This window comes from Variovorax sp. W1I1 (assembly GCF_030815625.1).
Classification (GTDB): Bacteria; Pseudomonadota; Gammaproteobacteria; order Burkholderiales; family Burkholderiaceae_C; genus Variovorax; species Variovorax paradoxus_C.
Map to the genome: position 1 here is coordinate 6,354,738 of NZ_JAUSWZ010000001.1, position 224,612 is coordinate 6,579,349.

The following is a 224,612-nucleotide window of genomic DNA, read 5'->3' on the forward strand; positions in this document are numbered from 1 at the left end:
TCGCACCATCTGAAGAGCAACCCGCTCTTCTCAATCGCTCGCCATTGCGCGAGAACCGCCTGATCGATCCCCCGCCCAACGCGGGTTGACAGGCATCTGCGGCGCCAGTCAGCGCCTCCCGGAAACCGGGTTTAAACGGCGCTTGCCACGCCCGTGCTTCGCCATTTAGAGTTTGGCAAACGTTTGCGCAAAGCTTTGCGCACGTTTGTATTCAGCGTCCTCTCGAACTGAAAACCAAACACCTAGGAGAAGCAGATGCGCAAGTTGCACAAATGGATCGGGGCCGTTTTCGCCCTAGTCGCCGCGGCCGTGGTGGCGGGCTGCGGCGGAGGCGGTGACGGCAACGGCGGCTTCGGGCTCGCGCCCGGCTTCGGCGGTCCGCCGCCGCCTGCGCAGAAGATCATCATCGACAGCGACTACAACACCATGAGCGACGACGGCCAGCTTGGCGTCATGGCCGCGCAGCTGCAGGCGCAGGGCAAGGTCCAGGTCATGGGCATCAGCGTGGTCTCGGGCAACCAGTGGCTCAAGCAGGGGGTGGCCGATGCGCTGATGTCGGTCGAGCGGCTCGGCGTGGGCGACCGCATCGGCGTGTACGTGGGCGAGAACTACGCGCTCAACCACACCTTCGCCGACGTCGAGGCCGAAATGGCGGCGGGCGCAGGCGGCGACGGTTACCTGGGCGCCTGGGGCGGCCCCGAGCCCAAGACCGAAGCCGACCTGAAGCCTTCGCCCGATGGCTTTGCCACCCGCACCGCTGGTGCAGCGCAAGAGCGCGGTCGACTTCATCATCGACACGGTGAAGGCCAACCCGAACGAGATCACCATCCTGGCCATCGGCCCGCTCACCAACATCGCGCTCGCGGCGAAGAAGAGCCCCGACATCGTTCCGCTGATCAAGAAGATCGTCTACATGGGGGGCGCCATCGACGTGCCAGGCAACACCACCAAAGCGGCCGAGTTCAACTGGTGGTTCGATCCCGATGCCGCGCAGTTCGTGGTGCGCCTGCCGATCCCGCAGGTGGTGGTGCCGCTGGACGTGACCGACACCGTGTTCCTTACCAAGCCGATCTACGACCGCATCGCCCACCCGGCCAAGCCGACCGCGGTGACGGAAGTGTTCCGCAAACTCAACGGCTACGGCTTCAGCGGCACGAACGGCTTCGAGAACAACCCCGACTACACCCAGAACATCTGGGACACCCTCACGCTGGCCTACCTGATCGATCCGACCTACGCGACCAAGACGGTGGAGCGCTATGTCGACGTGGTGGCCAAGCCGGGCGCCGCGGACAACGGCCGCTCCATCGGCTATGCCTCGCAGCCCGCGGGCCCGACGCTGCAGAAGATGACGGTGGTGCAGCGCTTCGACAACACCCGCTTCTTCGAGCTCTTCGTCGACCTGCTGACGCGGCCGGTGCCGATCACGCTGCCGGCAACGAATTGATGAAGTCGGTGTGCCTGGCTAGAACGCCGAGCACACGCGCAGCACCTCGGTGCCATAGGCCTCGAGCTTCTTGGTGCCGATGCCGCTGATGCCCTGCAGGTCCTCGAGCGTCGCGGGTGCGCGCTCGGCAATCGACGCCAGCGTGGCGTCGTGGAAGATCACATAGGCCGGCAGGTTGTGCTCCTTGGCCACTTCGGCGCGCCAGGCCTTGAGCGCCTCGAAGCGCTTCTTGCCGGTGTCGTCCAGCTTGGCGGCCGCCGGCGACGGCGCGCCCTTGGCGACCTTCTCGCGGCGGGGCTTGCGCTCCGCCGGTGACGAAATGGATTCGCGCAGCGTCACATTGGCTTCGCCCTTGAGCACCGCGCGCGATCCCTCGGTGAGCTTGAGCGTGTTGAAGGCTTCCGCATCGACCGCCAATGCGCCCGTGGCGATCAACTGGCGCAGCACGCCGCGCAGCTGCACTTCGCTGAACTCCGCGCCCAGCCCGAAGGTGCTGATGCGCTCGTGCCCGAATTGCTTGACCTTCTCGGTCTCCTTGCCGCGCAGGATGTCCATGATGTGCCCCGCGCCGAAGCTGATGCCGCTCAACTGCTGCACGCGATAGATGGTGCTCAGCAGCTTGCGCGCGGCATCGGTGCCGTCCCACACATTCGGCGGGTTCAGGCAGTTGTCGCAGTTGCCGCAGGGCGTGCTCTTCTCGCCGAAATAGCCCAGGAGCCGCACGCGCCGGCAGTCGCTCGCTTCGGCCAGCGAGAGCAGCGCATCGAGCTTGCCGCGCATCACCTGCTTGAACTCTTCGCCGGCGGGGCTCTCGTCGATCATGCGGCGCTGGTTCACCACGTCGTTCAGGCCGTAGGTCATCCAGGCATCGGCCGGCGCGCCGTCGCGGCCGGCGCGGCCGGTTTCCTGGTAGTAGCCCTCGATGTTCTTGGGCATGTCCAGGTGGCCGACGAAGCGCACGTCGGGCTTGTCGATGCCCATGCCGAAGGCGATGGTCGCGACCATCACGATGCCTTCTTCGCGGAGGAACCGGTCCTGGTGCTTCTGGCGCACCGCGGCGTCGAGGCCCGCGTGGTACGGCAGGGCATTGATGCCGGCGCCCTGCAGCGTCGTCGCGAGGTCCTCCACACGCTTGCGCGACTGGCAATAGACCACGCCCGCATCGCCCTCGTGCTCGCGCTCGATGAAGCGCAGGAGCTGCGTGGTTGCGTCCTTCTTCTCGACGATGGTGTAGCGGATGTTCGGCCGGTCGAAGCTGGAGACGAACTGGCGCGCTTCTTCGAGCTGCAGCCGCTCGACGATGTCGGCGCGCGTGAGGTCGTCGGCCGTGGCGGTGAGCGCGATGCGCGGTACGCCAGGGTAGCGCTCGTGCAGCACGGTGAGTGCGCGGTACTCGGGGCGGAAGTCGTGGCCCCACTGGCTCACGCAATGCGCCTCGTCGATCGCGAACAGCGAGAGCTTGCCGCGCTCCTTCAGCGAATCGAGCTGCGACAAAAACCGCGGCGTGTTGACCCGCTCGGGCGCCGCATAGAGCAGCGTGATCTCGCCGCGCAGCATGCGGCGCTCCACGTCCTGCGTCTGCTCCCAGTCGAGCGTCGAATTGAGGAACGCCGCATTCACACCCGCCTCGTGCAGCGCGCCGACCTGGTCGTGCATCAGCGCGATCAGCGGCGACACCACCACCGCGACGCCGCGCCCCGCGCGCTGCCGGGCGATGGCCGGGATCTGGTAGCAGAGCGATTTGCCGCCGCCCGTGGGCATCAGCACCAGCGCGTCGCCGCCGCCCACCACGTGATCGACGATGTCCTGCTGGGCTCCGCGGAACTGCGAATAGCCGAAGACTTCGTGGAGGATTTCGGCCGGCGAGGTGCTGCTGCCGGGAGCGTCGAGGGGGTGGGGTGCGAGGGAGGACACGGGCTGCGAGGCGGACGTCGGGAGAGATGAAAGAGAGAACTGGCGGGGAGGGCGGTCGATTGTCCCCCAGCCACCCAGTTATGACTGTGGCACGAGCTTTGCAATGGTTGCTCCCGTCGCGCCGCCCTATTTGTCTAGACAGCAATCTGGTGCATCTTCCTTGCGAAATGCACCGAAACGACCCTCTCGGGTTATTCTGTATATACAAGCTGGGGCGCTTGGCAACAATGCGAGGCGCGCGCAGCCCAGACGTTGGGGCGCATTGCCGAGCCATCTCAAGAAAACAGAACCAGGAGTACCCATGGTCAAGACGGTAAATATCAGCGCCCCCGAACCTGCCGCTGCGCGTCAGGCCCCCCGAGGGGGACAAGAAAACTTGGGGCGGCCCGGCGTTTTCTTGAAAGTCGCTTCGCTGCTGGCAGCAGGTGCATGTGCAGCGGGCATGGCCGGAACGGCCGCCGCCCAGGACACCAAGATTGCGCTCGGCATGTCCGGCTGGACCGGCTTCGCGCCGCTCTCGCTGGCCGACAAGGCCGGCATCTTCAAGAAGAACGGGCTGGACGTCGAACTGAAGATGATTCCGCAGAAGGACCGCCACCTGGCCCTGGCCTCGGGCGCCATCCAGTGCGCGGCCACCACCGTGGAAACGCACGTCGCCTGGAACGCCAACGGCGTGCCGATCGTGCAGATCTTCCAGATGGACAAGTCTTACGGCGCCGACGGCATCGCAGTGCGCAATGACGTGAAGACCTTCGCCGACCTCAAGGGCAAGTCCATCGGCGTGAGCGCCCCCGGCACCGCGCCGTATTTCGGCCTGGCCTGGATGCTCAGCAAGAACGGCATGAGCCTGAAGGACGTGAAGGTCGTCTCGCTCGAGCCCCAGCCCGCCGCGCAAGCCTTCGTGGCCGGCCAGAACGACGCCGCCATGACCTACGAGCCCTACCTCTCGACCGTGCGCGCCAACCCCGCCGCCGGCAAGATCCTGGCCACCACGCTCGACTACCCGATGGTGATGGACACCGTCGGCTGCGCGCCGACCTGGCTCAAGGCCAACCCCAAGGCCGCCGCTGCGCTCACCAAGTCGTACTTCGACGCGCTGGACATGATCAAGGCCGACCCGGCCAAGTCGAACGAGCTCATGGGCTCGGCCGTCAAGCAAAGCGGCGAGCAGTTCGCCAAGTCGTCGGCGTACCTGCGCTGGCAGGACAAGGCGGCCAACCAGAAGTTCTTCGCGGGCGAACTCACCACCTTCATGAAGGAAGCCGCGGCGATCCTTCTGGAAGCCGGCGTGATCCGCAAGGCCCCTGAAGACTACGCAGTCACCTTCGATGCAAGCTACGTCAAGTAAGGCGCTGCCGCAGCAGGTGCCGCCTCGCGCGGCATCGGCGGGCGCCGCGTCCTCCCAGCCCGTCGTGCCACCCGTGCGCCGCCGCGCGTTCGCGCCGCTCGAACCCATCGGCGCCCGTGCGCGCGTGCTGCTGGGGCTCGGCTTCTTCGTCGTGTTCGTGCTCGTGTGGTCGCTCGCCACGCTCGGCGGCTTCGTGTCGCCGACCTTCCTCGCGAGCCCGCCGACCATGGTCAAGGAAGGCTGGCTGCTCTTCACCGAGTACGGCTTCATCGGCGACATCGGCATGACCGTGTGGCGCGTGTTCGGCGGCTTCCTGCTGGCGGCGGTGTTCGCGGTGCCGCTGGGCATCGCGATGGGCACCTGGAAGACGGTCGAGGCCTTCTTCGAGCCCTTCGTGTCGTTCTGCCGCTACCTGCCGGCCTCGGCCTTCATTCCGCTGCTCATCCTGTGGGCGGGCCTGGGCGAAATGCAGAAGCTGCTGGTGATCTTCATCGGCTCGTTCTTCCAGATCGTGCTGATGGTGGCTGTCACCGTGGGCGGCGCGCGGCGCGACCTCGTTGAAGCCGCCTACACGCTGGGCGCCAACAGCCGCGGCATCGTCGCGCGCGTGCTCATTCCGGGCGCCGCGCCGGGCATCGCCGAAACGCTGCGCCTCGTGCTCGGCTGGGCGTGGACGTATGTGATCGTGGCGGAGCTGATCGGCTCGTCCTCGGGCATCGGCCACATGATCACCGACAGCCAGGCGCTCCTGAACACCGGCCAGATCATCTTCGGGATCATCGTGATCGGCGTCATCGGCCTTCTGTCCGACTTCGCTTTCAAGGCGCTCAACCGCCGTCTGTTCGCATGGGCCGCACTGTGAAGAATCAGCTCTCCATCCAGGGCGTCTCGCGCGTCTTCACCGGCACCAAGGGCCAGAGCACGCAGGCGCTCCTGCCCATCGACTTCGAGGTGAAGGAGAACGACTTCGTCACCATCCTCGGCCCCTCGGGCTGCGGCAAGTCGACGCTGCTGCGCATCGTGGCGGGGCTCGATTTCCCGACCACCGGCCAGGTGCTGCTCGACGGCGAGCGCATCGAAGGCCCGGGCGCCGACCGCGGCGTGGTGTTCCAGAGCTACACGCTCTTTCCGTGGCTCACCGTGGCGCAGAACATCCGCTTCGGCCTGCGCGAGCGCGGCATGAGCGAGGCCGACCAGAAGGAGCGCAGCGAGTTCTTCATCGCCAAGGTGGGGCTGCGCGGTTTCGAGCACCACTTTCCCAAGCAACTCTCGGGCGGCATGCAGCAGCGCACCGCGATTGCACGCGCGCTCGCCAACGACCCCAAGATGCTGCTGCTCGACGAGCCTTTCGGCGCGCTGGACAACCAGACGCGCGTGCTGATGCAGGAACTGCTGCTGGGAATCTGGGAGTCGGCGCAGAAGACGGTGCTCTTCGTCACGCACGACATCGACGAGGCGATCTTCATGGCCAACCGCGTGGCGGTGTTCAGCGCGCGGCCGGGCCGCATCAAGACCGAGATCGCGGTGGACTTTCCGCATCCGCGCAGCTACACGATCAAGACGTCGCCCGAGTTCATGGACATCAAGGCGCGCCTGACCGAAGAAATCCGCGCCGAGTCGATGGCCGCGGCGGAACACTGAACGCGATGAAACGCGACCTGCCGACCCTCGCGCTCTACGCGCAAGTCAAGGATCACATCTCCCGCAAGATCCAGGACGGCACCTGGCCCCCCGGCCACCGCCTGCCTTCGGAGCACGAGCTGGTCGCGCAGTTCGGCATGGCGCGCATGACGGTGAACCGCGCGCTGCGCGAACTGGTGGAGCAGGGCCGCATCGTGCGCGTGGCCGGCGTCGGCAGCTTCGTGGCCGAGAACAAGCCGCAATCGACGCTGCTGCAGATCGCCAATATCGCGAGCGAAATCCGCCAGCGCGGCCACGACTACCGCTGCGAAATGCTCGCGGTCGAGCGCATCGCCGCCTCGCCCGACGTGGCTGCATGGCTCGACCTGCGCGCGGGCGACTCGGTCTTCCACAGCGCCTGCCTGCACCTGGAGAACGACACGCCGGTGCAGCTCGAAGAGCGCTACGTCAACCCGCAGGTCGTGCCCGAGTACCTCGAGCAGGACTTCAGCGCGATGCCGCCCAGCGAGTACCTGGTGCGCAACGTGCCCTTCGACCAGATCGAACACGTCGTCGATGCCGTGCTGCCCAACGCCGAACAGGCCGAGCGCCTCGCGATGGAAGTGACCGACCCCTGCCTCCTGCTCACGCGCCGCACCTGGACGCGCAACACGCCCGTGACCTGGGTGCGCTGCCTGCATCCGGCATCGCGCTACAGCTTGGGCAGCCGTTTCAAAGCCGACGGCAACCCGAGCTTCGGCTGATTTTTTTTGTCGCACAGACCGATCGTTATCTCTCGCAACCACTTGTATAGACAGGTTCACATGCCAAGCAACAACACCGCTTCCTCCGATGCCACTTTGACCCTCACGCCCGGCAAGGTCGACCTTGCGATGCTGCGACGCATCCAGGCCGGCGGCGTCCGGCTTGCGCTCGATCCGTCGGTGCTCGATGGCATGCAGAAGGCCGAGGCGGCGGTGCGCCACATCGTCGAGAACGACCAGGTGGTCTACGGCATCAACACCGGCTTCGGCAAGCTCGCGAGCACGCGCATCGGAAACGACCATCTGGCCGAGCTGCAGCGCAACCTCGTGCTCTCGCACAGCGTGGGCACGGGCGAGCCGCTGGCCGCGCCGGTGGTGCGGATGATCCTCGCGACCAAGGCGGTGAGCCTGGCGCGCGGGCACTCGGGTGTGCGGCCCGCGCTGGTCGATGCGCTGCTGGCGCTCTTCAACGCGGGCGTCACGCCGAGCATTCCATGCAAGGGCTCGGTCGGCGCATCGGGCGACCTCGCGCCGCTCGCGCACATGGCCTGCGTGCTGATCGGTGAAGGCGAGGCGACGCTGGCCGACGGCAAGAAGGTCAGCGGTGCCGAAGCGATGCGCAGCATCGGCCTCGAGCCCTTCGTGCTCGGGCCGAAGGAAGGCCTCGCACTGCTCAACGGCACGCAGGTGTCGACGGCGCTGGCACTCGCCGGCCTCTTCGGTGCAGAAGACGTGTTCGCCTCGGCGCTGATGTCGGGAGCGCTGTCGCTCGAAGCGATCCAGGGCTCGATCAAGCCCTTCGACGCGCGCATCCACGCCGCACGCGGCCAGTCCGGCCAGATCGCCGTCGCAGGCGCGGTGCGCACGCTGCTCGAAGGCAGCGAGATCGTCCCGTCGCATGCCGACTGCGGCCGCGTGCAAGACCCGTACTCGGTGCGCTGCATCCCCCAGGTGATGGGCGCCTGCCTCGACAACCTCGCGCACGCATCGCGCGTGCTGGTCATTGAAGCCAACGCCGCATCCGACAACCCGCTCGTGTTCTGCGACACGGGCGAAGTGATTTCGGGCGGCAACTTCCACGCCGAGCCGGTCGCCTTCGCGGCCGACATCATTGCGCTCGCAGTGAGCGAAGTCGGCGCGATTGCCGAGCGCCGCATCGCGCTCTTGCTCGACACCGGCCTCTCGGGCCTGCCGCCGTTCCTGGTACGCGATGGGGGGCTCAACTCCGGTTTCATGATTGCGCAGGTCACGGCTGCGGCACTTGCCTCGGAGAACAAGTCGCTGGCGCACCCCGCCAGCGTCGACAGCCTGCCCACGTCAGCCAATCAAGAGGACCACGTCTCGATGGCCACCTTCGCGGCGCGCCGCCTGGGCGACATGGTCAACAACACCGCGGTGGTGGTCGGCATCGAAGCGATGGCCGCCGCGCAAGGCATCGAGCTCAAGCGCAAGCTCAAGAGCTCGCCGCTGGTCGAAGCGGAATTCACTCGCATCCGCAAGAACGTCGCTTTTCTCGAACGCGACCGCTACCTCGCTCCGGACATCGAAGCCATGCGCCAGTGGGCGCTCAAGGCCGAGCTGCCGGCCGCGCTGCTGAACATCCTGCCCAGTCACTCGTAAAACATCACTCGATAGGAGAACCACGCCATGAACGCTCCCGAAAAATTCGCCCTGAACAACCCCGATGCCGCCGATCCGCGCCATGACCCGACGCGCGTGATCCGCGCCCCGCGCGGCAGCGAACTCAATTGCAAGAGCTGGCTCACCGAAGCGCCGTTCCGCATGCTCCAGAACAACCTCGACGCCGAGGTGGCCGAGCGTCCGCAGGACCTCGTGGTGTACGGCGGCATCGGCCGCGCCGCGCGCAACTGGGAGTGCTACGACCAGATCCTCGCGTCACTGAAAGAGCTGAACGACGACGAGACGCTGCTCATCCAGTCGGGCAAGCCGGTGGGCGTGTTCAAGACGCACGAGAATGCCCCGCGCGTGCTGCTCGCCAACTCGAACCTCGTACCGAAGTGGGGCACCTGGGAGCACTTCAACGAGCTCGACCGCAAGGGCCTCTTCATGTACGGCCAAATGACCGCTGGCAGCTGGATCTACATCGGCAGCCAGGGCATCGTGCAGGGCACCTTCGAGACCTTCGTCGAAGCCGGCCGCCAGCACTACAACAACAGCCTCGCGGGCAAGTGGATCCTGACTGCCGGCCTCGGCGGCATGGGGGGCGCGCAGCCGCTCGCGGCCACGCTCGCGGGCGCGGTGTCGCTCAACATCGAGTGCCAGCAATCGAGCATCGACTTTCGCCTGCGCACGCGCTATGTCGACAAGCAGGCGCGCGACATCGACCACGCGTTCGAACTCATCAAGCAGCACTGCGACGCGAAGGAAGCCGTGTCGATCGCGCTGCTCGGCAACGCGGCCGACATCCTCCCCGAACTCGTGAAGCGCGCAAAGGCCGGTGCCCACAAGCCCGACCTCGTGACCGACCAGACCTCCGCACACGACCTCATCAACGGCTACTTGCCTTCGGGCTGGACCGTGCAGCAATGGCAGGCCGCGATGAAGGATGTGTCGCAGCACGACGCGCTCAAGAAGGCCGCGGCCAAGTCGTGCGCCGTGCACGTGCAGGCCATGCTCGACTTCCAGGCCATGGGCATCCCGACGGTCGACTACGGCAACAACATCCGCCAGGTCGCCTTCGACGAAGGTGTGAAGAACGCCTTCGACTTCCCCGGCTTCGTGCCCGCCTACATCCGTCCGCTGTTCTGCGAGGGCAAGGGTCCGTTCCGCTGGGTGGCACTCTCGGGCGATCCGGAAGACATCTACAAGACCGACGCCAAGATCAAGGAGCTGTTCCCCGAGAACACGCACACGCACCGTTGGCTCGACATGGCGCGCGAGCGCATCGCCTTCCAGGGCCTGCCCGCGCGCATCTGCTGGTTGGGCCTGGGCGAGCGCCACATCGCGGGCCTGGCCTTCAACGAGATGGTGAAGAACGGCGAACTGAAGGCGCCGATCGTGATCGGCCGCGACCACCTCGATACCGGCTCGGTCGCGAGCCCCAACCGCGAGACCGAAGCGATGAAGGACGGCACCGATGCGGTGAGCGATTGGCCGCTGCTCAACGCGCTGCTCAACACCGCGGGCGGCGCCACCTGGGTCAGCCTGCACCACGGCGGCGGCGTCGGCATGGGCTACTCGCAGCACTCGGGCGTGGTGATCGTGTGCGACGGCACCGATGCCGCGGCCAAGCGCATCGAGCGCGTGCTCTTCAACGACCCGGCCACCGGCGTCATGCGCCACGCCGATGCCGGCTACGACATCGCCGTCGCGACCGCGAAGAAGCAGGGCCTGAAGCTGCCGATGGTGCGCTGAGCGGGCCTTGGCGCACGCAAGCCGGTAAGACAAAGGTAGAAGTAAAAATCCAGCCCATTCCCACCCGGTGGGAATTCGGGCTTGGAAGTGAGAACGGCCAGCAAGATACTGCCTGCGATGACGCCCCCGACCGATGCTCCCGCCCACAACGACCGCGCGCTGTTCGTGCTGTCGGTGCTGGCGCAGAGCAAGGTCGCGATGACGGCGGCCGAGCTGGTGCAGGCCACCGGCCTCGTCAAGAGCACGCTGTACCGCCAGATCGCCACGCTGCGCCGCTGGGGCTTCGTGATGGAGTCCGATGGGCGCTATTCGCCAGGCCCGGTGAGCGTGCAACTCGCGAGCGGCTTCGACGGCAACTCCGACCTCGTCATGGCCGCGCGTGCCGATATGCGCGCGCTGGTGCAGCAGAGCCACGAGAGCGTGGCGCTGGTCACCGCGGTGAACGACCGCGTGGTGTGCCTGGAGATGATCGACAGCGAACATTCGCTGCGCTGCTCGTTCGACCGGGGCCGCAGCGTTCCGGCCAGCGATGGCGCGAGCGCCAAGTGCCTGCTCGCGCACATGCCGCTCGATCAGCGCGATTCCCTGCTCGACGGCCTCGGCGAAAGCGCACAGCGCCGCGCCGAACGCGCCGCCGAGCTCGATGCGATCCGTGAAGCCGGACATGCCGTGACAGAGGGCGAGGTCGACGCCGGTGTCTGGGGCGCGAGCGCACCGGTGCTGGCCTCGGGCCGGCGCCTTCGCGGTGCGATCACGCTCATGGCGCCGATCACGCGCGTCCAGGGCATGGAAGCTGCATTGCTCCACATGACCGTCGTCACGGCGGCCCGTATCTCTCGCGCGCTTCAGTAGCCAATCGCTCCTGCCTTTTTCAAACCCACGAAAGCCTCACCTCATGAACACCCGTCGCACTCTTTTCACCGTTGCCGCCGCCGCTCTCTTCGGTTTCGCCGGCGCCGCACATGCGCAAGGCGAGCCGCTGCGCGTGGCCACCGATGCCACCTTCCCGCCGATGGAGTTCGTGGAGAACGGCAAGCGCACCGGCTTCGACGTGGAACTGGTCGAGGCCGTCGGCAAGACGCTGGGCCGCAAGATCGAATGGATCGACATCGACTTCAAGGGCCTCGTGCCGGGCCTGATTTCCAAGCGCTTCGACATGGCCGTCTCGGCCATCTACATCACCGACGAGCGCAAGAAGGTCGTCGACTTCACCGCGCCGTACTACGCGGGCGGCCTCGTCGTGATGGTGAAGGACGGCAACACGGCGATCAAGGCCCCGGCCGACATCAACGGCAAGAAGGTCAGCGTGCAGGTGGGCACCAAGTCGGTCGCCTTCACGAAAGAGAAGTACCCGCAGGTGCAGCTGATGGAAGTCGAGAAGAACCAGGAGATGTTCAACCTCGTGGACATCGGCCGTGCCGACGCCGCCGTCACCGGCAAGCCCGCCGCTTATCAGTACGTGCGCACGCGGCCGGGCCTGAAGGTCCTGCCCGAGCAGATCACCACCGAGGAATACGGCATGGCGATCCGCAAGGACACGCCCGAGCTCACCAAGGCGGTGAACGGCGCTATCGAGAAGCTGAAAGCCGACGGCACCTACGCGCAGATCGAAAAGAAGTGGTTCAGCGCCAACGCCAAGTAAGCGCGGCATGGATCTCGATTTCTCGCCGGTCTGGCAGGGCTGGCCCGACCTCTTGCGCGGTGCGCTCGTCACGGTGGAGATCACCGCCTGCGCGCTCGCATTGGGCTGCGTGCTCGGCCTCATCGTCGGCATCGGACGGCTGAACCCGAAGCGGCGATGGATCTACAGCGTGTGCACTGCTTACGTGGCGGTGATTCGCGGCACGCCGCTACTGGTGCAACTGTTCATCCTGTTCTTCGGCCTGCCGCACTTCGGCATCCTGCTGCCCGCGTTCCTCTGCGGCGTGCTGGGGCTCGGCGTGTACTCGGGCGCGTACGTGTCGGAGATCGTGCGCGGCGCGATCCAGTCGATCGACAAGGGCCAGACGATGGCCGCGCAGTCGCTCGGCATGACGCCCGGCGTGGCGATGCGCCAGATCGTGCTCCCGCAGGCGGTGGTGCGGATGATTCCGCCGCTGGGCAACGAGTTCATCGCGCTCATCAAGAACTCGGCGCTGGTGTCGCTGCTGACGATCCACGACGTGATGCACGAGGGGCAGAAGATCATCAGCGTGTCGTACCGATCGCTGGAGGTGTACCTGGCGATCGCGCTCGTGTATTTCGTGCTGACCGGCACGATGACGCTGGTGCTGCGGCACTTCGAGCAGAAGCTGCGGCAAGGCGGGTTGATGCGATGAGCGTGATCCGTTTTTCTCGCGCCACGCTGCCCGCCATGCCGTGGAAGAACGGCGGCGGCACCACGCAGGAAATCGCGAGCTGGCCGCAAGGCGCGGGGCTCGACAGCTTCGGTTGGCGCGTGAGCATCGCGACCATCGCGGCGGCCGGGCCGTTCTCGGTGTTCGCGGGCATCGACCGCAGCATCATGCTGCTGGAAGGCGACGGGGTGCGGCTCTTCACGCACGACGGACGCGTGGAGCACCGGCTCGATGTGCCGCACCGTCCGTTCGCATTCAGCGGCGACGACGCGATCGACTGCACGCTGCTGGGCGGTGCATCGAACGATTTCAACGTGATGACGCGGCACGGCCAGTGGCGTGCCGATGTGCAGGTGCTGGAACACGCAACGGCCGTCGAGGCCGCACCGCACGGCGTGCTGCTGGCTTTGCGCGGCGCATGGCGCTTGAACGACGAGGCCTGCGCCGAAGGCGAGGGCCTGCACTGGGCCGATGTGTCGCAGGCATGGCACGCGGTGCCGGAAAGCGAAGACGCGCGGCTGGTGGCCGTGCGCATCGTGCCGGCGTAACCTGCAGAAAGAAAAAGACGATGAAACCTGCAAACACATATCCGTCGGCCGACGGTCTCTGGACCGGCCTGCGCCTGGCGACCGATGCCGGCGTCGAAGCCGCCATCGTGGTCGCGCAAGGCGCGATCCGCTGGGTCGGCGCACGCAGCGCATTGCCGGCCGAGTTCGCAGAGCTTTCTGTGCACGACGGCGGCGATGCACTCGTCACGCCCGGCCTCGTCGATTGCCACACGCACCTCGTCTACGGCGGCCAGCGCGCGAACGAATTCGCGATGCGGCTCGCGGGTGCGACCTACGAAGAAGTGGCGAAGGCGGGCGGTGGCATCGTTTCGTCGGTGCGCGCCACGCGCGAGGCCGACGAAGACACGCTCTTCGCAGAGGCCGCGCCGCGCCTCGAACAACTGCTGGCCGATGGCGTCTGCGCCATCGAGATCAAGTCGGGCTACGGCCTCTCGCTCGAACATGAGCGCAAGCAACTGCGCGTGGCTCGGCGCCTCGGCGAAGCGTATGGCGTCACCGTGCGCACCACTTTCCTCGGCGCGCATGCGCTGCCCCCCGAATACGCGGGACGCAGCGGCGACTACATCGACCTCGTGTGCCGCGAGATGCTGCCCGCGCTCGCGGCCGAAGGCCTCGTCGATGCGGTGGACGTGTTCTGCGAGCGCATCGCCTTCTCGCTCGCGGAAACCGAGCAGGTCTTCCAGGCCGCGAAGGCGCTGGGCCTGCCGGTGAAGCTGCATGCCGAGCAGTTGTCGGACATGGGCGGCGCCGCGCTCGCCGCGCGCTACGGGGCGCTCTCGTGCGACCACATCGAGCACCTGTCGGCCGATGGCATCGAGGCGATGCGCCGGTCGGGCACCGTGGCCGTGCTGCTGCCCGGCGCCTACTACACGCTGCGCGACACGCACCTGCCGCCCATCGAGGCGCTGCGCGCCGCCGGCGTGCCGATGGCCGTGTCCACTGATCACAACCCTGGCACCTCGCCGACGCTGAGCCTGCTGCTGATGGTGAACATGGCGTGCACGTTGTTCCGCCTGACGGTGCCCGAGGCGCTGGCCGGCGTCACGGTGCATGCGGCGCGCGCGCTGGGCCTTGCGGCCAGGCACGGCGCCATCGCCGAAGGCATGCCCGCCAACTTCGTGCTGTGGAACGTGCGCGATGCGGCCGAGCTCGCGTACTGGTTCGGTCAACGTCCGCTGCGCACCGCGGTGCGCCAGGGCCGCATCGCGGTGGAGAACGCCGCATGACGACGACGCGCACGCTTTTCGCAGCCGATGCGCTGCTGCCCGCGGGCTGGGCGAAGAACGTCCTGCTGACGTGGAACGACGCAGGCCAGCTCACGCAGGCCCAGGCCGCCATGCAAGCGCCCGCTGGTGCGCAAGTGGCGACCGGCCCCGTGATCCCCGGCATGCCCAACCTGCACTCGCACGCCTTCCAGCGTGCATTCGCGGGCCTCACCGAACACCGCGCCGAGCAGCGCGACAGCTTCTGGAGCTGGCGCACGCTGATGTACCGCTTCGCCGCGCGCCTCGGCCCGCAGCACATGGAAGCGATCGCGACCTGGCTCTACGCCGAGATGCTCGAAGCGGGCTACACGAGCGTCTGCGAATTCCAGTACGTGCACCACGACGCCGACGGCCGTCCCTACGCCGACGACGCGACGCTGAGCCTCGCGCTGCTGCGCGCCGCAGAGAAGACTGGCATTGGCTTCACGCTGCTGCCGGTGCTCTACCAGACCAGCGGCTTCGGCGACCAGCCGCCCAACGAAGGGCAGCGCCGCTTCATCCGCTCGACCGAATCGATGCTGCGCCTGCTCGAAGCGCTCAAGCCCGCATGCGATGCGCAGGGCGCGCGCCTCGGCATGGCACCGCACTCGCTGCGCGCCGTGCCGCCAGAGGCATTGCGCGATGCGGTCGCGGGGCTCGAGGCCATCGACCGCACCGCGCCGATCCACATCCACATCGCCGAGCAGACGAAGGAAGTGGACGACTGCGTCGAGTGGAGCGGCCTGCGCCCCGTCGAGTGGTTGCTCGACCACGCGCCGGTCGATGCGCGCTGGTGCCTCGTCCATGCGACGCACATGAACGACGCCGAGTACGAGTACGCCGCCAAGAGCGGTGCCGCCGCGGGCTTGTGCCCGACGACCGAGGCGAACCTCGGCGACGGCATCTTCGACTTTTCCAAATGGCGCAGCCACGGCGGCGCATGGGGCGTGGGCTCCGACAGCCACGCGAGCGTCAACGCTGCCGAAGAACTGCTGATGCTCGAATACAGCCAGCGCCTTGCCAAGCGGCAGCGCAATGTCGGCGCGAGCGCGGCGCAGCCGCATGTCGCCACCGCGCTCACGCTCGAAGCGGTTCAGGGCGGCGCGCAGGCCTCGGGCCGCGCGGTCGGCGGGCTCGCCGCGGGGCAGCAAGCCGACTTCGTCGTGCTCGATGCGGCGCACGTTGCATTGCAAGGCCTGTCGGCGCCCGACATGCTGTCGGCGCACGTCTTCGCGAGCCATCGCACCTCCGCCATCGATGCGGTCTGGGTGGCCGGCCGCGAGCGTGTCTCGAGCGGTCGCCATGCGCTGCACAACGAATCCGCGTCCGCCTTCGTGGCGGCGCGCACCCAACTCCTCAAGGATTGAATCCATGGCCTTCACCACCGCCGAACCGGCGTTCCGCTTCCGCCAGGGCACGCGCCCGCTGCTGATCTCGATGCCGCATGTCGGCACCCACGTACCGTCCGCGCTGGCCGCGCGCCTCACCGACGAGGCGCGCCATGTGCCCGACACCGACTGGCATCTCGAACAGCTCTACGACTTCGCCGACGAACTGGGCGCCTCGGTGCTCGTGGCCACGCACTCGCGCTACGTGATCGACCTGAACCGCCCACCGGATGGCGCGAGCCTCTACCCGGGCCAGAGCGTCACTGGCCTGTGCCCGGTCGACACCTTCGACGACACGCCGGTCTACGCATCCAAGGACGACCTACCCGGTGACGCGGAAGTCGCCGAACGCCGCGATGCGATCTGGCACCCGTACCACCGCCAGCTGCAGGCCGAGCTCGACCGCCTGAAAGCGGCCCACGGCACCATCGCGCTGTGGGACGCGCACTCGATCCGCTCGGTGCTGCCGCGCTTCTTCGACGGCAAGCTGCCCGACCTGAACCTGGGCACCGGCAACGGCACGAGCTGTGATCCGGCGCTGGCCGCCACGCTGCTGGGCATCGCCGAATCGGCGACGGGCTACACCGGCGTCCTCAACGGCCGCTTCAAGGGCGGCCACATCACGCGCCAGTACGGCAATCCGGCCGGCGGCGTGCACGCGGTGCAGTTGGAGATGACGCAGTCGAGCTACATGCAGGAGCAACTGCCGTTCGACTACCTGCCCGAGGTGGCGGCCGGCGTGAAGCCGCATGTGCGGCGGATGATCGAGGCGGTGCTGGCCTTCGTCGAGAACACCGCAAAGCACTGACGCACGGCAGGGACAGGGCCGCTTTCTACAATCGAGGGCTATGAAGCCCCTCGTCTACACCCGCGGCCAGGCCCTGGCCGGCATCCTCGAAAAGCGCATTGCCATCCTCGACGGCGCGATGGGCACGATGATCCAGCGCTTCAAGCTCACCGAGGAGCAGTACCGCGGCGAGCGCTTCAAGGACTTCGAGCGCGATGTGAAGGGCAACAACGAGCTGCTCTCGCTCACCCGGCCCGACGTGATCTCCGACATCCACGAGGGCTACCTCGCGGCCGGCGCCGACCTCATCGAGACCAACACCTTCGGCGCGACCACCATCGCGCAGGAGGACTACAAGATGGCGCACCTGGCGCGCGAGATGAACCTCGAATCCGCCAAGCTCGCGCGCGCGGCCTGCGACAAGTTCAGCACCCCCGACAAGCCCCGCTTCGTGGCCGGCGCCCTCGGCCCGACGCCCAAGACCGCCAGCATCAGCCCCGACGTGAACGACCCGGGCGCACGCAACGTCGATTTCGAGTCGCTGCGCGCGGCCTACTACGAGCAGACCGAGGCGCTGGTCGAAGGCGGCGCCGACGTGATCCTCGTCGAGACGATCTTCGACACGCTCAACGCCAAGGCCGCGCTCTTCGCGGTGGACGAGTACTTCGACAACAGCGGCGAGCGCCTGCCGCTGATCATCAGCGGCACCGTGACCGACGCCTCGGGCCGCATCCTGAGCGGCCAGACCGTCACCGCGTTCTGGCACAGCGTGCGGCATGCGCGCCCGCTGGCCATTGGCCTCAACTGCGCGCTGGGCGCGGCGCTGATGCGCCCCTATATCCAGGAACTCGCGCGCGTGGCGGGCGACACCTTCATCAGCTGCTACCCGAACGCGGGCCTGCCCAATCCGATGAGCGACACCGGCTTCGACGAGACGCCCGATGTCACCTCGCGTCTGTTGCACGAGTTCGCGGCCGCGGGGCTGGTGAACATCGTGGGCGGCTGCTGCGGCACGACGCCGGACCACATCGCGGCGATCGGCAAGGCCGTGGCGCCGGTGGCGGGACGGCTGCTGAACAACACGGCCGGCTTCTACAGCGAAGCTGCCTGAGCGGGCGCGCGCGACTGGCCTCCGCTTTCGAGGGGGCATCCGCGCGGCGATGTTCGTGGCCGGCTGACTCGCCGGCAACATCGATTGCCTCTTGTTCTTGGGAGAAATCGTCATTTCTTCCGGCATTGGAGCACTCGCCGTTGGGATACTTGCAATCCCCTGCCCAAGTCGGGCGCCACCTCGAAAAGACGGGTTTCGCATGAAGCTAAGTGAACGCGACGACTACGGCCACCTGCTCACGCAAATCGGCGATACCTTCACCCGCGGGCGCGTCCAGGCGTTGCGCGCGGCCAACCAGGAGTTGCTGGCGACCTACTGGCAGGTCGGCCGGCATATCGTCGAATTCGAGCAGGCTGGGCAGGCGCGCGCCGAGTACGGCAAGGCGCTGATCGAGCAACTGGCGCGCGATCTCACGCTGCGGCACGGCAAGGGCTTCAGCCGGAGCAACCTGATCCGCATTCGCCAGTTCTACCTGCTGTACCCGAAAGGTGCGACGCTGTCGCACCAATTGAGCTGGTCGCACGTCGTGGAACTGCTCAAGATCGATGATCCGCTGGAGCGCGGCTTCTACGAGCAGCAAAGTGTCAATGAGCGCTGGTCGGTGCGCGAGTTGGTCCGGCAGAAAGACAGTGCGCTGTTCCTGCGCCTGGCCGCGAGCCGCGACAAGGCTGGCATCCTCAAGCTCGCCAGCGAGGGGCAGGTGGTCGAGCAACCCGTCGACCTGCTGCGGGAGCCCTACGTTTTCGAATTTCTCAAGATTCCCGAGCCGGCGCAGGTCTCGGAGACCCAACTCGAGGCGCTGCTGTGCGACCACCTGCAGCAATTCTTGCTGGAACTGGGAAAAGGGTTCACCTATGTCGGCAGGCAGTACCGCATCACGCTGAACAACAGCCACTACAAGGTCGATCTGGTTTTCTATCACCGCATCCTGCGGTGCTTCGTTCTGATCGACCTGAAGCTGGGCGACGTGCAGCACCACGACATCGGCCAGATGAATCTCTACCTGGGCTACTTTGCCAATGAAGAGAACGCCGAGGGCGACAACCCGCCGATCGGCATCATATTGAGCCGCCACAAGGACGAACTGCTGGTCGAGTACGCAACCTACAACCTCAACAGCCAGCTTTTCGTCCAGAAGTACCAGCTCTATTTGCCCGAACGCGAAGAGTTGCGGCGGGAACTGGAGTCGACGTTGCGAGAAGCAGGGGAGTGACCACGCGTCGAGAGGTCAGCGCAATGCCGCCTGCCGGTCGCGCGCAATCAGCGCCACGAAGCGCTGCGCCCCCAGCCCCAGCGGGCGCTCCCTCGACCACACCACATCGACCCACAGGTCGAGCCCGTTGCTGAGGTTCTCGAACGGAATCTCGACCAGCGCACCCGCCGCCACGTGCGGCCGCGCGAAGTTGCGCGGCAGCCAGCCCCAGCCGAGACCGGCGGTGATCAGGCTCAGCGCCGCCAATGCGTTGTCGGTGCGCCAGACGTGGCGCGCGAAGACGAAGCGCGGGTCGCTGGTGGCCAGGTCGCGCCCGGCGACGACGATCTGCCGGGTGTTGGTGAGGTGCTCTTCCCGCAGGCGCTCGCCGGCCGCCGCGACCAGCGCCGGGTGGTCGGGCGCCATCACGGCCACCATCGTGTCACTGCCCACTTCCTGAAAGCCTTCGCGGCCATCGAGGCTCGGGCGCTCGAACACCAGCGCCAGTTGCGCGCGGCCGCTGTGCAGCAGCGTGAGCGCATCGGCCTGCGGCGCGGCGAGCACCTCGACCTGCAGCAGCGGGTATTCCTGCGCCAGTTCGGCGAGCGGCCCACTCCAGGGCGCGGCCAGCAGTTCGGGCGCGATGGCGAGCGTCAGGCGGTTCTCCAGCCCCTGGGTGAGCGCGAGCGCCTGCACCTGCAACTGCTTCAACTGCGCCGCGAGCATGCGCGCCTGCGGCTCCAGCGAACGCGCGGCGGCGGTGGGCTGGGGCTCGCGGCCCTTGCGGTCGAACAGGGGCAGGTTCAACTCGGCTTCGAGGCCGGCGATGGCCATGCTCACGGCCGACGGCACCTTGTGCAGCGCCCGCGCGGCGGCTGAAAACGAGCCGTGGTCGATCACGGCCAGGAACACCTCGACGTTGTCGCTGGAGAATGCCATGGCGTCCGATCTATCAATTAAATTGAAATAAGGCGACTTTTTATATCAGTAAATAGCAAATAAAGTCCAACCATCGCATCAAGTTCAAGAGGAAAAGTCATGCAAGGGCTCCAGCGTCGTGTCGTCTACATCTCCCTGTACGAAGGGATTGCCATCGTCTGCGCGAGCGCCGGCCTGGCCCTGATGACGGACGCGGGGCTCGGCCATTCCGGCGTGCTGGCGGTGGCCGCATCGGTGGTCGCGGTGATCTGGAACCTGATCTTCAACGCGCTGTTCGAGCGCTGGGAATCGCGCCAGGCCGTGCGCGGGCGCAGCGTGCGCCGCCGCATCGCCCACGCCATCGGCTTCGAGGGCGGGCTGATCGCGTTCCTGGTGCCCCTGTTCGCCTGGGGCCTGGGCGTGACGCTCTGGCAGGCGCTGGTGATGGACCTGGGCCTGGTGCTGTTCTTCCTGGTCTACACCTTCGTCTTCAACTGGGGCTTCGACCGGGTGTTTGGCCTGCCGCGTTCGGCGCAGGCTTTGCCGAGCGCAATGCCAGCGCCCCGCTCAGGCGCAAGCGCTCCCGCTCGTTGAAGAGCGACTCGCGCAACTGCGCCTGCTGGTCCGGGGGCGCGTTGGCGTACTGGTCGAGGCGGTTGTTCCAGTCCTGGTTTTCCTGGTCCAGCGCGGCCAGTTGGCGGGCAGCTTCGTAACCGTAGGTGGCGCTGCGTTCGGCAAAGCGCTCCTGGGCGCTGGCGCCGCGCGCCTCCATGGCATCGGTCTGGCGCTGCACATCGACCTGCGCGGTGAAGGCGCGCCGCTGCTCGCGCTGTTCCGGCGTGAGCAGGGCTTCCTCGCTGCGCTTGGCGGCCGCCTCGCGCTCCTCGGGCGTGAGGTTGGCGTCGCGGGCGATCGCCATCTTGTCGGCCATGAGGGCGTCCTGGCGGATCTCGTCGCCGAAGAGGCCTTCGATTTCCTCGGGCGCGAAGTACCTGCGCCGCACTTCGGCGCGCGCCTCGATGGTCTTGCGCAGCGACGCGGGGTCGCCGGCGTCGGGCGGCGGCAGGGCCTGCATGGCTTCCTGCATGTCGATGTAGCGCTCGAGCAGGCCCATCGCGCGCGCGACCAGTTCGGCGGGCAGGCGCTTGGCGAGGAGGCCGGGGGCCATCGCCATGAAGGCGGCCTTGCCGGTGGCCTGGGCCTCGGCGAGGGCGCTCTCGAAGATCAGGACCAGCGATGGGTTCAGCATCGCGTCGGGGGTGGGGCGGGCATCGCCCATCGGCTGTGTCGTTGCCGGCACCGCGCCGCCCGGGCCGGTGGTGGCGGCAGTCGCCACCACCGTGTCCGGGGCGTCGGCCGGCGGCAGCCCGTCCACCAGCCACCATCCGGCAAGAATGGCGAGCGCCGCGGCGCCCGCCATCGCGCCGAGCTGCAGCGGTCTCGCTTTTTTCACAACAAGGCGCGCCGCATCGTCAGAGGCCCGCGCTCTTCAGTCGCGCGGCCTGCTCCTGGTAGAGCTGCACCGGCTTCTTCTCGAACAGCGTCCACAGCCCGATGTAGGTCAGGCCGAAGAGCTGGTTGACTTCGTCCAGGTGGTTCTGGCGGTAGTCGCCCAGGTGCGTGCCCAGGCGCGTGGAGCACACGGCCAACAGGCCGTCGTTGGTCTCGCTCCCGAACGCGATGAGGCTCAGCCCGCCCATGGCGACGTCGCTCGCATCGAACGCATTGGTGAGCGGCTGCACGCCGGACCACGAGTAGTAGCGCACGCCGTTCGCCTCGGCCGGACCGCTCTTCACGTCGCACGAGGAGCCGGGCGCCGGGCGGCCTTGGGGAAACTTCTTGTCGAAGGCCGCGCCTCCCGCGGTGGTGAGCGAATTGAGCGCGTTCAGCGGCACCTCGGGCAGCTGACTCGGGTCCTTGCCCGAGATGGCGCCGAGCAGCAGCATCGCGAGCCGCAGCGTTTCCGCGACCACCGCTTCGGAGACGCTGCCCTCGGGAATCTTGCGGAGGATGTCCGCCACCTTCGATCCGCCATTGGCCCCGCCCACGGAGGTGACCGAGGCGACCAGTCCGGGCTCCACCGCCGCCACGTAGCGCGCGGTGGGCGCGCCCTGCGAATGGCCGACGAGGTTGAACTTGAGCGACGGGTTGCCCGAGAGCGCCCGCAGGTTCTTCAGCTCCTGGATCAACTGCTCCCCGCGGATCTCCGAGCTGTTGGCGCCCGAGACCTGGGCCACGTACACCTTCGCGCCCGCGCCGGCCAGGCTCTCGGGGATGCGATAGAAGTAGTCGATGCCCAGCACGTTGTCGAAGCCGAAGAGGCCGTGCACGAGCACGATCGGGTTCTTGGTCTTCGCTTCGCTGGACGTCACCCGGGCCTGGACCTGCGTGGGAGTGTCGGTGATGGCCGCCTGGCTCAGCGTTGTCGTCCCCACCAGACCGAGAAGCAGTGCGGCGCACACCGAGCGGGCGGCGAGGCGCAGCAGCCTCGAATTCCTCTTTCTTGGCATATGTTCATTCCTTTGTTTTCAGATAAAAACACGAACGTTCGTTCTTCGACGAATTGCGCGCCCGCATTCTGTGGGGGGGGCCTGTGGGGCCTGACTAGGGCTTTCCCGCGGGCTCGGACGAACGCCCTTAAAATCCATCCCCTCCCAAGGAGCGTTGCAGCGGTCCGCCCGGCGGGCCGTCAGGCTTGGGATTTCAAAACGACGCTCGCCTGTCCGTTCCTTTCGCAGGTGAGCCCATGGCGCAGACCCCACAGATTTCCGTTCCCCCCATGAAGTTGTCCGGCCTCGAGCCGGTCGCCATCGGCGAGGGCACACTGTTCGTCAACATCGGCGAACGCACCAACGTCACCGGTTCCAAGGCCTTCGCGCGAATGATCCTGAACGGCCAGTTCGAAGAGGCCCTGGCCGTCGCGCGCCAGCAGGTCGAAAACGGCGCCCAGGTGATCGACATCAACATGGACGAGGCCATGCTCGACAGCAAGGTCGCGATGGTCCGGTTCCTGAACCTCATTGCGAGCGAACCCGACATCGCGCGCGTGCCGGTGATGGTCGACAGCTCCAAGTGGGATGTGATCGAAGCGGGCCTGCGCTGCATCCAGGGCAAGGGCATTGTCAACTCGATCTCCATGAAGGAGGGCGTGGACAAGTTCAAGCACGAGGCCAAGCTCGTGAAGCGCTACGGCGCCGCCGCCGTCGTCATGGCCTTCGACGAGAAGGGACAGGCCGACACCTACGAGCGCAAGGTCGAGATCTGCGAGCGCGCCTACCGCATCCTGGTGGACGAGGTGGGCTTCCCGCCCGAGGACATCATCTTCGACCCGAACATCTTCGCCATTGCCACCGGCATCGAGGAGCACGACAACTACGCGGTCGACTTCATCAACGCGGTGCGCTGGATCAAGGAGAACCTGCCGGGCGCGAAGGTGTCGGGCGGCGTGTCGAACGTGAGCTTCAGCTTCCGCGGCAACGATCCGATGCGCGAAGCCATCCACACCGTGTTCCTGTACCACGCGATCAAGGCGGGCATGGACATGGGCATCGTCAACGCCGGCATGGTGGGCGTGTACGACGACCTGGAACCCGAGCTGCGCGAGCGCGTGGAAGACGTGGTGCTCAACCGCCGGCCCGACGCCGGCGAGCGCCTGGTCGAAGTGGCCGAAACCGCCAAGAGCGGCGCCAAGGACGAGAGCAAGCGCCTCGAGTGGCGCGGCACGCCGGAGAACCCGGTGCACGTCAATCAGCGCCTCTCGCACGCGATGGTGCACGGCATCACCGACTTCATCGTCGAGGACACCGAAGAGGCCTACCAGCAGATCCTCGCCAAGGGCGGCCGTCCGCTGCATGTGATCGAAGGCCCGCTCATGGACGGCATGAACATCGTGGGCGACCTATTCGGCGCCGGCAAGATGTTCCTGCCGCAGGTGGTGAAGTCGGCGCGCGTGATGAAGTCCGCCGTGGCCCACCTCTTGCCCTACATCGAGGAAGAAAAGCTGCGCGATGAAGCCGCGGGTCGCGACGTGCGCACCAAGGGCAAGATCATCATCGCCACGGTGAAAGGCGACGTGCACGACATCGGCAAGAACATCGTGACCGTCGTGCTCCAGTGCAACAACTTCGAAGTGGTGAACATGGGCGTGATGGTCCCGTGCCACGAAATTCTGGCGCGCGCCAAGGTCGAGGGCGCGGACATCGTGGGTCTCTCCGGCCTCATCACGCCGAGCCTGGAAGAGATGCAGTACGTGGCCGGCGAGATGCAGCGCGACGACCATTTCCGCATCAAGAAGATCCCTCTGATGATCGGCGGCGCCACCACCAGCCGCGTGCACACGGCCGTGAAGATCGCGCCGCACTACGAAGGCCCCGTGGTCTACGTGCCCGACGCGTCGCGCAGCGTGAGCGTGGCGCAGTCGCTGCTCTCCGACCAGGCCACCGCGTACATCGACGAGATCAACGCCGACTACGAGAAGGTGCGCACGCAGCACGCCAACAAGAAGCAGGTGCCGATGTGGCCGCTCGCCAAGGCGCGCGCCAACAAGACGCCGGTCGACTGGTCGAACTACGTGCCGCCGGTGCCCAAGTTCATCGGCCGGCGCGTGTTCAAGAACTTCGACCTGACCGAGCTCGCCAAGTACATCGACTGGGGCCCGTTCTTCCAGACCTGGGACCTGGCCGGCCCGTTCCCCGCGATCCTGAAAGATGAGGTGGTCGGCACCGAGGCCGTGCGCGTATACGCCGACGGCCAGCGCATGCTGAAGCGCCTGATCGAAGGCCGCTGGCTCAGCGCGAGCGGCATCGTCGGCTTCTGGCCCGCCAACACGGTGAACGACGACGACATCGAGCTCTACACCGACGAGACGCGCAGCGAAGTCGCGCTCACTTGGTACGGCATGCGCCAGCAGACCGAGAAGCAGGTGATCGACGGCGTGATGCGCCCGAGCCGGTGCCTGGCCGACTTCGTCGCGCCGAAGGACAGCGGCTTGAAAGATTACGTGGGCGTGTTCGCGGTTACCGCCGGCCTGGGCGTCGAGAAGAAAGAGAAGTACTTCATCGACGACCTGGACGACTACTCGGCCATCATGCTCAAGGCCCTGGCCGACCGGCTGGCCGAGGCCTTCGCCGAATCGCTGCACCACCGTTCGCGCACCGACCTCTGGGGCTATGCACCCGACGAGGGCCTGAGCAACGAGGACATGATCGCGGAGAAATACCGCGGCATCCGCCCCGCGCCCGGCTACCCGGCCTGCCCGGACCACAGCGTGAAGGGCCCGATGTTCGACCTTCTGGCCTGCGCGGACATTGGCATGACCCTGACGGAAAGCCTCGCTATGATGCCGGCCGCCAGCGTCAGTGGTTTCTACCTGAGCCACCCCGATGCGACGTACTTCAACGTCGGCAAGATCGGGCACGACCAGTTGCAGGACCAGGCCGCGCGGCGCAAGGAGAGCGAGTCCGATCTCGAGCGGCTCCTCGCGCCCAACCTTTGAACCTGCCGGCCGGCCTGGCCGACCGGCACCGGGAGTTGTTATTCAGAAGCTGATGTTTGCAGCCGCGCACTACGCGGCACTCGTGGTTTTCGTCGTCAGCTGCTGGGGGTGGGGGCGCGGCGTGCTGGCTCGCCTGGCGCCGCCGCCGCGGCGCGATGGCTGGCTCGAGGGTGCAGTGGCGGTCGCGCTCGGCGTCGGGCTCTTCATCTGCGCGTTCCAGGCGTTGGCGATCTTCGGTGTGTTCAAGCTCGGCGCCACGCTGGCGGTGATTGCCGGAGGCGTCGTCGTCGCCGCGCTGCAGTTGCCCGCGTGGCTGCGCGAGCGGCGCACCCTGAACGCGAGCGCCGTCGCCGTGCCGTGGACCTACTTCGACCGCATCGCGATGGTCGCGCTGGTGCTTGTCGCGCTGCCCGCATTGATCGCGCCGCTCGCACCGCCGGCCGCGTTCGACGAGCTGATGTACCACCTGCCCTATGCGCGCGAAGTCGCGCAGCAGGGCTCGCTCGGTATCCACAAGTGGTTGCGCTACCCCTGGTTTCCGTACAACTACAACCTGCTCTACGCCGCCGCCCTGCAGGTGGGCGACGACGTGCTGCCGCACTTCCTGAATGCGCTGGCGGGCGGGCTCTCGGTGGTGATGATCTATCGCCTCGGGATACTCCACGCCAATCGGCTCACCGCCTGCATCGGCGCGGCGATCTGGCTGGGGCTCGGCGACTACTCGAACGCGCTGATCGACATGGGCGTGGCGCTCTTCGTGCTCACGGCCTGCGTGTCGCTGTGGTGGTGGCGCGAATCGCAACCCGTGCACAGCGGCATGCGCTGGCTCGGCCTTGCTGCCTTCTGCCTCGGCGTGGCCGCAGGCTCCAAATACCAGGCGCTGGTATTCATGCCGCTGGTGGCTCTCTTCGTCGTGTGGCACGAGCGCCGGCCCAAGGCCTGGGCGCTGGCGTTCGTGTGCTTCCTGATCCCGTGCATCTACTGGTATGCACGCAACGCCGTCATGACCGGCGATCCGTTCAACCCGATCGGCGCACGCGTGTTCGGCTTCAGCGAGTGGATTCCGGCCGACTACGTGCAGCAGCTCGCCGACGTGCGCGACCACGCCGAGATGCCCAACGCGCTGATCTGGTCGGTGTTCCTCGCGCCTTTCGGTGTGTTGTGGAAGCGCTCGGCCGCGGTGCGCGCCGCGGGCTGGTTCTGCTTCTACTCGCTGGCCGTGTGGGTCGTGACCTCGCGCTATCCGCGCTATCTGACGGCCTCGTTCCCGCTGCTTGCGATGACGGCGGCCATAGGCTGGCAAGTGCTGTTCGGCTGGATTGCAGCGGGCGTGCGCCGCGTTTTCGGCATGAAGGCGGCCACCGCGGAAGGCGTGCCCGAACTCACCAACCGGCGCAGCGCGGCGCGCATCGGCGACTGGGTCGTGGTGTTGCTTCTGGCCGTGCTGGCGGCCGTGTCGGTGCGGCAGACCGCAGGCAAGGTCGCGATGATCTCGCCCACACCCGAGACGCGCGAGGCGTTCCTGCGCCAGCACGTGCCGGGCTACGCCGTCATGGACTACCTGCGCCGCAACCCCACCGGCCGCGTCTACCAGATCGCGCTGAACGAGGCGATCTACTACGGCCCGAATCCGATCTGGGGCGATACGCTCGGCCCGTGGCGCTATGCCGACTTCCTGCTGCTGCCGCCTGGCGACATGGCGAACAAGCTCGCCAAGCTGGGCTTCACCGCCATCGTCATGCCCGACCACCTGGCGCCGACGCTCGCGACCCGCGCCGGCTTCGACACCCACTTCGCCCCGCTGTTCGCACAAGATGGCAGCCGGGCCTACCGAATCCTTCCGACCGCACCATGAACGACGTTGACCACGCCGCCGACACCGTGAGCCGACGAAGCGCCGCGCCGCGCATCGCCGCGGTGATTCCGTGCTTCAACGAAGCGCTGGCCATCCGCCAGGTGGTCGAGGGCTTCCGCGCCTCGCTGCCGGCCGACGCCGAGATCCACGTGTTCGACAACAACTCGACCGACGACACAGCCGCCGTCGCGCGCGCGGCCGGCGCCATCGTCACGCACGTGGCGGCACCGGGCAAAGGCAATGTGGTGCGGCGCATGTTCGCCGACGTCGAAGCCGACATCTACGTGATGGTCGACGGCGACGCCACCTACGAGACCGCCGCCGCGCCGCGCCTCATCCAGCGGCTGATCGACGGCAACCTGGACATGGTGGTGGGCAACCGCATCGACGACGGGCAGAACGCGCTCACCTACCGCGCCGGCCATCGCCTGGGCAACCGCATGCTCACCGGCGCGGTGGTGCAGCTCTTTGGCGGCGGCCTCACCGACATGCTCTCGGGCTATCGCGTGTTCTCGCGGCGCTATGCGAAGTCGTTCCCGGCGCTGTCGCGCGGCTTCGAGATCGAGACCGAGCTCACCGTGCATGCGCTGGAGCTGCGCATGCCATGGGCCGAGGAAAGCACCGCCTACAGCACGCGCCCCGAGGGTTCGCACAGCAAGCTCTCCACCTACCGCGACGGCTGGCGCATCCTGAAGACCATCTGCAAGCTCTTCGTGAGCGAGCGGCCGCTGCAGTTCTTCTCGATCATCGCGGCGCTGCTCGCGGTGGGTGCGGTCGCGCTGGTCGTGCCGCTCGTGGTCACCTACATGCACACCGGCCTGGTGCCCCGGCTCCCCACGGCGGTGCTGGCCACCGGCGCGATGCTGGGCGCGATGCTGTCGATGGTGTGCGGCGTGGTGATGCACGCGGTGACGCTCGGCCGCAGGGAGGCCAAGCGGCTGCGCTACCTGGCGATTCCGGGCGTGCGCAACTGCGGCTCCAACGCGCCGCGATGAAGCTGGGGCGGGAGTTCCTGTCGTTCGCCGTGGTCGGCGCGGCGGGCTTCGTGGTCGATGTGGCGGTGCTGTACCTGACGGCGCCGCTGCTGGGCTGGTATGGCGCGCGGGTGCTGTCTTTCCTGGCGGCTGCTACCGCGACCTGGGCACTGAACCGGCGCTATACGTTCAGTGCGCGGAGCGCCAACGACTCCGTGCTGCGCGAGTACCTCGGCTACCTCGTGACGATGCTCGGCGGCGCCGTCGTCAACTACGGCGCCTATGTGCTGGTGCTGCATTGGACGACGGGTGCCTGGGCACCGGCTGCCGGCGTGGCACTGGGCAGCTGCGCGGGGCTGGTCGTGAACTTCTTGTCCGCGCGCTATCTGGTGTTCAGGCCGCCGCGCTCGTAGGCGCAGCGGCAGGGCGTCAGTGCGCGCCCGACACCACCACCGGAATCTCGGTCGCGGGCGGCGTGTTGCGGCTGCGGCCGCAGCGCACGATGCCGTCGATCATCACCATGCCCACGCCCGGGATGTCGCCCAGCTGCACGCTCTCGAGCAGGCCCGGCGCGGGCGAATGTTGCGCGCGGTCCATGAAGACGAAGTCGGCATCGCGGCCCACTTCGATCAGGCCGCAGTTGAGCTTGCGGATCTTCGCCGTGTTGCCGGTTGCGAAGCAGAACACCAGCTCGGCCGGAATGTTCGCGATGGACGAAAGCATCGCCACCATGCGCAGGATGCCCAGCGGCTGCACGCCCGAGCCCGCGGGCCCGTCGGTGCCCAGGATCACGCGGTGCGGGCACTTCAGTTCGAGGGCAGCCTTGGCCGCCGCGATGGCCACCTTCTCGTTGCCGTTGTGCACGATCTCGATCGCGCGCGAGCTCTTCTCGCACAGCTCGCACACATGCGCCTCGGGCAGCGAGGTGTGGCCGCCGTTGATGTGGCCGATGATGTCGGCGTCGGCTTCGAGCACCACGTCCTTGTCGATCAGGCCGGAGCCCGGGATCGACGGGCCGCCCGTGTGGATCGTGCTCTGGATGCCGTACTTGCGCGCCCAGGCCACCATCTCCTTGGCCTCGTAGCCGGCTTTCACCGAGCCCAGGCCCACTTCGCCCAGGAGGCCCACGCCGGCTTCGGCGAGTTCCTTGAAGTCGCTCTCGACCATGCCCTTCTCGATGACGGGCGCGCCGGCGAGAACCTTCACGCCGCCGGGGCGGAAGTTGTCGAACGCACGCTGCGCGGTGATGGCCAATGCCTTCAGGCCGACGATGTCCTTGGGGCGCCCCGGCAGGTGCACTTCGCCCGCCGAGATCATGGTGGTCACGCCGCCATTCATCGTGGAGTCGATCCAGCCGATCTGGCCCTGGCGCGGCGTCCAGTCGCCGAACACCGGGTGCACGTGGCTGTCGATGAGGCCGGGCGCGACGCAGGTCTTCTTCGCGTCGATGACGGTCTTCGCGCCTTCGAGGTCGCAGTCCTTTTCCTTGCCGACCGCGACGATCAGGCCGTCGTTCACCACGATGGTGTCGGCATCCAGGATGGGCTTGTCGATGTCGCCCGAGAGCAGGAGCCCGATGTTCTTTATGACGACCTTGCCCGACTTTGCGCCGGCTGCGATTTCTGCCATTTCGTGGTGTCCTCGTCGTGGGGTGGGGTGTTGTCTTGTTCCTGGATGTCGTCCGCGCGCACGGTGCGCAGCAGGGTCTCGATCACGAAGTTTTCCCAGTGCGTGATCGCCTCCGGCGACTCCAGCGGCTCGCCGAGGAAGGCGGTGAGCGTGTGGCGATTGGAGGTATAGAAATAGCCAGTGGACGCGATCAGCAGGTAGATGTCGCGCGCCACGAGGTCCTTGCGGAACAGGCCCTGCGCCGAGCCGCTCGCGAGGATCTCCGCAATGATCGCCACTGCTCGCGACGAATACTCGCGTGCCCGCAGTGACTTGGAAATGTGCCGGCCCTTGTGCAGGTTCTCGGTGTTCAAGAGCGTCACGAACTCGGGGTTCTTGCGGTAGTAGCCGAGCACGAAGCGGATGACTTCGGTGAGCGCTTCAACGGGGCGACTGGCATCGAGCGCGATGGCGGCCTCGGCATCGTCCATGCGCTGGTAGATGCCTTCGAGCACCGCGATGAACAGGCCCTCTTTGCTGCCGAAGTAGTAGTAGATCATCCGATCGTACGACTTGGCAGCCTTGGAGATCTTCTCCACGCTGCCGCCGTCATAGCCGTACTTGGCGAACACCTTGGTCGCCGACTTCAGGATGCTGTCGCGCGTGGCCTGGGCGGCCGCCTCGCGCACGCCGGTGCGGCGCTGGGGCTTGGTGGCCTTGCTTGTTTTCGAAGCGGTGCGGCTGTCGGCCATCGTGCGCGCGGCGTCTCTGTCTTACTTTTCCGCGAAAGCGCGTTCGACGACGAAGTCGCCGGGCGTCGAGGTGTTGCCTTCCTTGAAGCCGCGCTTTTCCAGGATGTGCTTGAGGTCCACCAGGAGGCCCGGGCTGCCGCACAGCATGACGCGGTCTTCCTCGACATTGAGCGGCGGCAGGCCCAGGTCGTCGGTGAGCTTGTTGCTCTCGATCAGGTCGGTGATGCGGCCCTGGTTGCGGAACTCTTCGCGGGTGACGGTCGGGTAGTAGAGCAACTGCTTCTCGATCATCTCGCCCAGGATTTCGTGCTTGGGCAGGTGGTCGGTCACGAGGTCGTGGTAGGCCAGTTCGTCGACCTGGCGCACGCCGTGCACCAGGATGACCTGTTCGAACTTCTCGTAGGTCTCCGGGTCGCGGATGATGCTCATGAACGGTGCGAGGCCGGTGCCCGTGCCGAACAGATACAGGCGCTTGGCGGGCAGCGTGTAGTCGATCAAGAGCGTGCCGGTGGGCTTGCGGCCCACGATGATGGTGTCGCCCACCTGGATGTGCTGCAGCTTCGAGGTGAGCGGGCCTTCTTCCACCTTGATGCTCAGGAACTCGAGGTGCTCCTCGTAGTTCGGGCTCACGATGCTGTAGGCGCGCAGCAGGGGCTTGTTGTTGACCTTCAGGCCGATCATCGTGAAATGACCGTTCGAGAAGCGCAGCGCCGGGTCGCGCGTGGTGGTGAAGGTGAACAGGCGGTCGGTCCAGTGGTGGACGCTCAGGACGCGTTCTTCGCTGAATGCACTCATACGGAACTCAAGAGTTGGTTGGTAACAGGGGAGGGGCTGGCTGAGCCGCGGATGCACACCCTTGGGGCATGACCGCCGGCCGGCTGCGAACCCTCCATTGTCGTTGGTCGTAAAAACCCCGATGAATACCGCGAGAAAACACCATTGCAAGCATCGGGCCTGTTTGCTACATTGATCTTCAATGTAGTGATTGCAACATGAAAGTGTAGGGAATGCTACACAAACGGCAGGCGGCGCACAAGCGGGCAGACGGCACGTTTGTTGCAAACCTCACCGGACCGATTGCCCCATACAGACAGCCCACGAGATCGCCCCGATGACCGAACACACCAAGACAGACGGATTACCCGGCATGGACATGCCGGTGGTCGCCGAAGCCGGCGCGAGCGCCTTCGGCAAGGCGCCGCCGCGCAACGAGAAGATGAGCACCGCCAAGGTCGAGTGCAACGCGTGTCCGGTGCTGTGCCAGATTTCCGACGGCCGCACCGGCGCCTGCGACCGCTATGCGAATCGCGAAGGCGTGCTGGTGCGCGTCGACCCCGTCGTGCTGCTGCGCCGCGAAATCGCAAGCGAGGCGCCCACGCTGGTGCCCTTCGATCGCCCGGCCGCCGACAAGAACGAAGTGATCAAAGCGGGCGCCCCCGACTGGAACGGCGACCTGCTGCACGCAGACGAAGTCTTCGTTACCGGCGTGGGCTCGTCCACCACGTACCCCGACTACAAACCCGCCCCCTTCATCGTGGCTTCCAAGGCCCAGGGCGTGGACATGGTCACCGTCGTCACCGAGGGCATCTTCAGCTACTGCAGCTTCAAGGTGAAGATCGACACCGACCGGTTCCTTGGCTCCGAGCAGGCCAACGTGCGCTACCGCGGCGAGGTCGTGGGCCACGTCACCACGGCCGAATACGGCTCGCAGATGCTGTCGCTCGGCGGCGTGCACCACCTCACCGGCGGCAGCAAGAAGGAAGGCCGCATGACGGCCGAGCTGATGCAGTTCCTGGGCAACAAGAAGGCGGTGGAGTGCACCATCGACGGCGGCTCCACGCTCGTGATCCAGGCCGGCAAGGCGCCCATCGTCAACGGCGTGGAAGAGCAGCGCATGCGCGTGGGTTGCGGCTCCGCAGCGGTCGGCATCTTCGCGCGCCAGTTTGCGGGCGTGGCCGACGAGGTGGTGGTGGTCGACGACCACATCACCGGCGTGCTCACCGAGCACCAGGCCGGCCGCTGCCTCGACATGGCGCCCTCGGGCATCCAGATGCTGGGTCGCAAGTCCACGCCGGGGCGCTACTTCCAGGTGGCGAACCCGGGCAACGGCTGGGGCGGCACCGACATCGCCGATCCGCTCGCGATCATCGAGGGCTGGGAAGAGGGCGTTGCGCGCCCGGGCCTGCGATTGCTCATGACATCGACTACTGGCGAACACGCTCAGTGGTACGTGCTCGACGAGGCACTGAAGCCCGTCGAGCAGGAGATGCCCGCCGAGGTGAAGCGCATCGTCGACCGCATCGGCGAGAACTGCGAGCCGTCGCTGTGCACCGTGCTGTTCCTCGGCGGTGCCGGCGGCAGCCTGCGTGCGGGCGTGACCGAAAACCCGGTGCTGCTAACGCGCGCTATCAAGCGTGCGCTGGTCAACGTCACCTGCGGCGGCGCGCCCGCCTATGTGTGGCCCGGCGGCGGCATCACCGTGATGGCCGATGTCATGCGCATGCCCGACAACAGCTTCGGCACCGTGCCCACGCCGGCCATCGTCGCGCCCATCGAGTTCAGCATGCGGCGCGCCGACTACGAGGCGCTCGGCGGCCACATGGAACACATCTTCTCGCTCGAACAGGCGCTCGCGCGCGGTGCGTGGCAGGAAGACGGCGCGCCGCTCGCGCGCCAATGGCTCGCGATGGACGCGGCCAACCCGTGGCCGCTCGGCCACGCACCCATGCTGGGCTGAACCATGTCTGCCCAACGCAGCGCGCTTGACTCAAGTCGCTGGCACTTCAACCACGGCCCGATCGACATCGTGGCCGAGGCGCACGGCGATCCGTACGCCGTCGCGGCCGCGCACGACGCGGCCTGGGCGCGCTTCGGCCATGTGCTCGACGAGTTGGTTCGTGAACTGCCGCTCTTGCGTTTGCCGGTGACCGACAAGCTGCGCCCGCGCGGCGTCGTCGGCCAGCGCATGTGGGATGCCTGCGCGGCGTTCTCGCCGATGTTCATCACCCCGATGGCCGCCGTGGCCGGCTCGGTGGCGCAGGAGCTCATCGCGTTCTACGACCGCCCCGGCATCGAGCGCGCCTGGATCAACAACGGCGGCGACATCGCACTGCACCTCGCGCCTGGTCACTCGGCGCGCGTGGGCGTGTTCGCCGACATCGCGCGCTTCGACTGGCGCAACCACAGCAACAGCATCCTCACCACCGACGGCCAGTTCGAACTGCATGCCGACGAGCCCGTGCGCGGCGTCGCCACCAGCGGCTGGCGTGGCCGCAGTTTCTCGCTGGGCATCGCCGACAGCGTGACGGTCCTGGCCGCCACCGCAGCACAGGCCGATGCGGCGGCGACAGTGATCGCCAACGCCGTCGATGTCGACGACGCGCTCATCCAGCGCAAGCCCGCCAGCGAATGCAAGGATGACAGCGACCTGGGCGACGCCTTGGTCACCGTCGACGTGCCGCCGCTCGCACCGTCGCAGGTCAAGAGCGCACTCGATACGGGCGCGATCTGCGCCAAGGTCCTGCAAAAAGGGGGGCTCGTCTGGGCCGCTCTACTCGTTTGCCAGGGGCAGTTCCGACTTGTCGAGCCCTTATGCTCGAAGTCGCTGCAGACCGTGCTGCCGAAATCACTTGGTTCAGTATTTGCTTAACGAAAGCAAGGTTCTTTTTCATGATCGATATCCGCCGCGTCTTCACCCATGTCGAGCACATCCACCACGAGTTCGGACCGCGTGCCGACACCCCGTTGGTGCGCGGTGCCATCGGCGCGGTGCTGACCAATCCTTTCGCCGGCCGCTACGAGCCCGACATCCTGCCGATGATGGCGCTGCTCGATCCCGTGGGCGTGGACATGGCGCACAAGCTGCACGCCGCGATGGACGTGCCGCTCGAGCAGATCGCCACTTATGGCAAGGGCGCCATCGTCGGCGCCGACGGCGAGCTGGAGCACGGTGCGCTCTGGCACGTGCCCGGCGGCTACGCGATGCGCGAACTGCTCGGCTGGAAGGGCAGCCGCGTGGCCTACACCCAAGGCGTTGCCGAAGAAAAAAGCGGCCAGCCCGCCAACGCGCTTTCCATCGTGCCTTCGACCAAGAAGGTCGGCCCACCCGGCGCGGCGCTCGACGTGCCGCTCACCAACATCAACGCGAGCTATGTGCGCGGCCAGTTCGATGCCATCGAAGTGCGCGTGCCCGGCGCGCCCGCGGCCGACGAGATCGTCTTCATCCTCGCGATGAGCACCGGCTACCGCGTGCACGCCCGCGTCGGCGGTCTGCTCGCGAAAGACATCAGCAAGTGGGACGGCCTGCGCTGAGCCCCGCGCATGCAGAGATAGAGACAAGACAAGGAACACACAGAACATGACCGCCAACATCCGCAAGCTCGTCATCCAGGTCGATGAAGTCCGCAAGGAAATGGGGCAGGACGTGACGCCGCCCACGCGCCGCGCCGTCGCCATTGCCGTGATCGAGAACCCGTACGCCGGCCGCTACAGCGAGAACCTCGACGAGCTCATCGCGATCGGCGAAGAGCTCGGCGCGCTGCTCGGCCAGAAGGCCGTGAAGGCGCTGGGCATCGAGCCCGGCCAGGCGCAGAGCTACGGCAAGGCCGCCATCGTCGGCGAGCGCGGCGAACTCGAGCATGCGGCCGCCATCCTGCATCCCAAGCTCGGCGCGCCGCTGCGCGTGGCGGTCGAGAAAGGCGCGGCGCTCGTGCCTTCGGCCAAGAAGCAGGGCACGCTCGGCACCGCCGTCGACGTGCCGCTCGGCCATAAAGACGCCGCCTTCGTGCGCAGCCATTTCGACGCCATCGAGGCCCGCGTGTCCGATGCGCCGCGCGCCAACGAAATCGTCGTTGCCGTGGCCGTCACCGACAGCGGCCGTCCGTTGCCGCGCATCGGCGGGCTGCAGGCCAGCGAGATCAAGGGCGAAGACGGCCTGCGCTGATCGATCCGCCTTTTCGTCATCACCACCGCACACATGTTTTCTGTTCGAACCCCTAGGAGCTTCCCGATGAATCCATTGCGCCTTGCCTTCTGCGCCGCTTCCGTCGTCACGCTGGCCACAGCCCTTGTCCCCGCGCATGCGCAGGGCGTGATCAAGATCGGCGAAATCAACAGCTACAAGGCGCAGCCCGCCTTCCTCGAGCCCTACAAGAAGGGCATGGAACTGGCGGTCGACGAGATCAACGCCAAGGGCGGCATCAACGGCAAGAAGATCGAGCTCATCAGCCGCGACGACAACGCCAACCCCGGCGACGCGGTGCGCGTGGCCGAAGAACTCATCTCGCGCGAGAAGATCGACGTGCTGGCCGGCGCGTTCCTGTCGAACACGGGCCTCGCGCTCACCGACTTCGCCAAGCAAAAGAAGTTCTTCTACCTGGCCGCCGAACCGCTCACCGACAAGATCGTCTGGAGCAACGGCAACAAGTACACCTACCGCCTGCGTCCCTCGACCTACATGCAGGTCGCGATGCTGGTGCCCGAGGCCGCCAAGCTCAAGAAGAAGCGCTGGGCGATCGTGTACCCCAACTACGAATACGGCCAGTCGTCGGCCGCCACCTTCAAGACGCTGCTGAAGGCCGCGCAGCCCGATGTCGAGTTCGTCACCGAACAGGCCCCGCCGCTGGGCAAGGTCGATTCGGGCAGCGTGGTGCAGGCGCTGGCCGATGCCAAGCCCGACGCGATCTTCAACGTGCTGTTCGGCGCCGACCTTTCCAAGTTCGTGCGCGAAGGCAACACGCGCGGCCTCTTCAAGGACCGTGAAGTGGTGAGCGTGCTGACCGGCGAGCCCGAGTACCTCGACCCGCTGAAGGACGAAGCGCCCAACGGCTGGATCGTGACGGGTTACCCGTGGAACGGCGTGAAGACGCCCGAGCACAAGGCCTTCCTCGATGCCTACCAGGCCAAGTTCAAGGACTACCCGCGCCTGGGCTCGGTGGTCGGCTACAGCGCGATCCACTCGATCGCCGCGGGCATCAAGAAGGCCGGCGGCACCGACACTGAAAAGCTCGTCGCGGCCTTCAAGGGCCTGCAGGTCGACACCCCCTTCGGCAAGATCAACTACCGCGCGCAGGACAACCAGTCCACCATGGGCGCGTATGTCGGCAAGACCAAGAACGACGGCGGCAAGGGCGTGATGGTCGACTACGTGTACCTCGACGGTGCCAAGTTCCAGCCTTCGGATGACGAAGTGAAAAAGATGCGCCCCGCAGACTGATTGCGCGGCTCCTGCAACGCGCCTGCCGCCGCTGATCGAGCGGGGCAGGGCGCGGTGTCTCCAGTTTCCTCAGGGTCCTTATGAGCTTTTCAGGCTTCGTTGTTCAGTTGCTCAACGGGTTGGCCGGCGCGTCCTCGCTTTTCCTCGTGGCGGCCGGTCTCTCGTTGATCTTCGGCGTGACACGCATCGTCAACTTCGCCCATGGATCGTTTTTCATGGTCGGCATCTATGTCGCGTACACGCTCGTCGAGAAGCTGGGTTCGACCCTGGGCTTCTGGCCTGCGCTCCTGATCGCGGCGCTAGCGGTCGGCGTGCTCGGCGCGCTGATCGAGGTGCTGCTGCTGCGCCGCATCTACAAGGCGCCCGAGCTGTTCCAACTTCTGGCCACCTTCGCGCTGGTGCTCGTCATCAAGGACGCGGTGCTGTGGCTCTGGGGGCCTGACGAACTGCTCGGCCCGCGCGCGCCGGGCCTCAAGGGCTCGATCGAAATCCTCGGCCGCCAGTTTCCTTCCTACGACCTGTTCCTGATCGTCGTCGGCCCACTCGTGCTCGGCCTCGTCTGGCTGCTGCTCACCCGCACGCGCTTCGGCACGCTGGTGCGCGCCGCCACGCAAGACCGCGAGATGGTCAGCGCCCTCGGCGTCAACCAGGCCTGGCTCTTCACCGCCGTGTTCGCGCTTGGCGCACTGCTTGCGGGTCTCGGCGGTGCGCTGCAACTGCCGCGCGAACCCGCCACGCTGGAGATGGACCTGAACACCATCGGCGCCGCGTTCGTGGTGGTGGTGGTCGGCGGCATGGGCTCGCTGCCCGGTGCCTACGTGGCCGCATTGCTCATCGCCGAAATCAAGGCCGTGTGCATCTGGCTCGGCGTGGTGCAGATCTTCGGCGTCGACGTGTCGTTCTCCAAGCTCACACTGATGGTCGACTTCCTCGTGATGGCGATCGTGCTGGTCTGGCGGCCGTGGGGCCTGTTCGGCCGGCCGCAGGCGCCGAGCCGCTACGTCGGCATGCAGGAAGAGCCGCTGCGCCGGCCGAGCAATGCCTACCTCATCGCCGCCGCGGTGCTCGCACTGATGCTCGCGGTCCTGCCGTTCCTGACGGTGAATTCGCCCTACACGATGGTGCTGATGATCGACCTGCTGATCGCCGCGCTCTTCGCGACCAGCCTGCACTTCATCATGGGTCCGGCGGGCATGCACTCCTTCGGCCACGCCGCGTACTTCGGGCTCGGTGCCTACGGCGCCGCATTGCTGGTGCGCTCGCTGCACCTGCCGATGGAACTCGCATTGATCGTCGCACCGGTCGTGGCCGCGCTCGGCGCGCTGGTCTACGGCTGGTTCGCGGTGCGGCTCTCGGGCGTGTACCTCGCGATGCTCACGCTGGCCTTCGCGCAGATCACCTGGGCCATCACCTACCAGTGGGACAGCTTCACCGGCGGCAGCAACGGCCTGACCGGCGTGTGGCCTTCCGAGTGGCTCTCGAACAAGCAGGCCTACTACTGGCTCACGCTGGTGCTCGTTGGCGCGGGCGTGTGGTGGCTGCGCCGCGTGCTGTTCTCGCCCTTCGGCTATGCGCTGCGCGCGGGTCGCGACTCGGTGCTGCGCGCCGACGCCATCGGCATCGACGTCAAGCGCATGCAATGGATGGCCTTCGTCATCGCGGGCACCGTGGCAGGCCTTGCCGGCGCGCTCTACGCGTTCTCCAAGGGCAGCATCTCGCCTGAAAGCCTGTCGGTCGGCAAGTCGGTCGACGGCCTCGTGATGGTGCTGCTCGGCGGCATCCAGACGCTGGCGGGACCGGTGGTCGGTGCCGTCACCTTCACCTGGCTGCACGACACCGTCGCGCGCAACACCGACTACTGGCGCGCGATGCTCGGCGCCATCATCCTGATCCTGGTGCTGCTGTTCCCGCAGGGCATCGCAGGCTCCGTCAAGCAACTCGCCGACCGCTGGCGCGCTCCGAAGAGTGAATCCGCAGAAGCAGACGCCAAGCTCAAGGAGGTGAAGGCATGAGCCTCCTCAAAGTCGAAAACCTCGGCAAGTCCTTCGGCGGCGTGAAGGCCGTGGACGGCATCAGCTTCGAGCTGCCCGCGGGTGAACTGCTCGCACTCATCGGCCCCAACGGTGCCGGCAAGTCCACCACCTTCAACATGGTCAACGGCCAGTTGAAGGCCGACCAGGGATCGATCACGCTCGACGGCCATGAGCTCGTGGGCCGCAAGCCCCGCGAGATCTGGCGCAAGGGCGTGGGCCGCACCTTCCAGATCGCCGAGACCTTTGCCTCGCTCACCGTTGTCGAGAACGTGCAGATGGCCTTGCTCTCGCACGACCAGAAGCTGTTCTCGATGTGGCGCCGTGCGGCCGACCACAAGCGCGACGAAGCGCTCGCGCTGCTCGACCAGGTCGGCATGAAGTCGCAGGCCGACCGGCCCTGCAGTGTGCTCGCCTATGGCGACGTGAAGCGCGTCGAACTCGCCATCGCGATGGCCAACAGCCCCAAGCTCCTCTTGATGGACGAGCCCACCGCCGGCATGGCGCCCAAGGAGCGCAACTCGCTCATGGCGTTGACGAAAGACCTGGTGATCCAGCGCGGCATGGCCGTGCTCTTCACCGAGCACAGCATGGACGTGGTGTTCGCGTACGCCGACCGCATGATCGTGCTCGCGCGCGGGCGCCTCATCGCGCAGGGCAAGCCGCTGGAGATCCGCGACCATCCGAAGGTGCAGGAGGTGTACTTCGGCAGCGGCAAGACATTCGAGAAGATCGCAGAGAAAGCCGCAGCGCTGGGAGTGACAACCGCATGAGCACGCACGAACCTCTTCTTCAAGCGAAGGCGTTGTGCGCCTGGTACGGCGCCGCGCAGATCCTTTATGACGTCGACCTCGACGTGCGCCGAGGCGAAGTCGTCGCGCTTATGGGCCGCAACGGCGCGGGCAAGTCGACCACGCTGAAGGCGCTGATCGGCATGCTCGCCAAGCGCCGCGGCGCAGTGCGCTTCCTCGGCCACGACATCTCCAAGAGCGAGCCGCACCACGCGGCGCGCCTCGGCCTCGGCTTCGTGCCCGAAGACCGGCGTGTGTTCACCGACCTCACGGTGATGGAGAACCTCGAAGTCGGCAAACAGCCCGCACGCCAGTGGGCCGACGGCACCGAGGCGCCACTGTGGACGCCCGAGCGCTTGTTCAAGCTTTTCCCCAATCTCGGCGAGATGCCCAACCGGCCCGGCGGTCGCATGAGCGGCGGCGAGCAGCAGATGCTCACCGTGGCGCGCACGCTGATGGGCAATCCGTACCTCGTGCTGCTCGATGAGCCTTCCGAAGGCGTGGCCCCCGTCATCGTCGAACAGATGGCCAACATGATCCTGGAGCTCAAAGCGCAGGGCGTGAGCATCCTCCTGTCCGAGCAGAACATGCACTTCGCCGAACTCGTGTCCGACCGGGCCTATGTGCTCGAGAAGGGCCAGATCCGTTATCACGCCACGATGGCCGAACTTTCTGCCAACGAAGAAGTGCGCCGCGCGTATCTCAGCGTTTGATCGTTCCCTGATCGTTTTCGTCAACCCACCGGAGTCCACACCATGCATCGCAGAATCGTCTTGAAGTCCGCAGCAGCCCTTGGGCTCGTGAGCGGGCTCGGCAGCTTCGGCCTCTCCGCCTTCGCGGCCGGCAAGATCAAGCCCGGCAGCAAGGCCGCGCTGATCGTGGTCGATGTGCAGAACTGCTTTCTCGACGGCGGCACGCTCGCGGTGAAGGGCGGCAACGAGGTGATCCCGGTCATCAACGGCCTCGCACCCGCGTTCGAGAACATCGTCGTCACGCAGGACTGGCACACGGCGGGCCACGCGTCTTTTGCGAGCACCTACTCGGGCAAGAAGCCTTTCGAGACGGTCAAGCTCAACTACGGAACGCAGGTGCTGTGGCCCGACCACTGCGTGCAAGGCACCGAAGATGCCGCGCTCGGCAAGGAGCTGAAGGTGCCCACCGCGCAGCTCATCATCCGCAAGGGCTTTCATAAAGAGATGGACAGCTACTCCGCCTTCGAGGAAGCCGACCACAAGACGGCGACCGGCCTTGCGGGCTACCTCAAGGCGCGCGGCATCAAGACCGTGTTCGTCACGGGTCTGGCCACCGACTTCTGCGTGGCCTGGACCGCGATGGACGCACGCAAGGCCGGCTTCGAGGCCTACGTGATCGAGGACGCCACCCGCGGCATCGACCTGAACGGCTCGCTTGCCGCCGCATGGAAGCAGATGAGCGCCAAGGGCGTCAAGCGCATCCAGTCGGCGGACATCCAGACCGCCTGAAGGCGCCGCTGCCACGGCCACAACAACACCACAACAACTCCAAAGTAAACGACGCATGAAGCTTTCGATCTCAAGGCGCGCCATGGTGGCGGGCGGCGCAGCCCTGGCGCTGGGCCCGGGCCTTCTCCGGCCGGCACGCGCAGAGAACGGCGTGACCGACACCACCATCCGCATCGGCCAGTCGGCCGTGTTCAGCGGGCCGGCCAAGGACTTCGGCGTCGACTATCGCGCGGGCATCAAGCTCTACTTCGACCGCGTCAACAAGTCGGGCGGCATTAACGGCCGCAAGATCGAACTCGTCACGTACGACGATGCCTACGATCCCGCGAAGACGGCGGTGAACACGGCCAAGCTGATCGATGAGGACAAGGTCTTCGCGCTCACCGGCTTCGTCGCCACCGGCAACCTCGCGGCGGCGATGCCGCTCGCCGAGAAGGCGGGCGTGCCGATGTTCGCGCCGCTGGTGGGCACCACCTCGTTCCGCACCAAGGTCAACCGCTACCTGTTCCATGTGCGTGCGGGCTACGACCTGGAGCTGCGCAAGATCATCAGCCATCTCTCGACCATCGGCATCTCGTCGATCGCGGTGGTGTTCCAGGACAGTCCCTTCGGCAAGTCCAATCTCGCCACCTGCGAGCAGCTCGCGGCCGAGTACAAGGTGCAGGTGGTCAAGACGCTGCCGCTGGCCATTACCGCGGAAGACGCGAAACAGGTCGCCACCGAGATCTCCGCGGCCAAGCCCGGCGCGGTCGTGATGATCATGGCCGGCCGCATGGTCGAGACCTTCATCCGCGACTACCGCGCGGGCGGCGTGGGTGCGCCGCTGTACACGCTGTCGGTCGGCATCACCGATGCGGCGGGCTCGGCCAAGCGGCTGGACGGCAAGCTCGCCGGACTGGTCACGGCCAGCATCGTGCCGCCGCCGCAGGCGCAGCGCGTGCCCATCGTGGCCGACTACCAGCGCGACCGCGCGGAGTTCGGCGAGAAGATCGACAGCTACACCACGCTGGAGGGCTACATCGTCGCGCGCGTGATGGTCGAGGGCCTGCGCCGCGCGGGCAAGACGCTCACGCGCGACAGCTTCATCGCCGGGCTGGAGAGCATCGGCAGCACGCGCTTCGGCGATTTCCCCATCGACTACAGCGCGAAGAACCACAACGGCTCGACCTTCGTGGACCTGGAGATGTACACCCGTGACGGCCAGTTGCGGCGCTGAGCCGCTGCACCTGCAGGTAAACGGGCAGGCGCAGTCGCTCGCGGGTGTTCCCCGCGAGGCGTCGCTGCTGCACTTTCTGCGCAACGACCTTGGGCTCAACGGGCCGAAGTACGGATGCGGGTTGGGGCAGTGCGGCGCGTGCACGGTGCATGTCGATGGCGTGGCCGCGCGGTCGTGCGTGATTCCCGCGCACGGCGTCGCGGGTCGCGCGATCACCACGCTCGAAGGCCTCGGCATGCGCGGTCGCTGGCACCCGGTGCAGGCCGCCTTCGAAGAAGCGCAGGCCGCGCAGTGCGGCTACTGCCTCAACGGCATGGTGATGCAGGCCGCGGCGTTGCTCGCGCGAGATCCGCATGCAAGCGAAGCGCGCATCCGCAGCGAGCTGTCGGGCAACCTGTGCCGCTGCGGCACGCACATTGAAATCCTCGATGCCGTGCAGCGCGCGGCCGCGCGCATGAGCGCAAAGGTGAATCCATGAGCGGCCGGTCTTGTCCCCGCTCCCCGTCTTGTTCCCTCTCCCTCTGGGAGAGGGTTAGGGTGAGGGCATCGGCCTTCGCACAAGCACAGCCTTTGCTATCGCCGCTTTCCCTCACCCCAACCCTCTCCCCGAGGGGAGAGGGAGCAAGCCTGTGACACGCCGCGCCGACCTGCCGCAGACCCGCGCGGAGTTCCTCGCCGCCGATGGTGTGTTGCTCGTCGTGCGCGAGACGCCGCCCGCACCGGTGCCTGCCAAAGGCCAGCCGATGGCGGTCGCCGGCAACCCGATCGAAGGCGACGAGATCCTGATCGCCGTGTGGGACGACGGCAGCGTCTCCGCGCTCAACGGCCACGTCGATCTCGGCACCGGCATCCAGACCGCACTGTCGCAGATCGTGGCCGAAGAGCTCGACCTCGGCATGCCCTGCGTGCGCATGATGCTCGGCGACACCGCGCGCGTCCCCAACCAGGGCGCAACGATCGCAAGCGCATCGATCCAGATCCATGCGCAGCCGCTGCGCCTTGCCGCAGCACAGGCGCGCGCGTGGCTGCTGGCGCGAGCGGCCGAGCGGCTGGGCGTGGCGGTCGAAGCGCTGCAGGTACGCAACGGCGTGGTGCGCGTCACGCAGACACCGGACCGTCACATCAATTACGCGGACCTCGTGGCGCATCAGCGCACGGTGTTGCGCCTCGACCCCGCCGCGAAGCCCAAGGACCCGGCCGACTACCGCATCGTCGGCACGCGCCAGGCGCGCGTGGACATTCCGGCCAAGCTCGCGGGCGACCTCGTGTTCGTGCACGACATGCGCGTGCCCGGCATGCTGCATGGCCGCGTCGTGCGTCCGCCGTACGCGGGCGCGGACCACGGCGACTTCATCGGCAACACGCTCGAGTCGGTCGATGAATCGTCGATTGCGCACATTTCTGGCATCCGCGCTGTCGTGGTGGTCCGCGACTTCGTCGGCATCGTCGCCGAGCGCGAGGAGCACGCCGAGCAGGCGCTGCGCGAGCTGCGCGTCACCTGGAAGTCGTGGCCCGGCATGCCTGACCTCGGCGATCTCGCGCGGGCCCTGCGCGACAACCCCTCGACGCAGCGCTTGCTGGTCGATGAAGGCGATGTCGATGGCGCGATTGCTTCGGCGGCGAAGCCGATGCAGCGCACCTATGTCTGGCCGTACCAGATGCACGCTTCCATCGGCCCCTCTTGCGCGCTGGCCGACTGGCAACCGGCCGATGGCAGCGGCGTGCAGTTGCGTGTGTGGGCCGGCTCGCAGAACCCGCACGTGCTGCGCGCCGACCTTGCGAAGCTCATGGCCGTGGACGACGTGCAGGTCGACGTGGTCCGCATGGAAGCCGCGGGTTGCTACGGCCGCAATGGCGCCGACGACGTGGCGGCCGATGCGGCGCTGCTCGCGCGCGCCGTCGGTGCGCCGGTGCGCGTGCAGCTCACGCGCGAACAGGAACACGCGTGGGAGCCCAAGGGCGCCGCGCAACTCATGGAAGTCGATGGCGGCCTGATGGCCGACGGCCGCATTGCCGCCTACGACTTCGAGACCTCCTACCCATCGAACGGTGCGCCGACGCTCGCGCTGCTGCTCACGCGCACCATCGAGCCGGTCGCGCAGGCCTACGAGATGGGCGACCGCACCTCGCGCCCGCCCTACAGCTACGACAACCTGCGCGTGAAGGTCAACGACATGGCGCCGATCGTGCGCGCCTCGTGGTTGCGCGGCGTGTCGGCGCTGCCGAGTTCGTTCGCGCACGAGTCGTACATCGACGAATTGGCGACGGCGGCGGGCGTCGATCCGGTGCAGTTCCGCTTGCGCCACCTGAACGATCCGCGCGCGGTCGAGCTGGTGCAGGCCACTGCGCAGAAAGCCGGCTGGCGCATGCGCACCGGCCCGCAGGAGAACGCGGACGGTGGACTGGGCGAGGGCGGCGACATCCTCTTCGGCCAGGGCTTTGCGTACGCCCGCTACATCCACAGCAAGTGGCCGGGCTTCGGCGCCGCGTGGGCCGCGTGGGTGGCCGACGTCGAGGTCAACCGCAAGACCGGCGAGGTGCATGTGCGCCGCGTGGTGGTGGGGCACGACGCGGGGCTGATGGTCAACCCGGCGGGCGTCGAGCACCAGGTGCATGGCAACGTGATCCAGACCACGAGCCGTGCGCTGATGGAAGAGGTGAAGTTCGCGCCGCAGCAGGGCACGCCGTCGGGCGGTGCGCAGTTGCCGGGCGTGCTGCCGACCGGTGTGGTGGCAAGCCGCGAATGGGGCAGCTACCCGATCATCAACTTCCGCGACGTGCCGGTGATCGAGGTGATGCACATGCCGCGGCCGGGCGAGCCGTCGCTCGGTGCGGGCGAGTCGTCGTCGGTGCCGGGGACGGCGGCGATTGCGAATGCGATCTTCGATGCGACGGGGGTGCGGTTCAGGGCGCCGCCGTTCACGCCGGAGACGGTGTTGGCGGCGTTGAACCGGGAGTTTCTTCCGCCGCCTCCGGGGGCAGGTGGAGGCGAGCAGCGCTCGAATGGTGACGCTGCCGTGCCCCCATCCCAACCTTCCCCCGGAAGGGGAAGGAGCAAGACGGATGCACCGTGGCCTCGGCGCAAAGGTGTGTGGGCCACAGGCGCCGCGCTCTTCATCGGCGGCATCGGCGTCATCGCTGGCCTCCTCGGCTGGCGCTCGTCCATCGCGCCCGTCTCGCTCACCGCGCCGGTCTACAGCGAGTCCACCATCGAACGCGGCCGCGTGCTTGCCGCGCTCGGCGATTGCGCGGTGTGCCACACCGCGCCCGGCGGCGTGCCCAATGCCGGCGGTCGCGCGATGGACACGCCCTTCGGCACGCTCTACACCACCAACCTCACGCCCGATGCCGACACCGGTCTCGGCCGCTGGTCCTTCAGCGCGTTCCAGCGCGCGATGCGCGAAGGCGTCTCGCGCGATGGCCACCACCTGTATCCGGCGTTCCCGTACACAGCGTTCGCCAAGACCAGCGACGACGACCTGCAGGCGCTCTATGCGTACTTCATGTCGATGCCCGCGGTGCGCGCGGAAACGCCGAGGTCCGAACTCAAGTTCCCGTTCAGCATGCGGCCGCTGATGGCCGGATGGAACGCGCTCTTCCACGACCCCGCACCGCTGCAGCCCGTCGCCACGCAAAGCGCCGAGTGGAACCGCGGCGCGTACCTCGTCAACGGCCTCGGCCATTGCGGCGCCTGCCATACGCCGCGCAATGCGCTCGGGGCGGAGCAGGGCGGCAGCGCGTTCCTCTCGGGCGCGATGGTCGATGGCTGGGAAGCACCGGCGCTCACACACTTGTCGAAGTCCGCCGTGCCATGGGACACCGAAGAGCTGTACCGGTACCTGCGCAACGGCCACACGCAACGCCACGGCATCGCCGGCGGGCCGATGGCCGAGGTGGTGCGCGAACTCGGCCAGGTGCCCGATGCCGACGTGCGCGCGATGGCCGTCTACCTCGGCTCATTCAACCCCGCGCCGGCAGCAGAGCCACAAGCCCTCGCGCAACAAGCCATCGACAACGCGGCACGCAAGCAGGGCCAGTTGCTCGGCCCCGCGCAGCGCATGTTCGACAGCGCCTGCGCCTCCTGTCACCACGACGGCAACGGCCCCACGCTGCTGGGCGTGAACACGCCGCTCGCGCTCAACAGCAGCCTCACGAGCGCGCGGCCCGACAACCTGCTGCGCACCATCCTCGACGGCGTGCGCGAGCCGGCGAACCGCGACATCGGCTTCATGCCGGCCTTCCGCGAAGTGCTCGACGACCGGCAGATCGCCGAGCTGGCCGGTTACATGCGCGCGCGCTTCGCACCGCAGGAGCCGGCGTGGACCGATCTGCCCGCGCAGGTGACGCGCGCACGCGCCGCGAAGGCGCACGGCGCGGGGCACTGAGCTCAGTGTCCCGGTGCGCCCGCGGACGCACCGCCGACGCTACGATGCGGCGTCGCGCACCGGCCTCTTCGCTCGTTTGCGCGCTGCACCACCGAACACCATCAACGGAGACACATCGCACCATGGCCCTGAACCTCACGACCTCGACCAGCCTTCCCAGCGACGCCGACCGCGCCACCCTGGTCGGCCGCATCTGGCAACCCGATGTGGGCCCGGTGCTGGTGGCCGTGCACGAAGGCGGCCTGCACGACCTGTCGAAGCTCGCGCCGACCATGAGCGACCTGTTCGAAGCCAAGGGCTCGCCGTCCGCCGCCGTGCGCGATGCGCTCAAGAGCGGCAAGGCGCCGCGCATCGCCGCAATCGATGCAGTGCTCGCCAACAGCGATGAGACCGCGCGCGACAACGCCAGGCCCTGGCTGCTCGCACCCTGCGACCTGCAGGTCATCAAGGCCAGCGGCGTGACCTTCGTGGCGAGCCTGCTGGAGCGCGTGATCGAGGAGCAGGCTCGCGGCGATGCGTCCAAAGCCGAGGCCACGCGCGCGGCCATCGGCAAGGTGCTCGGCGACAACCTCGCCGACATCGTGCCCGGCTCGCCCGAGGCCGCGAGGGTCAAGGAGGTGCTGATCGCGCAGGGCGTGTGGTCGCAGTACCTCGAAGTGGGCATCGGCCCCGATGCCGAGATATTCACCAAGGCCCCGGTGCTCGCCGCCGTCGGCACCGGCGCTGACGTGGGCATCCACTCGGGCTCGGTCTGGAACAACCCCGAGCCCGAGGTCGTGCTGGCGGTCAACAGCCGCGGCGAGACGCTGGGCGCCGCGCTCGGCAACGACGTCAACCTGCGCGACTTCGAAGGCCGCAGCGCACTGCTGCTGGGCAAGGCGAAGGACAACAACGCCTCGTGCGCGATCGGTCCGTTCATCCGCCTGTTCGACGAGCACTTCGGCATCGCCGATGTGCGCCGCATCACCGTTGGGCTTCAGGTGACCGGACCCGAAGGCTTCGTGCTCGAAGGCTCGAGCTCGCTCACGAAGATCAGCCGCGATCCGTTGGACATCGTGTCGCAGGCTGTTGGCATTCACCATGATTACCCGGACGGCTTCATGCTGTTTCTGGGCACGATGTTCGCGCCGACGCAGGATCGGCATGGGCCTGGGCAGGGGTTTACCCATGTGGTGGGGGACCATGTGCGCGTCGGTGCGCCGGAACTGGGTGCGTTGTTCAACCGCGTGGTGCATTCGGACAAGGCGCCGCGTTGGACGTTCGGGCTGAGTGCGCTGATGCGCAACCTGGGCGCGCGCGGCCTGTTGTAGCCCGGATCATCGGCGCGGCGTGCCTCACGCCACGCCGTGCAACCCCCTGCGGTACTGCACCGCCTCCGCCACATGCACGACCTGCACCGTCTCCGACGAAGCCAGGTCCGCAATCGTGCGCGCCACCTTCAGCGCCCGGTGCGTGCTGCGCGCCGACCACCCCAGCTTGGCGGCCGCGTTGTAGATGAACTTGAGCGCCGTGGCGTCCAGCTCCGCATGCTTGTCGATCGCGCTGCCCTGCAGGTTCTGGTTGGCGTGGCCCTGGCGCTGCATCGCGCGTTCGCGCGCCGCCACCACGCGGCTGCGGATGCTCTCGGTCGATTCGCCCGGAGGTGAATTGAGCAGCTGCTCCGCCGACACCGCGGGCACTTCGATGTGCAGGTCGATGCGGTCCAGCAGCGGCCCGCTGAGCTTGCCCTGATAGCGCGAGACTTGGTCCGGCGTGCAGCGGCAAGACTTCAGCGACGAACCGAGATAGCCGCAAGGGCAGGGGTTCATCGCCGCGATCAGCTGGAAGCGCGCAGGAAATTCGGCGCGACGCGCAGCACGGACGATCGTGATCGTGCCGGTCTCCAGCGGCTCGCGCAGCGCTTCCAAGGCTGAGCGCGCGAACTCGGGAAACTCATCGAGAAACAGCACGCCGTGATGCGCTCTTGAAATCTCGCCCGGCCGCGGGGGCGAGCCGCCACCGACCAATGCGACGGCGGAAGAGGTGTGATGCGGCGCCGAAGTCGGCCTGCACATCCATCGCTCTGTTGCGAAGCGCCCGCCCAGGCTCGCGACGGCGGCGCTCTCCAGCGCCTCGTCGATGCTCATCGCCGGCAGCAGGCCCGCAAAGCGCTGCGCGAGCATCGACTTGCCCGAACCCGGCTCGCCCACCATCAACAGGCTGTGGCCGCCGGCCGCGGCGATCTCGAGCGCGCGCTTGGCTCCGACATGGCCCTTGACCTCGGCCAGGTCCGCGTACTGCGATGCGGCGACGCCCGGTGTGACGTGGATCCGCGCCCAGCCATCGTCGGAGGGCTCGGGTGCCGCGGCCTTGTCGTCCTCGGGCAGGAACTGCCGCACCACATCGAGCAGGTGCCTCGCGCCGTACACCTCGCCGCCGGGCACCAGCGCGGCCTCTTGCGCGCTGTCCATCGGCAGCACCAGCTTCGTCGCGACGCCGCGCGTGTGCAGGGCCAGCGCCATGGCCAGCGCGCCGCGCACCGGCCGCAACTCGCCCGACAGCGACAGCTCGCCCGCGAACTCGTGCCCGGCCAGCCGCACGCCCTGGATCTGCCCGCTGGCCGCGAGGATGCCCAGCGCAATCGGCAGATCGAAGCGGCCGGAATCCTTCGGCAAGTCGGCTGGCGCCAGGCTCACCACGATTTTTTTGTTGTTCGGAAACTCCAGGCCCGCGTTCTGGATCGCCGAGCGCACCCGGTCGCGCGATTCCTTCACCTCGGTTTCCGCCAGCCCCACGAGCGTGAAACTGGGCAAACGTTCGCCAGATGCACCTCGACCGTGACATCGGCCGCTTCCAGCCCAAGCAAAGCGCGGCTTTGCACCAAAGACAGACTCATTTTTATCCCTCTCCCCAAGATGGTGCATCCATCTTTTGTTGACCCCGCGGCCGCGCGGCACGCTGGTGCCTGCAACCGATCGAAACAACGCTTGTAACGAATTGGCGCTCATCGGCAGCCATTCGCTCCCTGCTGGATGAAGGTATTCGTGCACTTTGGCACGCTCCCTGCTTTGAGGGTGTCAGGTCCCCCAACACTTACTTACTTGCGAGGAGTTTCCCGATGACGCACCGTTCCGCCGTCCAGGCGCTGATCGTTCTGGCCACTGCATTGACCGCATCGGGCGCCGCCCTGGCGCAGACAGCTGCTCCGGCGGATCCGGCACCCGCCCCGGCCCCCTCGCTGACCGGCAACATCTCGCTGACCACGAACTACAAGTTCCGCGGGCAGGACCAGGACATGATCGGCCGCAACGACTACGCCAAGACCCGCGGCCTGAAGCCCGCCATCCAGGGCGGTTTCGACTACGCCTTCGGCGACAGCGGCTTCTACGTCGGCAACTGGAACTCGAGCGTCAACTGGCTCAAGGGCAACAGCATCGAGACCGACCTGTACGGCGGCTACAAGTTCAAGGCCGGCCCGATCGACATGGACGTCGGTGCCCTCACCTACATCTACCCGGGCAACTCCGCCGGCAACACCACCGAGCTCTACCTGGGCGCCACCTACGCCGACGAAACCTTCGGCTCGTTCACCGCCAAGTACTCGCACACCGTGTCGAAGGACTACTTCGGCTACGCAGGCAACAAGGCCGGCTCGGGCCTGAAGGGCCGCAACACCGGCTACCTGAACCTCGCGTACAGCAAGGAAATCGTGCCCAAGGTCACGCTGAAGGCAGCCGTTGGCTTCACCAACATGTCCAGCGACATCCGCAGCCTGGGCTACAAGAGCTATGTCGACTACAACGTCGGCGCCTCGTACGACTTCGGCAATGGCCTGTCGCTCACCGGCTCGGTGCAGGGCGCCAACAAGAAGGCGAACTACCAGGTCGTCGCGAACCCTGGCCTGGAGATCCCCGACTTCGGCACCTTCGGCACGACGTACTACTCGCCGAACAAGGCGCGCTTCATCCTCACGCTGACGAAGACGCTCTAAATAAAAACAACGAGGTGCGGCCCAAGCTGCCGCACCATTTCATTTCCATCCAAAGGAGAAGTTCACATGAAGCTGGTCACAGCCATCATCAAACCGTTCAAGCTCGACGAAGTGCGTGAAGCACTGTCGGCGATCGGCGTGCAGGGGATCACCGTCACCGAGGTGAAGGGCTTCGGCCGCCAGAAGGGCCACACCGAGCTCTACCGCGGCGCGGAGTACGTGGTCGACTTCCTGCCCAAGGTCAAGATCGAAGCGGCCGTCTCCGACGACCTGGTCGATCGCGTGATCGAAGCCGTCGAAGGTGCCGCCCGCACCGGCAAGATCGGCGACGGAAAGATCTTTGTCTACAACCTCGAGCAGGTCGTACGCATCCGCACCGGCGAAACGGGCCGCGAAGCCCTCTGATCGAGTCTGGCCCGAAAGAACAACGACTATGAAAAAACTGCTTGTCTCTCTTGCGCTCGGCCTGAGCGTTCTCGCCGCCGGCACGTCCGGCTTCGCACAGACACCCGCCGCGCCTGCTGAAGCGCCCGCCGCATCCGCGCCGGCTGCCGCAGCACCCGCGGCCGCTCCCGCCGCTGCAGCGCCTGCCGCCGCAGCAGCTGCAGCACCCGCCGCGGCCGAAGCAGCACCTGCTGCCGCACCCGCGCCGTCCTTCAACAAGGGCGACACCAGCTGGATGATGCTGTCCACGCTGCTCGTGATCATGATGACCATCCCCGGCCTCGCGCTGTTCTACGGCGGCCTCGTGCGCAGCAAGAACATGCTGTCGGTGCTGATGCAGGTGATGGTCACGTTCTCGCTGATCGTCGTGCTGTGGCTCATCTACGGCTACAGCCTCGCGTTCACCGAGGGCAATGCCTTCATCGGCGGATTCGACAGGCTCTTTATGAAGGGGATCTTCGATCCGGCCACCGGCGTGTTCGCAGCCGGCGCAACCTTCAGCAAGGGTGTCTACATCCCCGAACTGCTGTTCGCCGCCTTCCAGGCCACGTTCGCCGGCATCACCTGCTGCCTGATCGTGGGTGCCTTTGCCGAACGCGCCAAGTTCTCGGCCGTGCTGCTGTTCATGGTGATCTGGTTCACCTTCAGCTATGCACCGCTGGCTCACATGGTCTGGTTCTGGATGGGCCCTGACGCCTACACCTCCGCCAGCGTGGTGGATGCCAACAACGCCAAGGCCGGCCTGATCTGGCAGTGGGGCGCGCTCGACTTCGCAGGCGGCACCGTGGTGCACATCAACGCAGCCGTCGCCGGCCTCGTGGGTGCCTTCCTGATCGGCAAGCGCGTGGGCTACGGCAAGGAAGCCTTCACGCCGCACTCGCTCACGCTCACCATGGTCGGCGCCTCGCTGCTGTGGGTCGGCTGGTTCGGCTTCAACGCAGGTTCGGCCCTGGAAGCCGGCACCAGCGCCGTGCTCGCCTTCATGAACACCTTCTCGGCCACCGCCGCCGCCGTGCTCGCATGGTGCATCGGTGAAGCGCTGATGCGCGGCAAGGCCTCGATGCTGGGTGCCGCTTCGGGCGCTGTTGCAGGCCTCGTGGCCATCACCCCGGCAGCCGGCAACGTCGGCCTGATGGGCGCCATCGTCATCGGCTTCATCGCCGGCTTCGCCTGCCTCTGGGGCGTCAACGGTCTCAAGAAGCTGCTCGGCGCGGACGACTCGCTCGACGTGTTCGGCGTGCACGGTGTCGGCGGTATCGTCGGCGCGCTGCTCACCGGTGTGTTCAACACCCAGGCCCTGGGCGGCCCCGGCCTCGTGGGCGACTGGGTCACGGCCAGCGTCGTCTCGAACGGCATCGGCGCACAGGTCTGGATCCAGCTGAAGGGCGTGCTGCTGACCATCGTGTGGTCGGGCGTGGTGGCGTTCATCGCCTTCAAGATCGCCGACCTCACCATCGGCCTGCGTGTGTCGGAAGAAGAAGAGCGCGAAGGCCTCGACATCTCCTCGCACGGCGAGACTGCCTACAACCGTTGATCGGCCACTGGGGAGCCCTCATCGGGGGCTCCCCAGCCGGATGACCACCATCCTTTTTCTTCACAAGAACAATTCTTCGTAACGAGTTTTTCAAGCGAGGTCTCCTTTGGATGTTCAGCCCGCGAGCGCTTCGGCGCCAGCGGGCTTTTTTTTGCCTGCCGCCGCCATCGCCAGGGGCACAATCGCCCCACCATGTGGACCTCCCTCGACAACAGCCTCTGCGAGCTCGGCGAATCGCCGTTCTGGCACCCTGAAGAACGCTCCCTTTACTGGCTCGACATTCCAGGCCGCGCGGTGTTGCGAACGCGCGGCGAGATCGGAACGACAAGTGCCACGGTCGAGCGATGGGCCCTCTCCACCGAACCCGGCTGCATGGCGCCGGCCCGAAGCGGCGGCCTCGTGATCGCACTGCGCGACGGCATCTACCGCGCGCGCGAATGGGGCGGTGAACTGGTCGCGATGGCGCGCGTCGAGCACGACGTGCGCACCATGCGTTTCAACGACGGCAAATGCGATCCGCTCGGGCGCTTCTGGGGCGGTTCGCTCAACGAGGCGAAAGACCGCGCCAACGCCGCGCTCTACTGCTTCGATGCACGCCCTGGCACCGACATTTCGCCCACGCTTTCGCAGATGGCCAACGAGTCCACCACCGCCAACGGCCTCTCGTTCTCCCCCGACGCGCGCACTCTCTACTGGGCCGACACCGCCGCGCACGTGGTCTGTGCATGGGACTGGGATGCCGAGGCCAACGCGCTCTCGCGCGCCCGCGTGTTCCACCAGTTCGACGCCAAGCCCGAAGGCTGGACGCCCGCGTCCGTTCGCTACGAAGGCCGTCCCGATGGCGCGACGGTCGATGCAGAAGGCCATTACTGGGTTGCGATGTTCGAAGGCGCGCAACTGTTGCGCTTCGCGCCGTCGGGCGAGATCGTGGCCTCGGTGCCCGTGCCTGTTCAGTGCCCGACCATGCCGTGCTTTGGTGGCGACGATTTGAAGACGCTGTTCGTCACCAGCGGTCGCAAGGGTCGGCCTGCGGCAGAGATCGAACGGCTTCCGGCATCTGGCACGGTGATCTCTACGCGCGTCGATACGCCTGGGTTGCCCGTCAACTTCTTCGAGGACTAAGGTGAGACGTTCAGGGCGCGATCACGCCGACGGGGTACCTTGCTCCGCGAATGTCCCCCGGCTTCGCCTCCTCCTTGATTTCGCTGCGCAAGGCACCCCATCGGCGTGCTCGTTATTCAGAGCAGTCGTTGATCGGCCAGAACAACGACAGCGCTCTGTGTGCGCAGGGCATCGGGTGCTCCCCGCAGCGAAATCAAGGAGGAGGGCGAAGCCCGGGGGACATTCGCGGAGGGGAGTATCCGGTGGCCTGTGCACGCGCCCCGAACAAGAGGCCAGAGCGTAGGAACCATGGCCCTCCAGCACATCCCACCGATCCAATGCCTGCTCACCTTCGAAGCTGTGGCGAGATTGCGTCACGCGGGCCGCGCAGCCGACGAACTGTGCGTCACCCCCAGCGCAGTCAGTCACCGCATCAGGCAACTCGAAGCGCACGTCGGCTTCAAGCTCTTCGGCCGCAGTGATTTCAGCCTGACGGCCGACGGCGCGGCCTACCTCGCGAACGTGCGCACCGGCCTCGCGGCACTGCAGGCCACGCCGCTGGCCAACGCGGCACCGCGCGCCACGCGCCTGCGCATCGCTGTCACACCGACTTTCAGCCGTCAGTTCCTGATGCCCCGGCTCGAACTGTTCCGCAACATCTACCCGGACATCGAACTCGTGCTGCAGGTGTCGATCCCCCTGCTCGACGTGACAGCCGAGCAGGCCGACCTCGAAGTGCGCTACGGCACCGGCGCCTATGCCGATTGCGAACACCGCCTGCTGCTCGAGGAAGAAGTGGTGCCCGCCTGCAGCCCGAGCTACCTCAACGAGTTCGGCCCGTTCGACGGCTTTCGCACCGCGGCCGAGATCGCGAGCGCGCGGCTCATCCGCAGCCCGCTCGAACCCTGGGGCACCTGGTTCGCGCACTGCGGCATCGACCAGCCCGAGCCTCATGTCGGCTCCCAGTTCAATGACCTAGGGCTCGTCTACGACGCGGCCGCCAGCGGCTTCGGCGTGGCGCTGGTGCGGCAGAAGATGGGCGCTGCATGGTTCGAATCGGGGCGGCTCGTGGCGCTCTCCGACGAGGCGGTGCCGTCGCCGCACCGGCACACCATCTGCTGGCAGCCCGGCACGCTCGAGCGCTGGGAGTGCGCGGCCTTCGTCGACTGGCTCGCGCAGAGCCTGCGCTGAGCGGGCGGCCGGGCGGCCGGCAAAGTTCTTTCAAGCGCGGCGCAAAAAAGCTTCAACCCGGCGCCGCCGCATTTCCGTAGAGTGCGGTACCCCCGAGACATCCGCCAGAAAAGACAAGAGGCCCGCCGCATGAATGCGCCGCTCACTGCCGTCCAGCAAGATTCGCTACAGAAAACAGAGCGCCAGTCGCAGGTAGTGCGTGCGCTGCAAGCGCACCTGCCCGCGCATGCCCTGATCTGGCACGCCGAGGACACCACGCCCTATGAATGCGACGGCCTCACCGCCTACCGGCAGCGGCCGCTTGTTGTGGCCCTGCCCGAGACCGAGGCGCAGGTCGCCGCGGTGCTCAAGACCTGCCATCAGCTTGGCGTACCGATTGTGGCGCGCGGTGCGGGCACCGGGCTCTCAGGGGGCGCGATGCCCCACGCGCTGGGCGTGACGCTCTCGCTCGCCAAGTTCAACCGCATCCTGAAGATCGATCCGGTGAGCCGCACGGCCGTCGTGCAATGCGGCGTGCGCAACCTCGCGATCAGCGAGGCGGCCGCGCCGTTCAACCTTTACTACGCGCCCGATCCGTCGAGCCAGATCGCCTGCACCATCGGCGGCAACGTGGCCGAGAACTCGGGCGGCGTGCATTGCCTGAAGTACGGCCTCACGCTGCACAACGTGCTGCGCGTGCGCGGCTTCACCGCCGAAGGCGACGCCATCGAATTCGGCGGCGACGCGCTCGATGCGCCGGGGCTCGACCTGCTCGCACTCGTCATCGGCAGCGAAGGGATGCTGGCCGTGACCACCGAGGTCACCGTCAAGCTCGTGCCCAAGCCGCAGCTCGCGCGCTGCATCATGGCCAGCTTCGATGACGTGCGCAAAGCCGGCGATGCGGTCGCGGCGGTGATCGCGGCCGGCATCATCCCCGCGGGGCTCGAGATGATGGACAAGCCGATGACCGCCGCCGTCGAAGATTTCGTGCGCGCAGGCTACGACCTCGATGCCGCGGCGATCCTGCTGTGCGAATCCGACGGCACGCCCGAAGAGGTCGAAGAAGAAATCGGCCGCATGACCGCCGTGCTGCGCGGCTGCGGCGCCACCGCCATCGCGGTGAGCAGCAGCGAAGACGAGCGCATGAAATTCTGGAGCGGCCGCAAGAACGCCTTTCCGGCGTCGGGCCGCATCAGCCCCGACTACATGTGCCTGGATTCGACCATCCCGCGCAAGCGCCTCGCGGACATCCTGCTCGCGATCCAGGAGATGGAGAAGAAGTACAACCTGCGCTGCTGCAACGTGTTTCACGCGGGCGACGGCAACCTGCATCCGCTGGTGCTGTTCGATGCGAACGACCCGGACGAGCTGCATCGCTGCGAACTCTTCGGCGCCGACATCCTGGAGACCAGCGTCGCGATGGGCGGCACGGTGTCGGGCGAGCACGGCGTGGGCGTCGAAAAGCTCAACAGCATGTGCGTACAGTTCACCGCGGCCGAGAACGAGCAGATGTTCGGCGTGAAGCGTGCGTTCGATCCGGCCGGGCTGTTGAATCCCGGCAAGGTGATTCCGACGCTGCAGCGCTGCGCCGAGTACGGCAAGCAGGTGGTGCGTGGTGGGAAGCTGCCGCATCCCGATCTGCCGCGCTTCTGAGAACAACAAGAAGAGACCATGGATCAAGCCCTCAGCCAGATCGTCGAGCGCATCCGCGCCGCAACCGCCGACGCCACGCCCCTTTGGATTCGCGGCGGTGGCACCAAGGATTTTTACGGCGAAGCGCTGCAAGGCGACATCCTCGACACCACAGCGCTCACTGGCATCACTAGCTACGAGCCGAGCGAGCTCGTTGTCACCGTGCGCGCAGGTACGCCGCTAGCCGAACTCGAAGCCGCGTTGGCCGAGAAGGGTCAGTGCCTGCCCTTCGAGCCGCCGCACTTCGCAAGCAACGGCACGGTGGGCGGCATGGTCGCCGCTGGCTTGAGCGGTCCCGCGCGCGCCAGCGTGGGCGCGGTGCGCGACTACGTGCTCGGCGCCACGCTGGTCAACGGCCGTGGCGATGTACTGAGCTTCGGCGGACAGGTGATGAAGAACGTCGCGGGCTACGACGTCTCGCGTGTGCTCGCCGGCTCGCTCGGCACGCTGGGCGTGATCGCCGAGGTGAGTCTCAAGGTGCTGCCCGTCGCGCCCGCCGAGGCCACGCTGGAATTCGCCTGCAGCCAGGCCGATGCGCTGCGGCTGCTCAATGAATGGGGCGGCCGGCCGCTGCCGCTGAATGCGAGCTGCTGGTTCGAATACGGCGGCGCCGGCGCGCTTTACCTGCGGCTGCGTGGTGCCGTCGCGGCCGTGGAAGCGGCGTGCACGCACCTCGGTGGCGAGCGCAAGGACAACGCACGGGCTGCTGCCGACTGGCAGGCGCTGCGCGACCAGCAGTTGCCGTGGTTCGACACCTCCGACGAAGCGGATGCACTCTGGCGCCTTTCGGTGCCGCAGACCGCACCGGTGCTGGACATCGATGGCAACGCGCCGCTGATCGAGTGGCACGGCGGACAGCGCTGGTACAAGGCGCCGCCGGATCAAGCCGCGCGCATTCGCGAGATCGCGCACGCAGCGGGCGGACACGCCACGTTGTTCAGAACGCCTGCCTCGGACATCCCCCGCTTCGACGCGATGAGCGCTCCGATCGCCCGCATCCACCGTGCGCTGATGCAGGAGTTCGATCCGCACCGCATCTTCAATCGCGGCCGGCTTTTCGCAGACGCATAAAAAGAGACGACACCCCGCGATGCAAACCGAACTCGCCCCCGAATTCCGCGACACCGACGAAGGCCGCGAAGCCGAAGCCATCCTGCGCAAGTGCGTGCACTGCGGCTTCTGCACCGCCACCTGCCCGACCTACCAGCTGCTCGGCGACGAGCTCGACGGCCCGCGCGGACGCATCTACCTCATCAAGCAGGTGCTCGAAGGCAAGACGCCGACGCGCAGCACGCAACTGCACCTGGACCGGTGCCTGACCTGCCGCAACTGCGAGAGCACCTGCCCGAGCGGCGTGCAATACGGCAACCTCGTGGACATCGGCCGCAAGATCGTCGACGAGAAGGTGCCGCGCCCCGCGATGGAATCGGCCAAGCGCTGGCTGCTGAAGGAAGGCTTGCCATCGCCGCTCTTCGGCCCGGCGATGAAGCTCGGGCAATCGGTGCGCGGCTTGTTGCCCGATGCGCTCAAGGCCAAGGTGCCGGCGAAGCAGGACGCGGGCGCCTGGCCCACCGCCACGCATGCGCGCAAGGTGCTGATGCTCGCGGGCTGTGTGCAGCCGTCGATGATGCCGAACATCAACAGCGCCACCGCGCGCGTGCTCGACGCGGCGGGCATCCAGGTCGTGATCGCGAAGGAGGCCGGCTGCTGCGGCGCGGTGAAGTTTCACCTCAACGACCAGGAAGGCGGCAAGGCGCAGATGCGCGCCAACATCGATGCGTGGTGGCCAGAGGTCGAGCGCAATGAAGTCGAAGCCATCGTGATGAACGCGTCGGGCTGCGGCGTCACGGTGCGCGAGTACGGCCACATCCTGCAGCACGACGCGGCCTATGCGGCGAAGGCGGCGTGCATCAGCGAACTGACACGCGACCTGAGCGAGCTGCTGCCCGATCTCGTGCCCGCGTTGAAGGCCCGCGTGCGCGCGCCCGAAGGCGTGGTCGCGTACCACCCGCCGTGCACGCTGCAGCACGGCCAGAAGCTGCGCGGCGGTGTCGAGACGCACTTGCGTGCGCTGGGTTTCGACGTGCGCGTGGCGATGAACGAATCGCACCTGTGCTGTGGCTCGGCCGGAACGTACTCGGTGCTGCAGCCCGAGCTGGCCTACCCGCTGCGCGACCGCAAGCTGGGGCACCTGAGGCAGCTGCAGCCCACCACCATCGCCTCGGCCAACATCGGCTGCATCACGCACCTGCAAAGCGGCAGCGGAGAGACGCCGGTGCGGCACTGGGTCGAGCTGCTGGACGCCGCGCTGGATCGCGGCCCGGGCGCGCAGGGTAGGGCCTGATCGCACAGCAGGGCAGGGCGTGGTCCGACTCGCGCGGCGGACGCTGGCGGCGCATCATGGCGGCACCGAATCTGCAAGGAGCCTGTGCCATGTCCCACGTTACCCAACTTCCGCTGCGACGCGTTCTGCTGGCCTGCGCTTGCGTGGCCGGTGCCGTGGCGGCTCATGCCCAGTCCGCCATGCCTGCGTGGCAGGGCGCCGGCCCTACGCGCTACGTCTGCGGCGGCATCGGCTCCGACGAATCGAACGCGATGCGCGGGGCCATGAAGGAGCATCCGCTCTCGCTGCTGTTCGCACGCGCCGACGGCGCCTACATGGCCAGCGTGGACGTCACGATCAAGGGCGGCGACACCAACTCGTCCGCTGCCATGGCCTTTCGCGCCGACGGTCCGGTGTGCCTGATCGACATTCCCGACGGGCGCTACACCATCGACGTCACCACGGCCGGCGGGCAGGCCAAGAGCCAGACGGTGACGGTGGGCGGCGGCGCGAAGACCGCCAGCTTCCGCTTCTGAAGAAGGCGTGAAGCGGGTGTTCAGCCCGCTGCGAGCGCCGCCTCGACGTCGCGCGTGAGCGAGGCGGGCGTGTCGAGCGGCGCATAGCGCTTGAGCACCGTGCCATCGCGCCCGATGAGGAACTTGGTGAAGTTCCACTTGATGGCGGTGAGGCCCAGGAGGCCCGGCTTCTCCTTGGTGAGCCACTGGTAGAGCGGCGCGGCGTTGCTGCCGTTGACGTCGATCTTCTCCATCATCGGAAAACTCACGCCGTAGTTCTTGGTGCAGAAGGCGCCGATTTCCTCGTTGGTGCCCGGGTCCTGCGAGCCGAACTGGTTCGACGGAAAGCCCAGCACCGCGAGGCCCTGGTCGGCGTACTTCTCGTGCAGCGCCTCCAGCCCGGCGAACTGCGGCGTGAAGCCGCATTTGCTCGCCGTGTTGACGATCAGCAGCACCTTGCCCTTGAAGGCGGAAAGCTTCACGGGCTTGCCGTCGATCTGGTTGGCCTCGAAGTCGTAGACGCTGGTCATGGGGGTGTTCCTCAGGTGGACGCAGAGGCGCGATCATCGCCCCGGGCCGGCGTTCGTGCAAACGCGGCCCAGACGGCGCCCAGCACGATCAGCGCGCCGCCCGTGAGGATGCGCGGGTCCATCGTGGAGGCGCCGAGCGCCACCGACGAGACGCTGGCGAACAGCACCTCCGACAGCATGATCACCGAGGTCGCGCTGGCCGCGAGCCGCGCCGCGCCGTATTGAAGACACACGTTGCCGATCACGAAACCCGCACCCAGCAGCACGGCCCAGCCGAGCCAGCCCGGCGTGGCCTGCAGAGGCGAAGCAATGGCGCCGAGCGAGGTGCCGACCAGCGCCGCGATGCCCGCCACGAAGGTGCAGCCGCAGAACATCGCGAGCGCACGCGATTCGCCCGGCGCGGGCCGCAGGTGGCGCAGCACGATGTTGGTCACCGCGAAGCTGAAGCCGGCCGCAAGGCCCAGCCAGTCGGGCAGGCTCGATGGCACCGGCCAGTCGGTGCCCGGCGCCTTGAGCACCACGACCACGCCGGTGAGCGCCAGCGCCACGCGCGCGAGTGCGCCGCCCGTGGGCCGCTCCCCCAGCAGCAACCAGCCCAGCAGCACGCTCCACAGCGGCATCAGATAGAACAGCAGCACCACGCGCATCACGTCGCCCTGCGTTACCGCCCAGTTGAAACCCACGTTGGTGAAGCCCGCCGCAAGGCCCAGCACCGCGAGCATCGGGTAGGCCGTGAAGCTCTTCCAGGCATGACGGCGCACGACGCCCATCACGGTCGCGATGGCCAGGTAGATGAGGCAAGTGGTCCACACCGGGTGCAGGCCGTGGCTTTCGATGTGGCGGAAGGGAAACCACGACAGCCCCCAGACGAAGGCGTTGAAGATCAGCGCGAGGGCGGGCATGGTGGCGTCGGGAGAAAAGGGGCTTCGGCGCTCGGCGCGCCGGCCGTCTCACCAACGCAGTCGCGCAAGGTCAGTGGTGTTTGTCGCTGCGGGCGATGGCCAGCAGGTGCTCGACTTCTTCCGGGTACTTCTTGAGGTTGTTCCCGTGCCAGCGCTTGATGAGCCACATGCACCCCGCCACCACGAGGCCGAAGGCGCTGATCGCACCGTAGGCCGAGAGGCCCAGCCCGGTGCACACGCTGTAGAAGCCGCCCAGCAGAAGGATGCAGGCCTGCTCGTTGAAGTTCTGCACGGCAATCGAACGGCCCGCGCCCATGAGGTTGTGGCCGCGGTGCTGCAAGAGCGCATTCATCGGCACAACCAGGAAGCCGCCCAGGCCGCCCAGGATGATGAGGAACGGCACCGCCAGCCACACGTTGCCGATGAAGTTCATGCAGATGACCATGAGGCCCATTGCGATGCCCATCGGGATCACGCGGGTGGCCATGTCCAGCCGCATGCGCATCGAGGCCACGATGGCGCCCACGGCCGTGCCGATGGTCACTACGCCAGTGAGCGCCGAGGCCTGCGTCGTGTTGTAGCCCAGCGCGAGCGAAGCCCAGGCCAGCACGATGTACTTGAGGTTGCCGCCCGCGCCCCAGAAGAGCGTGGTGGTGGCCAGCGAGATCTGGCCGAGGCGGTCGCGCCACAGGCGCGCATTGCAATGCCAGAAGTCGGGCAGCAGCGCGGCGAGGTTGCGTGCGAAGCCGTGCTCGGGGTTGGAGCGCAGCGGGCGCATCTCCACGCCGGTGTGCGGGATGCGCGTGTTGAACCAGGCGGCCAGCATGTAGACCAGGATCAGCACCGAGATCGCGGCCTCGGCGGGGGAATCGATGCCGGTGTCGATCAGCGGGAAGTCGAAGGCCAGCAAGTGGCTGGAGACCGCATGGCCCACCAGCGTGCCGCCCAGCACGATGCCCAGGAGGATGGAGGCAATGGTGAGGCCCTCGATCCAGCCGTTGGCCTTGACCAGTTGGGAGGCGGGTAGCAGTTCGGTGAGGATGCCGTACTTGGCCGGCGAGTAGGCCGCCGCGCCCAGGCCCACGATCGAATACGACAACAGGGGGTGCGAGCCGAACAGCATCATCAGGCAGCCGATCACCTTGATCGCGTTGCTGATGAACATCACCTTGCCCTTGGGCAGCGCGTCTGCAAACGCGCCCACCAGCGGCGCGAGCACCACGTAGAAGACCGCGAAGATCGGCACCAGTGCCGCGCGCTGCCATTCGGGGGCGCCCGAACTTCGCATGAGATCGACGGCAACAACGAAAAGCGCTTGGTCGGCCAGCGACGAAAAGAACTGGGCCGACATGATCGTGTAGAAACCGCGCTTCATCGATGGGCTGGCTGGCCAGAGGGGTCTGCTGGCGGTAGTGAAAAAGTGTCGCGTCCGGAGCGAATGGGCGGTTATAGCATGGGGGTACGACGTGGAAATGGGCATCCCTTCCGTATTCGACCCCATTCCCGGAAATGCTAAAACGTGGTCTGAACTTACCCCCAGTCCGCCTGCAGCCTGCCCAGAGCACCCCATGCCGCGCCCCATTCTTGCCACCGTCCACACCGCCGCCCTTCGCAACAACCTGGAGCGGGTCCGCCGTTCGGCGCTCGACGCCCGTGTCTGGGCCGTGGTCAAGGCCAATGCCTATGGCCACGGCATCGAGCGGGTCTATGAAGGCTTGCGCGGCGCCGACGGCTTTGCGCTGCTCGACCTGGCCGAGGCCGAGCGCGTGCGCGCCCTGGGCTGGCGCGGCCCCGTGCTGCTGCTGGAAGGCGTGTTCGATGCGCGCGACCTGGAGCTGTGCTCGCGACTGGACCTCTGGCACACCGTGCATTGCGACGAGCAGATCGACATGCTCGCAGCGCACAAGACCCTCAAGCCGCAGCGTGTTTTCCTGAAGATGAACTCGGGCATGAACCGCCTGGGCTTCACGCCCGAGCGCTTCGGCTCGGCCTGGACGCGGCTCAACGCACTGACGCAGGTCGACGAGATCTCGCTGATGACGCACTTCAGCGACGCCGACGGCCCCCGCGGCATCGCGCATCAGCTCGAAGCCTTCGAGCGCGCCACGCGCGACCTGCCGGGCGAGCGCTCCATTGCCAACAGCGCAGCCACCCTGCGTCACGCCGACCAGACGCGCGGCGACTGGGTGCGCCCCGGCATCGTGCTGTACGGCAGCGCCCCCGACTTTCCGTTGCACGACGCGGCGCACTGGCAACTGCAGCCCACGATGACGCTCTCGACCCAACTGCTCTCGGTGCAGACGCTCAAGGCCGGCGACACCATCGGCTACGGCTCCAACTTCACGGCCGAAGGGCCGCTCACCATCGGCGTGGCAGCGGTCGGCTACGCCGATGGCTATCCGCGCCATTGCAACACCGGCACGCCGGTGCTGGTGAACGGCGTGCGCACCCGCATGGTGGGCCGCGTGAGCATGGACATGATCACCGTCGACCTCACGCCGGTGCCCGATGCGAAGTTCGGCGCCGAGGTCACGCTGTGGGGCCGCTCCGCTTCGACGGGCGCGGTGCTCCCCATCGACGAAGTCGCGCAGGCCGCGGGCACCGTCGGCTACGAGCTCATGTGCGCCGTGGCCCAGCGCGTGCCGTTCGCTGCTCCCACCGACGAATGAAGATCCTTTCCAACTGGCGCTCGGTGCGCCTTTGGGAAACGGAGGTCGAGCGCGACCTGCACCGCAACCACAGCCTGCGCACGCACGGCATCCTGATCGGCACGTTCACGCTCCTCCTGATGTGGGGCGTGTCGGCGCTGCAGATGCACCTGCTGCATGTGGATTCGTTGGCGGTTCGTTATTTCCTCACGCTGGGCGTGGGGTATCTGGGCTACCTGCTGGTGCTGCGCTGGTGGGCTCGGCGGCTGGTGGAGGACGGCGTTGGCGCCAACCTGGACATGGGCGCCGGCGACGTGGTGGATGCCGGTGAATTCGCTTTGGACGTTGCCGGCAGCGTAGGCCGTGCCAGCCGCGCGAGCGGTGTCGGCGATGCCGCCGACATGGCAGGCGGTGCGCTGGAACTCGCGGGCGCTTCCGACGAAGGCGCGATCATCGTCGTGCCGGTGGTCGCTATCTTCCTGATCTGCGTGGCCGTGCTGTTCGGCGTCGGCTCGCTCGTGCTGCTGTATTTCAGCTGGGACGCGCTGCTGGCCGTGGCGATCGAGGTGGCGTTTTCTTATGTATCGGCCCGCGCCGCGGTGCGCGTGGCGCGCGAAGGCTGGCTCATGGCCGCCGTGCGCCTGACCTGGAAGCCGCTGCTCGGCGCGCTGATTTCCGCGGTGATCCTCGGCGCGTTGCTCGACCACTTCATGCCACAGGTCAACTCGCTGCCCGAGGCGGTCCGCGTCTTGCTGAAGACGCACTGAGCTTTTTCTCGGGGCCGGTGGCCAGCGCATCGAGCAGGTAATCGATGAGCACCCGGCACTTGGGCACGGTGAAGCGGCTGGGCGGATAAAGAATCCACGCGTGTCCGCGGTAGTTGCCCTGGAATTCCCAGCCGGCCAATACCTGCACGACGCGGCCACTCTCCAGCGCCTCCTGCGCCATGAAGGCCGGCACGCACGCCACGCCCAGGTCCGCGAGTGCGGCTTCGAGGCGCACCTCGCTGTGGTTCGAAACGTAGCGACCCCGCACCACGACCTCGGCTTCTTCCACATCGCCCTGCCTGAAGCGCCAGTGGTTGTCGCGCTCGTGCTCGCCCAGCGACAGGCAGCTGTGCGCGACCAGATCGCGGGGATGCGCAATCGCCTCGTGTTGTTCCAGGTAGCGCGGCGAGGCGCAGAGGATGTGGGCGACCGGCATCAACTGCCGCGCCACCAGTCCCTCGGGCGGCTCGGTCGTCAGGCGCACCACGAGGTCGACGCCTTCGCGGATCGGATCGATGTCGCGGTCCTGCACGATGAGCTGCACATCCACTTCGGGGTAGCGCCGCAGGAAGTCGAGGATGTGCGGATGCAGCACCCGACGCGCGAACGCCTTCGGCGCGCTGATGCGCACCAGCCCGCTCGGCTTTTTCGAGAACCGCTGCGCGATGTCCATCGCGCCCTGCGCCGCCGCGACCAGTTCGCGGCAGCGCGCGAAGGCTTCGGCACCGGGCTCGGTCAGCCGCAGCTGGCGCGTCGTGCGCTGCAGCAGCTGCACGCCGATTTCCTTTTCGAGCCGCTTGACCTGCCGGCTCGCGGCCGACGGCGTCATGCCCAGCAGGTCGGCCGCGGCGGAGAAGCTGCCGAGTTCGGCGACCCGCAGGAAGGTCACCATCTCGGGCAGCACTTTGAGAAATGAATTCGTTCCCACGGCGCAAGGGTCCTGTTCCGGCCGATGGCTGTTCGGCGTGTGTGATGCCCTGAACAATCTTTTTCTTTCTTGTTCATGGACGGCGGCCGACAGTATGGATTCAAAGCAAGTGCAGGCCATCGCGCCAGCCACGTGGGAGGCGAGGAGGTGGTGGTCCGGCATCGGCGCCGCCGAGGTCATGCTGCTGCTGGTGGCGGCCGTGTGGGGCGGCAGCTATGCGGTCGCCAAGCAGGTGACGCAGCAACTGCCGGTGATGGAGTTCATCGCGCTGCGCTTCGGGCTGACCTTCGTCGTGCTGTTGCCGGCGCTTCGGCCCTTGTTCAATGCGCGGTGGCGCCAGGGACTCGCGGTGGGCGGGCTGCTCGGCGCCAACCTGCTGGCGATCTTCGTCTGCGAGACCTTCGGCGTGTCGCTGACCACGGCGAGCAACGCCGCGTTCCTGATCAGCCTGTGCGTGGCGCTCACGCCGTTCGTCGAGTGGTGGCTGCTGGGGCAGCGCCCGGCGCAACGCATCTTCTGGGCCGCGGGCCTGTCGGCGGTGGGAGCGGCGATGCTGTCGGCCACCTCGCCCGCCAACATCGCCGTGGGTTGGGGCGACGCGCTGATGGTGCTCGCGGCGTTCCTCCGCGCCGTGATGGTGTGCATGACGCGACGACTCGCCGGCCACCACACGATGCCGGCCCTCACGCTCACCGCGGTGCAGTCGGGCGTGATGGCGCTCGGTGCGATGGCGATATCGCTCGTCGCCTCCGGCGGCGCCTGGCACATGCCGCCCGCAACGGCTTCCTTCTGGTGGGGCATGGCGTACCTCGTGCTGCTGTGCACGGTGTTCGCCTTCTTCGCGCAGAACCATGCGGCCTCGCGCTCGAGTCCGAGCCGGGTGTCGCTGCTGATGGGGAGCGAGCCGGTGTTCGGTGCGCTGATCGCGGTGTATGGATTCGGGGAAACGGTCGGGGTGTGGGGATGGGCCGGCGGGTTGCTGATCGTGGCGGCAGCGTGGTGGGTGACGATGCCGCAAAAGCTTGAGGCACGGCCGCCAATTCCGTGAACTTGTAGCCGTGCGGCGTCGAACAGCGCCCTTCGTCCAATGACAATGCCGGCCGGAGGAAAGCAGCTCACATGATCTCGACGCACAAGACCCGCGCTGCATTCACTGCTTGCGGCATCGCGATGGCAACCCTTGGCTTCTCGGCGCATGCCGCAGAGCCGGATGTGCCGGCGCCACCCGCCCCGCCCGAGAAGTTTGGGTGAGCGCGGCGCCGCTCAGTACAACCCAAGCTGCCGCGTCCTCAACCGCGCGAGCCCCAGCAACGCATCGGTGAACGGCGTCGCCACCCCGGTCAACTCGCCCAGCTCGCGCACCACCGTCACCAGCGCATCGAGTTCCACCGAGCGCCCGGCTTCCACGTCCTGCAGCATCGAGGTCTTGAACGCGCCGAGCTTTTTCGTCACCTCGTGACGGTCTTCGGGGCTCTGCGTGATCTCGATGCCGATGCGTCGGCCGATCTCCTTGGCCTCCAGCATCACGGCCGAGATGAAGCCGCGCACGTAGTCGTCGCCCATGATGAGGTCGGTGGTGGCACCGGTCAGCGCGCTGATCGGGTTCACCGTCATGTTGCCCCAGAGCTTGAACCACACGTCCTTCTGGATCTGCGGCGACAGCGTGGTGTTGATGCCCGCGCGGGTCAAGAGGTCGACCAGCGCCTGCACGCGCGGCGTGGCCTCGCCCGAAGGCTCGCCGACGATCAGCCCGTTGCCGAAGTGATGCCGCACCACGCCCGGCCCGTCGAGCGAGCAGCTTGCATGCACCACGCAGCCGATCACGTTGCGGGCCGGAATGGCCTTCGCGATCGCGCCATCGGGGTCGACCGCGGCCAGCCGGCGGCCGGTGATTTCGCCGCCGAAGCCGCCTTCGAGAAACCACCACGGCACGCCGTTCATCGCGACCAGCACGATGGTGTCGGGTCCGATCAGCGGCCCGATGCGTTCGGCCACGGCCGCCAGCGCGGGCGCCTTCACGGCGATGACCACCAGGTCCTGCACGCCGAGGGCGTCAGGATCGGCCACTGCGTTGACGGGGACGCGCGTGCGCACGTCGCCGCGCATCAGCGAAAGGCCGTCGCGTTGCAGCACCTCGAGCGTCGCGCCGCGTGCCACCACATTGAGCCGTTCGCCGGCCTGCGCGAGGCCGGCACCGATCCAGCCGCCGATGGCGCCGGCGCCGTAAATACAAATCTTCATGGGAGAGGCCGTCTCGATCTTTTCAGTTTCTGTAGCTCGGGTCGATGCGGTCGACCTGCCGCACCAGTGCATTGAACACGTCCTGGCCGGCGCCGTGCGCGGGGCTGAACTGCAGCGCATCGCGCGTGCAGCGCTCGGCGATTTCCTCGCTCACCGGAATGGCCGCGCCCATCGAGAAGGTCGCCATCTGGATCTCGCAGGCGCGCTGCAGCGTCCACAGGATCGCGAAGGTCTGCGGCAGCGTCTGGCCCCAGGCCAGGAGGCCGTGGTTGCGCAGGATCACCGCGTTGCGGTTGCCGATGCTCTGGAGGAGGCGCGGGCCTTCGTCGGCATGGATCGTGATGCCCTCGAAGTCGTGGTACGCCACCATGCCGTGCAGCTGGGCGGTATAGAAGTTGGTCTGCTGCAGGCCGCCCTCGAGGCACGCCACGGCCACGCCGGCCGTGGTGTGGGTGTGCATCACGCAGTGCGCGCCGGGCAGGCCGTCGTGAATGGCCGCGTGCACCGTGAAGCCGGCGGGGTTCACCGGGTAAGACGAACCATCGAGCACCTTGCCCTGCAGGTCGATCTTCACGAGGTTGCTGGCCGTCACCTCGCTGTAGTGAAGCCCGAAGGGGTTGATGAGGAACTGCTTCTCGCCACCGGTCACGCTGTCGGGCAGCCGCACCGTGATGTGGTTGTAGATCATCTCGACCCAGCCCAGCATCGCGAAGACGCGATAGCAGGCCGCGAGTTCTTCGCGCGCGGCGCGCTCGTCGGGGTGGATCGAGGGATGGACCAGCGCCGAAGGCGTCGAGGTCGCGGTGGCGAGTGGGGTGTTCATTGCAGTTCCTTCATACGGTTAACCCTCCGCGGTGAAGCCGACCTCTTTCACGATCGGCGCCCACTTGGCGGTGTCTTTCTTCAGCAGCTCGGTCAGCTCGGCGGGCGTGGAGGACATGGCGTCCAGCCCGAAGGTGCCCAGGCCGTCGATCACGTCCTTTTGCGCGAGCGCGTTCTTCATCGCGGTGTTCAGGCGCGCCACCAGCTCGGGCGATGCCTTGGCCGGCAGGAAGAAGGCGAACCACTCGCTGTGCGCCATGTCCTTGATGCCCTGCTCGCCGAAGGTCGGCACATCGGGCGCGAAGCGGCTGCGCTTGGCACCCGAGACGCCCAGGATGCGCACCTTGCCCGACTGCAGATGTTGGGTGATGTCGCCGATCGGGCCCGACACGGCCGAGATGTTGCCGCCCAGGAGGTCGAGCATCGCCGGCTGCGTGCCGCGGTAGGCGGCGTGCTTGAGTTCGACGTCGCCCTTCTTGCCCAGCAGCGCGCCGATGAAGTGCGGCGTGGAGCCCGCGGCCGGCGAGCCGAAGTTGGCGCCGGCCGGGTTGGCCTTGGCCCAGGCGAGGAACTCGGGCACGCTCTTCACGCTGGCCGGCACAGACGGGCCGACGGCAAAGCCGAAGTCGAAGATGCAGCCGATGCTTACCGGGGTGAGGTCCACCATCGGGTCGTACGGCAGCTTCTTGTAGATGTGCGGATAGATCGTGAGGATCGAGGTCGGCGTCTGCAGGATGGTGACGCCATCGGCCGGCCGGCCCTTCACGTAGGTGACCGCGATCTGGCCGCCTGCGCCGGTGCGGTTCTCGACCACCGCCGCCTTGGCGTATTCGGGGCTGAGCTTCTGCGCGAGGCGACGGCAGATGGTGTCCGAGGTGCCGCCGGCCGCGAAGCCGGTGACGATGGTCGCGGTCTCGATGCCCGCTTGCGCGTAGGCCTGCTGGCCGATGCTCGCAAGCAGCGCCGAGGCGCCGGTGGTCTGAAGGATCTGGCGGCGTGTGAAGCTCATGATGGGTCTCTCTCCGGGTGGTGGTGGTTCGTGAGCGCGTATTTTTCCAGCAAGGCATGGGGCGGGACCCCCGCGTTTACCTCACGTTTTGAAAGCCGCGACACGTTTTCCTCGACCGGCGAGTTCGCTGTCAGAACATTCCGTTCTTGTTGGCGGCGGTTTCGGGCACGGGCTGCACCACATCCCAGTGTTCGACGATCTTTCCGTTCTCCAGCTTGAAGATGTCCACGATGGCGCTGCCGCGCGTGCCCGGCTCGCGCACCGCGTTCACATGCAGGATCACGTAGTCGCCATCGACGAAGGAGCGCTTGATCTCGCTGCGCGAATTCGGAAACTTCTCGCGCAGGAAGGCGATGAACTTGCGAAAGCCCTCGGGGCCGTCGGCTGCGGTGGGGTTGTGCTGCACGTAGCGGTTGCCGACGTACTGCAGGGCCGCGTCGGCGTCCTTCTGGTTCAGACCCTTCTCGTAGAAGGCGAGCACCGTCTGGCGGTTGGCTTCCTGCCGTGCCTGGGCGATCGGACTGCCGCCCGGTTGTGCGCAGGCTGCGAGGAAGAGGGTGGCCGTCGCGACAGCGGCGGCCAGGATCATGCGTTTCATCTGGAGCTCCCGGTGTGAAAGGATTTCAGTAGCCGTTGGGCGTGACAGCACTCGCGGTGCCCGCGGCGTTCTTGTATTTCGCCGCCAACTGCTTCGCCGCGGCGGTGAGCACGATGGTGTCCACCCCCACGGCCACGAACAGCGCACCGGTCGCGAGCCACTTGCGCGCCTGCTCCTCGGTGGTCGAGAGAATGCCCGGCGCCTTGCCGGCTTTCCGGATGCGCGCGATGGCATCGGCGATCACGGCCTGCACCTCCGGGTGGTTGGGCTGGCCCACGAAGCCCATCGATGCCGACAGGTCGGCCGGTCCGATGAACACGCCGTCCACGCCCGGTGTCGCCGCGATGGCATCGAGGTTCTTCATCGCCTCGACCGTCTCGGCCTGCACCAGGAGGCAGGTCTGTGCATTGGCTTCGTGCAGGTACTGCGGATAGGCCTGCCAGCGCGAGGCACGCGCGAGTGCACTGCCCATGCCGCGGATGCCCTCGGGCGGATAGCGCATGCCCTGCACCATGCGCGCGGCCTGCTCGGCCGTATCCACCATCGGCACCAGCAGCGTCTGCGCGCCGATGTCCAGGTACTGCTTGATCAGCGTGGTGTCCCCCGTCGGAATGCGCACCACCGGATGCGAGCGCTCCGATTCGGGCTGCGCCGACCACGCGCTCGAAATGCCCTGCAACTGACCGAGCACCGAGCGCACGTCGTTGGGCGCGTGCTCGCCGTCGACCAGCAGCCAGTCGTAGCCGCAGCCCGCGAGGATTTCCGCGACGTAGCCATCGGCCAAGCCGACCCAGAGGCCGATCTTTTGCTGGCCGGCCTGCATCGCTTGCTTGAAGGTGTTGATGGGGGTTTGCATGAGCGTCTTTATTTCAGACAAGGCGGAACGAGATCGCGCCGAGAGGGCCGTAGTCGGCGTGGAAGGTGTCGCCCGGCAGCGCCGTGGTCGGCCGCGTGAAGGAACCCGCCAGCACCACTTCACCGGCTTCGAGGTGTTCGTCCCACGGCGCGAGCTTGTTCGCAAGCCACGCCACGCCGGTGGCCGGGTGGTTGAGCACCCCCGCGGCCACGCCCGTTTCCTCGATCACGCCGTTCTTGTAGAGGAGCGCGCTCACCCAGCGCAGGTCGACCGCATCGGGCTTCACCGGCCGCCCGCCCATCACGATGCCGGCGTTGGCCGCGTTGTCGGAGATGGTGTCGAACACCTTGCGCGGCGCCTTGGTGTGGCGGTCGAACTGCTCGATGCGCGCATCGATGATCTCGATGGCGGGCACCACGTAGTCGGTGGCGGCGAGCACGTCGAAGATGGTCACGCCCGGGCCTTGCAGCTTCCTGCCGAGGATGAAGGCCAACTCCACCTCGATGCGCGGCGCGATGAAACGCGTGAAGGGAATGTCGCCGCCCTGCTCGAAGAACATGTCGTCCAGCAGCGTGCCGTAGTCGGGCTCGTCGATCTGGCTGGACTGCTGCATCGCGCGCGAGGTGAGGCCGATCTTGTGGCCCTTCACCGTGCGGCCCTCGGCGATCTTGTGCTTCACCCATGCGCGCGAGACGGCGTAGCCGTCTTCGACGGTCATCTCGGGAAAGCGCTTGGAGAAGTGCTCGACCTGCACGCGCGACTTCTCGCTCTCGTGCAGCTCGGCGGCCAGCTTGGCAATGGTGTCGGAAGAGAGCATGGAGGCCTTCGCTCAGGTCTTGTTGAACAGAGGATGCAGGTTACTGTGCTTGCCGTCGTAAACCTGCCCCGGGCTCTCGTCGATCTGCAGCGTGATGCCGATGTGGCGCTTGTCGAAGATCGCCGCGAAATGCGCGCGCACATCGGCCAGCAGTTCGTCGCCGGCCTTCTTCTTCACCGCTTCGGAGCGCCCCGCGGCCATGCGGATGTTGAGGTAGACGAAGGCGTAGTCGGCCTTGCCGTCGGCCACCGCATAGTGCGCGGCGGGGTAGGCCAGCACGCGCGTGCCACCGATGGGGAACACGGGCTTGTCCGCCTCGTCGCGTTGCTTCAGCATCGTGTCGGCGAGCGTGCGGCACAGGGCCGACATGTCGGTCTCGGCTTCGATGTTGGGCGTGTAGAGGATCACCAGGTGCGGCATGTCGCTGTTCTTTCTTCTTTCGTTCAGGCCACCGACATGACGGCGGCCGTGCAGGTCACCGCGAAGATCGGGATGGCCTTCATGTGGAAGATCTCGCCCTTGCCGCGCGCGGCCGCGGCCACGCTCAGGAAGGTGCGGATCTCGAAGCCGCCCTGGCCCGCTTCGCGGTAGGTGGCCTCGTCGTTGTAGTCGCCTTGCGAGAGCAGCGCCTCGCGGTCGTTGGCGCACCAGCGGCGCATGAACTCGGCGTCCCACTCGGCATTCACCTTGCCAGAATCCGGCGTGGCCGGCCAGTGCGAGATGCCGCCCGTGCCCACCAGCGCGATGCGCTCTGGCGCCTTGTCGCAGGCGCGGCGCAAGGCTTCGCCGAAGGCCCAGGCGCGGTGCAGCGGCGTGAGCGGCGGGCCTTGGCAGTTGATGTTCACGGGGATGACCTTGGTGTCGAACCGCGGCGTGAGGAAATTCAGCGGCACCATGATGCCGTGGTCGAACTTCCACTCTTCCGCGTAGGCCACGTCCACCGTCTGCATCACCTCGCGGATCAGGCGCTGGGAGAGCGCGGCGTCGCCGGGCACTTTCGTTTTCTCGATGCCCAGCCACTTCGGGTCCTCGATCGGACCCTCGTAGCTGTCGGCCATGCCGATGGCGTAGGCCGGCATGTTGTTCATGAAGAAGTTCGCGAAGTGCTCGGCGGCGATGACGATCACCGCATCGGGCTTCGTCGCGCGCATCGCCTCGCCGAAGCGGTGGAACTGCGCGTGGAACTCGTCCTTCACCGCCGCGTCGGCGAGATGCGCGCGGCCCGTGATGCCGGGGGCGTGGCTGCACACGCCTGCGAATACGAGACTCATCTCGATGCCCGCCCGGCCGCCCGAAGGGCATCGAGCACCCCCTCGGGGGGCAGCGAACCACACGAAGTGGGGAGCGTGGGGGTCTTCATATTCCTGCCACTTTCTCGTTCGTTCCAGTTGTCATTGCGTAGATGCCGGCGCGCACGGGACCGTACTTGCGCACGCCTTCGCGCATGGCTTCCAGGTAGTCGGCCCACGCGATGCCGAGCAGCGGCGCGAAGTGCATCAGCAACTGGCCGTTGCAGCCGAGTACGTAGAGCTTCCCGATGTCGCCGGTCGCGATGGCTTCGCGCTCTTCGTCGTCGAGGTCGTAGTCGGCGAGCAGCGCGGCGCGCACCTCGCCGCCTTCCGCATACCGGCGCTGCACCTCGGCTTCGCGGTTGAGCGCGAAGAGGAATTTCTGCATCGCATAGAGGCTCATCGTCTTTCAGCCCTCGATCTGGATGTTGGCCTTGCGGATCACGTCGCCGTACTTCGCGATCTCGCTCTGGATGAACGCCGCGAAGCGCTCGGGCGTGCCCGACAGCGATGCGATTCCGCCCTTGCGGAAAGCCTCGGTCACGGCAGGGCCCGCGAGCGCGCGGTTCACCTCGTCGTTCATGCGCAGCACGATGGCATCGGGCGTGCCGGCGGGCGCCAGCAGGCCGTTCCACGAATTGGACTCGATGGCCACGCCCTGTTCTGCGAGTGTGGGTATGGCGGGCGCGTACTGCGAGCGCTGCGCGGTCGCCATGCCCAGCGCGACCAGCTTGCCGCTCTGGATGTGGCCGCGGAACTCGGGCCAGTTGCCGAACATCATCGTCACCTGCCCGCCGAGCAGGTCGGTGAGCGCGGGGCCCTGGCCCTTGTAGGGCACGTGCACGATGTCCAGGCCCATCTGCAGCTTGAGCATTTCGCCCGACAGGTGGGCCGAGGTGCCGTTGCCGAAGGAAGCGAAGCTCAGCGTGCCGGGCTTCGCCTTCGCCTGGTTGCGCAGGTCGGCCAGCGTCTTCAGGCCGCTCGATGGATGCGTGGCGAGCACGTGCTCCGACATGCCCATGAGCGCGACCGGGCGCAGGTCTTTCTGCGTGTCGTAAGGGAGCTTGCGCACCAGCGTCTGGTTCGCTGTGAAGCTGTTGGCCACGCAGACGAAGCTGTAGCCATCGGGCGCGGACTTGGCGACCGAATCGACGCCGATCACCGTGCCCGCGCCGGGCTTGTTCTCGACGATCACCGCCTGATCGAGCGTCTTGCCGAGTTCGGCCGCCATGAGCCGCGCGACGAAGTCGGTGGTGCCGCCGGGCGGAAAGGGCACGACGATGCGCACCGGCTTGTTGGGCCAGTCGCCGCGTGCGTGGGCGTATGGCGCGAGCGACGGCAGGGCCGCGAGCGCGGCGGCGCCCTGCAGCAGCGCACGGCGGCTGGTGTTCACGCCACGCCCCAGTGCGGAATGTGGTGCGAGCCCATCGACACAGCGATGTTCTTCGGCTCGCAGAACACTTCATAACTCCAGGTGCCGCCTTCGCGGCCGGTGCCCGAAGCCTTGGTGCCGCCGAAGGGCTGTCGCAGGTCTCGCACGTTCTGGCTGTTGACGAAGCACATGCCGGCTTCCACCGCGGCGGCCACGCGGTGGGCCTTGCCGATGTTCTCGGTCCAGACGTAGCTGCTAAGGCCGTAGGCGATGTCGTTGGCGAGCTCGATGGCGTGCGCCTCGTCCTTGAACGGGATCAGGCATGCGACCGGACCGAAGATTTCTTCCTGCGCGATCTTCATGCGGTTGTCGACATCGGCGAAGACGGTGGGCATCACGTAGTTGCCGCGCTGAACGCGGTCGGGCAGGTTCGACGGCGCATCGAGGCCACCGCACAACAGCGTCGCGCCTTCCTTCGGACCGAGCTCGATGTAGCTGCGTACCTTGGCCAGGTGGGCCTGCGAAATCATCGGGCCGACGATGGTCTTCTCGTCGAGCGGGTCGCCCACCGTGATGCGCTTGGCACGTTCGGCGAACTTCGCGGCGAAGTCGGCGTAGATCGACTGCTGCACCAGGATGCGCGAGCCCGCCGTGCAACGCTCGCCGTTGTTGCTGAAGCTCATGAACACGGCCGCGTCGAGCGCGCGGTCGAGGTCGGCATCCTCGAAGATCACGAAGGGGCTCTTGCCGCCCAGCTCCATGCTGAACTTCTTGAGGCCCGCGCTCTTCACGATGCGGTTGCCCGTGGCGGTGGAGCCGGTGAACGAAATCGCGCGCACGTCCGGGTGCGCCACCAGCGGCTCGCCGGCTTCCTTGCCGTAGCCGTGCACGAGGTTCAGCACGCCGGGCGGAATGCCGGCTTCGAGCGCGAGTTCGCCCAGACGCGCGGCCGTGAGCGGCGACAGCTCGCTCATCTTCAGCACGGCTGTGTTGCCGAAGGCCAGGCAGGGCGCGACCTTCCAGGTGGCCGTCATGAACGGCACGTTCCACGGGCTGATGAGCGCGCACACGCCCACCGGGTGGAACAGCGTGTAGTTCAGGTGCGTGGGCGTGGGGTAGGTGTGGCCGTCCACGCGCGTGCACATTTCGGCGAAGTAATAGAAGTTGTCGGCCGCGCGCGGAATCAGTTGCTTGCCCGTTTGCGCGATGACCTGGCCGCAGTCGTTGGTCTCGGTCTGCGCGATCTCGGGCACGTGCGCGGCGATCAGGTCGCCGAGCTTGCGGATGAGCTTCGCGCGCTCGGGCGCGGGCATGCCGGCCCACTTCGGGAAAGCTTCCTTCGCCGCGGCGACGGCCGCGTTCACCTCTGCTTCGCCGCCCGAGGCGACCTCGGCCAGCACCTCCTGCGTTGCGGGGTTGACGGTTTCGAAGTAGTCCTTGCCCGTGACGGACTTGCCGCCGATGAGGTGGTTGATCTGTTGCATGGAGGGTGTCCGGTTCTTCAGTCGAGCTTGATGTCGCGCGCCTTGATCAAGGCATGCCATTTCTTGCGCTCCGCATCGGCGTAGCGCGTCATTTCGGTGGCGTCGGCGGGGCGTGCTTCCCAGCCGGCGTCGTAGAGCTTCTGCTTCACGCCGGCATCGCCCATGGCTTTCTGGAGTTCGGTGCCGAGCTTTGCCTGCACTTCCTTGGGCGTAGCGGCGGGCGTCACCAGGCCTTGCCAGGTGTAGGCCTCGACGTTGGCGTAGCCCAGTTCTTTGGCAGTGGGCACGTTGGGCAGTTGCGGAATGCGCTCGGCCGACATCGCCAGCAGCGGAATCACCTTGCCGGCCTTCACGGCGCTCACGCCGCTGGGCAGGTCGAGCATCATCAGCGGCACCTGGCCGCCCATGAGGTCTTGCAATGCCGGCGCGCCGCCCTTGTAGGGCACGTGCAGCATCGACACGCCGGCCTCGCGCTGGAACAGTTCCATCGCCAGGTGGTGCGGGCTGCCGGTGCCGGGCGTCGCGATGCTGAATTTGCCGGGCGATGCCTTCAGCGCCGCGATGAGCGCCTTCGCATCGGCCACGCCGGCGTTGGGCGCGGCGGTGATGACCAGCGGCGAGCGGCCCATCATGCCGACGAGCGCGAAGTCTTTCTCGGCGTCGTAGGGCAGCTTCTTGTAGAGCGCGGGGTTGTAGACCAGCACGCCGTTGTCGGCCGAGAACACCGTGTAGCCGTCGCCCGGTGCGCGTGCCACGTTCTCCGACGCGATGATCGCGCCCGCGCCCGGCTTGTTGTCGACCAGCACCGGCTGGCCCATCTGCTGCGACACCTGCGCGCCGACCGTGCGCGCGAGAAAGTCGGTGCCGCCGCCGGCCGGGTAGCCCACCACCCATCGCACGGGCTTGGTGGGATAGGCGACCGTCTGCGCCGGTGCATCGAGCGCGAGCATCGAGGCAGTCAGCGCCACGAGGGCGACGGCGAGTGTTTTCTTTCTGGCGTTCATTGCGTTTGTCTCCGCTGGTTTTGTGTGTGTGACAGGAAAAAATTCAAGCTGTGGCGATGGTGTTGACCAGCGCGCCGATGTGCTCGATCTCGGTGACGATCACATCGCCCGGCTTGCAATCGACGACGCCGTCGGGCGTGCCAGTGAGGATCAGGTCGCCGGGCGAGAGCGTCATGAAGCGGCTGAAGTACTCGATGAGAAAGGGCGCATCGAAGATCATGTCGCGCGTGTTGCCCTGCTGCGTGACGGTGCCGTTGACGGTGGTGCGCAACGCAAGCGCCATCCGGTCCGGTACATCGGCCGCATCGACGAACCAGGGGCCGAGCGGCGTGCAGGTGTCGCGGTTCTTCACGCGCAGGTTCGGGCGGTACCAGTTCTCCAGGTAGTCGCGGATCGCGTAGTCGTTGGCGACCGTGTAGCCGCCGATGAAGTCGTAGGCGTCGTCGCGCTTCACGTTCCTCGCGGTCTTGCCGACCACGATCGCGAGCTCGCATTCGTAGTGCATGAACTGCACGCCGGCGGGCCGGTGCGTGAGTTGGCGGTGGCCGATCAAAGTGCTCTGGCCCTTGACGAAGACCAGCGGTTCCTCGGGCGCCTTGAACTCGAGCTCCTTCGCGTGGTCGGCGTAGTTGAGGCCGAGCGCGAGGATGGTGCGCGGGCGTGCGGTGGGCGCGAGCGGTGGGAGCCAGGTGAGCTGCTCTTGCGGAACGACGCGGCCGTCTTCGAGACGGACGGCAGCGTCTGGCTGGCCATTGAATTCGTGGGCGATGCCGGTGTGCTCGCGGCCTTCGTGAATGACGCGTGCGTGCTTCATGGGGCGGTCTCCTGCACCAGCGTGTGGGTCAATGTTTCGAAGCCTGGCGCGGAGATGTCGATGTGGTCGCCCGCGCGCGCCAGCGGTCGGCCCGCATCGCAACCGAGCATCAGCACGTCGCCATGTGCGAGCGTCATGAATTCGCCGACGTCGGCGAGCAACTGCTGCGCAGGACGCACGAGCTGCGAGAAGTCGATCGACTGCTTCAGTTCGCCGTTGATGCGCACCTCGACGCGGAAGTTCGCGGGGTCGGCCACGTCCTGCGCATCGCGCATCGCGGGGCCGATGCCGAGGAAGCCGTCGAGGCACTTGAACTTCACTGGCGGGCGGAAGAAGCTTGCATGCGGGATCGACAGGTCGTTCATCAGCACGAAGCCCTCGATGTCGCCTTCGGCGCCGATCACCATGCCGACGCTCGCGCCGATCTCCACTTCGGGAACCGACGAAGGCACGGCGATGGCGCTGCCGTGCGGGCTCCAGGTGTTGGCGGTTTTCACGTAGAGCACGGGTGCTTTGGGCGGTGCCTTGTAGGGCGGCTGCGTCATCTGCGGCGCGAGTGTTTCGACCTCGGCGCGGAAGTTCAGCAGCGTGCCGTACACGGTGCCTGTGGGAAGGAAATGCGAGGCGGTGCTCATGAGGGCTGCTCCAGTGCGATCAGTTCGTCGAGCAGGCCGTAGAGCTGCGTGAGCTTGGCCTTGCCGAGCGACTTTTCCATCCAGTCGTAGTGCGCCTCGATGCTGGTGCCCAGGCGCTTGACCAGCTTCATGCCGTGCGGCGTGGCTTCGACCACGGTGCGGCGCTGGTCGGCCGGGTCGCGGGCACGCGTGATGAGGTTGTCGCGCTCCATGCGGGCGAGCACGCCGGTGAGGCTGGGCCCGAGGATGAAAGCTTCGCGCGCGACCCGGCCGGTGTCGACCGCGCCGTGTTCGCCGAGCACGCGCAGCACGCGCCATTGCTGGTCGGACAGCGCGTGCTCGCGCAGGCTGGGCCGCGTGTGGGCCATCACGGCTTCGCGGGCCTGCAGCAGCAGGCGCGGCAAATTGCGGTGGGTGAAGGTGGTGCTCAAGAACAAGGCCTCATCATCAAATTAGTTAACATGTTAAATGAATGGCGATTTCTTTCCAAGCCACCGGCCATCAGGGTTTGTGCGGACACCTAAACTCGACCGATGGCCAAGGACAAAACGACTTTCGTCTGCAGTGAATGCGGCGGCACCAGCCCCAAGTGGCTCGGCAAATGCCCGAGCTGCGGTGCGTGGAACACATTGATTGAACAGGTGGCCGGCAGCAACGCGCCGGCCAACAACCGCTTCGGCACGCAGTTCTCGCCGCTCGCGGGTGTGTCCGAACTGGCGACGCTCTCGGAGATCGAGGCGACCGACATCGCACGCACGCCCACCGGCATCGACGAACTCGACCGCGTGCTGGGCGGAGGCATCGTTTCGGGCGGCGTGACGCTCATCGGTGGCGATCCGGGCATCGGTAAATCCACGCTGCTGCTGCAGGCGGTCGATGCGCTGCAGCGCGCGGGGCAGAACGCGCTCTATGTGACAGGCGAGGAAAGCGGCGCGCAGGTCGCGCTGCGCTCGCGCCGGCTCGGACTCGATCACTCGCAGGTGCAGGTGCTCGCCGAAATCCAGCTCGAGAAGATCATTGCCACGCTCGACGCCACGCGGCCCGCGATCGCGGTGATCGACTCCATCCAGACGGTGTACTCCGACCAACTCACTTCAGCGCCAGGTTCCGTGGCGCAGGTGCGCGAATGCGCCGCGCACCTCACGCGCTTTGCCAAGACCAGCGGCACGGCCGTGGTGCTGGTGGGCCACGTCACCAAGGAAGGTGCGCTCGCCGGCCCGCGCGTGCTCGAGCACATGGTCGACACGGTGCTGTATTTCGAAGGCGACACGCATTCGAGCTTCCGCCTCGTGCGCGCCATCAAGAACCGCTTCGGCGCCGTGAACGAGATCGGCGTGTTCGCGATGACCGAGCGGGGCTTGAAGGGCGTGGCGAATCCGAGCGCGATCTTCCTGAGCCAGCACGCCGAGCCGGTGCCCGGCAGCGTGGTGCTGGTCACGCTCGAAGGCACGCGGCCGATGCTGGTGGAAATCCAGGCGCTGGTCGACAACGGCGGGCCGAGCCCGCGGCGCCTGTCGGTGGGCCTGGACCGCGACCGTCTCGCGATGCTGCTCGCGGTGCTGCACCGCCACGCGGGCGTGGCCTGCATGGACCAGGACGTGTTCGTGAACGCGGTGGGCGGCGTGCGCATCAGCGAGCCCGCGGCCGACCTGGCCGTGATGCTGGCCATCACCTCGAGCCTGCGCGGCAAGCCGCTGCCCAAGGGGTTCATCGCGTTCGGTGAAGTGGGCCTCGCCGGTGAAGTGCGCCCCGCACCGCGTGGTCAGGAGCGTCTGCGTGAAGCCGCCAAGCTGGGCTTCAGCATCGCGGTGGTGCCCAAGGCCAACGCACCGCGCAAAGGTTCGAAGGAGATCGAGGGCTTGACCATCCATCCCGTCGAACGCATCGAAGAGGCGATGGACGTGGTCCGCCGCCTCGATTGATTCACTCATTGGGAAAAAATGCCCGGCGCGCCTGTGACGCGCCGGGCCACCCTCCCTATCCCCCGATGTGCATCGTGAACGCCGGCCCGCTGTTGAGCACGCATTGGCCGCTGCCCAACGTGGCCGAGTTCATCGTGTACTGGCAACTCAGGTTGCCGCCGCGATTGCCGCTGGCATTTGCCACACCGGCACCTCGCGAGCCGGCAACCCGGGTCGCCTCTCCCTGAAACTGTTCACCGCCAATCTGCGCGTTGAAGTGGCCGCGGCCGTTCATGTCGTTGGTCACCGTGCCTGCGACGGTTCCGTAGCGCGCCGCTTCGGCGTTCGACGGATACAGGCGTGCACTGAAGCTCTGCGCGATCGGTCCCGGTGCAACGGCATAGGCCTGCGAAGGCGGCGCCGCGGGTGCGGGTTGTGCGATGGGCACCACGTAGCAACCGCTGAGTGCGGCGGCGGTGAGTGTGGCGGCGAGAGTGAGACGAACGATGGTGGCGGAACGCGGAATATTCATACGCTTTTCTGTGGCCCGGGTTGATGCCCGTGCGGTGAAATGTGCCGCCTCGCGCCACCGCGCCACTCGCATTTCGCGGTGAGTACCGTTTTTCGCGCCCGGTGGTAGCCACGGCCGATACAGCGCCGCTGTGCCCATGTCGATATGTGAACTTTCGAATGCGCCGACAGGGCGCAAAGCATCGAGCGGCGACAATGCGCGCCATGAATTTCCAGAAATTGCTGGTGCCCGTAGGCGGCATCGTCCTTCTCGGCCTGGCGTGGCGCAGCTACGGCTGGGCCGGCGTCGCACTGACCGGCGGCGTCATCGTGATGTTCCTGCTGCTGCACTTCAACCGCGCGATGCAGGTGCTCAAGCGGGCTGCCGACCGGCCGGTGGGCTACGTGGCCAGCGCGGTGATGCTCAACGCCAAGCTCAAGCAGGGCGCGACCCTGATGCACGTCATCGCCATGACACGCGCACTCGGCGAACTGCGCTCCCCCGCGGACACGCAGCCCGAGCTCTACCGCTGGACCGACACGGGCGGCTCGTACGTCGATGCGGTGTTCAACGCCGGCAAGCTGCAGAGCTGGGAAATGACGCGGCCCGAGACGCCCGAAGAAGAAACCCCGGCCAGCTAATCCGCACCGGCCTTGCGGCGCGGCCGGCGCCACAGCGGATTCACCTTCGCGTGGTGGCGCACTTCCTTGGCGAACTCCGCGCACATGTGGGTCATGAGATCTGCCGAGCGGTAGACCAGGTAGACATCGAAGTCCGGCACTTCGTCGGTGATCGGCAGGCGCTCCAGCAGACCGGGCTGCATCCGCACCGCGCCCGCGTCGTGGAACACACTGTCCGACCACATGCTCACGAGGTCGGTCTGCGTGGCCAACTGCAGACCCAGCAGGTTCGACGCGCTTTGCACCATGCGCTTGGGCATCTCCAGCCCATTCACGCGCATCGTCGATACCAGCGGGCTACCGGGCTCGTCGATGGGATCGAGCACCAGCCAGTCGGCCTCCAGCAACGTGCGGAGTTTCCGCACCCGCCGCAGCGGATGGCCGGTGCGCACCGCCACATGCATCGACAGCGAGAACAGCGGCTCCCACTGAAAGACGTTGGTGCCGGGCCCGTTGCAGGTCGAGACCAGCGCCAGGTCGAGCCGGCCTTCGCGCAGTCCTTCGAAGAGCTGCTGCGGCCGCTGCTCGTAGGCGCGCAGCGCCACGTTGGGAAAGCGCTGCCTGAACGACGCCATCGCATTGGGCAGCGGCCCGCCCGAGGCCACTGCCGTGAAGCCGATGTTGAGCTGCGCCTCGTCGTGCCCGCGAATCGCCTCGATGTCCTCGAGCGCATGCCGCAGCTCCTGCTCGACCAGACTCGCGCGCTGACCAGTGCCGTGCCATAGGCCGTGAGGTTCACGCCGCGCGTGGTGCGCAGCATCAGCGTCACGCCGAGTTCGCGCTCCAGTTCGGCGATCGTCTTGGACAGCGCCGGCTGCGTGATGTGCAGGCTGCGCGCCGCCTCATGGATGCTTCCGTTCTGGGCGACCGCCAGGAGAACGCGCAGTTGTTGCAGCTTCATCTTTCCTCCGTGATCCCGGTGGAATCCCTTGGGGGATTCCATTTGGTTATCAGCATGAAAATATGTGATTCTGCGCTGGCGCGCTTTGCCTGAATACTCCGCCGCTGTTCTGTTCGTGGAGTCGATTCGATGAGTGAAGCCGCTTTGCCCGCAAGCCAGATGGGGGGCGCTCCCCCGACGGCCGCCGCGCCGTCTTCCCCTGCCGACACCGTGCAGGCGAAGGGCAAGCACAAGGGCAAGCAGACCCAGTTCCGCCTGATCGCCGCCTGCTCGCTGGGCAATGCGCTCGAGATGTACGACTTCACCGTCTACAGCTTCTTCGCGCTCCTGATCGGCAAGCTGTTCTTCCCGTCCGACAGCCCCTACGGCTCGCTGCTGCTGGCCGTAGCCACCTTCGGCATCGGCTTCGTGATGCGGCCGCTGGGCGGCGTGGTCATCGGCAGCTACGCCGACCGCAAGGGACGCAAGGCCGCGCTGACGCTCACCATCGGCCTCATGGTGGCGGGCACGCTGTGCATCGCGCTCGCGCCCACATACGCCTCGGCCGGCGTGTTCGGCTCGCTGATGATCCTGGCGGGGCGCCTCCTGCAGGGCTTCTCGCTCGGCGGCGAGGTGGGCGCCGCCACCTCGATGCTGATGGAGTCGGGCGGCATCCGGGGCCGCGGCTTTCGCGTGAGCTGGCAGCTCGCGAGCCAGGGCATCGCGGCGGTGTTGGGCGCACTCACCGGCGCCGCGCTGTACGCCGCGCTGCCGCAGGCCTCGCTCGAGAGCTGGGGCTGGCGACTGCCGTTCCTGTTCGGCCTGCTGATTGCGCCGGTCGGCTTCTACATCCGCGCCAACCTGGAGGAAACGCACCAGGCCCGCAGCCACGAATCCAGCCCGATGGGCCGGCTGCTGCGCGAGCACGGAGGCACGGTGCTCAAGGGCATCTTCTCCATCACGGCGGGCACGGCCGCCATGTACCTGGTCGTGTTCTTCATGCCGACCTACATGATCCGCGTGCTGCACATGCCGCCGTCGCTGTCGCTGCTGTCGGGTTGCGCCACCGGCATCACGATGTTCGCGGTGGCGCTGCTTTCGGGGCGCCTGGCCGACAGGTTGCCGAACCGCAAGCCGCTGGTGATCGGCTCGCTGGTGCTCGGCGTGCTGGCGGTGTATCCGGCCTTCTGGCTCATCAACCACTACCCGAGCGTGCCGCTGGTGCTGTGCCTGTCGGTGCTGCTGACGGCGATCGTGAACCTCGGCACCACGCCCCTGTTCCTGATCCTGCTCGAGATGCTGCCGATCGGCGTGCGCGCGAGCGGCATCTCGGTGATCTACAGCGTCGGCGTGACGGTGTTCGGCGGCTCCTCGCAATTCATCGTGACCTGGCTGCTCGCGACGACCGGCAACCCGATGTCGCCGGCCTTCTACATGATGGCCTGCGGCGTGCTGAGCATCTGTGCGCTCGTGAGCCTGCGCGCGCGCAGGGCCGACTGAAAAGACTTCCTCCCCACATCGAAGAACAGCAGACAACCACATCCATCCATGACCCGCGAACTCAGTCTCCAGACCACCCGGCTCCTGTCCCGATTGCTGCCGCAGGCCGACGTCGACACCCAGGCCTTCGTCGACATCCGCCGACAGATCCACGCCAACCCCGAACTCGGCTTCGAGGTGGGCGCGACCGGCGAGCTGGTCGCCAACCTTCTGCGCGAATGGGGCTACGCGGTGCACACGGGCATCGGCAAGACCGGCATCGTGGCGCAGCTCAAGGTCGGCAGCGGCACGCGGCGGCTGGGCATCCGCGCCGACATGGATGCGCTCCCCATCGTCGAGGCCACGGGCCTGCCCTATGCGAGCAAGACCCACGGCCGCATGCACGCCTGCGGCCACGACGGCCACACCGCCATCCTGCTCGCGGCTGCCAAGGCGCTCGCGAAGCGCCGCGATTTCGACGGCACGCTCAACCTGATCTTCCAGCCCGACGAAGAAAACCTCTGCGGCGCGCGCGCAATGATCGAGGACGGCCTGTTCGAGCGCTTCCCCTGCGATGCGGTCTACGCGCTGCACAACGCACCGGGCGTGCCGGTCGGCAGCTTCCTGGTGATCGAGGGGCCGGTCACGCTGTCTTCGGACGTGGCCGACGTCACGATCAAGGGCGTGGGCGGGCATGGCGCGATGCCGCATCTCTCACGCGATCCGGTGCCCGCCGCCGCCGCTGTGGTGACGGCCCTGCAGACCGTGGTGGCGCGCAATGTGACGCCGGGCGACACGGCCGTCGTGTCGGTCGGCTTCATCCGTGGTGGCGCCACGCACAACGTGATTCCGCAGTCGGTGGCGCTGGGCCTCAACGTGAGGGCGGCGCGGCCCGAGACGCGCGCGGTGGTCGAGCAGCGCATCCGCGAGATCGTGAGCCTCACGGCACAGGCCCACGGCGTCGAGGCCGAGATCGACTACCGCCAGCTCGTGCCGCCGGTGATCAACACCGCGGCCGAATGCCGGCTGATGGAGCAGGTCTGCGGCGAACTGGTCGGTGCGGAGCACGTGGTCACCGAGGCGCCGAAGGGCTTTGCGGGCAGCGAGGACTTCGCCTGGATGCTCGCCGAGTTGCCGGGCTGCTACGTGCTGCTCGGCAACGGGGAGGGTGAGTTCGGGGGCTGCATGGTGCACAACCCCGGCTATGACTTCAACGACCAGGTGCTGCCCCTGGGCGCCGCGTGCTGGGTCCGTTTGGCCCAGACCTACCTGGTCGCCTGATCTTCGATCAGAAGGGCGCGTCTTCTTCCTCGACGGCGTCGGCCGGCGTCGCGGGGGCCGATGCCGCCTTGGCGGCGGGCTTCGGTGCTTCGTCCGCCGGTGCAGCACCGAACGCCGCCTCGCCGCCCAACGCATCGAGCAGTGCCGGCACCAGCTGGCCGAGTTCGCCGGTCGCGATTGCCACGTCGGCGTCGTAGTTGTCTTCCTTCTTGCCGCCCGCCGCGCCGTCGCCCGTGCCCTCGAGGAACACGATCTTGCGGATCAGCATGCCGTGCGTCAGCTCGAACGACACGCGGTCGTCCCAGGTGAGCGCGAGGCGAGTGGGCCGCTTGCCGTCGGTGATGTGCTTCTGCACTTCCTCGATATCGAGCGGGTGCTTGGCGTAGCGCACCACGGCCTTCGAATCGTCCGAGGCCTTGAGTTCGCACTCGCGGTCGATGGTGAAGCCGGCCGGCGGCTCCTGCGTCAGCAGCCAGTTCGCCATGGCGGCGGCCGGTTCGATCTGCGTGTTGATCAGTGCCACCGCAAAGCCGTCGAGCGACTTCACGAGGCTGGTGACCACTTCGTCGGCGCGCGAGGCGTTGCCGCTGTTGATCACGAGGCGGTTCTCGGCCTTGTCGATCCACACCGCCACGCGCGCGCTGCGGGTGAAGGCCATCGGCAGCAGCTCGAGGGTGATGTCTTCCTTGAGCTCCTTCTTTTCCTTCTTGCCGGGCTTGCGGCCGGTGGTGGCCTCGATCTGCGCGCAGCGCTCGTCCAGCTTGCGGCGCACCACGGAACCGGGGACCTGCTTGCTCTCGATCATGTATTCGACGAGCCACTGGCCGTCGATGGATTCGACCAGCGGGCCGCCGGCTTCGCCGCGGGGCTCGGCCCAGCCGGCGGACTTTTCCTGCGAGGGGCCGCAGGGCTCGAAGCGGTGCTTGCCCAAGCCCTCTTCTGCCTCGGCCAACGTTTGGGACCAGGCAGGTTCGATGCGATAGACGATGACGTTCTTGAATACGGACACGGAAACCCTTTTTCCACTGGTTTGCACAACCGGCCATTGTCGGGCACCCGATTCCGGGCGCCGCCTTAAAATCGAAAGCTTTTGCGACTTCCCCCTCTGTCGCACCCCCACACCGCTCCCAAAGGAATCAGGAAATGAGCTCGATCCCCCCCTCGCTGGACGACCGTGACGGCAAGATCTGGATGGACGGCGAACTCGTGGACTGGCGTGACGCCAAGATCCACGTGCTGAGCCACACGCTGCACTACGGGTGCGGCGCCTTCGAGGGCGTGCGCGCCTACAAGACGGCGGACGGCGGCACCTCCATCTTCCGCCTGGCCGAGCACACCGAGCGGCTGTTCAACAGCGCCAAGATCCTGCGCATGAAGATCCCCTTCTCGCAGGAGCAACTGAACGAAGCCCAGAAGCAGGTCGTGCGCGAGAACAAGCTGGAAAGCTGCTACCTGCGCCCCCTCATCTGGATCGGCTCCGAAAAGCTGGGCGTGAGCCCCAAGGGCAACAAGATCCACGCCATGGTCGCGGCCTGGTCCTGGGGTGCCTACCTCGGCGAAGAAGGCATGCGCCGCGGCATCCGTGTGAAGACATCGAGCTACACCCGCCACCACGTCAACATCACGATGACGCAGGCCAAGTCTGTGAGCAACTACACGAACTCGATCCTGGCGAACATGGAAGCGCTGGATGACGGCTACGACGAAGCGTTGCTGCTCGATGCGAGCGGCTTCGTGTCGGAAGGCGCGGGCGAGAACATCTTCGTGGTCAAGGGCGGCGTGGTGTACACGCCTGATCTCTCGGCCGGCGCCCTGAACGGCATCACGCGCAACACGATCCTGCACATCTGCAAGGACCTCGGTATCGAACTCGTGCAGAAGCGCATCACGCGCGACGAGGTCTACATCTCCGACGAAGCCTTCTTCACCGGCACCGCCGCCGAAGTGACGCCGATCCGCGAACTCGACCGCATCGAGATCGGCAACCGTGGCGACGGCGGCTCGCGCGGCCCGATCACCGAGAAGATCCAGTCTGCCTTCTTCGACATCGTGAACGGCAAGAATCCCAAGTACGCCCACTGGCTCACGAAAGTCTGAGAAAACACATGTCTACCAATGCAGTCGTCGAACTCCTGGCCAAGGAGCTCAACCATCAGGGCGGCGTGTTCTGCCCCAGCCCCAAGGCCGACATGAAGCTCTGGAACAGCCATCCCAAGGTCTACCTGGACGTGGCGCGCACCGGCGAAGCCAAGTGCCCATACTGCGGCACGGTGTATCGGCTGAAGGCCGGTGAAGCCGTGTCGGCGCGCCACTGAGTTGGCCTGACCTGAGGTGACGCTTCGCGGCCTGCTGTGGCGCTTTGCCGCAGCCTACGTGGTGCTGCTGATCGTCGTCGGCGTCGCGCTGAACCTGGCGGGCGCCAGCTCCAGCACGGGCGGCAACATGGCCGCCTTGCTCGGCACCGTGGCGTGGGTGTGCATGGACTTCGCCAAGAAGAACGGCCGCTACTTCACCCCCGAGGAAAAGAAGCGCGCCGTCCTGGGCATGCTCGTCATCGACATGGCGATCCAGGCCGCGGTGACGGTGGCGGTCGCGGTGTTCGCCGGTGTGACAGGCCTGTCGCTGGGGCCGGCCTTGCTGGTGCTGCTTTTCGTCGGCGTGCTGCACGCGCTGGTGATCTGGTTCTTCGTCGGCTTTGCCGGCAAGCAGCACGCGGCGGTCGAGGCCCGGCGCAACAAGATCGGTTGAATCAGGGCGCGAGGACCATCGGCAACGTCTTCTGGCCGCTGATCCATTCGCCGCGCAGGCCGGCGCCATCGGGCTTGAGGCGCAGGCGCGTGTCGCTGGACTCCTCGAGCAGCAGCACGCCGTTCTGGTATTTGCCGAACACCGAGATCGCTTTGCGATAGCGGTCGTAGAAATACGTGGCGGCGACAGAGCCGTCGCTGCGCAGCGCCTCCAGCCGCAGGGTCACCGGCAGGCGCGCATCGATGGTGCCGTGCAACACCTGGTCGAACGGCGATGCTGGTGCAGGCGCCGCGCCTTCGCCCAGCAGCAGCGCGCGGCCATACGCCGTGAGCCACGGCCCGAGCTGGGCGGGCGTGAAGCGGGTGCTGAAGTCATCGAGGTCGTCCAGCGCGCGCATCGCGTGGTTGCTGCAGCGGCCCTGCGTGAACAGCACGCCCGTCGCATCGATCTCCATGCCGCGCATGCCCTCGATCTTCTGGTAGACCGGGTCCTGGCGCGACGTCAGGCACTCGGTGTAGAGCGCGATCTTGTCTTCGCGCGCTTCCTCCTTGCTGCGCGCCTTGCTCCCCAGCGCGGCAATCTCCTTGCGCAGCCTGGCGGCGTTGTTCGCCTGGATCTTGCGCGCCATGTCGGCAAGGCCCTCGGCGGTGAACAGGTCGCCCGGCGAGAGATGACGCCCGGTCGTCGCATCGAACGCGTGCCCGACGGAGAAGCTTTCGCAATACGCGCCGCAGCCTTCCCCTTCGACGCGCAGCGACAGCACGCGGCCGTCGTTGCGCAGCACCGCGTAGCCGAGGTTCGGCAACCGCTCCCAGTTTTTCGCATCGACGCCGCGCAGGCCCTCCGCGGCGCGTGCCGGCGCCATGGCCTCGAAGGTGTCGATGAAAAGAAACTGGTTGATGCGATCGGCGACCTTGGCGTCGTCGGTGCGCACCCAGGGAAAGCGTTGCGCCTCGGGGCCTGAGCCATGGACGAGGCCCTGCACGACGGCGGGGGCCGCGTGCGCACCGAAGGTGCAGGCCAGAAGCAGGGTGGCGAGGATGCGTCGCATGGTCTTTATGCCGTCAGGTTTGTGTTCAGGTCCGGCCGACGCCACGGCCACAGGTCGCGCCACGGCGCGGGATCGTTCTTTTCCTGCGCGAGCCGCAGATACACCATCGCGATCCAGAGCAGCGCGAGGCCGATCTGCGCATCGCGCATGGCCGAGTTCACGCTCGATGCGATCAGCGCGATCAGCGTTGCGGCCAATGCGAAGCGGCCGGCGATGTCGGGACGCCGCCACGCCTGCCATACCGCCGCCACCATGATGACCAGCAGGCTCAGCAGCGCGGGCAATCCGCCCTGCGCGCCCACCCAGAGAAAGTCGTTGTGCGGCATGTTCGAGTCCGCGAACAAGGCCGGGCCGCGCTTGTGCCACTGGCTGGTCCAGCCGCCGATGCCCCAGCCGGTGAGCGGCCGGTCGGCGATCATGAGGCCGGTGTCGCGGTACATGTAGTACCGGATGACCCAGCTTCCGTGGAAGACCGCGCCGGTTTGCGCCTCCTCGATTTCCTGCACGCCGGTCTCGACCTTGTGCTGCAGCTGCGGCAACTGATAGAGCGCGGCCCCGATCACGACCGCTCCCAGCACCAGCGCGCTCACCAGCATCTTCAGATGGTTGCGCCACTGGTGGATGCACACCACCGGAACCACCAGCAGCAGCGCGAGCACCGAGGTGCGCGATGTCAGCGGCAGCGCGACCACGAAGCCCAGCCCCAGCATCAGCAAGAAGGCCGGAATGGCGCGCAGCGGCTTGTGACCAGCGATCTGCGCAATGCCCCACACGGCAGCCGTGGCGGCCACCACGCTGAACAGCAGCGCGTTGCTGATCGACTTGTTGCCCACCTCCATGACCACCCCCCGCAGCGGCGACCAGACCGGAAAGCCGATGGCGTAGTGCAGAACGATCAGCAGGATGTTCAGTGCCGCGATCAGCAGGAAGCCGCGCAACGCCCAGATCGCTTCTTCGCGCGTGAGCGCCATCGCCATCAGGATCGTGAGGCCGATGCGCACGCCGTGAAAGAGGTTGGAGCCGGTCTCCGGGTAGTGCGGACCGAAGGCGAGCACCAAAAGGGTCCAGGCCAGGTAGGCCACCACCGGCCACCACAGCGGATTGGCGCGCAGGCGCGCGAAGCGTTCGGCGTATCCGCCGGCAACCAGCATCGCGAGCAGCAACAGGATGGCCGACAGGTAGGTGACGCCGACCGGCATGAACACCACCAGCCCCCAGAACATGGCCGCGGGCCGAACGATGTGCGATCTCTGCATAGGGGCGGGATTTTAGGGTGCAGGCTTGGTACTCCCCCAGGCTTCGCGCACTTCGTGTCGCTTCTCCTTCCCCCTCGCCGGGGGCGACGCCTGCGGCCCGGCGAAGCCGGTTCCGCGGCGTCCCGCGAAAGGGATTCGGGTGTGTCAGTGCGCGGTCGCAGCCACCGGCAGCCGGATCACGAAGCTCGCCCCGCCTTCCGGCGCGTCTTCGCAGCGCACGGTGCCGCCGTGCCGCTCGGCAATCGACTTCACCAGTGCCAGCCCCAGGCCCACGCCGCCATTGCGCTCGCTGGCGCCGGGCAGGCGGTAGAAGGGCTCGAAGATGCGTTCGCGCAGGGCCGGCGGCACGCCGGGGCCGCGGTCGTTCACGCGCACGGTGGCAAAGCCGTTGGCGCTGCCCAGTTCCACGCTGATGCTGCCGGCGCCGTAGCGGCGGGCGTTTTCCAGCAGGTTGCGGATCGCGCGGCGCAAAAGGCGGGAGACGCCCGGCACCGTGAGCGCCGCGTTGTCGGTGCCCTCGGCCAGGTCGAGCTCGGCATTCACCTGCGAGCATTCCTCGGCGGCGAGACCCGTGAGGTCGACCGCCTCGATGGTGCCCATGTCGGCCTCGCTCGCATCCAGGCGGCTGGCGAGCAGGATCTCGTCGATGAGCTGGTCGAGTTCGCCGATGTTGCGCGAGATTTCCTCGCGCGCCTTGGGGCTTGGGTGCTCGCCCATCAGCTCCAGCCCCATGCGGATGCGGGTGAGCGGCGAGCGCAGCTCGTGCGACGCGTTGGCCAGCAGCGACTTGTGCGAGCGCACCAGCTGCTCGATGCGTTCGGCCGACGCGTTGAATCGTTTGGAAAGATCAGCCACTTCGTCCTGCCCTTCTTCGGTCACGCGCACCGAGAGATCGCCATCGCCCCAGCGCTGCACGCCGCGCTGCAGCGTTTCCAGCCGCTGCGTGATGCGCCGCACGATGGGGTAGACGCCCAATGCCACTGCCACGCCCACCAGCGCGATCATCCAGCCGAGGCCGAAGGGCGTGCGCCACGGCGCGAAGCCGCCGGTGCCGGTGGCCCGCTCGCGGGGCGCCACGCGCAGCGTGATGGCCTTGCCGTCGCTCAGCGTCACGTCGAATTCCAGTCCCTGGCCCGGCACGCGCAATGCGGTGCCCGAACCGATCGTCCGGTCCTGCGCATCGAGCACGACCACGTTGCGCGGCACCGGCGCCAGCCGCTCGCGCTCGGCCTCGGCGGCCTCGCGCACGATCCAGTTGGCCATCAGCGTGAGGATGACCACGCCGCCCACCACCGCGAGCCAGATGCGGACGTAGAGGTGGCCGGAGTAGAGCTTGCGCAGCATCAAGCCTCAGTCTTGTTGCTTGGCGAACACGTAGCCGACGCCGCGCACGGTGAGGATGCGCTTCGGGTTCTTCGCATCGACTTCTATCGCGGCGCGGATGCGGCCCATGTGCACGTCGATCGAGCGGTCGAAGGCCTCGAGCTCGCGGCCGCGCACCGCTTCCATGATCTGGTCGCGCGTGAGCACGCGGCCCGCGCGCTCGGCCATCGCGACCAACAGGTCGAACTGGTAGGAGGTGAGGTCGGCCAGCGCGCCAGCCACCGACACGGTGCGCGCATTGCGGTCGATCTCCAGCGTGCCGAAGCGCATCACGGTGGAGGCTTCGCTCTCGGTGGCGTTCTCGCTGCGGCGGCGCAGCACGGCGCGGATGCGCGCCAGCAGCTCGCGTGGCTCGAATGGCTTGGGCAGGTAGTCGTCGGCGCCGATTTCCAGGCCGATGATGCGGTCCATCGGGTCGCCCTTGGCGGTGAGCATCAGCACCGAGACCTTGGAGATCGGGCCGGGCAGCGCGCGGATGCGGCGGCAGACTTCGAGCCCGTCGGTGTCGGGCAGCATCAGGTCGAGGATCACGAGGTCGGGGGCGTGCTGCTGCAATTGCTCCAGGCCGCTCGCGCCGTCACCGGCGTGGTTGAAGGCGAAGCCCGACTGCGTCAGGTACTCGCCCACCATCTGCGCCAGGCGGGCGTCGTCTTCGATCATCAGGAGTTGGGGGGTGCTCATGCGCTTCATGGTCGTCCACAGGGAGCAAGCGGGCTTGAACGCTCCGTAAAGTTGGGTAAACCTCAGGCGTGGGTGTCAACCGGAGGTGCTGCGAAAAGCATAGCGTCGCGGGCCGCCGCCGCGGGTGGTTTCCCGCGGTTTTCTTCGAGAAGCGCCAACAGGGCGCCGGCCTCCACGTCCGGATCGGCGGTGCGCGCCCGCCCGAGGATTTCGCCGGCCAGTTGCCGCAGCATGACCGTCGAAGCCCGGATGCGGTCCTTGAAGCCGGCGTCGTCGAGCGTGTCCTTCAGGCTGCGGTTGAGCTCGGCGAACCACGGCATCGCGGCCTGGTCGAGCATCACGGCCGGGTTGCTCTTGTTGCTCGAGGCCGACCAGTCGCGCATCAGCCGCTGCACCGCGACATTCAGGCGCTGGCAGTGCTGCAGTTCGTCCTTCAGGCTTCCGAGCGCCGGCAGGTCGGTCAGGCGCCGCTGGAAGAAGATCTGCGCGAGCACGCCCCAGTAGTACGCGTAGTCCCAGATCACCTTCACCGGCAGCACCTCCGGGTCGCCGAAGAGCGGGTACTGGTCCTGGTAGAGCGCCAGCGTGCTCTCGTAGAACGAGTGGTAGATCTGGTCGTAGAGCTGGGCCCGGGCTTCCAGCGGCCGGCCGGCGCGGTCCTGCGCGACGAGGTCGGTGATGTAGGTGTTGGCGATCGCGATGAAGTCGCTGCCGGGCGAATAGAACGGGTCGAGAAAGAGCCCCGCCTCGCCCGTCATCGCCCAGCGCTCGCCCGAGAACACCTGCTTGCAGCCGTGCGAGAAGTGCTTGAGGAACGCGAAGTCCTGCAGCAGGTGGCGCTTGCCGTCCAGCGCCTCGTACAGGCGCGGCTGGTAGGTGGCGAACCAGGCCATCGCCTTCTCGAAGGTGTCGATGGTGTCCAGCGGATGCAGCGCCGGGTCGGCCACGATGCCCACCGAGTGCGAGCCGGAGGCCAGCGGAATCAGCCAGGCCCAGTAGCCGGCGCCCACGAAGTGGTTGGTCGAGAGCCAGCGCGCCTGCGGATTGCAGCGTTCGCGCCATTCGGCGTTGTCGCTCCAGTCGTCGACCGCGATGCGCTCGCCGATGCGGAACCACACCGCGTTGACGTCGTGCGCGTTGGGCTCGGCAAGGCCGAGCTTGCGCTTGAGCATGCCGGCGCGGCCGCAGGCGTCGATGAGCCAGCGCGCCTCCGTGGCGTGGGTTTCGTCGCCGCGCGTCCATTCGATGCGATGGGGCGCCGCGGGGTTTTCGGCCAGCTCGATGCGCCGCACCAGCGCGCTGTCGACGAAGCGCACGCCGTGCCGCACGGCTTCCTCGGCCAGGAAGTTCTCGAAGATGCCGCGGTCGATCTGGTAGCTGGGCACCGCCAGGTAGCGGCTCGCGCCGATCTCGGTGACGTTGTCGATGTCGCTGCGGCCTTCGCTGAAGAAGAAGCGAAAGCCGAACTTGCGCAGCTGCGCTTCGTCCATGTGCGCCTTGAGCCCGAGCACCGTGTCGAAGTAGTGCGCCCCGATCTCGACCGACGATTCGCCCACCTTGTGGGCCGCGTGCGGCACCGGGTGCGTGCGGCGCTCCAGCACCAGCACCTTCAGGTCGCCGAAGCGCTGCTTCAGCTGGATCGCCAGCGTGAGGCCGGCGAGACCGCCTCCCATGATCACTGCGTCAAACGAATCCAGCGCAGTGTCGGTCATGGTGTCAGTCCTTCGGAGGAGGCCGCAGCTGCAGCCTGAGTGACAGGGTGGGCGAGAGCTGCAGGCCGAACGCCGGTTCGTCCCCGCCTTCGACGTGCGCCAGCGATTCGAACAGGCCGAGCGCCTGCGCCATCGGGTTGATGGCCACCAGCGACTTTGCGGCTTCCGATCGCAGCGGCGTGTAGGTGGCCGCCGCGTCGTCGCCCGCCGCACCGTGGGGGGCCAGCGACCACTGCAGCGCGGCCACGCTGCGCTCGGTGCGCACGGGCGCGATCACCATCGCCACCGCGAGCATGCCGCGGCTGTCGGTCACCGATGTCAGGGCGCCGACGGTGGGCGTGTCGTAGCCCACCAGCAGCACCGGCTCCTGGTCGGCCGCGCATTGCACGGCCGCTTCGAGCAGGCCGGAGGCGAAGCTGTTTTCATAGGCCGACACGGCATTGCTCGCCGCCATGCAGCCCGTGCCGATGGTCCAGTACCCCACGGCCGCGTTGTGCACGGAGTTGTGGAACTTGGTGGGCGAGAGCATCTTCGGATCGCTCGCGAGCGTGCCGCACATGTAGTCGTTGATCGACAGGTCGCCGTGCGCCGAGGCGAACACACAGGGCACGTCGGCCGCGTTGCGGCCCGAGGCGGCCATGGAGGCGGCGGCCACTTCGAGCGCCAGCGCCACGGTGTCGGGCGCACGGCGGCGCTCGGCCGGGGCCAGCACCTGCGGCGACGGGCGCTTGGCCGGCGGATCGGTCAGCGTGCCTTCGCCGCGGAAGGCCGCGCGCGCGGCGTCCCAGCCGGGGAGGGTGGGCGTCCAGAAGGCCGGGCCTTCGATGTAGAGGGTGGGGGGCGTCGCGGTCGTCGTGCTCATGCGGCCGCCTTGCCGAACACCAGCGAGCAGTTGTTGCCGCCGAAACCGAAGGAGTTGGAGAGCGCGTAGCGCACCTCGCCGTGTTCGGGTGCGAGCCGGATCTGCGGTCCGAAGCCTTCGTCGATCGTGCGGGTGCCCACCGTGCCCGGCTTCAGGCCGCGTTCGATGGCCAGCAGGCTGATCACCGCCTCGACGATGCCCGCCGCGCCCAGCGTGTGGCCCATGAAGCCCTTGGTCGAACTCGCGTGCGTGGAGGCCGGGAAGCGGCGCGCCACCAGGGCGCCTTCGACCTCGTCGTTCTTCTGGCTCGCGGTGCCGTGCATGTTGATGTAGTCGATCGCCTCGGGCGGAAGTCCCGCGCGCAACAGGGCCTCGTCGAGCGCGCGCTCGGCGCCCAGGCCCTCGGGATGCGGCGTCGACATGTGGTGCGCGTCGCTCGCCTCGCCGTAGCCCAGGAGGCGCAGCGGTGCCGCATCGGCCCCGCCCTGCACGCGTTCGACCAACGCGAAGCCCGCCGCTTCGCCCAGACTGATGCCGTTGCGTCCGGCATCGAACGGACGGCAGGGCTCCGTCGACACCAGCTCCAGCGAATTGAAGCCGAACAGCACGCTGCCGCAAAGCGTGTCCACGCCGCCGACCACCGCCGCATCGGCCAGGCCCAGGCGGATCAACCGCTCGGCCGAGGCGAACACCTTGGCGCTGGACGAACAGGCGGTCGAGATCGTCTCGCTGGGGCCTTCGAGCCCGAGCACCTGCTGCACGAACATGGCGAGCGAATGGGGCGTATGCACCGCGGCGCGGCGCTGGTCGGGCGGGAACATGCCGTTCCCATCGAGCTGTGTGTAGGCCAGCTCGGTCTCGCCGATGCTCGAGGTCGAGGTGCCCAGGATCAGCGCGACGCGCGAGGCGCCGTACTTCTTGCGCGCGGCGGCCACCGCTTCGAGAAAACCATCGGCCTGCAGGCCCAGCCAGGCGAGCCGGTTGTTGCGGCAGTCCCACGAGGCCAGCGGCTCCGGCAGGCGGACTTCTTCGAGCCCGTCGACGCGGCCGATCCATGTGGGCAGGGGCGCATCGCCGAAGTCGTTGGCACGCAGGCCGCTGCGCGAGTTTTCGAGCGCTTCGGCCAGCGGCGCCTTGCCGACGCCGACGGCCGAGGTGGCCGTGTAGGCGCTGATCTGTAGAGGGGAAATACGGGAGAGCACGATGATTCTTGGAGCTGCGACAAGCGAAAGAACGTCGGTGTGACGACAGGCGTAATTTTCAGGCAATGAATGTCACGCAGCCTACCAGCAGAGCGCCCGGGCCCGCGTCGGCTGTTTCCCATAAGTGCAGCCTAGGGCCACGGCCCTATTGACGGTCGGCGGCGCTTGTGGTCGTCGTGAGGCGCGAGGCCAGCGCCACCAGGAGCAGCACCGGCACGCCCAGCAGCGCGGTGGCGGTGAAGAACTGGCTGTAGCCGTAGGCATCGACGAAGGCGCCCGAATAGCCCGCAATGAACTTGGGCAGCAGCAGCATCAGCGAGCTGAACAGAGCGTACTGCGTGGCCGAGTAGCTGATGTTGGTCAGGCTCGACAGGTAGGCGATGAAGGCCGCCGAGGCGATGCCGCCGGCCAGGTTGTCGGCCGAGACCACCGCGATGAGCGCCGTGAGGTCGTGCCCGCGCGAGGCCAGCCAGGCGAACAGCAGGTTGCTCGCGGCACTGAGCACCGCTCCCAGCATCAGCACGCGCATCACGCCCAGGCGCATCGAGAGCACGCCGCCCACGAAGGCGCCCACCAGCGTCATGACCACGCCGTAGATCTTGCTGACCGTGGCCACCTCGTCCTTGGTGAAGCCCATGTCCACGTAGAACGGGTTGGCCATGATGCCCATCACCACGTCGCTGATGCGGTAGATGGCGATCAGCGCGAGGATCAGCGCGGCCTGCCACTTGTAGCGGCGGATGAAATCGGCAAAGGGATCGATCAGCACGTTCTGCAGCCACTCGGCCGCGTTCTTCGCCTTGGGCAGCACGAGCCGCACCGGCTCGGGCGACAGCAGCACCGTGAGCACGCCTACGCCCATCGAGGCGGCCATCACGAGGTAGGCGGTTTTCCAGGCGCCGTTCTGGTAGGCCGCCGCGCCGGTCGCGGCGACGGCGGGCGCCACCTCGGCCCAGGCCGCGACCCACAGCACGCCGGCGCCGGCCCAGATCATCGCGAGCCGGTAGCCCGTTTGATACGCGGCGGCGAGCGCGGCCTGCTTGCGCGTCTCGGCCGATTCGATGCGAAAGGCGTCCAGCGCGATGTCCTGCGTGGCCGAGCCGAAGGCCACCAGCAGCGCGCACCAGACCAGCGGCGCGAGCCCGTTGCGCGGATCGTTCATCGCCATGCCGACCAGCCCGACGATCACCAGCGCCTGCGCCAGCAGCAGCCAGCCGCGGCGCCGCCCGAGCAGCGTGGTCAGCGGCGGCAGCGGCATCCGGTCGACCAGCGGCGCCCAGACCCATTTGAAGCCGTAGGCCAGGCCCACCCAGCTCAGGTAGCCGATGGTGGTGCGGTCGATGCCCGCTTCGCGCAGGCGAAAGCTCAGCGTGCCCAGCACCAGCAACAGCGGCAGCCCGGCCGAGAAGCCCAGCGCCAGCATGCGCAGCGTGGCCGGCTCGAGGTAGACCTTCAGCGTGTCGCGCCAGGACGGTGAGGGGGTGGTGGGGGTTTCGAGCGGCGGAGCGGACATGAGCCCCGGATTGTCCATGAGCCGCCGCGGGAATCGGCCGGCCCGTTTGTCTTCATTTGTTCCTATGATCCGCCCCCTATGTGCACACGATGCGAACGCCCCATTTCCGCCGCCTCGGCCGCTTCCCCGGCCTCGCCCTGGCAGCCGCGAAGAGCCTTCCTGCTGGCCGCGGCCGGTGCGGCCACCACGGCGCTCGGCGGTCCGGCCTTCGCGCAGGTCAACGTCGGCAATGCGTCGGTGGCACGCAACCTCGTGCCGGCGGACAAGATCGAGGCGGCCGGCGTCCAGCAGTACGGCCAGTTGCTCGCGCAGGCTCGCGCCAAGAACGCGCTCGCCGGCGACAACAATGCGCAACTGCAGCGGCTGCGTGCCATCGCGCAGCGGCTCATTCCCTTCGCCACGCCCTGGAACACACGGGCGCGCGAATGGAAGTGGGAGGTCAACCTGATCGGCAGCAAGCAGATCAACGCCTTCTGCATGCCCGGCGGCAAGATCGCCTTCTTCACCGGCATCCTCGAGCAACTCAAGCTGAGCGACGACGAGGTCGCGATGGTGATGGGCCACGAGATGGCCCACGCGCTGCGCGAACACGCCCGCGCCCGCATGGCCAAGAGCGCCGGCACCGGTGCGGCGCTGTCGATCGGCGCGCAGCTGCTGGGCCTCGGGCAGGTGGGCGACATCGCGGCGCGCGCCGGCACGCAGCTCATCACGCTCAAGTTCAGCCGCAGCGACGAGACCGAAGCCGACCTCGTGGGGCTCGAACTCGCGGCACGCGCGGGCTACGACCCGAAGGCCTCGGTGTCGCTGTGGAACAAGATGGCGACCGCCTCGAAGAACCAGGGCGGCTTGAGCTTTCTCTCGACGCACCCGAGCGGGACCGACCGGATCGCGAAGCTCGAGGCGAACATCCCGAAGGTGGAGAGCCTTTACCGGAACGCCAAGCGGAGCTGAGGCCGGCCTCCCTGCATGACTCCCTCTTCCGCTGGGAGAGGGCGGGGGTGAGGGCAGCGGCCTTCATATAAGAGTTGCGCCTCATCGGCGGCACCTCACCCTCACCCCAACCCTTGTATGTAGCAAAGTAGCGCTTGGCCGGCACAGGCCGATCGACCCAGGGTAGGCCTTCATGGTCATACCGAGGGGGAGCGAGGGTCGTGCCGGCCGACCTCGGTTCGTAGTGAACAGACAGCCCGAACGGTTGTGAGGTCTGAGAGACCGCATCGAACACAAGGAAGGGCGCTGTGTCATGAACGACGAAATCTTTATCGGTATCGACGTATGCAAGGCCTGGCTGGACGTGGCACAAGTGCCCGCCTTGGCTGCAGGTGAAGCCAGTGCATTTGCTTTGCGCGTGGACAACGAGGATGGTGCCCGTGCCGTTCTCGTGGAGCAACTCAAACGGCTGCGACCCACGCTGGTGGTGCTGGAAGCCACGGGTGGCTTTGAAACTGCGCTGGCAAGCCAGTTGTGCCTGGCCGGCGTTCCCGTGGCGGTGGTCAATCCGAAGCGGGTGCGCGACTTTGCCCGCGCCGCGGGCATCCTGGCCAAGACCGACAAGCTGGACGCGCAGGTGCTCGCGGTATTTGCCCAACGCATGCGCCCGCAGGTGCATGCACTGCCTGACGAGGCGCAGCAGGAACTTACCGAGCTGGTGGACCGGCGCGCGCAACTGGTGGCGATGCGAGCGCAGGAGAAGGCGCGCCTGACCACGGTCAAGCCGGTTGCGCGCAAGAGCGTGCGCGAGCACATCGCGTGGCTCGATGCACGCATCAGGCAGATCGAGCGTGACCTGGACGGGCGCTTGAAGGACTCGCCTCTGTATCGGCCCAAATACGACCTTCTGGACAGCGTGCCGGGCGTGGGACGGGTGACGATCACCACCTTGCTCAGCCGCATGCCCGAGCTGGGCACGCTGGAGAGAAAGCGCATCGCTGCGCTGGCGGGCGTCGCCCCGTTTGCCGACGACAGCGGCAAGCGCCGTGGCCAGAGGTACATCCAGGGCGGGCGCGCAGACGTGCGCTGCGTGCTGTACATGGCCGCGCTCAGCGCAGCGCGATGCAACCCCGTGATCAAGGCGATGTACGAGCGCCTGCGCGCTGCCGGCAAGCCCTTCAAGGTTGCCATCACCGCCTGCATGCGCAAGCTGCTCGTCATTCTCAACGCCATGCTCAAGTCCGAGCAGCCCTGGCGCACTGACCCGATTGCTCGGTAGGTATTGACACGGTTGCTCTCCCCGAGGGGAGAGGGAGCAAATCTCCCCAACCCGGTCTTCAGCACAGCCGTCATTCCGGCTGGCACATTGCTTGCATCTCGACTTGTACACAAGTTTGGATGCCTGATGATGGTGCATGAATACGACCCGCTGAACGCCGCCGCCTGGATCGCGAAATTCGCGACGCCCGTGGCCGGTGCCGAAACTGCCGACACCCCCGGCGTGACCCTGCCGCTCGCCGGGCTGCGCTTCGCGGTCAAGGACAACATCGACGTGGCCGGCGTGCCCACCACCGCCGCCTGCCCGGCCTTCGACCGCCGGCCCACTGCGCACGCGGCTGTGGTGCAGCGCCTGCTCGAAGCCGGTGCATCGCTGGCCGGCAAGACCAACCTCGACCAGTTCGCCTGCGGCCTGAACGGCACGCGCTCGCCATATGGCGAGGTGCCCAACGCCTTCGATGCGCGCTACGTCTCCGGTGGCTCCAGCTCCGGTTCGGCGTACGTGGTGGCTGCGGGCGAGGTCGACTTCGCCCTCGGCACCGACACTGCCGGCTCCGGCCGCGTGCCCGCCGGGCTCAACAACATCGTCGGCCTCAAGCCTTCCCGCGGGCTGCTCAGCGCCTTCGGAGTGGTGCCTGCGGCGCAGAGCGCGGACTGCGTTTCGATCTTCGCGCGCACCGTGGCGCTCGCCGTCGAGGTCATGCTCGCCGCCTCCGGCCACGACCCGCGCGACCCGTACTCGCGCGACATCGCGATGCTTCGCAAGCCGCTGCCCGCACGCTTCAACTTCGGCGTGCCCGACACGCTGAGCTTCTTCGGCGACACCGCCGCCGAAGCAGCCTTCCGCGATGCGCAGGCCAAGCTCGTGGCACTGGGCGGCACGGCCGTCACCATTCCCTACGCGCCGCTCGCCGAAGCCGCCGCGCTGCTCTATGAAAGCGCACTCGTCGCGGAACGCTACGCCGCCGTGCGCGAGTTCTTCGACGCGCACGCCGACGAGGTGATCGAGCCCGTGCGCAGCATCCTCGCGAGCGGAAAGAAATATGTCGCCGCCGACGTGTTCGACGCGCAGACCCGCCTTCGCGCCATTGCGCAACAGGTCGAGCCGATGTGGCGCGACATCGACGTGCTGCTGGTGCCCACCGCGCCCACGCACTACACGCGTGAAGCCATGCGCGCCGACCCGGTCGTGCTCAACCGCAACCTCGGCGCGTACACCAACTTCGTCAACCTGCTCGACTACGCCGCGCTCTCGGTGCCGAGCAGCCTGCGACCGGACGGCCTGCCGTTCGGCATCACGCTGATCGGCCCGAGCGGCAGCGATCTCGCACTGGCCGACCTCGGCCAGCGCTACCACCACGCGACCGGCCTTGCGCAGGGCGCGACCGGCCAGCCACTGCCCGCACCGCGCCCCGTGCCGGGCCTCATGGCACCGGCGGCGCAGACGCTCGCCATCGCCGTGGTCGGCGCGCACCTGTCGGGCATGCCGCTCAACGGCCAGCTCACCGAACGCGGCGCCACGCTGCTGCGCGCCACGACCACATCGGCTGCCTACCGCCTCTTCGCACTCCCCGGCACCACACCGCCCAAACCCGGCCTGCAACGAAGCGCGGAAGGCGGTGCCGCCATCGCTTTGGAGATCTGGGCCGTGCCCATCGCGCAGGTCGGCAGCTTCCTCGCGCTGATCCCGCCACCGCTCGGCCTTGGCAGCGTCGAGCTGGCCGACGGCAGCTGGGTCCACGGCTTCATCTGCGAAGGCCACGCACTGGCTGGCGCACAGGACGTGACCCACCACGGCGGCTGGCGCGCCTATGTCGCGAGCCGTGCCGCTGCCCTTGCCAATTGATCGACTGACCGACTGACCCAGGAGTCCCGATGAGCACCTTCGACAAATCTTCCGCCTCGCGCCGGCAGTTGCTGCAAGCCAGTGCAGCGGGCCTGGCCGTGCTGACCGCGCCCGCCATCGTGCGCGCACAGGCTGCGCCCAAGCTGCGCATCGGCTACTGGCCCGTGGCCGCCGGCCTGCCGTTCTTCGTGGCGGTGGACCGCGGGTACTTCAAGGAAGCGGGACTCGACGTGGAGCCGCTCAAGTTCGCCGCCGCGCAACAGATCATGGAAGGCATGCTCGCGGGCCGCTGCGACGGCAGCGCCAACGGCACCGGCTCGGCCAACCTCGCGATCGGCGAGATCGCGCAGCCGGGCCTCTTCAAGATCTTCTGCACCAACCCGAGCAACGCGAAGTTCGTGCTCGACGAGTTCATCGTCGCCAAGGACAGCCCCGTCAAGACCGTGGCCGAACTGGCCGGCAAGAAGGTCGCCTCGGGCCCCGGCATCCAGAACGTCACGCTGTGCAAGACCATGCTGGAGCGCGCCGGCGCCAAGGGCGCGGTGGTGAGCGAGCTGCCCATCGGCCAGCACGTGGCGGCGCTCGCCGCAGGCCAAGTCGATGCCTGCTACACGCTGGAGCCCACCGGCACCATCGGCCGCATGAACGGCACCACGCGGGTGATCGAGGCGGGCGTCGTCGCCAGGTACATCCTCGGCGACCCGATGGCGCCGTGGCATGGCGGGGCAGCGAGCCTCACCTCCGAGTTCATCAAGAAGAATCCCGAGGTCGCGAAGAAGTACATCGCGGCGTACGCCCGCGGCGTGGAACTGGTGCGCACCAAACCCGACGACGCACGCCAGCACATGAAGGGCTACACCGCCATCGAAGGCAAGCTCACGGCCGAAGTGCCGCTCGCCTCGTACATGCTCTACAACGAGTTCAAGCCAGGCGACGTTGCGTACTTCCAGAAGTTCTACGACCTGTTCACCGAGAAAGGCATCTTCGAGAAGAAGGTGCCGGTGGACGCACTTCTCTACAAGGCCTGACCATGGCCGACGCAAGCACGACCACGGCCGCGCCGTGGACCCCGCCGGCCAGCCTCAATGCTGCCGCGCCCAAACCGCCGCTGCGCGACCGGCTGCTGCCCTTCATCGGCCCCGTGATGCTGTTCATCGTGTGGGACCTGGTGGTGCGCCTGGGCTTCATCAAGCCCATCCTGCTGCCCTCGCCGGCCGACACCATCGCCGCGCTCATCACGGGGCTCGCGGGCGGGCCGCTGCTCACCGACTTCGCGATGACGGTGTGGCGCACGCTGCAGGCCTTCCTCATCGCGGCGGTGGTCGGCGTGCCGCTGGGCGTGCTGCTCGGCAGCAACGAGAAGGCCTACCGCAGCGTCGAGTTCCTGATCGACTTCTTCCGCTCCACGCCATCGTCCGCGCTCATTCCGCTGTTCCTTTTGATCTTCGGCGTGAGCGACGTCAACAAGATCGCCATCGCGGCGTTCGGCGCGCTGCTCATCGTGGTGTTCAACAGCGCCTACGGCGTCATCAATGCGCGGAAGCAACGCGTGATGGCGGCGAAGGTCATGGGCGCCTCGCGCTGGCAGGTCTTCAAGGACGTGCTGATCTGGGAGAGCCTGCAGCCCAGCTTCGTCGGCCTGCGCTCGGCGGTGTCGATGGCGCTGGTGATCGTCATCGTGGCCGAGATGTTCATCGGCTCCGACACCGGCCTCGGCCACCGGATCATCGATGCGCAGCAGGTGCTCAACGTCAAGAGCATGTACGCGGCAATCCTTGCCGCTGGTGCGCTCGGCTACGCCCTCAACATTCTTTTCCTCGTCGCCGAGCGCCGCATCGTGCATTGGAGCGGACGATGAAAGTCACGCAAGACATCGTCATCAACGGCCCGGTGTACGCCGACGTGCCCAAGCCGGTCTTCAAGCCCGGCCCGGCCGGCACGCACATCACCATTCGGGGCCTCACCAAGTACTTCGCGGGCTGGCCGCTGTACGAGAACTTCGACCTCGACATTCCCAAGCACAAGATCGTCTCGGTGTTCGGACCCAACGGCTGCGGCAAGTCCACGCTCATCAACATGATCGCGGGGCTGGTTCCCATCGACGCGGGCGAGATCCTGTTCGATGGCAAGCAGCGCAAGGACACCAAGATCGGCTACGTGTTCCAGAACTATCGCGAGGCGATGTTCCCGTGGATGCGCACCATCGACAACATCGCCTATCCGCTGAAGCTCGAAGGCCGCAGCAAGGCCGAGGTCGATCGCCGCATGGAAGAACTGGTCGCTTCGTTCGACGTCAAGTTCGACCTCAAGCGCTTTCCGTACGAACTCTCGGGCGGCCAGCAGCAGACCGCATCGATCATGCGGGCCCTCGCGCCCAACCCCGAGGTGCTGTTCCTCGATGAGCCCTTCTCCGCGCTCGATTTCGAGATGACGCTCTTCATCCGCGAGAAGCTGCAGGAGGTGTTCATGCAGACCGGCACCACGATGCTGCTGGTCTCGCACGACCTCGAAGAAGCCGTGTACCTCGCCGACGAAGTGCTGCTGCTGACCAAGCGGCCGACCAAGGTGGCCGAGATCCTGCGCTACGGCGATGCGCGCCCGCGCACCGTCGAGACGCTGAGCACCGAGAGCTTCGTCGCGACGAAGAAGCTCAGCCTCGACATCTTCCAGCGCGAGGTGCGCCGATGACATTGGAGATCAACCTTCCTGACGTGCACGCCGAAGTCAGCGCCGTGTTCGCGCGCTACGAAGAGGCGCTCGTGACCAACCAGCGCGCCGTGCTCGACGAGCTCTTCTGGAACAGCCCGCACACGCTGCGCTACGGCTTCTCCGAGAACCACTACGGCCACGCCGACATCCGCATCTTCCGCGCCTCGCTGCCGGTGCAGAGCCCGCCGCGCGAGCTGCTGCGCACGGTCATCACCACCTACGGCCGCGATTTCGCGACGGCGAATGTCGAGTTCCGCCGCGAAGGCAGCCGCGAGATCGGCCGCCAGAGCCAGACCTGGATCCGCACGGCCGAGGGCTGGCGCGTCGCCGCCGCCCACGTGAGCCTGCCGGCCTGAACGGACGGCACATTTTTTGCACTTCCTTCCCACTCCTCGAAAGAACGCCATGACAAGTCCAATCAATCGTCGCGATTCCCTCAAGTCCCTGGCCGCGCTCGGCGCCGCCGGCACCCTCGGGGGCTGGAGCGCCCTCGCCAGCGCGCAAGCCAAGCCGCTCACGGTCGGCGTGATCTACGTCGGCGCGCGCGACGACTACGGCTACAACCAGGCGCACGCCATGGCCGCCGCCGAAATCAAGAAGCTGCCCGGCATCAAGGTGGTCGAGGAAGAAAACGTGCCCGAGACCGCCGCCGTGCAGAAGACCATGGCCGGCATGATTTCGCAGGACGGCGCCAAACTCCTGTTCCCGACCTCGTTCGGCTACTTCGATCCGCACATCCTGGCCGTGGCGCCCAAGTACCCCGACGTGCGCTTCTCGCACTGCGGCGGCCTCTGGACCGAAGGCAAGCACCCCAAGAACGCGGGCAGCTTCTTCGGCTACATCGACGAGTGCCAGTTCCTGAACGGCGTGATCGCCGCGCACATGACCAAGAGCAACAAGATCGCCTTCGTCGCCGCCAAGCCGATTCCGCAGGTGCTGCGCAACATCAACGCCTTTACGCTCGGCGCGCGCTCGGTCAAGCCGAACATCACCTGCAGCGTGATCTTCACCGGCGACTGGTCGATGGCCGTGAAGGAGGCCGAGGCCACCAACAGCCTGGCCGACCAGGGCTGCGACGTGTTCACCATGCACGTCGACGGCCCCAAGGTGGTGGTCGAGACAGCAGCCAAGCGCGGCAAGATGGTCTGCGGCTACCACGCGAGCCAGGCCAAGCTCGCGCCCAATGCGTACCTCACCGGCGCCGAGTGGAACTGGCTCACCGCCTACAAGACCGCCATCGAGGCCGCGCAAGCCGGCAAGCCGCATCCCAACTTCCTGCGCGGCGGCCTGAAGGAGGGCTACGTGAAGATGTCCGCCTACGGCCCGATGGTGACGGACGCCGCGAAGAAGCAGGCCGACGACATCAAGGCCAAGATGATCGCGGGCACCTTCGACATCTTCAAGGACGGCATCAAGGACAACAAGGGCGCGGTCGTGGTGCCGGCCGGCAAGGTGTTGAAGCAGACGGACCTGGAACTCGAAAAGATGAACTACCTCGTCGAAGGCGTCGTCGGCCAGGTCTGAGTTCCGCGCCATGCGTCACGCGCTCAAGGAATTCGCCCTGCCGGTGTTCGCCATCGCGGCGGCGCTGCTGCTGTTCGGCGTGCTCGTCGCCTTCGCCGGTGTCGACCCGGTGGAGGTGTGGGCGACGCTCTTCAAGGGCGCGTTCGGCGACTGGTTCTCGTGGCAGAACACCTTGCAGCGCGCTGCACCGCTGATGCTCACCGCGCTGTGCGTGGCGCTGCCGGCGCGCGCGGGGTTGATCGTCATCGGCGGCGAAGGCGCGCTGGTGCTGGGCGGGCTGGCCTGTGCGGCGCTCGCGCATGCCGTGCCGCTGCCCGGCAATGTCGTGGGCACGGCGATCGTCTGCATCGCGGGCGCGCTCGCCGGTGCGCTGTGGATCGTGCTCGCGGGATGGTTGCGCCAGTACCGCGGCATCAACGAAACCATCAGCAGCCTGCTGCTGGCCTACATCGCCATCGGCATCTTCAAGCACCTGGTCGAAGGGCCGCTGCGCGATCCGGCCAGTCTTAACAAGCCATCGACCTATGCACTGAACGATGGGCTGCTGATCGGCGGCATCGGCGGATCGGATGTGCACTGGGGCCTGGCGATCGGCGTCGTGGCGTGCCTGGGGCTCGGCTGGTGGCTGCGCGCGACCGCGTCCGGCTTCTCGGTGCGCGTGGTCGGCGGCAATCCGCGCACCGCGCAGCTCGTGGGCCTGCCGGCCACGCGGCTCATTCTCGGCAGCTGCGCGCTGGGCGGCGCCTGCGCGGGTCTCGCGGGCGCGGTCGAGGTGGCGGCAGTGCACACCAACGCCAACGCCTCGCTGATCGCAGGCTATGGCTACGCGGGCATCCTCGTGTCGTTCATCGCGCGGCACAACCCGGTGGCCATCGTGCCGGTGGCAATTTTGTTCGGCGGCTTCGGTGCGGCGGGCAGCCTGCTGCAGCGGCGGCTCGGGTTGCCCGATGCGTCGGTGCTGGTGCTGCAGGGCATCGCGTTCGTGCTGATCCTTGCGAGCGAGGGCCTGCGCATGATCGACTGGAAGGCGCTGCGTGCGCGCCTGTTCCGCGCTTCGGGGAGCCCGGCATGACCGCCGATCAATGGATTGCACTGGTCGCAGGCATCGTCGGCGGTGCGCTACGCGTTGGGGCGCCATTTCTCTTCGTGAGCCTCGGCGAATGCCTCACCGAGAAATCGGGCCGCATCAACCTCGGGCTCGAAGGCGTGCTTGTGCTGTCGGCGATGGCGGCCTTCGGCGGCGCCTACCTCACCGATTCGGCTTGGCTCGGCGTGCTGATCGGCGCGATGGCCGGGGCCGTGCTCGCGTTGTTGCACGGCCTTCTGTGTTCGCTTGATCGCGTGAACGACGTGGCAACGGGCATCGCATTGATGCTGCTCGGCACAGGCCTCGCGTTCTATCTCGGCAAACCGCTGATCCAGCCGCAGGCGCCGCAGATCCCCGCGATACCGCTGGGCTTCTGGAGCGACAACACGGTGGTGCGTTCGGCGCTGCAGCTCAATGCGCTGGTGCCCATCGGCATCGCGCTCGCGGTGCTGCTCTGGTGGGGCTTCGCCCGCACGCGCGCCGGCCTGCTGGTGCGCATGGCCGGCGACTCGGCGCAGGCCACGCGCGCGCTCGGCTACTCGGTCTCGGGCCTGCGCATCGCGGCGACCACGGCGGGCGGCTTCATCGCAGGGCTCGGCGGCGCATCGCTCACGCTGTTCTATCCGGGCAGCTGGAACGAAGGCATCTCCAGCGGCCAGGGCCTGATCGCCGTGGCGCTCGTGATCTTCGCGCGCTGGAGCCCGCTGCGCTGCGTGGGCGCGGCCTTTCTCTTCGGCGGTGCGGGCGCCATCGGGCCCGCGCTGCAGTCCATCGGCATCGGCTGGGGCTACCACCTCTTCAACACCGTGCCCTATGTGCTCACGCTGGTGATCCTGGTGCTCACCTGCAAGCCGGGCAGCACGGCCATCGGCAGCCCCGGCGAACTGTCATCGACAAGGAACTGAACACCATGAGCGGTCTGGGTGGCCTCAACAAATCGGCGCACGGCGTCGTCGTCGGGCTGGTGCAACTGCAGTTGCCGAACGTGAAGACGCCGGCCGACCTTGCCGCGCAGACGCAGCGCATCTGCGACATGGTGGGAAAGGCGCGCCGCAACCAGCCGACGATGGACCTCGTGGTGTTTCCCGAATACGCGCTGCACGGCCTCTCGATGGACACCAACCCCGAGATCATGTGCACGCTCGACGGCCCCGAAGTGGCGGCCTTCAAGCGCGCGTGCATCGAGCACCGCATCTGGGGCTGCTTCTCGATCATGGAAGCCAACCCCGGCGGCAACCCCTACAACAGCGGCCTCGTCATCGACGACCAGGGCGAGATCAAGCTCTACTACCGCAAGCTGCACCCGTGGGTGCCGGTCGAACCGTGGGAGCCCGGCAACCTCGGCATTCCGGTGTGCGACGGACCCAACGGCAGCAAGCTCGCACTGATCATCTGCCACGACGGCATGTTCCCCGAGATGGCGCGCGAGGCCGCATACAAGGGCGCCGACATCATCCTGCGCACAGCGGGCTATACCGCGCCGATCCGCCATGCGTGGAAGATCACCAACCAGGCCAACGCCTTCTGCAACCTCGCCTACACAGCGAGCGTGTGCCTGTGCGGCAGCGACGGCAGCTTCGACTCGATGGGCGAGGGCATGTTCTGCAACTTCGACGGCACGGTGCTGGTCGAGGGCGGCGGCCGCGTGGACGAGATCATCACCGCCGAACTGCGGCCCGACCTTGTGCGCGAGGCGCGCACCGGCTGGGGCGTGGAAAACAACATCTACCAGCTCTACCACCGCGGCTACGTCGCGGTGAAGGGCGGCGCGCAGGACTGCCCCTACACATACATGCACGACATGGCTGCCGGCACCTACAGGCTGCCGTGGAGCGCCGACGTGAAGGTGACCGACGGCACCTCCTGCGGCTTCGCGCCGCCGGAACGCAACTACCAAGGATGAGCATCGACATGACCACAGCAGCAGCAACCACCGCCGAACGCCATGTGGCCGCCGAGCCCTACGCCTGGCCCTACAACGGGGACCTGCGCCCCGAGAACACCGCGCTGATCGTGATCGACATGCAGACCGACTTCTGCGGCAAGGGCGGCTACGTCGACGTGATGGGCTATGACCTCTCGCTGGTGCAGGCGCCGATCCAGCCGATCGCGCGCACGCTCGCGGCGCTGCGGCCGCTGGGCTTTCACATCATCCACACGCGCGAAGGCCATCGGCCCGACCTCGCGGACCTGCCCGCCAACAAGCGCTGGCGCTCGCGGCAGATCGGCGCCAACGGCGTGGGCATCGGCGACGACGGCCCGTGCGGCCGCATCCTCGTGCGCGGCGAGCCGGGCTGGGAACTCATTCCCGAACTCGCGCCGCTCCCCGGCGAAGTGGTGATCGACAAGCCCGGCAAGGGCTCCTTCTATGCCACCGACCTGGAGCTGATCTTGCGGACCCGCGGCATAGAGAACCTGATCCTCGCGGGCATCACGACCGACGTGTGCGTGCACACCACGATGCGCGATGCGAACGACCGCGGCTTCGAGTGCCTGCTGCTGTCGGATTGCACGGCGGCGACGGACCACGGCAACCATCTCGCCGCGCTCAAGATGATCACGATGCAGGGCGGCGTGTTTGGTGCGCACACCACCTCGCAGCAACTGCTGGCCGCGCTGGGCTGATGCACGCATGAGCACCACTGCGCCTCACGCCATCGGCGCACTGCCCGCAGGCAGCGGCGCGCTCGCGCTCGACACCTACGAGCTGACCAAGCGCTTCGGCGCCTTCACCGCAATGGACCGCGTGACCATGCGCGTCGAGCCCGGCACGGTGCATGCGCTGCTCGGCGAGAACGGCGCGGGCAAGAGCACGCTGGTGAAGTGCGTGGCCGGCTTCCAGCGCGCGGAGGAGGGCAGCATCCTGATCGACGGGCGCGAGCAGGACATCGCCAACCCGATCGTCGCGCGTGCACTGGGCATCGGCATGGTCTACCAGCACTTCACGCTGGCACCGGGCATGACGGTGGCCGAGAACCTGTTGCTGGCCGGCGGCAAGACGCCCGCGCTGATCGATTGGAAAACCAAGCGCGCGGAGTTGAAGGCGTTTCTCGCGACCACGCCCTTCAGCCTCGACCTCGATGTGCGACCCTCGGAGCTCGCGGCGGGCGAGAAGCAGAAGCTCGAACTGTTGAAGCAGCTGTACCTGAAGCCGCGCCTCCTGATCCTCGACGAGCCCACTTCGGTGCTCACGCCGCAGGAGGCCGACGAGGTGCTGGGCCATGTGCGCGAGTTCGCGCGCAGCGGGCTGTGCACCGTGCTCATCATCACGCACAAGTTTCGCGAAGTCATGGCGTATGCGGACAGCGTGACGGTGCTGCGCAGAGGCAAGGCGGTGCATCACTGCCGCGTGGCCGACACGAGCCCGGCGCAATTGGCGCAGGCCATGATGGGCGGCGAAGATGCGGCGGTTGCCGCGCCGGCTTCAGCGCCGGTCGCGAGGAAGCCCCTGGCTGACGCAGCGCCCATCGCGTTGAAGGTCGAAGGCCTCAAGGCGCAAGGCGACCGCGGCACGCTCGCGCTGCATGACCTGAGCCTGTCGGTGCGCGCGGGAGAAATCCTCGGCGTGGCGGGCGTCTCCGGCAACGGACAACGCGAACTGGTCGAAGCCCTGGTCGGGCAGCGCCCGCGGCTGGCCGGCCGCGTGAGCGTGATGGGCCATCCGTACAACGCGCGCCGCGCCGAGAACCGCAGCCTCAAGGTCCGCAGCCTTCCCGAGGAGCCGCTGCGCAACGCCTGCGTGGGCGACCTCAGCGTGGCGGAGAACATGGCGCTGCGCGATTTCGACAGGCCACCGTTGTCGCGCGGCGGCGTGCTGAACTTTCCGTACTGGCGCAGCCGCGCACGCGAATGGATCGCCGAGTACGGCGTCAAGACGCAGGGCGAGGGCGCGCCGATCCGCAGTCTTTCGGGCGGCAACGTGCAGCGCGCGGTGCTCGCGCGCGAACTGGCCGGCGACATCAACGTGCTGATCGCGGCGAACCCGGTGTTCGGCCTCGACTTCGCCGCCGTCGCGGAGATCCACGCGCGCATCGTGCAGGTGCGCGAGAAGGGCGGGGCGGTGCTGCTGATCAGCGAAGACCTCGACGAACTGCTCGAGCTGGCCGACCGCATCGTGGTGATGAGCGAAGGGCAGATCGTGTTCGAGACTTCTGCCGCGGGTGCGGAGCGCCACGTCATCGGCGCGCACATGGGCGGCGGACACCACTGACCGGAGCCAGCATGCGCATAGAACAAGCCAACCCCTTCGCCTACGAATTCGAGATCCGGAACACGGCGCTGGTCCTCATCGACATGCAGCGGGACTTCATCGAGCCCGGCGGCTTCGGCGAAACGCTGGGTAACGACGTGTCGCTGCTCGAAGCGATCGTTCCCGCGACGCAAGCCACACTGGCGGCATGGCGCAAGGCCGGCGGCCTGGTGGTCCACACGCGCGAGGCGCACAAGCCGGACCTCTCCGACTGCCCGCCCGCCAAGCGCAACCGCGGCAACCCGAGCCTGCGCATCGGCGACGAAGGCCCGATGGGCCGCATCCTCGTGGCCGGTGAACCCGGCAACCAGATCATCGATGCGCTCGCGCCGGTCGAGGGCGAGATCGTCATCGACAAGCCCGGCAAGGGCATGTTTTTCGCGACCGGCCTGCACGAGCTGCTGCAGCAGCTCGGCATCACGCACCTGCTGTTCGGCGGCGTCACCACCGAGGTCTGCGTGCAGACCAGCATGCGCGAAGCCAACGACCGCGGCTACGACGGCCTGCTGCTCGAAGATTGCACCGAGAGCTACTTCCCGGCCTTCAAGGCGGCGACGCTCGACATGATCCGCGCGCAGGGCGCCATCGTCGGCTGGACCGCGCCGAGCGCGGCGTTGCTCGCCGCGCTGAGCCACGCGACCTGAAGCCGGTGGCAGCGACTACCATCCCCCACGTGTCTACCGTCCGACCCCGCCCAGCTCCCTCCGCGCCCGCGCCCGCCGCCGATACGGCCGTTTTTCGTACACGCGCCGACGAGGTCTACGCGCAGCTCAAGCGCGACGTGGCCGAGTTCATCCTCGTGCCCGGCGACCGCTTCACCGAGAACGAGATCAGCGACCGGCTCGGCGTGTCGCGCACGCCGGTGCGGCAGGCGCTGTTCCGGTTGCAGCAAGAAGGTTTCGTCGAGGTGCTGTTCCGCAGCGGCTGGCGCGTGCTGCCCTTCGACTTCGACCAGTTCGAGCAGCTCTACGACCTTCGCATGGTGCTGGAGACCACCGCGGTGCACCGCATCTGCGAGGCCGATCACCGCGTCGACCGCAGCCTGCTCGACACGCTGGCCGGCATCTGGCTCGTGCCCGTGGCCGAGCGCAGCACCGACACGGCGCAGGTCGCGCAGTGGGACGAAGCCTTTCACTGCTCGCTGGTCGCGGCCGCCGGCAACGCCGAGATGGCGCGCGTGCACAGCGACGTGACCGACCGCATCCGCATCATCCGCCGGCTCGATTTCACGCAGCAGCCGCGCATCGAAGCCACTTACGACGAGCACGCGAAGATCCTGAAAGCGATCCGCGCGAACCGGGGCGATCAGGCCGCGATGCTGCTGCGCGCGCACATCGAGACCAGCCAGGCGGAGGTGCGAAAGATCACGTTGCACCAGGTGCATCTGGCGCGGCATGCGGGCAAGGCAACGCCGCGTTGAAGGAACTCAGTCCGCGGTGATGTTCCCGCGCTTCACCACCCCCGCCCACCGGTCCGCATCCTTCTTCACCAGCGCGCCGAACTCCGCCGGCGTCGAGCTCGCCGGCACCATCCCCTGCGACTCGAACGACTTCGCCACCTCGGGTTGCTTCAACACCGCCGCGATCTCCTTGTTGAGCCGCGCCACCACATCGGGCGGCGTGCCCTTGGGCGCGAGCACGCCGTACCACATGTCCACGTTGTCGGCGGTCACGCCGGCCTCGGCGAGCGTGGGCACGTCGGGCAATTGCGGCAGCCGCTTGCTGCTGCCGGTGGCAATGGCCTTGAGCTTGCCGGCCTGGATGTGCTGCAGCGCCACGTGCACCGGCAGGAACATGTAGTCGATGCGCCCGCCGAGCAAGTCGGTTACCGCGCCGGCCGTACCCTTGTACGGCACGTGCAGCAGGTCGGTGCCGGTGCCCTGCATCAGGAGCGCCATCGAAAGGTGATGCGGCGTGCCCACGCCCGGCGTGGCGTACGTCAGCTTGGCCGGCTCCGCCTTGGCCGCGCTCACCATCTGCGCGACCGACGTCGCCTTCTGCACGTTCGGGTTGGTCACCAGCAGCAGCGTGCCCCACGAAGTGAGCGACACCGGCGCGAAGTCGGCCACCGGGTCGTAGCCGAGCGACTTGTAGAGGCTGCGGTTCATCACCAGCGTGTTGACCTGCACCAGGAGCGTGTAGCCATCGGGCTTGGCGCGCGCGACTTTTTCGCTGCCGATGTTGCCGCTCGCGCCGGCGAGGTTCTCCACGATCACCGGCTGGCCCAGCAGCGCGGGCAGGCGCGCGGAGAGTTGGCGCGCGACGAGGTCGATGCCGGTGCCCGGCGTGTAGGGCACGACGAGTGTGATCGGCTGGTCGGGCCAGGCGTGGGCCGCGGCGGCGCTTGCCGCAACGAGCAGGGTGGTCAGGGTCTTGGCAATGAATCGCATGGTGTCGTGTCTCCGTCTTGTTCTGTGAGGGAAGTGCAGGCGCTCAGAGGTAGGAGGCGCGCGCCTTCAACGCGACCGGGTCGTAGCCGGCCACGCGCTTGTAGTTGTCCGAAATGGCCTGCAGCTCGGCGTGGCTCACCACGTCCTCGATCTGCCCGAAGCGCTTGCCGCCCGAGCGCTCGAACACTTCGCGCAGGATCGCGTCGGGCGGGTTGCTGCGGTTGGTCAACACCACGTTGGTGGTGGCCTTCACGCGCGCGCGGTCGTAGTCCTCCAGCGCCGCGGTGCCGACGCCCAGGTCCTTGAGCGCGCCCGCAAGAAAACGCGCATCGATGATCGCCTGTCCCGCGCCGTTGGAGCCGCGCGGCACCATCGGGTGTGCGGCGTCGCCCAGGAGCGTGAGGCGGCCGTGCGTCCAGCGCGGCAGCGGGTCCTGGTCAACCATCGGGTACTCCAGGATGGTGTCCGATGCGCGGATCAGCGCGGGCACGTCGAGCCAGTCGAAGTGCCAGTCGGCGAACGCCGGGAGAAAGTCCTCGAGCCGGCCGGCGCGGCTCCAGTCGCGCATGGCGGATTGCGGCGCATGGATCTCGGCGACCCAGTTCACGAGTTGGTGGCCTTCGGCGTCGATGTCGTTGCGGATCGGGTAGATCACCATCTTGCCGACCGCGAGCCACCCCGCGCGCACCATGCTCGCGCCCGAGAGAAAAGGCTTCCATCGCGCGGTGCCGCGCCACATGTTCACGCCCGAATAGCGCGGCGCGCCTTCGTTGGGATAGAGCTGCTTGCGCAAGGCCGAGTGAATGCCGTCGCAACCGATGGCTACGGCACCGCGTACAGCAGGTGCGTCAGCGAAATGCACGGTGACGCCGCCCGCATCCTGCGTCACGCCGGTGCAGCGGTGGTTGCAGACCACGCTGTCGGGGCCGAGGCGCTTGAGCGTTTCTTCGAGCAGCACCGTCTGCAGGTCACCGCGATGGATCGAGAACTGCGGCCAGTCGTAGCCCGCATGTTCGCCCGCGGCCTCCTGGAAGATCAGCTGGCCGTGTTCGGTGAAGAAGATCGACTCTTTCGTGCGCACCCCCACCTTGTCCAGTTGCGGCAGCAGGCCGAGCTCGGTCAACTCGCGCACCGCGTGGGGCAGCAGGTTCACGCCCACGCCCAGCGGCTTGAGCTCGGGCACGGCCTCGTACACGCGGCATGCAATGCCGGCCTGGTGCAGGCTCAGCGCGAGGGTGAGGCCGCCGATGCCGGCGCCCAGGATGATCACTTGCTTGTCGTTCATGGCTCTAGAAAGTCTTCCGTTTGTCTCGGGTCGTATTGGGAACGGAAGTCAGCCATTTGTGAAATTTAGATGTGCTATGGATTTATCATGAATCCTTATGAACCTCTCGACCCGCCAGATGCGCGCCTTCCTGCAGGTGGCGCGCCTAGGCAACTTCACGCGCGCGGCCGAGCAGGCGCACATCACGCAGGCCGGACTGAGCATCCTCATCCGCGAGATGGAAAAGCAGTTGGGCTGCCGGCTCTTCGACCGCACCACGCGCGTGGTGACGCTCACGCCGTCGGGCCGCCGGCTGCTGCCGGTGGTGGAGCGCCTCGTCACCGACCTGGACGACGTGGCCGCGCAGCTCGGCGCCGAGGGCGATGAGGCGCGGCAGACCCTGCGCATCGCGGCGACGCCGCTGGTGTCCTCGCACCTGCTGCCGCAAGTCTTCAACACCTTCCGCGAGGCGCATCCGCAGGTGAGCCTGCGCCTCTTCGATGCCGACCTGCGCGATGTGGAAGCGATGGTCACAGCCGGCGATGCGGACATGGGCCTCGGCTTCTTCTTCAAGGCGGCGGCGGGCCTGGAGCGCACGCCGGTCGGGCGCTTTCACTTGATGCGCGTGGCGTCATCCGCAGACGAAGACGATGAAGCGCCGGCCATCGGCACCGCGCCGTGGTCCGTGCTGCGCAGCGCCGAACTCATCGGCTTGCCATCTGGCAACCCGATCCAGAAGGTGATCGACCAGCACCTGATGGCCACCATCGGCCGCGCCGATGCGCAGCGGCCCACCTTCAACTTCTTCGGCACGCTGATCTCGATGGTCGAGGCCGGCTTCGGCACCGCGGTGATGCCGACCTTCGCGCTCGCGGCCTGCCGCCGCCACCGGGTGCGCACCGACGTGCTGGTCAAGCCGAAGGTGGGGCTGGACTTCTATCGCATCGCCAAGCGCGGCACGCACGAGACCGAGGCGATGCAGGCCTTCGTCGCGACGCTGGAGAAGGCGCTGCCCGCGCTCTCGCGCTGAACGCTCAGCTCAGAGCGTGAAGTCGTAGTCCACCGTGATCGGCGCGTGGTCGCTGAACTTGATGGTCTTGAAGATCTGTTCGGTGCGCGCGAGCGCCGCGGTCTTCGGCGTGGCCAGGTGGTAGTCGAGCCGCCACCCCACGTTGCTCGCATAGGCCTGGCCGCGGTTGCTCCACCAGGTGTAGGCCTCGTCGGTGGTCTCGGGCTTGAGCATGCGGTAGACGTCCACCAGGCCCGCGCCTTCGGCGCCGGCGTCCAGCAGCTTCGTCATCCAGGCGCGTTCCTCGGGCAGGAAGCCGCTGTTCTTCTGGTTGCTGCGCCAGTTCTTCAAATCGATCTGTTGGTGCGCGATGTTGATGTCGCCGCACAGCACGAACTCGCGCTCCTTCTTGAGCGCCACCAGGTGCGGGAAGAAGCCCTTGAGAAAACGGAACTTGGCCAGTTGCCGCTCCTCGCCCGAACTGCCGCTCGGGAAGTAGCAGCTGATGACCGAAAACTTGCGCTTGGGCGTATCGAAGCGCAGTTCGAGGTAGCGGCCTTCGGCGTCGAACTCGGCATCGCCCCAGCCCACGATGACCTGGCTCGGTGCGTGCTTGGTGTAGATCGCGGTGCCGGCGTAGCCTTTCTTCTCGGCGAAGTGGAAGTGGCCCTTGAGGCCTGCCATCTCCTCGAAGCGGCCTTCGATGTCGCTCGCCTGGACTCGGATCTCCTGCATGCAAATACAATCCGGCGCAAGTTCGGCCACCCAATCGGCGACGCCCTTGGTGGCCGCCGAACGCAGGCCATTGAGATTGAGACTGGTCAGTTTGAACAAAGGAATTCCCGATGGCTGTAGATGGTGAGAAAAGCAGCGCGGTGGCGCAGGACTTCGTCCAGTTCGCGCGCGATGCCGGCGTGCTTCGCTTCGGCGAGTTCAAGACCAAGGCCGGCCGGATGAGCCCCTACTTCTTCAATTCGGGGCTCTTCGACGACGGCGCCAAGATCGCACGGCTCGCGGGATTCTATGCAGACCGGCTGATCGAGAGCGGCCTCGAATTCGACATGATCTTCGGCCCCGCCTACAAGGGCATCCCGCTGGGCGCCACAGTGGCCGCCGAGCTGGCCCGGCGCTGCCGCAACTACCCCTTTGCCTACAACCGCAAGGAAGCCAAGGCGCACGGCGAGGGCGGCAACCTGGTGGGCGCGCCGCTCCAGGGCCGCGTGCTGATCGTCGATGACGTGATGTCCGCCGGCACCGCGGTGCGCGAATCGATCGCCGCGATCCAGGCCGCCGGCGCCACGCCGCATGCCGTGGCCATCGCGCTCGACCGGCAGGAAAAAGCCACCGAGAACGGCGTCGATGTGGACCACAGCGCCGTGCAGTACGTGCGCAACCAGCTCGGCCTTTCGGTGATCGCCATCGCCACGCTGGACGACCTGCTGAGCTACCTCTCGGGCGATGCCGCCGCCGACCTGGGCGCGCACCGCGAGCGCGTGCTGGCCTACCGCACGCGCTACGGCGCCCACTGAGGAACCAACAGCGATGCGCACACGCGATCACGGCAAGCCCCACCGCCTGCTGGCGGCGGCATCGTTTTTCCTGGCGGCCTTTGCTTCCGTCGGCGTTGCGCGTGCACAGGGCAAGGACGTGCCCGCCGGCAGCATCTACACCTGCACCGATGCGCAGGGCCGCACGCTCACGGCGGACCGTCCGATTCCTGCCTGCAACGACCGCGAGCAGCGCGAGCTGAGCCCGAGCGGCCTCACGCGCCGCAAGATCGAACCCACATACTCGGCGCGCGAAATGGCCGAGCGTGAAGACCGCGCCCGCGAAGCCGCGGTGCAGGCCGCCAAGGCAACCGACGAGCGCCGCCGCGAGCGCGCGCTGCTGGTGCGCTACCCGAGCCCCGCCTCGCACGACCGCGAACGCAAGGAGGCGCTGTCGCAGGTCGATGCGGTGATCCAGGCGGCGCAGAAGCGCATTGCCGAACTGGGCGAAGACCGCAAGAAGATCGACGAGGAGCTCGAGTTCTACAAGAAGGACACGAGCAAGGCGCCGGGCGCGATGCGCCGTAAGCTCGAAGACAACACGCAGAGCATGGCGGTGCAGCACCGCTTCATCGCCGAGCAGGAAGAAGAGAAGAAGCGGGTGAATGCGCGCTTCGATGAAGAGCGCGCGCGGTTGAAGCCGCTGTGGGGACCCGCTCCGAGCGCAGCCGCAGCAGCAGCGGCATCACGCTGAACCTGCCGGGGCCGCGATGGCCCCGGGACTCGTTGATCGATCTCAGCCCAGCTTGGCTTTCAGCAGCTCGGTGACCTGCGCCGGGTTGGCTTTGCCGCCGCTGGCCTTCATCACCTGACCCACGAGGCCGTTCAGCGCCTTCTCCTTGCCGCCACGGTATTCCTCGACGTTCTTCGCGTTCTTGGCGATGACTTCATCGAGGATCGCGTCGAGTGCGCCGGTGTCGGCCATCGGCTTCAGGTCCTTGGCTTCGATGATCGCGTCCACGTCACTGCCTTCGCCGGTCCAGAGGGCGTCGAACACCTGGCGCGCCGCATTGTTCGGCAGCGCGCCGTCGGCGATGCGTTTGACCAGCTGGCCGAGCTGCTGCGCGCTGACCGGTGCCGCTTCGATGCCGATCTCTTTTGCGTTCAGGCGACGCGCCATCTCGCCGGTGATCCAGTTGCTCGCGAGCTTCGGCGTCGCGCCGGCCTTCACCGCTTCGTCGAAGTAGTGCGCGAGCGCAAGGCTCTGCGTGAGCTGCGCCGCGTCGTATTCCGACAGGCCATGGTCGCGCACATAGCGCTCGGCCATCGCACGCGGCAGCTCGGGCATTTCGCCGCGCACGCGTTCGATCCAGTCGGCCGCAATCACCAGCGGCGGCAGGTCGGGGTCGGGGAAGTAGCGGTAGTCGGCCGAATCTTCCTTGGCGCGCATCGCACGCGTCTCGCCGGTGTCGGGGTTGAACAGCACCGTGGCCTGCTCGACCTTGCGGCCGTCCTCGATCTCCTCGATCTGCCAGCGGATCTCGTAGTCGATCGCCTGCTGCATGAACTTGAAGCTGTTCAGGTTCTTGATCTCGCGCCGCGTGCCCAGCTTGTCGCCGGGCTTGCGCACCGACACGTTGGCGTCGCAGCGGAAGCTGCCTTCCTGCATGTTGCCGTCGCAGATGCCGATCCACGTCACGATCTTGTGCAGCTCCTTCGCATAAGCCACGGCTTCGGCGGTGGAGCGCATGTCGGGCTCGGTCACGATTTCCAGCAGCGGCGTGCCGGCGCGGTTCAGGTCGATGCCGCTCTGGCCGATGAAGTCCTCGTGCAGCGACTTGCCCGCGTCTTCTTCCAGGTGGGCGCGCACGAGGCGCACGGTCTTCTTCTCTTCGCCGAGGAAGAAAGACACCGAGCCGCCCTGCACGACCGGAATCTCGAACTGGCTGATCTGGTAGCCCTTGGGCAGGTCGGGGTAGAAGTAGTTCTTGCGCGCGAACACGCTGCGCGGCGCGACATGCGAGCCGAGCGCAAGGCCCAGCTTGATGGCGCGTTCGACCGCGCCCTTGTTCATCACCGGCAGCGTGCCGGGAAGCGCCAGGTCCACCGCGCAGGCCTGCGTGTTCGGCTCGGCACCGAAGGCCGTGGAGGCGCGGCTGAAGATCTTGCTCGCGGTCGAGAGTTGCGCGTGCGTCTCGAAGCCGATGATGACTTCATAGCCGCGCACGAGCGGGCCGGTCGGGCGGCCTTGTTGCTGTGCTTCGAAGGTGTTCACGGTCTCGCTCATTTCAGAAGCCCTTCGGCGTGCGCGTGTGCCAGTCGGTGGCTTGCTGGAAGCGGTGCGCTGCGTTCAGCAGCTTGGCTTCGCCGAAGTAGTTGCCGATCAGCTGCAGGCCCACGGGCATGCCGCCGTCGAAGCCCGCGGGCACGCTCATGCCGGGCAGACCAGCGAGTGAGGCGGGCAGCGTGAAGATGTCGGCGAGGTAGTCGGCCACGGGGTCGTCACCGTGCTCGCCGATCTTCCACGCGGTGGTCGGCGCGGCGGGGCCGGCGATCACGTCGCATTGCTTCAACGCCTGCTGGAAGTCGTCGGCGATCATGCGGCGCACCTTCTGCGCCTGCAGGTAGTACGCGTCGTAGTAGCCGTGCGAGAGCACGTAGGTGCCGATCATGATGCGGCGCTTCACTTCGTCACCGAAGCCTTCGGCGCGCGTCTTCTCGTACATGTCGGACAGGTCCTTGTACTGCTTCGCGCGATGGCCGAACTTCACTCCGTCGAAGCGGCTCAGGTTGCTCGACGCTTCGGCCGCGGCCAGGATGTAGTACACGGGAATCGACAGCTCGGTGCGTGGCAGCGACACCTCGACGCGCTTGGCGCCGAGCTTCTCGTACTGCGCGAGCGCAGCGTCGATGGCGGCGCGCACGCCGGGTGCCACGCCTTCGCCGAAGAACTCCTTCGGCACGCCGATGCGAAGGCCCTCGAGCGAGTCGTTCAATGCGCGGCCGAAGTCTTCGGCGGGCTTGTCGATGGAGGTCGAATCGCGGTCGAGATCGGGGCCACAGAAAGCCGACAGCAACAGCGCGCAGTCTTCGGCCGAGCGGGCCATCGGGCCGGCCTGGTCGAGACTTGATGCGAAGGCCACCATGCCGTAGCGCGAGGCGCGGCCATAGGTCGGCTTGATGCCGGTCACACCGCAGAACGATGCGGGCTGGCGGATCGAGCCGCCGGTGTCGGTGCCGGTGGCTGCGGGCGCAAGGCGTGCCGCCACGGCCGCCGCGCTGGCGCCCGAGGAGCCGCCCGGAATGCGGTCGCGGTTCCACGGGTTCTGCACCGGCACGGCCTTGTCGTGGCCCACTGCGGGCACGGCGACGTTTTCGTTGGCCGAGCCCATCGCGAATTCGTCGCAGCTCAGCTTGCCGAGCGTGACCGCGCCGGCTTCGGCCAGGCGGCGCACCACGGTCGCGTCGAAGGGCGAGCGGTAGCCCGCGAGCATCCTCGAGCCGGCGGTGGTGGCGAAATCGGTGGTGACGAAGATGTCCTTGTGCGCGATCGGCACGCCGGCCAGCGCCGGAGCATTGCCAGCGGCGAGGAGCGCATCGGCCTTGCGGGCCTGGGCCAGCGTGACTTCCTCATTGACGTCGACAAAGGTGCCGAGCGATTCGTGGGCCTTCATGCGGCCGAGAAAAGCCTGCGAGGCTTCGACGGCCGAGACCTTGCGCTCGGCCAGGGCCCTGGCCAGGGCGACCACGCCCATCTGGTGCAGTTGCTGTTCGCCGCTCATTATTCGATCACCTTGGGCACGAGGAAAAGGCCGGCTTCGACGGCGGGGGCGCTCTTCTGGTTGGCTTCGCGGTTGTCGGGTTCGCTCACCACGTCGTCGCGCAGGCGCAGGGTGATGTCTTCGATGGCGGCCACCGGATGGGCCAGGGGCTCGATGCCGGCGGTATCGACCGAACGCATACGTTCGACTAAATCGAAAAAGCCGTTGATCTGGCTGAGCATGCGCTCGCTTTCGTCGGAGGCAAGCTGCAGCCGCGCCAGGGAGGCGATGCGTGCGATATCTGAAGCGTCAAGGGACATGGGTCGGACCGGTCAAAAACCGAAGGTAATCGCACGCCTAAGGGGGTGCTAACACGGGAATCAGAGGGGATTCGGGTATTATCCCGCCTTTGCCGCAACCCCCGCGAACGCGCCGGCTTTTGCGCCAAAAACGATCAATTCACCCCGTCAAACGACCCAAAAATAGAGCGACGACCTGCCGATGCGCAGGCCGTGCTCAGAGGATTCCGCACATGTTTGGAGCTTTCCGTCGGTACTTTTCCACCGACCTTGCGATCGACCTCGGCACCGCCAACACCCTGATATTCGCCCGCAACAAGGGCATCGTGCTGGACGAGCCCTCGGTCGTCGCCATCCGCCACGAAGGCGGCCCCCACGGCAAGAAGGTGATCCAGGCTGTCGGCCGCGAAGCCAAGGCCATGCTGGGCAAGGTGCCCGGCAACATCGAGGCGATCCGCCCGATGAAGGACGGCGTGATCGCCGACTTCGTGATCACCGAGCAGATGATCAAGCAGTTCATCAAGATGGTGCACCCGCGCACGCTGCTCACGCCGAGCCCGCGCATCATCATCTGCGTGCCCTGCGGCTCGACCCAGGTCGAGCGCCGCGCCATCAAGGACGCGGCCGAAGCGGCAGGCGCCACGTCGGTCTACCTCATCGAAGAACCCATGGCCGCGGCCATCGGCGCAGGCCTTCCCGTCAGCGAAGCCTCGGGCTCGATGGTGGTGGACATCGGCGGCGGCACCACCGAAGTGGGCGTGATCTCGCTGGGCGGCATGGTCTACAAGGGCTCGGTCCGCGTGGGCGGCGACCGCTTCGACGAAGCCATCATCAATTACATCCGCCGCAACTACGGCATGCTGATCGGCGAGCCGACGGCCGAAGTCATCAAGAAGACCATCGGCTCGGCCTTCCCGGGCTCCGAAGTCAAGGAAATGGAAGTCAAGGGCCGCAACCTTTCCGAAGGCGTGCCGCGCAGCTTCACCATCAGCAGCAACGAAGTGCTGGAAGCCCTGACCGATCCGCTCAACAACATCGTCTCGGCCGTGAAGAACGCGCTGGAGCAGACGCCGCCCGAACTGGGCGCCGACATCGCTGATCGCGGCATGATGCTCACCGGCGGCGGCGCCCTGCTGCGCGACCTCGACCGCCTGCTGGCCGAGGAAACGGGCCTGCCGGTGCTCGTGGCCGAAGACCCGCTGACCTGCGTGGTGCGCGGCTGCGGCATCGCCCTGGAGCGCATGGACCGTCTGGGCAGCATCTTCACGAGCGAGTAAAAGGCGAAAGCCATCATCGGCCGGCCTCTGCTTGCATAGGCCGGCTTTTTGTTATTTGATTCCGCACCACCGCCGGGTCTGAATTCATGCCTCTGGGCACGCTCGATCGCACAGCGCCACCCCTGTTCAACCAGGGACAGTCGGCACTCAGCAAGCTGATCTTCTTCGGCGCGCTCTCCCTGTTCCTCATGGTGGCCGATGCACGCTTTCATATCGTGCAGCCGATCCGCGCGACGCTCGGCGCGGTGCTCTACCCGGTGCAATGGGTGGCGCTCAAGCCGGTGCAGCTCATGATGGGCGGCGGGCGCTACCTCGAAGACCTGCAGACCGCCCAGCGCAACGAGGCCGATGCCCGCAAGGCGCTGATGATGCAGGCCCAGCGCGCGAGCCAGGCCGACACGCTGGCGCAGGACAACGCGCGCCTGCGCGAGCTGCTCGAGCTGCGCCAGACCACCACCACGCCGGGCCGCGCGGCCGAGGTGCTCTACGACGCGGCCGACCCCTACACCCGCAAGATCGTCATCGACCAGGGCCTCGCCCACGGCGTGGCCGCCGGCTCGCCGGTGATCGACGCGCACGGCGTGCTCGGCCAGGTCACGCAGGTGCTGCCCCTCACGAGCGAAGTCACGCTGGTGATCGACCGCGACCTCGCGATTCCCGTGCAGAACACCCGCACGGGCGTGCGCAGTGTGGCCTTCGGCGACGCCTCGGCGCACGGCGGCGGCCTGGAACTGCGCTTCATGGCCGCCAACGCCGACCTGCAGGAGGGCGACCTGCTCTCCACCAGCGGCGTCGACGGCATCTACCCATCCGGTCTGCCGGTCGCGAAGATCGAGCGCATCGAGCGCCGCGCCGACTCGGCCTTTGCCCGCATCTACTGCGTGCCGCTCGCCAGCGTGACCGCCGCGCGCTACGTGCTGGTGCTCGAGCCGACCGGTGCCCCGACCGCGCCGCCACCCGCCGCGCCCGCGACCACGCAGCGCAAGCGCGCCGAGGGCAAGCCCGGCGCCGGCAAGAACGAGAAAAAACCTGCAGGGGGAGGCGGCCGATGATCAAGCGTCCCGGCCAGCAGCAGCTCCTGCTGCCCGTCAGCCCGCTCTTCATGTGGACCAGCCTCATCGTGGCGCTCCTGGTCAACATGATCCCCATCGGCCGTGCCGCCTGGATGCCCGACCTGCTGGCGCTGGTCATCGTGTTCTGGGGCGTCCACCAGCCCTCGCGCGTGGGCATCGGCGCGGCTTTCGTGTTCGGCCTCTGCATGGACGTGCACCAGGCCTCCATGCTCGGCCAGCATGCGCTGTCCTACACGACGCTGGGCTTCTTCGCGATCATGATCCACCGGCGGCTGCTCTGGTATCCGGTGCTGTCGCAGGCGCTGCAGGTGCTGCCGCTCTTTGCGCTGTCGCAGCTCATCGAGGTCATCACGCGGATGATCGGCGGCGGCGTGTTCCCGGGGTGGTCGGTGCTGATCTCGCCCGGTGTCGAGGCTCTGTTGTGGCCCCTGGCGAGCGCGCTGTTGCTGGCCCCCCAACGCCGCACCCCGGAACCGGACGAGAACCGCCCCCTCTAAGCCCTGCCCGCGGCATTTGCCATTGCCCCAGCGCGCGCCTAAGCTCCCACCGCCATGACCGAAATCCGCAACGTCGCCGCCGACCTCGCGCGCTTCAAGCGCCGCGTGATCGTGATCGGCCTCGCTGTGCTTTTCGCGTTCGGCCTGCTGAGTTCGCGGCTGATCTACCTGCAGGTCACGCGGCATGAAGACCTGGCCGAGCAGGCCGAGAGCAACCGCACGGCCATCGTGCCGGTGGTGCCCAACCGGGGCCTGATCCTCGACCGCAACGGCATCGTGCTGGCCTCGAACTACTCGGCCTACACGCTGGAGATCACGCCTTCCAAGGTGAACGATGTCGAGGAGACCATCGACAACCTCACGCAGGTGCTGGAGGTCTCGCCGCGCGACCGCCGCCGCTTCAAGCGCCTGCGCGAAGACTCGCGCAGCTTCGACTCCATCCCGATCCGCACCCGCCTGAGCGACGAAGAAGTGGCGCGCTTCGCGGCCCAGCGCTACCGCTTCCCGGGCGTGGAGATCAAGGCGCGCCTGTTCCGCAATTACCCGAACGGCGAGACCGGCTCGCACGTGCTCGGCTACATCGGCCGCATCAACCAGCGCGAGAAGACCGCGATGGAAGACTGGGAAGAAGAAGAGCAGGCCAACTACAAGGGCACCGACTACATCGGCAAGCTGGGCATCGAGCAGAGCTACGAGAAAACGCTGCACGGCCAGACCGGCGTGGAGCAGATGGAAACCTCCGCGGGCGGCCGCGCCATCCGCCGGCTGGCGAGCCATCCGGCGACGCCGGGCAACACCGTGATGCTGTCGCTCGACATCAAGCTGCAGAAGCTGGTGGAAGACATGTTCGGCGACCGCCGCGGCGCGCTGGTGGCCATCGACCCCAAGACCGGCGAGGTGCTGGCCTTCGTGAGCAAGCCCACGTTCGACCCCAACCTCTTCGTCGAAGGCATCGACACCGAGAGCTGGAAAGAGCTGAGCGAATCGCTCGACAAGCCTTTGCTCAATCGCGCGCTGCGTGGCACCTATCCGCCGGGCTCCACCTACAAGCCCTTCATGGCGCTGGCGGCGCTGCAGACCGGCAAGCGCGGCGCGAGCGTGGTGGTGAACGACCCCGGCTACTTCAACTTCGGCGGTCACCGCTTCGGCAGCCCCGAAGGCAACCTGGGCGGCGTCGACATGCGGCGCTCGATCCAGCTTTCGAGCAACATCTACTACTACTCGCTGGCCAACGAGATGGGCGTGGACCTGATCCACGATTTCATGAAGCCGCTGGGCTTCGGCCAGATCACCGGCATCGACCTGGGCGGTGAGGTGCGTGGCGTGCTGCCCAGCACCGAGTGGAAGCGCAACGCCTACAAGCGGCCCGAGGCGAAGAAGTGGTATGCGGGCGAGACCATTTCACTGGGCATCGGCCAGGGCTACAACGCCTTCACCATGCTGCAGCTCGCGCAGGCGACGGCCATCGTGGCCGACGGTGGCATGAAGCACAAGCCGCACCTCGTGCTGGCGACCCGCAACACGGTGAGCGGGCAGGTGGTGCCGCTGCCGCAGCCGCCGGCGGAAAACCTCGGCTTCACCGCCGCCAATGTCGCGGTGGTCCGCGAGGGCCTGACCAGCGTGGTCACCAGCGGCACCGCGCGCAGCGTGTTCGCGGGCGCGGGCTACCAGGCGGCCGGCAAGACCGGCACGGCGCAGGCCGTGACGCAGGCGCAGAACACCAAGTACAACGCCCGCGCGCTCGAGGAGCACCAGCGCGATCACGCGCTCTTCATGGCCTTCGCGCCGGTCAACAACCCGAAGATCGCCGTCGCGGTGATCGTAGAGAACGCCGGCTGGGGCGCCGGCGCCGCCGCGCCCATCGCGCGCCGGGTGTTCGATTACTGGCTGATGGACCAATACCCGAGCGAAGCCGACATGGCGGCCATCAAGACCGGCAAGGCCGGCGCGCCGATGGGCAAGCCGCGCGTGGCGAGCGAAGTGGCGTGGCCGGTGGCGGCGACTGCCGCCCCCGCACCCTGAACCTCTTGCTCTCTCTTCCCCTGGGGTGAGGGTGAGCGGCCATCGAGGCCGCTATGTTGTGAGGCCGACGCCCTCACCCTAGGCCTCTCCCATAGGGAGAGGGGACAACACGGGAGCCTCAGCCAGCCACGGTGCCGCTGACTTCACCCAGACCGATACGCACAGCCCCCGTGCGCTCGCAGTAGCCGCGAATCACCAGCGTGTCGCCGTCTTCCAGGAACGTGCGCTTCTCGCCGTTCGGCAGCGTGATCGCCTGCTTGCCGCCCAACGTGAGCTCGATCAGCGAACCGGCCTCGTCCGGCTTCGGTCCCGAGAGCGTGCCCGAGCCCAGCAGGTCGCCGGGCTGCAGGTTGCAGCCGTTCACCGTGTGGTGCGCGATGAGCTGCGCGGCGGTCCAGTAGGCGGCCTCGGTGGTGTTGCCGCGCGTGAGGCGCGCGGGCGCGATGCCTTCGGCGCGCATCTTCGCGGTCTGCAGCAGCACTTCGAGCGTGATGTCGAGCGCGCCGGCTTCGCGGTTCGACGGCGCATCGAGGTACGGCAGCGGTTGCGGGTCGCCCGCGGGCCGCTCGAACTTCGCGCGGAACGGCGCGAGCGCCTCCATGGTCACGATCCACGGCGACAGCGTGCTCGCGAAGTTCTTCGAGAGGAACGGGCCGAGCGGCTGGTATTCCCAGGCCTGCAGGTCGCGCGCCGACCAGTCGTTGAGCAGCGTCACGCCGAACAGGTGGTCTTCGGCCTCGCCGATGGCGATCGGCTCGCCCAGCGCGTTGCCGCGGCCGACCAGAAAGCCCAGCTCCAGTTCGTAGTCGAGGCGCTTGGACGGGCCGAAGCTCGGCTCGGCCGCATCGGGCGCCTTGGTCTGGCCCTGCGGGCGCTTGAAGACCTGGCCGCTCACGCCGATGGACGAGGCGCGGCCGTGATAACCGATGGGCACCCACTTGTAGTTGGGCATCAGCGGCTGGTCGGGGCGGAAGAGCTTGCCGATGGTGGTCGCGTGGTGGATGCCCGTGTAGAAGTCGGTGTAGTCGCCGATGCGGCAGGGCACCGTCATCTCGGCCTTGGCTTGCGCGAGCAGCGCCTTCGACCATGCGGCCTGCTTGTCGCTGCCTTCGGCGAGGCCCGCGGAAATCGCGGCGCGCAGGGCCTGGCGGTCCTTTACGCTCGCGCCCATCAGCGCGTTCATGTCATCGGTGTCCACGAGGCCCGCGGCCTTCAGGTCGAGCACCTGGTCGCCGATGGCGACGCCGATGCGGAAGGCCTCGCTGCTGCCCGCGGTGCGGAAGCGGCCGAAGGGCAGGTTCTGGATCGGGAAGTCGGTGCCGGCTTCGTTGGCCGAGGCGACCCAGCTGCGCAGCTTGGGGTCGTGGGTGGCGTTCAGTGCGATGGTCATGGATGTCTTTCTGTGGATCTGTTCAATCTGCGGTCATGCCGGCCTTCTTGGCCACATCGCCGAGGCGCTGGTATTCGGTCTGCGTGAGCGTCGCCAGCTCCTGCGCGGTCGAGCTGCGCGGCGAGAAGCCGGCCTGCTGCAGCTTGGCCTTCACATCGGGCATCGCGAGCGCTTCGACAAAAGCTTCGTTCAGCGCCTTCACGACAGGCGCCGGCAGGTTCGCCGGCCCGTACACGCCGAACCACGGATCGAGCGCGTAGCCCTTGAGGCCTGCCTCGGCCATCGTCGGCACGTCAGGCAGCGACGGCGACCGCGCCGGCCCGGCGACAGCCAGCGCGCGCAGCTTGCCGGCCTGGATGTGCGGCAGCGACGCCGGCAGGTTGTCGAACATCACGCCGATGTTGTTGCCCAGCATGTCGGTGATGGCCGGGCCGCTGCCCTTGTAGGCGACGTGCACGAGCTCGGTGCCGGTCATCTGCGCGAACATCACGCCCGCCAGGTTCATCGATGTGCCTGCGCCTGCGGTGGCGTAGGGCAGGCCGGGGTTCTTCTTCGCGGCGGCGATCAGGTCGGGCACCGACTTGATCGGCGACGCCGCCGGCACTTCGAGCACGATCGTCGAGGTGCCCAGCAGGCTGATCGCGGTGAAATCCTTGCGCGGATCGAAGGCCATCGACTTGTAGATGTGCGGGTTCAGCGCATTGGTCGAGATCGCGCCGAAGCCGATGGTGTAGCCGTCGGGCGCGGCCTTGGCCACCGCGTCCATGCCGATGTTGCCGCCCGCGCCGCCGCGGTTGTCGATGAGCACCGGCTGGCCGAGCTTTTCCGACACCTTCTGGCCCACGGTGCGCGCCACGAGGTCGGTGGTGCCGCCGGGCGTGTAGGGCACGACGAAGCGAATCGGCTTCGACGGAAAGTCCGCCGCGTGCGTGAGCAAGGGCGCAGCGAGCAGGGCGATGGCGGCCGCGCGGCGCGTGAGAGCGAAGGCGTTCTTCATCATGGCTTGAACTGGTCCTTCAGCCCCGCCCAGCAGTCGGCGTAGTCGGTGTCGAGCGCCGGGCTCTTCAGCGCAAAGTTCGTGGGAATGAAGCGAAAGCGGCTCTCGAACATGAAGGCCAGCGTGTTGTCCAGCTTGTGGGGCTTGAGGTCCGCGTGCGTCGCCTTGTCGAAGGCTTCCTCGTCCGGGCCGTGCGGCACCATGCAGTTGTGCAGGCTCGCACCGCCGGGCTTGAAGCCGCCCGGCTTGGCGTCGTATTCGCCGAGCACCAGGCCCATGAACTCGCTCATGAGGTTGCGGTGGAACCACGGCGGACGGAAGGTGTTCTCCATCACCATCCAGCGCGGCGGGAAGATCACGAAGTCGCAGTTCGCGGTGCCGGGCGTGTCGCTGGGCGAAGTCAGCACGGTGAAGATCGACGGATCGGGATGGTCGAAGCTGATCGAGCCGATGGCCATGAAATGCGCCGTGTCGTACTTCACCGGCGCGAGGTTGCCGTGCCAGGCGACGACGTTGAAGGGCGACTGCTTCGTTGGCGCTTTCCAGAAGCGGCCGGCGAATTTCTTGACCAGCTCGTAGGCGCCGCCGTCTTCCTCGAAAGCTGCCACAGGCGCCTGGAAGTCGCGCGCGTTCGCGAGGCCGTTCGAGCCGATCGGGCCCAGTTCGGGCAGTCGGAAATGCGCGCCGTAGTTCTCGCACACGTAGCCGCGGGAGAGACCGTCGGGCAACGCGACCTTGAAGACCATGCCGCGCGGCAGCACCGCAATTTCGCCGGGCTTCACGTCAAGCACGCCGAGTTCGGTCGTGATGACGAGGCGGCCTTGCTGCGGCACGACCAGCATCTCGCCGTCGGCGTTGACGAAGGCGCGCTTGTCCATCGAGCGGCCGGCCAGGTACATCAGCGAGCCGATGCCGACCTGCGATTCGGCGTCGCCGTTCGCCGCGACCGTGTGCATGCCATCGACGAAGTCGGCCTCGGCCGCGCCATCGAGCGGCATCGGGTGCCAGCGCATCGGCTCGGGCGGCAGCGCGATTTCGCGGTCGCCGCCGGTCGTCCAGTTCGACTGTGCGTATGGCTGGTAGCGGCCTGACACCACCGAGGGCTGGCGGCGGTAGAGCCAGGTGCGGCGGTTCTCATGGCGTGGCGCGGTGAAGGCGGTGCCCGAGAGCAGCTCGGTGTACAGGTCGAAAGGCCCGCGCTGCGGGTTGTTGCGGCCCTGCGGCAGGGCGCCGGGCACGGCTTCGGAGGCGTATTCGTTGCCGAAGCCGCCGAGGTAGCGCCGTTCGGTGGCGGGAATGTCGGTCATGGTGTTCTCTTTCGAAAATCGCGATGAGGTTGGAACGCGTGCCTAGCTGCCGCGCGCGGCTTCGAAGGCCTCGCGCAGTACGGCGAGCGAGCCGATGTGGTTGGCCAGCACGAGCACGAGGCGCGCGTTGAAGGCGTGGCTCTCCTCGGTGGAAAGCCCCTGGTGCGCCTCGATGAGCGCTTCGTAGAAGTCGTCGGGCGCCTCGAGGTTCGGCGTGGTGTTCAGTGCTTGCATGCTCATGCCTTTGTCATGCTCTTGCCAGTGCGCGGTCGATGGCCGCACGGATGTTCGCTGGGGTGGGTTGCCGCCAGCGCGCACACACATGCTGGTCGGGCCGCAGCAGGTAGACGGTACCGGGTTGCGCGTCGTAGCGCTGGATGGCGAGTGCGCCTTCGGGCGTCGTGTCTTGCACGCGCACGATGTGCAGCGGCGCGTCGCTGGCGTTCAGCACCTGCGCGCTTCGCTCGGCGGCTTCGCCCGCGCCGAAGACCAGCGCGGTGAACTGCTGGCCATGGCATTCGCGCAGCAGCCAGCCGGTGCTTCCGTCGGCTCGCACGGTCGGCGCATCGGCTGCGGCGGCGCCCGGCACCATCGCGCCCTTGAAGGCGTCGGCATCGACCGTGTTGAGCGGCGAATCGCGCAGCACCGCCGGCACCGAGAGCCGACCGCTGTTGACCAGCGTGCGCGCAAAGGCATGGCGCTTGGTCAGTTCCAGCACCGCGTCGCGGAAGAGACGGCTCACCTCGCTCTTCGGCGTGATGAAGTCGGTCGCGCGCGTGGAGTGGCGGATGTTCTCGTCGGCTGCGAATTCGCGCTCGCTCGCATAGGTGTCGAGCAGCGCATCGGGCGCGTCGCCCTGCAGCACCGCGGCGAGCTTCCACGCGAGGTTGTCCGCGTCCTGCACACCCGAGTTGGCACCGCGCGCGCCGAAGGGCGACACGCCGTGCGCCGAGTCGCCCGCAAAGAGCACGTGGCCATGGCGAAAGCGCTCCATGCGCTGGCACGCGAAGGTGTAGACGCTGGCCCAGCCGATCTGGAACTGCACGTTCGCAAAACCGATGCTGTCGAGCAGCGCACGCACCCGCGGCGTGATGTGCTCGGGCTTGCGCTCTTCCACCGGGTCGGCATCCCAGCCGAGCTGGAAGTCGACGCGCCACATGCCGTCGGCCTGCTTGTGCAGCAGCACGCTCTGGCCGGGATGGAACGAGGGGTCGAACCAGAAGCGGCGCTCCGTGGGGAGCGGCGCGTCCATCGTGATGTCGGCGATCAGGAAGCGGTCGCGGAAGGTGCGGCCCTTGGCCTCCTGGCCCAGCAACTGGCGCAGGTTGGAACGCGAGCCATCGCAGGCGGCGACGTAGCCGGCCGCCAGTTGATAGTTGCCTTCGGGCGTCTCGACCGTGAGCACCGCGCCGTCGTCGCGCTGTTCGATGCCCGTCACCTTGTTGTTCCAGCGCAGGTCGATGAGCGGCAGCGCGGCGGCACGTTCGACGAGGTAGCCCTCGACGTAGTACTGCTGCAGGTTGATGAACGCGGGCCGCTCGTGGCCGGGCTCGGGCAGCAGGTCGAAGCGGTAGACCTGCTCGTCGTGGAAGAACACCTTGCCCACGCTCCAAGAGACGCCCTTGTCGACCATGCGGTCGCCGCAGCCGAGGCGATCGAACACTTCGAGCGAGCGCTTGGCAAAGCAGATCGCGCGCGAGCCGCTGGAGAGGGTGTTGTCGTTGTCGAGCAGCACGACAGGCACCTGGCGCAGCGCGAGGTCGATGGCGAGCGTGAGGCCGACCGGACCGGCGCCGACGATCACCACGGGGTGATGGGCGGGGGGCGCTGCGTCCTGGTCGGCGTGGCGGCGGTAGTCGAAGCGCAGACTTTGATAGTCGATCACGTTTGTCTCCGTGTCTTTTGTCTTTGTCTTGCTCCTTCCCCCTTTGGGGGAAGGTTGGGATGGGGGCGAGCGGCGCTCGAAACCGGCGCTCTGCCTGCCCCCACCCCAGCCCTCCCCCAGAGGGGGAGGGAGCAAGGCAGGACCGATCAGCCTTCCAGCGCCTTCCACATCTCGATGTCCCGCTCGGCCGTCCACACGCGCGGATCGGCGTGGCCCGAGGCCTCGTCGTAGGCGCGGCTCACATCGAACGGCATGCAGTGATCAAAGATCACCCATTGGCTGTACTTGGGCTTGAGCTTCGCGTACGTGTCCTTGTAGACCGTGTTCAGGTCGCGGCCAGCCTTCACGCCTTCCTGCACGCTCGCATACACGTCGGAGATGAAGTTGCGCGTGCCGGTGAGGCCCTCGGCCACTTCGGCCGGCGTGGTGAGCGCGGCGCCGCGGCCCGGCACCAGCGCGGCGGGCTTGAGCGCGGCGATGTTGTCCAGCGTCTGCGGCCAGTCCTGGAAGTAGGCATCGCCAGCGTACGGCGTGGCGCCGAACTCGACCAGGTCGCCCGACAGCAGCGTCTTCTCGCCTGGCAGCCAGACGACCGTGTCGCCCTTGGTGTGGCCGCGGCCCAGCTGGATCAACTGCACCTCGAGCTTGCCGAGCCACAGCGTCATCTTGCCGGTGAAGGTCATGGTGGGCCAGGTGAGGCCCGGGGGCACGGTCTCGACGTTCTGGAAGAGGCGCGGGAAGCGGCCGATTTCGCTGGCCTTGTCGGCCTCGCCGCGCTCCACGATCAGGTCGCGCGTGTCCTGGCTCGCCAGGATGTGCTCGGCCCCGTAGCCCGCCGCGCCCAGCACGCGCACCGCGTGGTAATGGGTGAGCACCACGTACTTGATGGGCTTGTCGGTCACTTCGCGGATGCGGCGCACCACGTCGGCGGCCATGGCGGGGGTGGCTTGCGTGTCGGCGACCAGCACAGAGGCGTCGCCGATCACGATGCCGGTGTTCGGGTCGCCCTCGGCGGTGTAGGCCCAGGCGTGCTCGGAGATCTGGCTGAAGGTGATCTTCTTTTCTTCCATGTCGGCCTGGCTGGCGAACTTCTTGGCTTGGCTCATCGTGTTGTCTCCGGTCTGTGTGGGGTTGGAAAGCGTTGTGAAAATTCGTTTAGGGCAAACGAATTCGCGGATAACGAATTTCCGCAGTGTAAGCCTCGGATCAGGTAATGTCTAATCCCTTCTTCATGAACGAACGATCGGCAGCCCTGTGACCAAGGACTCCAGCCACACCAGCGACAGCAGCGACCCCCCCGAGACCGACCGCTCCGCCCAGCGCGGCATCCAGAGCATTGAGGTCGGCGGCCAGTTGCTGCGTGCGCTGGTGCACCACGGCCGGCCGATGGCGCTGAAGGACCTGGCGCGCGAGGCCGACATGACGCCCGCCAAGGCCCATCCCTACATGGTGAGCTTCGGGCGGCTCGGGCTCATCGAGCAGGACCGCGCCAGCGGCCACTATCTGCTCGGTCCGCTGGCCTTGCAACTGGGGCTCATCAGCCTGCAGCAGGCCGACCCGGTGCACATCGCCACCCCGCTGCTCAGCCCGCTGGCGCTGCAGATCGGCCACACGGTGGCGCTGGCGGTGTGGGGCGCGCGCGGCGCGACCATCGTCCGCACGGCCGAATCGCCGTCGCCGGTGCATGTGACCATGCGGCACGGCACGGTGTTCTCGCTGACCAACACGGCTTCGGGCCGCATCTTCGCGGCCTACCTCGATGCCGACGCGGTGCGGCAACTGCTCGAAGAGGAGCGCCAGCGCCAGAAACCGCGCAAGGGCGCAGCCGCCGAGCCCGCTGCACCCGCCGGCGGCATGCCGGCCGTGCAGCCGCTGCCGTCGTGGAGCGACTTCGAGCGCCAACTCAAAGAAGTGCGCGAACACGGCATCAGCCGCTCCGACGGCGAGGTGATCAAGGGCGTGAGCGCCATGGCCGCGCCGGTGTTCGACCACACCGGCGCCATCGTGCTGGCCGTGACCGCGATCGGCCCGGCCGGCGTCTTCGACACCGCGTGGGACGGCGAGCTCTCGCGCGCACTCAAGGCCTGTGCGGACGCCGTGTCGCAGCGGCTCGGCGCGCCCGCCGCAGGGCCTTCCGGATCTTCGAAACCCGAGCGATGACGCGACCCGACGCCACCGACACCACCTCTATCTCTTCCCCGCTGGCAGCCGCCATCGCGCTGCTCCGCGACGCCCGGCGCATCGTCGTCTTCTCGGGCGCCGGTTTGTCCCGCGCCTCGGGCATCCCGACCTACCGCGATGCCGACGGCCTCTGGAAAAGCCAGAACGCCCTGCAGTTCTCTCATGCCGAAGACCTCAAGCGCGACCCCTCGGGCTTCACGAAGTTCTGGGGCCAGCGGATGTCGGTCGTCGAATCGGCCGCGCCCAATCCGGGGCACCGGGCGCTCGCGCAGTTGCAGCGGCTGCGCCCGGCGACGCGGCTGGTCACGCAGAACGTCGATGGGCTCCTCACCCAGGCGGGCGGGCTCGACGTGCTCGAACTCCACGGGTCGCTGCGCCGCTGGCGTTGCGACCACTGCGGCAACCGCAGCGGGCCGTGGCCCTTTCACCGGTGCCTGCGCTGCGGCTCGCATGCGCGGCCCGACGTCGTGATGTTCGGGGAGATGCTCAATCCCGGCGTGCTGCTCGAGGCCCAGGTGGCGGCGCAGGAGTCGGACCTCTTCATGGTGGTCGGCAGCACGACCATCGTCTATCCGGCGGCCGAACTGCCTGAGCTGGCGATGGCGCGCGGCAGCCGGCTCATCACGCTGAACCTGGAGCCGCTGCCGCACCTGGACGATTCGGCGGCGGTGGTGCTGCGCGGGACTTCGGAAGACCTGTTGCCGCGCTTGCTGGCAGGGCTGGGCGGCTAGCGCAGCACCACTTCTCCGTCAGTTGATGCGCGCGTTGGTGAACTGCATGTCCTCGAACCGGCTTCCCGTGAAGTCCACCTGCTCGCCGACGAGGTCGGCGGCGCTCACTTGCTGGCCCCGGCAATCCAGCAGCTTGACCCGGGACCAGTGGCTCGCATCGAAATTCAGCGAGATCAGGTTGCAGTGACTGAACGTGCAGTCGCTGAAGCTGCTGGCCCTGAGTTGCGATGCCGCGAAGGTGCAGCCCACGAATGAACAGCCACTGACCTTGATCCGCTGCATGTCGCACCGGCTGAACGAGCAGCCGGTGAAGCGGCACGCGGTCCACACGGCATCCACGAAGCTGGTGGTGCCGAAGCGGCTGCTCTTGAAGGTGCTGGACGTGAAGGTGATCAGGCCGAGATCGAGGCCGAGGTAGACATTGCCGTCGCTTTCACCTGCCAGTCCCGCGGGCGCGCCGCCCGTGCCTTTGCGCCATTTGTCGTGGTCTTGGATGATCTGAAGAGAGCTCATGGAAGTGCGCCAGAAATGAAGGAGGGCGCATTGTGCGAAGGCCTCCGTGGCGCAAGAACGGGGAGCAATGTTCCGGCCACCATTGCACCGCCAGCACCGTGACGGATTGCATGGAGGCTGGCTTCGCCGCCGCTGACGTCGGCCGGACGGCAGCTTTCAGCAGCCCGCCGCGACCTCTCCCCCTAACCCATCAATCCCGCAGCACGCGGGGCGCTCAGAAGGTGTGAAGAAACCGTAGCGAGCGGTTCGAGCTTGCATCGAGGACCGGAACCGTACTCTGTACGGTGAGGACCGCAGGTGCGAGATCGGACCGCGCAGTAGGTTTATTCACACCTTCTCAGCTCTTCTTGCCGCCCAGCAGCACCAGCGCGCCGCCCACCACGATGGCGGCCACGCCGGCCCAGGCCGGAAAGTTGACGGTCTGTTTTTCCTTCACCGAGAACTCCAGCGGGCCGAGCTTGGCCTGGTGCGTTTCCTTGGTGAAGCTGAAGCCGCCGAGGCCCAGCCCCGCGATGCCTGCCACGATCAGCAGGATGCCGACGATGCGTGTTGCGTTCATGGGGCGGGTCTCCTCGTCTTTGGTTTGAAGCTGCGCACGGCGCAGGGGGATTGCAGCTTACTGCCGCGGTTGCCGCTGCAGTGCGTCCATCCACTGCGTGACTTCGGCCACGGCCGCATCGCTGGCCGCCGTCAGGGCCTTCACGCCGCCGGGCGCGTCGGCGCTGGGCGCGGGGCGGCGCACGGTGAAGGTCTTCTGGCCGAGCACGCGGTCGCCGCCGGTGCCGCCGCGGATCAGCGTGGCGCGCAGGCGCACCAGGCCGGCGCTGCTGGCGGGCGAATCGAAGTAGTGGCTGAACTCGTCCAGCGAGATGCGCAGCGTGTCGGGCACCTCGCCCTTGCTGCGCGCGAGCGTGGCGCTTTCCTCGGGGCCGAGCACGGTGCGGCGCTCGGCGAGCGCGTCGCGCAGCCGCTGGCGCAATAACTGCGCGGGCGGCTGGCTCCAGCGCGACTGGCCATAGGGGCGCAGTTCGTTGGTGTCCGCGTAGCCGAGGCGGTAGAGGATCTGCGTGCCGTCCAGCCGGGTGTTGGCCTCGATCTCGGCCAGCGCAAGCATCGGCAGCGCGGGTGAAGCCGCGGCGGCCGGCACCGTGGCCGTGGCCATGGCTGAAACGCCGGGGCCGAAGTCGTACAGCTTGGCGCGCGCCGGCTTGTCGGGCAGCGCGCCGCAACCGGCGACCAGCAGCGCGATGCCGAGGCCCGCCAAGGCCGATGCAAGAGGATGGGTGGTTGTCTTCATGCTCATCACCTTCGATCAAGGACGCGCGGCCGGCGCGGAGAAACCCGGCTCGCCCGGGCCCGCCGCGGCGCCGCCGTTGCCGAACAGGAGCGATTGCGGGTTGTCGTTGATGCTGTCCGCCGCGCGGCCCAGCCGGCGCACCGCATGCGAGGTGTCGTCGGCCACGCGGTTCACGCGCGGCAGCGTGGCGGCGTTGAACGAATCGACCGCCTGCGCGAGCGCCTTGGTGCCGTCGCTCAGCCGCTCGACCGGGCCGTCGGGCGCGTTCAGCCGGCCCACGGTGGTGTTGAAGTTGTTGGCTACGCGCGAGACATCGCTGGCGGCTTTCTTCACCGTGCCCAGCGTGTCGGGCAGCTTTTCCAGCGCGGGGTTCAGGCCGGTCTTCACGGTGTTGTCGAGCGTCTTGAGCAGCGTGTTGGCGCTGGCCGAGGCGGCTGCGATGTTCTCCAGCGCATCGGCCGCGCGCTTCTGGTTCGGGTCGCTCAGCAACTGGTTGGCGCGCTTGGTCACTTCCTCGACCTGGTTGATGATGGCTTCGCCCCGGTCCTGCAGCTGCGCGAGCATCGAGGGCTTGAGCGGAATGCGCGGCGGATCGTCGTCGTTGGGCTTGAGTGCGACCTGCGATTCGCCCTTGTCGTCCAGCGCGATGAAGGCCAGGCCGGTCACGCCCTGGTAGCTCAGCGTGGCGAAGCTGGAGGTGGTGAGCGGCACGCGCTGGTCGACCGTGATGCGCACGCGCACATTGCCCTTCACCTTGGGGTCGAAGTCGATCGACGCCACCTTGCCGACCGCGATACCGCGATAGCGCACCATCGCCTGCGGCTGCAGGCCGCTGACGGCATCGCGGGTGGACAGCTCGTAGACGTTGCGCACGGTGTTGTCGCGCGTGAACCAGATCACCAGCCCGACGAGCACGGCCAGAAGACCGAGCACGAAGGCGCCGGCGGCGAGGGCATGGGCCTTGTTTTCCATGGTGGCTACCTACCTTTCAGCGCGGTGCGGCTTCGGGCCGCGGCGCGTGTTGTTCTGTGGCTGGCTTGTCATGCAGCGCCTCCAGGGCGCGCTGGCCGCGCCCTCCTAGAAAGTATTCGTGGATGAACGGATGCGGGTAGGCGATGACCTCGCGCGCCGTGCCGCTGACGATGACTTTCTGGTCGGCCAGCACCGCGATGCGGGTGCTCAGGTCGAACAGCGTGTCCAGGTCGTGCGTGACCATCACCACCGTCAGGCCCAGTTCGCGGTGCAGGCCGCGCAGCAGATTGCAGAAGCTGTCGGAAGCCTCGGGGTCCAGGCCCGCCGTGGGCTCGTCGAGCAGCAGCAGCGGCGGGTCCATGATGAGCGCGCGCGCCAGCGCCACGCGCTTGATCATGCCGCCCGACAGGTCCGACGGGCTCTTGTTCGCATGCTGCGGCTCCAGCCCGACCATCTGCAGTTTCACGAGCGCCGCGTGGCGGATCAGCTCATCGGGCAGCAGCTTCAGCTCGCGCAGCGGAAAGGCGATGTTCTCCAGCACGCTGAAGGCCGAGAACAGCGCGCCGTGCTGGAACAGCATGCCCACGTTGGCCGCGCCCGAGGCGCTGAGTTCGCCCGGCTGCTGGCCCAGCACCTCGACCACGCCCTGCGTCGGCTTTTCCAGTCCGAGGATCTGGCGCAGCAGCACCGTCTTGCCGGTGCCCGAGCCGCCCACCAGCGAGAGCACCTCGCCCCGGTCGATGTGCATGTTGAGATCGCGATGCACCACCTGCTCGCCGTCGGCGTTCTTGAACACCGTCCAGAGCTTGCGGATGTCGACGACAGTGGGGTCGTTGCTGCTGCTGTTGTTCACGGCGGTATTCATCCCCGGAATCCGATGCCTTTGAACAGCACCGCGAACAGCGCGTCGACCAGGATCACCGCAGTGATCGAGGTCACCACCGACGAGGTCGTGCCGCGCCCGAGGCTCTCGGTGTTGGGCTTGACCTTCATGCCGAAGTAGCAGCCGATCAGAGCGATCAGGATGCCGAACACGGCCGACTTGGCCATCGCGAGCCAGAGGTTGGCAATCGGCACCGCGCGCGGCAGTGCCGAGAGAAAGTAGGCCGGCGAAATGTCGAGCGCCGCGTCGGCCGCGAGCATGCCGCCCAGCAGCGCCGCCATCGAAGTCCACAGGCTGATGAGCGGCATCGCGATGGCCAGCGCCAGCACGCGCGGCATCACGAGGCGAAAGCCGTGCGGAATGCCCATGACGCGCATCGCGTCGAGCTCTTCGGTCACCCGCATCACGCCGATCTGCGCGGTGATGGCCGATCCCGAGCGCCCCGCGATCAACACCGCGGCCAGCACCGGCCCGAGCTCACGCACCAGCGAGAGCCCGAGGATGTTGACCACGAAGGCCTCGGCACCGTAGTTGCGCAGCTGCTGGGAGATCAGGTAGGCCAGCACCACGCCGATCAAGAGGCCGACCAGCGCCGTGATGTGCAGCGCCGTCGCGCCGAACTGATAAAGATGTCCCGAGAAATCGCGCCACGGTGCGCGATGCGGCGCACGGATCAGCGTGCCGACATCGATCGCGAGCTGGCCGATCAGCCCGATGAAATCGCGCGCCACGACCATCGCGCGCGGCCCGTTGTGCGAGAAGGTGCGGATGCGGTCGGCCAGGGTCTTGGGCGGCTCGTCCGGCGTGGCGACGGTGTATTGCGCCACCTGGTCGAGCACCGCCTTGTGCTGCGCTTCCATCTCCAGCGTGGCGGGCCATTCGTGGCGCCAGTGCTCCCACAGGAGCTGGGCGCCGATGTGGTCGAGCTGCTCGATGGGGCGCAGGTCCCAGGCGCGGTCGTCCGCGGGAGGTGCCGCCGCCAGGCTTTTGGAGAGCGCCTGCCAGGCCGGCAGCGACGACATGCCCAGCGCGGTCCAGCGGCCGGTGGCCACCGTCCATTGACGGCCTTCCTGCTCCTGCTGCGCTACACGCGGCCACGCGCTGTCGGCGGCTGTGGCGTCGGCAGTCTGGGTGGCGGAAGGCATGGGTCGGAGGATGAGCAGAAAGTTAACAAATGACCGGTTTTGGGGGACGCGCGCATCGTAACCGGGTGCATCCCGCGCCCATGTGCTCCAGACCCCTCATTGGCGTAGGGCAGAGCGCCGTTTTTTCAGCTTTTCTTCAGTTCCAGGCCTTGGCCAATGCGTCCCAGGCGCTTGCGATCACCGGCTCGTCGCGCCGCGAGGCGAGCGACACGAAACGCAGCGCGCAATCGAGCTGCACCCGGTCGGCCATCGCGAGGCCGTGGGCCTGGCATTCGCGGATCGCGATCGAGTCGCGCACGAGGCTCAGGCCAATGCCCGATTTCAGCAGGTCGAGCATCGATGCCTCCTGGTCGACCATCGCCACCCGCCGCGGCGAAAGGCCGAGCGGCGCGAACACGCGCTCCAGCAGCCGGTGATGTGCCGACTCGGGCGGCGTGGCGAGCCAGGGCAGCGCGGCCAGCGCCTTCCAGTCGCGGCCCTGCACCTGCGGACCCCAGCCGGCGGGCGCGACCACGCGGTAGGTGAAGCGGGTGAGGGTGCGGACCGAGAGCGCGGGCGCGGGCGTTGCCGCGGCCTGGTCGTCGTCGCCGGGGTCGAGGTGAAAGCCCACGTCCAGGTCGCCGCGCAGCACCTGCGCGAGCACGCTGCCGCTCATGCCGTGGCGCAGCTCGGTCTCGATCTGGGGCGCGGCCTCGACCAGCTCGCGCAGGAACACGCCCAGGCGCGTGAACTCCGGATCGAGGATGGTGCCGATGCGCAGCGCCCCGCGCACCGTGCCCTGCAGCTTGCGCGCCGCCTGCTGCAGGTCGCCGACGGCGGCCAGCACCCGCTCGGCCTGCGGCAGCATCGCCGCGCCGTCGGCCGTGAGCGCCAGGCCGTGCGGCGTGCGCGTGAAGAGCACGAGCCCGGTTTCCTCGGCAAAGCGCTTGAGCTGCAGGCTCACCGCCGGCTGCGTGAGGTGCAGCCGCTCGGCGGCGCGGGAGACGTTGCCTTCTTTCGCTGCGAGAACGAAGGCGCGCAAAATCTGGAGGTCCATGGCGGCGGTAGTCATATAAGTCCGATTTATAAGCCCGTGGCGCCGAATTCATTGGCCTTTCCTTCGAGGAACAGGCCAAATTGCCCTCAAGGAGACCCCAACATGTCCATGAATATCAGAAATATCGATCATTACATCGCCGGCCTGCCGGCCGCCAACGCCTCGGGCCGCACGCAGGACGTGACGAACCCCGCCACGGGCGCCGTCACCGGCAAGGTCGGCCTCGCCGACGCCGCGCAGGTCTCGGCCGCCGTGGCCGCCGCCCAGGCCGCCTTCCCCGCCTGGGCCGACACCCCGCCGATCCGCCGGGCGCGCGTGATGTTCAAGTTCCTGCAGTTGCTCAACGAGCACAAGGACGAGCTCGCCCACCTCATCACCGCCGAGCACGGCAAGGTGTTCACCGACGCGCAGGGCGAGGTCTCGCGCGGCATCGACATCGTCGAATTCGCCTGCGGAATCCCGCAACTCCTCAAGGGCGACTTCACCGACCAGGTGAGCACCGGCATCGACAACTGGACGCTGCGCCAGCCCCTGGGCGTGGTCGCGGGCATCACGCCCTTCAACTTCCCGGTGATGGTGCCGATGTGGATGTTCCCGGTGGCCATTGCCGCGGGCAACACCTTCGTGCTCAAGCCCAGCCCGACCGACCCGAGCCCGTCGCTGCTGATCGCCGAGCTGTTCAAGCAGGCCGGCCTGCCCGATGGCGTGTTTAACGTCGTGCAGGGCGACAAGGTCGCGGTCGATGCGTTGCTCGAGCACCCGGACGTCAAGGCCATCAGCTTCGTCGGCTCCACGCCGATTGCGAACTACATCTACGAAACCGGCGCCCACCACGGCAAGCGCGTGCAGGCCCTGGGCGGCGCGAAGAACCACATGGTCGTCATGCCCGATGCGGACATCGACCAGACGGTGGATGCGCTGATCGGCGCGGGCTACGGCTCGGCCGGCGAGCGCTGCATGGCGATCAGCGTGGCGATGCTGGTGGGCGACGTGGCGGACAAGGTGATTCCGAAGCTCATCGAGCGCACGAAGACGCTCAAGGTGCTCAACGGCACCAACCTCGCGGCCGAGATGGGTCCGATCGTGACGCGCGCGGCGCACGAGCGCATCACCGGCTACATCGCGCAAGGCGAGAAGGAAGGCGCGAAGCTCCTGGTAGATGGCCGTTCGTTCGACGGCAGCGTGGCCGGCGAAGGTTGCGGCGATGGCTTCTGGATGGGCGGCACGCTGTTCGACCACGTCACGCCCGAGATGCGCATCTACAAGGAAGAGATCTTCGGCCCGGTGCTCAGCTGCGTGCGCGTGGAGAACTTCAAGGACGCGGTGGACCTCATCAACGCCCACGAGTTCGGCAACGGCGTGAGCTGCTTCACCCGCGACGGCAATGTGGCGCGCGAATTCAGCCGCCGCATCCAGGTGGGCATGGTCGGCATCAACGTGCCGATTCCGGTGCCGATGGCCTGGCATGGTTTCGGCGGCTGGAAGAAGAGCCTGTTCGGCGACATGCATGCCTACGGCGAAGAGGGCGTGCGCTTCTATACGAAGCAGAAGTCGATCATGCAGCGCTGGCCCGAGAGCATCGGCAAGGGTGCCGAGTTCGTCATGCCGACGGCCAAGTAACAACGAACGCCACGCGCCGAAAGCAGGCATGCAAGAAAGCGGCTGGCAGCCGATCGCGGGCCGCGTCGGGCATGTGGGCGGCATCGAGTCGTTCACGCTCGATGGCCGGCGCCACTACTTCGGCTTCGACCACAAGCAGGGGCTCGTGCTGTCCCCGGCAATCGACGATGCGGCGGCGATGGCGCATTTCGCGAGCCGCCACATGCAGGCGCTCTACAGGGGCCGCCTGTTCGGGCTGCTCGGAAAGACTGGGCCGCGCGACGAGGCCTTCTGGGCCGAGGCGGTGGAATGGTCGGAAAACGCCACCGACCTGCCCGGACAGCCCGAGCGCACGCTGGCAAGCGCGCAGCTTGCGGCGAGCGTGTCGGAGCTCGGCCTTGCCGCACAAGAGAACCGCATCGCGCGCGAGTTCATGCCCGACGCATTGCCGTGCATGCTGCTCGCAGCCGCGGGCGACGGATCGCCCGATGAAGCAGAAGGCATCCAGGCCGAGATTGCCATCGTCTGGGGCCGCGAGCCGCTGCCGCCGGGGCGCGAGATCGCCGAGGTGGCGCGCGCGTTGCAGGCCCGCCTGAACGCGCTGGTCGACCGCGCGCAAGGCAACTGGGCGCAGATTTTTTCGATGCTGAAATCCTGAGCAGTGATCCCAAGAAAAGAAGAACCATGCGAGACAACGACAACACCTTCGACTACATCATCATCGGCGCCGGCACCGCCGGTTCGCTCATCGCCAACCGCCTGAGTGCCGACAAGAGCAAGCGCGTGCTGCTCATCGAGGCGGGCCGCAAGGACGACTACCACTGGATCCACATTCCGGTGGGTTATCTCTACTGCATCGGCAACCCCCGCACCGACTGGCTCTACAACACCGAGCCGGACGCGGGCCTCAACGGCCGCGCACTGCGCTATCCGCGCGGCAAGACGCTGGGCGGGTGCTCCAGCATCAACGGGATGATCTACATGCGCGGCCAGTCGCGCGACTACGACCAGTGGGCCGACCTCACCGGCGACGACGACTGGCGCTGGCAGAACGTGCTGCCGGCCTTCAAAAAGCACGAGGACTTCTACCTCGGTGCCGATGACATGCACGGTGCGGGCGGCGAGTGGCGCGTCGAGAAACAGCGCCTGCGCTGGGACATCCTCGATGCGTTCGCCGAAGCCGCGGTGCAGGCCGGCGTGCCGCACACCACCGACTTCAACCGCGGCAGCAACGAAGGCGTGGGCTACTTCCAGGTCAACCAGAAGAACGGCTGGCGCTGGAATACCGCCAAGGCGTTCCTGCGGCCCACCTGCTACGGCCGCCCCAACTTCGAGTTGTGGACCGGCGCGCAGGTCTCGCGTCTTCTCTTCGAGACGCAGCCCGACGGCACGAAGCGCTGCACCGGCGCCGAAGTGTGGAACGGCAGCGAGATGGCGACCGCGCATGCCGAGCGCGAAGTGATCCTCTCTGCGGGCGCCATCGGCTCGCCGCAGATCCTGCAGCTTTCGGGCGTGGGCCCGGCTGAGTTGCTGCGCCAGCATGGCATCGACGTGGTGCTCGATGCCCCCGGCGTCGGCGCCAACCTGCAAGACCATCTGCAGATCCGCGCGGTCTACAAGATCGACGGCGCGCCCACGCTCAACGTGCTGGCGTCGTCGATGCTCGGCAAGGCGAAGATCGGCCTCGAATACCTGATGAAGCGCAGCGGCCCGATGAGCATGGCGCCTTCGCAGCTCGGCGCCTTCACGCGCAGCTCCGACGCCTACGAATGGCCGAACCTCGAATACCACGTACAGCCGCTCTCGCTCGATGCCTTCGGCGATCCGCTGCACAGCTTTCCGGCTTTCACCGCGAGCGTGTGCAACCTCAACCCGACGAGCCGGGGCTCGGTGCGCATCAAGAGCAAGCGCTTCGAAGATGCGCCCGCCATCGCGCCCAATTACCTCAGCACGGACGAAGACCGCAAGGTGGCCGCCGATTCGCTGCGCGTGACGCGCCGCATCGCCGCGCAGCCCGCGCTCGCCAAGTACAAGCCCGAGGAGTGGAAGCCCGGCGTGCAGTACCAGACCGACGAAGACCTCGCACGCCTGGCCGGCGACATCGCGACCACCATCTTCCATCCGGTGGGCACCACCAAGATGGGCGCTGACGGCGACCCGATGGCGGTGCTCGATGCGAAGCTGCGCGTGCGCGGCATCCAGGGCCTGCGCGTGGTGGATGCGGGCGCGATGCCCACCATCACGAGCGGCAACACGAACAGCCCGACCTTGATGATGGCCGAGAAGGCCGCGGGCTGGATCGTCGAAGCCAACCGCTGAGCGGCAAGCCTCAGCGGCGCGCTGCGGGCTTGCGCCTCGGGGCCTTCTTGGACTCGTCGCTTTCCCTGTTCGCAAGGCGCGCCTTCGCGCCTTCGATCATCAAATCCACGCCGATGTCGAACATCGCATCGGGACCGGCCTTGCGGTAACTGGCGAACGCCTCGGCCAGCAGGGGCCGCGATGCCGCGGCGGCATCGAGCGTCTGCTGGCGCTCTGGCGCGTCGTCGGGCGCGGCCTGTTCCTCCAGCACGCAGCCCACGGTGTAGCGGCCCAGCGCGATCATCAGCGCCATCGCGTCCGTCGCCGCCATGCCCCGGCTGACCACGGCTGCGAGCTGGGCCTCGACCATTTCCAAGTCGCCCGGGTCGGGCTCGGTGCCCGCATGCAGGCGCGCGCCGTCGCGACGTGCCAGCAGCGCGCGTCGGAAGCTGCGTGCGTTCTCGCGCAAGAAGTCTTCCCATGACTCGCCCTCCAGCGGCAGCCGGCGCTCGTGCGCGCGACGCAGGATCTGGCCGTTCATCGCATCGAGCAGCGCACGCTTGTTCTTGAAGTGCCAGTACAGCGCGGGCTGCTGCACGCCGAGGCGCTCGGCCAGCAGCCGGGTGCTGAGCTTGTCCATGCCGACTTCGTCGAGCAGTGCGAGGGCTGCCTCGAGGATCGTTTCGCTGTCCAGTTTCATGCGTTCTCTGTGCCCGCGTCGGGGCCGATGGGTAGGGGTTCACAGCCCAGAATTTATCGCTGATAATTCCTTATCAACGATAAATTTCCGCATGTCTTCTTCCTTTTTCCCCAGCGGCCGCCCGGCGCAGGCCGTGATCCTCGCGATCGTCACGCTCGACGCCATCGGCATCAGCTTGGTCATGCCGATCGTGCCGAGCCTGCTGCGCGAGGTCGGCCACACCGGCGATCTGGGCTGGCACTTCGGCGCCTTTCTCTCGCTGTATGCGCTGATGCAGTTCCTCTGCGCACCCGTGCTCGGCGCGCTCAGCGACCGCTTCGGCCGCCGGCCGGTGCTGCTGGTGTCGGTGGCGGGCGCGGCAATCGATGCGCTCTTCATGGCCTTCGCGCCCTCGCTGTGGATGCTGTTCGTGGGCCGCGCGATCGCGGGCATAACGGGCGCGAACATGGCAGTGGCCTCCGCGGCCATCGCCGACCTCACGCCCGAGAACCAGCGCGCGCGCTGGTTCGGCCGCATGGGTGCCTGCTTCGGCCTGGGCTTCATCGCGGGGCCTGCCATCGGCGGTGTGCTCGGCGATCACGGCGTGCGCTTGCCGTTCATTGCGGCCGCGGTGCTCAACGGACTGACCTTCCTCGTGGGCCTGCTGGTGTTGCGCGAGTCGCGCCCGCCGGCGCTCGCGTCGAAGCCCTTCGACCGCGGCGTGCTGCATCCGCTCGCGTCGCTGCGCTGGGCCACAGGCGTTCCTGCGCTGTTGCCGATCCTCGGGGTCTTCCTGGTGCTCGTGCTGGTGGGCGAGGTCGCCGGCACGACCTGGGTGATCCACGGCGAAGACCGCTACGCCTGGAACGGCACCACGGTCGGCCTGTCGCTCGCGGGCTTCGGCCTGATCCATGCGCTGGTGCAAGGCGTGCTGGCGGGGCCGCTGGTCGAGCGCTGGGGCGAGCGCGTGGCGATCGCGGTCGGCACCCTCTCGGACTGCACGGCCTACGCGCTGATCGCCTTCGCCTCGCAGGGCTGGATGGCGCTCGCGCTGCTGCCGTTCCTGTGCATGGGCGGCGTCGGCCAGCCCGCGCTGCAGGCGATGCTCTCGCGCCGCGTGGGCGAGGCCGACCAGGGCCGGCTGCAAGGCGTGCTCGCGAGCATCTCCAGCCTGGCTTCGGTGGTCGGCCCTTTGCTGATCAGCTCGCTTTACTTCGCGTTCCGCGTGCGCTTTCCGGGCATCGTGTGGCTGGTCGGCGCGGTGCTCTATCTGCTGTGCCTGCCGGTGCTGATGCGAAAGACCGCGCCCTGATCACTTACTTCTCGATGGTCTTGTTCCAGCGCGAATTCCATGCCGGCCGGTTCGCGTTGATGCTTTCCCAATCGATGGTGATCGCGGTCTTCATCCACTTGTTGATGTCCGCGACCTGCGTCGCGCCTTCGCCCACGGCCGGCGCCTTCGGGTTGGTCGGGATCTGCGCGCCGTACTGAAGCACGTTGGCCTGAGCGAGCGGGCTCAGCAGGAACTCGGCGAGCTTTTGCGACAGCTCGGGCTCGCTGTTGTTGGCGATCACGCACTGGCCCACCATCAGCACCACCGCGCCTTCCTTGGGCGGTGCGTACTCCACCGGAATGCCCTTGGTCTTGAGCGCGGCCACGGCAGTGGGCGTGAGCGGGAAGATCGCCGCCTCGCCCGTCTGCACCATCTCCGAGAGCTTGGCCGAGCTCGGGATGTACTCCAGCACGTTCGGGCCGACGGTGTTCGGCCAAGCCTTGAAGCCGGGCTCCACGTTCTTGTCGTTGCCGCCCTGGATGCGGTTGAACATCAAAAAGCCGTGCAGCCCGAACGACGAAGACGACATCGACTGGAACACCACCTTGCCCTTGAACTTCGGATCGGCCAGGTCCATCCACGAGGTGGGCGCGGCCCAGCCCTTTTCCTTGAACATCTTCGTGTTGTAGGCCAGGCCCGTCATGCCCAGGCTCACGCCGCTGGCCATGTCGTCCTTGAAGCGCGCAGCGGGGTAGATCTCGGCGAGCGACGGGTTGGGCTTCTGCTTCTGGCACAGGCCCATGCCGATGGCGCGCACCATGATCCCGTCGTCCAGGAACATCACGTGCATCTGCGGGCGGTCCTTGTTGGCCTGTGCCTTCGCGAGGATGTCCGACGAGGTGCCCGGCACCACCACCACCTTCGCGCCGTACAGCTTCTCGAAGGCCGGGAACACGTACTGCGTGTACGCCTTCTCCATGGTGCCGCCGTTCATGCCGATGTAGAGCGTCTTGGTCTGCGCGCTCGCCGCGCCGGTGGCCGCGAGCAGGGAAACCGCCGCCGCCCCGAGCAGGGTCCGGCGAAGGGAAAAAGTCTTCTGGGTACGGGACATGGTGGTTGCCTTTCAGGGAAGGGTGGGAACGGAAGTGAGAGGGGAGTGGGTCTGTTCTTCATCCGCTGCTTCCCCGTCTTCTTCGGGAAAGGAGCGGTCGACCGCGAACGCGTCGATCGGCGTGCTGCTGTGGCCGTCGCGCACCAGCTCGGCCAGTACTTCGCCTGCGGCCGGGCCGATCTGGAAGCCCGCGCCCGAGAAGCCGAAGCCATGGAAGAGGCCCGGCGTGGTGCGGCTGGGGCCGAGCACCGGCTGGCGGTCGGGCATGTTGCCCTCGGTGCCGCTCCAGGTGCGAATGAAGTGCGCATGGCGCAGCGCGGGCAGCAGTTCGATGGCCTGCGTCGCGAGCGTGGCGATCGCGTCGCGATCGACACGCGCGCGGTCGGCATCGAGCGCATAGCCCCGGCCGCCGCCGAGCACGAGGTTGCCGCGCGCCACCTGCCGGCCGTAGATGCCGCCGCCCTCGACGCCCAGGCTCCAGACCATGAAGTGCGGCAGCGGCTCGGTCACCACCATCACCGGATGGCTCGCGCGCAGCGGCACTGCTTCGCCGAACTGGGCGGCGAGGGGGCCGGCCCATGCGCCCGCGCAGTTGAGCAGCACCGGCGCATGCACTTCGAGCGCATTGCCCGAGCGCAGCATGAACATCGCGCCGTCGTGCGCCACCTCGTCGACCTTGTGGCGCTCGAAAATCTGCGCGCCCGCGCGCTGCGCCGCGAGCGCGAAAGCGGGCGACACCAGCCGTGGGTTGGCCTGCCCGTCTTCCACGCACAGCGAGCCGCCGACCGCGCGCGGGCCGAGCCAGGGGCAGCGCTCGCGCAGGCGGGCGGCGGAGATCAGTTCGAGCCCGAGGTCGAAGTCCAGGCTCTGCGCGCGATAGCGCTCGAGCGAGGCCATGTCGGATTCGCTGCGCGCGATCTTGAAGTGGCCCGAGCGCAGGTATTCGCCATCGGTGCCGAGCAGCGACGGCAGGCGGCCCCAGATCTGGTGGGCGCGCTGCGCGAGCGGCAACTGGCTCAGCGGCCGCCCCTGGCGCCGCACGCCGCCGAAGTTGACGCCACTGGAGCGCGAGCCGCAGAGGTCGCGCTCCAGCAGCGCGACGCCGATGCCCATCTGCCGCAGCGCGAGCGCGGCCGACGAACCGACGATGCCGCCGCCGACGATGGCCACGTCGGTACGCAGGGTCCGAATCGAACTCATGCGCCGGCTCCTTCGCTGGCCGCGCGCACGGCGAGATGGATCGGGATCGGCTTGATCGGCGCCTGTCCGCGCAGCCGGCCCACCTGCTGCAGCGGCTGGCCCGTCGCATGCGCGAGGATTTCTGCCGCGGCCACGCCGCACATGCGGCCCTGGCAGCGGCCCATGCCGACGCGCGACAGCGCCTTGAGGCGGTTCATTTCGTCGGCGCCGTTGACGGCAATGGTCTGGCGCAGCGTGCCGGCGGTGACGTTCTCGCAGCGGCAGACGACGAGGTCGTCGGGCGCGTTCGCGGCCCAATCGTGTGGCAGCGGAAAGGCGCGTTCCAGCCCGCGACGAAAGCCAGTCAATCCTTCGAGCTTGGCCTCGAGCGCAGCAGCGCGCGCGGCATCGATGGCCACGCCGCGGTCCGCGAGCAACGCGAGCGCGGCGCGTTCACCCGCCCACTCGGCCGCGTCAGCGCCCATGATCCCGGCGCCATCGCCCGCGAGGTACACGCCTTCGACGCTGGCGCGGCCCGCCGCATCGCGCACCGGCAGGTGGGCGCGGTGCATGGGCGCGAACTCGAAGCGGCAGCCGAGCAGGTCGGCCAGTTGCGTCTCGGAGCGCAGCGCATAGCCGAAGCCGACGGCATCGCAGGCCAGCGTGCGCTCTTCGCGGCCGTCGTTCCAGGCGACGCCGGTGACGCGCCGCGCCTCGTCGTCGCCGATCACGCGCAGCGGACGCACGCCGCTGTGCAGCGGCACGCCGTGCGCACGCAACCATGCGACGAAGTACACGCCCTTCGCGAACACGGCCGGCTGGCGCAGCATCGCGGGCGTTGCCGCGATCTGGTCTGCGAGCCGCGCGGTGTCGAGCACCGCCGCGACCTTCGCGCCGGCTTTTGCATATTGATAAGCCACGAGGTACAGCAGCGGCCCGGTGCCCATGAACACCACGCGCTGCCCGATGGCGCAGCCCTGGAACTTGAGCGCCACCTGTGCGCCGCCGAGCGTGTAGACGCCGGGCAGCGTCCAGCCCGGCACGGGCAGCACGCGGTCGGTCGCGCCCGTTGCGACGATCAGCGCGCCATGCGGCACGCGCGTCGTGGTGCGCGTCGGGTTGTGCAGCACGTCGAGCATGCCGCCCTGTGCGTTCCACACGAGGCTGTCGGGGCGGTAGTCGATGTGGTCGTGCAGTGTGTCGAAGGCCAGGTGCACCGCGTTCGCGCGCGAGGCCTCGAAGCCGTAGAGCGTGGCCGCCGTGCGCTGGATGAAGTTGGCGGGCGGGCGGCGGTAGATCTGTCCACCGGCCCGCGAAGCCTCGTCGATCACGAGGGGCCGCAGTCCATGCGCGACCAGCGCCTCCGCCGCGCGCACACCGGCCGGCCCGGCGCCGACGATCACGGGTTGAAGCCCGGCATTCGTCGTCATGCGCCGCTCCGCCCGGTGACCAGCGCCATGCCCGGCGCGATGAAGGTGGAGCAGGCGCGCAGGCGCTCGCCTTCGGCGGTCGCGATCCAGCAGTCCTGGCACGCGCCCATCATGCAGAAGCCGGCGCGCGGCATGTCGCTGAATTCGTTGCGGCGAAGTTGGCCTGCCTGCGTGAGCACGGCCGTGAGCACTGTGTCGCCGGCGAGTGCCGAAGCGGGCTCGCCATCGAGCGTGAAGGCCACGGCCGCGCGGCCGGTCTCGGCTACGCGATGCAGCAGTGCGTGTGATGCAGTCGATGCCATCTACTTGCGTCCCACCAGCACCCGGTCCAGCCCGTAGAGCCGGTCGAGGATCACCATCGCGATGGCCGTCACCGCCACCATCAGCGCCGACACCGCCGCCATCAGCGGATCGATCGACTCGGTCGCATACATGTACATGCGCACCGGCAGCGTCACCGTGCTCGGCGAGGTCACGAAGATCGACATCGTCACTTCGTCGAAGCTGTTGATGAAGGCGAGCATCCAGCCGCCCGTGACGCCCGGCAGGATCATCGGCAGCGTGATGCGCCTGAATACCGTCGCCTGGCTCGCGCCGAGCGAGAGCGCCGCCTGCTCGGCGCTGCGGTCGAAGCCCACGAGCGCGGCGACGACGAGGCGCAGCGTGTAGGGCGTGACGATGAGCGCATGCGCCATCACCAGCCAGCCGAAGCTTCCCGTGCCGCCCACCAGCGCGAAGAGCCGCAAGAGCGCCACGCCCAGCACCAGGTGCGGAATGATCAGCGGCGAGAGAAACAGCGCATTGAGGAAGTCGCGCCCCGGAAACTCGTAGCGCGTGATCGCCATGCCCGCCGGCACCGCCAGCAGCGTGGCGATGGTGGCCGAGGCCAGCGCGAGCCACAGGCTGTTCCAGAACGACTGCATGAAGTCGGGGTGCGCGAACACCGCGGCGAACCAGCGCAGCGAGAAGCTGGTGGTCGGAATCGTCAGCGTGTTCTCGGGCGTGAACGCGACGATGCACACCACCAGGAGCGGCGCGAGCATGAAGGTGATGACGAGTGCGTTGAACGCGAGGGCGAAGGGGCCGTTCTTGCTCATAGGGTCACCCGAGCGCTTTCTTGTAGCGGCCTTCTACAAGGCGGTTGTAGCTCAGCATCACGATGAGGTTCGCGGCGAGCAGCGTGAGTGCGATCGCTGCGCCGAGGGGCCAGTTCAGCTCGCTCAGGTACTCGTCGTACACCACCGTCGCGACCATCTTCAGGCGGCGCCCGCCGAGCAGCCCCGGAATCGCGAACGAACTCGCGGCGAGGCCGAAGACGATCAGGCTGCCCGAAAGGATGCCGGGCATCACTTGCGGCAGCACGATGCGGCGCAGCGTGGTGAAGGGCGAGGCCTTGAGCGAGAGCGCCGCGTTCTCCACGCCCGCATCCAGCTTCTGCAGCGAGGTCCACACCGGGATCACCATGAACGGCAGCATCACGTGGACCAGCGCAACGATCACCGCGATCTCGGTGTAGAGCATCTTCACCGGCCCGATACCCACGAGGCCCAGCAGCGAATTGACCGCGCCCTCGGGCCCGAGCAGCATGCTCCAGCCGAAGGCGCGCACCACCACCGACACCAGCAGCGGCGCGAGCACGACCAAGAGCAGGATCGAGCGCCACGGGTTGCGCATGCGGCTGAGCACATAGGCCTCGGGTGCGCCGATGACCACGCAGATCAGCGTGACCAGCGCCGAGATCCAGAAGGTGCGCCAGAAGATGCTGTGGTAGTACGAGTCGGTGAACACATGCGCGTAGTGCGCCAGCGTGAATTCGCCGGCCTTCGGCCCGGTGGCCGGGTCGTACACGTTGAACGACAGCACCGCGGTGAGCAACAGCGGCACCAGCAGCAGCGCGGTGAAGAGCAGCAGGGCGGGGCCCGAGAGCCACCACGGTGCGGCCTTGTTTCGGATGCCGCTCATGCCGCGACCGCCTCCTCGGCCGGCAAGAGCCGCGTGCAGTGCGCGGGCCAGTCGATGCCGACGGCGTTGCCTTCGTCCAGCGCATCGCGGCCGTCGTTGGGGCTCAGCACCATCAGGTCGCCCGCGGGCGTGGCGATGCGGTAGAGCCACTGGCTGCCGAGGAAGAAGCGCTCCTGCACCGTGCCGTCGAGGCGGCCGCGGCCGGCAGTGACGAGCTGGAGCTTTTCGGGCCGCACGCTCAGGAGCACCGCGGCGCCAGCCTTGAAACCGTCTTCGTCGACCTGCACCGCGAGCGGACCGACCTCGACATTGCAACTGCCGGTGCTGCAGGCCGTCACGCGTCCGTTCAGCAGGTTGGCCTTGCCCACGAAGGTGGAGATGAAGCGCGTGCTCGGATGCTCGTACACGCGGTGCGGATGGTCGATCTGCGTGGCGCAGCCGCCTTCCATCACCACCACGCGATCGCTGATCGACATGGCTTCGCTCTGGTCGTGCGTGACCATCACCGTGGTGGTGCCGACCTTGCGCTGGATCTGGCGCAGCTCGAACTGCATCTCCTCGCGCAGCTTGGCATCCAGGTTGGAGAGCGGCTCATCGAGCAGCAGCACCGGCGGCTCGATCACCAGCGCGCGGGCGAGCGCCACGCGCTGCCGCTGGCCGCCCGAGAGCTCGCGCGGGTAGCGCGTGGCGTGCGCCTCCAGGTGCACCAGCGCCAGCGCCTGCTTCACCCGATCGGCGCGCTCGGCCTTGGGCATCTTGCGCATCTCGAGGCCAAAGCTCACGTTGTCGGCCACCGTCATGTGCGGAAAGAGCGCGTAGCTCTGGAACACGATGCCCAGACCCCGCGTGTTGGCCTTGGCGTTCGTGATGTCCTTGCCCGCGAGTTCGATGCGGCCGCTGCTGACGGCCTCGAAGCCCGCAATCATCTGCAGCGTCGTGGTCTTGCCGCAGCCCGAGGGGCCGAGCAGCGAGACGAACTCGCCTTTTTCGACGCTGAGGTTCATCGCCGACACCGCGCGGGTGCTGCCGTAGAACTTGGTCACGTCGGTAAGCCGTAGGAATGACATGGAAGCGCCTTTCGTGGGGGACCCAAAGATGGCGTGCGACACCTTGGTGCAGGCCATGGACTGCTGAGTACTTTCAATTCACTCTATTGCAACGATTGCGCCAGAACGCCTCGGGTATTCCATTAATCAGAATCTTTCTGCGATTTATTCCATTGAATGGAATATCATCGCCAAAATCTATCCACAGAATTCCACGGGAGCAAGGTATGGAAAGCAATTCGGAGGCGGCCGCAGCGTCGCCCGCGTCCAGCGGCGGCGTGCCGCGCGTCTTTTCGGTGATCCGCGCGCTCGGCGCTGTGCAGGCCGAAGGCGGCCGCGTGACCCAGATCGCACGGTCCGTGGGCCTGACACAAGCCACCACGCACCGTTTGCTGCAATCGCTCATGGCTGAAGGCATGGTCGAGCAGGACGAGCGCAGCAAGCTCTATCGCCTCGGCATCGATTTCTTCGCGCTTGCGGCCAGCGCGGGCAACCCCGGCGACCTGCGCTCGATCTGCCGGCCAGTGCTGCTGCGGCTGTGCGCGAGCCTGGGGGACAGCATCTTCTTGTTGGCGCGCAGCGGCTTCGACGCAATCTGCCTGGACCGCAGCGAAGGGCCGTTTCCGATCCGCTCGTTCACCGGCGACATCGGCGGGCGCATCGCGCTGGGCGTGGGGCAGGGGGCGCTGGCGATCCTGGCTTTCCTGCCGGAGGCGGAGCGGGAAGAAGTGATCCGCTTCAACCTTTCGCGGGTGCGCGAGTACGGCGTGTACGACGAGGTTTATCTGCGCACCGAGATCGAGCGCGTGCGTCAGCAGGGTTATGCCGGGCGCAACACCGGGCTGCTCGAAGGCATGGCGGGCGTGGCGGTGCCGATCCTCGACCGCGAAGGCCGTGCGGTGGCCGCTTTGAGCGTGGGCACGATTGCCGACCGGCTCAATGCGGACCGCATGCCGACGGTGGTGGAACTGCTCAAGCGGGAAGCGGCGGCCATCGGGCCGAAGATCAACCCGTTCGATGCGACGCTGAGGCGGCCGGCGCAGAGCCTCGCGGGCTCGCCGGGCGGGCAGAAGATCGCGTTGCCCGAGGCGCCCGGGCCGGGCTGATCACTTCAGCTTGCGGTCTTCGCTCTTGGCTTCTTCCATCGCCTCGGGCTCCAGCTCCTCGGCATAGCGGTTGAAGCGGATGAAGAGGCCCCAGCCCGCCATCAGCAGCCCGACCGCGCCAAGCATCGTGGCGGCATGCAGCATCAGCTCGGGCGCCTCGCGCGCCTTGAAGGTCGCGACCAGCCCTTCGACCGCGACGGCCACGACGATGACGACCATGAAGCGCGAGAGAAAGCGCCGCACACGGGTCGGCGCGCTGATGTGCGCCTCGCGCAGCACTTCTTCCTCGAGCACGGTCTGCGAGATCTGCAGCGCGACCACGCCGGCCGCCAGCACGCCCACCGCTTCGATGATCGCCTCGGCCGTCGGAAGGCCCAGGCCCTGCATCACGGCGCCCCAGCCGGCACGCGCCGCGATCACGACCAGCACGATCGAGGCGATGGCGAACGCGAGCGCCATCAGCGCATGGATCGCGGCGTAGAGGGCGTGGATGAGCTTCATGGCGCTCCGGGCGGTGAAGTGAAGGTGCGGAATCTTCAGCGCGCACCGCCGCGCCGTGCGTAGGCGCGCAGCCCGACGCGCGGGGAGCGGACGCCGAGTTCATTCCGCAAACGCATCAAGTCCTTCCTTTTTTTCACTAGGCAAGCGCGCGGGATTCGCAGATATTGGCCGCATTTCCCCGGCCTCCTGTTGCCTTTCTTCTTCTCCCTCCTTCCCGGAGCGCGCCCATGTCCGAAGCCCAAGCCATCCTCTCTGTCCCCACCGAAGTCGAACAACTGCTGCAGCGCCTGGGCGTGCCCCGCACCGCCTATACCGGCGGCGAGCTGACGGTGCGCTCGCCGGTCAGCGGCGAGGTCATCGCACAGGTGCCGCAGACCACGGCCGTGGAAGCCACCGGCGCCATCGGCCGCGCGCACGAGGCCTTCAAGGCCTGGCGCAATGTGCCGGCGCCGCGCCGTGGCGAGCTGGTGCGCTTGCTCGGCGAAGAGCTGCGCGCCGCCAAGCGCGACCTGGGTAGCCTCGTCACGCTGGAGGCCGGCAAGATCCCGTCCGAAGGCGCGGGCGAGGTGCAGGAAATGATCGACATCTGCGACTTCGCGGTCGGCCTCTCGCGCCAGCTCTACGGCCTTACGCTGGCCACCGAGCGCGCCGAGCACCGGATGATGGAAACCTGGCATCCGCTGGGCGTGTGCGGCGTGATCTCGGCCTTCAACTTTCCCGTGGCCGTGTGGTCGTGGAATGCGGCGCTCGCGCTGGTGTGCGGCGATTCGGTGGTGTGGAAGCCGTCCGAGAAAACGCCGCTCACCGCACTGGCCGTGCATGCTATCGCGCAGCGCGCCATCGAACGTTTCGGCGATGCGCCTGAAGGCCTGCTCGGTTTGCTGCTGGGCCAGCGCGAGATCGGCGAAGTGCTGGTGGACGACCACCGCGTGCCGATTCTCTCGGCCACTGGCTCCACCGCGATGGGCCGGCAGGTCGGGCCGAAGCTCGCTGCGCGCTTTGCCCGTGCCATTCTTGAGCTGGGCGGCAACAACGCCGCCATCGTCACGCCCTCGGCCGACCTGGACCTCACGCTGCGCGGCATCGCGTTCTCGGCCATGGGCACGGCCGGCCAACGCTGCACGACGCTGCGGCGCCTCTTCGTGCACGACAGCGTGTACGACCAGCTCGTACCCAAGCTCGCGAAGGTCTACGGCAATGTGCAGGTGGGCGATCCGCGCGAGGCCGGCACGCTGGTCGGTCCGCTGATCGACCGCGCGGCCTTCGACGGCATGCAGAAAGCCTTGAGCGAAAGCCGCGAGCTTGGCGCCAAGGTGCACGGCGGCAGCCGTGTCGACGGCATCGGCACGCAGGACGCCTACTACGTGCGCCCCGCGCTGGTGGAACTGAAGTCGCACGCCGGACCGGTGCTGCGCGAGACCTTCGCGCCCATCCTCTACGTGGTGCGCTACAGCATGCTCGACGAAGCCATCGAATGGCACAACGCTGTGGGCGCGGGCCTGTCGTCGTCGATCTTCACGCTCAATGTGCGCGAGGCCGAGCGCTTCATGTCGAGCGCGGGTTCGGACTGCGGCATTGCCAACGTCAACATCGGCCCGAGCGGTGCCGAGATCGGCGGCGCCTTCGGCGGCGAGAAGGAAACCGGCGGCGGCCGCGAAGCGGGCTCGGACAGCTGGAAGGCGTACATGCGCCGAGCGACCAACACCATCAATTACTCGACCGCACTGCCTCTTGCCCAGGGCGTGACTTTCGATATCGGAGATTGAGGCTCGCCCCCAGGCTCCGCGCACTTCGTGTCGCTTCTCCAACCCCCTACCGGGGGCGACATCTGCGGCCCGGCAAAGCCGGTTCCGCGATGTCCCACGAAAAGTCATGCCGTGCCGGCAGGGCGCGCCGCACCCTTTCAAAGAAAAACCACCAGGAGACAGAGAAGATGAAGAAGCAAATGAAGACCCTCGCCGCCGCAGCGCTGCTCGCGCTCGCATTCGGCACCACAGCCACTGCGCAACAGGCGCCCACCGGCGGCACGCTCGACAAGATCAAGGCGAGCGGCAAGGTCGTGCTCGGCGTGCGCGAAGCCTCGCCGCCGATGGCCTACATGCTGGGCGCGGGCGAGAAGTACGTGGGCTACCACGTCGAGCTCTGCGAACGCGTGCTGAAAGACATCACGCCGAATGCGAAGCTCGAATACATGGCGGTGACCGCGCAGAACACGATTCCGCTGGTGCAGAACGGCACGCTCGACATCGGCTGCGGCCCCACCACCAACAACACCGCGCGCCAGCAGCAGGTGGCCTTTGCGCTCACCACGTATGTGAGCGAAGTGCGCATGGCGACCAGGGTCGATTCGGGCATCACCACGCTCGACCAGCTCGCGGGCCGCAACGTGTCGGCCTCGACCGGCACCACCGCCGTGCAGTTGCTGCGCAAGCGCGAGCGCGCGCAGAACGTCTCGTACAACACGATGCTCGGCAAGGACCACCTGGAGAGCTTCCTGCTCATGGAGTCGGGCCGCGCCGATGCCTTCGTGCTCGACGACAACCTGCTTGCCGGGATCATTGCGAACTCGAAGAACCCGGCGGCCTACCGCATCGTGGGCGATGCGCTGGGCTCGGAGCCGATCGCGCTCCTGTTCCGCAAGGACGATCCGGCCTTCAAGACCGCGGTGGACGAGTCGCTGCGCAAGCTCATGAAGAGCGGTGAGCTCGAGAAGATTTACACCAAGTGGTTCGTGGCCGCGATTCCGCCGAAGAACACCAGCCTCAACCTGCCGATGAGTCCGGCCCTGAAGCAGTTGCTGCTCGAACCCAACGACAAGCCACTGGAAGCCTACGCGAAGTGACAGACGCAGCCGTGTTCTCGCCGGCGCAACGTGTGCGCGCCATCCACGTTTCGGAGATCCTGCGCATCACCGACCATGCGCAGGCGCTCAAGCGCGCCGGCCGGCCGGTGATCGTGCTGGGCGCGGGTGAGCCCGACTTCGACACGCCCGAGAACATCCGGCATGCGGCCTCGCAGGCGATTGCGCGCGGCGACACGCGCTACACGGTGCTCGATGGCAGCCCGGCGATGAAGGCGGCCGTGCAGCTGAAGTTCAAGCGCGACAACGCGCTGGACTTCGCGCTCGACGAGATCAGCGTGAGCGCGGGCGCCAAGCAGGTGATCTTCAACGCGCTGATGGCGAGCCTGAACCCGGGCGACGAAGTGATCCTGCCCGCGCCGTACTGGACCTCGTACGCGGACATCGTGCAGATCTGCGGCGGCGTGCCGGTGTCGGTGGCGTGCGGCGAGGAGAACGGCTTTCGCCTGACGGCGGCGCAGCTGCAGGCGGCCATCACGCCGCGCACGCGCTGGCTGTTTCTCAACTCGCCGTCGAATCCGAGCGGCGCGGCCTACAGCGCCGCGCAACTCAAGCCGATCACCGATGTGCTGCTCGACCACCCGGGTGTCTGGGTGTTGGCGGACGACATCTACGAACACATCCTCTACGACGGCCTCGCGTTCGCGACGCCGGTGGCCGTGGAGCCGCGGCTGCGCGATCGCACGCTCACGGTGAACGGCGTGTCGAAGGCCTATGCGATGACCGGCTGGCGTGTCGGCTACGGCGCCGGGCCGCGCGCGCTGATCGCGGCGATGGCGGTGGTGCAGAGCCAGTCGACCTCGTGCCCGTCGTCGGTGAGCCAGGCCGCGGCCATCGAGGCGCTCACCGGCCCGCAGGGCATCGTGGCCGAGCGCTGTGCTTCGTTTCAACAGCGCCGCGATTTCGTCGTGGCCGCGCTCAACCGCACGCCGGGCCTGCACTGCCGCGTGCCCGAGGGCGCCTTCTACACATTCGCAAGCTGCGCCGGCGTGCTCGGCAAGCGCACCGCCGCGGGCGCGCTGCTGCAGACCGACAGCGACTTCTGCCGCTACCTGCTGCAAGACTTCGACGTGGCGGTGGTGCCGGGCAGCGTGTTCGGGCTCGCGCCGTATTTCCGCATCTCGTATGCGACGTCGATGGCGCAGCTCGAAGAGGCGTGCGCGCGGATTTCCGCCGCTTGCGCCGCGCTCACATGACCCCGCATTTCTCCCTCCCCTTCCGGGGGAGCAACCGTGTCAATACCTACCGAGCAATCGGGTCAGTGCGCCAGGGCTGCTCGGACTTGAGCATGGCGTTGAGAATGACGAGCAGCTTGCGCATGCAGGCGGTGATGGCAACCTTGAAGGGCTTGCCGGCAGCGCGCAGGCGCTCGTACATCGCCTTGATCACGGGGTTGCATCGCGCTGCGCTGAGCGCGGCCATGTACAGCACGCAGCGCACGTCTGCGCGCCCGCCCTGGATGTACCTCTGGCCACGGCGCTTGCCGCTGTCGTCGGCAAACGGGGCGACGCCCGCCAGCGCAGCGATGCGCTTTCTCTCCAGCGTGCCCAGCTCGGGCATGCGGCTGAGCAAGGTGGTGATCGTCACCCGTCCCACGCCCGGCACGCTGTCCAGAAGGTCGTATTTGGGCCGATACAGAGGCGAGTCCTTCAAGCGCCCGTCCAGGTCACGCTCGATCTGCCTGATGCGTGCATCGAGCCACGCGATGTGCTCGCGCACGCTCTTGCGCGCAACCGGCTTGACCGTGGTCAGGCGCGCCTTCTCCTGCGCTCGCATCGCCACCAGTTGCGCGCGCCGGTCCACCAGCTCGGTAAGTTCCTGCTGCGCCTCGTCAGGCAGTGCATGCACCTGCGGGCGCATGCGTTGGGCAAATACCGCGAGCACCTGCGCGTCCAGCTTGTCGGTCTTGGCCAGGATGCCCGCGGCGCGGGCAAAGTCGCGCACCCGCTTCGGATTGACCACCGCCACGGGAACGCCGGCCAGGCACAACTGGCTTGCCAGCGCAGTTTCAAAGCCACCCGTGGCTTCCAGCACCACCAGCGTGGGTCGCAGCCGTTTGAGTTGCTCCACGAGAACGGCACGGGCACCATCCTCGTTGTCCACGCGCAAAGCAAATGCACTGGCTTCACCTGCAGCCAAGGCGGGCACTTGTGCCACGTCCAGCCAGGCCTTGCATACGTCGATACCGATAAAGATTTCGTCGTTCATGACACAGCGCCCTTCCTTGTGTTCGATGCGGTCTCTCAGACCTCACAACCGTTCGGGCTGTCTGTTCACTACGAACCGAGGTCGGCCGGCACGACCCTCGCTCCCCCTCGGTATGACCATGAAGGCCTACCCTGGGTCGATCGGCCTGTGCCGGCCAAGCGCTACTTTGCTACATACAAGGGTCGGGGTGGGGGCACGCGGCGTATCCATTGCCATCGGCGCATCCAACGCCGCTTGCCCCCATCCCAGCCTTCCCCCGGAAGGGGAAGGAGCGAACACCAAGACCTTCATTGCATTGGACACAGCATGACTTCCTCCCGCACCGGCGGCCAGATCCTGGTCGACCAGCTCATCACCCACGGCGTGCAGCAACTCTTCTGCGTGCCCGGCGAAAGCTTTCTCGCCGTGCTCGACGCGCTGCACGATGCATCGATCGACGTGACGGTGTGCCGGCAAGAGGGCGGCGCCACGATGATGGCCGAGGCGCAGGGCAAGCTCACCGGCAAGCCCGGCATCTGCTTCGTCACGCGCGGCCCCGGCGCCACCAATGCGGCAGCGGGCGTGCACATCGCGCACCAGGACTCGACGCCGCTCCTGCTGTTCGTCGGCCAGGTCGCACGCGATGCGATGGGACGCGAAGCCTTCCAGGAGTTGGACTACGGCGCAGTCTTCGGCACGATGGCCAAGTGGGTGGTGCAGATCGACGATCCGGCGCGTGTGCCCGAACTGGTGTCGCGCGCCTTCCATGTCGCGACCTCGGGCCGCCCCGGTCCGGTGGTGATCGCGCTGCCCGAAGACATGCTGACCGAAGCCGCCGTGGTGGCCGATGCGCTGCCTTATGCGGTGACCGAAACCCATCCCGGCGCGGCGCAACTGGCCGAGCTGCAGCAGCGCCTGTCGCAGGCGCAGCGGCCGGTCGTCATCCTGGGCGGCAGCCGCTGGTCCGAAGCCGCGACGCAGCAGTTCGCGAAGTTCGCCGAGGCGTATGCGCTCCCGGTGTACTGCTCGTTCCGCCGCCAGATGCTGATGTCCGCCGAGCACCCCTGCTACGCGGGCGATCTGGGGCTCGGCGCGAATCCGCGCATGCTGGCGCGCATCCGCGATGCGGACCTCGTGCTGCTGGTCGGCGGCCGGCTGTCGGAAGTGCCGTCGCAGGGCTACGAGCTGTTTGCGATTCCGCAGCCGAAGCAGGCGCTGGTGCATGTGCACGCCGATGCCGATGAGCTCGGCAAGCTCTATCGACCGGCGCAGGGCATCCATGCCACGCCGCAGGCTTTCGCGGAGGCGGTGTCCGCGCTGCGCCCGGCGTCGGCGCCCGCCTGGCAGGCCGAGACGAAGACCGCGCGCGAAGATTTCCTGCGCTGGAGCGACCCGGCCCCCATCCGCATTCCCGGCCCGCTGCAGATGGGCGAGGTCATGCAGCACCTGCGCGAGGTGCTGCCGGCCGACACCATCTTCTGCAACGGCGCGGGCAACTTCGCGACCTGGGTGCATCGCTTCTGGCCGTTCCGCGCGTTCGCTAGCCAGCTCGCGCCGACCAGCGGCTCGATGGGCTACGGCCTGCCGGCCGGCGTCGGTGCCAAGCGTCTGTGGCCCGAGCGCGAGGTGGTCGTGTTCGCGGGCGACGGCGATTTCATGATGCACGGCCAGGAGTTCGCCACTGCCGTGCAGTACGGCCTGCCGATCCTCGTCGTGCTGCTGGACAACGGCATGTACGGCACGATCCGCATGCATCAGGAAAAGCACTACCCCGGCCGCATCAGCGCCACGCAATTGAAGAACCCCGACTTCCGCGGCTATGCCGAGGTGTTCGGCGGCCACGGCGAGCGCGTGACCACAACGGAAGAGTTCGGCCCCGCACTCGCGCGTGCGCGGGCGAGCGGCAAGCCGGCCATCCTGCATTGCCTGCTGGACCCCGAGGCGATCACGCCGGCCAGCACGCTGCAGTCGATCCGCAAGGCTGCGCTGGCGGCGAACTGAAGCGTTGTTCGGGGCGGCCCTTGCCGGCCGCACCCCGAACGATCAACCGCTCAGGCCATCCACCGCCTGGAACATCGCCTGTCGCGCCTGGCTGACGATCTGCCCGCGCCAGGCGTCGGTGTCCGTATAGAACGCCTCGACCATCCGCGCACGGATGCCGTCGGCCAGGTCGGCTGGCGCATCCGGATGCTTGTGCAGCCAGTGGTCGGCGCGGAGGGCACCCGTCACTTCCAGGATGGGCAGCGTGCCGTATTCGAGCGCGATGCCGGTGTATTCGGCCTTCGGGCATTCTTCGTAGACGGCGTCCCACATCAGCCCGCGCAGCAGCGCCGAAGTCGATGAGCCGTCGTAGATCGACGTGACGGGCGCCGCGGGCGTGCCCCACCAGGCGTTGGCGCGGGCGTAGGCGGTCTTGTCGTCCTTGCCCGCATAGATGCGCTCGCCCAAGCCGTTGGGGCCGAGCCCCGTGTGCAGGTCGATCCAGGCGATGCGTTTGGCATTGCCCGCGTGGCGGCGCAGCACGCCGCGGATGGTCTTGTTGCTCCAGGTGGGCGCCTTGCCGCCGAAGAACAGGCCATCGTCGAACTGGTACTGGCCGCTGGTAACGGCCGCTTGGTAAGCAGTGGTGCCGTGCTTCTCGATCCACTTCTCGACCGCCGCCTGGTTCTCGGGCGTGGGCGGCCAGGTGTCGGGCAACAGCAGCGGATGCAGCTTGGCGTAGGGCTCGTTGACCGGCACCGGCTGCGAGAAGTCGATGAAGTTGCGGTTCAGGTCGACGTTCTCGTGCGTCACGCGCCGGCCGTACGAAAAGCCGTGCGGGTTGACCGCGTGCACGTAGAGCACCGCCACGCCCTGTGCCTTGGCCTTGTCGCGCCACTCGGCATCGTGCAGCGCGAACACCTGCACGCCGCTGCCGCAATGGCCCTCGACGCCGTGGCAGGCGCTGGTGACGAGCAGCAGGCGCTCGGCGTTCGCGTCGCCGTCCAGCGCCACGTCCATCGACAGGTCTTCGCCGTCGCGGCCCTTGAGCGGATGCGCATGCGGCTCGACGGTGAGGCCGGCGCTCACGCAGCCTTGCAGGAACTTCTGGCGCGCCTGGGCATAGCGCGGCGAAAAGGCCTCGCCGATGCCGATCATGAGACGTTGCCGCCGGGCTTGTTCAGGAACTGCTCGGCGATCTGCACCCAGCAGGTGGCACCCAGCGGGATCAGGTCGTCGTTGAAGTCGTAGCTCGCGTTGTGCAGCGTGCAGGGGCCTTCGCCGTGGTGCACGTCGCGGTGCGTGCCGTCGCCGTTGCCGATGAAGGCATAGGCGCCGGGCTTGGCCTGCAGCATGAAGGCGAAGTCTTCGGAGGTCATGGCGGCCTCTTGCTTGAGCACGTTCTCGGGGCCGACGATGCCGGCCATCACGTCGCGCGCGAAGTGGGCCTCGGCCTTGGTGTTGATGGTGGGCGGGTAGTAGCGCTCGAAGCGGAAGTCGCAGGTCGCGTCGTGCGCCGCGCAGATGTGCTCGGCGATCTGGCGCATCTTGGCCTCGATCATGTCGAGTACCTCGATCGAGAAGGTGCGCACCGTGCCCGACAGCTCGCAGTTGTCGGGAATCACGTTGTTGGCTTCGCCCGCATGGATGGTGGTGACCGAGATCACGGCCGAATCGGTCGGCTTCATCTTGCGGGTGAGCACGGTCTGGAAGGCCTGCACGATCTCGCAGGCGATCGGCACCGGGTCGATGCCGGTCTGCGGCAGCGCGGCGTGGCCGCCCTTGCCGATCACGTTGACGAAGAACTTGTTGCCCGAGGCCATCACCGGGCCGGGGCTCACGGCGAACTGGCCGGCCTTCATGCCGGGCCAGTTGTGCATGCCGAAGACGGCGTCCATCGGGAACTGCTCGAAGAGCCCTTCCTTGATCATTTCGCGGGCGCCGCCGCCGCCTTCTTCGGCCGGCTGGAAGATCAGGTAGACGGTGCCGTCGAAATTGCGGTTCTTCGCCAGGTGCTGGGCGGCTGCGAGCAGCATCGCGGTGTGGCCGTCGTGGCCGCAGGCGTGCATCTTGCCGTGGTGCTTGCTGGCGTGGGCGAAGGTGTTGAGCTCGGTGACGGGGAGGGCGTCCATGTCGGCCCGAAGACCGACCGCGCGGTTGCTGGTGCCGTTCTTGACGATGCCGACGACACCGGTGGTGCCCAGGCCCCGATGGATGGGAATGCCCCATTCGGTGAGCTTGCCTGCCACCACGTCGGCGGTGCGGACTTCCTGGAAACAGAGTTCGGGGTGGGCGTGGAGGTCACGTCGGACGGCGGCGATGCCGGCCGCCTGCGTGACGAGCGAATCGATGAGTTTCATAGGACACAGTCTAGGCTTTGCAAACTGCTCCGCAAAGACCGTGCCGGGCAAACCCTCAGGCTGCGTTCAAGAACCCGATCAGCGCCCCATGCTCTTCAGATAGTCGGCCCGCGCAGCCAGCGCGGTGTCGGTGAAGTCGGTGAAAACGCCGTCCACGCCGAGCTTGTAATAAATCGCGTACTCGTTCTTGCCGTCCTTGTTGTAGTCCCCAGCCAGGCGGCGCGACTCGTTGCGGAAGGTGAAGGGGTGCACGAAGAGACCCGCCTTGTGGGCGTCGGCGATCAGCGTGGTGGGCGAGACCGAGGTGGCGTCGGCGTCGTTGACCTTGCCGTCCTTGTTCACGTCCAGCGGCTTGCCGTCCGGGCCGATGCTGCCCTTGATGGTCACGATGTAGCGCTTCCACGGGCCGATGCCGTCGGCATAGGTCTTGATCTCTGCCAGGCCCGCGGGCGTGACCATGACGTCGAAGTTGCGCGTGTCGCCGGCCTTGGTCCATTCATAGGGGCGGTCGACCGGAATCGCATAGGTCATGGCGCCGGTCTTCATGTCGATGCCGTCGCCGTCGATCAACTGGATGAGCTTGGTGTTCAGGCCCTTGCTCTTCATGTATTTGAGGCTGCCCGGCTCGAACGACTGCACGTAGATCGGCGCGGTCTTGCTGTTCCAGCCGGCCGCGTTGATGGCGGCGACGACCTTGTCTTCCATCGGCATGCCGAGGTCTCGGAAGTAGGTCGGGTTCTTGGTCTCGGGATAGATCGCGATGGTGCGGCCGGTTTCCTTCGACTTGGCCTTGGCGAAATCGATGATCTCCTGGAAGGTCACGATCTTGAACTTGCCGTTGAATTCCTGCGGGCGCTCGGCGTCGGTCGAGATGCCGCCCAGCGTCTTGATCTCGGCCAGCGTGAAGTCGTTGCTGAACCAGCCGGTCTGGGTTTCGCCGTCGACCTTGATGGTCTTCTTGCGCGAGGCGAAGCGGGCGTGCTTGGCCACGTCGGTGCTGATGGCCAGGTTGGGATCGTGGCGGGCGATGAGCACGCCGTCCTTGGTGGAGACCAGGTCCATCTCGATCACGTCGGCACCCAGTTCGATGGCCTTCGTGTAGGCCTCCAGCGTCTGTTCCGGCAGGTAGCCCGAGGCGCCGCGGTGGGCGATGACCAGCGGCGGATTGCCGTCGAGCGTCAGCAGCTTGGCGGGGCCCGAGGGGCCGGTGCCGCTGCAGGCCGCAACGCACAGGGCGGCGGTGGCGGTCAGTGCGATCTGAAGGGTGCGCATGGTTTTTTTCTCCATCCAAAAGAGGCGCAGGGTACCCGCTCCCGATGACAGCCGGGACAACCGCAGACGCGGGGCATCGACTTCTTGGACAATCTGTTGCATGCCCCACACGCTTTCCCCCCAAAGCCTCGCGCTGGCCCAGTCGCTGGTGCGAATGAACACCGTCAGCGAGAACAGCAACCTGCAGCTGATCGACCTCGCGCAGAGCCACCTCGCCGCCCTCGGCGTGAAGAGCCGCATCACCTACAACGCCGAGCGCACCAAGGCGAACCTCTTTGCCACGCTGGGCGAGGGTAAGCCGGCGGGTGTGATCATTTCGGGGCACACCGATACGGTGCCCTGGGACGGCCAGGACTGGAGCGTCGATCCGCTCTCGGCCGTGGTGCAGCACGAGCGCCTCTACGGCCGCGGTTCGGCGGACATGAAGAGCTTCATCGCCATCGCGCTCTCCAATGCGAAGCGTTTTCTTGAAAGCGACTCGCCCTTCGCGGTGCACTTCGCCTTCAGCTACGAGGAAGAAATCGGCTGCTTCGGTGTGAAGGAACTGATCGCCGACATGCGCGATGCGGGCATCAAGCCGCTCGCCTGCATCGTGGGCGAACCCACCAGCATGGTGCCGGCCATCGCGCACAAAGGCGTGTACCGCTACAAGTGCTGCGTGCGCGGCAAGGAGGCGCATTCGTCGCTCACGCCCAAGTCGGTCAACGCCATCGAGATGGCTGCGCGCGTGATCGGCAAGGTGCGCGACATGGCGGAAGACTTCGAGCGCAGCGAGCCGCGCTACGAAGGCTTTGATGTGCCCTTCAGCACCGCGAGCGTGGGCCAGTTCCATGGCGGCATTGCCGACAACGTGGTGCCGCGCGATGCCGAGTTCCGCTATGAATTCCGCGACCTGCCCACGGCCGATGCCAAGCGCATGCAGTCCGATGTGCTGGCCTATGCCGCGAGCATCGAGCCCGCGATGAAGAAGGTGGCGCCCGATGCGGGCTTCAAGTTCGAAACGATCTGCGAGATACCGAGCTTCCTCGGTGCGGCGAGCGACCCGGTCACGCTGCTCGCGCAGCGCCTGGCGGGCGAGGACCGCACCACCTTGGTGGCCTTCGGCACCGAAGCGGGCCTGTTCAAGAACGCGGGCATCCCCACGGTGGTGTGCGGCCCGGGCAGCATCGAGCAGGCGCACCAGCCCGACGAATTCGTGAGCCTCGAACAGCTCGCGCGCTGCGAGCTGTTCATGGAGCGCCTCGCCACTTCGCACACCATTGGCTGAAGAAGACCCAAGCAGCGCCGCGCTGCGGCGCATGAAGCGCGTCGCGCTCGGCCTCTTGTGCGCGGCGGCGCTGCTTTACGCGTTGGCCAGCGCGCTGCACGCGCAGCATCCGGCCTGGGGCTACGTGGCCGCGTTCGCCGAGGCCGCGATGGTCGGCGCGATTGCCGACTGGTTCGCCGTGGTGGCGCTGTTCCGCCACCCGCTGGGTCTGCCGATCCCGCACACCGCGATCATCCCGAGCAACAAGGACCGCATCGGCGCGAAGCTCGCGGGCTTCATCTGCAACAACTTCCTGAGCACCGCGCAGGTGCTCGCCAAGCTGCGCGAGTTCGACACCGCCGGCCGCATCGCCGATTGGCTCGCGCGGCCCGCAAGCGGCGAGAAGCTGGGCGAATGGGGCGTGGCCGCCACGCGCTACGGGCTCACGGCGTTCGACGACGACCGGGTGCGCGATTTCATGGGCCGCGCTGCCGCGGCGGGCCTGGAAAAGATCGACCTCTCGCGCCTCACCGGCCAGGCGCTCGATGCGCTCACCGCGGGCGGCCGCCACCAGGCGCTGCTCGACGACGTGCTGCAGCAGGTGGCGGGGCTGCTCGAAGGCGAGGAGGTGCAGGCGCACATCACCGAAGCCATCGCGCGCGAGATCAAGACGCTGCGCTACGTCGGCCTCGACCAGGTCGCGGCCAAGCTCGCCACGCGCAAGATCGTGGCCGCCGTCGCGCACACCATCGGCGAACTGGCTGCCGAGCCCGCCCACCCGATGCGCAAGCGCTTCGATCACTTCGTTGACGACTTCGTGGTGCGCCTGAAGCTCGACCCCGAGTTCCAGCAGCGCGGCGAGCAGATCCGTGCCGAGCTGATGGCGCATCCCGCGCTCGGCGACTACCTGCACGGGCTTTGGGGCGAGCTGCTCGCGTGGCTGGACCGCGACCTGCGCCGCGGCGACTCGACGATCCGCCAGCGCATCGCGTCGATGGCCGGCGCGCTGGGCACGCGGCTGCAGGCCGACGAGGCCATCCGCCACTGGATCAACGAGCAGATCGAGGCCGCCGCGCCGCTGGCCATCGAGCGCTATCGGGAGGACATCCGCCGCTACATCGAGGAGCGGGTCGGCGAGTGGAACGCCGAGGAGATGACGGTGGAGCTCGAGCGCCACATCGGGCGCGACCTGCAGTTCATCCGCATCAACGGCACGCTGGTGGGCGGGCTCGTGGGGCTTGCGATCCACACCGTCACGCAGTTGCTGCGCGGCTGAGCGGTCCATGACCCGCGGGTAATCCGCAGCGGACGAAAGTCCGCATGTCGCGGAAGAGATCGCGCCACGGCCCTGGGCTCCTTCTAGACTGCGCGCGCATTCACAAGAAGGAGAAGACATGCCTCGTGGCTCGTTCCGCAGCGCTGCTGCGCTGGTCGCCGTGCTCGCCCTGCTGGGCGCCTGCAGCACCGTTGCACCGCTTTTGCCCTCGCCCACGCCTGCGATTCCGGCATCGACGCCGCCCTCGCCGTCGCCAACGGCGGCCTGCCGGCCCGCCTCGTGGGCCGCGCCCGAGGCGCTGGTGCCGCCGTCGTCGTTTTCGGGCGTGCACGGCCTGGCCATCGATGCCAAGGGCCGGCTGCTCGCGGGCTCGGTGCTCGGCAACACGCTGTGGGAAGTCGACCGCACCACCGGCGCGGCCAAGGTGCTGATCGACGCGCCCGAAGGCCAGGCCGACGACATCGCGGTCGGCCCGCAGGGCGAGCTGGCGTGGACCAACTACCTCATGGGCATGCTGCGCTACCGCGAGAGCGACGCCGCGCCGATGCGCGTGCTCGCCAAGGACCTGCCCGGCCTCAACTCGCTCGACTTCGACCGCAAGAACGGCAAGCTCTACGCCTCGCAGGTGTTCCTGGGCGATGCGCTCTGGGAAATCGACCGCGCCGGCCAGAAGCCGCCGCGGCTCATCAAGAAGGACATGGGCGGCTTCAACGGCTTCGAGGTCGGGCCCGACGGCCTGCTCTACGGGCCGCTGTGGTTCAAGGGCCAGGTCGTGAAGATCGATCCGGCGAACGGCAACATGACCGTGATTGCCGATGGCTTCAAGATCCCGGCCGCGGCCAACCTCGACGGCAAGGGCAACCTGTGGCTGGTCGATGCGCGCAGCGGCGAGCTGGTGCGGGTCGAGCTCGCCACCGGCAACAAGACCGTCGCCAAGCAGCTTCGGCCCTCGCTCGACAACCTCGTCATCGCGCCGGACGGCACGATCTACGTGTCGAACATGGCCAACAACGAGGTGCAGGCCTTCAATCCCGCCACGGGCGAGCTGCGCACCCTCACCAGCGGCAAGGTGGCGGTGCCCGCGGGGCTGAAGATCGACGGCAACGACCTCTGGGTGGCCGACGTCTTCGGCTTCCGTCAGGTGGACGTGCGCACCGGCGAAGTGCGCGACGTGTTCCGCATGCAGCGCGAACCGGAGCTCGACTATCCCTTCGCGGTCGGCCTCTCGCCCACGCGCTTCGCGCTGACCTCGTGGTTCACCGGCACGGTCCAGCTGGTCGATCGCCAGACGCTCAGGACCGTCGCAACCATCCACGGCCTGAAGGCGCCGTTCGACGCGATCCCCATGCCCGACGGCAGCGTGATCTACGCCGAAATCGCGACCGGCAGCATCACGCGCGCCCGCGGGCCGAAGTTTGCAGACAAGTCAGTGCTTGCTAGCGGCTTGAATGGCCCGGTGCAGATGGTCCTGGGCCAGGACGGCGCGCTCTACGTCACCGAGGCCGCCGGCAAGCTGCTGCGCATTCCGCTGGATGCCAGCGCGCCGCTGCGCACCATCGTCGACGGGCTCGCGCTGCCCGAGGGCGTGGCAGAGACGCCGTGGGGCACCTTCATCGTGGCCGAGAGCGCGGCGGGGCGGCTGGTGGAAATCGACCCGGCCAACGGCACCCGCCGGACCATCGCCGAGAACCTGCCGATCGGCCTCGCTCCCGGGCCCGCCCTCCCGCCGCCCTATGTGGTCACCGGCGTTGCGGTCGGTGCCGACGGCACCGTTTACGTGAGCGCTGATCGCAACAATGCGATATATCGAATCCGCGCCGTAAGGTAGGGTAACGATAAGTACATTTTTCGATTTACTTTTAAAAACAAATATTACAAACTGGCCGGGACGCCGCTCTGGTGCCCCGGTCACCTCCGTTTTTCCGGGGTTTTGCAGGCGTTTGGCTCTGAAAGGAAAAACGCATGACTCCCCTCGTCGTAGGCCAGTTGCTGTCGCCCGAGTACTCATTGGGGCTGGTGGCGCTTTCATTCCTCATCTCGTTCGCGGGATCGCTGGTGGCGCTGATCTGCGCGGGCCGCATGGTCAACGCGGACGGCAAACCCAACCTCGCCCTCGTGGCCTGCGCCGCGGTGGCGCTCGGGGGCATCGGCATCTGGTCGATGCACTTCATCGGCATGCTGGCCTACCGGTTGCCGGTGGCCATTTCGTACAACATGCCGCTGACGATCGTGTCGCTCGTGGCGGCCATCCTGATCTCCGGCATCGCCCTCTACCTGGCCGGTGGCCGGCGCAAGTTCAGCAAACCCGGCTGGGCAGCCGGCAGCCTGCTGGCAGGCGTCGGCGTCTGCGTGATGCATTACATGGGCATGTTCGCGATGAACATGCGCGCCACGATGGAGCTCGACATGGGCACCGTCGCGCTGTCGGTGGTGATCGCCATCACCGCCGCCGCGGCCGCCTTGTGGCTGGCCTTCAACCTGCGCAAGTTGAGCCACCAGATCGGTGCCGCTGCGGTGATGGGTGTGGCGGTCTGCACGATGCACTACGTGGGCATGACCGCCGCCAGCATGATCTGCACGGCCGCGGCGCCGACCGATGCGCTCGCCATCGGCGGCAGCTACATGGGCCTGTCGGTGTTCGGCACGGCCGGTGCGGTGCTGATCTTCATCTACTGGGTGGCCACCGGCAACAGCCTCGACGCCCCGACGCCGCGGCGCGCCCGCCCCCGCACCAGCTAGTTGGCGCAAGCGGGCGGAAGGCCCGGTCCCTACAGTCTGTGCAGAGCGAAAACCAGCGACCTGCACAGACCCCCATGCCCGTCATCGAATCCCGGCTGTCATCGGCCAGCGACACCTTCCAGGCCAACCGCACCGGCATGCTCGCGCTGCTGGACCAGGTGCGTGCGCACGAGGCCCGCGCCGCGTCTGCCTCGGGCGCCTCGGCCGAGCGCTTTGCCAAGCGCGGCCAGCTACTGCCGCGCGAACGCATCGCGCTGCTGCTGGACACCGGCGCGCCCTTTCTTCCGCTGGCCTCGCTCGCAGGCCTCGGCCATGACAACCCCGATCTTTCGAAGAGCGTGCCCGGCGGCGGGTTGATCTCCGGCATCGGCCAGGTCGCGGGCGTGCGCTGCATGGTGAGCGCCTCCGATTCGGGCATCGACGCCGGCGCGCTGCAGCCGATGGGCCTGGACAAGCAACTGCGCGTGCAGGAGATCGCGCTCGAGAACAAGCTCCCCTACGTGCAGCTGGTCGAAAGCGCCGGCGCCAATCTCATGCAGTACCGCGTGCAGGACTTCGTGCGTGGCGGCAGCATCTTTCGCAACCTCGCGCGGCTCTCGGCGGCGGGGCTGCCCGTGGTGACGGTGACGCATGGCTCCTCGACCGCGGGCGGCGCCTACCAGACGGGTTTGTCGGACTACATCGTGATGGTGCGCGACCGCACCCGGGCCTTCCTCGCCGGACCGCCGCTGCTGAAAGCCGCCACCGGCGAAATCGCCACCGAAGAAGAACTCGGCGGTGCCGTGATGCACACCCACATTTCGGGCCTGGGCGACTACCTTGCCGAAGACGACCGCGACGCCATCCGCATCGCACGCTCGATCCTCGGCGGCATCGACTGGACCCGCGACGAAGCACCGCGCGCCTTCACGCCGCCGCGCTACGACGCCGAAGACTTGCTGGGCATCATGCCGAGCGACGGACGCCGGCCGGTGGACATGCGCGAGGTCATCGCGCGCATCGCCGACGGCTCCGAGTTCCTCGAATTCAGCGAGCACTACGGCACCGCCACCGTCTGCGGCCACATCCGGCTCGAAGGCCATGCGGTGGGCATCGTCACCAACAACGGCCCGATCGATTCCGCCGGCGCGACCAAGGCGACGCACTTCATCCAGGCCTGCTGCCAGTCGCGCACGCCCATCGTCTACCTGCAGAACATCACCGGCTACATGGTGGGCCGCGCGCACGAGGAGGCCGGCATCATCAAGCACGGCGCCAAGATGATCCAAGCCGTGACCAACGCCTCGGTGCCGCAGATCACGCTGTACTGCGGCGCCTCGTACGGCGCGGGCAACTACGGCATGTGCGGTCGCGGCTTCGCGCCGCGCTTCTGTTTCTCGTGGCCGAATGCGCGCACCGCGGTGATGGGCGGCGAGCAGGCTGCGAAGACCATGGCCATCGTCATGGAGGCCGGCATGGCGCGCAAGGGTGCGGTCGACACTGCGAAGATCGATGCGATGCAGCAGCAGATCGTCGAGCGCTTCGACCGGCAGATGAGCGTGTTCACCACCAGCGCGATGCTGCTGGACGACGGCGTGATCGATCCGCGCGACACGCGCGCGGTGCTGGCCGAGGTGCTCTCGGTGTGCCGCGATGCCGATGCGCGCGTGCCGCAGGCGATGCAGTTCTCGGTGGCACGGCCATGAAGGGATTCAACAAGATCCTCATCGCGAACCGCGGCGAAATCGCCGTGCGTGTGATGCGCACCGCACGCGCCATGAGCTGTCGCACCGTCGCCGTGTATTCGAGCGCCGACGCCGATGCGGAACATGTGCGGCAAGCCGACCAGTCCGTGTGGATCGGCGAATCGCTGCCCGCGCAGAGCTACCTCAACATCGCCGCGATCATCGAAGCCGCGCGTGCGAGCGGCGCAGAGGCCGTGCATCCCGGCTACGGCTTCCTCGCCGAGAACGCCGGGTTCGCACAGGCCTGCCGCGATGCCGGCCTCGTCTTCATCGGCCCGACGCCCGAAGCCATCCGCGCGATGGGCGACAAGGCCGGCGCGAAGCGACTGATGCAGGCGGCCGGCGTGCCGTGCATTCCCGGCTACCAGGGCGAAGACCAGAGCCAATCCACGCTCGCAGCCGAAGCCGCTCGCATCGGCTGGCCCGTGATGATCAAGGCGACCGCCGGCGGCGGCGGTCGCGGCATGCGGCTCGTGCCAACAGCTGCCGCATTTGCCGACCTGCTGCAGAGCGCGCAGTCCGAAGCGTTCAACGCTTTCGGCGATGCGACCGTGATCCTGGAGCGCGCGATCGTCGCGCCGCGCCACATCGAGATCCAGGTGTTCGCCGACCGCCACGGCAATGCCATCCACCTCGGCGAGCGCGACTGCTCGGTGCAGCGGCGGCATCAGAAGGTGATCGAGGAATCGCCGTCGCCTGCGGTGTCCGCCGAATTGCGCGAACGCATGGGCGCGACCGCCGTTGCCGCGGCAAAAGCCATCGCGTACGAAGGCGCTGGCACGCTCGAGTTTTTGCTCGACGCCGACGGTCAGTATTGGTTCATGGAAATGAACACGCGGCTGCAGGTGGAGCATCCGGTGACCGAGGCGGTGACGGGGCTCGACCTCGTCGAACTGCAACTGCGCGTCGCCGCCGGAGAGCCATTGCCGCTCACGCAAGATGATGTGCGGATGAACGGCCACGCGATCGAGGTGCGCCTGTGCGCCGAGGACCCGCAGCAGGGCTTCATGCCGCAGAGCGGCACGCTCGCTGCATGGAGGCCGTCGCCGGCTCTTCGCATCGAACATGCGTTGCGCGATGGCGCCGAAGTGCCGGCGTTCTACGACTCGATGATCGCCAAGCTGGTATCGCACGGCCGCACCCGCGACGAAGCGAGGCGGCGTCTCATCGCAGGCCTGCAGGACACTGTGGCGCTCGGCATCGCGACCAACCAAGAGTTTCTGCAGCGCGCGCTGTCGCACCCCGTGTTTGCCGGGGGCGCGGCGACAACGGCGTTCATCGCCGAGCATGCCGATGCGCTGCTCGCGCCTGACCCCGCAACGGAAGGCCGTGCCGCGTTGCTCGCCGCACTGCTGCTTCAGCTCGGCGAACGCGGCTGGCCTTCACCGCTTGCGCACACGCTGCCCAACGCACTGCGCTTCTCGCTCAACGGCGAGGTGCATGCAGCGCGTGTGACGCCGCAGGGCGCAGGCCGTTTCGATGTCGCACTCGATGCAACCGGACCCGAGCGCATCGAACTGCTTGCGCTGCCCGGTGACGGCGTCGTGCGCTTCTCATGCGGCGGTGTTTCCGAGCAGGCCATGTCGGTGCGCAAGTCCGCCACGCACCTTTGGATTCATTTCAGCGGCCAGGCCTTCGAACTCGAGAACCTCACGCATGTGGCGGTGCCTCGCGCCGGTGCTGCTGGCGGCGATGGCCTGCTGCGCGCCTCGATGAACGGCCGCGTCATCGCCCTGCTCGCCGCCGAGGGCGACACGGTCGCTGCCGGCCAGCCCCTCGTCACGCTCGAAGCGATGAAGATGGAGCACGTGCACTGCGCGCCGCGTGCCGGCCGCGTCGCCGCGCTGCATGTCGCGGTCGGCGCGCAGGTGGCAGCGCGTCATGTGGTGGCGGAGATTTCCGACGCATGACGCGGCGCACCGTCTTCCCGATTTCCTGAAAGCCATTCGAATGAACGCCTCTTCCCGCTACCGCTCCGTGTTCTCGCCCGGCCTGTTTGACGGCCAGGTGATCGTCGTCACCGGCGGCGGCTCGGGCATCGGCCGCTGCACGGCGCACGAGTTCGCATCGCTCGGCGCGCAGGTCGTGCTTGTCGGCCGCAACGCCGAGAAGCTGCAGCAGGTACAGAAAGAAATCGCTACCGCCGGCGGCAAGGCCAGCACCCAGGCCTTCGACATCCGCCAGGAAGAAGCCGTGCGTGCGGCGATTGCCGAGGTCGTCGCGGCACACGGCCGCATCGACGGCCTCATCAACAACGCCGGCGGCCAATACATCACGCCGCTCGCCGCCATCTCCGCCAAGGGCTGGGAGGCGGTGATCCACACCAACCTCACGGGCGGCTTCCTCGTGGCGCGCGAATGCTTCGTGCAGAGCATGCAGGCCAACGGCGGCGCCATCGTCAACATCGTGGCCGACATGTGGGGCTCGATGCCCAACATGGGCCACAGCGGTGCCGCGCGCGCGGGCATGGTGAGCTTCACCGAAACGGCCGCGCTCGAATGGGCCGCGAACGGCGTGCGCGTGAACGCGGTGGCGCCGGGCTACATCGCATCGAGCGGCATGGACCACTACCCGCCCGAGGCCGGTGACATGCTGCGCGCGATGCGCAAGACCGTGCCCGCGGGCCGCTTCGGCAACGAAGCCGAGACCTCCGCCGCCATCGCCTTCCTCTTGAGCCCCGCGGCGAGCTTCATCAGCGGCAGCGTGCTGCGCGTGGACGGCGCGCGGCCGCAGGTGCGCATGGGCTGGCCGATGGCGTTGCCGGATGCAGCGGCGCGGCAGCGCCCGGCGGTGCGGCCGTTCGACGGCTTTCATCTCGCAGAGACGCCGCGCGTGTTCCAGGCCAAAGAAACGAACGACTGATTGATTGACTGATCGGAGACAAGCGACATGCAGTACACCCACGAACATCTCGAGATCCAGAAGACGCTGCGCCGCTTCATCGATGACGAGATCAACCCGCACGTCGACGAATGGGAAGCGGCCGAGATCTTCCCCGCGCACGAGGTATTCAAGAAGCTCGGCAACCTCGGCATGCTGGGCCTGAACAAGCCCGAAGCCTTCGGCGGCGCCGGCCTCGACTACTCGTACGCGATGGCGATGGCCGAGGCGCTCGGCCACGTGAGCTGCGGCGGCGTGCCGATGGCCATCGGCGTGCAGACCGACATGTGCACACCCGCGCTCGCACGCTTCGGCAGCGACGAATTGCGCCGCGAATTCCTCGCACCCGCCATCGCGGGCGACACGGTTGGCTGCATCGGCGTGAGCGAGCCCGGCGCAGGCAGCGACGTCGCGGGTTTGAAGAGCCACGCACGCAAGGACGGCGACGACTACCTCATCAGCGGCCAGAAGATGTGGATCACCAACAGCCTGCAGGCCGACTGGATGTGCATGCTCGTCAACACCAGCGACGGCCCGGTACACCGCAACAAGTCGCTCGTGATGGTGCCGATGGACAGCCCCGGCATCGAGAAGGCCAAGAAGATCCGCAAGATCGGCATGAACTCGAGCGACACCGGCCTCATCTACTTCGACAACGTGCGCGTGCCGCAGCGCTACCGAATCGGCGAGGAGGGCCAGGGCTTCGTCTACCAGATGCAGCAGTTCCAGGAAGAACGCCTCTGGGCCGCCGCCAGTTCGCTCGAACCGATGGAAGACTGCATCGCGCAGACCATCGAATGGGCACAGCAGCGCCACATGTTCGGCGGCACGCTGGCCGACCAGCAGTGGGTGCAGTTCAAGCTGGCCGAACTGAAGACGGAAGTGGAGGCACTGCGCGCGCTCACCTACCGCGCCTGCGATCTGCATGTGCAGGGCGAGGACGTGCTCGAACTCGCCTCGATGGCCAAGCTCAAGACGGGGCGGCTCACGCGGCAGGTGTCGGACACCTGCCTGCAGTTCTGGGGCGGCATGGGTTTCACGCTGGAGAACCGCGTGTCGCGCCTGTACCGCGACGGCCGCCTCGGCTCGATCGGCGGTGGTGCGGACGAAGTGATGCTCGGCATCCTCGCGAAGACGATGGGCATCGCCAAGCGGCCACCGCGCGGCTGACAGCGGCTGAAACGCGCATGGACGCCGAACTGCAAGCCGACCGCGCGGCGCTCGCCGACACGGTGCGGCGCTTTGCCAAAATCGAGATCGCGCCGAACGTCGAAGCCTGGGATGACGCGGGCGAATTTCCGCGCGCGCTCTACACGCGCGCCGCGGAACTCGGGCTGCTCGGTCTCGGCTATCCCGAAGCGCTCGGCGGCACGCCGGCCTCGTATTCGCTCAAGCTCCCTGCATGGATCGCCCTCGCGCGCCACGGCAAGAGCGGTGGCGTGCTCGCAAGCCTGTTCTCACACAACATCGGCCTGCCGCCCGTGGTGCTGCATGCAAGCGACGCCGTGCGCCACGAGGTCGTGCCCGCCGTGCTGCGCGGCGAGAAGATCGCGGCGCTTGCGATCACCGAACCCGGCGGCGGCTCCGATGTTGCGGCGCTGCGCACGACGGCGAAGCGAGACAGCGATCACTACGTACTGAACGGCGAGAAGACTTTCATCACCTCGGGCATGCGCGCCGACTGGATCACCGTGGCGGTGCGCACCGGCGAAGGGCGCGGCGCGGGCGGCATCTCGATGCTGCTGGTGCCCGGCGATGCGCCCGGCCTTTCGCGCACGCGCCTCGCGAAGATGGGCTGGCTGTGCTCCGACACCGCCACGCTGCATTTCGACAACGTGCGCGTGCCGGCCCGCTACCTGCTCGGCGACGAAGGCTCGGGCTTCCGCATCATCATGAGCAACTTCAACGGCGAGCGAATCGGCATCGCGGCGGCATCGCTCGGGTTTGCGCAAGCCTGCCTCGACGAGGCGCTGGCCTGGTCGCGCGAGCGCAAGACCTTCGGTGCCGCGCTCATCGAACACCAGGCGGTGCGCCACAAGCTGGTGGACATGCAGATGCGCATCGCCTCCACCGAAGCGTGGCTGGAGGCGGTGTCGGCGGAAGGCGATGCGCACGAAGCCGCCGGCCGCTTCAACGCGCCCGAGTGGGTCGCGCAGGTCTGCATGCTCAAGAACCACGCGACGCAGACCATGCAGTTCTGCGCCGACCAGGCGGTGCAGATCCTCGGCGGCATGGGCTTCATGCGCGGCACGGTGAGCGAGCGCATCTACCGCGAGGTCAAGGTGATGATGATCGGCGGCGGTGCCGAGGAAATCATGAAGGAGCTGGCGGCGCGGCAGCTCGGCTGGCTTTAACGCCGGCCCCCGTTTCCTTAAACGGAAAACTGTTCTTCATCGGCGAGGCGCGCGAGGCATGGCCTTTCGCGCGGTGCCTGCTTACCATCGGCCGCACATCGGGGTCGCGTTGCAGCGCCCCGCCACCGCATGAAGCCGGAGCCGCCTTGATCTTTGTTTTCCATCTCCTCGACAAGCCCGATTCCGCCGCGCTTCGCAACGCGATCCGCCCCGATCACAAGGCTTACCTGGCCCAGGTGGCCGACCGCATGGCCTTCGCCGGGCCGCTGCTGTCGGACGACGGCAAAGCCATGATCGGCAGCCTGCTGGCCATCGACTTCGCAAATCGCGAGGACGCAGAAAAATGGCAGGCCGACGAGCCCTTCACGCGTGCGGGCCTCTATGCGTCGAGCTCGGTGCTGCCGTTCACGAATCTCTGGCCGCAGAAGGTCGGATTTCCGCCCGCCGAATGAACGAGCCCCGCGCCATGTTCAAGCACATCGTGATGTGGGACCTGCGCGGCGAATCGCCCGAAGAGAAGGCAGAGGCCTCGCAGTTGCTCAAGCGCAAGTTCGAATCGCTGCGCGGGCAGATCCCTGGGCTGCTGTACCTCGAGGTGGGCGTCGATTCGAGCCGCATCGCCTACGCCTGCGACGTGGTGCTCTACAGCGAATTCGACAGCCAGGCATCGCTCGATGCCTATGCGACGCACCCCGCGCATCTGCGGGTGCGCGAGGAGCTGGGCGATCTGCGGATCGCGCGGTACCAGGTGGACTACGCGGCGGATTGACCGGGCGCCGGTCAGTCGTTCTTTTCGGATTCGCCCTGCTGCGCGGCCTGCGCGGCCGCACGCAGCTTGTCCTTCTTGCTCGGCCGCTTGCCCTTGATGCCGCCGGTGCCCGACGCATCGACGGGCGGCACGGCCACCTCGGTCGGCTCGAAGCCTTCGATGCGCTCGCGCGGCAGGCTCAGGCCCTGGCGCTTCTCGATCAGGCGGAAATGCGCTTCGGTCGATGCGCTCACGAAGCTGATCGCGAGGCCGCTTTCGCCCGCGCGGCCGGTGCGGCCGATGCGGTGGATGTAGTCGGTGGGCGAGCGCGGCAGGTCGTAGTTGATGACCACGGGCAGCTGCGCGATGTCGATGCCGCGCGCCGCAAGGTCGGTAGCGATCACCACGTCCCACCGGCTCTCCTTGAACTGCGCGAGGATGCCGGTGCGCGTGCCCTGCGCGATGTCGCCGTGAAAGGGCACTGCGTAGACGCCGTTCTTGTAGAGCTTCTCGGCAACGATCTGCGCCGAATGCTGCGTGGCGACGAACACCAGCACACGCTCCCACTCGTTCTCTTTCAAGAGATGGCGCAGGAGCTGCGTGCGGCGGTTCGCATCGACCTCGATCACGCGCTGCACGATGTTCGGCTCGGTGCCCGGCTCGCCCTGCACGTCGATGACCGCGGGGTCGCGCAGCATGCCGTCGGCCAGTGACTGGATGGCGGGCGGGAAGGTGGCGGAGAAGAGCAGGTTCTGCCGTTGCGCCGGCAGCAGCGCGAGGATGCGGCCGAGCTCTTCGGCAAAGCCGAGATCGAAGAGGCGGTCGGCCTCGTCGAGCACCAGCATCGACACCGCGCCCAGCTTGAGCGCGTTGTGCTCGACCAGGTCGAGCAGCCGGCCGGGCGTGGCGACGACGATGTCGGCGCCGCCGCGCAGGCTCATCATCTGCGGGTTGATCGAGACGCCGCCGAAGGCGATGGCGATCTTCAGGCGTTCGGGCAGGTGCTGCGCGAGGCTGCGCATGGTTTCGCCGACCTGGGCCGCGAGTTCGCGCGTGGGCACGAGCACCAGCGCACGCACGCGGCGCGGCGACTGTGCGGGCTCGGCGGCCAGGCGCTGCAGCAGCGGCAGGGAAAATGCGGCGGTCTTGCCGGAGCCGGTCTGCGCCGAGCCCCGCACGTCGCGGCCCTGCAAAATTGCGGGGATGGCCGCGGCCTGGATGGCGGTCGGCGCGGCATAACCGCTTTCGGCGGCAGCCTGCACGAGCGCGGGGGCCAGGCCCAGTGAGTCGAATGGCATGTGAGCAGACAGAGAGAAGAACCCAGAGATAAAAGAGAGATGGATCGAATGGCGACGACGAAAAGCAATCAGGCCAGCACCCTGGTGTATTCCACCGAGGCGGGCGGCCGCGTGTGCCCCGATTGCCGTGCGCCGATGGCGCAATGCCGCTGCAAGGAACTCGAGAAGGCGCGCGCGCCGGCCACCGACGGCATTGTGCGTGTATCGCACGAGACCAAGGGCCGCAAAGGCAAGGGTGTGACCGTGGTGAAGGGCCTCGCACTGGACGCCGCGGCGCTCGCGGCGGTGGGCAAGCAGCTGAAAACGGCCTGCGGCTCGGGCGGCACGGTGAAGGACGGCGTCATCGAGATCCAGGGCGATCACCGCGAACTGGTGATCGCGGCGCTCGTGAAACAGGGCCACACCGTCAAGCGCGCCGGAGGCTGAGGGAGAACCAACCCCATGAAACCCGAAGACCTGCAGCGCCTTGTGACCCTCGAAATGCCTTTTGGCAAGCACAAGGGCACGCTGATCGCCGATTTGCCCGGAAATTACCTGACCTGGTTCGCACGCGAGGGTTTTCCCTCGGGAGAAATCGGCCGACTGCTCCATTTGATGCATGAAATAGACCACAACGGCCTGTCAGACCTGCTCAAACCGTTGCGAAACCGCCCGTCGCGCCGGGATGTTTCTCAATAACACACGATTTATCCACGTTTTTTCGCAAAGTGGCGTGGATAATTCCTCCCACGTGTCTGTGAGACCTTGTCTCCCGTGCACGTAATTTGGTGATCGGTCAGTTTCGCGCCACAGCGCACTTGTTTGTTGTGATTCTGGGACTCCATCGCTTTTGTTTTGTTGGTTTGAATTAGGAGTCCCTCCATGGGCAAGAAACTCTACGTAGGCAACCTCGCCTACTCTGTGCGTGACAACGACCTGGAACAAGCTTTCGGCGAGTTCGGCGCAATCGTCAGCGCCAAGGTCATGATGGAACGTGACACCGGCCGTTCGAAGGGCTTCGGCTTTGTCGAAATGGGTTCGGATGCTGAAGCACTCGCAGCCATCGAAGCCATGAACGGCCATTCGCTCCAGGGCCGTGCCCTGACGGTGAACGAAGCCCGTCCGATGGAAGCTCGTCCTCCCCGCACCGGCGGTGGTGGCGGCTACGGCGGCGGCGCTGGTGGTGGCGGCGGCGGCGGCGGCTACGGTGGTGGCGGCGGCGGCGGTTACGGCGGCGGCGGCGGTGGCCGTAGCGGCGGTGGCGGCGGCGGTTACGGCGGCGGCGGCGGTGGTCGCGGCGGCTACTAAGCCCTCACCCACACTCACGAGAGCCTCGGCTCTCTGAATGAAAAAAAGCTCCTTCGGGAGCTTTTTTCGTTTCCGGACCGTCCCTTTCCAGGGGCACCGGGGACAACCCTTGCCTTGCGGTAAGCATTTGTCCGTACAGGCAAGGTCAGCCAACGGTCAGCCGCGGACGACGACCCTCACTGCTCCAAAACAGAGGGTCGAGGCAATGAAGATCAAGAGTCAGGCGGACTTCTTTTCAGGAGTCATGTTCACTACCGTGGGGGGCGCTTTCGCGATAGGCGCCACCACCTACACCGTCGGCAACGGCGCCCGCATGGGCCCCGGCTATTTCCCGCTCATGCTGGGCATCCTCCTGGCCATCCTCGGGGTGGTCATCATGTTCCAGGCGATGGTGGTGGAGACCACCGATGGCGACAAGATCGGCAAATGGGCCTGGAAGCCGCTGGCCTTCGTGCTCGGCGCCAACCTCGCGTTCGGCATCCTCCTGGGCGGCCTGCCGAGCATCGGTCTGCCGGCGATGGGAATGATCATCGCCATCTACGCGCTCACGATCATCTCGAGCATGGCGGGCACGCAATTCAAGCTGCGCGACGTGCTGGTGCTCTCCACCATCCTGGCGGCCGGCAGCTATGTGGCCTTCATCTGGGCGCTCAAGCTCCAGATCCAGGTCTGGCCCACTTTCATTTCGGGCTGAGGAGCGCACACCATGGACCTGATCCACAACCTTTCCATCGGTTTCGGCGTTGCCTTCACCTTCACGAACCTGCTGTATTGCCTATTGGGCTGCATCCTGGGCACGCTGATCGGCGTGCTGCCGGGCATCGGCCCCGTCGCGACCATCGCGATGCTGCTGCCCGCCACCTACGCGCTGCCGCCCGTGTCGGCGCTGATCATGCTGGCCGGCATCTACTACGGCGCGCAATACGGCGGCTCGACCACCGCCATCCTGGTGAACTTGCCGGGCGAGTCGTCCTCGGTGGTCACCTGCATCGACGGCTACCAGATGGCAAGGCAGGGCCGCGCAGGCCCCGCGCTCGCGGCTGCGGGCCTGGGCTCGTTCTTCGCAGGCTGCGTCGGCACGCTGATCCTGGCTGCCTTCGCTCCGCCGCTGACCGAACTGGCCTTCAAGTTCGGCCCGGCCGAGTACTTCTCGCTGATGACGCTGGGCCTGATCGGCGCCGTGGTGCTGGCCTCGGGCTCGCTGCTCAAGGCGGTGGCGATGATCGTGTTGGGTCTCCTGCTCGGCATCGTGGGCACCGACGTCAATTCGGGCGTCGCCCGCTTCAGCTTCGACATTCCCGAGCTCACTGACGGCATCGGCTTCGTGGTGATCGCCATGGGCGTGTTCGGCTACGGCGAAATCATCGGCAACCTCTCGCAGCCCGATGACGAGCGCGAGGTGTTCACGCACAAGGTCAAGGGCCTGTGGCCCACCAAGGACGACTTCAAGCGCATGACGCCCGCGGTGCTGCGCGGCACGGCCCTCGGTTCGGCGCTGGGCATCCTGCCCGGCGGCGGTGCGCTGCTGGCGGCCTTCGCGGCCTATGCGCTGGAGAAGAAGATCAAGATGCGCCCCGGCGAGGTGCCCTTCGGCAAGGGCAACATCCGCGGCGTGGCATCGCCCGAATCGGCCAACAACGCCGGCGCGCAGACCTCCTTCATCCCGCTGCTGACGCTGGGCATTCCACCCAACGCCGTGATGGCGCTGATGGTGGGCGCGATGACGATCCACAACATCCAGCCCGGCCCGCAGGTGATGACCAGCAACCCCGAACTCTTCTGGGGCCTGATCGCCTCGATGTGGATCGGCAACGCGATGCTGATCGTGCTGAACCTGCCGCTGATCGGCATGTGGATCAAGCTGCTGACGGTGCCCTACAAGTTCCTGTTCCCGGCCATCGTGCTGTTCTGCGCCATCGGCGTGTACTCGACCAACAACAACACCTTCGACGTGTGGATGGTCGCGATCTTCGGTTTCATCGGCTACCTGTTCCTGAAGCTCAAGACCGAGCCGGCCCCGCTGCTGCTGGGCTTCATCCTCGGGCCGATGATGGAAGAGAACCTGCGGCGCGCGCTGTTGCTGTCGCGCGGCGCGTGGAGCGTGTTCGTCACGCGGCCGCTGTCCGCCGGGCTGCTGGTGGCTGCTGCGGCGCTGCTGTGCATCGTGCTGCTGCCGTCGATCAAGGCGAAGCGCGAAGAGGCTTTTGTCGAGGAATAGGCTCCCGCCGCTCCTGAGCAAGCCCCTGCACGAAAGCGCAGGGGCTTTTTTCATTTCTGGGACGTCGAGGCGGCGGCTGTGCCCCATATCGACGCGCTCTAGTTGGTGCCCGGCGGCGGTGCCTGTGGTGCGCCAGGAAGGCCGTGAACAGCGCCGATACCGGATCAATCCCTCTCGAATCGGCAAGTTCCACAGGCACCGAGGCGCCCCCCGCCGGAGGAATTTCAAGGACGAGATCGCTTCTTTCAGATTGCTACTGAAAAGATAGCTATAAAACTCCGATGCACGAGCTCAATCCAGAGATTTGACGGGGAGAAAAAGACCCGCCAATGCCCTCCGCGCGGACATAAAAAAGGCGCCGACCAGCGGCGCCTTTCAAGTTCGAGCTGGCATCTCGTATGGATGCCTTGAAGGATTTTTCTTTTTGAAGGGGAAGTTGTCTCCTCGGACCCTCGGCAGTACGAGCAGGGCCCGTTCGCGAGTGCGCAGACTTTATGTGCTGCACCGCACCAGTGCATTGGGAATTACCCGCTTTGCCTTACTGCGGACGGCCAATTCGCAAACCAAAGTGTTTCCGGGAGTTAACGATGTGGCACGACTCATGCACGTAGCGCCAGACCTGACAACTCGAAGAAGCGCAACGCCATGGCCCTGGTCCCGCAAGCCTCCATCAACGCGGCCGACACCGCCTGGATGATGACGTCGACCGCGCTGGTGCTGCTGATGACGCTGCCCGGCATCGCGCTCTTCTACGCCGGCATGGTGCGGCGCAAGAACGTGCTGGCCACCATGGCGGCCGTCGTGGCGATCGCCGCGGCGGTGTCGCTCACCTGGTTCACGCTCGGCTACTCGCTGGCCTTCACGCCGGGCTGGCCGTGGCTCGGCGGCACCGGGCGCTTCTGGTTCTCGGGCTTCGAGTACCTGAAGGAAGCCGGGCAGATCGCGGTGAGCCACGTCGCGCCCAACGTGCCCGAGTCGGTCTACGCGATGTTCCAGCTCACCTTCGCGATCATCACCACCGCGCTGGTGCTGGGCGCCTTCGTCGAGCGCATGCGCTTCTCGGCGGTGCTGTGGTTCGCGCTGCTGTGGAGCGTGCTGGTCTATGCGCCCGTCGCGCACTGGGTGTGGGAGCCGGGCGGCTGGCTCGCGCAGATGGGCGCGCTCGATTTCGCGGGTGGCTCGGTGGTGCACGTCAACGCGGGCATCGCGGGGCTGGTGTGCGCCTATGCGCTCGGCCCGCGCAAGGGCTACGGCCGCGAGGCCTTCGAGCCCTACAGCCTGGCGATGACGATGATGGGCGCCGGCCTCCTGTGGGTGGGCTGGTTCGGCTTCAATGCCGGCTCGGCGGTGGCAGCGGACGGGCGCGCGGGTCTCGCGATGCTGGTCACGCACATCGCGGCGGCGGCCGGTGCGATGAGCTGGATGATCGGCGAGTGGATCGTGCGGCGCAGCCCTTCGCTGCTGGGGCTCTGCTCGGGCCTCGTGGCCGGGCTGGTGGCGATCACGCCAGCGGCGGGTTTCGTCACGCCGCTCTCGGCGCTGGCCATCGGCGCCATCGCGGGCCTGGCCTGCTATTGGGGCGCCACGGGCCTGAAGCACATGCTCGGCGCGGACGATTCGCTCGACGTCTTCGGCGTGCACGGCATCGGCGGCATCGTGGGGGCGCTGCTCACGGGCGTGTTCGCCGACGCACGCATCTCGGGCGCGGCCGGCAACGTGCTGACGCAGGCCATCGCCATCGGCAGCGTGGTGATCTACAGCGCGGCGGGAACGGCGATCGTGCTGTTCCTGGTGCACGTGCTGGTCGGACTGCGCGTCGATCCCGAGAGCGAACAGCTGGGCCTCGATCTTGCTCAGCACCGTGAACACCTGGGAGCCTGACCACCCGAGGGAGACACCATGCCATCCATGTCCGAAAGCGAACGCATCGCGCTTGCAGCCCGTCTTCACGTGGCACTGCGGCGAAAGCACGGGCGCGTGACCGACACCGAATGGATGGCCACCAATGCCGAGTACGCCGCCGAGATCGTGCGCATGACGCGTGCGCACGCGGCGGAGACGAAGGACGAGGAACTCGACCAGCTCGCGACGCGGCTCGAGCTGGCGATGGAGCCGCTGGCTCGCGCCGCGCGGCTGGCGGCGCGGCAGCCCGATGGGACGCCGCCTACGCCGCCGCCCCGCTATGTGGGCGGGCTGCGGTGACGCTTGAGTCGGCTGGCGTTCGGGGCAGGTGCATGCGCCCCTTGAACAAGAGCGCCAAGAACTAGGTTCGAACCCGCCCGTCGCCAGTCAGCATCGACAACTCGACGAACTTCGACCCCACGTGGTTCTTCGCCGAGAACGACACCTCGAACCCGCCGAACTGCTGCCGGTCGATGCTCTCCAGCCCCGCGACGAGGCTGTCTCGCGTCACCTTGCCCGAAGCCTTGCGCAGCCCCTCGGTCAGCACCTTCGCGGCGAGGTAGCCCTCCATGCTCGAGAAGTTCGCGCTGGCCCCGCCGCCCGCCTTGCGCACCGCCTCGGCGAATTCGCGCGTGATCGCGTTGGCCGGGTTGTAGGGGGAGGGCACCACCTGCGTCACCATCACGCCGGCGGCTTCCTTGCCGAGCTCGTCCGCCAGCGCCTGCGTGCCGACGAACGACAGATTGATGAAGGTGCCGCCATAGCTCGCCTTGCGCGCCTCGCGGATGAACGCCGCGCAGGCCTTGTACGCGCCCACCTGCACCACCGCATCGGGTTTTGCGCCCACGATGGATTTCACGGCCTGCGCCACGTCGGCCGAATTGCGCTCCACCGTGGCCATCGCGACCGGCTTCAGGTCGAGCTGCGACAGCGCCAGCGTCACCCCGTCGAGCCCGGCCTTGCCGTAGGCGTCGTTCTGATAGAAGACCGCGATTTTCTTGAGCCCGAGATGGGTGAGCTGCTTGACCATCAGCGCGGTCTCGTCGTTGTACGAGGCGCGCAGGTGGAACACGTTCTTCTGGAAGGGCTCGCGCAGCGACATGGCGCCGGTGAACGGGGCGATGAACGGCACCTTGTCCTTCACCGCCAGCGGCAGCGCGGCCAGGCTGGTCGGGGTGCCGATGTAGCCGAAGAGGGCGAACACGTCTTCATCGATCAGCTTTTGCGTGTTGGCGGCGCAGCGGTCGGGCTCGTAGCCGTCGTCCAGGTTCTTGATCACCACGTTGCGGCGGCCGGACTGGGCGTTGTACGAGTCCAGGAACACCTTCGCGCCCTGATGGAACTGGATGCCCAACTGCGCGGCCGGACCGGTGAAAGGCGCGGATTGGCCGAGCACCAGGGGCGCTTCAGCCTGCGCCTGCGCGATCCGGAAGCTGCCCAGCGTGGCGGCGGCGCCGACGGCCAAGGAAAAATGCCTGCGATTCACCATGGTGAAAACTCCCTCTGCGCCCGCTGCGCGTTTTTCTCGCACTCAAATTAGACTTGTCCGATGCCCCACGCAACGGACTCCCTGGAAGCCACGACTTCCCCCGCCCCGACCTCCGAGACCATCACCGTGCTGGGCGCCTGCCCCCACGATTGCCCCGACACCTGCGCGCTTGTCACCACCGTCAAGGACGGCGTGGCCGTGAAGCTGCAGGGCAATGCCGCCCACTCGCACACCGGCGGCGTTCTGTGCACCAAGGTGTCGCGCTACATCGAACGCAACGACCATGCCGAGCGGCTGGTGCAGCCCATGAAGCGCGTCGGCCCCAAGGGCAGCGGCCAGTTCGAACCGGTCTCGTGGGACACCGCACTGGACGACATCGCCGCGCATCTTCGGTCATTGCGTTCCGATCCGGAAACAATTCTCCCCTACTCTTATGCGGGCACCATGGGCCTGGTGCAGGGCGAATCGATGGACCGGCGGTTCTTCCACAAGCTGGGCGCGTCGCTGCTGGACCGCACGATCTGCTCGATGGCCGGCGGCGAGGCGATGGTCCACACGCTGGGCGGCAAGGTCGGCATGCGGATCGAGTTCTTCGCCGAGGCGAAGCTGATCCTGATCTGGGGCAGCAACTCCATCGCCAGCAACCTGCATTTCTGGCGCCACGCCCAGGCCGCCAAGCGCGCGGGCGCACGGCTGGTGTGCATCGATCCGCGCAAGACCGAAACCGCCGACAAGTGCGACGAGCACATCGCGCTCCTGCCCGGCACCGATGCCGCGCTGGCCCTGGCGCTGATGCACGAGCTGATCGTGCACGACTGGCTCGACCACGACTACATCGCCAACCACACGCTGGGCTGGGAGCAACTGCGCGAGCGCGCACTGCAATGGCCGCCGTCGCGCGCGGCAGAGGTCTGCGGCATTCCCGAAGCGCAGATCGTGACGCTGGCCGAGGCCTACGGCACGACCAAGCCCGCCGCCATTCGCCTGAACTACGGCATGCAGCGCGTGCGCGGCGGCGGCAACGCGGCTCGTGCCGTCGCCTGCCTGCCGGCGCTGGTGGGCGCTTGGCGCGACCGGGCGGGCGGGTTGCTGCTGAGCAGCTCGGGCCATTTCCCGGTCGACCGCGCCGCGCTGCAGCGCCCCGACCTGCTCGAAGACCGCCGCCCGCGCACCATCAACATGAGCACCATCGGCGATGCGCTGCTCGACGCGGCGAGGCCGGTGAAGGCCATCGTGGTCTACAACAGCAACCCGGTCGCGGTGGCGCCCGATTCGGCCAAGGTGGTCGCGGGTTTCGCGCGCGACGATCTCTTCACCGTGGTGCTGGAGCAGTTCCGCACCGACACCGCCGACTACGCCGACTACCTCCTGCCCGCCACCACGCAGTTGGAGCACTGGGACATCCACACGAGCTACGGCCACACCGACGTGCTGCTGAACCGCCCCGCGGTCGCGCCGCGCGGCGAGGCCCGCAGCAACGCCTGGGTGTTCCGTGAACTGGCGCGCCGCATGGGCTTCGACGAGCCCTGCTTCTCGGACGACGACGAAGCGCTGTGCCGCACCGCGTTCGCCGAGAACGCGATCGACTACGCGCAGATGCTGACCCAGGGCTTCACCACCGTGAAGCTGCCCGAGGCGCCGTTCGCCGAAGGCCAATTCCCCACGCCCTCGGGCCGCTGCGAATTCTTCAGCGCGCGCTTGCAGGCCATGGGCATGGACGGCCTTCCGGACCACGTGCCCAACTGGGAGCCGGCCGGCAGCTCGACCGAATTCCCGCTCGCGATGATCTCGCCGCCCGCGCGCAATTTCCTCAACTCCACCTTCGTCAACGTGACGAGCCTGCGCGCCATCGAGGTCGAGCCGCTGCTGGAGATCCACGCGGCCGACGCTGCCGCGCGCGGCATCGAGGACGGCGCGATGGTGCGCGTGTTCAACCAGCGCGGCGAACACCGCTGCCGCGCCGAGGTGTCGCGCCGCGCGCGCCAAGGCGTCGTGCACGGCATGGGCATCTGGTGGCGCAAGTTCGGCGGCGACGGCACCAACGTCAACCAGCTCACGAGCCAGCGCCTGACCGACATCGGCCGCGGCCCGACCTTCTACGATTGCCTGGTGCAGGTCGAGCGCGCGTGAGGGGGTTGTCCGCATTGACGCTGGCCAGCGCCGTGTTCCTCACGGGTTGCGCCGACCTCGGCTACTACTGGCAGTCCGCCAGCGGCCACATCGACATCATGCGGGCCGCCAAGCCGGTGCCCGAATGGCTCGCGGACCCGGCCACCTCGGCGCCGTTGAAGGCCAAGCTCGAACTCACCCAGCGCATCCGCCGCTTCGCCTCGGCCGAACTGGGCCTGCCCGACAACCCGAGCTACAAGTCGTACGCCGACCTGCACCGCCCCGCTGCCGTGTGGAACGTGGTGGCCGCGCCGCCGTATTCGCTCACGCTCAAGAACTGGTGCTTTCCGGTGGCCGGCTGCGTGGGCTACCGCGGCTACTACAGCGAGGACGCGGCCAAGGCCGAAGCCGAGGCGCAGCGCGCGCTCGACCTTGAAGTGGCCGTGTACCCCGTGCCCGCGTACTCGACGTTGGGTTGGATGAACTGGGCCGGCGGCGATCCGCTGCTCTCCACCTTCATCGGCTACCCCGAGGGCGAGCTCGCGCGCCTCGTGTTCCACGAGCTCGCGCACCAGGTGCTGTATGTGCCGGGCGACACGGTGTTCAACGAGTCGTACGCCACCGCGGTCGAGCGCATCGGCGGCGGCATGTGGCTGCAGCGCGAAGCCAGTGAAGCGGCACGCCGCGAGTACGCGCAGTTCGACGGCCAGCGCCAGGAATTCCGCGCGCTCGCACTCAACACGCGCCGCGCGCTCACGCAGGTGTACGAGTCACCGGAAGCCAAGGCCAAGGACTGGCCCGCCGTCGAGGCGATGAAGAGGGCCGCGATGGCCGACTTCCGCGCCCGCTATGCCGAACTGAAGCAGGGCTGGCAGGGTCCTCGCCAGAACGCCTACGACGGCTGGGTGGCGCGTGCCAACAATGCGGCCTTCGGCGCCCAGGGCGCCTACGACGACCTGGTGCCGGCCTTCGAGGCGCTGTTCGACCGCGAAGGCCGCGACTGGCCACGCTTCTACACTGAGGTCCGGCGCATCGCCGCGCTGCCGACCACGGAAGAACGCCGGAGTGCCCTGCAGACTGCCACAGGCATCCTGCAGACCCATTCCAGCGAAGACAACAACAACGGAGATCACGGTGCCTGACATCCATATCGAGAGAAATCACACGCTGGGCATTGCCGGCGCCCGCGAAGTCGCGCGCCAATGGGTGCAGCAGGTCGAGCAGGACTACGGCCTGGAGTGCACCTACACCGAAGGCAAGACCTGCGATGTCGCCCAGTTCAGTCGCCCCGGCATCGACGGCACGGTCGAGGTGACGGCCGACACCTTCAAGCTCGAAGCGACGCTGGGCTTTTTGTTCAGCAGTTTCAGCGAGCAGATCGAGCAGAAGATCTCGCGCAACCTCGACGCGCTGCTCGATTCGCCGAACGGTGGCACGCGCTTCGCCTGAGTCCGGACTGGCTCACACGATCGTGTAGCCGCCGTCGACCGGCAGCGCCACGCCGCTGACCATCGACGCGCCATCGGAGAGCAGGAAGAGGATCGGTGCCACCACCTCCTCGACCTCTGCAAACCTTCCCATCGGAATGTTCCTCAAGACCGCCGCGCTCTTGGCCGGATCGGCCCAGGCCTCCGCGGCCATCGGCGTGAGCGTGACCGTCGGATTCACGCTGTTCACGCGGATGCCGTGCGGTCCGAATTCGAGGCACAGCGAGCGCGTGATCGCATCCATTGCGGCCTTCGATGCGCAGTAGCAAAGATGCGCATCGATCGCGACCAGCGCGGCCTGGCTCGACACGTTGACGATGCTGCCGCGCACGCCGGCCGCGATCATCGCCTTGCCGCAACGCGAGGCGATCAGCGCCGCGGCGCGTGCGTTGACAGCCATCACGGCGTCGAAGCTCTCGGCTTGCAGATCGAGCGCGGATTCGAGAAGTGCGATGCCGGCGCAGTTCACCACGAGGTCGAACGCTGGCAAGGTCGCGAGTGCGCGTTCCAGTGCCGCTGCATCACCCACGTCGACCACGAGAGGCGTGCAGTCTGCTTCTGTGTGCAGGGCGTCGAGTGCCGCGATGTTGCGGCCCATTGCGGTTACCGCTGCGCCCGATTGAGCGAGCTGCAACGCTACTGCGCGGCCGATGCCGCTGCTGGCGCCGGTCACGAGGGCGCGGCGGGCGGAGAAATCGAAGGTTGTTGTCATGGTGCTGTTGTCTTGTTGGAGGGGGTGGTTCAGGGCGCGTGCACAGGCCACCGGGTACTCCCCTCCGCGAATGTCCCCCGGCCTGCGGCCTCCTCCTTGATTTCGCTGCGGGGAGCACCCGATGCCCTGCGCACACCGGGCACCGTCGTTGTGCTGGTCGATCAACGACAGCACTGAAAAACGAGCGCGCCGATGGGGTGCCTTGCGCAGCGAAATCAAGGGGGAGCCCGAAGGGCGGAGGACATTCGCGGAGCAAGGTACCCCGTCGGCGTGGGCGCACCCCGAATGCACACGTGCCGAATCAAAAACGGAGATTCATTTCAGTCGGTGCATCGCATCGCGCAACGCAGGGTAGAGCGACTTGTAGATATCGAAACGTTCGCGATAGACCGCCTGCGCCGAGGGCTCCGGCCGCGCGCGTTCCACCAGCGTGACCCAGCCGCGCTCTGCAGTAGCCGCATCGACCAGCCCCGCGCCGAGCGCCGCGAGCATCGCCGCACCGAGGGCCGCCTCGACCTCTTCCTCGATGGTGAACACGGGGTAGCCCGTGATGTCCGCGACGATCTGCATCCAGAGGTTCGAATGCGCTGCGCCGCCGACGACGATCAGGCGGTCGTCCAGCGGTTGCCCGCTTTGCCGGCCCGCTTCGATGTTGTGCTGCAGCGCGAAGCTCACGCCTTCGAGCACCGCGCGGTACAGATGCGCGCGGCTGTGCGCGAGCGAGAGGCCGATGAATGCGCCCTTGGCCTGCGCGTCCCAGATGGGGCTGCGCTCGCCCATGAGGTACGGCAGGAAGACCAGGCCCTCCGCGCCGGGCGGCACGTCAACGGCCTTGCGCTCGATCAGCGCATGCGCGTCTTCGCCGGTGCGCGCGGCCTCGGCCACTTCGGCCTGGCAGAAGGTTTCGCGAAACCAGGTGACGGCCGCGCCCGCGGTGATCGCGCCGCCGAACACATAGCTGCGGTCGGCGCCACGGTAGACGTGCGGCATTGTGATGAGCTTGTGGCGCGCATCGACGGTCGGGCTCACGAAGCCCCAGCACATGCTGGTGCCGATCATCGCGACGTGGTCGCCGCTGCCGGTCACGCCCGCGCAGAAGGTGGCCACTGCCGCATCGACGCCGCCCGCCATCAGCGGCATGCCTTCGGCGAGGCCCAGCTTCGCGGCCCATTCGGCACTCAGGCCGCCGACCACGTCGCTCGATTCGACCAGGCGCGGCGGCATCATGCGCGCCGGAATGCCCAGCATGCCGAGCGCTTCGAACGACCAGCGGCGCTGCACCGCGTCGTACACACCGCCGATGTTGCCGGCCGAGCTGTGGTCGACCGCGAGCTCGCCGGTCAGCCGCCAGTTGATGTAGCTGTTGGGCGGCAAGAAGTAGCGCGTTTTCGCCCACACCTCGGGCAGGTGCTCGCGCACCCACAGGATCTTGGTGTAGCCGTAGTAGCTGTCCACGCCGTTGCCGGTGATCGCCTGCAGCCGCGCGACGTCGACATTCGCGTTCACTGCATCGACCTCGGCGGTGGCGCGCCGGTCCATCCAGATGAGGCAGGGGTGCAGCGGCTGCATGGCTTCGTCGACCGGGATGCCCGCGCCGCCGTAGAGGCTGCTCACGCACATCGCGGCGATGTCGCCTGCCGCGACGCCGCTCTTCGCCATGCAGGCGCGCACGCTCTCGCACACGGCATCGAACCAGACTGCGCAGTCCTGTTGCGCCCACAGCGGCTTGGGTGTTTCCGGCTGATAGGCGACGCTCGCCTGCGCATGCACCTTGCCGTCGATGCCGACCAGCAGGCACTTGGTGCTCTGCGTACCGATGTCGACGCCGATCACGTATTTCATGGTGTGTTTTCTCTCAGGCTTTCAGGATCGGGGCTGCGGCTTGAGCAGCACCTTGATGGAGTCCAGCGAGTTTGCCAGCGCGAAGGCGCGCTCCCATTCGGTCAGGGGGAAGTCGTGCGTCACGATGCCCTTGGAGGTGACGAGCCCGCGCGCCAGCAGGTCGATGGCGATCGGGTAGCAGTAGGGCCCCAGGTGCGCGCCGCGCACGTCGAGTTCCTTGCGGTCGCCGATGATGGACCAGTCGGCGCTGGTCTCCGAACCGAACACGCTGAACTCGACGAAGCGGCCGAGCTTGCGAATCATCTCCAGACCCTGCGTCACGCCGATGGGCGCGCCGGTGGTCTCGATGTACACGTCGCAGCCGTAGCCTTCGGTCAGGCCCTTGACGATGGCGTCGGCGTTCTCGGTCTTGGGGTTGATGGTCACGTCCGCGCCGAACTCCTTGGCCAACGCGAGGCGCTCGGGCACGAGGTCGATCACGATGAGCTTCTTGGGCGTCTTCAGCCGCGCGGCCTGCACCATCATCAGCCCGAGCGGGCCGGCGCCTGCGATCACCACCACGTCGTCGAACTGGATGTCGCCACGGTTCACCGTGTGGATCGCGCACGAGAGCGGCTCGATGATGGCCGCGTCTTCCAGCGAGATGCCGTCGGGGATCTTATGCACGCGCGAGGTCGGCGGCAGCCGCATGTAGTCGGCCATGCCGCCATCGGCCACGATGCGCTGGAAGCCGAAGATGTTGTGCACCTCGCACATCCAGTACTTGCCCGATGTGCAGAAGCGGCACTTGCCGCAGGGCACGATCTGCTCGGCGATCACGCGGTCGCCTTTCTCCACGCCGAAGTGTTCGGCGGCGCCTTCGCCGAGCGCCTCGACGTAGCCGAAGAACTCGTGGCCCGGAATCACGGGCGCCTTCACCCAGGAGGGTTGACCATCGCCGCCCCAGAACATCTTCGCGCCCGAGTGGCACTTGCAGTCGGAGGCGCAGATGCCGCAGGCCGCGATGGAGATCAGCAGTTCGTTGCGGCCGATGGTGGGCATCGCGACGGTTTCGAGTCGGTAGTCCTTGGGGCCGTGGCACACGACGGCCTGCATGGCGGCCTGCACTGCGGAGAGTGCACCGATGGCACCCGAGGCGCCGGGCTGGAGCTTTTGATAAGACATGGGTTCCTTGTGATCAGAGAGGGTGTTGGGTATTGGTTTTTCTCCCTCCCCCTCTGGGGGAGGGCAGGGGTGGGGCAAGCGGCGTCACCGCTGGGCACGCTCTGCCTGCCCCCATCCCAGCCTTCCCCCAGAGGGGGAAGGAGCAGTGCAGGGCGTCAGCGTTTTGCTTCTCGGCTGATGAAGATGGCGAGAAGGACGATCCCGCCCTTGATGATCAATTGCAGGTACGGCGACACGCCGATCATGTTGAGACCGTTGTTCAGCACGCCGAGCAGCAGCGCACCGACCAGCGTGCCGACGATCGCGCCGCGTCCGCCGGCGATGGACGTGCCGCCCATCACCACCGCCGCGATCGCATCGAGCTCGAAGCCCACGCCGACACCGGGCTGCCCGCTCGTGACACGCGCCGCCTGCACGATGCCGGCGATGGCCGCAGTAAGACCGCTCAACGCATACACCAGCAGCTTGTAGCGGGACACGCGCACGCCAGACAAACGCGTCGCTTCTTCATTGCCGCCGATGGCATACACATACCGCCCGAACGGCGCCATGTTCAGCAGCACATACGCCACGAGGTACGTCGCCAGCATGATGAGGATCGGCACCTTGATGCCCGCGAGCACGCCGCCGCCGAGGAAGGCGAACGACTCAGGCAGTCCGTCGATCGGATAGCCGCCTGTGTAGATGAGCGCAATGCCGCGCGCGATGCCCATGGTGGCCAGCGTCACGATGATCGGGGGCATGCGCAGGTACGCCACGCAGTAGCCGTTGAAGAGGCCGATCACCACGCCGACTGCCAGCCCGAGCGGCACGGCAAGCATCGGCGGCAGGCCGAACTGCACCATCATTCCCGAGGCCAGCGTGCCCGACAGCGCCACCACCGCGCCCACCGAAAGATCGATGCCGCCGGTGAGGATCGCGGCCGTCATGCCCACCGCGATGATCGCGTTGATCGACGACTGCAGCGCGATGTTCTGCAGGTTGCCCCACGAGAGGAAGTTGTCGGTCGCGACGATCATGAAGACCGAGATTGCGACCAGCCCGACCAGCGGCAGGAAGGCCGTCGAGCGGCGCAGCTGGGTGAAAAATCCGCCGGAAAGAGCTTGAGGCGTGGGCGGCGTGGGATGGCTGGCGGTGGCATTCATTGCGAACCCCCTGTGGTTGCGTGGCGCATGATGTCGCCCGAGTTGATGGAGTTGCCCTCGAGCGTGGCCACGATAGACCCGCCCGAGAACACGGCGACGCGGTCGCACATGCCGACGATCTCGGGCAGCTCGCTCGAGATCATCACGATGGCTTTGCCCTGGCGCGTGAGGTCGCGCATCAGGCTGTAGATCTCGGCCTTGGCGCCGACGTCGATGCCGCGCGTGGGCTCGTCGAAGATCAGCACCTCGCTCGCGTGGCCGAGCCAGCGCGCGATCACCACCTTCTGCTGGTTGCCGCCCGAGAGCGTGGCCACGCGCGTCTCGATGCTCGGGACCTTCACGCCGACGCGTCTGGCGAGTTCGTTGGCCGACTGCTTCTCGGACTTCTGGCTCACCAGACCCGCGCTCTTGTGCTTGCCCAGGTTGTTCATCGAGATGTTGAAGCGGACCGTGAAGTCGGTGATCAGCCCCTCGACCTTGCGGCTTTCGGGCAGGAGGCCGATGCCGTTTTCCAGCGCCTCGGTCGGGTCCTTCAGGCGAACGGACTTGCCGTTGCGCAGCACCGTCTTGCGGTGCACGCGGTCGGCGCCCATCATCCCGAGCGCGAGTTCGGTGCGGCCCGATCCCACGAGCCCCGCGAAGCCGAGGATCTCGCCTTCGTGCAGCGTGAAGCTGTTGACCGGACCGCCCTTGGCGAGCTGGATTTCCGGCACTTCGAGCACCTTGCGTCCGCGCGGTGCGGGCTGCGGCTTCGGTGGAAAGTTGTGCTCGATCCTGCGGCCGACCATCATCTCGACCAGCGCATCCACATCGGTCGCGCCCACGTCCGCACGCCCCGCGTTGGCGCCGTCGCGCAGCACGCTGACGCGGTCGCACACCTCGAAGATCTCGTCCAGGTGGTGCGAGATGAAGATCATCGCCACGCCTTTGGCGCGCAGCTCCCGCATGATCTTGAAGAGGTGCCCGGCTTCGTTCGGCGTGAGCGTGGCGGTCGGCTCGTCGAGCACCAGGAGGCGCGCCTTCAGCGACAGCGCCTTGCCGATTTCCACGAACTGCTGCTGCGCGACCGAGAGCCGGCAGATCGGCACGCCGAGGTCGATCTGCACGCCCAGTTCGTCGAAGATCTGTTCGGCCAAGCGCTTCATCGCAGCCTTGTCCATCAGCCCGAAGCGGTTCGTGAGGTAGCGGCCGAGAAAGATGTTCTCCACCGCGTTCAGGTACGGGATGAGGCTGAACTCCTGGAAGATGATGCCGATGCCCGCGGCGATCGCGTCGTTGTAGCCCGCGAACCTGCGCTCGCTGCCTTCGATGAAGATGCGGCCCTCGTCGGCCTGGTAGATGCCGCCGAGGATCTTCATCAGCGTCGACTTGCCCGCGCCGTTCTCGCCGAGCAGCGCATGCACCTCTCCCTTGCGGATCGAGAGGTCGATGCCCGAGAGCGCGTTCACGCCCGGAAAGCGCTTGGACACGCCCTCCAGTCGGAGCATTTCTTCGCCTTCTGCTGAGGTCATGGCCGATCCATCCGCCGCTTACCAGGTGAAGGTCTTCGCGCCTTCGGCGTCGATGAGCTTCACATCCACTGGCACGGCAGCCGGCACGTTGGCGCCCCACTTCTTGGCGAGCGCGATGCCGATGGCCAGGCGGATCTGGTCGCGCGGGTACTGCGCGGTGGTGGCGATGAACTTGGAGCCCGGCTTCTGCATCGCCTTGATGGCTTCGGGCGCGCCGTCCACGCTGGCGAGCTTCACGTCCTTGCCGCTCGCGTCGATGGCCGCGAGCGCGCCCATCGAGCCGCCGTCGTTCACGCTGAAGATGCCCTTCAGGTCCTTGTTGGCCTGCAGGATGTTCTCGGTCACGGTGAGCGCGGTGGCGCGCTCCTGCTTGCCGTTCTGCGTGCTCACGACCTTGATGCCGGGGTACTTGGCGAGCGCTTCGCGGCAGCCCTTCACCCGCTCCAGGATCGGCACGACGGGGATGCCGTCGAGGATCGCCACGTCGCCTTTTTCGCCGATGCTCTTGGCGAGGTAGTCGCAGGCGAGGCGCCCGGCGTCGGTGTTCTTGGAACCGACGAAGGAGTCGACCGGGCCCTGCGCATTCGCATCGACAGCCACCACGACGAGGCCGGCCTTCTTGGCCGAGCGCACCGCCGACTGCACGCCGGTGGAGTCGGTCGGGTTCAGCAGGAGGATGTCGACCTTCTTCTGGATCATGTCTTCCACGTCGCCGATCTGCTTGGCCACGTCGTGCCGCGCGTCGGTGGTGACCACGGTGGCGCCGATGCTGGCCGCGGCTTCTTCCAGCGCCTGCTTCATCGTCACGAAGTAGGGGTTGTTCAGTTCCTGGAAGGTCATGCCGATGCGCAGCGGCTGCTTGGGCGCCTGCGCCTGGGCGGCAGATGCTGCGCAGACCAGTGCGGCGGTGAGGGCGGTGGCTTTGAGAAGGTTCTTCATGGTTGCGGTCTCCTGGGGTGTTTGACTGACTGAGTGGCTGACAAAAAACGCGGGCAAAGGCGTGCCCCACGCGGCGCCCGGAGCGCCGCGCCGGTAACGACGCGGGGAACGAAAAAAAGAACGCCGGCTACGGCGCGTTGGCGGCACGCGAGGCCGCGGCCTGCATGCGGTGGAAGTTGCGGAACTTGGTCGGCGGCATGCGCTTGTGCAAAAGGAACTGCCGGTTGAAGTTCGACACGTTGTTGAAGCCCACGTCCATGCAGACGTCGAGCACCGGTTTCTCGCTGTTGGTGAGCAGCTCGCAGGCACGGCTGATGCGCAGCCGGTTCACATAGCGCACGAACGACTGGCCCGTGTGCTTGCGGAACGACCGCGAGAACGCACTCGGGCTCTGGCCCACCAGTTCGGCCAGCATGGGCTCGCGCAACTCGTCGCCGAGGTTGGCCGAGATGTGCGCGAGCACGTTGTTGATGGCGTGCGACATGAAGGCCTTGGGGTCGGGCTTGAACGCGGGGCTCGCGAGCCGCTGGCGGTCGTGGCTGTCGACCAGCAGTTCGAGCAGCGAGAGCAGCAGGATCACGCGGCGCAGGCCCCGCGCCTCCAGCAACGATTCCATGACCGGCTTGGCAGCGAGGGCCGTTTCGGCGGAGAACAGCAGCCCCGAGCCCGACTCGGCCAGGAGCGGCGCGATGCGCTCGAACTCGGGAAAGGCGGCGCTCATGTTCTTCACCAGCTCGGCCGGAAACTGGATCACGATGCCGCGCCGCTCGACGCTCTGGCCCGCGGGCACGTCGCTGATCCAGTTGTGCGGGAGGTCCGGACCCATCAGCACGAGGTTGCCGGGCTCGAAGTGGCCGACGTGGTCGCCCACGAAGTAGACGCCCTTGGTCTCCACGATCAACTGGATCTCGTACTCGGGATGGAAGTGCCAGCGCACCGTGCGGTACGGATAGCCGTGCGCCCAGGCGGTGAACGATTCATCGCTGCGGACTTCGACGATTTCCAGATCGGGTTGCATCGGTGGTCTCCTGTGCTTTCTTTCTTGTCTCTTCGTTTGTCTTGTGATCGGCACAAGACAACGTGGGGCGGACTGTACGAATCGCCCAGGACGCCAACAACCAGAGATGAGGCTTGAAATTGATACTTTTTTGACCTTTGCACAAGCGGTTCGGCGAGGGCGTTGCGGTGCAGCAAACGCCTTTCTCCTCGGGGGAGAGGGCCAGGCGGCAGGCGATTGCTGCGGTGCGGAAGGCGCTGGAAATGCGAAGTCAAGAATTCATAGGTGTTTTCCCGCCCCGGAGGGCGCTCGCCGCGACGCGGCACACTCTGGCGCCATGACGAAAGCCACTTCTACCCAGGCCACGCCGACCGCGGCGGGCCCGCTCGCCGGCCTCAAGGTGGTCGAACTTGGACAACTGATCGCCGGCCCCTTTGCCGCACGCACGCTGGCCGACTTCGGTGCCGAGGTGGTGAAGATCGAGCCGCCCGGCGCGGGCGATCCGCTGCGCACCTGGCGGCTCATGAAAGACGGCACTTCCGTCTGGTGGCAGGTGCAGTCGCGCAACAAGCGCTCGCTGGCGCTCGACCTGCGCGAGCCCGAGGCGCAGGCCATCGTGCGGCAGCTCGCGGCCGAGGCCGACGTGCTGATCGAGAACTTCCGCCCCGGCGCGATGGAAGGCTGGGGCCTCGGCCCCGACGCGCTGCTGGCCGCCAATCCCGCGCTCGTGATGCTGCGCATCAGCGGCTACGGCCAGACCGGCCCCTACCGCGACCGCCCCGGCTTCGGCGTGGTGGCCGAGGCGATGGGCGGGCTGCGCCACCTCACGGGCGAGCCGGGCCGCGTGCCGGTGCGCGTGGGCGTGTCGATCGGCGACACGCTGGCGTCGCTGCACGGCGTGATCGGCGTGCTGATGGCGATGCAGCACCGCCACGCGACGGTGAGCGCGCAATACCCGAAGGGCAGGGGGCAGGTGATCGACGTGGCGCTCTACGAGGCGGTCTTCAACTGCATGGAAAGCCTGCTGCCCGAGTACGGCGCATTCGGCGCGGTGCGCGAGGCCGCCGGCAGTGCGCTGCCCGGCATCGCGCCGACCAATGCCTACCGCTGCGCGGATGGCGGCTACGCGATCATTGCCGGCAATGGCGACGGCATCTTCCGCCGCTTGATGGAATGCATCGGCCGGCCGGACTTGGCCGCCGATCCGGCGCTGGTGGGCAACGCAGGCCGCGTGGCCCAGGTGGAAATGCTCGATGCCGCCATCGGCGACTGGGCCGCCGCGCGCACCGTGGACGAAGTGCTCGCCGCGCTCGATGCGGCGCATGTGCCGGCCGGCCGCATCTACACCATCGCCGACATCGCGGCCGATCCGCACTACGCCGCGCGCGGCATGTTGCAGCAGGTGCAAATGCCCGACGGCAGCGCGCTCGCGGTGCCCGGCTTCGTGCCGAAGCTGTCGCTCACGCCGGCCAGCCACCGGCACAACGCGCCAGCGCTGGGCGCGGACACCGATGCGGTGCTGAAGGAGATCGGCCTGAGCGCCGAGCAGATCGCCGCGCTGCACGCACGCGGCATCGTGGGTTGACCGGCACGGGCCATTCATTGGCCTGAAACGCTGCGCATGCGATAAACCGGTCAACAAGGAGAGTCCATGGCAGCAGCGAGCAAGCGGCAGGAAGCACCGAAGCGAACGCCAGTGGCGCGTGACACGCGCGACACCGGGCGCCCGCAGCAGCAACAGCAGGCGAGGGGCGAGATCTCGAAGTCGGACGGCGAGAACATCGAGCGCCTGCTGCAGGCGCTGCGCCTGCGTCGCATGGTGGCGGAGCCGAAGTTCTCGGACGACGTGATCGTCTGGCCTTCGCGCAGTGCTGCGCCCGGCGGTACGGAGCTCGCGACGTTGAGCGCGATCAACCTGGGCAACTCGGCAGAGGCGATCGGTGAACGGGTGGAGGGGCGCGGCGTTCCGCGGATGAAGCTCGTCAAGCAGATCGACGACGTGTCGGTGATGAAGGCCAATTCGTCCGCCCTGCTGGCGATGCGCCGGAACACGCCCGGGCTGCGAATTGCACCTGCCGCATGGGCCTACCTCCAGTACATCCGGCCGCTGGGCGACGAGATGGATTCCAGCGCGATCCAGGTGGCGCCCGGGGCCAAGGTCAAGCGCTTCGAGCTGCATCTGGCAGACCCGCAGGGCAAGCCCGTGGCGGGCGTGCGGGTCAAGGCGCTCGTGAATTGGGACGGCGCGCATGTGCCCGCCGTGACCGACAGCCGGGGCATCGCGGACCTGGGAATCCCGGTGCTCTATCCGCGGGTGGAAATGATCCTGGTCGAGCCGGAGCACACGCACTGGTCGGTCTTCGTCAAGGGGTTCGACCGCGTCGCGGCGCCCAAGCGATTGAATGTGCAGGCGCTGCCGCTGGTACCCGACAGCTTTCAGTTGCTGGCGAACTACGCGCCCTACGACCCCGAGGCGGGCGCGGGCGTGACGGTCGGCGTGATCGACAGCGGCGTCGGGCCGCATGCGGACATCGCGGTGGCGGGCGGCGCCTGTTTCGTCACCGGCGAGAACGCCGCGGATTTCCTGGACAACGGCATCGGGCACGGCACCCACGTCGCCGGAATCATCGCGGGCAGGAAGGCCGAGGCCACCGGCATTCACGGCCTCGCGCCGGCCTGCCGGCTGCTCGCCTACCGCGTCTGCCCGAAGAGCGGCGAGCGCGGGCGCGCGAAATCGACCGACATCGCCAGCGCGCTCGAACGCGCGATCGCCGACGGCTGCCACATCGTCAACATCAGCATGGGCAGCCTGGAGCCGATGCCGGAGATGCCCGACGTGCTCCAGCGGGCCCGCGACGCCGGCGTGGTGGTGTTCGCCGCCACCGGCAACGACGGCCAGCCGCTCCTGCGCTATCCGGCCCGCTACAGCCACACGATGGCGGTCGGCGCGCTGGGCCGCGACGGCACGTTTCCGGCGGACTGCCCGGAGAGCTTTCAGGAGAGCGAGATCCGCCGCAAGAAGGAATTCGTCGCCGAGTTCTCCAACTACGGGCTCTCGACCGATTTCATCGGCCCCGGCGTCGCAGTGCTCTCGACGTTTCCGGGCGACAGGTACGCCATGATGTCCGGCACCTCGATGGCCACGCCCTACACATCGGGCATGGCGGCCCGTCTGTTGTCAGGGAATTCGAAGCTGCTTAACATGCCAAACGGCCCTGACAAGGCCGACGCCATCGTCACGATGCTGTCGCAGGCAGCGCAAAGAGTGGGGTGGCCCGCCGAATATGAAGGTTTTGGAGTTCTGAAGAAGTGACCAGCGTCGTCTTGACCTACACAGGCAGCCCCGGCAAGAAGTTGTCGGCGGAAGCACGGCTGCGCCGCTGCGTGCCCGGTGTCGTGCTCACGCCGAAGACGGGCACCCTGGTGGAAGCCCAGCTCGACGACGAGCAACTGGCCGCCATCGAGCAGAACCCCGAATGGGTCGTGTCCCAGCCCAGCTTCGCGGAAATCCGCAAGCCTGTCTTCAACCTGAAAAACGCACGCGCCAAGCTCGCGAAGTAGCCGCAAGGCGCCCACGGTCGGTTTCGGTCGTGGTGGTGTTTTTCCGAAGAGGGAGCTTCATGTCCGATACAGACATCCAGGTCGTGAGCAGTTCGTGGGCCGGCATCCAGCGCGTTGCCACCATCCCCAAGCCGCCGGAATTCTTCGAGGGCCGCAAGGGCTACGAACCCGGGTTCTTCGGCGACGACAACCGCGTGGAATTGCCATCGATGGGCGATGCCATCGACAGGGGCGACATCGCAACGCTCGACGACGGCTCCTTCGAGCTCAAGTACCAGCACTTCAGCACGGTGCAATGCATCTCGCGGCGCGTGCCGCTTTACTCGGCGTGCAACATCGACGGCTCGAAGTCGAAGAACGTGCCGCGCCACGACACCTGGAACTACGACGGCCGCATCAAGAAGGAATATCAAATGCTGCGCGAGGCCTACGGGCCCGGGCAGGATCAGAAGTTCTCCCGTGGCCACATGACGCGAAGGCAGGACCCGAACTGGGGCTCGCTGGCCACGGCGCAGCGCGCCAACATCGACACCTTCTTCGCCACCAATGCCTGCCCCCAATGGCAGCCGTTCAACGACGGGCTGTGGGGCGACCTGGAGGACTACATCCTGGGCAACGCGCAGGGCGACGACAAGCGCATCAGCGTATTCACCGGGCCCATCCTCCGAGCGGACGACCCGGAGCGGTTCGGTATCCGGATTCCGCGGGATTTCTGGAAGGTGGTTGCCTTCATCAGCGAGGCGACGGGCGAGCTGAGCGCCATCGCCTACCTGATGAGCCAGGGCACCTACCTCGACTCGGGCGTGGCGCGCGACCTGGAAGATTTCGGCACCTCGCAGCGTCCGCTCGCCTTCGTCGAAGCGGAGACCGGGCTCCGCTTCGAAAGCCTCGAGGGGCGCGACGTGCTCGACGGCGTGGACCTCGCGTTCGTCCAGCCCATCCGGCGCTTTACCGACACGAAGCTGCCGGCTTGAGCGGAGGGCGCGCTCAGGCGCGCAGGGATTCGATCAGGTCGATGTATTTCTGCTTGGCCTCGTCGCTGCTCGCACCCTTCTGGGCGGTCCAGGCGTCCCACTTGGCACGCGCGACGATGTCGCTGAAACTGGGCTTCTTGGCGGTGTTGTCGCCTTCGGTGGCCTGCTTGAAGAGGCCGTAGATCTTCAGCAGCGTCGGGTTGTCGGGGCGCTCGGCCAAGAGCTTGGAGTTGGCCTGGGCGGCTTCGAATTGGGCGTTGAGGTCGGACATGGCGGTGGGAAGAAGATGAGTCGAAACGGCAATCTTAATAACCGGGAGCGCGGGGAACATTCATGAAGAAGACATCCGCACTCTGGTGTGCCGCGCTGCTGCAGCTTCTGCTGCTGGCCGCGACGAGCGCGCATGGCGCCTTGCGCGAGGAGCAGCTCGACGTGCCGGTGCAGGTCAGCGACATCCACGGCAAGCGCGTCGAGCAGTCCATCCGGGTGACGGTCTTCTCGGACGACGCGAACCCGGTGCCGGCCCCGCTGGTCGTCCTCAACCACGGCCGGGCGGCAGAGGCCGCGGAGCGCGCGGCCATGGGGCGCGCGCGCTATTCGGTGGCGTCGCGCTTCTTCGTGGCGCAGGGCTTCGTCGTCGCCGTGCCGACCCGCATCGGCTACGGCGTGACCGGCGGCGAAGACGTGGAGGCCAGCGGCCAGTGCGGCTCCCGGCGCTACGCACCGGCCTACGAAGCGGGGCTGGCACAGACGCTGCGGGTGCTCCAGGTGATGCGCGCGAGGCCCGATGTCGATCCGGCGCGCGCCGTCATCGTCGGCCAGTCGTTCGGCGGAACCATCGCCATCGCGGCGGCCGCCCAAAACCCGGCGGGCGTGGTGGCGGCCATCAACTTCGCGGGCGGCGGTGGCGGCAATCCGAAGACCCAGCCGCAGCGCCCGTGCTCGCCAGAGGCGCTGGAGCGGCTGTTCGGCCAGTACGGCAAGACGGCGCACATGCCGACACTGTGGATCTACACCGAGAACGACCAGTACTTCGGGCCCACCTATCCGCAGGAGTGGTTCAAGGCCTTCAGGGAGGCGGGCGGCAAGGGCGAATTCACGCAGTTCCCGCCGTATGGCGAGGACGGGCACGCGCTGTTCTCGCGCTATCCCGAGGTGTGGCAGCCGCGGGTGCGGGTGTTCCTGGAGCAGGTCGGGCTGATGCGCCAGAGGCGGTGATCGATGCGATGCGGACTTCTCAGTCCGACAGGCCGGCCCGAGCCAACTCCACGTCGAGCCGCTCCCGCGCATCGGCCGGCGTCATCGCCGCGGCCTTTTCATAGAGCTGGGTGGCCTCGGCCATGCGCGAGTCGCCGTGCAGCATCAGGAGGGCGCGGGCGTATTCCATCATTCCGGCGGGCGAATGCGGGTGCAGTTCGAGCCCGCGCTCGAACAGCTCCACCGACGTCTCCGCGCGCACGCCGTAGGTCATGCGGCCGACCAGCGCGCCCACCTTGTCGATCACCTCGGCATGGAACGCGGCCAGCGCGAGGTGCGCGTCGGCGTGCGCCGGCTGCAGCGCGATCACATGCTCCAGCGCGCCCTTGAGCTTGGTGCCGAGGCCCTGGGCCAGCGCGCGCGCCACGCTGATGCCCTGGCTGTAGCGGCCCAGCGCATAGGCCTGCCAGTAGAGCGCCTGGCAGTTGTCGGGCTCGGCGGCGGCCTGCGCACTGGCGCGCTCGATCACCTGGCGGAACATCGCGAGCCGGGTGGCCTCGCGCGGCTCGAGGTAGTTGGCGTAGATGGCGGTGGCCTGGTTGGCGAGCACCAGGCCTTCGGAGCCGTGCAGCAGGCCGATGGCGGCGGCGCGTTCGAATTCGCCGCTGTGGTACAGCGCCCAGCCTTCGGCCAGCGGCGCGTCGGGGTCGGGCGGCGGCAGGTGGTGGCCGGCGTGCAGGCGCGGCCAGTGCGGCAGCACGCTGCGCGCATCGAAGCGCGGCACGTCGGCGTAGGGAAGGGGCGTCCAGGGTTCCGCGTTCGCGGCGACCGGGCCGGCGGACATCAGCGAGAGCGGTTTGAAATCGGGGTGGGGCATGTGTTGAACAAGGCCCTAGGCCGCCATGTCGACAGTGGGAACCACGTGGTGCGTGGCATCTTCGCCGTTGTAGGCATTGCTCAGTGTCAGCAGATGCCGCCGTTGTTCGCGTCCGAGATAGGGCGCGAGCAGGTGCAGGGTGTGGTGGCCCCCGCGCATCAGCGCGCCCTGCGCATGCGCGGGCTCGAGCGCCTCGCGCGGGTTGCGCACGTACTCGTAGCTCAGCCAGTAGGTGAGCACCACGACCATGCTCTGGGCCAGCGGATCGATCTCGTGCGCGTCGATGTCCAGGTGGCCGGCGCGGCCGAGGCCGGAAATCAGCTGGCGGATCGCGCGGGTCTTGTTCTTGAGCACCAGCTGGAACTGCGTCTCCAGGTGCCGGTTCTTGCTCAGCAGGTCGTTCAGGTCACGGTAGAGGAAGCGGTAGCGCCAGATCAGCTCGAACAGCGTGTGCATGAAGAACCATGCGTCCTCCACGTCGTGCACGCCTTCGCTCGCATGCAGCAGCTCGTTGAGCTCGGCCTCGTAGCCCTGGTAGAGCGTGTTGATCAGCTCTTCCTTGGCGGGGTAGTGGTAGTAGAGGTTGCCGGGGCTGATGTTGAGCTCGCCCGCGATCAGCGTGGTCGAGACGTTCGGTTCCCCGAAGCGGTTGAACAGGTCCAATGCGGCTTCGAGGATGCGTTGCGCTGTGCGGCGTGGCGCCTTCTTTGCCATGTCGGTGCCCCCGGTGTGTCTCTTGGTCTTGGGAACACTCTAGCGTATGTGCACTGCACCATGAACGGTGCGGGACATGTTTTGCGGCGCTGATTTTTTGTGCAGCGCCGCAATTCAGGCGAGGTCAGCCGGCCTTGGTGCGGCGCAGCGTCTTCTTCGCGGCGGGGGCGGGTGCCGCGGCTTTGCGCGCGGTGGTCTTGCGGCTGGTTGCGGCGGCCTTCGCGCTGCCTTTCAACTGCGCTTCGAGGGCCTCGACGCGCGCCTGCAGCGCGGCCATGTCGGCGGCCGAAGGGACACCGAGTTTTTCGAGGGCGCGCGCCACGCGCTCTTCAAAGATGTTCTCCAGCTTGCCCCACTGGCCCGCGGCCTTGGTGCCGAACTCGCTGGCGAAGCCGGCCATGCGCTGCTGGGCCTGGGCGAGGGTTTCTTCGGCGGCCGCCTGGGTCTTCTTCTGCATGCCGGCGCCGTCCTTGACCAGCGCCTCGAATGCCTTGCTGCCTTCCTGCTGCATCTTGGCGAAGGCGCCGAGGCCGGCCAGCCAGATCTGCTGGGCGGAATCCTTGATGCGGTCGGAGGATTTGTCGTTGCCGTTGTTGCTGTCGTCGTCTTGAGTCGCCATGGCGAAGTAGTCCTTTGAAAACTTGTCGCCTGACTCTAGCCGCTGGGCATCGCTCCCGTTAGAGCTTCGCCTCTACGACGATGACGGTGGCTACGGCGTGGCGCCGGCTGCGCGGCTGGCATCGAGATGCGCCTTCGCGCGCTCGGCCAGTGCCATTTCGCCGGGCGTGCCGGGCACGAAGGCTTCCACCGGGAGCGGCCGGCCGTGCGAATCGACCGAGACGAAGACGATCAGGCACTCGGTGGTCTTTTCCATCGAGCCGCCCTTCATGTCGCCGCTGCGCACCTCCACCGAGATGTTCATGCTGGTGGTGCCGGTGTAGGCGAGGCGGGCTTCGACCTCGACGAGGTCGCCGATCATGATCGGCCGGTGAAAGCGGATGCTGCCGATGAAGGCGGTGACGCAGTAGCGCTTGGCCCAGCTGGTCGCGCAGGCGTAGCCGGCCTCGTCGATCCACTTCATGACCGTGCCGCCGTGGACCTTGCCGCCGAAGTTGACGGTGTTGGGTTCGGCCAGAAATCGCAGGGTGATCGAGGACATGGGGCGCCTTATAGGGGTGGCTGTGGGTGGGGAGCCGCGATTATGCGAGCGGGCGCCCGCTTCCGGCCGCGCCGCCTGTCGTCCCGGCACGCACGCTCAGCTGCCGCTGAAGAGCTGGGCCAGCGTGCGCCGCAGCCACGCGTTGCCCGGGTCGGCATGGAAGCGCTCGTGCCAGTGCTGCTTGACCGCATAGTCCGGCAGCGCGAAGGGCAGCTCCAGCAGCTTCACCGGCTCCTGCGTGGCCAGCACCTTGCCCAGGATGCGCGGCACCACGACGAGCAGCTCGGTGTGCGCCACGATCCGGGCCACGCTCAAAAAGCTTGACAGCCGCACCACCACATCGCGCTTGAGGCCCAGCCGCGCGATGGTCGTGTCGACGATGGCATGCCCCGTGCCCGACGTGGACACCACCGCATGCGCCTCCGCCTCGAAGCGCTTGCGCGTGAGCCTGGCGCCGATGCGCGGATGGTTCTGTGCCGCGAGGCACACGAAGTTCTGCATGAACAGCGTCTGCTGGTAGAAGCCCGCGTCCAGCTGCGGCATGAAGCCCACGGCGAGGTCGACCTCGCCGTCCTGCAGGCGGCGGCCGCTGTTGGTGGAGATGATCTCGGTCTCGATGTGCACCCCCGGCGCCACGTGCCGCAGGTGGTCGAGGAGGCCGGGCAGCAGCACCACCTCGCTGATGTCGGTCATGCAGATGCGAAAGCGCCGCTGCGCCCCGGCGGGCTCGAAGCTGCTGCGGTTGCCCTGCGCCTGCGCCAGTTGGGTCAGCACTTCGCGCAGGTTCGGGTAGATGCGCTCGGCGTGCGGCGTGGGCTGCATCCCCTGCGCGGTGCGGGTGAAGAGGCGATCGTCGAAGTGCGCACGCAGCTTGTTGAGCGCGGTGCTGGCCGCGGCCTGCGCCATGCCCAGCCGCTCGGCCGCCTTGGAGACGTTGCCGGTCTTGTAGACCTCGTCGAACACGGCGAGCCATTCGAGATCGAGCTTGGACATGGTGTTCTCCGGGCTTCTTGGCTTAGGGCGAAAGACACCATTATCGAAATTTTCAATTCCGTGTATTGGCTGCCGGTCTTGAGGAAATAGTGGGGCGGCTCAACAATGCCGCAACGGAGACAACCACGCATGAATCCCGCTTCCCAGAGCCCCGCCAAGAGCCCCGCAAAAAGCGCCCCGGCCAACGCCGCCGAACGCAGCGACTACTACGCCCGCATCCGCCCCCTGAACCTCACCCCGCTGTGGGAATCGCTGCACGCCCTGGTGCCGCGCGAGCCGCAGACGCCGTGCGTGCCAGCGCTCTGGCGCTACGACGAGATTCGCCCGCTGCTGATGGAGTCGGCCGATCTCATCACCGCCGAGGAGGCCGTGCGCCGCGTGCTGGTGCTCGAGAACCCGGCGCTGCCCGGCAATTCGTCGATCACGCAGTCGATCTACGCGGGGCTGCAGCTCATCATGCCGGGCGAGGTGGCACCGTCGCACCGCCATGTGCAGTCGGCGCTGCGCTTCATCGTCGACGGCAAGGGCGCCTACACCACGGTGGGCGGCGAGCGCACCACCATGTACCCGGGCGACTTCATCATCACGCCCTCGTGGGCCTGGCACGACCATGGCAACGAAGGCATCGAAGGTGTGAGCGAGCCGGTGGTGTGGCTCGACGGGCTCGACATTCCGATGCTGCGCTTCTTCGACGCCGGCTTTGCCGAGAACGACGACGCCAAGGTGCAGCATGTCGCGCGCCCCGAGGGCCACAGCCTCGCGCGCTTCGGCCACAACATGGTGCCGGTGCGGCACGACCACGTGTCGGCCACCTCGCCGATCTTCAACTACCCGTATGCGCGCAGCCGCGAGGCTCTCGCGCAACTGCAGAAGCAGGAAGCGCCCGATGCGTGGCTGGGCCACAAGCTGCGCTACATCAACCCGCTGACGGGCGGCTCGCCGATGCCGACGATCTCGACCAACCTGCAGCTTTGCCCCAAGGGCTTCACCGGCAAGACGCACCGCGCGACCGACGGTGCCGTGTACAGCGTGGTCGAAGGCCACGGCATCGCCGAGATCGCGGGCCAGCGCTTCGAGTTCGGACCGCGCGACACCTTCGTCGTGCCGTCGTGGGCGCCGCTGCGGCTTTTGTCGCCGGTCGATGACGTGGTGCTCTTCAGTTTTTCCGACCGGCCCGTGCAGCAGGCCATGGGCATCCTGCGCGAAGCCTTTCTCGAAGACGCCTGAACGGCGGCCGACCTCTTTTCATTTCATCGTTTGACCGTGTGCCGTTTCGTGCGGCAGGAACCCTCCATGTCCTTCGTCTTCACGCCTCCTTCCATCGTCGGCCTGCCCGTCGTCGACTCCGACAAGCTGTTCCCCGTGCGCCGCGTCTACTGCGTCGGCCGCAACTACGCAGCGCACGCCCGCGAGATGGGGTTCGACCCCGACCGCGAACCGCCGTTCTTCTTCTGCAAGCCCAACGACGACGCCTCGGTGGTGCCCGTGGCAGAAGGCCAGACCGGCACGATCCCGTATCCGCCCCTCACCAGCAACTACCACTACGAAGCCGAGCTCGTGGTTGCCATCGGCAAGGGCGGCAAGGACATCCCGGTGGACCAGGCTTCGAGCCACATCCACAGCTACGCCGTCGGCCTCGACATGACGCGCCGCGACCTGCAAATGAAGATGCGCGAAGCCGGCCGCCCCTGGGAAATCGGCAAGGCCTTCGACTTCTCGGCGCCCATCGCGCCGCTGCGCACGCTCGCCGACGTGGGCGAGATCAACGCCGGCGCGATCACGCTCACGGTCGATGGCGAGGTGCGCCAGAACAGCGACATCACGCACCTGATCTGGTCGGTCAACGAAGTGATCGCCAATCTCTCGACGCTCTTCACGCTGCAGCCCGGCGACCTGATCTTCACCGGCACGCCCGAAGGCGTGGGTGCGGTGAAGGCCGGCCAGACGATCAAGGTGAGCATCGAGCGGCTGCCTTCGCTCACCGTTCGCATCGACTGATTTCACCGAAGCGCAGAGGCCACGCGATGAGCACATCTCCCAAGAAGAATCCGCCCAGCGTGCTGCTCGTCGGCGGCGGCATCGGCGGCATGGCCGCGGCGCTCGCGCTCGCGCGCCTCGGTGTTTCCATCGACCTGCTCGAACAGAGCGCGGCCATCGGCGAGATCGGCGCAGGCCTGCAGCTCGGCCCCAACGCCTTCGCTGCGCTCGACGCGCTGGGCGTCGGCGAGGCGGTGCGCCGGGGCTCGGTCTTCACGGACCGGCTGGTGATGATGGATGCGGTCGATTGCGGCGAAGTGGCCTCGGTGCCGGTCGGCGAAGCCTTCCGCGCGCGCTTCAGGAATCCGTATGCGGTGAGCCACCGCGCCGACCTGCATGGCGCGATCCACGAAGCGGTGAAGCAGCATCCGCTGATCCGCTTCCACACCTCGGCGCAGGTCGAATCGATCGTTAGCGGTGCGCACGGTGTCACCGCGGTCACGCGCGACGGCCGGCGCTTCCAGGCCGATGCCATCGTGGGCTGCGACGGCGTGAAGTCGGTGGTGCGCGCCAAGCTCATCGGCGATGCGCCGCGCGTCTCGGGCCACGTCGTGTACCGCGCGGTCGTGCCCGCATCCGACATGCCGGCCGACCTGCGCTGGAACGCGCCCGTCGTCTGGGCCGGCCCCAACTGCCACCTGGTGCACTACCCGCTGCGCCATGGCGAGCAATACAACCTCGTCGTCACCTTCCACAGCCGCGACGAAGAAGAGTGGGGCGTCACCGACGGCAGCAAGGAAGAAGTGCTCTCGTACTTCGAGGGCGTGCACGCGCGCCCGCGCCAGTTGCTCGACCGGCCCACCTCGTGGCGCCGCTGGAGCACCGTCGACCGCGATCCGGTCGATCGCTGGAGCGAGGGGCCCGCCACGCTCTTGGGCGATGCGGCGCATCCGATGATGCAGTACCTCGCGCAGGGCGCCTGCATGGCGCTCGAGGACGCGGTGACGCTGGGCGCGGCGGTCGAGGCCTGCGATTTCGACATGACCGCCGCGTTCAAGCTGTACGAAGCCGCACGCGTCGCCCGCACGGCGCGCGTGGTGCTGTCGGTGCGCGAGATGGGTCGCCTGTATCACGCGAAGGGCGTCGAGCGGCTGGTGCGCAACAGCCTCTGGATCGGCCGGACGCCGGAGCGTTTCTACGATGCCGTCGAGTGGCTCTATGCGTGGCGGCCGGAGCACTGTCTGGACGATGCGCCGGCCTCGCTGCGCCCCGCTGCGATCGAACTCTCCTTGCATTGAAACGAGTTTCTTCCATCATCCCCATACGAGGCCGAAGGCCCAGGAGACAAGCACCATGAATTTCTCGCGCGCATTGCTGACGGGCGCCCTCGCCTTCACCGTTACCGTCGCCACCACCGGCGCACTGGCGCAGGCCAGCGACTTCCCGAACAGGCCCGTGACGCTGGTCACGCCCTTCGCCGCCGGCAGCGGCCCCGACGCGGTGCTGCGCCTCGTGTCCGACAAGCTCTCGCGCCTGTGGAACCAGCGCGTGGTGATCGACAACAAGCCCGGGGGCGGTGGCTTCATCGCCATTGACCAGGCCCGCCGCGCCGCGCCCGACGGCTACACGCTGCTGCAGCTGGACAGCGAGCACGTCGCCGCGCTGCCGCACCTCTACAAGTCGAAGAACTTCGTGACGCTGCAGCACTTCGACCCGGTGGCCTCGCTGTTCCGCACGCCTTTCTTCGTGGCCGTGGGCACCGATTCGAAGTGGAAGACCATGGGCGATCTCATCGCCGCCGCCAAGGCCGAGCCCGAAGGCGTGGTGTACGGCTCGTGGGGCGTCGGGAGCCCGGGCCACCTGGGCGCGCAGCAGTTGGAGGCGCTCACCGGCATCCGCATGCGGCATGCGCCGTACCGCGAGGTGTCGCAGCTGTATTCCAACGTGGGCACGGGCGAAGTGCCGTGGGCCTTCGCGAGCATTCCGTCGAGCCAGGGCATCTACAAGGCCGGCAAGCTGCGCTACATCGCTGTCGCGGCGCCCAAGCGCATTCCGCAGATGCCCGACGTGCCGACCATGGCCGAGGCGGGCGGGCCGGCCTCGCTCGAAGTCAACTCCTTCGTCTCGCTGCTCGCGCCCAAGGGCGTGCCGGCGGCGGTGAAGGCAAAGATCAACGCCGATGTCGCCAAGGTCATCGCCGACCCCGAGATTCGTGCGCGCTTCGACACCTTCGCCTTCGAGCCGCTGGCGTGGTCGCCCGAGGAGATCCAGCGCAACGCCGAGGCCAAGTCGAAGGTGTACGGTGAACTGGTGCGCAGGGGCAACATCAGCCTCGAGTAGCGGCTGGCCTGCCTTCCCAGGGGTGTGGCCCGCAGTTAAGCTGCCCCTCTTTGCTTTTTTTGACAAATTTTTCACGTTCTTTTCGCCCATGCAAGCCCCCAAAAGAGCCCTCCTGATCGCCTGCGGCCTGGCCGCCGCCGCCGCCCTGCTGCCGCTCGCCGCCCACGCACAGGCCGCCGACTGGCCGACCAAACCCATCCGCCTGCTCGTGGGCTTTCCGGGCGGCTCCACCCCCGACATCGCGGCGCGCACCATCGCCGAGCCGCTGGGCAAGGCGCTGGGCCAGCCGATCGTGGTGGACAACAAGGCCGGCGCCTCGGGCAACATCGCGGCCGACCAGGTGGCCAAGGCCACCGACGACCACACGCTGGGCCTGGTCATCAACGGCAATCTCACCTCGTCGAAGATGCTGTACCCCAAGCTGCCTTACGACCCTGTCAAGGACTTCACGTATCTCTCGCTGATCGCGACGGCGCCGCTGGTGCTGGTGGCGCAGAACAACCTGCCCTCGGGCACCGCCTTCTTCGACGCCGCGCGTCAGGCCGGCGACAAGTGGAACTACGGCTCGGTGGGCATCGGCTCGGTGGGCCACCTCGGCATGGAACTGCTCAAGAGCCGCGTGGCCGGCTTCAAGCCCGAGCACGTGCCCTACCAGGGCAACCCGCAGGTCATCACCGCCATGCTGGGCGACCAGGTGCAGATGGGCCTGATCCCGCCGGGCGTGGCCATGCCCCAGGTGCGCGCCGGCAAGCTCAAGGCGATCGGCCTCACCGGCGGACGCAGCGCGCTGGTGCCCGAGCTGCCGCCGCTGTCCGAAGCCGGCGTGAAGGACTTCAGCCTCGAGGTGTGGGTGGCGCTGCTCGGTCCGGCCAATCTCTCGAAGTCTGCGCAGGCGCGCATCAGCCGCGAACTCGAGGTCGTCATGAAGAACCCCGAGGTCCGCCGCAAGCTCTTCGAGCAGGGCTGGCAGGCCGTGGGCACCTCGCCGGACGGCATGCGCACCCGCGTGACGGAAGAGGCCGCGATCATGACCAAGATCATTTCCACCCGCGGCATCAAGCTCCAGTGATGGCAGCCCAGCAGAAGACCCTGACCGAACCGGCACGCGAACTGCCGGTCTTCGGCGAATACGACGTGGTGGTGGTCGGCGGCGGCCCGGCCGGCATCGCGGCCGCCGTGAGCGCCGCGCGCCACGGCGCCAACACCCTGCTGGTGGAGCGCTACGGCTTCCTCGGCGGCATGGGCACCGCGGGCGGCGTGACCAACTTCGCCGGCCTCTACGGCAAGCGCAACGGAGAGATGACGCTGCTGGTGCGCGGCGTGGCCGACGACCTGCTCGCACGCATCGGCGCACTCGGCGGCCTCAACAAGCCGCAGGACGGCATGCAGGGCCGCATCCGCGTGCGCTCCTACGACACCTCGGCCTACAAGATCGCGGCCGACCAGTTGCTGCTCGATGCGGGTGTGAACCTGCTGTTCCATGCGTGGGCGGCGGCGGTGATCCGCGACGGCGACCGCATCGCGGCGCTCGTGGTCGAGACCAAGTCGGGACGGCAGGCGATCCGCGCCAACGCCTTCATCGACGCCAGCGGCGACGCCGACGTGGCCGCCTTCGCGGGCGTGCCCTTCGAGGTGGGCGACGGGCACGGCAGCGGCCTTTTCCCGACCACCATGTTCCGCGTCGGCCAGGTCGATGCCGAACCCGCGCTTGCGGCCGTGGGCGAGTTCAAGGCCATCAACGACCTGATGGCCGAGGTGCAGCAGCAGAAGCCCGGCACCTACAAATTTCCGCGCGAAGGCGCGATCCTGCGGCCCAACATCGACCCGCGCGAATGGCGCGCCAACGTCACGCAGATTCGCAACGCGGCCGGCCGCGCGATGAACGGCGTCGATGCGCGCGAACTCACCGAGGGCGAGCTCGAAGGCCGTCGCCAGATCGCCGAGTACTTCAAGTTCATGAAGGCCGAGGTGCCGGGTTTCGCGCATTCGGCCATCGTGGAGATCGCGCCGCAGGTCGGCATCCGCGAAACGCGCCGCATCGAAGGCCTCTATGCGCTCGCGGGCGAAGACATCCTCTCGTCGGCCAGGTTCGACGACAGCATCGGCATCAATGCCTGGCCGATGGAAATGCATGCCGACGGCCGCATCGAATGGGCCTTTCCGCGCGACGACAACCGCACCTACAACCAGCTGCCCTGGCGCATGCTGGTGCCGCGCACGGTCGACAACCTGTTGGTGGCCGGCCGCTGCGCCGCGATGACGCACGAAGGCCAGTCGGCCGCGCGCGCGAGCGGCGGTTGTTTCGTGATGGGGCAGGCGGCGGGCACGGCGGCGGCATCGCTGGGCAGCGCGAATTTTGCGGATGTCGATGTGCCGGCGCTGCAGAAGAAGCTGGTCGCCGACGGCGCCGACCTCGACCGCTGAAGCCACCGAATCCACGGTATGGCGCTAGAGTCCGGGGCTTGATGAACTCCAACCCCGGACGAAAAGTGCACCTCCTTTCGTTTTCGACCCCAGCGCGTCGTCTCTTCCTCGCCCTTTCCTGCGCCGCGCTCGGCCTCATGCAATGGGGCTGCGCCAGCACCCCCGAAGGCGAACCCGTCCACGGCAAGGACGAAGTGGTGAGCTTCCTCGCCGCCAAGGACGGCCGCAAGGTCGTCGTTGCAGCCGAGAAATATCACTACGTGTTCGACGGCGACCCGTCCGTGGCCGCGCTGCTGCGCTGGAGCGGACGCACCAAGGTCACGCCCAGCCTCAACGGCGAACTCAAGGTGGCGCGCAACAACAGCTTCGAAGGGTCGTACACGCTCGTCGCCTTCGATGCCGACCTGACGCCCGAAGACCGCACCTTCCTCATCCAGACCGGTTTTGCCAAGACCGACATGAAATACGGCGACCGCACCGGCCCGGCGCTGCGCTACTTCGGCACCGTCTACGGCACGCGCTACGCGGCCGCGCCGCTCAAGCCGGCCGACACGCTCGACTTCTCCCGTTCGTTCCTCGTCAGGTACGTCGAGCAGGAAACCGCCACCGGCTCCGCGGCGCAACCCGCCCCGTCGCCGCTGATCTACGACGACGGCGGCAAGCTGCTGGTGGGCGGCGTGCCCATGTTCATCGTGCAAGGCGGCACCGACTACCGCTGCCGGGCGCGCTTCATGGACATCTGCTTCTACAAATAGCGGCAGCGCACTTGAGAGGCTGAGAGGCAATCCGACATGACCGCTCATCCCCCGCAAACGGCCCCACTCTGCGTTGCAAATGCTCGTCATAGCCCGAGCTATGACTGCGCTTTGCGCCTTGATTGGGACCGTTTGCGGGGGCTGCTCGATCACGCCGAATTGCCTCTCAGCCTCTGACCGGGCCGCGACAGCTCGCCGGCCCGTCCTTTGCTATGGTCGAAGGCTGCTTTTTTCCTGCACTGACGACTGCCCCTTGCCGATGACCACCGATCCCGCCACCGCCGCCCGCCTCGTCGACGAACTCGTCGCCCTCATGCAGCTCGAACCGCTCGGCGGCGACTGCTTTCGAGCCCAGAGCGAAGACATCGGCACCCCGGCCGTCTTCGGCGGCCAGGTGCTCGGCCAGTCGCTCGCGGCCGCGAGCCTCACGGTCGGTGCCGACCGGCCGGTGCATTCGATGCACGCCTACTTCCTGCTGCCGGGCGAGCACGCGCCCATCGAATACAGCGTCGACCGCGTGCGCGACGGCCGCAGCTTCACCACCCGCCACGTGGTGGCGCGCCAGGGGGAGCGGATCATCTTCGAGATGTCGGCGTCGTTCCAGACGGTGGACGACGGTGTCGAACACCAGCTCGCGATGCCCGCCGTCGAAGGCCCCGAAGGCCTGGTGAGTGAACTCGACCAGCGCCGCGCCCTCGGCGACCGCCTGCCCGAGCGCTGGCGCATCAAGGGCCTGGAGCCGCACGGCATCGAATACCGCCGCGTCGAGGCCGATGACCTGCTCACGCCCATCGTGCGGCCGTCGGAAAGTGCGATCTGGATGCGCGCCATCGCGCCGCTGCCCGACGATCCGGTCGTGCACCGCGCGCTGCTCGCCTACGCCTCCGACCACGGCTTGTTGCGCGCCGCGATGCTGCCGCACGGCCTGAGCTTCATGAGCGGCCAAGTGCGCCCCGCGAGCCTGGACCACGCGATGTGGTTCCACCGCGATTTCCGCATGGACGACTGGCTGCTCTACGTGCTCGATTCGCCCAGCGCGAGCGGTGCGCGGGGACTGTGCCGCGGCAGCCTGTTCACGCGCGACGGCCGGCTCGTGGCCTCGACCGCGCAAGAGGGCATGCTGCGTATCGTGCGCTAAGAAGACAGACCCGCAACCCAAGGACACACTGAATGAAGATCTTCCACTCGCCCGCTTCGCCGTTCGTGCGCAAGTGCATGGTCGTCGCGCACGAACTCGGCATTGCCGACCGCATCGAGAAGCTGCCGAGCGCGGCCGGCCCGGTGAAGCGCGACACGACCATCCTCCCGAAGAACCCGCTCGGCCAGGTGCCGACTTTCCTGTGCGACGACGGGCAGGTGCTGTACGACAGCCGCGTGATCTGCGAATACCTCGACGCTACGCATTCGGGTTCGCTGTTTCCCGCCGATGGCACGCAACGCTGGGCCCGTCTCACCGAACTGGCCCTCGCCGACGGCATGACAGCCGCCGCACTGCTCGCGCGCTACGAAACCATGCTGCGCCCCGAAGCCCTGCGTTGGAACGACTGGACCGAGGGCCAGCTCGCGAAGGTGCGCACCGGTCTTGAATGGCTCGAAACGGCGGCACCGTCGTTCGGCGACCGCGTCGATATCGGAACCATCGCCTTTGGTTGCACGCTGGGCTACATGGACTTCCGGTTTCCGTCGGTCGATTGGCGCGGCGAGGCGCCGAACACGGCGAAGTGGTTCGAGGTGTTCAATCAGCGGGCCTCGATGCAGGCGACGCTGCCGGCTGTCGCCTGAGTCCGTTCAGGGCGGCACTCGCGCCGACGGTGGGCCCTGTTTCGCGAATGTCCCCCGCCTTCGGCTCCTCCTTGATTTCGCGAAACAGAGCCCACCATCAGCGCGAGCGCTTTCAGACCAGTAGTTGATCGGCGGTTCACCCAGAGCGTGCCCAAGTGCGCAGGGCATCGGGTGCTCCCCGCAGCGAAATGAATGCGAAGGGACTTCTCGCTTCATGGTCACGGCATCGAGTGCCAAGATTGATTTGCGAAGTCAATCTGAAACCTTTTGAAGGAGAAGCCCCATGAACGAGATTACCCGAGTTGGTGTCGATCTGGCAAAGAGCGTCATCCAGGTCTACGCGGTGAACGGCGCTGGGCTGCGCGTGACCGGGCGCGCATTGAGACGCGACAAGTTCCTGGCCTGGTGCGTGCAACTTCCCGCGGGTTGCCTGGTCGCCATGGAGGCCAGCTCCAGCGCCCATCACTGGGGACGCAAGCTGCTCGCCCTGGGGCTGGATGCGCGCATCATCGCCGCGCAACATGTCCTGCCCTATCGGCTGCAGGGCAGGAGCGGCAAGAACGACGCCAACGATGCCGCCGCGATCTGCGAGGCCGCTTCGCGCCCGCAGATGCACTTCGTGCCCATCAAGAGCGTGGAGCAGCAGAGCATGCTGTGCATTCACCGCCTGCGCGAGGGCTTCAAGGCAGAGCGCACTGCCTGCATCAACCGCATCCGGGGCCTGCTGGCGGAGTTCGGGGTGGTGTTCGCTCAAAGCCCCGAGGCGTTGCGCCAGGCGCTGCCCGACGCGATGGAGGATGCTACCAACGAGATGAGCGGCATGGTCCGGCAGGCGCTGCAGATGGCCTACGAGCACTGGCAGGAACTGGACGCGCACATGCACCAGTGCGACGAACGAATCGCCGCGCATGGCAAGGCCAGTGAGCAGGTGCGCCAGGCCGAGCAGTTGTTGGGCGTGGGTCCGGTCACCGCATCCGCCGTGGTGGCCACGGTGGGCGACTTCAAGCAATTCAAGAACGCTGCGCAGTTCGGCGCCTGGCTGGGCCTGACGCCCCGACAGAACTCCAGCGGCGGCAAGAACAACCTGGGGCGCATCACCAAACGAGGCGACTCGTACCTGCGCACGCTGCTGATCCAGGGGGCCAAGTCGATAGTGCTGACGGCGCACAAGCGCGACGATCCGATCTCGCGCTGGGCGCAGGCCTTGCGCGAGCGCTCCGGCTGGCAGAAGGCGGTGGTGGCACTGGCCAACAAGAACGCGCGCATCCTGTGGGCCGTGTTCGCACGGGGCCGGGCCTTCGATGCGCATCACGTGAGCACCAAGCCTGCGGGCGCCATCGCGGTGGTCATTGCAGCGTAGTGCGATCCACTTGAACAAGCTCGGTTGTTTATTTGTTTGCCAGACGTGAGTTCCAAGATGCAATGAACAGGTCAGACCGGCAGCGGGCAAGCTCGACTCCTCCTTGGTGATGCCGATTGAGGTGGGCATCACGAGAAATGAATGGAGCCCCGCTGAGCGGTTCGTATCTGGGTCCGCACGGCCACGAGCCGGTGCAACAAGACCGTCGGTAGATGTGCTGTCTGTTCCTCGTTCCCTTGCGCCTTGATCCTCATCGCCTTGCAGGCAATACAGCTTGGCAAGAAAACATCCTTGACTGGGTGAGAAGTCCCGGTACAAGGGGGAGGGCGAAGCCCGGAGGACATTCGCGGAGGGGAGTACCCGGTGGCCTGTGCACCCGCCCAGAATCCTTGGCTAAATGCACCTCTCGCCCGAAACGAAAAAGGAAACCCGCATGTCTTCTGAAGCACCAAAGAAAGTAGCCATCGTCACCGCCGGCGGCAGCGGCATGGGCGCCGCCGCAGCCCGCAAGCTCGCGGAGGACGGCTTCCGCGTCGCCATCCTCTCGTCGTCGGGCAAGGGCGAAGCGCTTGCCCAAGAGCTTGGTGGCATCGGCGTGACCGGCTCGAATCAGTCGAACGACGACATCAAGCGCCTGGTCGACAAGGTGACGGACACATGGGGCCGCGTCGACGTGCTGGTCAACAGCGCGGGCCACGGCCCCCGCGCACCGATCCTCGAGATCTCCGACGAAGACTGGCACCGCGGCATGGACGTCTACCTGCTGAGTGCGGTGCGCCCCAGCCGCCTCGTGGCGCCGCTGATGGTGAAGCAGGGCGGCGGCTCGATCATCAACATCTCCACCTTCGCGGCGTTCGAGCCCGACCCGGTGTTCCCGACTTCCGGCGTGTTCCGTGCCGGCCTCGCGGCCTTCACCAAGCTCTTTGCCGACAAGTACGCCGCCGACAACGTGCGCATGAACAACGTGCTGCCCGGCTTCATCGACAGCCTGCCCGAGAAGGAAGTGTTCCGCGAGCGCATCCCGATGGGTCGCTATGGCAAGAGCAGCGAGATCGCGGCCACCATCGGTTTTCTCGCTTCGGAAGGCGCGGGCTATATCACCGGGCAGAACCTGCGCGTGGACGGCGGCATCACGCGCTCGGTGTGAAGGCATAGGGCGGGCCGCTCTCTACAATCGCGCCCCATGTGTCCGAGGATGCCCCGCTTCCCCATTCGCCGCCGGCAGTCCGGCTGCTCGCGGCCTACGCCTCCTTGACGATCGCGCAGTGACGCGCTGTGGCTTCGGCCACGGCGACACCTGAGGCCGCAGCGCCGGCCTCTCTTCCTTCTGCCCCTTGTCCCGCATCGCCTCGCCGGCGCATGCGGGCTGCTTTCCTCTTTCCATGTCCTCCTCCCACAGCCGCCTGCGCACCGAGTGGTGCCCGAGCATTCCGCGCGAACTGATGGCCGGCGCGGTCGCCACCTTCGCGCTCATTCCCGAAGTCATCGCTTTCTCTTTTGTCGCGGGTGTCGATCCGGCCGTCGGGCTGTTCGCATCGTTCGTGATCAGCCTTGTCATCGCCTTCACCGGCGGGCGCCCGGCCATGGTGTCGGCCGCTGCGGGCTCGGTCGCGCTCGTGGCCGCGCCGCTGGTGCATGCGCATGGGCTGCAGTACTTGTTGGCGGCCGGCGTGCTCGCGGGCGCGATGCAGATCGTGTTCGGCCTGCTGCGCCTGGGCGTGCTGATGCGCTTCGTCTCGACCTCGGTGCGCACGGGCTTCGTCAACGCGCTCGCCATCCTGATCTTCGCGGCGCAGATGCCGCACTTCATCGGCGCTAATACGGCCACCTGGGCGATGGTGGGGCTCGGTCTTGCGGTCATCTACCTGCTGCCGCGCATCACACGCGCCGTGCCTTCGCCGCTGGTGTGCATCGTGGTGGTGACGCTGGTCGGCCACTGGCTCGACCTGCCGCTCAAGACCGTGGCGGACCTCGGGCACCTGCCCGATGCGCTGCCCGCGTTCGCCTTCCCCTCGGTGCCGTTCACGCTCGACACGCTGCGCATCATCGCGCTGCCCGCCTTCGCCATCGCGATGGTCGGCCTGCTCGAATCGATGATGACCGCGAGCGTGGTGGACGAGCTCACCGACACGCCGAGTTCCAAGAACCGCGAGTGCAGCGGCCTGGGCGTGGCGAACGTGGCGGCCAGCTTCTTCGGCGGCATCGCGGGCTGCGGAATGATCGGCCAGACGGTGAGCAACGTGCGCTACGGCGGGCGCGGCCGGCTTTCGACGCTCTTCGCGGGTGCCTTCCTGCTGATCCTCATGGTGCTGCTCAAGCCGTGGGTGTCGCAGGTGCCGGTGGCCGCGCTGGTCGCGATCATGGTGATGGTGTCGGCATCGACCTTCGACTGGGGGTCGCTGCGCACGCTGGTGCGCCACCCGCGCATGTCGAGCGCGGTGATGCTCGCGACGGTGGCGGTCACCGTCGCCACCGACAACCTGGCCGCGGGCGTGGCCGTCGGCGTGCTGCTGAGCGGCGTGTTCTTCACCTTCAAGGTGGCGCGGCTGCTGCACGTGCATGCCGAAGTGGGCGAAGAGGGCTTGCGCACTTACCGCATCACGGGCCAGGTGTTCTTCGCGTCGGCCGACATGCTGGTGGATGCCTTCGACGTGCGCGAGATCGACGGGGCGCCCGTGCACATCGACGTGTCGAATGCGCATTTCTGGGACGTCACCGCCGTGGCTGCGCTGACCAAGGTGGTCGAGCGGCTGCGCAAGCACGGCAGCGTGGTGGACGTGACGGGGCTCAACCAGGCCAGCCGCGACCTGATCCTGCAGCTCGACGCCGCGCCCGAGTAACGCTGGGTGTAGTGCTTGGGTCCTAGGTAGTTTTCCCCGTGAACGGGTGCTGTCCTGGACCTAGCCTTTCCGGTTTCGCTGGATGTCCGGCGAAGCGGAAAGGCGCCCATGGAAATTCCCGCCCCGGTGTTGAAGAACATGGATCGCACCATCCAGTCCTACGAAGAGTCCGCCCGTGAATACAACGCGATCGTGGCGGGCCACCGACCGCCCGAGATCGTGGACGCGCTGCGCCGGATGATGCAACTCGTGCCCGCAGGCGGCACGGTGCTGGAGATCGGTTCCGGATCGGGGCAGGACGCGGACTTCATCGAGTCCCTGGGTGGGGTCGTCAGGCGCACCGATGCGGCGCAGGCGTTTCTCGACCTGCAGGCCGAGCGCGGCAAGAAGGGCGAGTTGCTCAACGTCGTCACGGATGCGTTGGGCGGGCCCTACAGCGCGATCCTTGCGATAGCCGTGCTGATCCATGTCGATCGTGAGCAGGTTGCGCCCGTTCTCAGCAAAGTGTTCGACGCGCTCGAGCCCGGCGGGGTCTTCCTCGCGGGCATGCGCATCGGCGAAGGCGAGACCAGCGGCGACTACCAGACCGTCTACTGGGCGAAAGACCGGTTCGCCGAAGCGCTCGAAGCGGCGGGCCTGCGCCTGCAATGGGACACGCAGTGGATCGGTCGCAAGGACGTGCGGTGGGCTGGCTTCCTCGCGTGCCGTCCGCCCGAGTGAAGGCGGCCTACACGCCCAGGTAGCGCGTCCAGAGCGACCGGTCGGCGTCGAGCGCGGCCGAGTCGCCCCGCCACACCACGCGTCCGCGTTCGAGGATCACATGCCGGTCGGCCAGCGGCAGCAGGCGCTGCACGTACTTGTCGACCACCAGGATCGCTTCGCCCTCGGACTTGAGCGTGGCGATGCAATGCCAGATCTCCTCGCGGATCACCGGGGCCAGGCCCTCGGTGGCTTCGTCGAGGATCAACAGGCGCGGGTGCGTCGAAAGCGCGCGCGCAATCGCCAGCATCTGCTGCTCGCCGCCCGAGAGCTGGTTGCCCGCGTTGGCCTTGCGTTCCGCCAGGCGCGGAAACAGGCCGTACAGCGCCTCGACCGTCCAGCGCGGCGCGCTGCCGGGGCGCGGCCGTGCGAAGGCGCGCAGGTGCTCGTCGACGCTGAGGTTCGGGAACACATGCCGCCCCTCGGGCACGATGGCCACGCCGCGCCGCGCGATGGCATCGGGCTTGTGGCCGCCGATGGCCGCGCCGCCGAACTGCACGTCGCCGCGCATCGGCGAGAGCGTGCCGGTCAGCACCTTCAGCAGCGTGCTCTTGCCCATGCCGTTGCGGCCCAGCAGCGCGAGCACTTCGCCCGCGCCGATCGTGAGGTCGATGCCGAAGAGCACTTGGCTCGCGCCGTAGCCGGCCTCGATGGACTTTGCCTCGAGCAAAGTCTTCGTTGTCGTCGCCGTGCTCATGCGTGTCCTTCTGCTTCCGTACCGAGGTACACCGCCTGCACATCGGGATGCCCGCGCACTTCGTCGGCCGTACCGCTCATCAGCACGCGGCCTTGCACCAGCACCGTAAGCCGGTTGGCGAGGCGAAACACCGCGTCCATGTCGTGTTCGATCAGGAGGATGGCCATCGATTCGCGCAGCGATTCGATCAGCTCCACCATGCGCGCCGATTCGTCCGGGCCCATGCCCGCCATCGGCTCGTCGAGCAGCAGCAGCTTGGGTTCGGCCGCGAGCGCGAGCGCCACGTCGAGCGCGCGCTGCGCACCGTGCGGCAGCGTGCCCGCGATGCGGTCGCGCTCGCCGCCGAGGCCTACGCGGTCGGCCAGCGCGATGGCGCGCTGCACCAGGTCGCGCTCGGTCGCGCGCGGCGCCATGAAGCGCAGGCTGCTGCCCGCGTGCGCCTGCGCCGCGAGCATCAGGTTGTCGTGCACGGTCTCCTTGGCGAACACGCGCGTCACCTGGAAGCAGCGCGACATGCCGGCCGCCACGCGCTGGTGGTCGCGCAGCTTCGTGATGTCGATCTCGTCGAGCAGGATGCGGCCCGCGTCGGCCTTGAGCAGGCCGGTGATCAGGTTCACCAGCGTGGTCTTGCCCGCGCCGTTGGGGCCGATCAGCGCATGCACCTCGCCGCGTTCGACGGTGAGGCTCACATGGTCGGTCGCCAGCAGGCCGCCGAAGCGCTTGACCAATCCTTCGATTCTGAAAAGGCTCATGGTGTTGCCTTGGTGAGTGGCGCCGCACGATGGCGGCGCGCGAGTGCTGCCAGTCCCTTGGGTGCCCACAGCGCGACGGCGATCAAAAGCAGGCCCAGCGGCATGTGCCAGTGCTCGGTGTGCTGCTTCAGGAACTCTTCGAGCAGCAGCCACACGATGGCGCCCACCGGCCCGCCCCAGCTGCGGCCGAGCCCGCCGATCACCACCATCACCAGCAGCGTGGCCGATTGCGTCCAGTGCATCGTCGCGGGACTGACGAAGCCGTTGCCGCCTGCAAGAAGCGCACCCGCGAGCCCGGCGATGGCGCCGGCGATCGCGAAGGCCACCAGCTGCAGCCGGAACACCGGGTAGCCCAGTGCGCGCATGCGCGTCTCGTTGTCGCGGATGCCCATGAGTGCATGGCCGAAGCGCGATTGCGTCGCGCGGTGCAGCCACCAGAGCGCGAGCGCCACGATGACCAGCACGACCCAGTAGAAGTTCGATTCGTTGCCGAGGTCGAGCCCGGGCAAGAGCGTCGGCCGGCTCATAAGCGTGTAGCCGTCGTCGCCGCCATAGCGGCGCAGCGACACCACCACGAAGTACAGCATCTGCGCGAAGGCCAGCGTGGTCATGATGAAGTAGACGCCGCGCGTGCGCAGCGCCACCGTGCCGATCAGCGCGGCGACGATGCCGGCCACCAGCGCGGCCAGCGGCCACATCACCCACGCCGACATCACGCCCGCATCGCTGAGCGCCACCACCGTGTACGCGCCCATGCCGATGAAGCCCGCATGCCCGAGCGCCACCATGCCGCCGAAGCCGAGGATGAAGTTGAGGCTCGCCGCGGCCAGCGCGACGATGAGCACGCGGCGCACGAAGCCGATGTAGAAGTCGAGCCCGAACAAGGGCGCGACCAGCGGAAACGCCGCAAGCAGCAGAAAGACCAGCCCGAGGCCGATGGAGCGTGAGGAGAGCTTCATGCGCGCGCCGAAAAGAGTCCGGAGGGCCGGAAGATCAGAACAATCACCATCAGCGCGTACATCGCGACTTCGGCGAAGAGCGGCCCGAGGTCGGCGGCCGTGGCGGGCGGCAGCGTGGCGCGCAGC

At 67.4% G+C, this 224,612-nt stretch carries 213 protein-coding genes, 3 pseudogenes and 1 riboswitch (2 of these 217 cut by a window edge); of the genes and pseudogenes, 127 read left to right on the forward strand and 89 right to left on the reverse strand.

Annotation, left to right across the window (positions count from 1 at the left end):
• Both QFZ83_RS29605 and QFZ83_RS29610 read left to right on the forward strand, forming a co-directional pair.
• Positions 1–89: the 3' end of a S41 family peptidase gene (locus QFZ83_RS29605; RefSeq protein WP_307511927.1), read on the forward strand. 1,543 nt of this gene lie to the left of the window's left edge; 89 of the gene's 1,632 nt are visible here — the last part of the coding sequence; its start codon lies beyond the left edge, outside the window; the stop codon is at positions 87–89.
• A 166-nt stretch (positions 90–255) separates the two neighbouring features.
• Positions 256–1,447: pseudogene (locus QFZ83_RS29610) on the forward strand (nucleoside hydrolase).
• A gap of 18 nt (positions 1,448–1,465) precedes the next feature.
• Here QFZ83_RS29610 and recQ read toward each other — a convergent pair.
• Positions 1,466–3,361, reverse strand: coding sequence for a DNA helicase RecQ (recQ, locus tag QFZ83_RS29615; RefSeq protein ID WP_013538647.1), 1,896 nt, complete (start codon positions 3,359–3,361; stop codon positions 1,466–1,468).
• A gap of 442 nt (positions 3,362–3,803) precedes the next feature.
• Between recQ and QFZ83_RS29620 the strand changes: the two genes are divergently transcribed.
• The 15 genes from QFZ83_RS29620 to QFZ83_RS29690 all read left to right on the forward strand — a co-directional run bounded on the left by QFZ83_RS29620 (position 3,804) and on the right by QFZ83_RS29690 (position 19,116).
• On the forward strand, positions 3,804–4,709 hold the full coding sequence (locus QFZ83_RS29620; RefSeq protein WP_144299070.1) for an ABC transporter substrate-binding protein: 906 nt from the start codon (positions 3,804–3,806) through the stop codon (positions 4,707–4,709).
• Positions 4,690–5,571 carry an ABC transporter permease gene (locus QFZ83_RS29625; RefSeq protein ID WP_013538649.1) on the forward strand — a complete coding sequence of 294 codons (882 nt, stop codon included), beginning with the start codon at positions 4,690–4,692 and terminating at the stop codon, positions 5,569–5,571. The genes QFZ83_RS29620 and QFZ83_RS29625 overlap by 20 nt, the downstream gene beginning before the upstream one ends.
• Positions 5,556–6,350 carry an ABC transporter ATP-binding protein gene (locus QFZ83_RS29630; RefSeq protein WP_013538650.1) on the forward strand — a complete coding sequence of 265 codons (795 nt, stop codon included), beginning with the start codon at positions 5,556–5,558 and terminating at the stop codon, positions 6,348–6,350. The genes QFZ83_RS29625 and QFZ83_RS29630 overlap by 16 nt, the downstream gene beginning before the upstream one ends.
• Before the next feature lie 5 nt (positions 6,351–6,355).
• On the forward strand, positions 6,356–7,093 hold the full coding sequence (gene hutC, locus QFZ83_RS29635; RefSeq protein WP_176662012.1) for a histidine utilization repressor: 738 nt from the start codon (positions 6,356–6,358) through the stop codon (positions 7,091–7,093).
• A gap of 60 nt (positions 7,094–7,153) precedes the next feature.
• A complete protein-coding gene (hutH, locus tag QFZ83_RS29640) occupies positions 7,154–8,713 on the forward strand; it encodes a histidine ammonia-lyase (RefSeq protein ID WP_307511930.1) in 1,560 nt (519 codons plus the stop codon).
• A 27-nt stretch (positions 8,714–8,740) separates the two neighbouring features.
• A complete protein-coding gene (hutU, locus tag QFZ83_RS29645; RefSeq protein WP_307511932.1) occupies positions 8,741–10,468 on the forward strand; it encodes a urocanate hydratase in 1,728 nt (575 codons plus the stop codon).
• A gap of 117 nt (positions 10,469–10,585) precedes the next feature.
• A complete protein-coding gene (locus tag QFZ83_RS29650; RefSeq protein WP_307511933.1) occupies positions 10,586–11,320 on the forward strand; it encodes an IclR family transcriptional regulator in 735 nt (244 codons plus the stop codon).
• A gap of 43 nt (positions 11,321–11,363) precedes the next feature.
• Positions 11,364–12,110, forward strand: coding sequence for a transporter substrate-binding domain-containing protein (locus tag QFZ83_RS29655; RefSeq protein WP_307511934.1), 747 nt, complete (start codon positions 11,364–11,366; stop codon positions 12,108–12,110).
• 7 nt (positions 12,111–12,117) lie between these two features.
• Positions 12,118–12,786, forward strand: a complete 669-nt coding sequence (locus QFZ83_RS29660) for an amino acid ABC transporter permease (protein ID WP_306880890.1) — start codon at positions 12,118–12,120, stop codon at positions 12,784–12,786.
• Positions 12,783–13,352 carry a HutD family protein gene (locus QFZ83_RS29665; RefSeq protein ID WP_307511935.1) on the forward strand — a complete coding sequence of 190 codons (570 nt, stop codon included), beginning with the start codon at positions 12,783–12,785 and terminating at the stop codon, positions 13,350–13,352. The genes QFZ83_RS29660 and QFZ83_RS29665 overlap by 4 nt, the downstream gene beginning before the upstream one ends.
• 20 nt (positions 13,353–13,372) lie before the next feature.
• Positions 13,373–14,599 (forward strand): imidazolonepropionase, encoded by a 1,227-nt coding sequence (gene hutI, locus QFZ83_RS29670; RefSeq protein ID WP_307511937.1) that lies wholly within the window; start codon positions 13,373–13,375, stop codon positions 14,597–14,599.
• Positions 14,596–15,984: a formimidoylglutamate deiminase gene (locus tag QFZ83_RS29675; protein WP_307511938.1), complete on the forward strand. Its 1,389-nt coding sequence runs from the start codon at positions 14,596–14,598 to the stop codon at positions 15,982–15,984. Before hutI ends, QFZ83_RS29675 begins: the two co-directional genes overlap by 4 nt.
• Positions 15,985–15,988: 4 nt before the next feature.
• Complete coding sequence (hutG, locus tag QFZ83_RS29680) at positions 15,989–16,813, forward strand: N-formylglutamate deformylase (protein WP_307511939.1); 825 nt, start codon at positions 15,989–15,991, stop codon at positions 16,811–16,813.
• A 40-nt stretch (positions 16,814–16,853) separates the two neighbouring features.
• Positions 16,854–17,903: a homocysteine S-methyltransferase family protein gene (locus tag QFZ83_RS29685; RefSeq protein WP_307511940.1), complete on the forward strand. Its 1,050-nt coding sequence runs from the start codon at positions 16,854–16,856 to the stop codon at positions 17,901–17,903.
• Between the two features lie 199 nt (positions 17,904–18,102).
• On the forward strand, positions 18,103–19,116 hold the full coding sequence (locus tag QFZ83_RS29690; protein WP_306880896.1) for a YhcG family protein: 1,014 nt from the start codon (positions 18,103–18,105) through the stop codon (positions 19,114–19,116).
• Between the two features lie 15 nt (positions 19,117–19,131).
• Here the strand turns inward: QFZ83_RS29690 and QFZ83_RS29695 are convergent, their stop codons facing one another.
• On the reverse strand, positions 19,132–20,034 hold the full coding sequence (locus QFZ83_RS29695; RefSeq protein WP_307511942.1) for a LysR family transcriptional regulator: 903 nt from the start codon (positions 20,032–20,034) through the stop codon (positions 19,132–19,134).
• A gap of 99 nt (positions 20,035–20,133) precedes the next feature.
• Here QFZ83_RS29695 and QFZ83_RS29700 point away from each other — a divergent pair, with 99 nt between their 5' ends.
• Positions 20,134–20,607, forward strand: coding sequence for a PACE efflux transporter (locus QFZ83_RS29700; RefSeq protein ID WP_013538666.1), 474 nt, complete (start codon positions 20,134–20,136; stop codon positions 20,605–20,607).
• Here the strand turns inward: QFZ83_RS29700 and QFZ83_RS29705 are convergent.
• Together QFZ83_RS29705 and QFZ83_RS29710 are read right to left on the reverse strand one after the other, a co-directional pair.
• Positions 20,504–21,466, reverse strand: coding sequence for a lipase secretion chaperone (locus QFZ83_RS29705; protein WP_307511944.1), 963 nt, complete (start codon positions 21,464–21,466; stop codon positions 20,504–20,506). The genes QFZ83_RS29700 and QFZ83_RS29705 overlap by 104 nt on opposite strands.
• A 19-nt stretch (positions 21,467–21,485) precedes the next feature.
• A complete protein-coding gene (locus tag QFZ83_RS29710; RefSeq protein WP_307511946.1) occupies positions 21,486–22,523 on the reverse strand; it encodes a triacylglycerol lipase in 1,038 nt (345 codons plus the stop codon).
• A 140-nt stretch (positions 22,524–22,663) separates the two neighbouring features.
• A riboswitch (S-adenosyl-L-homocysteine riboswitch) is annotated at positions 22,664–22,737 on the forward strand.
• Positions 22,738–22,759: 22 nt separating this feature from the next.
• Here QFZ83_RS29710 and metH point away from each other — a divergent pair.
• The 4 genes from metH to QFZ83_RS29730 are packed head-to-tail and all read left to right on the forward strand — an operon-like array spanning position 22,760 to position 28,749.
• A complete protein-coding gene (gene metH / locus QFZ83_RS29715) occupies positions 22,760–25,507 on the forward strand; it encodes a methionine synthase (protein WP_373457518.1) in 2,748 nt (915 codons plus the stop codon).
• Positions 25,508–25,559: 52 nt separating this feature from the next.
• Positions 25,560–27,362, forward strand: coding sequence for a glycosyltransferase family 39 protein (locus QFZ83_RS29720; protein WP_307511949.1), 1,803 nt, complete (start codon positions 25,560–25,562; stop codon positions 27,360–27,362).
• Positions 27,359–28,357 carry a glycosyltransferase gene (locus QFZ83_RS29725; RefSeq protein WP_307511950.1) on the forward strand — a complete coding sequence of 333 codons (999 nt, stop codon included), beginning with the start codon at positions 27,359–27,361 and terminating at the stop codon, positions 28,355–28,357. The genes QFZ83_RS29720 and QFZ83_RS29725 overlap by 4 nt, the downstream gene beginning before the upstream one ends.
• On the forward strand, positions 28,354–28,749 hold the full coding sequence (locus QFZ83_RS29730; protein ID WP_307511951.1) for a GtrA family protein: 396 nt from the start codon (positions 28,354–28,356) through the stop codon (positions 28,747–28,749). Before QFZ83_RS29725 ends, QFZ83_RS29730 begins: the two co-directional genes overlap by 4 nt.
• Before the next feature lie 16 nt (positions 28,750–28,765).
• Here the strand turns inward: QFZ83_RS29730 and QFZ83_RS29735 are convergent, their stop codons facing one another.
• Genes QFZ83_RS29735 through QFZ83_RS29745 form a run of 3 tightly spaced genes read right to left on the reverse strand, consistent with a single transcriptional unit; the run spans position 28,766 to position 31,491 of the window.
• Complete coding sequence (locus QFZ83_RS29735; RefSeq protein ID WP_042576928.1) at positions 28,766–29,965, reverse strand: amidohydrolase family protein; 1,200 nt, start codon at positions 29,963–29,965, stop codon at positions 28,766–28,768.
• Positions 29,920–30,696, reverse strand: coding sequence for a TetR family transcriptional regulator (locus tag QFZ83_RS29740; RefSeq protein WP_306880904.1), 777 nt, complete (start codon positions 30,694–30,696; stop codon positions 29,920–29,922). Before QFZ83_RS29740 ends, QFZ83_RS29735 begins: the two co-directional genes overlap by 46 nt.
• A gap of 21 nt (positions 30,697–30,717) precedes the next feature.
• Complete coding sequence (locus QFZ83_RS29745) at positions 30,718–31,491, reverse strand: ferredoxin--NADP reductase (protein ID WP_306880905.1); 774 nt, start codon at positions 31,489–31,491, stop codon at positions 30,718–30,720.
• A gap of 316 nt (positions 31,492–31,807) precedes the next feature.
• On the opposite strand from QFZ83_RS29745, the gene QFZ83_RS29750 reads away from it, so the two are divergent.
• The 13 genes from QFZ83_RS29750 to QFZ83_RS29810 all read left to right on the forward strand — a co-directional run bounded on the left by QFZ83_RS29750 (position 31,808) and on the right by QFZ83_RS29810 (position 48,123).
• Entirely contained in the window at positions 31,808–33,433 is a 1,626-nt protein-coding gene (locus QFZ83_RS29750; RefSeq protein ID WP_307511953.1) for a 6-hydroxynicotinate reductase, read from the forward strand.
• 3 nt (positions 33,434–33,436) lie between these two features.
• A complete protein-coding gene (locus QFZ83_RS29755; RefSeq protein ID WP_307511955.1) occupies positions 33,437–34,345 on the forward strand; it encodes a UPF0280 family protein in 909 nt (302 codons plus the stop codon).
• Positions 34,346–34,365: 20 nt separating this feature from the next.
• Entirely contained in the window at positions 34,366–35,007 is a 642-nt protein-coding gene (locus QFZ83_RS29760; protein ID WP_013538678.1) for an amino acid synthesis family protein, read from the forward strand.
• Positions 35,008–35,053: 46 nt separating this feature from the next.
• Complete coding sequence (locus QFZ83_RS29765; RefSeq protein WP_307511958.1) at positions 35,054–35,638, forward strand: amino acid synthesis family protein; 585 nt, start codon at positions 35,054–35,056, stop codon at positions 35,636–35,638.
• A gap of 66 nt (positions 35,639–35,704) precedes the next feature.
• Positions 35,705–36,910: an ABC transporter substrate-binding protein gene (locus QFZ83_RS29770; RefSeq protein ID WP_013538680.1), complete on the forward strand. Its 1,206-nt coding sequence runs from the start codon at positions 35,705–35,707 to the stop codon at positions 36,908–36,910.
• Between the two features lie 80 nt (positions 36,911–36,990).
• Positions 36,991–38,922, forward strand: a complete 1,932-nt coding sequence (locus QFZ83_RS29775; protein WP_306880910.1) for an ABC transporter permease — start codon at positions 36,991–36,993, stop codon at positions 38,920–38,922.
• Complete coding sequence (locus QFZ83_RS29780; RefSeq protein ID WP_307511959.1) at positions 38,919–39,713, forward strand: ABC transporter ATP-binding protein; 795 nt, start codon at positions 38,919–38,921, stop codon at positions 39,711–39,713. The genes QFZ83_RS29775 and QFZ83_RS29780 overlap by 4 nt, the downstream gene beginning before the upstream one ends.
• Positions 39,710–40,444 carry an ABC transporter ATP-binding protein gene (locus QFZ83_RS29785; RefSeq protein ID WP_013538683.1) on the forward strand — a complete coding sequence of 245 codons (735 nt, stop codon included), beginning with the start codon at positions 39,710–39,712 and terminating at the stop codon, positions 40,442–40,444. Before QFZ83_RS29780 ends, QFZ83_RS29785 begins: the two co-directional genes overlap by 4 nt.
• Positions 40,445–40,486: 42 nt before the next feature.
• A complete protein-coding gene (pncA, locus tag QFZ83_RS29790) occupies positions 40,487–41,212 on the forward strand; it encodes a bifunctional nicotinamidase/pyrazinamidase (RefSeq protein ID WP_307511962.1) in 726 nt (241 codons plus the stop codon).
• Positions 41,213–41,267: 55 nt separating this feature from the next.
• The gene (locus QFZ83_RS29795; RefSeq protein ID WP_307511963.1) at positions 41,268–42,428 is read left to right on the forward strand and encodes an ABC transporter substrate-binding protein; all 1,161 of its coding nucleotides are present in this window, start codon (positions 41,268–41,270) and stop codon (positions 42,426–42,428) included.
• Positions 42,406–42,906, forward strand: coding sequence for a (2Fe-2S)-binding protein (locus tag QFZ83_RS29800; protein ID WP_307511965.1), 501 nt, complete (start codon positions 42,406–42,408; stop codon positions 42,904–42,906). The genes QFZ83_RS29795 and QFZ83_RS29800 overlap by 23 nt, the downstream gene beginning before the upstream one ends.
• 151 nt (positions 42,907–43,057) lie before the next feature.
• On the forward strand, positions 43,058–46,813 hold the full coding sequence (locus QFZ83_RS29805; protein WP_307511967.1) for a molybdopterin cofactor-binding domain-containing protein: 3,756 nt from the start codon (positions 43,058–43,060) through the stop codon (positions 46,811–46,813).
• A 122-nt stretch (positions 46,814–46,935) separates the two neighbouring features.
• A complete protein-coding gene (locus QFZ83_RS29810; protein WP_307511968.1) occupies positions 46,936–48,123 on the forward strand; it encodes a fumarylacetoacetate hydrolase family protein in 1,188 nt (395 codons plus the stop codon).
• Between the two features lie 24 nt (positions 48,124–48,147).
• On the opposite strand, the pseudogene QFZ83_RS29815 reads toward QFZ83_RS29810, so the two are convergent.
• A pseudogene (locus tag QFZ83_RS29815) lies at positions 48,148–49,688 on the reverse strand (YifB family Mg chelatase-like AAA ATPase).
• Positions 49,689–49,910: 222 nt separating this feature from the next.
• On the opposite strand from QFZ83_RS29815, the gene QFZ83_RS29820 reads away from it, so the two are divergent.
• The 9 genes from QFZ83_RS29820 to QFZ83_RS29860 all read left to right on the forward strand — a co-directional run bounded on the left by QFZ83_RS29820 (position 49,911) and on the right by QFZ83_RS29860 (position 59,583).
• Positions 49,911–50,783, forward strand: coding sequence for a TorF family putative porin (locus tag QFZ83_RS29820; RefSeq protein ID WP_307511969.1), 873 nt, complete (start codon positions 49,911–49,913; stop codon positions 50,781–50,783).
• 66 nt (positions 50,784–50,849) lie between these two features.
• Positions 50,850–51,188, forward strand: coding sequence for a P-II family nitrogen regulator (gene glnK / locus QFZ83_RS29825; protein ID WP_007833403.1), 339 nt, complete (start codon positions 50,850–50,852; stop codon positions 51,186–51,188).
• 28 nt (positions 51,189–51,216) lie between these two features.
• The gene (locus QFZ83_RS29830) at positions 51,217–52,761 is read left to right on the forward strand and encodes an ammonium transporter (RefSeq protein ID WP_307511971.1); all 1,545 of its coding nucleotides are present in this window, start codon (positions 51,217–51,219) and stop codon (positions 52,759–52,761) included.
• Between the two features lie 192 nt (positions 52,762–52,953).
• Positions 52,954–53,883, forward strand: a complete 930-nt coding sequence (locus tag QFZ83_RS29835) for an SMP-30/gluconolactonase/LRE family protein (protein WP_307511973.1) — start codon at positions 52,954–52,956, stop codon at positions 53,881–53,883.
• 288 nt (positions 53,884–54,171) lie between these two features.
• The gene (locus tag QFZ83_RS29840; RefSeq protein WP_307511974.1) at positions 54,172–55,053 is read left to right on the forward strand and encodes a LysR substrate-binding domain-containing protein; all 882 of its coding nucleotides are present in this window, start codon (positions 54,172–54,174) and stop codon (positions 55,051–55,053) included.
• Between the two features lie 129 nt (positions 55,054–55,182).
• Complete coding sequence (locus QFZ83_RS29845) at positions 55,183–56,685, forward strand: FAD-linked oxidase C-terminal domain-containing protein (RefSeq protein WP_307511976.1); 1,503 nt, start codon at positions 55,183–55,185, stop codon at positions 56,683–56,685.
• Between the two features lie 18 nt (positions 56,686–56,703).
• On the forward strand, positions 56,704–57,795 hold the full coding sequence (gene glcE / locus QFZ83_RS29850) for a glycolate oxidase subunit GlcE (RefSeq protein WP_307511977.1): 1,092 nt from the start codon (positions 56,704–56,706) through the stop codon (positions 57,793–57,795).
• A 19-nt stretch (positions 57,796–57,814) separates the two neighbouring features.
• Positions 57,815–59,068, forward strand: a complete 1,254-nt coding sequence (glcF, locus tag QFZ83_RS29855; RefSeq protein WP_307511978.1) for a glycolate oxidase subunit GlcF — start codon at positions 57,815–57,817, stop codon at positions 59,066–59,068.
• Between the two features lie 89 nt (positions 59,069–59,157).
• On the forward strand, positions 59,158–59,583 hold the full coding sequence (locus tag QFZ83_RS29860; protein ID WP_307511980.1) for a carboxypeptidase regulatory-like domain-containing protein: 426 nt from the start codon (positions 59,158–59,160) through the stop codon (positions 59,581–59,583).
• Between the two features lie 20 nt (positions 59,584–59,603).
• On the opposite strand, the gene QFZ83_RS29865 is transcribed toward QFZ83_RS29860, so the two are convergent.
• The 3 genes from QFZ83_RS29865 to lplT all read right to left on the reverse strand — a co-directional run bounded on the left by QFZ83_RS29865 (position 59,604) and on the right by lplT (position 62,369).
• Positions 59,604–60,092: a glutathione peroxidase gene (locus QFZ83_RS29865; protein WP_013538698.1), complete on the reverse strand. Its 489-nt coding sequence runs from the start codon at positions 60,090–60,092 to the stop codon at positions 59,604–59,606.
• Between the two features lie 11 nt (positions 60,093–60,103).
• Positions 60,104–60,994, reverse strand: coding sequence for a DMT family transporter (locus QFZ83_RS29870; RefSeq protein WP_306880952.1), 891 nt, complete (start codon positions 60,992–60,994; stop codon positions 60,104–60,106).
• A gap of 70 nt (positions 60,995–61,064) precedes the next feature.
• Positions 61,065–62,369, reverse strand: a complete 1,305-nt coding sequence (lplT, locus tag QFZ83_RS29875) for a lysophospholipid transporter LplT (RefSeq protein ID WP_307511982.1) — start codon at positions 62,367–62,369, stop codon at positions 61,065–61,067.
• Between the two features lie 193 nt (positions 62,370–62,562).
• Here lplT and alr point away from each other — a divergent pair, with 193 nt between their 5' ends.
• Together alr and QFZ83_RS29885 are read left to right on the forward strand one after the other, a co-directional pair.
• Complete coding sequence (alr, locus tag QFZ83_RS29880; RefSeq protein ID WP_307511984.1) at positions 62,563–63,663, forward strand: alanine racemase; 1,101 nt, start codon at positions 62,563–62,565, stop codon at positions 63,661–63,663.
• Positions 63,660–64,409 carry a hypothetical protein gene (locus QFZ83_RS29885; RefSeq protein WP_307511986.1) on the forward strand — a complete coding sequence of 250 codons (750 nt, stop codon included), beginning with the start codon at positions 63,660–63,662 and terminating at the stop codon, positions 64,407–64,409. The genes alr and QFZ83_RS29885 overlap by 4 nt, the downstream gene beginning before the upstream one ends.
• Here QFZ83_RS29885 and QFZ83_RS29890 read toward each other — a convergent pair.
• Positions 64,363–65,337, reverse strand: coding sequence for a LysR family transcriptional regulator (locus QFZ83_RS29890; RefSeq protein ID WP_307511988.1), 975 nt, complete (start codon positions 65,335–65,337; stop codon positions 64,363–64,365). The two genes, QFZ83_RS29885 and QFZ83_RS29890, sit on opposite strands and share 47 nt — an antisense overlap.
• Before the next feature lie 94 nt (positions 65,338–65,431).
• On the opposite strand from QFZ83_RS29890, the gene QFZ83_RS29895 reads away from it, so the two are divergent.
• Positions 65,432–66,385 (forward strand): DMT family transporter, encoded by a 954-nt coding sequence (locus QFZ83_RS29895; protein WP_307511990.1) that lies wholly within the window; start codon positions 65,432–65,434, stop codon positions 66,383–66,385.
• A gap of 215 nt (positions 66,386–66,600) precedes the next feature.
• Here QFZ83_RS29895 and QFZ83_RS29900 read toward each other — a convergent pair whose 3' ends face one another.
• The 15 genes from QFZ83_RS29900 to hpaR all read right to left on the reverse strand — a co-directional run bounded on the left by QFZ83_RS29900 (position 66,601) and on the right by hpaR (position 78,709).
• Positions 66,601–67,578, reverse strand: a complete 978-nt coding sequence (locus QFZ83_RS29900) for a 2-dehydropantoate 2-reductase (protein WP_307511992.1) — start codon at positions 67,576–67,578, stop codon at positions 66,601–66,603.
• A gap of 22 nt (positions 67,579–67,600) precedes the next feature.
• Positions 67,601–68,401, reverse strand: coding sequence for a class II aldolase/adducin family protein (locus tag QFZ83_RS29905; protein ID WP_307511993.1), 801 nt, complete (start codon positions 68,399–68,401; stop codon positions 67,601–67,603).
• A gap of 18 nt (positions 68,402–68,419) precedes the next feature.
• The gene (locus QFZ83_RS29910) at positions 68,420–69,409 is read right to left on the reverse strand and encodes a Bug family tripartite tricarboxylate transporter substrate binding protein (protein WP_306880957.1); all 990 of its coding nucleotides are present in this window, start codon (positions 69,407–69,409) and stop codon (positions 68,420–68,422) included.
• A gap of 130 nt (positions 69,410–69,539) precedes the next feature.
• Positions 69,540–70,007 carry an ester cyclase gene (locus QFZ83_RS29915; protein WP_307511994.1) on the reverse strand — a complete coding sequence of 156 codons (468 nt, stop codon included), beginning with the start codon at positions 70,005–70,007 and terminating at the stop codon, positions 69,540–69,542.
• A 25-nt stretch (positions 70,008–70,032) separates the two neighbouring features.
• A complete protein-coding gene (hpaI, locus tag QFZ83_RS29920; RefSeq protein WP_307511996.1) occupies positions 70,033–70,863 on the reverse strand; it encodes a 4-hydroxy-2-oxoheptanedioate aldolase in 831 nt (276 codons plus the stop codon).
• Positions 70,864–70,876: 13 nt separating this feature from the next.
• Positions 70,877–71,680, reverse strand: a complete 804-nt coding sequence (gene hpaH, locus QFZ83_RS29925; protein WP_307511998.1) for a 2-oxo-hept-4-ene-1,7-dioate hydratase — start codon at positions 71,678–71,680, stop codon at positions 70,877–70,879.
• A gap of 12 nt (positions 71,681–71,692) precedes the next feature.
• Positions 71,693–72,100 (reverse strand): 5-carboxymethyl-2-hydroxymuconate Delta-isomerase, encoded by a 408-nt coding sequence (locus tag QFZ83_RS29930; RefSeq protein WP_307511999.1) that lies wholly within the window; start codon positions 72,098–72,100, stop codon positions 71,693–71,695.
• 23 nt (positions 72,101–72,123) lie between these two features.
• Positions 72,124–72,951 carry an extradiol ring-cleavage dioxygenase gene (locus QFZ83_RS29935; RefSeq protein ID WP_307512001.1) on the reverse strand — a complete coding sequence of 276 codons (828 nt, stop codon included), beginning with the start codon at positions 72,949–72,951 and terminating at the stop codon, positions 72,124–72,126.
• A gap of 85 nt (positions 72,952–73,036) precedes the next feature.
• Positions 73,037–73,372, reverse strand: a complete 336-nt coding sequence (locus QFZ83_RS29940; protein ID WP_307512003.1) for an aromatic ring-opening dioxygenase subunit LigA — start codon at positions 73,370–73,372, stop codon at positions 73,037–73,039.
• Positions 73,373–73,378: 6 nt separating this feature from the next.
• Positions 73,379–74,362 (reverse strand): tripartite tricarboxylate transporter substrate binding protein, encoded by a 984-nt coding sequence (locus QFZ83_RS29945; protein ID WP_307512005.1) that lies wholly within the window; start codon positions 74,360–74,362, stop codon positions 73,379–73,381.
• On the reverse strand, positions 74,359–75,825 hold the full coding sequence (hpaE, locus tag QFZ83_RS29950) for a 5-carboxymethyl-2-hydroxymuconate semialdehyde dehydrogenase (RefSeq protein WP_307512007.1): 1,467 nt from the start codon (positions 75,823–75,825) through the stop codon (positions 74,359–74,361). The genes QFZ83_RS29945 and hpaE overlap by 4 nt, the downstream gene beginning before the upstream one ends.
• A gap of 17 nt (positions 75,826–75,842) precedes the next feature.
• On the reverse strand, positions 75,843–76,829 hold the full coding sequence (locus QFZ83_RS29955) for a tripartite tricarboxylate transporter substrate binding protein (protein WP_307512010.1): 987 nt from the start codon (positions 76,827–76,829) through the stop codon (positions 75,843–75,845).
• Positions 76,830–76,872: 43 nt separating this feature from the next.
• Positions 76,873–77,643 carry a fumarylacetoacetate hydrolase family protein gene (locus tag QFZ83_RS29960; protein ID WP_307512011.1) on the reverse strand — a complete coding sequence of 257 codons (771 nt, stop codon included), beginning with the start codon at positions 77,641–77,643 and terminating at the stop codon, positions 76,873–76,875.
• Positions 77,640–78,278: a fumarylacetoacetate hydrolase family protein gene (locus QFZ83_RS29965; protein WP_307512013.1), complete on the reverse strand. Its 639-nt coding sequence runs from the start codon at positions 78,276–78,278 to the stop codon at positions 77,640–77,642. The genes QFZ83_RS29960 and QFZ83_RS29965 overlap by 4 nt, the downstream gene beginning before the upstream one ends.
• Positions 78,275–78,709, reverse strand: a complete 435-nt coding sequence (gene hpaR, locus QFZ83_RS29970) for a homoprotocatechuate degradation operon regulator HpaR (RefSeq protein WP_013538719.1) — start codon at positions 78,707–78,709, stop codon at positions 78,275–78,277. The genes QFZ83_RS29965 and hpaR overlap by 4 nt, the downstream gene beginning before the upstream one ends.
• Positions 78,710–78,811: 102 nt before the next feature.
• Between hpaR and radA the strand changes: the two genes are divergently transcribed.
• Entirely contained in the window at positions 78,812–80,200 is a 1,389-nt protein-coding gene (gene radA / locus QFZ83_RS29975; protein WP_013538720.1) for a DNA repair protein RadA, read from the forward strand.
• 55 nt (positions 80,201–80,255) lie between these two features.
• On the opposite strand, the gene QFZ83_RS29980 is transcribed toward radA, so the two are convergent.
• Positions 80,256–80,906, reverse strand: coding sequence for a hypothetical protein (locus QFZ83_RS29980; protein ID WP_306880969.1), 651 nt, complete (start codon positions 80,904–80,906; stop codon positions 80,256–80,258).
• Here QFZ83_RS29980 and QFZ83_RS29985 point away from each other — a divergent pair.
• Positions 80,906–81,331 carry a glycerate kinase gene (locus QFZ83_RS29985; RefSeq protein ID WP_306880970.1) on the forward strand — a complete coding sequence of 142 codons (426 nt, stop codon included), beginning with the start codon at positions 80,906–80,908 and terminating at the stop codon, positions 81,329–81,331. The genes QFZ83_RS29980 and QFZ83_RS29985 overlap by 1 nt on opposite strands.
• On the opposite strand, the pseudogene QFZ83_RS29990 reads toward QFZ83_RS29985, so the two are convergent.
• Positions 81,328–82,271, reverse strand: a pseudogene (locus QFZ83_RS29990) (LysR family transcriptional regulator). The gene QFZ83_RS29985 and the pseudogene QFZ83_RS29990 sit on opposite strands and share 4 nt — an antisense overlap.
• On the opposite strand from QFZ83_RS29990, the gene QFZ83_RS29995 reads away from it, so the two are divergent.
• Genes QFZ83_RS29995 through QFZ83_RS30005 form a run of 3 tightly spaced genes read left to right on the forward strand, consistent with a single transcriptional unit; the run spans position 82,215 to position 85,010 of the window.
• Positions 82,215–82,364, forward strand: coding sequence for a hypothetical protein (locus QFZ83_RS29995; RefSeq protein ID WP_307512875.1), 150 nt, complete (start codon positions 82,215–82,217; stop codon positions 82,362–82,364). The pseudogene QFZ83_RS29990 and the gene QFZ83_RS29995 sit on opposite strands and share 57 nt — an antisense overlap.
• A 36-nt stretch (positions 82,365–82,400) precedes the next feature.
• Positions 82,401–83,750 (forward strand): MFS transporter, encoded by a 1,350-nt coding sequence (locus QFZ83_RS30000; protein ID WP_306880972.1) that lies wholly within the window; start codon positions 82,401–82,403, stop codon positions 83,748–83,750.
• Between the two features lie 48 nt (positions 83,751–83,798).
• Entirely contained in the window at positions 83,799–85,010 is a 1,212-nt protein-coding gene (locus QFZ83_RS30005; protein ID WP_307512016.1) for a M20 aminoacylase family protein, read from the forward strand.
• Positions 85,011–85,017: 7 nt separating this feature from the next.
• Here the strand turns inward: QFZ83_RS30005 and QFZ83_RS30010 are convergent, their stop codons facing one another.
• A complete protein-coding gene (locus tag QFZ83_RS30010) occupies positions 85,018–86,019 on the reverse strand; it encodes a recombination-associated protein RdgC (protein ID WP_306880974.1) in 1,002 nt (333 codons plus the stop codon).
• A gap of 134 nt (positions 86,020–86,153) precedes the next feature.
• Here QFZ83_RS30010 and QFZ83_RS30015 point away from each other — a divergent pair, with 134 nt between their 5' ends.
• The 3 genes from QFZ83_RS30015 to QFZ83_RS30025 are packed head-to-tail and all read left to right on the forward strand — an operon-like array spanning position 86,154 to position 87,758.
• Complete coding sequence (locus tag QFZ83_RS30015; protein WP_198789380.1) at positions 86,154–87,107, forward strand: branched-chain amino acid transaminase; 954 nt, start codon at positions 86,154–86,156, stop codon at positions 87,105–87,107.
• Positions 87,108–87,115: 8 nt separating this feature from the next.
• Entirely contained in the window at positions 87,116–87,325 is a 210-nt protein-coding gene (locus QFZ83_RS30020) for a zinc-finger domain-containing protein (protein ID WP_013538728.1), read from the forward strand.
• Positions 87,326–87,341: 16 nt separating this feature from the next.
• On the forward strand, positions 87,342–87,758 hold the full coding sequence (locus QFZ83_RS30025) for an ABZJ_00895 family protein (RefSeq protein WP_306880975.1): 417 nt from the start codon (positions 87,342–87,344) through the stop codon (positions 87,756–87,758).
• Between the two features lies 1 nt (position 87,759).
• Here QFZ83_RS30025 and QFZ83_RS30030 read toward each other — a convergent pair whose 3' ends face one another.
• From QFZ83_RS30030 to QFZ83_RS30065, 8 genes are all read right to left on the reverse strand, one after another.
• Entirely contained in the window at positions 87,760–88,809 is a 1,050-nt protein-coding gene (locus QFZ83_RS30030) for a hypothetical protein (RefSeq protein ID WP_307512018.1), read from the reverse strand.
• A 5-nt stretch (positions 88,810–88,814) separates the two neighbouring features.
• Positions 88,815–90,065, reverse strand: a complete 1,251-nt coding sequence (locus tag QFZ83_RS30035) for an O-antigen ligase (protein ID WP_307512020.1) — start codon at positions 90,063–90,065, stop codon at positions 88,815–88,817.
• A gap of 144 nt (positions 90,066–90,209) precedes the next feature.
• Positions 90,210–91,409: an ATP-binding protein gene (locus tag QFZ83_RS30040; RefSeq protein ID WP_307512021.1), complete on the reverse strand. Its 1,200-nt coding sequence runs from the start codon at positions 91,407–91,409 to the stop codon at positions 90,210–90,212.
• A gap of 6 nt (positions 91,410–91,415) precedes the next feature.
• Entirely contained in the window at positions 91,416–92,138 is a 723-nt protein-coding gene (locus QFZ83_RS30045) for a response regulator transcription factor (protein ID WP_013538733.1), read from the reverse strand.
• 53 nt (positions 92,139–92,191) lie between these two features.
• Positions 92,192–93,841: an NAD(P)/FAD-dependent oxidoreductase gene (locus QFZ83_RS30050; protein ID WP_307512022.1), complete on the reverse strand. Its 1,650-nt coding sequence runs from the start codon at positions 93,839–93,841 to the stop codon at positions 92,192–92,194.
• A 4-nt stretch (positions 93,842–93,845) separates the two neighbouring features.
• Positions 93,846–94,703, reverse strand: coding sequence for a beta-ketoacyl synthase chain length factor (locus QFZ83_RS30055; protein ID WP_307512024.1), 858 nt, complete (start codon positions 94,701–94,703; stop codon positions 93,846–93,848).
• Positions 94,700–95,905: a beta-ketoacyl-[acyl-carrier-protein] synthase family protein gene (locus QFZ83_RS30060; RefSeq protein ID WP_307512026.1), complete on the reverse strand. Its 1,206-nt coding sequence runs from the start codon at positions 95,903–95,905 to the stop codon at positions 94,700–94,702. Before QFZ83_RS30060 ends, QFZ83_RS30055 begins: the two co-directional genes overlap by 4 nt.
• A gap of 145 nt (positions 95,906–96,050) precedes the next feature.
• Entirely contained in the window at positions 96,051–97,436 is a 1,386-nt protein-coding gene (locus QFZ83_RS30065) for an MFS transporter (protein WP_013538737.1), read from the reverse strand.
• 60 nt (positions 97,437–97,496) lie between these two features.
• Between QFZ83_RS30065 and QFZ83_RS30070 the strand changes: the two genes are divergently transcribed.
• The 15 genes from QFZ83_RS30070 (at position 97,497) to QFZ83_RS30140 (ending at position 112,461) form a co-directional block, all read left to right on the forward strand.
• Positions 97,497–98,369, forward strand: coding sequence for a M48 family metallopeptidase (locus QFZ83_RS30070; protein ID WP_013538738.1), 873 nt, complete (start codon positions 97,497–97,499; stop codon positions 98,367–98,369).
• A 292-nt stretch (positions 98,370–98,661) separates the two neighbouring features.
• On the forward strand, positions 98,662–99,627 hold the full coding sequence (locus QFZ83_RS30075; RefSeq protein ID WP_013541048.1) for an IS110 family transposase: 966 nt from the start codon (positions 98,662–98,664) through the stop codon (positions 99,625–99,627).
• Positions 99,628–99,753: 126 nt separating this feature from the next.
• A complete protein-coding gene (gene atzF / locus QFZ83_RS30080; RefSeq protein WP_307512031.1) occupies positions 99,754–101,472 on the forward strand; it encodes an allophanate hydrolase in 1,719 nt (572 codons plus the stop codon).
• Between the two features lie 29 nt (positions 101,473–101,501).
• A complete protein-coding gene (locus tag QFZ83_RS30085) occupies positions 101,502–102,500 on the forward strand; it encodes an ABC transporter substrate-binding protein (RefSeq protein WP_307512033.1) in 999 nt (332 codons plus the stop codon).
• A gap of 2 nt (positions 102,501–102,502) precedes the next feature.
• Positions 102,503–103,330 (forward strand): ABC transporter permease, encoded by an 828-nt coding sequence (locus QFZ83_RS30090; protein WP_307512035.1) that lies wholly within the window; start codon positions 102,503–102,505, stop codon positions 103,328–103,330.
• Positions 103,327–104,160 carry an ABC transporter ATP-binding protein gene (locus tag QFZ83_RS30095; RefSeq protein ID WP_013538742.1) on the forward strand — a complete coding sequence of 278 codons (834 nt, stop codon included), beginning with the start codon at positions 103,327–103,329 and terminating at the stop codon, positions 104,158–104,160. The genes QFZ83_RS30090 and QFZ83_RS30095 overlap by 4 nt, the downstream gene beginning before the upstream one ends.
• Complete coding sequence (gene hpxZ, locus QFZ83_RS30100; RefSeq protein WP_307512037.1) at positions 104,157–104,537, forward strand: oxalurate catabolism protein HpxZ; 381 nt, start codon at positions 104,157–104,159, stop codon at positions 104,535–104,537. Before QFZ83_RS30095 ends, hpxZ begins: the two co-directional genes overlap by 4 nt.
• A gap of 49 nt (positions 104,538–104,586) precedes the next feature.
• The gene (locus QFZ83_RS30105; protein WP_307512039.1) at positions 104,587–105,705 is read left to right on the forward strand and encodes a BMP family ABC transporter substrate-binding protein; all 1,119 of its coding nucleotides are present in this window, start codon (positions 104,587–104,589) and stop codon (positions 105,703–105,705) included.
• Between the two features lie 10 nt (positions 105,706–105,715).
• On the forward strand, positions 105,716–106,777 hold the full coding sequence (locus QFZ83_RS30110) for an ABC transporter permease (RefSeq protein ID WP_306880989.1): 1,062 nt from the start codon (positions 105,716–105,718) through the stop codon (positions 106,775–106,777).
• Positions 106,774–107,697, forward strand: a complete 924-nt coding sequence (locus QFZ83_RS30115; protein ID WP_307512040.1) for an ABC transporter permease — start codon at positions 106,774–106,776, stop codon at positions 107,695–107,697. Before QFZ83_RS30110 ends, QFZ83_RS30115 begins: the two co-directional genes overlap by 4 nt.
• 5 nt (positions 107,698–107,702) lie before the next feature.
• Positions 107,703–108,695: a formamidase gene (locus QFZ83_RS30120; protein ID WP_307512041.1), complete on the forward strand. Its 993-nt coding sequence runs from the start codon at positions 107,703–107,705 to the stop codon at positions 108,693–108,695.
• A gap of 8 nt (positions 108,696–108,703) precedes the next feature.
• On the forward strand, positions 108,704–109,417 hold the full coding sequence (locus QFZ83_RS30125; protein WP_013538748.1) for a cysteine hydrolase family protein: 714 nt from the start codon (positions 108,704–108,706) through the stop codon (positions 109,415–109,417).
• 7 nt (positions 109,418–109,424) lie between these two features.
• On the forward strand, positions 109,425–111,002 hold the full coding sequence (locus QFZ83_RS30130) for an ABC transporter ATP-binding protein (protein WP_307512043.1): 1,578 nt from the start codon (positions 109,425–109,427) through the stop codon (positions 111,000–111,002).
• 11 nt (positions 111,003–111,013) lie between these two features.
• Positions 111,014–111,685, forward strand: a complete 672-nt coding sequence (locus tag QFZ83_RS30135; RefSeq protein WP_307512045.1) for a cysteine hydrolase family protein — start codon at positions 111,014–111,016, stop codon at positions 111,683–111,685.
• A 29-nt stretch (positions 111,686–111,714) separates the two neighbouring features.
• Positions 111,715–112,461, forward strand: coding sequence for a GntR family transcriptional regulator (locus QFZ83_RS30140; protein WP_307512047.1), 747 nt, complete (start codon positions 111,715–111,717; stop codon positions 112,459–112,461).
• Positions 112,462–112,467: 6 nt separating this feature from the next.
• Here QFZ83_RS30140 and QFZ83_RS30145 read toward each other — a convergent pair whose 3' ends face one another.
• Positions 112,468–113,430, reverse strand: a complete 963-nt coding sequence (locus tag QFZ83_RS30145) for a tripartite tricarboxylate transporter substrate binding protein (protein WP_307512049.1) — start codon at positions 113,428–113,430, stop codon at positions 112,468–112,470.
• Positions 113,431–113,473: 43 nt separating this feature from the next.
• The gene (locus QFZ83_RS30150) at positions 113,474–114,715 is read right to left on the reverse strand and encodes a flavin-dependent oxidoreductase (RefSeq protein ID WP_307512051.1); all 1,242 of its coding nucleotides are present in this window, start codon (positions 114,713–114,715) and stop codon (positions 113,474–113,476) included.
• 97 nt (positions 114,716–114,812) lie between these two features.
• Between QFZ83_RS30150 and QFZ83_RS30155 the strand changes: the two genes are divergently transcribed.
• A complete protein-coding gene (locus tag QFZ83_RS30155; RefSeq protein WP_306880997.1) occupies positions 114,813–115,724 on the forward strand; it encodes a LysR family transcriptional regulator in 912 nt (303 codons plus the stop codon).
• A gap of 9 nt (positions 115,725–115,733) precedes the next feature.
• On the opposite strand, the gene QFZ83_RS30160 is transcribed toward QFZ83_RS30155, so the two are convergent.
• Entirely contained in the window at positions 115,734–116,537 is an 804-nt protein-coding gene (locus QFZ83_RS30160) for an exodeoxyribonuclease III (protein ID WP_306880998.1), read from the reverse strand.
• A gap of 11 nt (positions 116,538–116,548) precedes the next feature.
• On the opposite strand from QFZ83_RS30160, the gene pyrE reads away from it, so the two are divergent.
• Positions 116,549–117,232, forward strand: a complete 684-nt coding sequence (pyrE, locus tag QFZ83_RS30165) for an orotate phosphoribosyltransferase (protein WP_307512053.1) — start codon at positions 116,549–116,551, stop codon at positions 117,230–117,232.
• A gap of 13 nt (positions 117,233–117,245) precedes the next feature.
• Positions 117,246–117,944, forward strand: coding sequence for a DUF4124 domain-containing protein (locus QFZ83_RS30170; RefSeq protein ID WP_307512055.1), 699 nt, complete (start codon positions 117,246–117,248; stop codon positions 117,942–117,944).
• 42 nt (positions 117,945–117,986) lie between these two features.
• Here the strand turns inward: QFZ83_RS30170 and gatB are convergent, their stop codons facing one another.
• The 3 genes from gatB to gatC are packed head-to-tail and all read right to left on the reverse strand — an operon-like array spanning position 117,987 to position 121,271.
• Positions 117,987–119,477 (reverse strand): Asp-tRNA(Asn)/Glu-tRNA(Gln) amidotransferase subunit GatB, encoded by a 1,491-nt coding sequence (gene gatB / locus QFZ83_RS30175; RefSeq protein WP_307512057.1) that lies wholly within the window; start codon positions 119,475–119,477, stop codon positions 117,987–117,989.
• Between the two features lies 1 nt (position 119,478).
• Positions 119,479–120,972, reverse strand: coding sequence for an Asp-tRNA(Asn)/Glu-tRNA(Gln) amidotransferase subunit GatA (gene gatA, locus QFZ83_RS30180; RefSeq protein WP_307512060.1), 1,494 nt, complete (start codon positions 120,970–120,972; stop codon positions 119,479–119,481).
• Entirely contained in the window at positions 120,972–121,271 is a 300-nt protein-coding gene (gene gatC, locus QFZ83_RS30185) for an Asp-tRNA(Asn)/Glu-tRNA(Gln) amidotransferase subunit GatC (RefSeq protein WP_013538760.1), read from the reverse strand. The genes gatA and gatC overlap by 1 nt, the downstream gene beginning before the upstream one ends.
• Positions 121,272–121,483: 212 nt before the next feature.
• Here gatC and QFZ83_RS30190 point away from each other — a divergent pair, with 212 nt between their 5' ends.
• From QFZ83_RS30190 to mrdA, 4 genes are all read left to right on the forward strand, one after another.
• A complete protein-coding gene (locus tag QFZ83_RS30190) occupies positions 121,484–122,527 on the forward strand; it encodes a rod shape-determining protein (RefSeq protein ID WP_013538761.1) in 1,044 nt (347 codons plus the stop codon).
• An 86-nt stretch (positions 122,528–122,613) separates the two neighbouring features.
• A complete protein-coding gene (gene mreC / locus QFZ83_RS30195; protein WP_307512061.1) occupies positions 122,614–123,579 on the forward strand; it encodes a rod shape-determining protein MreC in 966 nt (321 codons plus the stop codon).
• On the forward strand, positions 123,576–124,097 hold the full coding sequence (gene mreD, locus QFZ83_RS30200; RefSeq protein WP_307512062.1) for a rod shape-determining protein MreD: 522 nt from the start codon (positions 123,576–123,578) through the stop codon (positions 124,095–124,097). The genes mreC and mreD overlap by 4 nt, the downstream gene beginning before the upstream one ends.
• Positions 124,098–124,151: 54 nt before the next feature.
• Positions 124,152–126,119, forward strand: coding sequence for a penicillin-binding protein 2 (mrdA, locus tag QFZ83_RS30205; protein WP_307512063.1), 1,968 nt, complete (start codon positions 124,152–124,154; stop codon positions 126,117–126,119).
• A 118-nt stretch (positions 126,120–126,237) separates the two neighbouring features.
• On the opposite strand, the gene fahA is transcribed toward mrdA, so the two are convergent.
• The 6 genes from fahA to QFZ83_RS30235 all read right to left on the reverse strand — a co-directional run bounded on the left by fahA (position 126,238) and on the right by QFZ83_RS30235 (position 132,804).
• Positions 126,238–127,509 (reverse strand): fumarylacetoacetase, encoded by a 1,272-nt coding sequence (gene fahA, locus QFZ83_RS30210; protein WP_307512065.1) that lies wholly within the window; start codon positions 127,507–127,509, stop codon positions 126,238–126,240.
• Between the two features lie 22 nt (positions 127,510–127,531).
• Positions 127,532–128,506, reverse strand: coding sequence for a tripartite tricarboxylate transporter substrate binding protein (locus QFZ83_RS30215; protein ID WP_307512842.1), 975 nt, complete (start codon positions 128,504–128,506; stop codon positions 127,532–127,534).
• Complete coding sequence (gene hmgA, locus QFZ83_RS30220; RefSeq protein WP_307512067.1) at positions 128,506–129,813, reverse strand: homogentisate 1,2-dioxygenase; 1,308 nt, start codon at positions 129,811–129,813, stop codon at positions 128,506–128,508. Before hmgA ends, QFZ83_RS30215 begins: the two co-directional genes overlap by 1 nt.
• 42 nt (positions 129,814–129,855) lie before the next feature.
• A complete protein-coding gene (locus QFZ83_RS30225; RefSeq protein ID WP_373423457.1) occupies positions 129,856–130,053 on the reverse strand; it encodes a DUF2783 domain-containing protein in 198 nt (65 codons plus the stop codon).
• A 7-nt stretch (positions 130,054–130,060) separates the two neighbouring features.
• Positions 130,061–131,698, reverse strand: coding sequence for an FAD-dependent oxidoreductase (locus QFZ83_RS30230; RefSeq protein ID WP_307512069.1), 1,638 nt, complete (start codon positions 131,696–131,698; stop codon positions 130,061–130,063).
• A 146-nt stretch (positions 131,699–131,844) separates the two neighbouring features.
• Positions 131,845–132,804 carry an MBL fold metallo-hydrolase gene (locus QFZ83_RS30235; RefSeq protein WP_307512071.1) on the reverse strand — a complete coding sequence of 320 codons (960 nt, stop codon included), beginning with the start codon at positions 132,802–132,804 and terminating at the stop codon, positions 131,845–131,847.
• A gap of 148 nt (positions 132,805–132,952) precedes the next feature.
• Here QFZ83_RS30235 and QFZ83_RS30240 point away from each other — a divergent pair, with 148 nt between their 5' ends.
• Both QFZ83_RS30240 and QFZ83_RS30245 read left to right on the forward strand, forming a co-directional pair.
• Positions 132,953–133,858, forward strand: coding sequence for an IclR family transcriptional regulator (locus QFZ83_RS30240; protein ID WP_307512073.1), 906 nt, complete (start codon positions 132,953–132,955; stop codon positions 133,856–133,858).
• Positions 133,855–134,610, forward strand: a complete 756-nt coding sequence (locus tag QFZ83_RS30245) for a Sir2 family NAD-dependent protein deacetylase (protein WP_307512075.1) — start codon at positions 133,855–133,857, stop codon at positions 134,608–134,610. The genes QFZ83_RS30240 and QFZ83_RS30245 overlap by 4 nt, the downstream gene beginning before the upstream one ends.
• A gap of 18 nt (positions 134,611–134,628) precedes the next feature.
• On the opposite strand, the gene QFZ83_RS30250 is transcribed toward QFZ83_RS30245, so the two are convergent.
• The 7 genes from QFZ83_RS30250 to QFZ83_RS30280 form a co-directional block, all read right to left on the reverse strand.
• Entirely contained in the window at positions 134,629–135,123 is a 495-nt protein-coding gene (locus tag QFZ83_RS30250) for a pentapeptide repeat-containing protein (protein ID WP_306881012.1), read from the reverse strand.
• Between the two features lie 337 nt (positions 135,124–135,460).
• Entirely contained in the window at positions 135,461–135,682 is a 222-nt protein-coding gene (locus QFZ83_RS30255; RefSeq protein WP_013538774.1) for a hypothetical protein, read from the reverse strand.
• A 57-nt stretch (positions 135,683–135,739) separates the two neighbouring features.
• Complete coding sequence (locus QFZ83_RS30260) at positions 135,740–136,420, reverse strand: ABC-type transport auxiliary lipoprotein family protein (RefSeq protein WP_306881013.1); 681 nt, start codon at positions 136,418–136,420, stop codon at positions 135,740–135,742.
• A 15-nt stretch (positions 136,421–136,435) separates the two neighbouring features.
• A complete protein-coding gene (locus QFZ83_RS30265; RefSeq protein ID WP_013538776.1) occupies positions 136,436–137,392 on the reverse strand; it encodes an MlaD family protein in 957 nt (318 codons plus the stop codon).
• Positions 137,393–137,408: 16 nt separating this feature from the next.
• Complete coding sequence (locus tag QFZ83_RS30270; RefSeq protein WP_306881014.1) at positions 137,409–138,257, reverse strand: ABC transporter ATP-binding protein; 849 nt, start codon at positions 138,255–138,257, stop codon at positions 137,409–137,411.
• Positions 138,254–139,420, reverse strand: a complete 1,167-nt coding sequence (locus QFZ83_RS30275; RefSeq protein ID WP_306881015.1) for an ABC transporter permease — start codon at positions 139,418–139,420, stop codon at positions 138,254–138,256. Before QFZ83_RS30275 ends, QFZ83_RS30270 begins: the two co-directional genes overlap by 4 nt.
• Positions 139,421–139,556: 136 nt before the next feature.
• Positions 139,557–140,471, reverse strand: coding sequence for a LysR family transcriptional regulator (locus QFZ83_RS30280; protein ID WP_373425408.1), 915 nt, complete (start codon positions 140,469–140,471; stop codon positions 139,557–139,559).
• A gap of 93 nt (positions 140,472–140,564) precedes the next feature.
• Here QFZ83_RS30280 and QFZ83_RS30285 point away from each other — a divergent pair, with 93 nt between their 5' ends.
• Genes QFZ83_RS30285 through QFZ83_RS30295 form a run of 3 tightly spaced genes read left to right on the forward strand, consistent with a single transcriptional unit; the run spans position 140,565 to position 144,374 of the window.
• Entirely contained in the window at positions 140,565–142,076 is a 1,512-nt protein-coding gene (locus QFZ83_RS30285) for a CoA-acylating methylmalonate-semialdehyde dehydrogenase (RefSeq protein WP_373425412.1), read from the forward strand.
• 28 nt (positions 142,077–142,104) lie between these two features.
• A complete protein-coding gene (locus QFZ83_RS30290) occupies positions 142,105–142,713 on the forward strand; it encodes a hypothetical protein (RefSeq protein WP_306881018.1) in 609 nt (202 codons plus the stop codon).
• A 26-nt stretch (positions 142,714–142,739) separates the two neighbouring features.
• On the forward strand, positions 142,740–144,374 hold the full coding sequence (locus QFZ83_RS30295) for a GMC family oxidoreductase (RefSeq protein WP_306881019.1): 1,635 nt from the start codon (positions 142,740–142,742) through the stop codon (positions 144,372–144,374).
• A 10-nt stretch (positions 144,375–144,384) separates the two neighbouring features.
• On the opposite strand, the gene tetR is transcribed toward QFZ83_RS30295, so the two are convergent.
• Positions 144,385–145,053: a tetracycline resistance transcriptional repressor TetR gene (gene tetR / locus QFZ83_RS30300; protein ID WP_306881020.1), complete on the reverse strand. Its 669-nt coding sequence runs from the start codon at positions 145,051–145,053 to the stop codon at positions 144,385–144,387.
• 91 nt (positions 145,054–145,144) lie between these two features.
• Between tetR and tet the strand changes: the two genes are divergently transcribed.
• Positions 145,145–146,344 (forward strand): Tet(A)/Tet(B)/Tet(C) family tetracycline efflux MFS transporter, encoded by a 1,200-nt coding sequence (gene tet, locus QFZ83_RS30305; RefSeq protein WP_306881021.1) that lies wholly within the window; start codon positions 145,145–145,147, stop codon positions 146,342–146,344.
• A 4-nt stretch (positions 146,345–146,348) separates the two neighbouring features.
• Here the strand turns inward: tet and QFZ83_RS30310 are convergent, their stop codons facing one another.
• Genes QFZ83_RS30310 through QFZ83_RS30340 form a run of 7 tightly spaced genes read right to left on the reverse strand, consistent with a single transcriptional unit; the run spans position 146,349 to position 153,054 of the window.
• A complete protein-coding gene (locus QFZ83_RS30310; RefSeq protein ID WP_306881022.1) occupies positions 146,349–147,416 on the reverse strand; it encodes an ABC transporter substrate-binding protein in 1,068 nt (355 codons plus the stop codon).
• 12 nt (positions 147,417–147,428) lie between these two features.
• Positions 147,429–148,616, reverse strand: coding sequence for an FAD-binding oxidoreductase (locus QFZ83_RS30315; RefSeq protein WP_306881023.1), 1,188 nt, complete (start codon positions 148,614–148,616; stop codon positions 147,429–147,431).
• Positions 148,613–150,025 carry an NAD(P)/FAD-dependent oxidoreductase gene (locus tag QFZ83_RS30320; RefSeq protein ID WP_307512077.1) on the reverse strand — a complete coding sequence of 471 codons (1,413 nt, stop codon included), beginning with the start codon at positions 150,023–150,025 and terminating at the stop codon, positions 148,613–148,615. Before QFZ83_RS30320 ends, QFZ83_RS30315 begins: the two co-directional genes overlap by 4 nt.
• Positions 150,022–150,327, reverse strand: a complete 306-nt coding sequence (locus QFZ83_RS30325) for a (2Fe-2S)-binding protein (protein ID WP_013538786.1) — start codon at positions 150,325–150,327, stop codon at positions 150,022–150,024. Before QFZ83_RS30325 ends, QFZ83_RS30320 begins: the two co-directional genes overlap by 4 nt.
• Positions 150,328–151,122, reverse strand: a complete 795-nt coding sequence (locus tag QFZ83_RS30330; RefSeq protein WP_013538787.1) for an ABC transporter permease — start codon at positions 151,120–151,122, stop codon at positions 150,328–150,330. It abuts the gene before it with no gap.
• Between the two features lie 4 nt (positions 151,123–151,126).
• The gene (locus QFZ83_RS30335) at positions 151,127–151,987 is read right to left on the reverse strand and encodes an ABC transporter permease (protein WP_307512080.1); all 861 of its coding nucleotides are present in this window, start codon (positions 151,985–151,987) and stop codon (positions 151,127–151,129) included.
• Entirely contained in the window at positions 151,984–153,054 is a 1,071-nt protein-coding gene (locus QFZ83_RS30340; protein WP_307512081.1) for an ABC transporter ATP-binding protein, read from the reverse strand. Before QFZ83_RS30340 ends, QFZ83_RS30335 begins: the two co-directional genes overlap by 4 nt.
• Before the next feature lie 206 nt (positions 153,055–153,260).
• Between QFZ83_RS30340 and QFZ83_RS30345 the strand changes: the two genes are divergently transcribed.
• Complete coding sequence (locus QFZ83_RS30345; protein WP_307512082.1) at positions 153,261–154,139, forward strand: IclR family transcriptional regulator; 879 nt, start codon at positions 153,261–153,263, stop codon at positions 154,137–154,139.
• Here QFZ83_RS30345 and QFZ83_RS30350 read toward each other — a convergent pair whose 3' ends face one another.
• Positions 154,140–154,640 carry a hypothetical protein gene (locus QFZ83_RS30350; RefSeq protein ID WP_013538791.1) on the reverse strand — a complete coding sequence of 167 codons (501 nt, stop codon included), beginning with the start codon at positions 154,638–154,640 and terminating at the stop codon, positions 154,140–154,142. It lies immediately after the preceding gene.
• A 227-nt stretch (positions 154,641–154,867) separates the two neighbouring features.
• Here QFZ83_RS30350 and QFZ83_RS30355 point away from each other — a divergent pair, with 227 nt between their 5' ends.
• From QFZ83_RS30355 to QFZ83_RS30365, 3 genes are all read left to right on the forward strand, one after another.
• A complete protein-coding gene (locus QFZ83_RS30355; protein WP_307512083.1) occupies positions 154,868–156,406 on the forward strand; it encodes an aldehyde dehydrogenase family protein in 1,539 nt (512 codons plus the stop codon).
• A 167-nt stretch (positions 156,407–156,573) separates the two neighbouring features.
• A complete protein-coding gene (locus QFZ83_RS30360) occupies positions 156,574–157,482 on the forward strand; it encodes an amino acid ABC transporter substrate-binding protein (protein WP_307512084.1) in 909 nt (302 codons plus the stop codon).
• Entirely contained in the window at positions 157,479–158,696 is a 1,218-nt protein-coding gene (locus tag QFZ83_RS30365; protein WP_307512085.1) for a pyridoxal phosphate-dependent aminotransferase, read from the forward strand. The genes QFZ83_RS30360 and QFZ83_RS30365 overlap by 4 nt, the downstream gene beginning before the upstream one ends.
• A 46-nt stretch (positions 158,697–158,742) precedes the next feature.
• Here QFZ83_RS30365 and QFZ83_RS30370 read toward each other — a convergent pair whose 3' ends face one another.
• The gene (locus QFZ83_RS30370) at positions 158,743–159,708 is read right to left on the reverse strand and encodes an IS110 family transposase (protein WP_013541048.1); all 966 of its coding nucleotides are present in this window, start codon (positions 159,706–159,708) and stop codon (positions 158,743–158,745) included.
• Between the two features lie 306 nt (positions 159,709–160,014).
• On the opposite strand from QFZ83_RS30370, the gene QFZ83_RS30375 reads away from it, so the two are divergent.
• The gene (locus tag QFZ83_RS30375) at positions 160,015–161,688 is read left to right on the forward strand and encodes a thiamine pyrophosphate-binding protein (RefSeq protein WP_307512087.1); all 1,674 of its coding nucleotides are present in this window, start codon (positions 160,015–160,017) and stop codon (positions 161,686–161,688) included.
• Positions 161,689–161,730: 42 nt separating this feature from the next.
• Here QFZ83_RS30375 and QFZ83_RS30380 read toward each other — a convergent pair whose 3' ends face one another.
• From QFZ83_RS30380 to QFZ83_RS30390, 3 genes are all read right to left on the reverse strand, one after another.
• The gene (locus QFZ83_RS30380) at positions 161,731–162,825 is read right to left on the reverse strand and encodes a M14 family metallopeptidase (RefSeq protein ID WP_307512088.1); all 1,095 of its coding nucleotides are present in this window, start codon (positions 162,823–162,825) and stop codon (positions 161,731–161,733) included.
• On the reverse strand, positions 162,822–164,027 hold the full coding sequence (locus QFZ83_RS30385; protein ID WP_307512090.1) for a M20 aminoacylase family protein: 1,206 nt from the start codon (positions 164,025–164,027) through the stop codon (positions 162,822–162,824). The genes QFZ83_RS30380 and QFZ83_RS30385 overlap by 4 nt, the downstream gene beginning before the upstream one ends.
• A 78-nt stretch (positions 164,028–164,105) precedes the next feature.
• Positions 164,106–165,299: a glycerophosphodiester phosphodiesterase gene (locus tag QFZ83_RS30390; protein ID WP_307512092.1), complete on the reverse strand. Its 1,194-nt coding sequence runs from the start codon at positions 165,297–165,299 to the stop codon at positions 164,106–164,108.
• Positions 165,300–165,399: 100 nt separating this feature from the next.
• On the opposite strand from QFZ83_RS30390, the gene argE reads away from it, so the two are divergent.
• From argE to QFZ83_RS30445, 11 genes are all read left to right on the forward strand, one after another.
• Positions 165,400–166,566, forward strand: a complete 1,167-nt coding sequence (argE, locus tag QFZ83_RS30395; RefSeq protein WP_307512094.1) for an acetylornithine deacetylase — start codon at positions 165,400–165,402, stop codon at positions 166,564–166,566.
• On the forward strand, positions 166,559–167,821 hold the full coding sequence (locus QFZ83_RS30400; protein WP_307512096.1) for a DUF445 domain-containing protein: 1,263 nt from the start codon (positions 166,559–166,561) through the stop codon (positions 167,819–167,821). Before argE ends, QFZ83_RS30400 begins: the two co-directional genes overlap by 8 nt.
• A gap of 118 nt (positions 167,822–167,939) precedes the next feature.
• On the forward strand, positions 167,940–169,649 hold the full coding sequence (locus tag QFZ83_RS30405) for a hypothetical protein (protein ID WP_307512098.1): 1,710 nt from the start codon (positions 167,940–167,942) through the stop codon (positions 169,647–169,649).
• 134 nt (positions 169,650–169,783) lie between these two features.
• Complete coding sequence (locus QFZ83_RS30410; RefSeq protein WP_306881039.1) at positions 169,784–170,560, forward strand: MHYT domain-containing protein; 777 nt, start codon at positions 169,784–169,786, stop codon at positions 170,558–170,560.
• Between the two features lie 74 nt (positions 170,561–170,634).
• Positions 170,635–172,245, forward strand: a complete 1,611-nt coding sequence (locus QFZ83_RS30415) for an acyl-CoA carboxylase subunit beta (RefSeq protein ID WP_306881040.1) — start codon at positions 170,635–170,637, stop codon at positions 172,243–172,245.
• Positions 172,242–174,194 (forward strand): acetyl-CoA carboxylase biotin carboxylase subunit, encoded by a 1,953-nt coding sequence (locus tag QFZ83_RS30420; RefSeq protein ID WP_306881041.1) that lies wholly within the window; start codon positions 172,242–172,244, stop codon positions 174,192–174,194. The genes QFZ83_RS30415 and QFZ83_RS30420 overlap by 4 nt, the downstream gene beginning before the upstream one ends.
• Positions 174,195–174,234: 40 nt before the next feature.
• Positions 174,235–175,146 (forward strand): SDR family oxidoreductase, encoded by a 912-nt coding sequence (locus tag QFZ83_RS30425; protein ID WP_306881042.1) that lies wholly within the window; start codon positions 174,235–174,237, stop codon positions 175,144–175,146.
• Between the two features lie 27 nt (positions 175,147–175,173).
• Positions 175,174–176,334: an acyl-CoA dehydrogenase family protein gene (locus QFZ83_RS30430; RefSeq protein WP_013538806.1), complete on the forward strand. Its 1,161-nt coding sequence runs from the start codon at positions 175,174–175,176 to the stop codon at positions 176,332–176,334.
• Between the two features lie 17 nt (positions 176,335–176,351).
• Positions 176,352–177,518, forward strand: a complete 1,167-nt coding sequence (locus QFZ83_RS30435) for an acyl-CoA dehydrogenase family protein (protein ID WP_307512101.1) — start codon at positions 176,352–176,354, stop codon at positions 177,516–177,518.
• Between the two features lie 146 nt (positions 177,519–177,664).
• Positions 177,665–177,970, forward strand: a complete 306-nt coding sequence (locus QFZ83_RS30440) for a YciI family protein (RefSeq protein WP_307512103.1) — start codon at positions 177,665–177,667, stop codon at positions 177,968–177,970.
• Positions 177,971–177,984: 14 nt separating this feature from the next.
• Complete coding sequence (locus tag QFZ83_RS30445) at positions 177,985–178,287, forward strand: Dabb family protein (protein WP_307512104.1); 303 nt, start codon at positions 177,985–177,987, stop codon at positions 178,285–178,287.
• 11 nt (positions 178,288–178,298) lie between these two features.
• Here QFZ83_RS30445 and QFZ83_RS30450 read toward each other — a convergent pair whose 3' ends face one another.
• Complete coding sequence (locus QFZ83_RS30450; RefSeq protein ID WP_307512107.1) at positions 178,299–179,564, reverse strand: DEAD/DEAH box helicase; 1,266 nt, start codon at positions 179,562–179,564, stop codon at positions 178,299–178,301.
• Between the two features lie 48 nt (positions 179,565–179,612).
• Here QFZ83_RS30450 and QFZ83_RS30455 point away from each other — a divergent pair, with 48 nt between their 5' ends.
• The 7 genes from QFZ83_RS30455 (at position 179,613) to QFZ83_RS30485 (ending at position 185,271) form a co-directional block, all read left to right on the forward strand.
• Positions 179,613–179,990 carry a translation initiation factor Sui1 gene (locus tag QFZ83_RS30455; protein ID WP_307512108.1) on the forward strand — a complete coding sequence of 126 codons (378 nt, stop codon included), beginning with the start codon at positions 179,613–179,615 and terminating at the stop codon, positions 179,988–179,990.
• Positions 179,991–180,005: 15 nt separating this feature from the next.
• Positions 180,006–180,242: a DUF3820 family protein gene (locus QFZ83_RS30460; protein WP_093053658.1), complete on the forward strand. Its 237-nt coding sequence runs from the start codon at positions 180,006–180,008 to the stop codon at positions 180,240–180,242.
• 183 nt (positions 180,243–180,425) lie between these two features.
• Complete coding sequence (locus tag QFZ83_RS30465; protein WP_307512110.1) at positions 180,426–180,851, forward strand: RNA-binding protein; 426 nt, start codon at positions 180,426–180,428, stop codon at positions 180,849–180,851.
• Between the two features lie 205 nt (positions 180,852–181,056).
• Entirely contained in the window at positions 181,057–181,545 is a 489-nt protein-coding gene (locus tag QFZ83_RS30470) for a tripartite tricarboxylate transporter TctB family protein (RefSeq protein ID WP_013538813.1), read from the forward strand.
• Between the two features lie 12 nt (positions 181,546–181,557).
• Positions 181,558–183,069 (forward strand): tripartite tricarboxylate transporter permease, encoded by a 1,512-nt coding sequence (locus QFZ83_RS30475; protein ID WP_176660688.1) that lies wholly within the window; start codon positions 181,558–181,560, stop codon positions 183,067–183,069.
• 645 nt (positions 183,070–183,714) lie between these two features.
• On the forward strand, positions 183,715–184,950 hold the full coding sequence (locus QFZ83_RS30480; protein ID WP_307512112.1) for an ammonium transporter: 1,236 nt from the start codon (positions 183,715–183,717) through the stop codon (positions 184,948–184,950).
• An 18-nt stretch (positions 184,951–184,968) separates the two neighbouring features.
• Positions 184,969–185,271, forward strand: coding sequence for a hypothetical protein (locus QFZ83_RS30485; protein WP_013538816.1), 303 nt, complete (start codon positions 184,969–184,971; stop codon positions 185,269–185,271).
• A gap of 61 nt (positions 185,272–185,332) precedes the next feature.
• On the opposite strand, the gene QFZ83_RS30490 is transcribed toward QFZ83_RS30485, so the two are convergent.
• Positions 185,333–186,460: an ABC transporter substrate-binding protein gene (locus tag QFZ83_RS30490; protein ID WP_306881050.1), complete on the reverse strand. Its 1,128-nt coding sequence runs from the start codon at positions 186,458–186,460 to the stop codon at positions 185,333–185,335.
• Between the two features lie 60 nt (positions 186,461–186,520).
• Here QFZ83_RS30490 and QFZ83_RS30495 point away from each other — a divergent pair, with 60 nt between their 5' ends.
• The 3 genes from QFZ83_RS30495 to QFZ83_RS30505 are packed head-to-tail and all read left to right on the forward strand — an operon-like array spanning position 186,521 to position 190,018.
• Positions 186,521–188,590, forward strand: coding sequence for a molybdopterin-dependent oxidoreductase (locus tag QFZ83_RS30495; protein WP_306881051.1), 2,070 nt, complete (start codon positions 186,521–186,523; stop codon positions 188,588–188,590).
• Entirely contained in the window at positions 188,587–189,711 is a 1,125-nt protein-coding gene (locus QFZ83_RS30500; protein ID WP_306881052.1) for an aminopeptidase, read from the forward strand. The genes QFZ83_RS30495 and QFZ83_RS30500 overlap by 4 nt, the downstream gene beginning before the upstream one ends.
• Entirely contained in the window at positions 189,704–190,018 is a 315-nt protein-coding gene (locus QFZ83_RS30505; protein ID WP_306881053.1) for a polyhydroxyalkanoic acid system family protein, read from the forward strand. The genes QFZ83_RS30500 and QFZ83_RS30505 overlap by 8 nt, the downstream gene beginning before the upstream one ends.
• Before the next feature lie 12 nt (positions 190,019–190,030).
• On the opposite strand, the gene QFZ83_RS30510 is transcribed toward QFZ83_RS30505, so the two are convergent.
• The 7 genes from QFZ83_RS30510 to QFZ83_RS30540 form a co-directional block, all read right to left on the reverse strand.
• Positions 190,031–190,768 (reverse strand): SDR family oxidoreductase, encoded by a 738-nt coding sequence (locus QFZ83_RS30510; RefSeq protein ID WP_306881054.1) that lies wholly within the window; start codon positions 190,766–190,768, stop codon positions 190,031–190,033.
• Between the two features lie 315 nt (positions 190,769–191,083).
• Positions 191,084–192,610: an FGGY-family carbohydrate kinase gene (locus QFZ83_RS30515; RefSeq protein WP_306881055.1), complete on the reverse strand. Its 1,527-nt coding sequence runs from the start codon at positions 192,608–192,610 to the stop codon at positions 191,084–191,086.
• Positions 192,611–192,631: 21 nt separating this feature from the next.
• Positions 192,632–193,705, reverse strand: coding sequence for an alcohol dehydrogenase catalytic domain-containing protein (locus tag QFZ83_RS30520; RefSeq protein ID WP_306881125.1), 1,074 nt, complete (start codon positions 193,703–193,705; stop codon positions 192,632–192,634).
• A gap of 224 nt (positions 193,706–193,929) precedes the next feature.
• Positions 193,930–194,919 (reverse strand): ABC transporter permease, encoded by a 990-nt coding sequence (locus QFZ83_RS30525; RefSeq protein ID WP_306881056.1) that lies wholly within the window; start codon positions 194,917–194,919, stop codon positions 193,930–193,932.
• The gene (locus QFZ83_RS30530; protein ID WP_306881057.1) at positions 194,916–196,430 is read right to left on the reverse strand and encodes a sugar ABC transporter ATP-binding protein; all 1,515 of its coding nucleotides are present in this window, start codon (positions 196,428–196,430) and stop codon (positions 194,916–194,918) included. Before QFZ83_RS30530 ends, QFZ83_RS30525 begins: the two co-directional genes overlap by 4 nt.
• 18 nt (positions 196,431–196,448) lie before the next feature.
• Positions 196,449–197,369 carry an ABC transporter substrate-binding protein gene (locus QFZ83_RS30535; RefSeq protein WP_306881058.1) on the reverse strand — a complete coding sequence of 307 codons (921 nt, stop codon included), beginning with the start codon at positions 197,367–197,369 and terminating at the stop codon, positions 196,449–196,451.
• Between the two features lie 127 nt (positions 197,370–197,496).
• On the reverse strand, positions 197,497–198,387 hold the full coding sequence (locus QFZ83_RS30540) for an AraC family transcriptional regulator (protein WP_306881059.1): 891 nt from the start codon (positions 198,385–198,387) through the stop codon (positions 197,497–197,499).
• Between the two features lie 316 nt (positions 198,388–198,703).
• On the opposite strand from QFZ83_RS30540, the gene QFZ83_RS30545 reads away from it, so the two are divergent.
• The 4 genes from QFZ83_RS30545 (at position 198,704) to QFZ83_RS30560 (ending at position 202,901) form a co-directional block, all read left to right on the forward strand.
• Positions 198,704–199,951 carry a CaiB/BaiF CoA-transferase family protein gene (locus tag QFZ83_RS30545; protein WP_307512114.1) on the forward strand — a complete coding sequence of 416 codons (1,248 nt, stop codon included), beginning with the start codon at positions 198,704–198,706 and terminating at the stop codon, positions 199,949–199,951.
• A 66-nt stretch (positions 199,952–200,017) separates the two neighbouring features.
• Positions 200,018–201,679 carry a S8 family serine peptidase gene (locus QFZ83_RS30550; protein WP_306881061.1) on the forward strand — a complete coding sequence of 554 codons (1,662 nt, stop codon included), beginning with the start codon at positions 200,018–200,020 and terminating at the stop codon, positions 201,677–201,679.
• Complete coding sequence (locus QFZ83_RS30555; RefSeq protein WP_306881062.1) at positions 201,676–201,927, forward strand: hypothetical protein; 252 nt, start codon at positions 201,676–201,678, stop codon at positions 201,925–201,927. Before QFZ83_RS30550 ends, QFZ83_RS30555 begins: the two co-directional genes overlap by 4 nt.
• 59 nt (positions 201,928–201,986) lie before the next feature.
• Positions 201,987–202,901: a DNA/RNA non-specific endonuclease gene (locus QFZ83_RS30560; protein WP_306881063.1), complete on the forward strand. Its 915-nt coding sequence runs from the start codon at positions 201,987–201,989 to the stop codon at positions 202,899–202,901.
• Positions 202,902–202,914: 13 nt separating this feature from the next.
• Here the strand turns inward: QFZ83_RS30560 and QFZ83_RS30565 are convergent, their stop codons facing one another.
• The gene (locus QFZ83_RS30565; RefSeq protein ID WP_306881064.1) at positions 202,915–203,172 is read right to left on the reverse strand and encodes an acyl-CoA-binding protein; all 258 of its coding nucleotides are present in this window, start codon (positions 203,170–203,172) and stop codon (positions 202,915–202,917) included.
• A 62-nt stretch (positions 203,173–203,234) separates the two neighbouring features.
• On the opposite strand from QFZ83_RS30565, the gene QFZ83_RS30570 reads away from it, so the two are divergent.
• The gene (locus QFZ83_RS30570) at positions 203,235–204,119 is read left to right on the forward strand and encodes a dienelactone hydrolase family protein (RefSeq protein ID WP_307512115.1); all 885 of its coding nucleotides are present in this window, start codon (positions 203,235–203,237) and stop codon (positions 204,117–204,119) included.
• A gap of 19 nt (positions 204,120–204,138) precedes the next feature.
• Here QFZ83_RS30570 and QFZ83_RS30575 read toward each other — a convergent pair whose 3' ends face one another.
• The 5 genes from QFZ83_RS30575 to QFZ83_RS30595 form a co-directional block, all read right to left on the reverse strand.
• Positions 204,139–204,975, reverse strand: a complete 837-nt coding sequence (locus tag QFZ83_RS30575; protein ID WP_306881066.1) for a hypothetical protein — start codon at positions 204,973–204,975, stop codon at positions 204,139–204,141.
• A gap of 15 nt (positions 204,976–204,990) precedes the next feature.
• Entirely contained in the window at positions 204,991–205,689 is a 699-nt protein-coding gene (locus QFZ83_RS30580) for a TetR/AcrR family transcriptional regulator (protein ID WP_306881067.1), read from the reverse strand.
• Between the two features lie 124 nt (positions 205,690–205,813).
• Complete coding sequence (locus tag QFZ83_RS30585; RefSeq protein ID WP_306881068.1) at positions 205,814–206,308, reverse strand: phasin family protein; 495 nt, start codon at positions 206,306–206,308, stop codon at positions 205,814–205,816.
• Positions 206,309–206,398: 90 nt separating this feature from the next.
• Positions 206,399–206,848: an acyl-CoA thioesterase gene (locus QFZ83_RS30590; RefSeq protein ID WP_307512116.1), complete on the reverse strand. Its 450-nt coding sequence runs from the start codon at positions 206,846–206,848 to the stop codon at positions 206,399–206,401.
• Positions 206,849–206,944: 96 nt separating this feature from the next.
• Positions 206,945–207,841: a LysR family transcriptional regulator gene (locus tag QFZ83_RS30595; protein ID WP_307512117.1), complete on the reverse strand. Its 897-nt coding sequence runs from the start codon at positions 207,839–207,841 to the stop codon at positions 206,945–206,947.
• 129 nt (positions 207,842–207,970) lie between these two features.
• On the opposite strand from QFZ83_RS30595, the gene gtdA reads away from it, so the two are divergent.
• The 13 genes from gtdA to QFZ83_RS30660 all read left to right on the forward strand — a co-directional run bounded on the left by gtdA (position 207,971) and on the right by QFZ83_RS30660 (position 222,039).
• Positions 207,971–209,068, forward strand: coding sequence for a gentisate 1,2-dioxygenase (gene gtdA / locus QFZ83_RS30600; RefSeq protein ID WP_307512119.1), 1,098 nt, complete (start codon positions 207,971–207,973; stop codon positions 209,066–209,068).
• A gap of 66 nt (positions 209,069–209,134) precedes the next feature.
• Positions 209,135–209,839 carry a fumarylacetoacetate hydrolase family protein gene (locus QFZ83_RS30605; protein ID WP_307512120.1) on the forward strand — a complete coding sequence of 235 codons (705 nt, stop codon included), beginning with the start codon at positions 209,135–209,137 and terminating at the stop codon, positions 209,837–209,839.
• A gap of 26 nt (positions 209,840–209,865) precedes the next feature.
• A complete protein-coding gene (locus QFZ83_RS30610) occupies positions 209,866–211,116 on the forward strand; it encodes a 3-hydroxybenzoate 6-monooxygenase (protein ID WP_307512121.1) in 1,251 nt (416 codons plus the stop codon).
• A gap of 55 nt (positions 211,117–211,171) precedes the next feature.
• Positions 211,172–212,158 carry a tripartite tricarboxylate transporter substrate binding protein gene (locus QFZ83_RS30615; protein ID WP_307512122.1) on the forward strand — a complete coding sequence of 329 codons (987 nt, stop codon included), beginning with the start codon at positions 211,172–211,174 and terminating at the stop codon, positions 212,156–212,158.
• An 88-nt stretch (positions 212,159–212,246) separates the two neighbouring features.
• Positions 212,247–213,227: a tripartite tricarboxylate transporter substrate binding protein gene (locus tag QFZ83_RS30620; protein WP_307512123.1), complete on the forward strand. Its 981-nt coding sequence runs from the start codon at positions 212,247–212,249 to the stop codon at positions 213,225–213,227.
• Positions 213,227–214,582 (forward strand): FAD-dependent oxidoreductase, encoded by a 1,356-nt coding sequence (locus tag QFZ83_RS30625; protein ID WP_307512125.1) that lies wholly within the window; start codon positions 213,227–213,229, stop codon positions 214,580–214,582. The genes QFZ83_RS30620 and QFZ83_RS30625 overlap by 1 nt, the downstream gene beginning before the upstream one ends.
• A gap of 137 nt (positions 214,583–214,719) precedes the next feature.
• Complete coding sequence (locus tag QFZ83_RS30630; RefSeq protein WP_307512127.1) at positions 214,720–215,337, forward strand: hypothetical protein; 618 nt, start codon at positions 214,720–214,722, stop codon at positions 215,335–215,337.
• A 259-nt stretch (positions 215,338–215,596) separates the two neighbouring features.
• Positions 215,597–216,475, forward strand: coding sequence for an acyl-CoA thioesterase II (locus QFZ83_RS30635; protein WP_306881076.1), 879 nt, complete (start codon positions 215,597–215,599; stop codon positions 216,473–216,475).
• A gap of 32 nt (positions 216,476–216,507) precedes the next feature.
• Positions 216,508–217,119 (forward strand): glutathione S-transferase, encoded by a 612-nt coding sequence (locus QFZ83_RS30640; RefSeq protein ID WP_307512128.1) that lies wholly within the window; start codon positions 216,508–216,510, stop codon positions 217,117–217,119.
• A gap of 283 nt (positions 217,120–217,402) precedes the next feature.
• On the forward strand, positions 217,403–218,479 hold the full coding sequence (locus QFZ83_RS30645; protein ID WP_306883359.1) for an IS110 family transposase: 1,077 nt from the start codon (positions 217,403–217,405) through the stop codon (positions 218,477–218,479).
• Positions 218,480–218,912: 433 nt separating this feature from the next.
• Entirely contained in the window at positions 218,913–219,626 is a 714-nt protein-coding gene (locus tag QFZ83_RS30650; RefSeq protein WP_306881078.1) for an SDR family oxidoreductase, read from the forward strand.
• A 235-nt stretch (positions 219,627–219,861) separates the two neighbouring features.
• Entirely contained in the window at positions 219,862–221,319 is a 1,458-nt protein-coding gene (locus tag QFZ83_RS30655) for a SulP family inorganic anion transporter (RefSeq protein WP_306881079.1), read from the forward strand.
• Between the two features lie 108 nt (positions 221,320–221,427).
• A complete protein-coding gene (locus QFZ83_RS30660; RefSeq protein ID WP_307512131.1) occupies positions 221,428–222,039 on the forward strand; it encodes a class I SAM-dependent methyltransferase in 612 nt (203 codons plus the stop codon).
• 7 nt (positions 222,040–222,046) lie between these two features.
• Here the strand turns inward: QFZ83_RS30660 and QFZ83_RS30665 are convergent, their stop codons facing one another.
• The 4 genes in view from QFZ83_RS30665 to QFZ83_RS30680 are tightly spaced (each overlapping or abutting the next) and all read right to left on the reverse strand, a layout consistent with a single transcriptional unit that may run on beyond the window.
• Positions 222,047–222,775 carry an ABC transporter ATP-binding protein gene (locus tag QFZ83_RS30665; RefSeq protein WP_306881081.1) on the reverse strand — a complete coding sequence of 243 codons (729 nt, stop codon included), beginning with the start codon at positions 222,773–222,775 and terminating at the stop codon, positions 222,047–222,049.
• Positions 222,772–223,527 (reverse strand): ABC transporter ATP-binding protein, encoded by a 756-nt coding sequence (locus QFZ83_RS30670; RefSeq protein WP_013538850.1) that lies wholly within the window; start codon positions 223,525–223,527, stop codon positions 222,772–222,774. The genes QFZ83_RS30665 and QFZ83_RS30670 overlap by 4 nt, the downstream gene beginning before the upstream one ends.
• A complete protein-coding gene (locus QFZ83_RS30675; protein WP_306881082.1) occupies positions 223,524–224,486 on the reverse strand; it encodes a branched-chain amino acid ABC transporter permease in 963 nt (320 codons plus the stop codon). Before QFZ83_RS30675 ends, QFZ83_RS30670 begins: the two co-directional genes overlap by 4 nt.
• Positions 224,483–224,612, reverse strand: partial view of a branched-chain amino acid ABC transporter permease gene (locus QFZ83_RS30680; protein WP_306881083.1) — the 3' end only. It continues 791 nt past the right edge of the window; only the last 130 of its 921 coding nucleotides appear in the window; its start codon lies off the right edge, out of view; it ends in the stop codon at positions 224,483–224,485. Before QFZ83_RS30680 ends, QFZ83_RS30675 begins: the two co-directional genes overlap by 4 nt.

Coding starts and splice junctions, on each gene's coding strand:
- QFZ83_RS29620 (WP_144299070.1), top strand. CDS start 3,804: ATGGCCGGAACGGCCGCCGCCCAGGACACCAAGATTGCGCTCGGCATG.
- QFZ83_RS29625 (WP_013538649.1), top strand. CDS start 4,690: ATGCAAGCTACGTCAAGTAAGGCGCTGCCGCAGCAGGTGCCGCCTCGC.
- QFZ83_RS29630 (WP_013538650.1), top strand. CDS start 5,556: ATGGGCCGCACTGTGAAGAATCAGCTCTCCATCCAGGGCGTCTCGCGC.
- hutC (WP_176662012.1), top strand. CDS start 6,356: ATGAAACGCGACCTGCCGACCCTCGCGCTCTACGCGCAAGTCAAGGAT.
- hutH (WP_307511930.1), top strand. CDS start 7,154: ATGCCAAGCAACAACACCGCTTCCTCCGATGCCACTTTGACCCTCACG.
- hutU (WP_307511932.1), top strand. CDS start 8,741: ATGAACGCTCCCGAAAAATTCGCCCTGAACAACCCCGATGCCGCCGAT.
- QFZ83_RS29650 (WP_307511933.1), top strand. CDS start 10,586: ATGACGCCCCCGACCGATGCTCCCGCCCACAACGACCGCGCGCTGTTC.
- QFZ83_RS29655 (WP_307511934.1), top strand. CDS start 11,364: ATGAACACCCGTCGCACTCTTTTCACCGTTGCCGCCGCCGCTCTCTTC.
- QFZ83_RS29660 (WP_306880890.1), top strand. CDS start 12,118: ATGGATCTCGATTTCTCGCCGGTCTGGCAGGGCTGGCCCGACCTCTTG.
- QFZ83_RS29665 (WP_307511935.1), top strand. CDS start 12,783: ATGAGCGTGATCCGTTTTTCTCGCGCCACGCTGCCCGCCATGCCGTGG.
- hutI (WP_307511937.1), top strand. CDS start 13,373: ATGAAACCTGCAAACACATATCCGTCGGCCGACGGTCTCTGGACCGGC.
- QFZ83_RS29675 (WP_307511938.1), top strand. CDS start 14,596: ATGACGACGACGCGCACGCTTTTCGCAGCCGATGCGCTGCTGCCCGCG.
- hutG (WP_307511939.1), top strand. CDS start 15,989: ATGGCCTTCACCACCGCCGAACCGGCGTTCCGCTTCCGCCAGGGCACG.
- QFZ83_RS29685 (WP_307511940.1), top strand. CDS start 16,854: ATGAAGCCCCTCGTCTACACCCGCGGCCAGGCCCTGGCCGGCATCCTC.
- QFZ83_RS29690 (WP_306880896.1), top strand. CDS start 18,103: ATGAAGCTAAGTGAACGCGACGACTACGGCCACCTGCTCACGCAAATC.
- QFZ83_RS29695 (WP_307511942.1), bottom strand. CDS start 20,034: ATGGCATTCTCCAGCGACAACGTCGAGGTGTTCCTGGCCGTGATCGAC.
- QFZ83_RS29700 (WP_013538666.1), top strand. CDS start 20,134: ATGCAAGGGCTCCAGCGTCGTGTCGTCTACATCTCCCTGTACGAAGGG.
- QFZ83_RS29710 (WP_307511946.1), bottom strand. CDS start 22,523: ATGCCAAGAAAGAGGAATTCGAGGCTGCTGCGCCTCGCCGCCCGCTCG.
- metH (WP_373457518.1), top strand. CDS start 22,760: ATGGCGCAGACCCCACAGATTTCCGTTCCCCCCATGAAGTTGTCCGGC.
- QFZ83_RS29720 (WP_307511949.1), top strand. CDS start 25,560: ATGTTTGCAGCCGCGCACTACGCGGCACTCGTGGTTTTCGTCGTCAGC.
- QFZ83_RS29725 (WP_307511950.1), top strand. CDS start 27,359: ATGAACGACGTTGACCACGCCGCCGACACCGTGAGCCGACGAAGCGCC.
- QFZ83_RS29730 (WP_307511951.1), top strand. CDS start 28,354: ATGAAGCTGGGGCGGGAGTTCCTGTCGTTCGCCGTGGTCGGCGCGGCG.
- QFZ83_RS29735 (WP_042576928.1), bottom strand. CDS start 29,965: ATGGCAGAAATCGCAGCCGGCGCAAAGTCGGGCAAGGTCGTCATAAAG.
- QFZ83_RS29740 (WP_306880904.1), bottom strand. CDS start 30,696: ATGGCCGACAGCCGCACCGCTTCGAAAACAAGCAAGGCCACCAAGCCC.
- QFZ83_RS29745 (WP_306880905.1), bottom strand. CDS start 31,491: ATGAGTGCATTCAGCGAAGAACGCGTCCTGAGCGTCCACCACTGGACC.
- QFZ83_RS29750 (WP_307511953.1), top strand. CDS start 31,808: ATGACCGAACACACCAAGACAGACGGATTACCCGGCATGGACATGCCG.
- QFZ83_RS29755 (WP_307511955.1), top strand. CDS start 33,437: ATGTCTGCCCAACGCAGCGCGCTTGACTCAAGTCGCTGGCACTTCAAC.
- QFZ83_RS29760 (WP_013538678.1), top strand. CDS start 34,366: ATGATCGATATCCGCCGCGTCTTCACCCATGTCGAGCACATCCACCAC.
- QFZ83_RS29765 (WP_307511958.1), top strand. CDS start 35,054: ATGACCGCCAACATCCGCAAGCTCGTCATCCAGGTCGATGAAGTCCGC.
- QFZ83_RS29770 (WP_013538680.1), top strand. CDS start 35,705: ATGAATCCATTGCGCCTTGCCTTCTGCGCCGCTTCCGTCGTCACGCTG.
- QFZ83_RS29775 (WP_306880910.1), top strand. CDS start 36,991: ATGAGCTTTTCAGGCTTCGTTGTTCAGTTGCTCAACGGGTTGGCCGGC.
- QFZ83_RS29780 (WP_307511959.1), top strand. CDS start 38,919: ATGAGCCTCCTCAAAGTCGAAAACCTCGGCAAGTCCTTCGGCGGCGTG.
- QFZ83_RS29785 (WP_013538683.1), top strand. CDS start 39,710: ATGAGCACGCACGAACCTCTTCTTCAAGCGAAGGCGTTGTGCGCCTGG.
- pncA (WP_307511962.1), top strand. CDS start 40,487: ATGCATCGCAGAATCGTCTTGAAGTCCGCAGCAGCCCTTGGGCTCGTG.
- QFZ83_RS29795 (WP_307511963.1), top strand. CDS start 41,268: ATGAAGCTTTCGATCTCAAGGCGCGCCATGGTGGCGGGCGGCGCAGCC.
- QFZ83_RS29810 (WP_307511968.1), top strand. CDS start 46,936: ATGGCCCTGAACCTCACGACCTCGACCAGCCTTCCCAGCGACGCCGAC.
- QFZ83_RS29820 (WP_307511969.1), top strand. CDS start 49,911: ATGACGCACCGTTCCGCCGTCCAGGCGCTGATCGTTCTGGCCACTGCA.
- glnK (WP_007833403.1), top strand. CDS start 50,850: ATGAAGCTGGTCACAGCCATCATCAAACCGTTCAAGCTCGACGAAGTG.
- QFZ83_RS29830 (WP_307511971.1), top strand. CDS start 51,217: ATGAAAAAACTGCTTGTCTCTCTTGCGCTCGGCCTGAGCGTTCTCGCC.
- QFZ83_RS29835 (WP_307511973.1), top strand. CDS start 52,954: ATGTGGACCTCCCTCGACAACAGCCTCTGCGAGCTCGGCGAATCGCCG.
- QFZ83_RS29840 (WP_307511974.1), top strand. CDS start 54,172: ATGGCCCTCCAGCACATCCCACCGATCCAATGCCTGCTCACCTTCGAA.
- QFZ83_RS29845 (WP_307511976.1), top strand. CDS start 55,183: ATGAATGCGCCGCTCACTGCCGTCCAGCAAGATTCGCTACAGAAAACA.
- glcE (WP_307511977.1), top strand. CDS start 56,704: ATGGATCAAGCCCTCAGCCAGATCGTCGAGCGCATCCGCGCCGCAACC.
- glcF (WP_307511978.1), top strand. CDS start 57,815: ATGCAAACCGAACTCGCCCCCGAATTCCGCGACACCGACGAAGGCCGC.
- QFZ83_RS29860 (WP_307511980.1), top strand. CDS start 59,158: ATGTCCCACGTTACCCAACTTCCGCTGCGACGCGTTCTGCTGGCCTGC.
- QFZ83_RS29865 (WP_013538698.1), bottom strand. CDS start 60,092: ATGACCAGCGTCTACGACTTCGAGGCCAACCAGATCGACGGCAAGCCC.
- QFZ83_RS29870 (WP_306880952.1), bottom strand. CDS start 60,994: ATGCCCGCCCTCGCGCTGATCTTCAACGCCTTCGTCTGGGGGCTGTCG.
- lplT (WP_307511982.1), bottom strand. CDS start 62,369: ATGAAGCGCGGTTTCTACACGATCATGTCGGCCCAGTTCTTTTCGTCG.
- alr (WP_307511984.1), top strand. CDS start 62,563: ATGCCGCGCCCCATTCTTGCCACCGTCCACACCGCCGCCCTTCGCAAC.
- QFZ83_RS29885 (WP_307511986.1), top strand. CDS start 63,660: ATGAAGATCCTTTCCAACTGGCGCTCGGTGCGCCTTTGGGAAACGGAG.
- QFZ83_RS29895 (WP_307511990.1), top strand. CDS start 65,432: ATGGATTCAAAGCAAGTGCAGGCCATCGCGCCAGCCACGTGGGAGGCG.
- QFZ83_RS29900 (WP_307511992.1), bottom strand. CDS start 67,578: ATGAAGATTTGTATTTACGGCGCCGGCGCCATCGGCGGCTGGATCGGT.
- QFZ83_RS29905 (WP_307511993.1), bottom strand. CDS start 68,401: ATGAACACCCCACTCGCCACCGCGACCTCGACGCCTTCGGCGCTGGTC.
- QFZ83_RS29910 (WP_306880957.1), bottom strand. CDS start 69,409: ATGAGCTTCACACGCCGCCAGATCCTTCAGACCACCGGCGCCTCGGCG.
- QFZ83_RS29915 (WP_307511994.1), bottom strand. CDS start 70,007: ATGAAACGCATGATCCTGGCCGCCGCTGTCGCGACGGCCACCCTCTTC.
- hpaI (WP_307511996.1), bottom strand. CDS start 70,863: ATGCAAACCCCCATCAACACCTTCAAGCAAGCGATGCAGGCCGGCCAG.
- hpaH (WP_307511998.1), bottom strand. CDS start 71,680: ATGCTCTCTTCCGACACCATTGCCAAGCTGGCCGCCGAGCTGCACGAG.
- QFZ83_RS29930 (WP_307511999.1), bottom strand. CDS start 72,100: ATGCCGCACCTGGTGATCCTCTACACGCCCAACATCGAAGCCGAGACC.
- QFZ83_RS29935 (WP_307512001.1), bottom strand. CDS start 72,951: ATGAGTCTCGTATTCGCAGGCGTGTGCAGCCACGCCCCCGGCATCACG.
- QFZ83_RS29940 (WP_307512003.1), bottom strand. CDS start 73,372: ATGAGCCTCTATGCGATGCAGAAATTCCTCTTCGCGCTCAACCGCGAA.
- hpaE (WP_307512007.1), bottom strand. CDS start 75,825: ATGCAACAGATCAACCACCTCATCGGCGGCAAGTCCGTCACGGGCAAG.
- QFZ83_RS29955 (WP_307512010.1), bottom strand. CDS start 76,829: ATGAACGCCAGAAAGAAAACACTCGCCGTCGCCCTCGTGGCGCTGACT.
- QFZ83_RS29960 (WP_307512011.1), bottom strand. CDS start 77,643: ATGAAGCACGCACGCGTCATTCACGAAGGCCGCGAGCACACCGGCATC.
- QFZ83_RS29965 (WP_307512013.1), bottom strand. CDS start 78,278: ATGAGCACCGCCTCGCATTTCCTTCCCACAGGCACCGTGTACGGCACG.
- radA (WP_013538720.1), top strand. CDS start 78,812: ATGGCCAAGGACAAAACGACTTTCGTCTGCAGTGAATGCGGCGGCACC.
- QFZ83_RS29985 (WP_306880970.1), top strand. CDS start 80,906: ATGCGCGCCATGAATTTCCAGAAATTGCTGGTGCCCGTAGGCGGCATC.
- QFZ83_RS29995 (WP_307512875.1), top strand. CDS start 82,215: ATGGATGCTTCCGTTCTGGGCGACCGCCAGGAGAACGCGCAGTTGTTG.
- QFZ83_RS30000 (WP_306880972.1), top strand. CDS start 82,401: ATGAGTGAAGCCGCTTTGCCCGCAAGCCAGATGGGGGGCGCTCCCCCG.
- QFZ83_RS30005 (WP_307512016.1), top strand. CDS start 83,799: ATGACCCGCGAACTCAGTCTCCAGACCACCCGGCTCCTGTCCCGATTG.
- QFZ83_RS30015 (WP_198789380.1), top strand. CDS start 86,154: ATGAGCTCGATCCCCCCCTCGCTGGACGACCGTGACGGCAAGATCTGG.
- QFZ83_RS30020 (WP_013538728.1), top strand. CDS start 87,116: ATGTCTACCAATGCAGTCGTCGAACTCCTGGCCAAGGAGCTCAACCAT.
- QFZ83_RS30030 (WP_307512018.1), bottom strand. CDS start 88,809: ATGCGACGCATCCTCGCCACCCTGCTTCTGGCCTGCACCTTCGGTGCG.
- QFZ83_RS30035 (WP_307512020.1), bottom strand. CDS start 90,065: ATGCAGAGATCGCACATCGTTCGGCCCGCGGCCATGTTCTGGGGGCTG.
- QFZ83_RS30040 (WP_307512021.1), bottom strand. CDS start 91,409: ATGCTGCGCAAGCTCTACTCCGGCCACCTCTACGTCCGCATCTGGCTC.
- QFZ83_RS30045 (WP_013538733.1), bottom strand. CDS start 92,138: ATGAAGCGCATGAGCACCCCCCAACTCCTGATGATCGAAGACGACGCC.
- QFZ83_RS30050 (WP_307512022.1), bottom strand. CDS start 93,841: ATGACCGACACTGCGCTGGATTCGTTTGACGCAGTGATCATGGGAGGC.
- QFZ83_RS30055 (WP_307512024.1), bottom strand. CDS start 94,703: ATGAGCACGACGACCGCGACGCCCCCCACCCTCTACATCGAAGGCCCG.
- QFZ83_RS30065 (WP_013538737.1), bottom strand. CDS start 97,436: ATGGACAATCCGGGGCTCATGTCCGCTCCGCCGCTCGAAACCCCCACC.
- QFZ83_RS30070 (WP_013538738.1), top strand. CDS start 97,497: ATGTGCACACGATGCGAACGCCCCATTTCCGCCGCCTCGGCCGCTTCC.
- QFZ83_RS30075 (WP_013541048.1), top strand. CDS start 98,662: ATGAACGACGAAATCTTTATCGGTATCGACGTATGCAAGGCCTGGCTG.
- atzF (WP_307512031.1), top strand. CDS start 99,754: ATGATGGTGCATGAATACGACCCGCTGAACGCCGCCGCCTGGATCGCG.
- QFZ83_RS30085 (WP_307512033.1), top strand. CDS start 101,502: ATGAGCACCTTCGACAAATCTTCCGCCTCGCGCCGGCAGTTGCTGCAA.
- QFZ83_RS30090 (WP_307512035.1), top strand. CDS start 102,503: ATGGCCGACGCAAGCACGACCACGGCCGCGCCGTGGACCCCGCCGGCC.
- QFZ83_RS30095 (WP_013538742.1), top strand. CDS start 103,327: ATGAAAGTCACGCAAGACATCGTCATCAACGGCCCGGTGTACGCCGAC.
- hpxZ (WP_307512037.1), top strand. CDS start 104,157: ATGACATTGGAGATCAACCTTCCTGACGTGCACGCCGAAGTCAGCGCC.
- QFZ83_RS30105 (WP_307512039.1), top strand. CDS start 104,587: ATGACAAGTCCAATCAATCGTCGCGATTCCCTCAAGTCCCTGGCCGCG.
- QFZ83_RS30110 (WP_306880989.1), top strand. CDS start 105,716: ATGCGTCACGCGCTCAAGGAATTCGCCCTGCCGGTGTTCGCCATCGCG.
- QFZ83_RS30115 (WP_307512040.1), top strand. CDS start 106,774: ATGACCGCCGATCAATGGATTGCACTGGTCGCAGGCATCGTCGGCGGT.
- QFZ83_RS30120 (WP_307512041.1), top strand. CDS start 107,703: ATGAGCGGTCTGGGTGGCCTCAACAAATCGGCGCACGGCGTCGTCGTC.
- QFZ83_RS30125 (WP_013538748.1), top strand. CDS start 108,704: ATGACCACAGCAGCAGCAACCACCGCCGAACGCCATGTGGCCGCCGAG.
- QFZ83_RS30130 (WP_307512043.1), top strand. CDS start 109,425: ATGAGCACCACTGCGCCTCACGCCATCGGCGCACTGCCCGCAGGCAGC.
- QFZ83_RS30135 (WP_307512045.1), top strand. CDS start 111,014: ATGCGCATAGAACAAGCCAACCCCTTCGCCTACGAATTCGAGATCCGG.
- QFZ83_RS30145 (WP_307512049.1), bottom strand. CDS start 113,430: ATGCGATTCATTGCCAAGACCCTGACCACCCTGCTCGTTGCGGCAAGC.
- QFZ83_RS30150 (WP_307512051.1), bottom strand. CDS start 114,715: ATGAACGACAAGCAAGTGATCATCCTGGGCGCCGGCATCGGCGGCCTC.
- QFZ83_RS30155 (WP_306880997.1), top strand. CDS start 114,813: ATGAACCTCTCGACCCGCCAGATGCGCGCCTTCCTGCAGGTGGCGCGC.
- pyrE (WP_307512053.1), top strand. CDS start 116,549: ATGGCTGTAGATGGTGAGAAAAGCAGCGCGGTGGCGCAGGACTTCGTC.
- QFZ83_RS30170 (WP_307512055.1), top strand. CDS start 117,246: ATGCGCACACGCGATCACGGCAAGCCCCACCGCCTGCTGGCGGCGGCA.
- gatB (WP_307512057.1), bottom strand. CDS start 119,477: ATGAGCGAGACCGTGAACACCTTCGAAGCACAGCAACAAGGCCGCCCG.
- gatA (WP_307512060.1), bottom strand. CDS start 120,972: ATGAGCGGCGAACAGCAACTGCACCAGATGGGCGTGGTCGCCCTGGCC.
- gatC (WP_013538760.1), bottom strand. CDS start 121,271: ATGTCCCTTGACGCTTCAGATATCGCACGCATCGCCTCCCTGGCGCGG.
- QFZ83_RS30190 (WP_013538761.1), top strand. CDS start 121,484: ATGTTTGGAGCTTTCCGTCGGTACTTTTCCACCGACCTTGCGATCGAC.
- mreC (WP_307512061.1), top strand. CDS start 122,614: ATGCCTCTGGGCACGCTCGATCGCACAGCGCCACCCCTGTTCAACCAG.
- mreD (WP_307512062.1), top strand. CDS start 123,576: ATGATCAAGCGTCCCGGCCAGCAGCAGCTCCTGCTGCCCGTCAGCCCG.
- mrdA (WP_307512063.1), top strand. CDS start 124,152: ATGACCGAAATCCGCAACGTCGCCGCCGACCTCGCGCGCTTCAAGCGC.
- fahA (WP_307512065.1), bottom strand. CDS start 127,509: ATGACCATCGCACTGAACGCCACCCACGACCCCAAGCTGCGCAGCTGG.
- QFZ83_RS30215 (WP_307512842.1), bottom strand. CDS start 128,506: ATGAAGAACGCCTTCGCTCTCACGCGCCGCGCGGCCGCCATCGCCCTG.
- hmgA (WP_307512067.1), bottom strand. CDS start 129,813: ATGACCGACATTCCCGCCACCGAACGGCGCTACCTCGGCGGCTTCGGC.
- QFZ83_RS30225 (WP_373423457.1), bottom strand. CDS start 130,053: ATGAGCATGCAAGCACTGAACACCACGCCGAACCTCGAGGCGCCCGAC.
- QFZ83_RS30235 (WP_307512071.1), bottom strand. CDS start 132,804: ATGAGCCAAGCCAAGAAGTTCGCCAGCCAGGCCGACATGGAAGAAAAG.
- QFZ83_RS30245 (WP_307512075.1), top strand. CDS start 133,855: ATGACGCGACCCGACGCCACCGACACCACCTCTATCTCTTCCCCGCTG.
- QFZ83_RS30250 (WP_306881012.1), bottom strand. CDS start 135,123: ATGAGCTCTCTTCAGATCATCCAAGACCACGACAAATGGCGCAAAGGC.
- QFZ83_RS30255 (WP_013538774.1), bottom strand. CDS start 135,682: ATGAACGCAACACGCATCGTCGGCATCCTGCTGATCGTGGCAGGCATC.
- QFZ83_RS30260 (WP_306881013.1), bottom strand. CDS start 136,420: ATGAAGACAACCACCCATCCTCTTGCATCGGCCTTGGCGGGCCTCGGC.
- QFZ83_RS30265 (WP_013538776.1), bottom strand. CDS start 137,392: ATGGAAAACAAGGCCCATGCCCTCGCCGCCGGCGCCTTCGTGCTCGGT.
- QFZ83_RS30270 (WP_306881014.1), bottom strand. CDS start 138,257: ATGAATACCGCCGTGAACAACAGCAGCAGCAACGACCCCACTGTCGTC.
- QFZ83_RS30275 (WP_306881015.1), bottom strand. CDS start 139,420: ATGCCTTCCGCCACCCAGACTGCCGACGCCACAGCCGCCGACAGCGCG.
- QFZ83_RS30280 (WP_373425408.1), bottom strand. CDS start 140,471: ATGACTACCGCCGCCATGGACCTCCAGATTTTGCGCGCCTTCGTTCTC.
- QFZ83_RS30285 (WP_373425412.1), top strand. CDS start 140,565: ATGAATATCAGAAATATCGATCATTACATCGCCGGCCTGCCGGCCGCC.
- QFZ83_RS30290 (WP_306881018.1), top strand. CDS start 142,105: ATGCAAGAAAGCGGCTGGCAGCCGATCGCGGGCCGCGTCGGGCATGTG.
- QFZ83_RS30295 (WP_306881019.1), top strand. CDS start 142,740: ATGCGAGACAACGACAACACCTTCGACTACATCATCATCGGCGCCGGC.
- tetR (WP_306881020.1), bottom strand. CDS start 145,053: ATGAAACTGGACAGCGAAACGATCCTCGAGGCAGCCCTCGCACTGCTC.
- tet (WP_306881021.1), top strand. CDS start 145,145: ATGTCTTCTTCCTTTTTCCCCAGCGGCCGCCCGGCGCAGGCCGTGATC.
- QFZ83_RS30310 (WP_306881022.1), bottom strand. CDS start 147,416: ATGTCCCGTACCCAGAAGACTTTTTCCCTTCGCCGGACCCTGCTCGGG.
- QFZ83_RS30315 (WP_306881023.1), bottom strand. CDS start 148,616: ATGAGTTCGATTCGGACCCTGCGTACCGACGTGGCCATCGTCGGCGGC.
- QFZ83_RS30320 (WP_307512077.1), bottom strand. CDS start 150,025: ATGACGACGAATGCCGGGCTTCAACCCGTGATCGTCGGCGCCGGGCCG.
- QFZ83_RS30325 (WP_013538786.1), bottom strand. CDS start 150,327: ATGGCATCGACTGCATCACACGCACTGCTGCATCGCGTAGCCGAGACC.
- QFZ83_RS30330 (WP_013538787.1), bottom strand. CDS start 151,122: ATGAGCAAGAACGGCCCCTTCGCCCTCGCGTTCAACGCACTCGTCATC.
- QFZ83_RS30335 (WP_307512080.1), bottom strand. CDS start 151,987: ATGAGCGGCATCCGAAACAAGGCCGCACCGTGGTGGCTCTCGGGCCCC.
- QFZ83_RS30340 (WP_307512081.1), bottom strand. CDS start 153,054: ATGTCATTCCTACGGCTTACCGACGTGACCAAGTTCTACGGCAGCACC.
- QFZ83_RS30345 (WP_307512082.1), top strand. CDS start 153,261: ATGGAAAGCAATTCGGAGGCGGCCGCAGCGTCGCCCGCGTCCAGCGGC.
- QFZ83_RS30350 (WP_013538791.1), bottom strand. CDS start 154,640: ATGAAGCTCATCCACGCCCTCTACGCCGCGATCCATGCGCTGATGGCG.
- QFZ83_RS30355 (WP_307512083.1), top strand. CDS start 154,868: ATGTCCGAAGCCCAAGCCATCCTCTCTGTCCCCACCGAAGTCGAACAA.
- QFZ83_RS30360 (WP_307512084.1), top strand. CDS start 156,574: ATGAAGAAGCAAATGAAGACCCTCGCCGCCGCAGCGCTGCTCGCGCTC.
- QFZ83_RS30370 (WP_013541048.1), bottom strand. CDS start 159,708: ATGAACGACGAAATCTTTATCGGTATCGACGTATGCAAGGCCTGGCTG.
- QFZ83_RS30375 (WP_307512087.1), top strand. CDS start 160,015: ATGACTTCCTCCCGCACCGGCGGCCAGATCCTGGTCGACCAGCTCATC.
- QFZ83_RS30380 (WP_307512088.1), bottom strand. CDS start 162,825: ATGATCGGCATCGGCGAGGCCTTTTCGCCGCGCTATGCCCAGGCGCGC.
- QFZ83_RS30385 (WP_307512090.1), bottom strand. CDS start 164,027: ATGAAACTCATCGATTCGCTCGTCACGCAGGCGGCCGGCATCGCCGCC.
- QFZ83_RS30390 (WP_307512092.1), bottom strand. CDS start 165,299: ATGCGCACCCTTCAGATCGCACTGACCGCCACCGCCGCCCTGTGCGTT.
- argE (WP_307512094.1), top strand. CDS start 165,400: ATGCCCCACACGCTTTCCCCCCAAAGCCTCGCGCTGGCCCAGTCGCTG.
- QFZ83_RS30405 (WP_307512098.1), top strand. CDS start 167,940: ATGCCTCGTGGCTCGTTCCGCAGCGCTGCTGCGCTGGTCGCCGTGCTC.
- QFZ83_RS30410 (WP_306881039.1), top strand. CDS start 169,784: ATGACTCCCCTCGTCGTAGGCCAGTTGCTGTCGCCCGAGTACTCATTG.
- QFZ83_RS30415 (WP_306881040.1), top strand. CDS start 170,635: ATGCCCGTCATCGAATCCCGGCTGTCATCGGCCAGCGACACCTTCCAG.
- QFZ83_RS30420 (WP_306881041.1), top strand. CDS start 172,242: ATGAAGGGATTCAACAAGATCCTCATCGCGAACCGCGGCGAAATCGCC.
- QFZ83_RS30425 (WP_306881042.1), top strand. CDS start 174,235: ATGAACGCCTCTTCCCGCTACCGCTCCGTGTTCTCGCCCGGCCTGTTT.
- QFZ83_RS30430 (WP_013538806.1), top strand. CDS start 175,174: ATGCAGTACACCCACGAACATCTCGAGATCCAGAAGACGCTGCGCCGC.
- QFZ83_RS30435 (WP_307512101.1), top strand. CDS start 176,352: ATGGACGCCGAACTGCAAGCCGACCGCGCGGCGCTCGCCGACACGGTG.
- QFZ83_RS30445 (WP_307512104.1), top strand. CDS start 177,985: ATGTTCAAGCACATCGTGATGTGGGACCTGCGCGGCGAATCGCCCGAA.
- QFZ83_RS30450 (WP_307512107.1), bottom strand. CDS start 179,564: ATGCCATTCGACTCACTGGGCCTGGCCCCCGCGCTCGTGCAGGCTGCC.
- QFZ83_RS30455 (WP_307512108.1), top strand. CDS start 179,613: ATGGCGACGACGAAAAGCAATCAGGCCAGCACCCTGGTGTATTCCACC.
- QFZ83_RS30460 (WP_093053658.1), top strand. CDS start 180,006: ATGAAACCCGAAGACCTGCAGCGCCTTGTGACCCTCGAAATGCCTTTT.
- QFZ83_RS30465 (WP_307512110.1), top strand. CDS start 180,426: ATGGGCAAGAAACTCTACGTAGGCAACCTCGCCTACTCTGTGCGTGAC.
- QFZ83_RS30470 (WP_013538813.1), top strand. CDS start 181,057: ATGAAGATCAAGAGTCAGGCGGACTTCTTTTCAGGAGTCATGTTCACT.
- QFZ83_RS30475 (WP_176660688.1), top strand. CDS start 181,558: ATGGACCTGATCCACAACCTTTCCATCGGTTTCGGCGTTGCCTTCACC.
- QFZ83_RS30480 (WP_307512112.1), top strand. CDS start 183,715: ATGGCCCTGGTCCCGCAAGCCTCCATCAACGCGGCCGACACCGCCTGG.
- QFZ83_RS30485 (WP_013538816.1), top strand. CDS start 184,969: ATGCCATCCATGTCCGAAAGCGAACGCATCGCGCTTGCAGCCCGTCTT.
- QFZ83_RS30490 (WP_306881050.1), bottom strand. CDS start 186,460: ATGGTGAATCGCAGGCATTTTTCCTTGGCCGTCGGCGCCGCCGCCACG.
- QFZ83_RS30495 (WP_306881051.1), top strand. CDS start 186,521: ATGCCCCACGCAACGGACTCCCTGGAAGCCACGACTTCCCCCGCCCCG.
- QFZ83_RS30510 (WP_306881054.1), bottom strand. CDS start 190,768: ATGACAACAACCTTCGATTTCTCCGCCCGCCGCGCCCTCGTGACCGGC.
- QFZ83_RS30515 (WP_306881055.1), bottom strand. CDS start 192,610: ATGAAATACGTGATCGGCGTCGACATCGGTACGCAGAGCACCAAGTGC.
- QFZ83_RS30520 (WP_306881125.1), bottom strand. CDS start 193,705: ATGCAGGCCGTCGTGTGCCACGGCCCCAAGGACTACCGACTCGAAACC.
- QFZ83_RS30525 (WP_306881056.1), bottom strand. CDS start 194,919: ATGAATGCCACCGCCAGCCATCCCACGCCGCCCACGCCTCAAGCTCTT.
- QFZ83_RS30530 (WP_306881057.1), bottom strand. CDS start 196,430: ATGACCTCAGCAGAAGGCGAAGAAATGCTCCGACTGGAGGGCGTGTCC.
- QFZ83_RS30535 (WP_306881058.1), bottom strand. CDS start 197,369: ATGAAGAACCTTCTCAAAGCCACCGCCCTCACCGCCGCACTGGTCTGC.
- QFZ83_RS30540 (WP_306881059.1), bottom strand. CDS start 198,387: ATGCAACCCGATCTGGAAATCGTCGAAGTCCGCAGCGATGAATCGTTC.
- QFZ83_RS30545 (WP_307512114.1), top strand. CDS start 198,704: ATGACGAAAGCCACTTCTACCCAGGCCACGCCGACCGCGGCGGGCCCG.
- QFZ83_RS30550 (WP_306881061.1), top strand. CDS start 200,018: ATGGCAGCAGCGAGCAAGCGGCAGGAAGCACCGAAGCGAACGCCAGTG.
- QFZ83_RS30560 (WP_306881063.1), top strand. CDS start 201,987: ATGTCCGATACAGACATCCAGGTCGTGAGCAGTTCGTGGGCCGGCATC.
- QFZ83_RS30565 (WP_306881064.1), bottom strand. CDS start 203,172: ATGTCCGACCTCAACGCCCAATTCGAAGCCGCCCAGGCCAACTCCAAG.
- QFZ83_RS30570 (WP_307512115.1), top strand. CDS start 203,235: ATGAAGAAGACATCCGCACTCTGGTGTGCCGCGCTGCTGCAGCTTCTG.
- QFZ83_RS30575 (WP_306881066.1), bottom strand. CDS start 204,975: ATGCCCCACCCCGATTTCAAACCGCTCTCGCTGATGTCCGCCGGCCCG.
- QFZ83_RS30580 (WP_306881067.1), bottom strand. CDS start 205,689: ATGGCAAAGAAGGCGCCACGCCGCACAGCGCAACGCATCCTCGAAGCC.
- QFZ83_RS30585 (WP_306881068.1), bottom strand. CDS start 206,308: ATGGCGACTCAAGACGACGACAGCAACAACGGCAACGACAAATCCTCC.
- QFZ83_RS30590 (WP_307512116.1), bottom strand. CDS start 206,848: ATGTCCTCGATCACCCTGCGATTTCTGGCCGAACCCAACACCGTCAAC.
- QFZ83_RS30595 (WP_307512117.1), bottom strand. CDS start 207,841: ATGTCCAAGCTCGATCTCGAATGGCTCGCCGTGTTCGACGAGGTCTAC.
- gtdA (WP_307512119.1), top strand. CDS start 207,971: ATGAATCCCGCTTCCCAGAGCCCCGCCAAGAGCCCCGCAAAAAGCGCC.
- QFZ83_RS30605 (WP_307512120.1), top strand. CDS start 209,135: ATGTCCTTCGTCTTCACGCCTCCTTCCATCGTCGGCCTGCCCGTCGTC.
- QFZ83_RS30610 (WP_307512121.1), top strand. CDS start 209,866: ATGAGCACATCTCCCAAGAAGAATCCGCCCAGCGTGCTGCTCGTCGGC.
- QFZ83_RS30615 (WP_307512122.1), top strand. CDS start 211,172: ATGAATTTCTCGCGCGCATTGCTGACGGGCGCCCTCGCCTTCACCGTT.
- QFZ83_RS30620 (WP_307512123.1), top strand. CDS start 212,247: ATGCAAGCCCCCAAAAGAGCCCTCCTGATCGCCTGCGGCCTGGCCGCC.
- QFZ83_RS30625 (WP_307512125.1), top strand. CDS start 213,227: ATGGCAGCCCAGCAGAAGACCCTGACCGAACCGGCACGCGAACTGCCG.
- QFZ83_RS30630 (WP_307512127.1), top strand. CDS start 214,720: ATGCAATGGGGCTGCGCCAGCACCCCCGAAGGCGAACCCGTCCACGGC.
- QFZ83_RS30635 (WP_306881076.1), top strand. CDS start 215,597: ATGACCACCGATCCCGCCACCGCCGCCCGCCTCGTCGACGAACTCGTC.
- QFZ83_RS30640 (WP_307512128.1), top strand. CDS start 216,508: ATGAAGATCTTCCACTCGCCCGCTTCGCCGTTCGTGCGCAAGTGCATG.
- QFZ83_RS30645 (WP_306883359.1), top strand. CDS start 217,403: ATGAACGAGATTACCCGAGTTGGTGTCGATCTGGCAAAGAGCGTCATC.
- QFZ83_RS30650 (WP_306881078.1), top strand. CDS start 218,913: ATGTCTTCTGAAGCACCAAAGAAAGTAGCCATCGTCACCGCCGGCGGC.
- QFZ83_RS30655 (WP_306881079.1), top strand. CDS start 219,862: ATGTCCTCCTCCCACAGCCGCCTGCGCACCGAGTGGTGCCCGAGCATT.
- QFZ83_RS30660 (WP_307512131.1), top strand. CDS start 221,428: ATGGAAATTCCCGCCCCGGTGTTGAAGAACATGGATCGCACCATCCAG.
- QFZ83_RS30665 (WP_306881081.1), bottom strand. CDS start 222,775: ATGAGCACGGCGACGACAACGAAGACTTTGCTCGAGGCAAAGTCCATC.
- QFZ83_RS30670 (WP_013538850.1), bottom strand. CDS start 223,527: ATGAGCCTTTTCAGAATCGAAGGATTGGTCAAGCGCTTCGGCGGCCTG.
- QFZ83_RS30675 (WP_306881082.1), bottom strand. CDS start 224,486: ATGAAGCTCTCCTCACGCTCCATCGGCCTCGGGCTGGTCTTTCTGCTG.